Origin of the sequence: Helicobacter pylori NCTC 11637 = CCUG 17874 = ATCC 43504 = JCM 12093 (assembly GCF_900478295.1) — a bacterium.
GTDB lineage: Bacteria > Campylobacterota > Campylobacteria > Campylobacterales > Helicobacteraceae > Helicobacter > Helicobacter pylori.
Genome location: NZ_LS483488.1, coordinates 1382132 through 1612817 on the forward strand (window position 1 = coordinate 1382132; position 230686 = coordinate 1612817).

Below are 230686 nucleotides of genomic sequence, written 5' to 3' on the forward strand. Positions count from 1 at the left end.
ATGCGTTTAGTCAATATGCACCAGATGACCCGCCATGGCGTGATCAAACTATGGGAACCTGAGTTCAAAAAAACTTTTTTCCCTAAAAAACCCCAAAGACCTGATTTTAAAAGAATTTCTTGAAACAAAAACTTCTTTTAATGTTGATTTTTTAAAAAAGAAATTATCGCTTGCTTTATTGCAAACTCTTCACTATTGATTGTAAAATGGTATTTTTTAAAACAAAAACTTCCCAAAAAAGACAAAAGAACTATTTCCAAGACTTTTTCTCGTGGCTTTAGAATTGTAAGCATACACATACCCCCCACCCATATCAAAAGACAAACTCCTATAAGTCCAAACCCTAAAACTGCTCATTAAAGAATATTCTTGGTAATCCCCAAAAGCCACCATCGCGTCTAAACGCACCCTTTTAGTCTTAAGCCCTAAAAAAACATAGCCTGAAATGCTGGAGTTTGCAAAATAAATCGCTGGCACGCCGGGCGCGTTGATCCCACGGCCATAGAATTTAGTCCTGTCATTAAAAGTCCATAGATAGCCCTTATTGTTTCTTGCCGGAACGATATAAAAACCCGTTCCAAAATTAAAAATTTTGTATTTAAAAGTTTGATCGATCAAAAACAAGCCGGCATTTTTAGCGTTGGTGGCGCTATCAGTGTTGCCGTATTGATACATGCCATGCACTAGAGTGTGCGAAGTGAAACCCTTAGCTAAAGAAGCGTCATACTCCAACTTACCCCCCACTTGCACTAAAACATTTTGAGTGGGCAAAGGCAAGCGGGTGTCCGTTAAAATAAAAGGAACCACTTTAAGATTTTCATGCCTGTATTCTGCGCCTAAAACAAACACTTCCCCCCCCACATACAAGCGTTTAGACACAGGGTCATAAGACGCTAGAGCGTTTAGGGAAGTAGCGATCCGATTCCCTTGCTCTTTGTTGATTTGATGCCCATTATAAAGCATGCTATCCATAAAAATCCCAAAATAACGCATGGAATTTTGCTTAAAAGCTACAGAAATCCCTTGAATATTGCCCCCTATCCAATCAAAATCCACAAAATCGGTATTGAAACGCCCTAAAGCTATTTTAAAACGCTGGTTAGTGTATTGAACATACGCATCAGAAACATTGCCAGCGCTCAAATAAGGTTTAACATTTTTAGAACTACCAAAAAAATTCCCCAGACTGATGTAAAGGTTAGCCAAACGCTGTTTGTTATAAACATTCCAAGCTCCAATCGCTCCAATGCCAAAGGACCATCCGTTGCTATAAGAAAAATCCACCCCAAGGCGCGCTAAAGCCCCCACATAGCTGTGAGGGTTTTTTTGCGCCCCTTGATTATACAATAGCCCCAGATAGCCAAAAGGTTTGACTGCGATTTCTAAAGCTTTCAAAGACAGACCATTTAAAAAAAGGATCCATAACGCTAAATAATAATATCTTTTCTTATTTTTCTTATACTGCATTAAAAACTCATCGTGGATTTAAACTCAATATTTTAGTTAAAATTCCTTTTAATTGCGCTGAAACGGGTTTAAAATCTCCATTACCTAAAAGCATTATCAATAAACTTGATTGACTAACACTAAAGATTTATGATAGTATTCTAATAAAACTATTTTAAAGGTGATTCATGAGCAAGAGTTTATACCAAACTTTAAACGTGAGCGAAAACGCCAGCCAAGATGAAATCAAAAAATCCTACCGCCGTTTAGCCAGACAATACCACCCGGATTTGAATAAAACCAAAGAAGCCGAAGAAAAATTCAAAGAAATCAACGCCGCTTATGAAATTTTGAGCGACGAAGAAAAACGCCGCCAATACGATCAGTTTGGCGATAACATGTTTGGCGGGCAGAATTTCAGCGATTTTGCAAAAAGCCGCAGTGCTAGTGAAGATTTAGACGATATTTTAAGCTCTATTTTTGGGAAAGGAGGCTTTTCGCAAAGATTTTCTCAAAACTCGCAAGGCTTTTCTGGCTTTAATTTTTCCAATTTCGCCCCTGAAAATTTAGACATGACCGCCACTTTAAATGTCTCTGTTTTAGACACCCTTTTAGGCAATAAAAAACAAGTGAGCATCAATAATGAGACTTTTAGCCTTAAAATCCCTATCGGCGTGGAAGAGGGCGAAAAAATCAGGGTTCGCAACAAGGGGAAAATGGGGCGAACGGGTAGGGGCGATTTGCTCTTAGAGATCCATATTGAAGAAGATGAAATTTACAGGCGCGAGAAAGACGATATTACCCAAATCTTTGATTTACCCTTAAAAACGGCTCTTTTTGGAGGGAAAATTGAAATCGCTACTTGGCATAAAACCTTAACCCTAACCATTCCCCCTAACACCAAAGCGATGCAAAAATTCCGCATCAAAGAAAAAGGGATCAAAAACAGAAAAACTTCGCATGTGGGGGATTTGTATTTGCAAGCTCGTTTGATTTTGCCTAAAACTGAAACGCTTTCTAATGAGTTAAAAGCGTTATTAGAAAAAGAATTGTAAGGAGGAATCGTGTGCGATTATGATGAACCGCTTTATTTGATAAGCGTCGTGGCTAAAATCCTAGGCGTGCACCCTCAAACCTTGCGCCAGTATGAAAAAGAGGGTTTGATAGAGCCTAGCAGGACTGATGGGAAAATGCGCTTGTATTCCCAACGAGACATGGACAAAATCAAAACGATTTTACGCCTTACAAGGGATATGGGGGTTAATCTTGCGGGCGTGGATATTATCTTGCGTTTAAAAGAAAAGCTTGATGAATTAGACAATCTCAATAAAGAGTTGCAAGACGCTCTGCACAAACACTCTAAAAACACCAAAACCCCAACGAAAAATTTGAACACCCCTACTAATTTTTATGAATTGATTTTATTTAAAAAATGAGCCTGACTTCGCTTTTAAACCCAAAAAGCCTAGAAGATTTTTTAGGCCAAGAGCATCTAATAGGGAAAGACGCCCCCTTATTTAAAGCCCTACAATCCAAACACTTCCCCCATGCCTTTTTCTATGGCCCTCCTGGCGTGGGTAAAACAAGCCTGGCTCAAATCATCGCCTGCATGCTGGAGCGCCCCATTCTTTTATTCAATGCGACGGATTTTAAACTAGAGGATTTGCGTCTTAAGCTTAAAAATTACCAAAACACCCTTTTAAAACCCGTTGTTTTTATTGATGAAACCCACAGATTGAATAAAACCCAACAAGAATTTTTACTCCCCATTATGGAAAAAGATCACGCTTTAATCTTAGGGGCTAGCACGCAAGATCCTAATTACAGTTTAAGCCATGCGATCCGCTCAAGAAGTTTTATTTTTGAATTAACCCCCCTAAAAAAGAGCGATTTAGACAAGCTTTGCATTAAAGCTTTAACATTGCTCAAAAAACAAATAGAGCCTGACGCTAAAACCTATCTTTTAAACAACAGCGCTGGCGACGCTAGAGCGTTATTAAACCTTTTAGATTTGAGCGCTAAAATAGAAGATCCTATCACTTTAAAAACGCTGCAATCCTTACGGCCTCATAGCCTAAATGACGGATCTTATAGCGATGATACGCATTATAACCTCACTAGCGCGTTAATCAAATCTTTAAGAGGGAGCGATGAAAACGCTTCCATTTATTATCTGGCGCGCTTGATTGCTGGCGGGGAAAACCCGGAATTTATCGCCAGAAGGTTGGTGATTTTTGCGAGCGAAGATATTGGTAACGCTAACCCAAACGCCCTTAATTTAGCCACTTCTTGCTTGTTTTCAGTCAAACAAATCGGCTACCCTGAAGCGCGCATCATTTTAAGCCAGTGCGTGATTTATCTGGCTTGTTCACCCAAGTCTAACACGGCTTATAGAGCGATCAATCAGGCTTTGGATTGCGTTCAAAAGGGCTCACTCTACCCTATTCCTAAACACCTGTTGCCTAACGCTAAAGACTACCTTTACCCGCATGATTATAACGGCTATGTCAAACAAGATTATTTAGAAAAACCCCTAAATCTGGTTTCTTCTCAAGGCATAGGGTTTGAAAAAACCCTTTTAGAATGGCTTGATAAGATAAGAAATTGATCTTATAAGTTACATTAAAATGCGACAATGGTAATAAAAAATCAATATTTTTTGATTAAATTAAAATAATAATGAGTTTTATCTATGTTTCATCGCATTATTATTGTATAATAATATTCTAGTTATAAAAATCATTTTACGGATAAGGGAAATATCAGCATGAAAAGATTAGAAACTTTAGAATCTATTTTAGAGCGCTTGAGGATGTCTATCAAAAAAAACGGACTCAAAAATTCAAAACAAAGAGAAGAAGTGGTGAGCGTTTTGTATCGCAGCGGTACACACCTAAGCCCTGAAGAAATCACGCATTCTATCCGCCAAAAGGACAAAAACACCAGCATTTCTTCAGTCTATCGCATTTTGAATTTCTTAGAAAAAGAAAATTTTATCTGTGTTTTAGAGACTTCAAAAAGCGGCCGGCGCTATGAAATTGCGGCTAAAGAACACCATGATCACATCATTTGTTTGCATTGCGGTAAGATCATTGAATTTGCAGACCCCGAAATTGAACACCGCCAGAACGAAGTCGTTAAAAAATATCAAGCCAAGCTGATCAGCCATGACATGAAAATGTTTGTGTGGTGTAAAGAATGCCAAGAGAGTGAATGTTAAAAGGTTTTAAAAAAGCTAGCTTAGATAGGGTTATCTTTAAGGGTTTTAAGGACTTCATTCAAGTCAAAACGCTTGAGTTTTAGATTTTTGATTTCTTCATCGCTCAAGCGTTTCCAAGTGAAAGTCTTGCCGACATACCCCCATTTATCATAGCTTGAAGTGAATTCTAAATCCCCATTTGAATTTTGAGTGACTCTCACGTAGTAGGTCTTGCCGTCATAAAAATTATACGCTTTACCGCCTTTATAAGATCGTTTTCCAACCTTAATCAAATCGCTTAAAAACACCACGCCTTTATCGCTGCGATTCCTTAGTTTTGGGTTAGGGTTAAGCTTGTCTTTTTTGGCTTTAGAGCCATCCACATCAGAAATACCATAGGCATAGAACTTCCCGTTATGCTCAAAAAACTCCACAAAAGAGCTTTTCATGTATAAAAATTCCTGAGTTTGATAAATTCCAGGCAACTCTACAGCCCCTAAAAAACAACAAAAAACTATAACAAGACTCACCAATTTCATAATTTTAATTTGATCAATCCTTTGGGCGCTTTAACGACCGCTTTAAAAATCGGCTCTTCCCTATATTTTTCAAAAGACTCTCCATAAAACCTCAACGCATGCGCATCGTTTTCAAAAAAAATAGCCAGCATGCCCGCATGCAAACGCAAAAAAGAAGCTTCACCGACCGGCTCATAAACGATCAAATCTCTTTTTTCATCGTAAGGGTTTTTAATGACAGCCTGATTGATGTCCACCGCTTTAGCCCCCTCAACGCCTTTGACAATCAGCTGGAAATCCACATATTTTTTGTGGCTTTCAAAAAAGCCTTTCTCGCCCTCTTTGGCATGCTCTAAACAATAACTCTGCTCTATGCTAAAGATGCCATGCCCTAAAGGCGTTTGAAATTCTGTATTAGGATTGAGGTTTAAAACCCTTTGATTCGCTTTACTACCCTTTTGCATGACCTCTTTTAAATACGCATGCAAAATTTCTAACGCTTGCGTTTTTTTAAACAAATGCCCAAGCGAGCTTAATTCTCCAAAAATAGCCATATCCCTTTCCTTTTTATGATAAAAAGATTTAATGTTTCAATTGTTCTAAGCGTTCTTTTTTAGTGCCAATATCCGTGATCTGAATACCAAAATTCCCATCCACGATCACCACTTCGCCCTTAGCGATCACTTTGTCATCTACAAGAATTTCCAAAGGGTCATTCACCAATTGATCCAACTCTACCACGCTCCCTATATCCATAGAGACCACATCTTTTAAAATCATCTTTTTTTGCCCGATGCGCACCTTAACATTCAATTTCACGTCTAAAAGCATGCTGATATTGCGGATTTCTATGTTTTCTAAAGACGCATCATGGTTTTTAACCTCTTCAGTAGCGCTCTGTGTCGTTTCTTCTTTTTCTTCTTTGTGCGTTTTTTCAAATTGGCGTTCAAAAGCCGCCGTAGTCAATAAAATGATTTGGCTTTCTTTGATGGCTTCCATTTTAAAAGAAAACACCATCGCTTTAGCGTAATCTTCTTTTTTAGGAAGCTCTTTAGCGATTTCAGCGTTCGTGGTAGTGAAATTGAGTTTGGGGAGCAATTCTTGAGACTTCAAGCTCGTAGCGATCGCACCAAAAATATTAGAAGCCATTTCTTTAAAAGCGTCTAAATCGTCATTATCCATTTCTTCCTTACTCGCCCCCTCACCTCCTAGCATCAAATCGCTTAAAGCGGTAACTAAAACTACCGGAGCCAGTAATTCAATAGAGCTCTCTTCTTTTTCAATCGCGCTAACCATGACTCTTGCATAAGGCGCACTGATTACCCCTAAAAAAGATTCTTCACTACTAGAAACTTCTTTTTCTAATCCCACGCTTGGAGCCTTACCCACTAACCCTTCTAAAGTAGAGACAACCTCTTGAATAAAAATCTTAATAAAATCTTGCATTTCTCACTCTTCTTCTATCTTCATAATATCGCCCACTTTGCCTCTGCGCTGCTCTTCTAACATTTCTAAAATTTCTTTAGTGCGTTCTTTTTCGCTATAGATCACTTCTTTAATTTGAATGGTTTTCCTATACCCTTGAAACCCCACGCTCGCTAAATAACGCTTTTTTTTATGCACATACACGCTCACTTCATCATTAGCGATCTTGTTCAACCGGATAGTATCCCCCACATCTAAATCCAACATTTCTTTCAAACTCAATTCCACCGCGCCCAAAAACACGATCATATCCACGCTCACCCCACTCAATAGCGCTTGCAATTCCTTATTACGGCTCTTTTTAGAGTTCGTTTCTGAAAGCATCAAATCCCTACTCCCCATTTTAGAAAGAATGCTCTCAATGGAAATCACCGGGTAACAAATATTCATCATCCCACGACTATGCCCGATAATAATCTCTAAAACCACCATGATAGAAATTTCATTTTGAGCGACGATTTGGACCACATTCGCGCTGGATTCTTTAGCGTCAATAGTAGGAAACATCTCCACCACGGGCGACCACACTTCTTTTAAAATTTGCATCACTTGGCGTAAAATCGTATCCAATAAATTCAATTCAATATCGCTAAACTCCCTGTTTTGATCATACGCGCTCCCCTTACCCCCTAATAGTCTGTCAATCATAGGGAAAGCGATGCTAGGATTAATCTCTAAAACCCCCGTTCCTCCCATAGGCTTCATGGAAAAGACATTAAAACTTGTAGGGCTAGGCAAACTCATCAAAAATTCGCCATAAGTCATTTGATCCACGCTATGGAGCTGAATCTCTACAATAGAACGCATGATAGAAGAAACTTGACTGGAAAGATTCCTAGCCATTTTGTCATGGATACTCCTAAAAGAGCGCAGTTGCTCCTTACTCACACGATTAGGGCGTTTGAAATCATAAAGGGTTACGCTGCGCTGCGGGATAATATCTTTTTTTTGGACATTTTGAATATCCACATTTTCATCAACGACTTCTAAAAGCGCATCAATTTCTTCTTGGCTTAAAATATCAGCCATGATCCACTCCTAAGGATTTACGCACCTTTTTAATCACTTCTTTAATGATTTGAGAAATGCGCGATTCAGTGATGCCTAAAATCTCTTTAATCTCGCTCAAATTCAACTCTTCAAAGTAATAAAGCTGGATAAGGATTTGCTCTCTTTCGCTCATTTGATTCAGCGCTTTTTGGACATGCTCTAACAACTCTTCTGCTTCAATTTTTTTAGTGATTTCATCTTGCTCAATCGCATTGAATTGTTCATCTATTGGCACTAACGCATAAATATCTGAAGCCGTTTTGGCTTCTTTAATTTTTTCAATATTTTCGCCTAAAGTTTGCGCTAAATACGCATCGCTAGGCTCTTTCCCATGCTCATTAAGGTGTTTGGTGATCTCAATATCAATGCTTTTAATCAGCTTTCTATTAGAGCGAGAAATCACATCTAAAGAGCGCAAATAATCTAACATCGCCCCATTGACACGAGTTTTAGCATACCCCCAAAAAGAATCGTTTAACGCGCTCTCATAACGCCTGGCTAATTTAATCAATTCTTCAGTGCCAATAGAAACCAGATCGTTAAAATCAATAGAGCTGGGCAAACGCTCTTTTAAACGAAACGCCATAGCGCGCACGGCCGGTAAATACTGGATAGCGAGCGCGTCTTGATGGTGGTGTTGCTGCTCATCATAAGCGTTCAAAACCTTTTCTATATTTTTTTCGTTGGTTTCAGTTTTTTGAATTTCTTTGGGCATTCTATTTTCCATCATCAAAATCATAACTTCTAATGTATTCTAAAATACTAGCCACTTCTTTTTCTCTGTTCTTAAACTCATGGTTGAAACGAAGCAAGCTCTCTTCAGTGCCTTTTTTGTCAAAAAGGCAAATATCTAAATCCGTGCAAGCGATAAAAATAGACGCAAACAACAACGCAATCAAGTATCCCCCAAGCGTGGATAACACCGTCCATAATAAAATGCTCTCTGGCTCATTGAATTTCAACACCGAAAACACTAACCCCAAAAAAAACCCTACCACAACAGAAAAATGGATAAAATTTTGCACTTTCATTCAAGCCTACCCCAAATAATTCAAAAGCCTTTTAAAAAAGCTTTTCAAACCTTCTTTTGGTATTTCTAAAGCGCCGGTTTCTAATTTAGAAACCAAAAGGCCCGCTATCTGATCAATGGATTGCGAAAACAAATCATTAGGGGCTATTTTTCTCAAAATTTTGCGCTCCCTCACATAGCGTTTCAATAAGGAGCTGTTTTCAATCGCTCCTAAGTAATGCAATTCTAATGAAGCGATATTGTTTTTAGCCACTTTAAACAGCCTTTCATAAGTCGCCCTGCCCTCTTTAGGTTGGGCTACCATGTTAGTAATAAGGAACAATTCATCTTTATTTTTGGAGTTGATTTTAATGCATGCGTACGCATCGGTAATCGCTGAAGGATCGGGGGTGGTAACAATCACCACACAATCGCTCGCGTTCAAAAACGCTTGCGTAGTGGCTCCAATCCCAGCGCCTGTATCAACCACAATATAATCCAAAGAGCTTAAAACCCCCTCTTCATCCACGAATTGATCTAAAGCTTCTGCGCCGCTAATGTATTTTAATATTTCTTCGCCGCTATCCCCGGGAATAAGGCAAAGCCCAGGTTCAATCTCGCAAATGATTTCTTGCAATTTGGCTTCACCCTTTAAGGCATGCAAGATATTTTTATGGGTTTTCACCCCAAAAATCACATCTAAATTCGCTAAACCAATATCCGCATCAAACACCCCTACCTTATAACCTTTCTTGTATAAAGAGTAGGCTAAATTAGCGCTAATATTGGATTTCCCCACGCCTCCCTTACCGCTTGTGATAGCGATGAATTTGGTATTCCCCTTATTATCAAAAAAACTTTTGGGGTTTTTAAGATTCATCAAATTATCTAAGCGGCTCGCTTGATTGTTCATGCTTGTTCCTTATTAGGGTTACTAAAGCCATCTAGCATGCAATCCACTAAATATTCATTAGTAGCCACTTTCAAATCCATAGGCACTTCTTGCCCAACAGAAAGATAGCTGATAGGCTTTTGGCTTTCATGCACTAAAGAAAACAAATTCCCTAACCCCCTACTCTCATCTAATTTCGTAAAGATTAAAGTGTCAATCCCTAACACCCCAAAAGAATCATAAATATCTTTCATGTCTTCATACTTAGTAGTAACTGAAAGCACTAAGGACACATCAATATTATAACCCCCATCTATAAATTCTTTCAAACCGGCAATTTTTTCTTTATCGTATTGCGAATGCCCTGTCGTATCCACTAAAATAAAATCGCAGTATTCCAAAGCTTCAATTTCTTTAGCAAAATCCTTAGCGTCAATCACCGCTTCTATACTCATTTTCATTTTATTAGCATACCAGCTTAATTGCTCCAAAGCCCCAATGCGATAATTGTCTAAAGTGATAATGCCTACCTTGTATTTTTTAGCTAACATCCTAGAATAGCGCGCGGCTAATTTAGCTAAAGTCGTCGTTTTCCCCACGCCTGTTGGCCCTACAAGCATTAAGATGCGTTTTTGCCTTAAATTCAAATCTTCAGGGCGGCACAAGATCATTTTGCGCAACACTTCTCTAAAATAACGCTTGATCGTTACGGAATTTTCCCGCATGCGTAAAGGCATCAATTCCAGGCTCAATTGCATGATTTCATCTAAATGGCTGGGTTTCATCCCGCTTTGTTTGGCCAGTTTGTAAATTTCGGCAAATTCTTGAGGGATATTGACAGAATTGGGGTTTTTCTCATCCCAAAACATGTTTTGAATGAGTTTCAGGCTGTCTCTGATTTTGCTTAATTGCAGATTGATGTCTTTAATCTCTTCTTCTTGTTTGACTTCTCTTTTTTCTCTTTCTTTTTTATGGTTGGCTTCATCTTTTAAGGCTTGCAATAAAGCGTCTTGCTTATTAGCCTCTAAAGGCGCATCCTCTAATGGAGCGTCTTTTTCTAAAAGGGTCTTATTTTTTGAAAAACTATAGTTGCACTGGCTGGATGAAACCCCGGCGAGTTTGCGCATTTCTTCTACAGTGCTTGAAAGCTGCATGACCACATCTTCTTCATTCAATTCTTCATCATACAAACTTTCTGGAATAAGGGGGGCTTTAGGGGGTTTGTTTTCGTTTTCTTCTTCAACCGCCACAACGATTTCATAAAGCCCAGAAGAAGTGAGCGTTTTTTTACGGATTTCTTGGGTTTTAAACACCAGCGTATCCACCCCATGGTGGCTTTGAGCGATCTTTAAAGCTTCAGCGGCCGTCTCCCCACTATAGGTATAGAATTTCACCACTCCCCTTTTTTAAAAAGAATTTGTTGCAAAGCCAACGGCACTAACACCGAATCCCTTTCACTCCATTTAGGATGAGGTAAAGCCAAATCATTCTGCCTTAAAATGACTTGATTAAAAGCGATAATATCAATGTCTAAAGTTCTTGGAGCGTCTTTAAAATCGCGCTTCCTTGCACGGCCAAAACGCCTTTCTATATAAAAAACCAGAGCAAAAAAATGGCGCAAACTTAAAGATGTTTTAAGGATGATCGTAGCGTTATAAAAGTTGGGTTGATTAGTGTAACCAAAAGGCGGATTGATATAAATGGGCGAAGAAAAAATTTTCCCGATTTTACTATGATTTTTAAAATACAAAAAACAATTTTTTAATATTTTTAAAGGATTTTTGAGATTAGATCCCAACCCTAAAACCACCCTGTTAGAAAAATCCAGCCTTTTTTTAAAAAGGCTAGGGAAAAAGCGGCTAGTAAGGATCTCTCGCATCACAAAAGCTCAGCCCTAGAATTTTTGATCACCACTAAATCTTCAATGCGCACCCCAAAAAACCCAGGGATATAAATCCCAGGCTCTATGGAAAACACCATGCCCTCTTCTAAAATGGTTTCACTGCGCGATGAAATATAGGGAAGCTCATGGATGTCTAAGCCAATGCCATGCCCAGTGCTGTGAGTGAAATATTGCCCATAACCATAATCGCTAATCACTCCCCTAGCCAAGCTGTCCGCTTCTTTACCGGTCATGCCCGCTCTAATGCCTGAAATAGCCTTTTCTTGCGCTTCTTTCACAATGTCATAAATCTTTTGACGCTCTTTATCCTTGAAACTCTGCTCTCTTTTGAAGACAAAATCTTTAGGGTCAAAAAAAGCCGTGCGAGTCCTGTCAGAGCAATAGCGTTCGTATTTGATCCCCATATCCAAAAGAATGCTGTGCTCCGCTTTTAAAAAATCCTTCGCACTAGGCAAAGCATGGGGCTTGCTCGCGTTCGCATTCAAGGCTAAAATAGGCTCAAAGCTCAGATCATAAACCCCCTCTCTAGTCAAAAAGTCCTTAACCTTATGCTGCAAATACCGCTCGCTCAACGACTCTTTTTCATCAAAAATCTTTTTCACATACTCGGCAAAATTTTCAAAAGCTTCAACATTCAGCGCTTGAGATTTTTTGAGAAGTTGGATTTCATGCTCGTTTTTAATGATGCGTTTTTGGCGGTGGTAACTAGGCACGCCCTCTAAAGCAACCTTATCCCCAAGCGCTGAATTTAAACGCTTGTAGGTTTGTAAATTCACTTGATTGGGGTCAAAAAAGAGTTTTTTAACCGAACTTTTTGCGATCAAATCAACCGCACTTCGCGCTAAATCGCTAGATTCTACCACTTCCGCTAAAACGCCATTTTTAGGCTGAACGCTTTCTTTAGCTTCTTGAGTGTAGCGAGAATCAGTGATAAAAAACGAGCGATCGTCTAATTGCAAAAACAAAGCGTTATCGCAACTATAAGCGCACTCAAAAAACATCGCGTTTTCATTGAGCGTGAAATGCGATTCTCTCTCTAATCCACTCATCAATAACCCCCTTTTATTTTTGATTGTTAATGGGGTTATTAGGGTTGTTTTGTTGGGCTTCTTGGAACGCTTTCATCTCGGCTAAAATATTGACCATCGCCATTAAAGCCATGTTGTAACCAAGCGGGCCAAATCCCATGATCACGCCTCCACAAGCCGCTCCGGTGTAAGAATTTTTCCTGAATTCTTCTCTAGCTTGAATGTTAGTGAGATGCACTTCAATAACGGGTTTGCCCGCTAGCATGATCGCATCCGCAATCGCAATAGAAGTGTGCGAAAACGCTCCAGGGTTAATGATAATCCCTTCATAATCGCTGCCCACGCTCTCTTGGATCTTGTCAATGATTTCGCCCTCAAAATTGGTTTGAAAAAACTCTAATTCCACATCTAAATTGCCTTGTTTCACGAAAGTTTGCATGATTTCATGGATTTGGTCTAAGGTTACCATGCCATAAAGTCTTGGGTCTCTGTGTCCTAACATGTTTAAATTAGGCCCTTGAATCACTAAAATTTTCATTATTTATTTCTCCTTGTTGAATATGGAATGAAACCGCATTATAGCATAAGTTTTTATCTTACCCCTTAAATCCCCTAAGAACGCATTGTCAAGAAACTACCGCTTGACTAACATCAAACCCTTTGATGCTAAAAAGCGCTTTTATCCTTTTTTAAAAAAACAGCCATCATGATTATTCCTACAAAAAAACTTCCCGTAATGAAGAAATCAAAGGGGTCAAACCCGATGCCAAAAATGAGGTAAAAAGCGAGTGTCGTTAATATAAAGAGCGATATTAAAGAATTTTGCTTGATCCCACTCCAAAAAATCTTTACAATAACTAATAAAAAAAAGAGCCAGATCAAAAAGCCTATGATCCCCCTAGTGGCTAAAACATGAATGATTTGATTGTCGTATCTTTCATAACAAAGAATCAAATCTTTGGCTCTATAAGACTTTGATAAGGATAAAATCTCTTCTAACCTCTGACATTTCTCGCTAGCGGCCATACCAAACAAGGGCCTTAAACGCAAAACCGTTAGGGCTTCTTTCCAGCGCTCCAAACGCCACCCGATACTGCTATCAGCGTCCTTTTTAGCGTAGCGTTTCAAATCCTCTTCAAAGCTTTGGTTTTGAACCCTAGATTGCTCTATTGCCCCCTTTTTTTCTAAAGCGTTACTCCCCATATACAAAGTGCTCAAAACAAGACTCACAACGATCATATAACCCAATGGTCTGAGCGATTTTTTGGCGTATAAAATAAAGCAAGAAAGGATTAAAAAAGTAGCTACAAAGGCGATTGTCGCGCTCCTTGTAGCGCTTAAAATAACGACTAAAAACCCCACAAAAACAGAAAGCGTGAAAAAAAGTTTCTCTTTTTGATTGTGCGAATAAAGCGCATAAATATAACAGCCTAAAATGGAAACGCTCACTAAAACCACATACTCCTTAACCGTGCTAAACCCTTGCGCTCTGGGCATGTTAAAATAAATTTTTTGCACTAATGAAAGCAAGCCGTTAATGAAATTTGCAACAGTCATGCTATAAAAAAGGACTTTTTGATTCAATTTGATTCTTAAACGGCTGGCAAAAAGCAAGCATAACGCCCCGCAAGCGTAAGTTAAGGACATGTTTAGAGCGAATAAATTGTAGCGGAAAGTTTGGCTATCATACATGTTAAACATGTTAGGGAAGATGCTTAAAAACACGCCCAAAAAAGCCAGAGTGAGCCATTTGAAAGGCATGGTTTTTAAATGATTAATCGTGAAAGTTTCTTTCAAAGACGCTTGGAAATAACACCTAAAAAACAAAAAAACCATTAAAACAATCAACAAAACTTGAGTTAAAGGCTTTTTAAACGAAGTGAGAAAAAAAAGGGCAAAAATTAAAGTGAAAACAGAGTCCGCACTAAAAAAGGCTTTCAAACGCTCTTTCAACACAAACTCGCCATACCCTAAAACCGATAAAATTATCTGTCTTTAATGCCTAACTTTTCAATCAAAACCACATAACGCGCATGATCGGTGCGTTTGATGTATTTCAACAAGTTGCGTCTTTGAGCGACTAATTTTAAAAGCCCTAAACGACTGGAATGATCTTTGGGGTTAGCCTTTAAATGCTCGGTTAAAAGCCTGATCCTTTCATTCAACAACGCCACTTGCACCTCACAAGAACCCGTATCGTTTTGCTTAGTGGCAAACGCCTTAATGATTTCTTGTTTTTTCTCCAGATTCAAAGCCATAACGACCTCCTAATTGGTAATTTAATAAAGATCGCATTATAGCGTAAAATAAGCTTTTTTGTGTCATACTTTTAAACTTTATATTATAATAAGAGACAAACACACCTACCGAAATTAAGGCATTGATTTTAGATTATGGCAAACGAACGCTCCAAATTAGCTTTTAAAAAGACTTTCCCTGTCTTTAAACGCTTTTTGCAATCCAAAGACTTAGCCCTTGTGGTCTTTGTGATCGCTATTTTAGCGATCATTATCGTGCCGTTACCGCCTTTTGTATTGGATTTTTTACTCACGATTTCTATCGCGCTATCGGTGTTGATTATTTTAATCGGGCTTTATATTGACAAGCCGACTGATTTTAGCGCTTTCCCCACTTTATTGCTCATTGTAACCTTGTACCGCTTGGCTTTAAATGTCGCCACGACTAGAATGATTTTAACGCAAGGCTATAAAGGGCCTAGCGCGGTGAGCGATATTATCACGGCGTTTGGGGAATTTAGCGTGAGCGGGAATTATGTGATTGGGGCTATTATCTTTAGTATTTTAGTGTTAGTGAATTTATTAGTGGTTACTAATGGCTCTACTCGGGTGACTGAAGTTAGGGCGCGATTCGCTCTAGACGCTATGCCAGGAAAGCAAATGGCGATTGATGCGGATTTAAATTCAGGGCTTATTGATGATAAGGAAGCTAAAAAACGGCGTGCCGCTCTAAGCCAAGAAGCGGATTTTTATGGCGCGATGGATGGCGCGTCAAAATTTGTCAAAGGCGATGCAATCGCTTCTATCATTATCACGCTTATCAATATTATTGGAGGGTTTTTAGTGGGCGTGTTCCAAAGGGATATGAGTTTGAGCTTTAGCGCTAGCACTTTCACTATCCTAACCATTGGCGATGGGCTTGTAGGGCAAATCCCTGCCTTAATCATTGCGACAGCGACCGGTATTGTCGCCACTCGCACCACGCAAAACGAAGAAGAGGACTTTGCTTCCAAACTCATCACACAGCTCACCAATAAAAGCAAAACTTTAGTGATTGTGGGAGCGATTTTATTGCTTTTTGCAACCATTCCTGGACTCCCTACCTTTTCTTTAGCGTTTGTAGGGGCTCTCTTTTTATTCATCGCATGGCTGATTAGCAGGGAGGGAAAAGACGGACTGCTCACTAAATTAGAAAATTATTTGAGTCAAAAATTCGGCTTGGATTTGAGCGAAAAACCCCACAGCTCCAAAATCAAACCCCACACCCCAACCACAAGGGCTAAAACCCAAGAAGAGCTTAAAAGAGAAGAAGAACAAGCGATTGATGAAGTGTTAAAAATTGAATTTTTAGAACTGGCTTTAGGCTATCAGCTCATCAGCTTAGCGGACATGAAACAAGGGGGCGATTTGTTAGAAAGGATTAGGGGTATTAGAAAAAAGATAGCGAGCGATTATGGTTTTTTGATGCCTCAAATTAGGATCAGGGATAATTTGCAGCTCCCCCCAACGCATTATGAAATCAAGCTTAAGGGCATTGTGATTGGTGAAGGCATGGTGATGCCGGATAAGTTTTTAGCCATGAATACCGGTTTTGTGAATAAAGAAATTGAAGGCATTCCTACTAAAGAGCCGGCTTTTGGGATGGACGCTTTATGGATTGAAACTAAAAATAAAGAAGAAGCCATCATTCAAGGCTACACTATTATTGATCCAAGCACCGTTATTGCGACGCACACCAGTGAATTAGTGAAAAAATACGCTGAAGATTTTATCACTAAAGATGAAGTGAAATCCCTTTTAGAGCGCTTGGCTAAAGATTATCCTACAATTGTAGAAGAGAGTAAAAAAATCCCCACCGGTGCGATCCGCTCAGTCTTGCAAGCCTTGTTGCATGAAAAAATCCCCATTAAGGACATGCTCACTATTTTGGAAACGATTACCGATATTGCCCCGTTGGTTCAAAACGATGTGAATATCTTAACCGAACAAGTGAGGGCGAGGCTTTCTAGGGTGATCACTAACGCTTTTAAATCTGAAGACGGGCGTTTGAAATTTTTAACCTTTTCTACCGATAGCGAACAATTTTTGCTTAATAAATTGCGAGAAAATGGCACTTCTAAGAGCCTGCTGCTCAATGTGGGCGAATTGCAAAAACTCATTGAAGGGGTCTCTGAAGAGGCCATGAAAGTCTTGCAAAAAGGGATCGCTCCGGTGATTTTGATCGTAGAGCCTAATTTAAGAAAAGCCCTTTTTAATCAAATGGAGCAGGCCAGGATTGATGTGGTCGTGCTAAGCCATGCGGAATTAGATCCTAACTCTAATTTTGAAGCCTTAGGCACGATCCATATTAACTTTTAATGGATAAATAATTAATAAAAAAGGAGAACGATGCAAGTTTACCACCTTTCACACATTGATTTAGACGGCTATGCATGCCAGCTTGTTTCAAAACAATTTTTTAAAAATATCCAATGCTATAACGCTAATTACGGGCGTGAAGTCTCAGCGAGAATTTATGAGATTTTAAACGCGATCGCTCAATCTAAGGAGAATGAATTCCTTATTTTGATTAGCGATTTGAATCTGAATTTGAATGAAGCAGAGTATTTGCAAGATAAAATCCAAGAACACCGCTTGCAAAATAAAAACATTCAAATCCAGCTTTTGGATCACCATATCAGCGGTAAGGAAGTGGCTGAGAGTTTCCATTGGTATTTTTTAGACACGAACCGTTGCGCGACTAAAATCGTGTATGAGTTTTTAAAAAAGCATTACGCGATTTTAGAGTCAAAAAACACAACATGGCTAGAGCCTTTGGTGAAAATGGTCAATTCTGTGGATATTTGGGACACGCAAGGTTATGGCTTTGAATTAGGCAAGGTGTGTATGCGCATGATTAACCAAAGCTCTGAATTGAATCGTTTCATGTTTGATGATGAAAACCGCGATTATAAATTAAAGCTTTTAGAAGAAGTTAAAAACTATTTGTTTTTAGAAAATGCCCCTGTAGCCTATGATAACGATTTATTCAGGCTCAAAAAAATCGCTTTAGGGGGCGACCCTGATACAGAAACGATGGACAATATTTCTTCAAACGCGCAAACGCATTTGCTCTCTTTAAAAAAGCATGATTGCAGCGTTTATTACCAGGATAAAAAAGGGTTTTTAAGTTATTCTATGGGGGGTATTAGCGTGTTGGCTAACCTTTTTTTAACGCAAAATCCGGATTTTGATTTTTATATAGATGTGAATTCTAAAGGGAATGTGAGCTTAAGAGCGAACGGGAATTGCGATGTGTGCGAACTCAGTCAAATGTGTTTTAATGGGGGCGGGCATAGGAATGCGAGCGGAGGCAAGATTGATGGCTTTAGAGAAAGCTTTAATTACAGGGATATTAAAGAACAAATTGAAGAAATCTTTAATAACGCTTAAATTAAGCTGTTTGTAAAAAGCTAACAAAAACTAACAAGAGTTTAAAAACTCTTTTTGGAAGGTTTAAAAATTTTCATTCCGTCGTTTTATGGCAAGAACTCATTTTTTAAGGGGATAAGGAGTATTTTAAAACAACTTCTCCCCCTACAAACCTCCAACTAACCCCCATAACCCCCCAAAAGAGCGCTTAAAAATGCTTGATTAAAATCAAGCTCTTTTAATCATTTGATTGTAAAGAATGTTTTTAGCATTCTTTAAGTTTTATGGCCAATATTTGACAGAGCCAAAGTTTGCATTTTTGTGTTTTGATGGGTATTTAAATCCATGAATTGATACGAATCTATTTTAGTGTTTTTAACCAAAATACCCTACTGATCGCAGATAAAACGATTATGCCCCCTGGCTAAACACCAACTTGATATGAGTGCCTCTACTATGGCTATTAAAATATTTGATTTTACCCGCTCCACACCCTCATTCTGATCTATTTTTAGCAAAAAGAATTTATTCTTCACACGCCGGTTTTGGGTAGCAAAAACGATAGCCTCTGCGTCTCACGGTTTCAACCGTGGAAATCCCCAAGGGTTTATCCATTTTTTGGCGGATTTGATTGATAGCCACTTCAATGACATTAGGGGTAACCATTTCAGGCTCTTCCCAAATAGCGTCTAAAAGCTGTTCTTTGGAGACGATTTGATCCCTATGTCTGGCAAGATGGGTCAGCACTTCAAAAGGCTTCCCTTTCACTTCAACTTCACGCCCCTTGTAAATAATCTTTTCTTCATCAGGGCTAATGGTCAAATCCCCAATTTCAATCACATTAGAACCCCAAAACCTCAAACGAGCCTCAATCCTTGCGACTAAAGCCTTAATGCTGCGATAAGGTTTAGCGATATAATCGTCCGCGCCTTGCTCAAACGCATGGACTTCTTCCTCGCTTGTAGGGTTATCCGAAGAAACTAAAACAACAATAGAAGAATGCTTTTCCTTGATTCTAGAAACAAAACTTAAAGCATTTTTATCACTAACCATAACCAAGTCATAATTCCTAATATCCATAAGATATTCCCCATCCTCTAAACTCTCTGTTACATCAGCCATAAAGCCTTTAACATTTAAGCCCTTTTCAATTTCTCCACCCAAAACAGAATTTTTTTCAATCAGTAGAACGCGCATGGTGTATGACTCCTGCATTTAAGAGTAATTCGAACACTGATTATATCATAATTTTAAATTAGTTTAAGAAAATATTAATAAAAGTTATTGCTTGATTAAAATCAAGCCCTTGATTGTTAGTTGTAAAAAATGCCTTTGAGCGTTTTTATGGATAATTTTTAAAATCATTTACTAAAAATCACCATTTTATTGTATAATCACAAATCCAACCATTCCTTATGGTTTGGTTGGCACCGCTTAAGATTGAAGGGTCACCTCCCCCTCCTTTCCCTTTGTCTTGGCGGTTGTTTTTAACTCCTTGTTTTGATCCTTATTTTTAACCGCTTGATTACGATTAAGATTTTAAGATTTTGTTCAACTAAGCTTGATTTTTAGGTAAAAGCCTAAGGTATGCGATCTCGCTAGGGGCTAAAAACCTTAAAGGAACACCCCAATACCCTGCCCCACTACTCACATAAATTTGAGTGGTGCCGCTGTGCTCGTATAAACCATATAAATAGGTTTGCGCTAACTTGACTAAAAGGCTAAAAGGAAAGATTTGCCCTGCATGGGTATGCCCTGAAAGCACTAAATCTACAGAGTGGCTTTCTTTGAGGCTTCTAATTTGTTTGGGCTGGTGGGCTAAAAGGATCGTGGGCTTACTCTCATTGCGTTTTTTTAAAGCTTTGTCAATATCAGGGGCAAAATTTTGATGCTTCCTTGCGAAATAATCATACACGCCGCACAAATTAATTCCTCCTAGATTCACGCACTCATTCCCTAAAATCGTTAAATTAAGCGTGTCAAGAAACGATAAAATCGGCTCTATACCATGATAATACTCATGATTTCCTGGCACATAAAAAGTGCCATGCGTGCTTTTAAGGTTGTTTAAGGGCAGTAAAAAAGATTTGACTTTTTCAATGCTTTCATCCACTAAATCCCCCCCAATCAGCACCATATCCACTTCTTTTTGATTGACTTCTTCTACAATGTAATCAACAAAATCTTTTTGCAACAAACTCCCCACATGCATGTCTGTGAGTAAAATAATCTTTAATTCTTTGTCTAGCTTGTCCAAATAAATAGGGGTTTCTTTGATTTTAGGGCGGGCTAATCCTTCATAAAACCCGCGCCAAAAATACCCTAATAGCGCCAGATAAAACCCCAATTTTAAAAAGTTTTTTAAACTTTTACGCCTTGAATGCAAAAAATCTATTTTTTCTATGGAGTAGGAAAACCCGTAAAAACTCAAAGAAAGGATAAAAATAATAAAAGATACAAACGAACACGCTGAAGTCAAAACAAACAAATGGCTAGGCATGTTATTTCTATAAAAAGCAAAAGCTGCCTCGCCTACGCTCAAAAGGATAAAAAACCCTAAATAAGCGTATTGAGAGATTTTCTTTAAGGTTAAAAACGATTTCAACATCCTAAAAGAACTATAATTCAAAAGACACAAAACCAATAAAAACGCTATGGAGATCAGCATACCACCCTTTTTGTAGTCATAATGTTCTACTATATTAGCATATTAACGCTAATACACCCTTTAGGTTTCATCGTGCTATTTCCTTTTTTATCAGTCTCAATCCCCACAGAAAGAGAAAAGTATCCCTCCCTTTAAAAGAGTGTGAGTTTGGATATAATAATAAAAATGCGCTTAAAGCCATAGAAAGGAGATATAATGCAATTAGACGAAGATTTAGAATTCGCTAAAAAAATCTTTAACCCTAACAGAGCGTTTGCCAAGCAAGCCAGGATTAAAAACATGTGCGAATATAAGGATTTGGTGCATGAAGCCAATGAAGATTACGAACATTTTTGGGGCGAGTTAGCCAAGCAAAAACTCACATGGTTTAAACCTTTTGATAAGGTTTTAAACAGCGATAACGCCCCTTTTTTCAAATGGTTTGAAAACGGCAAAATCAATGTTTCTTACAATTGCATAGACAGGCATTTAAAAGACAAAAAAAATAAAGTGGCGATCATTTTTGAAGGGGAAATGGGGGATTATAATGTCATCACTTACAGAAAACTCCACTCTGAAGTCAATAAAACAGCCAACCTTTTAAAAAACGAATTCAATGTCAAAAAAGGCGACAGAGTCATTATCTATATGCCCATGATTGTAGAAAGCGTTTATATGATGCTCGCATGCGCTAGGATTGGAGCGATCCATAGCATCGTTTTTGCTGGGTTTAGCCCTGAAGCCTTAAGGGATAGGATCAACGATGCTCAAGCTAAATTAGTTATCACAGCGGATGGGACTTTTAGAAAAGGCAAACCTTACATGCTCAAGCTAGCCCTTGACAAGGCTCTAGAAAATAACGCCTGCCCTAGCGTGGAAAAAGCGCTCATTGTGATACGAAACGCCAGAGAGATTGACTATGTGAGAGGGCGCGATTTTGTCTATAATGAAATGGTCAATTACCAATCCGATAAATGCGAACCTGAAATGATGGACTCTGAAGATCCTTTATTCTTGCTCTATACAAGCGGATCAACCGGAAAGCCTAAAGGCGTTCAACACAGCAGTGCAGGGTATTTGTTATGGGCGCAAATGACGATGGAGTGGGTTTTTGATATTAGAGATAACGATAATTTTTGGTGCACCGCTGATATTGGTTGGATCACAGGGCACACTTATGTGGTTTATGGGCCTTTAGCTTGCGGGGCAACGACTTTGATACTAGAAGGCACGATGTCTTATCCGGATTATGGGAGATGGTGGAGGATGATAGAAGAATACCGCGTGGATAAATTCTACACTTCCCCCACCGCTATAAGAATGCTGCATGCTAAAGGCGAAAACGAACCCTTAAAGTATAATTTAGAATCGCTCAAAGTTTTAGGAACGGTAGGAGAGCCCATTAACCCTACGGCATGGAAATGGTTTTATGAAAAAATCGGTAACTCAAAATGCAGTATCGTGGATACTTGGTGGCAAACAGAAACAGGCGGGCATATCATCAGCCCTTTACCGGGAGCTACGCCTATAAGGGCCAGCTGTGCGACTTTACCTTTGCCTGGAATCCATGCAGAAGTTTTAAACGAAGACGGCACCAAAACAAAGCCCGGAGAGCAAGGGTTTTTATGCATCACTAAGCCATGGCCTTCTATGGTAAGAAACATTTGGGGCGATGAAAAACGATACATTGATAGCTATTTTTCTCAGATCAAGTTGAATGGGGAATATGTCTACCTCTCTGGAGATGGCGCTATCGTGGATGAAAACGGATACATCACTATTATTGGACGCACAGATGATATTGTGAATGTGAGCGGGCATAGGATTGGCACGGCTGAAGTGGAGAGCGCTATTTCTAAACATGAAATGGTGGTTGAATGCGCGGTAGTGGGTATCCCTGATACGATTAAAGGAGAGGGCTTGTTTGCGTTTGTGGTGCTGTGCGATGGGGCTAAATGCAATCTTGGCGAGAGTTTAGAATTGTTAAAAGAAATGAATCATATCTTATCCGTTGAAATTGGAAAGATCGCTAAATTAGACAATGTCATGTATGTGCCAGGTTTGCCTAAAACCAGGAGCGGGAAAATCATGAGAAGGCTTTTGAAATCTATCGCCAAAAAAGAGCCCATCACTCAAGATTTAAGCACGCTAGAAGATGTGAATGTGGTTAAAGAAATAATGAGTATCGTTCAAATGGAAGAGTGAAATCTCAAAAATGCTTTTTGGCGTTTTTTAGCCAAATAACAAGAGCCAATTTCAATCCAGCGATAATCTCTTATAGGGTGTGCAAACGCTACCGATTAGCGTTATTTCACCACTCAAAAAGCGTTTTAACTTTCTTTAAATCTTTATACTCCACGCTTTTGATAGCGTGATCCTCTAATTCAAAATCCGCGCTCCAATCGTTAGCGTCTTTAAGGATGGCTTGAAAGCTTTCTTTATTTGTGAGTTTGACTTCCACTTTTTCGCCTAAAGAAAGCTTGAAATGTTTGGGGGTTTTAAGCGTTCTTTCTAACCCCATAGAGCTCACTTCTAAGATATAAGCGTCTTGAATAAAATCGCACACATCTAATAAGGGCGAAATCACCTCGCTCACTTGTTGGCAAATGTCCAAACTAACCGCTCCATTAGGGTTTTTAAGGCTCACCCTTAAAACATGCTGCTCGTTTTCTTTAACCAAACTCACATCATAAAGCAAATAACCCAAACTTTCAATCACGCCCTCTATTTTCTCTTCTATTTTTTTAGTCATTACCTTTCCCTTTAGCGATTTCATTAAATATGGCGTCTAGGCGGAGCTGCTTTTCTAAGCTATTGTCTGAAACAAAACTGAGTTTTGGGCATTTAAACCACCCGCTCGCCTGCAAAACAAACTGCCTGATAAGACCCTCAGCTTTTTTCAATTTAGAAAGGATTTTATGATCTTGTGAAAGCACAAACACAAAAGCGTGGTGCTTCCCTTTAGAGCATTCCACTTTAGTAACGCTTAAAGAATTCAACTCACTGTCGTTCAAACTCGCTAAAGCCTCTTGTAGTAATTCTAAAAGATTGGATTCTAAGCGTTCTTTATGAGCGTTCATTAGAGGGTTCTTTTTTTATGGATTTCTTTATAGGTTTCAAACACATCGCCCACTTTAATTTCGTTATAATTGTCTAGCATGATCCCACACTCATAGCCCTTAGAAACTTCTTTCACATCATTTTTAAAGCGTTTCAAAGAAAGGATTTCACCGGTATGAACCACCACGCCATCTCTAATCAAACGCGCCTTAATGCCACGAGCGATCACCCCATCGCTCACCACACACCCGGCTATCATGCCAACTTTAGGGATATTAAAGGTTTCTCTCACTTCCGCTTGCCCAGTATGCTCTTCTTCAATAATAGGACTCATCAAGCCTAATAACAGCGATCGCATTTCCTCAATCAAGGCATAAATCACCGTGTAAGTTTTAATGCTCACATTGTATTCTTTAGCCTTATTTTTCACATTACCGGTGGGGCGGATATTAAAGCCTAAAATCACGGCATGCTCACTGCTAGAGACTAGGCTTAAATCATTCTCAGTAATGCCCCCCACCCCTGAGTGGATCACTTGAATCGCCACTTCTTCGTTATTAAGCTCCAACAGGCTGTTTTTAATGGCTTCTAAGCTTCCTTGCGTGTCCGCTTTAATGACTACAGGAATGTTTTTCAATTCCTTATTAGCGACCATTTCTGAAAGCTCATCAAAAGACACTTTAGTGCTTTTACTCAACGCTTTTTGGCGCAAATAAGTCGCCCTCTTTTGAGCTTGCAAGCGCGCGATAGAATCGTTTTCTACCCCTATTAAAACAGATCCCGCAGGAGGCACTTCGCTCAAGCCTGTGATGAGAGCCACCATAGAGGGTTTTAAATTTTGAATGCTCTTGCCTTGATCATCAGTCATCGTTCTTACTTTACCAAACGCGGTTTCGACAAAAAAACTATCCCCCACGCTCAAAGTCCCGCTTTGGACAATCACAGTGGCCACTGCCCCACGCCCTTTTTCCACGCTTCCTTCTAAAACAACCGCTCTAGCGCTGCCCTCTTCTATGGCTTTCAATTCCATAATATCCGCTTGGATAAGAATGGTTTCTAATAAATTGTCAATGCCATCGCCCGTTTTAGCCGAAACAGGGATAAACTCATGCTCTCCGCCCCAATCCACAGGGTTATAGCCAAGCTCAGCGCATTCGGCTTTGAGTTTGTCCGGATTCACATTAGGCTTATCCATTTTATTCATCGCAAAAATCACAGGCACATTAGCGGCCTTTGCATGCTCTAACGCTTCAATAGTCTGTTGCTTCACGCCATCATCAGCCGCTATCACAATCACTGCAATATCTGTAACTTGAGCCCCACGATTACGCATCTGGCTAAAGGCTTCATGCCCTGGGGTGTCAATGAAAGACACCCACTTATCATTCTTTTCTACCATGTAAGCGCCAATGTGCTGAGTGATCCCCCCAGCTTCCGTGTGAGCGACTCTTTTATCACGGATTTTATCCAATAGCGAAGTTTTACCATGATCAACATGCCCCATGATAGTAACCACAGGCGGGCGCTCTTTTTTCACCCCCTCTAGCACTTCTTCCACTTCAAATTCTTCTAAAGTGTTTTGAACAGAAATTTCTAAATGGAACTCTTCGGCTAAAATTTCTATACTATCCTTATCCAAAAAGTCGTTTTTAGTTACCATAAGCCCTAAATTAAAGAGGGTTTTAATCACATCAGCCAGATTCAAATTCGCTTTTTGCGCGAATTCATAGACGCGCACTTCTTCAGGGATTGCAATCGCGCTTTGGATCACTTTTTGGCTGTTATCGTTACGGAATGCACGCTTTTTCTTGGATTGTCGTTTGATCCCGCTTTCATTCATCCAAGGGTTTTTTCTTTGGACGCGCACCCTGTCGTTGATATTTTGGCGGATTTCTTTTTCTTCTTCTTCCTTATTGAGATTATCTTGTTCATGCAAATCAAACAATAAGATTTCATCGGTTTCATCATCATAAATATCATTGCCCTTAAAATCCCTCGCATCGCTAAAATCAATTTTATGGGATTTGTTGTTTTTGGCTGTGGGGGTGAGTTTGGGCTTACTGGGTTTTTTGGCTTTTTTAGCTTCTTGCTTGTCTTTTTCTTGCCATTCTTTTTTAATGTCTTCAAAAATAGCCGCTGCGCTTTGAGTGGGTTTTTTGCTTTCTGTTACGCTGTTTTCAGTTTCATTTTCTGTTTCATTGTTGCGTTTAATCACCCTAAAGCCCGTGTATCTTTTGATATTCTCATGGCGTTTGATCTCTTGCTCTTGCTTTTTAACTTCGCTGATTTCTTTTTTAGCGTTGTTAGCGTTACTGGCGTTATTAGTGTTGCTTTGGGTGAGCTTGTTTAGGGCTTCTCGGCTTTTTTGGATTTCTTGGAGCTTTTGCTTGGCTTTTTCTATTTGAGAATGGCTAACCACTTTAGGGGTGTTTTCTGCAGGGGGCGTTTGGTTTTCAAAAGTATTGACAATCTCTATCCCTCCTTTTTTTTTGGCAATGGGCGTGGGAGATTCTTTTTTCTTTTCTTTAGTTTTTTTGGGCTTTGGCTGGCTTTTTGTTTCTTCTTTTTTAGGCGTTTTGGAAACCTTTTTGTCAAGGGGTTTGAGCGTTTGGGCTGTATTCAAATCATCTTTATTGTCTTGTTCAGGATTTTTAGCGGGTTGATTGGCTTGTATTTGTTCTTTAATGCCCTCCACAATATATTTGTATAGCTTGCCTGCTTGCTCTGGGGTCATTTTAGAATTTGTTTTAAGCTCTAAACCAATGTCTTTGGCTTGCTCGATTATATTTTTAAGCTCTTTTTGGGTCTTACCAAGCTCAATTACAAATTTTTTTAAATCAACCATCTCGCTCATGCTATGCTTCTCTCCTTAATCCAAGTAATGATATTTTTAACATCTTTTGGGGCATTCTTCATTTTTGAAACCGCTTTCAACAACTTTTTTTCTCCATTTTTCAAACAATTTTCACACACATAGAAACTACGGCCTTTGCCATCAAACTCCATGATTTGATTGTCAAAGCTTTTCAAACGCAACAAATCCTTTTGGGGTTGGCGCATTCTGCACGCCACACACATGCGGATTTTAATTTCAGTCTTTCTCAATAAGGACTCCATCATTGTCAAAATCTAAAACCGCTACCCTGAATTTAGGGAATTTCTTGCTCAAAACCTGTTTCAATTTAGGGGCGTCTTCTTCATAACACATGTTAAAAAACGACGAACCGCTCCCTGAAAGCGTGCTCATTAGGGCGTTATTTTCTAAAGCGAGCTTTTGGATCGCAAACAACACGGGATAAGTTTGCATGCGCTTATATTGATGCATCCTGTCTTTAGAGCAACAACGCAATAAATCCCACTTCCCCTGCACAATCGCCATCGTCATCAAACTCGCATGCGAAAGGTTAAACACGCTTTCTTGCACGCTGTAACGCTTGGGCAAGAGGTGGCGCGATTGCTTGGTAGAAATGGCCCTATTAGGGATCACCATCACCGCTTTTAAAAAAGAAGGGATTTTGGTTTTTAAACTTATCACTTTCTTTTTTTCCACAAACGCTGCATTATACCCCCCAAACACTGCTGGGGTGATATTATCCGGGTGGTTTTCATAAATTAGAGCGGTATTGACAATATTTTCTCTATCAAAATCAAACCCTAAAAACGCAAACGCTGAAGCGACCGCCCCCACAATCATCGCCGAGCTAGACCCCATGCCCCTTGTAATAGGGACTTTATTATGCAATAAAAATTTAAATGAGCCGTCATTCCCATGCTTTTTTAAAATCTCATAAAAAACCTTAGTGAAAATATTGTTGGTTAAAAACTTAGGGATCCCTTCACCCTCCCCAACCAATTTCACCGCATGGATATTACTAGGCTCAATAAAAAAACGATTGCGTAAATTCAAGCTCAAACCCAAGCAATCAAAACCGGGGCCTAAATTAGCACTTGTTGCAGGAACACTCACTACCAAATTTTAAACCCCTATTGTTGATACCCTTTCATTTTTAAAACTAGCATTATACACTAAATAGGAGGCAAAATGTAAAACGGCGTGTTCAATTGGGTGAATTTGTCTTTCTCTAAAAAAGAGGGCAGCATGAAATCTTTTGGCGCGATTTTCAAATCTTTAAAATCGCTCAAGCTTTCCATTTCTTTTGAAACAAAGTATTTATTGGCATACGCTAAAATGGGCGTGTTGTCGTTAAAATCAAAGCCTGTGGTGGAATAGAGTTCAAAGTCATGGATTAAAGCCAAAGTGTGTAAGAAAACATGCGTGAGTTTTAAGCTAGTGAAACTCCCTGGCCCTTTAGCGTAATAAACTCCCTTAATCGCCGGTAAAGTAGGGTTTTTAAAACCTTCAAATAATTGCGAAAAAACTTCCACCAAAGCTTCGCTTGTTTTTGCTTTAGAAGTGTAAGAAGTGCCTAAAAAATTGTTTTGATACACCCCAAGCAAGACCCCCTCGCCTAAAGAGATAAGTGCTAAATCCAATTCCAAAAATAAACCCTAATTTAGGATTAAGCGAAAGCCTTTTGCAACGCAAATTCTTTAGCTGGATCTGTAGCGATCAAAACTTCGTAATTTTTAGCGTCCGCTAAAATGGCTTTAACCAACATGGAATTGAGCTTATGACTCCCTGAAAAAGAAGTGTATTTGCCCATCACAGGCATGCCTAAAACCATTAGATCCCCCATAGCGTCTAAAATCTTATGGCACACAAACTCCTTTTCGCACCTCAAACCCTCTTTGTTCAAAATGCTGTTTTCATCTAGCACGATGCAATTATTCAAACTCCCCCCTTTAGCCAAACCAATGGATCGCAAGTAATTCACTTCTTGCAAAAATCCAAAGGTGCGAGCTTTAGCGACTTGCTCTTTGTAAGCGGTTTTACTAAAAACGAAATGGTGGGCTTGCTTAGCGATAACCGGATGGTTAAAATCAATCGTGAAATTCAAAGAAAGTTGGCTGTCTGGCTCAATCTTAACAAATTTATCGCCTTCTCTAACCTCAATAGCTTGCTTGATTTCCATCACCTTTTTAGGAGCGTCTAGTTCTTTAATCCCTGCTTCGTCTAAAAGCATGCAATAAGTCAAAGCACTCCCATCCATGATAGGGATTTCTTCGTTATCCACAGAGATCTTAAGATTGTCAATGCCATACGCATGGACAGCTGAAAGCAAATGCTCAATTGTAGAAATCCTAGCGTTATCCTTACCCAACACGGTTGCCATTTTGGTATCCACAATGTTTTCAGGTTTTAAGGGGAGCTTCACGCCCAAATCAGAGCGGTAAAAAACAATGCCTTGATTTTCTTCTAAAGGCTCTAAAACAAGCTTCACAGGAACGCCCTTGTGCAAGCCTATCCCTACTAATTCCACAGAGTGGTTAATGGTTGTTTGCTTCATAATACTTCCTTTATGTCTAGTATATCGTCATTTTTAGTGATTATTTTAATATTTTTATTTACCAAAAGCCGTTCAACCTCTTTTAGAGATAAAATTTTATTTTGAAAAACGATTTGAGCGCTCTTGACTTCTTTCAAAATCAAACACTCTCCAAAGCACACGATCGCCCCTTCGCAAACCCCATAAACCGACACACAGCCTTCTGAAATAATCTTGGCTCCATTGTGGATATTACCCAAAAAAATAAGGTGATTAGCGCTATAAATCTCTTCCCCACTCCTGATATGGCGCTCATAAATCGTTGTTTTAGTTTCTGTTTTAGAATGATTGGGTTTTGGATGATCGGTTTCTTCTTTTAAAGACATGGTTTTGATATGACGCCCGTTTAAAGCGCGATTCGTTTCCAAAAACAAAAGCTGGTGTTTGTGCAAAATGGCTTTGACTTCTGGTTCAATATCATATTTAAATATAATAAGAAAATACTGCAAAAGGGCATGGTTTTTTTCTAAAAATCCTATGACCGCTTTAGGCTCTTGCTTTTCAATTTCAAACGCATGCACATTTTTTTGATTCGTTTTTAACATGACTATCCTTTCATTAAAAGCCGTTTGGCTTGCTCTATGGGGGTGATGATATTGGTTTTTATCCATTGCTCATTAAGCCATTCATTGGGCCGGACAAAAACCCCTTGCAAAAGCATCCCTAAATGCAACCCGCTCCCTAATTTCAAACCACTACTCCCCACGCTTTCATCATCTTTTAAGTGGGCTAAAAAAACGCACAAACCCAGCCCATAGCAATGGATTAAACTATTACCATAAAAATCGAACTCCCCCTTAAAAACCCTCTTCACCGATGGATCAAACGCTAAGGATAAATCCTTGCTAGGTATCAAATCCACCCCTAAATGCAAGAATTGGAACAACACCTGATTGTCCTTTAAGATACGCCGATTTTCTAAAAAATTGCTTGCCATTTTAAAAGGCCCGTTCAAGGGTTTTAGCGCTTGAAAATGAGAAAAATCCTTATAAAAATCCCCTTGCTCTAAAGCGATCTTTTGGATTTTTTCCAAATCTTTTAGGCGTGCGTTGGAAAATCTTTCCAATAAAGTTTGTTCAGTGTCGTTTTGAAATTTTTCTTGCTTTGCAATCTTATCTTTTAAGGCGCTTAAGTCTATATCTTTTTCCCTCAAACGATGGGTTTTTCGCTTGAACAATAAAGGGGCGGTATTGGAGTTATAGGCTTTATCTTTAGCGACAATGAACGCCTTAAAATCCTTATTTTTATAAGGCCAAGGCACTAGAGCGATAAAAACATTACGCTGTTTGAATTCTAAAAGCCTGAAAGCTTCAAAATCCTTTTTTTTGACGCGCACAAACGCTTGAGACAAATTCTTATCCAAAGCTTCAAAAACAACTATCGCGCTCCCTCCATAAGCGATGCTTGGAGAACGAGATAAAATAGTGATTGAGGGTTTTATCGTATCAACACACACTTCTTGTTTGAAAGACGCTTTATTGCCATTGAAAAAATTAGCATAACTCCAATCATTAGCTTTAATTTCATATAAAAGGCACTTGTCTTCTAGCCCCATGATTTCGGGCCTAGTCAAAGGCACTTCTAAAGACTTGGGTTTATCCAATACCAGATTTTCTTTTTCATATAAGATCAAATTATCTTGTGTGGTTACTTTTAATTCATAGCGCTTGATGCCCTTTGGGGCTACTATTTTAATCTTAATGGGTTTTTTTAAATCCCAAAAAAGCGTTCCATCATTGTCATTAAACGCGCCCTCTTTGCTGCTTAAACTAAAACTTAAAGCTCTAGGTTTTGTGATTAAAGCGTTAAAAATCAAATAACCCCCTAAAATTAAAACGACTAACGCTAAAATTTTAAACCTTAACTCCAAGATCAAGCCTTAAAAAATAAACGCATAATTCACTAATAAAAAACTGGATCGCTTGAACTGGTTGTTAGCCGAAATCAACAAACGCTCATCATCTTCTTTATTTTGATAGAGCGCTCCCTCTTCCACTCCCATTCTCAAATAGCTAATCGGCAATTTTGTGCCAATCTCTAAGCGGTGTTTCCTATAAAGCGTTAAACTCACGCCCACATTAAAAGTGTAATCCACTTCAATCAAAGATTTCCATAAAAAATTAGGGCTTGAATAGCCCCCTACCACCAAATTCCTCCCGTTTTGATTAGGCTTGTCTTGATAGAGCATAAGCCCTATCCCAAAACCCGCATAAACGCCTAAAAAATGCTTTTTAGTTTTAAAATCTAAAGGCATATCAAACAATAAATCCGTATTCATAGCCCCTAAAACATAAATAAACGAGCCTACAGGCTGCTTGATTGCATCCTCTTTTAACACCCCACCCCCAAGCAATAAATCCCCATAAAATCGTGTCCCAAAATAAGGCACAAAGTATTTTTGATACCCGAATTTAACGCTAATCATAGAAACAGGAGCGTTAATATTGATATTGTTTTTAAACGCGCTAGGGGCATTCGCGCCATATCTGTCTAACATTTCCCCTTGATAAGACAAGTTAAGTTCCCCATAAGCATACCCACCCCCTAAAAAAACCCCACTCTTATCATCGGCTATGGAAAAAGATTTGAGCAATTTGTTTCTTTTCTTTGAAGAAATCTTTGGGTAAGTTCGCTCTAAATATTCTTCTTCAAACTTATCCTTATCCATCTCTTTGGGCGAAACCCCTTTTTCGGTAAGCTGTTGCTTTAAATGGTTTATTTTTTCGTCTAATTGTTGGTTTTCTTCTTCTAAATTGTCATAATCTGTCGCTTGAAGTCCTATAATGAGCGCGATATAAATCAAACCATATTTAAATTTCAACATTTTAGCCTTTACAATAAATAGTTGTAACTAATATAATAAATATTAGTGCTTTTAAAATAATATAAAAAGGTTTGCGAAGTCTCTTTTAAGGGAGGCATTTTTAAGGCTAATTCAAAGCGGTGTTTGAGGTTAAGCGTCATGCTCACCCCTAAATTTAACACCAGCCCAAAAGCGTTAGGCTGTGAATACCCTTTAACCTCTTTTAAATTTTGATACATCCCATTCCACCCCACTCCAACGCCCCCAAATATCCCTAATGCAAACCTTTTTTCTTTGTCAATAGGCTTATCCATCAACAAATCAATATTCAAGCTTGCGGTTTGATAAGAGGCTAAAGAATCGCTTTTAAACCCTTTCATCGCCCCCCCTAAATATTCCCCATAAAAGCGTAAGGCGCTAATCCCGTTAGCAAAATACTTTTGATACCCGCTCCTTAAGCCATACAACAAAGGAGAAGCTTGAATATTGCTTAAAAGTTCAAACTTCTCATAAGGATGAGCGTTAATCCCTATATCGCCAAGAATTACGCCTATAAAAAAACCGCTCTTATTTTTAGCCATTTGCTGGAATAAGATGGATTCATTTTTTTCATGCAATTCCCCTTTAAGCATGTAAAGCTGGCGTTTTTTCTTATGGATTTCTTCAAGCAGGCTTTTTTCATCAATCTTTTTTGCAGTCCCCTTTTCTTCTTCAAACTCTAGCGTTTGGGTGCGTTTTTCTTCCAAAAGAATGGGAGCGTCTTTAGGGGTATTTTCTTTAATCATGTTTTCTTCAGTCGTATTCTCTTGAGCGGTATTCTCTTCAGCGTGCAAGCTTAAAATAAAACCAAAGCATAAAATGAGATTTCTTATTTTTTTAGAACACATATTGATACCCAATGCTTGCTATAGCTCCCCACCAAGTCTCTTTTGAAGAATTAGATTGCAAAAAAGGGAAATTATTTAAAATTTTAAATTCAAATTCAATGCGGTTTTTTTCCAATACCGTTAGAGCCAAGCCTGCGTTAAAAGACATCCCCCATTCCGCCGTATAATTCACCCCATGCGCCACAACCCCTAAACCTAAACCCATATAACCCCCCATATAAAGGTATTTCCCCACAAAAGGCAAAGGAAAATCCAATAAAAAATCCCCATTCAGCATAACCGATTGAAACCCCACACTCCCAAAGCCCGCTTTTTTAGGAGCCCCTCCATAATATTGGATATAAATGCGCCTGCCAATGATATTTGGCTTGACCAAGCGCGCAAAAAACGACGGCCTGAAAGTTTGATAGCCAAAACGCAAGCCGTAAGCGAACAAATAATTTAAAATATTCCCTGTGATGCTAGAGCTATTGGTTCTAACCATGATTTCATGGTTGTAAAAAAACCCGGTATTGATCCCTAAAATAAGCCCGCTTTTAGCGTTCGCCCTTTTTAAGTCTCTGATCAATTCTTCAACTTCTTTATCTTCATAGGCTTTATAATACTTGATATACTTGTAGTATTTTGGGTCTAGGGTATCATAATCAAGTGCACTCAATCCCGCATAAAACCCCATTAAAGACCATAAAATAGCATGTTTTTTAAGACCCAAAATCGCCAAATCCCTTGAATTGTTTGTTAAAAGTTTCTTTCAATTATACTAAAATAATTAAAATGACCGGTTAAAATGGAGTAAAATTTTTACCCACCCCAATAAAGTCATGCTACAATGCCACTATATTTAACACTTAGGATTTTTAATGAGCATGCAAACCGCCCCAATTAAAAAGATCACTCTCAACCACCTCCAAGCTAAAAAAAATCAAGAAAAAATCATCGCCATTACCGCTTATGACGCGCTGTTCGCTCAAATATTTGATCCGCTAGTGGATGTGATTTTAGTGGGCGATAGCTTGAATATGAGTTTTTTCAATCAAAACGACACTTTAAGCGCGAGTGTGGGAATGATGCTCTATCACACCAAAGCCGTGTGTGCAGGCGCTAAGACTCCTTTTATCATCACAGACATGCCTTTTGGAAGCTATAAAGATGAAAAAACAGCCCTAAAAAACGCCATTAGGGTTTATAAAGAAACCCAAGCGAGTGCGATCAAGCTAGAGGGAGGAAAAGAAAAAGCGAAACTGGTTAAAACGCTCACTGATGAGGGCGTTATCGTGGTAGGACACATCGGCTTAATGCCCCAATTCGTGCGTCTTGATGGGGGTTATAAGATTAAGGGCAAAAATGAAGAACAACAAAAAAAGCTTTTAGAAGACGCTTTGAGTTTAGAAGAAGCTGGGGCGGGTTTGTTGGTTTTAGAGGGTATAACCACCCCTATCGCTCAAAAAATCACGCAAACAATCAAAATCCCCACGATCGGCATAGGGAGCGGTAAAGATTGCGACGGGCAGATTTTAGTGTGGAGCGATATGTTAGGCTTTTTTGATAGCTTTAAGCCTAAATTCGTGCGAGAATACCTTAAAGGGAAAGAATTGGTTCAAAACGCTATCAAGCAATACGCTGATGATGTGAAAAAGGGAAACTTCCCTAACGAGTTAGAAAGTTATCATTAAATGAAAGAACGGATAGTCAATTTAGAAACTTTGGATTTTGAAACTTCTCAAGAAGTGAGTTTGCGCCCTAGTCTTTGGGAAGATTTTATCGGTCAAGAAAAGATTAAAAGCAACTTGCAAATTTCTATTTGCGCGGCTAAAAAACGCCAAGAAAGTTTGGATCACATGCTCTTTTTTGGCCCGCCCGGTTTGGGTAAAACTTCAATCAGCCATATCATCGCTAAAGAAATGGAAACCAATATCAAAATCACCGCCGCTCCCATGATAGAAAAAAGCGGTGATTTGGCCGCCATTTTGACGAATTTGCAAGCTAAAGACATTCTTTTTATTGATGAAATCCACCGGCTCAGCCCAGCGATTGAAGAGGTTTTATACCCGGCTATGGAAGATTTTAGATTGGATATTATCATAGGCTCAGGCCCAGCGGCTCAAACCATTAAAATTGATTTACCCCCTTTCACTCTCATCGGCGCTACCACTAGAGCCGGAATGCTCTCTAACCCCTTAAGAGACAGATTTGGCATGAGTTTTAGAATGCAATTTTATAGCCCTAGCGAACTAGCCCTTATCATTAAAAAAGCCGCCATTAAACTCAACCAAGACATCAAAGAAGAAAGCGCTGATGAAATCGCTAAAAGGAGTAGAGGCACGCCAAGGATCGCTTTAAGGCTTTTAAAAAGGGTGCGCGATTTTGCGCTCGTCAAAAATTCAAGCTTGATGGATTTAAACATCACTTTGCATGCCTTGAATGAATTGGGCGTGAATGAATTGGGCTTTGATGAAGCGGATTTGGCGTATTTATCTTTGTTGGCTAACGCTCAAGGACGACCGGTGGGTTTGAACACGATTGCAGCGTCTATGAGAGAAGATGAAGGCACGATTGAAGATGTGATTGAGCCTTTTTTACTCGCTAATGGTTATTTAGAGCGCACCGCTAAAGGCAGAATCGCCACGCCTAAAACCCATGCGCTTTTAAAAATCCCCACTTTAAAGTCTCAAACTTTATTTTAACCTTGTTTAGAAAGAAAATTACACTACAATAACGATAAAATTTTAAAGGGTGTAAAAGTAGATTATTATGTTTGGCATGGGCTTTTTTGAAATCCTTGTGGTGTTGGTTGTGGCGATTATTTTTTTAGGGCCAGAAAAATTCCCCCAGGCTGTCGTGGATGTGGTGAAGTTTTTTCGCGCGGTTAAAAAAACGCTCAATGACGCTAAGGACACTTTAGATAAAGAAATCAATATTGAAGAAATCAAAAAAGAAACTCTAGAGTATCAAAAACTCTTTGAAAATAAAGTGGAGAGTCTTAAGGGCGTTAAGATTGAAGAATTAGAAGACGCTAAAATAACTGCAGAAAATGAGATTAAAAGCATTCAGGATTTGATGCAAGATTACCAACAAAGCCTAGAAAACAACGCACCCCCTAACCACTCCAATAAAGAAGTTTCCAATGAAGAAGCCTTAAATGAAGAAGTTTCAAGCGATGAACCTCTTAAAGAAGTCCAATTAACAACCGACAACAACGCTAAAGAACACGACAAAGAAAAAGAGCATGTTTGAAGATTTAAAACCGCATTTACAGGAATTAAGAAAGCGTTTGATGGTTTCTGTAGGAACGATTCTAGTGGCGTTTTTGGGGTGCTTTCATTTTTGGAAAAGTATTTTTGAATTTGTTAAAAATTCCTATAAAGGCACGCTCATTCAGCTCTCCCCTATTGAAGGGGTCATGGTAGCGGTTAAAATCAGTTTTTCAGCCGCTATCGTCATTTCCATGCCCATTATTTTTTGGCAATTATGGCTCTTTATCGCTCCAGGGCTTTACAAGAATGAAAAAAAAGTGATTTTGCCTTTTGTGTTTTTTGGGAGTGGGATGTTTTTAATTGGGGCGGCGTTTTCTTATTATGTGGTGTTCCCTTTCATCATTGAATACTTGGCTACTTTTGGGAGCGATGTGTTTGCGGCTAATATTTCTGCGTCCAGTTATGTGAGCTTTTTCACGCGCTTGATTTTAGGCTTTGGCGTGGCGTTTGAATTGCCTGTTTTGGCGTATTTTTTAGCTAAAGTGGGCTTGATTACCGATGCGAGTTTGAAGGCGTATTTCAAATACGCTATTGTAGTGATTTTTATTGTAGCAGCCATTATCACTCCCCCTGATGTGGTGAGTCAAATTTTTATGGCGTTGCCCTTAGTGGGGCTTTATGGGCTTTCTATTTTAATCGCCAAAATGGTCAATCCGGCTCCCAAAGACAACGGAGAAGACAGCGAAAATGGCACCAAAGAGAATTAGTTGAAAGAATTTGATTTAGAAAGCTATAATTACCACTTACCTAAAGAATTGATCGCCAACTACCCCATTTTGCCCAAAGAAAAGGCTAAATTACTCGTCTATGAAAGGCGTTCGCAAAAAATCACACACACCACTTTTGAACATGTTTTAGATTTTTTCCCTAAAAACGCCCTTATTGTGTTGAACGACACTAAAGTGATGAAGGCCAGGCTTTTTGGATCTAAGCATGCCTTTTTGCCATCAAAAACGACCGAAGTGTTTTTCCACCGCTTTTTTAAAGATAATACCGCTCTAACTCAAATCAAGGGCAAGATCAAAGTGGGGGACAAAATCTTTTTTGATGCAAATTATCACGCTGAAGTTTTGGAATTGCTCCATAACGGCCAGCGTTTGATCGCTTTTTATGACAATAAAACCCCCTTAAATCAAGAAAATATCTTAAAACTTTTAGAGCAATACGGGCATATGCCCTTACCCCCTTATATTAAAAGAGCGGATGAAAGTTTGGATGCGCATGAATACCAGAGCGTGTTCGCTAAACACATGGGTGCGGTGGCTGCCCCTACAGCGTCATTGCATTTTTCTCAAAATACCTTAGAAAAATTATTAAAAGATTTTAAGCACGCTTTCTTAACCTTGCATGTGGGGGCTGGGACTTTTCTTGGCGTAGAAACTAAGGATATTAGAGAGCATCAAATCCATACAGAAGTTTTACGCATTCCTAAAAAGAGCCAAGAAATTTTGCAAAAATCCCAAGAGATTTTATGCATCGGCACGACCGCTTTAAGGAGCGTGGAATACTTTAAGCGTTTAGAAAACCCTAATCAAGAGGCGTTTGAATGCGATATATTCTTGCATCTTGCTAATCCTATTTTGCATGTTAATTACTTGCTCACTAATTTCCATTTGCCCAAATCAAGCCTTTTAATGCTTGTAAGCGCGATGATGGGCTTAGAAAAAACCAAAGAAATCTACAAAATAGCCATAGAAAAGAAGTATCGTTTTTATTCTTATGGCGATGGGATGCTGATTTTATGAACCCCTTATTGCAAGATTATGCGCGCATCCTTTTAGAATGGAATCAAACGCACAACTTGAGCGGCGCGAAACGTTTAAGCGAGTTAGAACCCCAGATCACAGACGCTCTAAAACCTTTAGAGTTTATCAAAGATTTTAAAAGTTGTTTGGATATTGGGAGCGGGGCGGGACTTCCTGCTATCCCTTTAGCCCTTGAAAAACCTGAAGTCAAATTCATTCTTTTAGAGCCAAGAATAAAAAGAGCAGCTTTTTTAAACTACCTTAAAAGTGTTTTGCCTTTAAAAAATATTGAAATTATTAAAAAGCGTTTAGAAGATTATCAAAATCTTTTACAAGTGGATTTGATCACTTCTAGAGCGGTCGCTAGCTCTTCTTTTTTGATAGAAAAAAGCCAACGCTTCCTAAAAGATAAGGGGTATTTTTTATTCTATAAAGGCGAGCAGTTAAAAGATGAAATCGCTTGTAAAGACACTGAATGCTTTATGCATCAAAAACGAGTTTATTTTTACAAATCAAAGGAAAGTTTATGTTAAGAATTTTAATCCCCCTACTCATTATCGTGTGGGTTTTATGGCGTTTGTTTTTGAGACAAAAACCCCACAAAGACGACCCCAAAGACAACCACTCTTACACGCAACAGACCCCTAAAGAATTAGAAGATCACATGATTGTATGCTCTAAATGCCAAACCTATGTCTCTAGCAAAGACGCTATTTACAGCGGAGCGGTAGCCTATTGCAGTGAAACTTGTTTGAAGGATAAGAGATAAATATGCTTATTTTAGGACACCCTTTAATCCCTAGCGCTCGTTTTATTTTCATTAAAAACACCGATGCTATTCATTCCAGCGCCAATAACGATATAGTGTGTTTTGAAGCACACCCAAAAAATTTGGAATTAGCTAAGTATTGCTGTGAAAATGGCGTCAATTTTAGCGTGATCTTTTTATCGCACAAGATAGAAACGGACGCCTTTTTTTTATTCAACGCTTTCAAACCGCTCTATTGTATTTTTAAGGATATTAAACAAGCGATACTCGCCCAACAACACGCCACGAATTACTTATTAGATAGCAAAATCTTATTTTTTATGGATTTAAACGATACAGAGTTGTGGGAAATTTGCGCTAAAAATCAAATAGATGGCGTTATTTCTAAAGATTCACTCCCTTTAAAATAAGCCCTTTTTAAACAAATCTTAGTTATAATAAGCCCTTTTTTAAGGGGAGATGTCCGAGTGGTTGAAGGAGCACGCCTGGAACGCGTGTAAGGTGCAAGCCTTCGAGGGTTCGAATCCCTCTCTCTCCGCCATTTAAAAATGCCACGAATGCGAAACAAAAAACAAAAAGCTCCTTTCAAACAAACTGCGCCTTTCAGGGGTTAGAAAGATTTTCATGCCAATTTCTACATCCACCTTATGATACAAAACGATCGTGCGAAACTGCACCCCAAATTTCCCAATAGCCCTGAAATAAGTGTTGTGAAAATTGAAATCTTTTAATGAATCCCAAGTATTCACCACCAAATCTTTGACTTTATTGTTGAGTATCCATGTGTTAGCGGCCAGTTGCAAGCCAAAGAAAAAAGCCCAGCGGTTGATAGGGTTTTTAGCGTAGGCGACCATGAAATCCCCTCCCACCCCATAAGTGAACATGTTCGCTTGCAAAGTAGAGTCATTATTAAAAAGCACATTGCCATAATCTATAAAGAAATAATATCTAGAATAAGCCCAATCGTTTTTAGGATTCACTTCATAGCCTTGAAGGATTGAAGCTCCTTGTAAAAGCTTGTTGGTGTTTAAAGGGCGCATAAACACCGTGCCTATTTGATAAGAAGAAGACATATAACTCAAATTTTCAGCATTTAAAATATTTAAAAAACTTATACTCAGTATTAAAATTCTTAAATAATACACTTACTTGTAAAATCCTTGTCTTTCTTTTTTCAAACCATCCAATGACCCTTTATCGCGCTCAAGAGTTATTTTATTACTTTTAAACGATTATCATAGCAAACAAACTGAATTTTTTTACAAATAAGAACGCTCATTGAACGCTCCATTTAGCCAATGATTATTGTCGGTCAAGGTAATTTTAATCAAAACATGCTATTATTTGGAACGATTTATTATTATAAGGCGTTAGAGACGCTTTGGCTGTTTAAAAAGAGCCTAATTTAAATGCAATCTTAAAAGGAGAAGCACTTTGAAACTACTGGTAGTAGATGATAGCTCAACTATGAGGAGAATTATTAAAAACACACTTTCACGCTTAGGCTATGAAGATGTTTTAGAAGCTGAGCATGGGGTGGAAGCTTGGGAGAAACTAGACGCTAATGCGGACACTAAGGTGCTTATCACAGATTGGAACATGCCTGAAATGAACGGCTTAGATCTCGTTAAAAAGGTGCGCTCCGATAGCCGTTTTAAAGAAATCCCTATTATTATGATCACCACAGAGGGCGGTAAGGCTGAGGTCATTACGGCTTTGAAAGCGGGCGTGAATAACTACATTGTGAAGCCTTTTACCCCCCAAGTTTTGAAAGAAAAATTAGAGGTTGTTTTAGGGACAAACGATTGAGTGTTAAAGCCAATGTATTATGAGTTTTTCTTTATCTTCCCTAAGGAGCGAGAGCTTTTTGAGAGCTTTCTTTTAGACGCCACGCATCTAGCCTTAGAAGAATCAAGCTTAGAAAGTTTAAAAGCGTTTGACGATAAAGAAACCATTGACTTTATAAGCCAATCCAATTGGCGTTATTTCGCCACTCATGACCCCCTAAAAAAAGATTTAAAAGAAAAACCCCCACATCTCAAAAATTTCGTTATTTTACGCTCTCAAAAGGATTTGAACGGCTCGCTCATTCCAGCATTAGAAGCGTTTTGTTTGAGCTTGCAACAAAACCTGCAGAGTGAGTTTGATTTTTTCTATCTTTCACGCAATTTGGCTTCAAAAGACTGGCTAGAAGCTTACAAACAAGCTATTTTGCCGGTGCAATGCGCCAAATTTTACATACACCCTAGTTGGCATCAAAAGCCAAGCCATATCTCTACAGATGATTGCATAATGATTGATCCGGCTTTGGCCTTTGGATCAGGCCATCATGAAAGCACTTCTATGTGTTTGGAACTGCTCTCTGACCTTGATTTAAAACGCAAAAACGCCTTAGATGTGGGCTGTGGGAGCGGGATTTTAAGCATCGCTTTAAAAAAACAAGGCGTTAGCGCTTTAGTAGCTTGCGATACGGATAGTTTAGCCGTTGAAGAAACCCTAAAAAATTTTAGCTTGAATCAAATACCCCTATTAGTGCAAGATAAGGTCATTTATGGCTCTACGCAAAAAATTGAAGGGCGTTTTGATATCATTGTGGCGAACCTTGTCGCTGATGTGATTAAGAGTTTGTATAGTGAATTTGTGCGGCTTTGTAACCACACTCTTATTTTGTCAGGGATTTTAGAAACCCATTTAAACTCTGTTTTACAGATCTATTATAATGGATTTGAGGTTTTAGAACAGCGACAGCGTAACGAATGGGTCGCTCTAAAATTGCTTAAAAAACAACCAATAAATTAAGGATTATAATGAAACCAACGAACGAACCTAAAAAACCTTTTTTTCAAAGTCCCGTTATCCTTGCGGTTCTTGGAGGGATTTTACTCATCTTTTTTCTACGCTCTTTCAATTCTGATGGCAGTTTTTCGGACAATTTCTTAGCTTCTAGCACTAAAAATGTGAGCTATCATGAAATCAAACAGCTCATCAGCAATAATGAAGTGGAAAATGTGAGTATCGGTCAAACTTTGATCAAAGCCAGCCATAAAGAGGGCAACAATCGTGTGATTTATATCGCTAAACGAGTGCCTGATCTAACCTTAGTGCCTTTGTTAGACGAGAAAAAAATCAATTATTCTGGTTTTAGCGAGTCTAACTTTTTTACCGACATGTTAGGGTGGCTCATGCCTATTTTAGTGATTTTAGGGCTATGGATGTTTATGGCAAACCGCATGCAAAAAAATATGGGTGGGGGTATTTTTGGCATGGGGAGCGCGAAAAAACTCATTAACGCTGAAAAACCCAATGTGCGTTTTAATGACATGGCAGGCAATGAAGAAGCCAAAGAAGAGGTGGTAGAAATCGTAGATTTCTTAAAATACCCTGAACGATACGCTAATTTAGGGGCTAAAATCCCTAAAGGCGTGTTATTAGTAGGGCCTCCAGGAACGGGTAAAACCCTTTTAGCCAAAGCGGTGGCCGGCGAAGCGCATGTGCCGTTTTTCTCTATGGGAGGGAGTAGTTTTATTGAAATGTTTGTGGGCTTAGGGGCAAGCAGGGTTAGGGATTTATTTGAAACCGCTAAAAAACAAGCCCCTAGCATCATTTTTATTGATGAAATTGATGCCATAGGTAAAAGCCGAGCGGCTGGAGGCGTAGTGAGCGGGAACGATGAAAGAGAGCAAACCTTAAACCAGCTCTTAGCTGAAATGGATGGTTTTGGGAGCGAAAACGCGCCTGTGATTGTCTTAGCTGCAACGAACCGCCCTGAAATCTTAGACCCGGCCTTAATGCGTCCAGGGCGCTTTGACAGGCAGGTTTTAGTGGATAAGCCTGATTTTAATGGCAGGGTAGAAATCTTAAAAGTGCATATTAAAGGCGTGAAACTCGCTAATGATGTGAATTTGCAAGAAGTCGCCAAACTCACCGCAGGGCTTGCAGGAGCGGATTTAGCGAATATCATCAATGAAGCCGCGCTTTTAGCAGGAAGAAACAACCAAAAAGAAGTCAGGCAACAGCATTTAAAAGAAGCGGTTGAAAGAGGGATTGCAGGGTTAGAAAAGAAAAGCAGGCGCATCAGCCCTAAAGAAAAGAAAATCGTCGCTTATCATGAAAGCGGGCATGCCGTGATTTCTGAAATGACTAAAGGGAGCGCTAGGGTGAATAAAGTTTCTATCATTCCAAGGGGCATGGCGGCTTTAGGCTACACCCTTAACACGCCTGAAGAAAACAAATACTTGATGCAAAAACACGAACTCATCGCTGAAATTGATGTGCTTTTAGGCGGGAGGGCGGCTGAAGATGTCTTTTTGGAAGAAATTTCTACCGGTGCGAGCAACGATTTAGAAAGAGCGACTGATATTATTAAAGGCATGGTGAGTTACTACGGCATGAGCAGTGTCAGTGGGCTTATGGTGTTAGAAAAACAGCGGAACGCCTTTTTAGGAGGTGGTTATGGAAGCAGTAGGGAATTTAGCGAAAAGACCGCAGAAGAAATGGATCTTTTCATTAAAAACTTGCTAGAAGAACGCTATAAACATGTCAAACAAACCTTAAGCGACTATAGAGAAGCGATTGAGATCATGGTCAAAGAATTGTTTGACAAAGAAGTCATTACAGGCGAAAGAGTGCGTGAAATCATCAGCGAATACGAGACCGCCAATAATTTAGAAAGCCGTTTGATCCCTTTAGAAGAGCAAGCGAGTTAAAAGTGCGAGCTTACAAACAGATTTTTGATAAGGGTTTAAAGCCTTATGATAAACATTCTGTTTGTTTAAAGCTTTTTTTTAGATTTTGTTTTCTAAAAACCCGCACTTATCAACAGCGTTATAAAGCGTTTGCTCTAACGCTCTTTTTTTGTGAGTTTTTTAGCGCTTGTAAAATTTTTATTCCCATAATTGATTTTAAAATCGTTTTTATTCCTATTCTAAAAGCCAAGTTAAAAAGAATCTCTAATGCCTATTAACCCTCTCTATCTTTTCCCCAATCTTTTTACCGCTAGCAGTATTTTTTTTAGGCATGATGAGTATTTTTTACGCTTCCAGTTACCAATTTGTCATGGCGTGTTGGTTAGTGGTAGCGAGCCTTATTTTAGACGGGCTTGATGGGCGTGTCGCAAGGCTTACCAACACCACTAGCAAGTTTGGTATAGAATTTGACTCCTTAGCTGATGTAATCGCTTTTGGAGTGGCCCCAAGCCTAATCACTTACTTTTATGTGGGGTATAACTTTGGGCGCATAGGCATGGCGGTGAGTGCGTTGTTTGTGATTTTTGGAGCGATACGATTAGCACGATTCAATATCAGCACCAACACAAGCGACCCCTATTCTTTCATCGGTATCCCCATTCCTGCGGCGGCGGTATTGGTGGTGCTTTGTGTGTTATTGGATAACAAATACCATTTTTTAGAAGGAAATACCGAAAAGTTATTTTTAAGCTTTATTGTTTTATTGGGGGTGCTTATGGTGAGCAATATCCGCTACCCTAATTTTAAAAAAGTCAAATGGAATCTCAAGCTTTTCATCTTAGTGTTGATTTTTTTATCGTTAGTGTTTGTGCGCCCTTTAGAAGCTTTAAGCGTGTTTATGGGGCTGTATTTGATTTATGGCATCATTCGGTGGCTCTTTTTAATGGTAAAAATTATTTTTAATAAAAATAAAAGCGCATGAAAGAATCTTTTTACATAGAGGGAATGACTTGCACGGCGTGTTCTAGTGGGATTGAACGCTCTTTAGGGCGTAAGAGTTTTGTAAAAAAAATAGAAGTGAACCTTTTAAATAAGAGCGCTAACATTGAATTTAACGAAAACGAAACCAATTTAGACGAGATTTTTAAACTCATTGAAAAACTGGGTTATAGCCCTAAAAAAACTCTAGCGGAAGAAAAAAAAGAATTTTTTAGCCCTAATGTTAAATTAGCGTTGGCGGTTATTTTCACGCTTTTTGTGGTGTATCTTTCTATGGGGGCAATGCTTAGTCCTAGCCTTTTACCTGAAAGCTTGCTTACGATTAATAATCATAGTAATTTTTTAAACGCATGCTTACAGCTTATAGGCACGCTCATTGTCATGCATTTGGGGAGGGATTTTTACATTCAAGGGTTTAAAGCCTTATGGCACAGACAACCCAACATGAGTAGCCTTATCGCCATAGGCACAAGCGCTACCTTAATTTCAAGCTTGTGGCAATTGTATTTCGTTTATACAAGCCAGCGGTCTTATGGGCATTATTATTTTGAAAGCGTGTGCGTGATTTTAATGTTTGTGATGGTGGGCAAACGCATTGAAAATGTTTCTAAAGACAAAGCTTTAGACGCTATGCAAGCCTTGATAAAAAACGCCCCAAAAACCGCCCTTAAAATGCAAAATAACCAACAGATTGAAGTTTTAGTGGATAGCATTGTGGTGGGGGATATTTTGAAAGTCCTCCCTGGAAGCGCGATTGCAGTGGATGGCGAAATCATAGAGGGCGAGGGGGAATTAGATGAGAGCATGTTAAGCGGCGAAGCGTTGCCGGTTTATAAAAAAGTCGGCGATAAAGTCTTTTCAGGGACATTCAATAGCCACACGAGTTTTTTAATGAAAGCCACACAAAATAACAAAAACAGCACCTTGTCTCAAATTGTAGAAATGATCCATAACGCTCAAAGCTCAAAGGCAGAGATTTCTCGCTTAGCGGATAAGGTTTCAAGCGTGTTTGTGCCAAGCGTGATCGCTATCGCTATTTTAGCGTTTGTGGTGTGGCTCATCATCGCGCCTAAGCCTGATTTTTGGTGGAATTTTGGAATCGCTTTAGAAGTGTTTGTATCGGTTTTAGTGATTTCTTGCCCTTGTGCTTTAGGATTGGCTACGCCTATGAGCATTTTAGTAGCGAACCAGAAAGCGAGTTCTTTAGGCTTATTTTTTAAAGACGCTAAAAGTTTAGAAAAAGCAAGGCTAGTCAATACGATCGTTTTTGATAAAACTGGCACGCTCACTAACGGCAAGCCTGTCGTTAAAAGCGTTCATTCTAACATAGAATTATTAGAGCTATTGAGTTTAGCGCTCAGTATTGAAAAGAGCAGCGAGCATGTCATCGCTAAAGGGATTGTAGAATACGCAAAAGAGCGTAACGCTCCCTTAAAAGAAATGAGCGGAGTTAAAGTGAAAACGGGTTTTGGCATTAGCGCTAAAACAGATTATCAAGGCGCTAAAGAAATCATCAAAGTGGGCAACAGCGAATTTTTTAACCCTATTAACACGCTAGAAATTCAAGAAAACGGGATTTTAGTGTTTGTGGGTAGAGTGATCAATGAAAAAGAAGACGAGCTTTTAGGGGCGTTTGTTTTAGAAGATTTGCCCAAAAAAGGCGTGAAAGAGCATATCGCTCAAATCAAAAATTTAGGCATTAACACTTTTCTTTTAAGTGGGGACAATAGGGAAAATGTCAAAAAATGCGTGCTTGAATTAGGGATTGATGGTTATATCAGCAACGCCAAACCACAAGACAAGCTCAACAAGATTAAAGAGCTTAAGGAAAAAGGGCAGATCGTGATGATGGTGGGCGATGGCTTGAATGACGCTCCCAGTCTTGCTATGAGCGATGTGGCGGTGGTGATGGCTAAAGGGAGCGATGTGAGCGTGCAAGCAGCGGATATTGTGAGCTTTAACAACGATATTAAATCGGTTTATAGCGCGATTAAATTAAGCCAGGCGACCATTAAAAATATCAAAGAAAATTTGTTTTGGGCTTTTTGTTATAATAGCGTGTTTATCCCTTTAGCTTGTGGGGTTCTTTATAAGGCTAATATCATGTTAAGCCCGGCGATTGCGGGTTTAGCGATGAGTTTAAGCTCTGTGAGTGTGGTCTTAAACTCCCAAAGGCTAAGGAATTTTAAAATTAAGGATCATTGAATGAAAGCAACTTTTCAAGTGCCAAGCATTACTTGTAATCATTGCGTGGATAAAATTGAAAAATTTGTGGGCGAAATTGAAGGCGTGAGCTTTATTGATGCGAGCGTGGAAAAAAAGAGCGTGGTTGTAGAATTTGACGCTCCAGCGACACAGGATTTAATTAAAGAAGCTTTATTAGATGCCGGACAAGAGGTAGTGTGATATAGAAGTAGCGGGTTAATGATAAGGGTGGTTTGATATAAAAATAAGCCAAAGACCGCAGCATTCAAAAGGGTTGTTGTCTTTTAATGCTTTGTTTGGGTGTTTTTACGCCCTTCAATGGTGATTTATCATAACAATAAGGGAAAGAAATTATCGCATTTCCCCCTTTTCTTACTCCAATTTTTTATACATACGGATCTGCCTATTCAAGCCGCTAATTACACCACCCATAAAAAAAGGGAATTACGAGACAGATTGCTTCTGCATTGCGAACGAATCAGTTCACAGATTTTAACAAACAACATGCATAGCTCCATCATTTCATGTTGCCAATAGGGCATAAGCCCCTTATGTATTCAATAGGGACACGAATACGGGGGTTACCATCTTTTAAGTCATTGTCTAATCGCTGTGTTAGGCTATCCATGCGATTATCTCATGCATTCTTTCTAAAACACAATATTGCTAAAAAAGAATGAGATGAACGCATGCTGTAAAGTCTGTTGCTTATGTTATATAGCCTCTTTGTTAAGTCAGGTAATGATAAATAAAGATTTCTAATGTCTGGCATCACTATCCTTTATTGGCGGTTGTCATGTTATATTAGGCGTTGCCTTAAATTTTGTAAACTTTATCCATTCCTACACAAATTTCACTAGGATCATCCCGCTAAACGTGTTGTTTTTGTAAAATTCTATGCGATAGATCCTTTCTTGTTTGTCTAGTGAAAAGCGTTTTTGAAAATCTTTAAACCTAATCGTATAGCCCGCTTCATTAGGCTTACTTTCATTAGAAACGCTAAAACCAATCACATTCGCACGGATATTATCCATAGCATGGATATAAAAACTCTCTTTCACTTCAACCACGCTCCCTATTTTAACCATTTGATCCTTATTGTCAATTTGCATTTTCACTTCTTCTAAAGAATGATCAAACTCTATATAAAAGGGCGATAATCGTGTCATGAGCTTGTTGCCGTATTTTAAAAACACTTCTTGTTTATTTTTGACTAACCCCACAATGTAAGCGTTGCTCTCTATGGGGATTTGTGGGATTTTAGTGTTATTAGGCAAAGGGAAATGATTGAGTTTAGGGCGTAAATTAAAAAGGGGCATTTTAGGCAGAGAGCTGATTTTTGCCCACAAGCTTTTATCATTGATTAGGGCATGCACGCTGTTAGGGTTAAGCTCAAAATCGCGCTTAAAAGGGATATTGAGCTGATTGAGTAAGCCCTCAATGGCTTGCAAGTGGTAAAACACCCTTGATGCTAAAGGGAGTTCTTTGCTGGCTTCATTGGCAAAAGCGCTCTTTTTTTGGTTGATCGCATAAAAAGTTAGGGCTTTTTGCATTTCTGTATCGCCTTGCGCGGTGCGCGTGTTTTTTAAATGATACTCTTCAATGGGGTGCAATAAATGGGCGTTGATGCTCTCAATCGTATTGTTTGCAAAAGCAAGCAAATTAGGGAATTTCGCCCCTTTAACCTCATCTTGATCAATAATAAAGCAATTCCCCCAGCGCTTAGGATTGAGCGTCGCATCAATATAAATAGGGCGATAATACCCACCGCCATCATGCAAGTGCAAGACAGCGTCTATATTGGGTTTTGCAATCAAAGATTTGATTTCTTGGATAGTGGGGTATTCAGGGTCATTCTTGTCTAAAGCGGCAAATTTGCGGTTCATATCCCCATACAAGCCCCTATGATTTCTTAACATGGAAGGCTTATTCAATACCGGAACCACTTCCACCAAGCCTTTTAAAACGCTATAGTGCATTAAAAACAAATTAGTTGCATTAAACCCTCCAGGCTCATCGCCTTGAATCCCTGCTAAAAGCAACAAATGGGGGGCTTTGTCTCTATCTTCTACATTTGTAGGGGCTTTTTCTATCGTTTCTATCGCATGCAAAAACACCCAAGAATACAAACCCCACACTAAAAGCCATATTTTTTTCATCCCATCTCTCTACTATTTGAAACTAAAAGATCGCTAATTATACCTAAAAACCTTTTTAAGGGTGTTTTTTAAAATTTCCATAAAAAAGGAACGAAAAATGCTTGTGAATGATCAATTCTATTTAAAAGGTTTTTTATGGATATTTTAAAAACTCTTCAAAAGCATTTGGGCGATGTTGAAACAAGCGATTTCAAAACCAATGCGATAGAAAAATCCCAACAAATCGCTAAATTCAGTAGGGACATGAAAAATATAAACGAGAGCGTTGGAGCGTTACAAGTCTTGCAAATCGCTTGCAAAAAGCTTTTCAATAAGAGCATGGGTTTAGAAGATAAAGACGCTTTGCAAGCTTCTATCATCAAACAAGAATTGCGAGAAATTGTAGAAAATTGCCAGTTTTTAGCCTCCCCTTTGTTTGACACCCAGCTCAACATTGCCATCCATGATGAAGTTTTTTCCATGATTGTGGCTAATCCTTTGAATTTATTGGAAAATGTTGGCGGGTTTCAAGCTTATTTGGAAGAAAAATTAAACGAAATTAAGGAATTATTAGGCTATTTGAGCGAAAGCCTTTCAAACCCTAAAGCCTTCATGCCAAGTTTTTCAAATCAAAGCCTTAAAGATTTGTTAAGCGATCATTTGAGGGCTTAAAATTCAGCTCTCTAGTTTAGAAAACTTGATTTTCCATAAAAAGAATGAGCCTAGAAACGCTATTACAAATAAGCCCACCAAGTAATAACCAAAGTCTGTAAATTCTAGGCTTTGTAAGGTGTTTAGAAGGCGGTTTTCAAATTTTAAATGGAGTTTCTCGCTAACGACTTGAAAAAGCTCAATCAACCCGATAAAGAGCGCGATAAACACGCTTAAGGCCGTGATAGAGATATTGTAATAGATTTTTCTTAAAGGGGTTTTGAACGCCCAATCATACGCCTTGAGCATGAACGCCCCATCTAAAGTGTCAAACAAACTCATGCCAGCGGCAAAAAGAATGGGTAAAGAGAGCATGCCCACCACACTCACTTTAATCGCGCTGCTAGAGAGGGCCAAAAGCGCGATTTCACTAGCGGTATCAAAACCCAACCCAAAAAGAAAACCGATAGGATAAATATGCCACGACTTGGAGACAAAATTAAACAAGGGTTTAAAAAAGCGATTAAGTAAGCCCCTACTCGTTAAAAGCCGTTCAATCTCTTCATTTTGTTGCTGGCTCAGGCTTTCATTAGAGTGCGATTTTTTGAATATTTTTAATAAATCCAAGAGAATAATCGCATTTAATAGCCCTATAATGAGTAAAAAAAGCCCAGAAACTAAAGTCCCCACTACCCCCCCTATTTCTTCTAGCATCGGCGTGTGTTCTTTAGCCCAAGCGATCGCAAACGCGCTGATGATGGTCATTAAAATCACCACGCTTGAATGCCCCATAGAAAAGTAAAACCCCACACCATAGGCGTTTTTGCCTTGTTGGGTGAGCTTTCTAATGGTGTTGTCTATGCAAGCGATGTGATCCGCATCAAACGCATGCTTTGCCCCTAGCATGTAAGCCATAGACGCCGCCGCATAAAACGAAGCGTTATTGGCCATAAAGAGCAACGCTAAACCCAATGCATGCAAGAACACAATCGCTAAAAAATAAGGAAACCACAATTTCACAACACGCCTTTTTGTAAAAATAATATTTTTTGGATAATTTTAATATAAAAAACGCCAAAAGAAAACAGGTGGTTAAAATTTTGAAAAAAAGAGGATTAAGCTAGTTCTTATATATATACTTCCAAAGCTCAAAGAGCGATCAAAATTTAAAGGAAAAACCATGGCGTATTTGAAATGCATGGGAGAATGGTGTAAAAAGGCGGTTTTTGCGGTCAGTCTGACTTGTTTTTTGGCAAACACTATCCACACAGAGGACAACAAGCCCACTCTCAAGGAAATCTGTGTTAAAGCTGTTAAAACTTGTGATGGGTATTCAGAAAAAAATTGATTGCTACAGCGAGCTTTCGCCTTTTCAAAAATGTCTTGCGAATACGGTAGCAGAAGCACAAAGAACAGGGTGGGATACTGCGGGTGAAGTGGCTACTAAAGTGGCTGAAGGAGCAGGAACTTTAGCTCTTGGAGCGTTTAAAGTGGCTGGATATTTGTTAAAGGGGGTAGCCAATATGCTTTTTTCAAAAGAATATTGTATGAATGTGAGTGATAAGAAATCAGGTAAAATTTGTTGGACTGAACCTTCTATAGAAGATGACTCAGTATATTCAAATGAAATGGAAATGGATATGTGGAAAAAACAGAGAGAAGAGACAGAAGAATAGGAACATAAAAAAATCGCTAGAGATAAAGCCATTCTTGCAAGTTGTCGGCGAGCGTTAAAAGGATAATGACAAGCAATTAACTAATCATTGACCCCCCATCTCTAAAAGAGTGATTTTTCGGCTATTTTGAAGGATTATTTGAGCTAGTTTGAAAGGATTAGGAGAGAAATCTTTTCCAAAAAGGAGCGTGGGTTTAGATACGAAAAATCCGATCAAATTGCCTTGACCCTAGAAACTTTAGGATTTATTTTTTGATTTATTAGGTTTTGTATTCTTTGCAAGCTCTAAAAAATTTTTAAGGGGATTGAGAAGTTTTGATTCAAACTTGATGGCTTTTTTTAATTTTTCATAGTCTTCTTCATATTCATTCTTTACTTTACCGCCTGTATTATCAAAAATATTTTTTTTGGTATATAGATCCTCTAATCCAAGCGCTTCTAAATAGGCATACCACATACTTTTTCTAATGTTTTTAATCGGTTTGTAATGTTCTTTCTTTTTAATACAATCTAAATAACTTTCAAAACAATTTATGAACTCTTTGTGGTTAGCAATCTCTGATAATAGGGTTTCTAAATCACCATCATCTTGATTATTAGGGAATAAAAAGATTTGTTCTCTTGGAAAATCAATCCCTTTTTCTTTGAATTCTTCACGAATATACTTAAGCTTATTATCAAAACCCGCATCCCTTTCTTGACTCTCTTTCTTGTCTGCATCAAAAATAATGCACACTTGTTTATATGCTTGATCTTTATTATTTAAAATATTCTCGATTCTTTTACAAAATTCATCTGAGAATAATTTATTTTTACCTTCTACATAGATTATATCAAAATGATCTCGATCAAAATGATCTTCATTTTTCCAAACATTAAGACACCAACTTAGAAAATTTTTATCACTTTTTCCTTCTGTATAAATGAGTGTCTTTTTACTCATAATTATTTTCCTTAAACCTTTCTTTACCTCCAAAAAGATTGGCATGATTCTTGAAATAAAGAGATAAATTTTCTCCATAATAAGGCTCTGCAACGATTGAACCATTGTATTGTTCTAAGCAAAACAACTTAGTTTGATGCGCAAAATCCTTTTCTCTGATAACTTGATCTAAAATTTCTATAAATTCTTGGTTGTGGGTAGTCATAAACACTTGCAAATTACCTTCTTTATTATTATTGATAAAATCAATAATATTTTTTAACAATAACCCCATGCGAGAAAAATGCAAGCCATTTTCCACTTCATCAATATAAATCGTTTTTGCGTTATTGGCAATAAAAGTACTTACAATATACAAATACTTAATCAAACCATCACCAAACATAGATAATGGGATTTTTTCTCTTATACCTTTCACTTTTAATTTGAGTTGGTTGTTGGCACTAAACCTGATGGCTTGAATACTTTTATCAAATTGATTAAGCCTTTCATTTAATTCTTTTTCTAATTGGTTTTCATCAAGAATCTTACGCATTGCTTGAATGATATTAGGATCCATAATATGGATAGCATTAGGGTTCATAATATCTCGCTTGCGAGCAACATCGCTAGGCGTTATGATAGCAGTGCTTTCAAAGGGTAGAAGTTCTTGCAATTGACTAGGTTCAAAATTCTTAAATTGCCTGTTGTAGCCTGACTGATTAGGAATTGGTGGAAAATTAGGAATTTTAGTAATATTCAAGTGATCGTTATAGATTTCTCTATTGTTTTTCTTAAGAGTGAAATTAAGCCGAGAGAATTCTTGAGCATGCTCTACTGTGGGTATTATTTGCGACTCTATTACCTTTTGTTTTTCATTGGCTATGAATTTTATTTGTAAGTCTAAGGTTTGATTGTTCTCTAAAGTTGTGGTGATTTGTATTTTTTTCTCGGTGTCTAAACCATAAAACATTAAGCTTTTTGATTCTGATGTTAAGGGCTCTTTGCGTATATTGTCATAAATTTCTAATACATTAGTGCATGGGTGCATGGATTTACCTACCAAATAATACAACGCTTCTAACAAATTGGATTTGCCCGCATTGTTTTGGCCGGTGATAATATTAAGTTTGGTAAAACCATCAATTTTAGTGTTCTTAAAATTCTTAAAATTTTTGATGCGAACAGACTGAATCATTAAATCCCCTTATCCAAGCAGAAATTGACGCTAAATTTTGGCATTATAGCGCATGCAATTACGACAAAATTTTAAAAGAACTTGAGAACAAACGATCTGATGGGATCGGTTCATCTCTTTTCGTTCAAAAACCTGACCCATTCGTCTCTGTCAATCAAAAGCACTTCGTTAGCTTGAGCCAGTTTTTGAGCGGCTTGCGTGAAATAGCTATTGGTGATCACGCAAGCTTTTTCGCAAGCGTAGTAAGCTTTAGAAGAGACCACCTCTTGAATGGCTTTGGGCGAAACCTTATGCGAGTAGCGTTTGGCTTGAACCGCCCACTTGATGCCGTCTTTTTCTATGATCAAATCCGCTCCATAATCGCCGCTTTTTTGCGTGATACTCACTTCAAAACCCTTTGAAGTGAAAAAGATTTTGGCGTATTCTTCAAATTCAAAGCCGTTCATGGCGTCTATTTTTTGTAAGGTGCGTTTGAGTTGGTGCTTCTTATACGAAGAAACAACGCCTTGAAAAAGCACTAACATGGAAAAAACGCCAAGAATTGACAACAATTTTAAAAGCAAATCATTAGCTGAGGTTGCCAATTTCAATTCTAGGGCTTTTTCCAATAAAACATGCCAAATTAAATAAATCCCTACCGAAAACAAAATGACAAAAATAAAAAATACAATCTTTTTCATGCCTTAAAGCCACTCTGCATTTTCTATAGCGTTCAAACGCTTTTCTAAACCCTCCATAAGAGAATAGTAAGCCTTATTAAGGGCCTTGATTAAAGCGTTATGATAGGATTTGTTCTCTTGGGAAAAAAGAGAGGGGTTATCGCCCAAACGATTAGCGTAATAAACAGGCACGCTGAAAGCGGTGGGGATTAAAAGGGTGTCAAACGGGCAAGTGGTTTGCGGGACGCATTCTAAAATCAAGCTCGCTTGAAGGTTTAAAAACCGCATGACGGATTTTGGGTCAGCGTTAGGCTCAATAGTCTTTTTAAGCCTTTCTTTAATGGCTTTTAAATCTTTAGGATTCTCTTCAAAAGAAAAAAAAACATTGCCTGAAACATTGAGAATAAAAGCGCTTTTATCTTTTAAAAAATAAGCGATTTGCTGGGCGATCGCTTTTTTAAATTCTTTTTGGTAAAAGGGCGGCACAAAATGAGCGTTAAAAAAGATTTTAGGGGGGGTTAAAGTGGAAGCGGTTTTTAAAGCGCTATTTTTGGGGTAATCTTTATATTTTAAATGAAGCGTCGTTTTGTTGAAAAACTGACACCCTAGTAAAATAAAAGCAACACCAACGCTTAAAACCCTTAGCATTCTATCAAACGCCCATGCTCTAATTTCACATGCTTAGTGGCTAATTTAAGCGTGCTTGGGTTGTGCGAAATAAGAATGATCAAGCGGTTTTGTTTCAATTCTAAAATGCTTTGTTTAACGCTCTCTTCTGTGTTATTATCTAAAGCGGAAGTGGCTTCATCAAAGATTAAAACTTGAGCGTCTTTATACAAAGCTCTTGCAATGGCGATTCTTTGGCGTTGGCCACCGCTAAGATTAGCGCCAAATTCATCTAAAACGCTCTCTATCCCATGAGGCATTTTTTCCACAAAATCTAAGGCTTGAGCTTTTTTTAGGCATTCTTTGATTTTTACCTCATCAATTTCTAAACCATACGCCACATTTTCAGCCACGCTCCCGTTAAAAATAAACACCCTTTGAGTGACAACGCTAATCTTTTCTCTTAAGGATTTTTGAGTGATGCTCTCTATTTTTTGATCATTGATGAAAATTTCACCTTTGCTTGGCTCATAAAGGCGTAAGATCAGATTCACTAATGAGCTTTTACCGCTTCCGCTTTCGCCCTTTAAAGCGATGATTTCATTTTGTTGGAATTTCAAACTAATATCGCTTAAAACATAACGCTCTTGATTGTCTAACGCATAAGCCAGCCATACCTTTTTAAATTCTATGGTGTGTATGGCGTTATTTAGCGTCAATTCCCCATCAACAATAGCCGGCTCTCTTTCTAAAATCTCATGGATCCTGTCGCTAGCGACTAAGGCTTCTTGAAAATTAGAAACAATCCTGGTTAAGCGTTTGATCGGCGTATAGAGCATAAAAAGGGCCGTGATGAAAGAAAAAAAACGCCCCCACGCTAATATGGCCTCTAATCACTTCATTCCCCCCTAAATAAATCACTAACGCTATAGCGATTGAGCCTAAAAACTCCATTAAAGGCGAAGAAATTTCAGCCACGGCGATGTTTTTGATACCGATTTTAAAAAACGCTTCATTTTCTTTCACAAAAGCCTTATGCTCTAATTTTTCGCCATTAGAGATTTTAATCGCTTCCACATTGTTAAAGACTTCACTCAAACGAGCGGTGATTTTGGCGTTACTCTCTTGATGGGATTTAGCGAGTTTTTTAACCTTACGAATGATTTTACTGATAGGAATAGCAGCTAGCGGCATGATCACTAGCCCCACTAACGCTAATTTAGGGCTTTGATAGATCACCACCCCCACTAACCCGACAATCGTTAGCCCCTCTCTTATGCTCTCTGAAAGATAATTGGACAAACTCGCTCTAATCAAACCTATATCATTGGTGATCCTTGCGATCAATTCGCCCTTTTTAGTCCTGTTAAAAAAATCCATTTCCATTTTGAGAAGGCTTTCTAACATGGTGTTGCGTATTTTTTTGACAATATCAAGCCCAATAAAGTTAGTGAAATAAGTGCCTAAATACATGCCCCCACTCTTACCCAAATACGCCAAAATCACTAAAAAAGGCAGGATTTTGAGCATGTGAGTGTCTTTATTGATAAAAATTTCATCTAAAGTGGGCTTGACTAAATAAGTCCCCCAAGCCGTGCTTAAAGCCACCACTAAAGAAGAAAATAAAACCACTATAAAACTTTTATAATGCTCTTTAAGGTATTTAGAATACCGCCTGAAAAAGAGTTTCAAATGCTTAACCTTTGGATTTGATTAAACTTATATTATAGTGTTTTTATTAAGGGATTTTTAACGCTTTAATAAACAGCTTAAAGCGATTGGTTAGAATTTAGCGCTAAGGGTTGTCATCAAATGGCTCCTGTCTGAATAAAGCGCTTTAGAGCCGGGCGTGGGTCTGTAACTCCCTACCGTAAAGCCTGAATGCGTCATCACGCCAAAATATTCTAATTTCACGCTCGCTGTCAAACTCTTGCTGATCTTATAGCCCACATTAACAGCCGCGCTCGCTTCATTGGCTAAAGTGCCGCTAGTCCAACGCCATAAAGTCCCCCACAGCCATTTTTTATGCACGCCCCCACCAAAAAACCCAACCAGAGACGGCATCAGCGGTTACCACATGGCTTAAGGCTTGCCCTATATCATAAACGCTATTGGTCCAAAAATCAATGCCTAAAGGGTTTCCTGTCGTGCCGATGTAAGCGTTGGCGTTTTTCCACACTTTATAAAACGCTCCCCCAAAATTAAATTCATTGTAATCAAATCGTTGCCTAATGAGCAAGCTTTGCCCGGCAGTGCCAGCCTTTATAGCGTAACGATAAGTATCTCTTCTTAAGGGGGCATGGACAGGGAGCAAAATATAAGCTTTTGTTTCGGATCTAAAGCCCACGCCATCAAAATTAGGGTTACTATCATAGCCTACAACCACCCCAGGGCTATAATAAGTCCCGGGCGAAAATTGGAAAAAAGGGCTGACGCTAACCCCTTTTCTTTCGTAAGTGTAATCCACTAAATGGATACCATAATTCAGAGTGTGCCCGTTTTTAACCACGGTTCTTGGAGAATAAAAATCATAAATCCACTCCCCATAAGCGAACGCCCTACCCCATGAGCTAAACCACCATAATTTGTGGCTTCCCTCATTTTTATCCTTAACTTTAGCGCTGATTTCAAAGCCTTGCGTGTAACCGCTCATATAAGGAGCACTGGATTGATAACGCCCTCCCTTAGCTAAAAAAATATCTTTATAACGGTATTCTAAAAAAGCGTTATTCATCAAGTAATTACGGCGGATTTTATTGGCCCTAGCGTTCCCACACGCTATAGAATCAATCACCTTGCCATCAGATCCAAGCGCGCACTCATGGATACTCGTGCCATCAAGCAAGGCTCTTTTACCCCCTAAATAACCATCCCAATAACCGATGTAGTTATAAATAACCGATCCGCCTTGATTGAATTTGGTGTCATCATAAGCGACCCCTCCTAGCGTGCCACCGACTTTTCCCTCTAAAACATGCCCTTGATCTTTAAGGCCTTTGGATAAAAAATCCGCATAGATATTGCCCTGCCCTACAGCGGTTACAAAGGTTTCTGTAGGATAAATCCCCCTAGCTATATCAATCTTTTTTTTATTAAAGCCAACCTTAGAAAAGGACTCCGCTGAAACTTCAATTTTATAATCAAACGCTTGCAAAGAAGCGCTTAAGCTTAAAACATATAACCCGCAAAAAACTTTATTCTTTAAAGGCGCGCTATTTTTCATCTCCATTCCCTTTTAATATTAAAAATATTTTTAATACTATATGATTTTTAACCGATCTAAAAGACAAAGAACGCTATCAAGTTATTTATTTATTTTTAACTCAATTGTTTTAAAAAAATAACAAAAATATTTTAATTTTATCATAAAAATGAGAGAAATTAAATCAAGATCTAATCAAAGTGGGGTTTTTGTGCCGTTTTATAACCAAACCCATTTTTTAATATGAAAGTTCTTGTATTGATTGTAAAAAACGCCAAAAAGCATTTTTTAAATTTGATTTTCAATCTAATAGCAAAAACTCCAACACCGCCATGCGCATTGCCACGCCATTTTTGACTTGCTCTAAGACTTTAGATCGCTTGTCTTCTAACACCGTGCTTTCTATATCAATATCCCTATGCACCGGGCCTGGGTGTAAAATAATCACCTCTTTATTTTTAGCGTGAACCTTTAGGCGTTGTTGGGTGATGCAATAAGCGTTGCCATAATCTTTCAAGCTCGCAAAAATGGGCGCATTGTGCCGTTCGGTTTGGGTCCTCAAACTCATTAAAATGTCTGCAAATGCTATCGCTTCTTCAATGTTATGCGTCGTTTTTAAAGAAACGCTAGGGAGCATGGAGCTTGGAGCACACAGCATGATCTCAAGCCCTAGTCTTTGGAGCAATTTAATGTTGCTATTAGCCACTCTTGAATTTTTCACATCGCCTATGAAAGCGATTTTCTTCCCTTTTAGATTTTCTAAACTGCCAAAATGCTGATAAAGGGTGAGCAAATCTAATAACGCTTGGGTAGGATGAGCGCTTGTGCCGCTTCCTGCGTTAATCAAGGGGCATTGGGAAAATTCGGCTAATTTAAAAGGTGCGCTTGAAAAAGCATGCCGTGTGATGATAGCGTCAGGCTGCATGGAATGGATATTTTTAAAAGTGTCTGTTAGGGTTTCACCCTTTGAAGTGGAGCTTGTTTGCATGTTTAATTTCACTATTTTTGCCCCCAACCTTAGGCTTGCGATTTCAAAACTAGACACCGTTCTGGTGGAATTTTCAAAAAATAAAGCCACGATGATTTTATTGTGCATTTTTTCTTTTGTCTCTAAAGATACGGCGTTAAAATCGTTCGCATAAACGCTCGCTTTTTTTAATAAAAGCTTGATTTCATCTAGGCTTAAATCGCTGGTTTGGAGCAAGTGTCGGCATTTTTTTGGCATAAAACCCCCTTTTAGTTATAATATAGGTTTTATTTTAGCTAAAAATGGCATGGGTTTTAGCAAGGAATGGGCTTGAAAAATCTCTCAACACTTCTGGTGTTTTTATTCTTTTGTTTGGGGTGTGTGAGCAATTTCAATGAAGACACCTACACGCTAGACTTAGTTTTAGAAAAAAAGATCCAAGCCAGCAGAAAAGGCGAAATCACCCAAAATAATGTGCCTATCATCACGGCTATCGCTACGCATTTAAACGATGTGGATAGCGGCACTTACTATGACCATGAGTATTTTTTAGTGGAGATTTTCACGCAAAATAACGACTGGATAGATGATGGCTATATTTCTTATGAACTTTTTGGCACAAAACCTATAGGCTCAGAGCCTTTATGGGTGCGAGAAATCACAAAAGATGAATTTGATGGCATTTTAGAAACCACGAACAGATGGAGCAGAGCTTTTTTACTCGCTTTTAACAAATTGGATTATTTAGCGGTGCAAGAAGCCAAACTAGAGCTTGATGCCTATAGTTTGGGCAAGATTGTTTTTAATTTCGCTTATCAAGTCCCCCTACCTCAATTTTAATGCGCTTAGATTACGCTTTATTCAACCAGCATTTAGTGAGCAGCAGAGAAAAAGCTAAAGCGTTGGTTTTAAAAAATCAGGTTTTAGTCAATAAAATGGTGGTTTCTAAACCCTCTTTTATAGTGAAAGAGGACGATAAAATTGAACTCATCGCTGAAAAACTTTTCGTTAGCAGGGCTGGGGAAAAATTAGCGGCTTTTTTAGAAACCCATTTCGTGGATTTTAAGGGAAAGGTGGTTTTAGATGTGGGAGCGAGCAAGGGGGGCTTTAGTCAAGTGGCTCTTTTAAAGGGGGCCAAAAAGGTGCTTTGCGTGGATGTGGGGAAAATGCAATTAGATGAAAATTTAAGGAACGATACACGCATAGAATGTTATGAAGAATGCGATATTAGAGGGTTTAAAACGCCAGAAACAATTGATTTAGTGCTTTGTGATGTGAGCTTTATTTCTTTATATTGTATTTTAGAAGCGATTGTGCCTTTAAGCGGTGAATTTTTAGCGCTTTTCAAACCGCAATTTGAAGTGGGCAGGGCCGCAAAACGCAATAAAAAGGGGGTGGTGGTGGATAAAGAAGCCATTTTGAACGCTTTAGAAAACTTTAAAAACCATTTAAAAACAAAGGACTTTCAAATCTTAACGATCCAAGAAAGCTTAGTGAAAGGGAAAAACGGGAATGTTGAATTTTTTATCCATTTCAAGCGAGCCTAAAATTAAGAGCCTGGCTATCGGTAAATTTGACGGCTTGCATTTAGGCCATCAAGCCCTTTTTAAAGAATTAAAAGATCCCAAAGCCCTTTTAATCATAGAAAAAAAACATTACACTAAAGGCTATTTAACCCCCCTAAAATACCGCGCTAAACTCGTGGGCATGCCTTTATTTTTTGTGTATTTAGAAGAGATTTCACAATTAAACGCCCTAGAATTTTTAGATCTTTTAAAAAAGAAATTCCCCCATTTAGAACGCCTAGTCGTGGGCTATGATTTCAGGTTTGGGCATGAGAGGCAAAATGACGCTTTATTCTTAAAAGAGCGTTTTGAAAAAACCATTATTGTGCCTGAAGTGAAAATCCAAAATATTAGCGTGCATTCTAAGATGATCAAACTAGCCCTAAGTCATGGCGACTTATCTTTGGCTAACAAGCTCTTAGGCAGGCCTTATGAAGTGTGCGGAAAAGTCATTAGCGATCAAGGCTTAGGGCATAAAGAATTAGTTCCTACTTTAAATATCAAAACTAAAGATTTTATCCTCCCTAGTTTTGGGGTGTATGCGAGTTTGGTGAGAATAAAAGATCCAATTTATCAAAAAAGCGTGAGTTTTATAGGCAATCGCTTAAGCACGGATCACAATTTCGCCATAGAATGCCATGTGCTTGATACCATCATAGAAAAACCGCCTAAAGAAATCGCTTTGCGTTGGGTTCAAAAAATACGAGACAACATGCGTTTTTCTTCGTTAAAAGAGCTTAAAAATCAGATCCAACAAGACATCTTAAGAGCCAAAGAGATTTTGAGATAATTTGTGTTAAAATGACTCTCAAAAACCTTAAAAACGGAAAAATTTGATGCGATTGAGTAACGCTGACTTAGAACGATTAAAAAGCATGGCGAATGCGCTTCGCTTTTTGTGCGCAGACATGATAGATAAGGCTAATAGCGGGCATCCGGGCGTGTGCTTGGGATTAGCCGATGTGATGGTGGTTTTAAGCTTGCACCTAAACCTAAACCCCACTAACCCTAAATGGCTCAACAGAGACAGGCTGGTTTTTAGCGGAGGGCATGCGAGCGCGTTAGCGTATAGTTTGTTGCATTTGTGGGGCTTTGATTTGAGTTTAGAAGATTTAAAGCGTTTCAGGCAATTACACTCTAAAACTCCAGGACACCCCGAATTGCACCACACCGAAGGCATTGAGATCACGACAGGCCCTTTGGGGCAAGGTTTTGCTAACGCTGTGGGCTTTAGCATGGCGAGTCAATACGCTCAAAACCTTTTAGATAAACAAGCCATTTCTCATAAAGTCTATTGCTTGTGTGGGGATGGGGATTTGCAAGAAGGCATTAGTTATGAGAGCGCTTCTTTAGCCGGACACCTCAACTTAAACAATCTCATTGTGATTTATGACAGCAACCAGATCAGCATTGAAGGCGCTATTAATATTAGTTTTAGCGAACAGGTTAAGATGCGGTTTGTGGCGCAAAATTGGGAAGTGCTAGAATGCGATGGGCATGACTATCAAGCGATTCATAACGCTTTAGAAGAAGCCAAAAAATCCCCTAAACCCACGCTTTTAATCGCTCATACGATTATTGGTAAGGGGGCTGTTGGCTTAGAGGGGAGTGAAAAAACGCATGGCTCGCCTTTAAATAAAGAAGTGTTAAAACAATCCAAAGAAAACGCTCAAATCAATCCTAATGAAAGCTTTATCATTTGCCCAAAAAACAAAATGCATTTTGAAGAAGTGAAAGTTAGAGGCGCTAGTTTGGAAGCCTTATGGGAAAAATCCTTAAGCCCTAAAACAAAAGAAAAGATCCATGCGTTAAAGGATTTTGATTTTAGCGCCATCCATTACCCCACCTTTAAAAAAGGCGAATCTCTAGCCACAAGAGTGAGTAACGGCATGATTTTAAACGCTATCGCTAAAGAATGCGAGGGCTTTTTAGGGGGGAGCGCGGATTTAGCCCCCTCTAATAACACGCAGTTAAAACACTCTGGCGATTTCCCTTTAGGGCAAAACTTGCATTTTGGGATCAGAGAGCATGCCATGGGGGCTATCACTAACGCTTTAGCGGCGTATGGCTTGTTGGTGCCTTTTTGCGCGACCTTTTTTGTGTTTAGCGATTACTTAATGCCCAGCATTCGTTTGAGCGCTTTAATGAAACTGAAAGCCCTTTTTATCTTTACGCATGACAGCATTGGCGTGGGTGAAGATGGGGCCACGCACCAGCCCATAGAGCAATTGAGCCATTTACGCGCTTTGCCCAATTTCTATGCTTTCAGACCCAGCGATGCTTTTGAAAATACCGCTTGCATGCAAGTAGCGTTAAGTTTGAACGCTCCTAGCGCTCTTATTTTATCGCGCCAGAATTTACCCGTGCTTGATGAGGTTTCTAAAGAGCAGGTTTTAAAAGGGGCGTATGTTAAACACCATTCTAAAGATCCCATTATCACGCTCGTTGCGAGCGGGAGCGAGGTCTCTTTGGCTTTAGAGAGCGCTAAAATGTTAGAGCGAGAAAATATCCAAACGCAAGTCATCAGCGCACCATGCTTTGATTTGTTGATAGAGCAAGATGAAAGCTATCTTAAAGAACTCTTTAAGGGTAAGGTTTTAGTGATTGAAGCGAGCCGCGCGATAGAGTGGTATCGTTTTGCGGATAAAATCATTGGCATGGATTCTTTTGGGAGCTCAGCAAAGGGCGATAAACTCTTTGAAAAATTTGGCTTCAGCGTTGAAAACATCACCACTCAAGCTAAAAGGTTACTCAACGCATGAATTTAGAAAAACTTTTTTTAGAAAAAACCCCCTTGTTTGTTTTTAGCTCCACTAGGCGTTTAAAACATTTCTATTTAGAGCAAGGCGAAGGGTTTTTGCCTAGTGCGATGAGCATGGGGAGTTTTTTTGAACAGGCTTTTTACATCCCTAATAAAAAGAAAATCCCTAACAGCGCGCGGCTAATTTTAATGATAGACACCATTAAAGCCATCGCTAAAGAAAAAAAATCCATTCTTGAAGGGCTTTTGCTTTTTGAAAACAGCTTTTTGGGGTATTTGGAAAGCACTTCTTTCTTGTTTGATTTGTTTGATGAGTTAAGCTCTGCTTGTATCAAACTCAATGAACTTTCTTTTAAAGACATTTACTTGGATTATGAAAAGCATTTAGAAGTTTTAGAAATGATTTATGATCGCTACATTAAAAAGCTAGAAGAATTAGGCTTTTACGACAAAATCATGCAAAAAAAACCCACGATTTTAAAAGAATTTTTTGAGCATTTTTCCTCCATTGAATGGCATCTAGACGGCTTTATGAGCGTTTTTGAAAGGCAATGCTTATTAGAAGTGGCCGAGTTAGTGCCTATCACTTTACACCTGTCATGCGATAAATACAACCAAAAATTTTTGGAATTTTTGAATCTCAAATTAGAAACAGATTGCGATTATTCCATTGATTTTAAAACCCAAAAGATCCTCTCCCAGACATCCAAGCGCCAAAAAATAGAGCCAAAACTTTATGCCAACTCCAGTTATTTAAAACAAGGCGCTTTAGTTTTACAAACCATAGAAGAATATTTGCAAAAAGATAACGACCCTAATAAAATGGCGATCATCACGCCTAATGCGGATTTTTTACCTTTTTTAAAACTTTTAGACAAAAACAACAATTTGAATTTTGCGATGGGATTAGGGGCTAAAAACAGCCCTTATTATACAGAGCTTGTAAAAATCTTAGAAGATTTACAAACAAGCGATTGTAATTTAAGCGAGTCTGCTCTATTGGATTTAGAAAACCTTACGCTCCCGCTTTTAGAACAACAAAGCTCTAAAGAAAAAGCGCCCTTGAAAGAAGCGCATTCTCAAATCATGCACCAGTATCATCTTTTAAAAGACACGCTTAAAAACTACAGCCTTAAAGATTTATTGCATTTGTATTTGCAAGAATTTGAAGCCAATTTCCGCTTAGACGATTCTAGCGGGGGCAAAATACGAGTCATGGACACTTTAGAGACAAGGGGCATGCAATTTGATAAAATCGTTATTGTAGATTTTAATGAAACTTGTGTGCCAAGCCTTAAAGACTGCGATTTGTTTTTAAACTCTGCTTTAAGGAAATCGCTCAACCTCCCCACTTTATTGGATAAGAAAAATTTGCAAAAACACTATTACTACCAGCTCTTTAAAAACTCTAAAGAAATAACACTTTCTTATATAGAGAGCGAAACTTCAAAAGCCTCTAACATGCTTTTAGAATTAAATTTGCATATAGAGCCTATCAAAGACGCTTACACGCTTTTTGCACCAAGTCCTTTAAAAGACTACCAAGAAGAAGAAATCAAAGCCGCTATCCCTAAAGATTTTAGCTTTAGCGCTAGCTCATTGAACGCTTTTTTAACTTGCAAGCGCCGTTTTTGCTACCACTACATGAAGCGATTCAAAGAAAGCCCTAAAGATGAAAATAATAGCACTGTGGGCAGTTTGCTCCATGAACTTTTAAAAGAAGCTTATGAAAAAGATAAAAACCCCTATGCGTTAGAAGAGAGATTCATTCAGCTCTTAGAAACAAGAGAAAACATTACCCCTAAAGAGCGTTTAGACGCTCTTGTAGCGCTCAAAAAAATCCAGGCTTTTTATCTTAAAGAAAAAGAACGCTTTAATACAAAAATCAAAATCCTTGATCTTGAAAAAAGCTTTGAAACAACCATTCAAGGCGTTGTTTTTAAAGGGCGTATAGACAGGATTGACAAAACCGCTGACAATGAAATTATTTTATTGGATTACAAATTCAAAAACGATTTGAAATTAGACAACATGAGTAAAACACAAAGAGGAGACTTAAGCCCCATAGAAATCGCTCAAATCAGCACCGATTACCAAATGGCTATCTATGCGTTTGCCCTTAAAAATCTAGGTTACAAAGAGCCTATAAAAGCCTTTTTTTATGATTTAAGAAAGGGCGAGTTACTAGAAGAAGACGAGCTTACTTTGCAGGCTAAAATGGATCATTTGGAATTTTCTCTTATCCCCAAGCTCAAGCAAGAAATTGATTTTGAAAAAACTTCAGAGGCTAAAGATTGTGAGTATTGCTCTTTTAAAGACATGTGCAACCGATGAAATCTAAAAAACTTTATTTAGCTTTAATCATAGGGGTTTTATTAGCGTTTTTAACCCTATCTTCATGGCTGGGTAACAGCGGTTTAGTGGGGCGTTTTGGGGTGTGGTTTGCCGCACTCAATAAAAAATATTTTGGGTATCTTTCATTGATTAATTTACCCTATTTAGCGTGGGTTTTATTCCTTTTATACAAGACTAAAAACCCTTTTACAGAAATCGTTTTAGAAAAAACTTTAGGGCATCTATTAGGCATTTTATCTTTGCTCTTTTTACAATCTAGCCTATTAAATCAAGGGGAAATCGGCAACAGCGTGCGTTTGTTTTTACGCCCTTTTATAGGGAACTTTGGGCTTTATGCACTGATAACGCTTATGGTAATTATTTCTTATTTGATTTTATTCAAACTACCCCCTAAAAGCGTTTTTTATCCTTATATGAACAAAACACAAAACCTTTTAAAAGAGATTTACAAACAATGCTTACAAGCCTTTAGCCCTAATTTTAGCCTGAAAAAAGAGGGTTTTGAAAACACCTTATCAGATCTTCAAAAAAAAGAAACCAACAACGACAAAGAAAAAGAAAACCTTAAAGAAAACCTTATTGATGAAAACCACAACACCCCTAACGAAGAATCGTTTTTAGCGATCCCTACCCCCTATAACACGACTTTAAACGATCTAGAGCCGCAAGAAGGCTTGGTTCAAATTTCCCCTCACCCCCCTACCCATTACACCATTTACCCTAAAAGAAACCGATTTGATGATTTGACTAACCCCACTAACCCCCCTTTAAAAGAAATTAAACAAGAAACCAAAGAAAGAGAACCCACGCTTAAAAAAGAAACACCCACCACACTCAAACCTATCATGCCAATATCCGAACCCAACACAGAAAATGACAACAACACACAAAACCCTAAAACCCCCAACCACCCAAAAAAAGAAGAAAGCCCACAAGAAAACGTGCAAGAAGAAAGGATAAAGGAAAATCTAAAAGAAGAAGAAAAAGAAACGCAAAACGCTCCAAACTTTAGCCCAGAAACCCCCACAAGTGCTAAAAAACCCGTTATGGTTAAAGAATTGAGCGAAAATAAAGAGATATTAGACGGATTGGATTATGGCGAAGTGCAAAAACCCAAAGATTATGAGCTTCCCACAACGCAATTATTGAATGCGGTTTGTTTGAAGGACACTTCTTTAGACGAAAACGAGATTGACCAAAAAATCCAAGATCTATTGAGCAAGCTGCGCACTTTTAAAATTGATGGCGATATTATCCGCACTTATTCAGGCCCTATTGTAACCACTTTTGAATTCCGCCCAGCCCCCAATGTTAAGGTGAGCCGCATTTTAGGCTTGAGCGATGATTTAGCGATGACTTTATGCGCTGAATCCATCCGCATTCAAGCCCCCATTAAGGGTAAAGATGTCGTTGGTATTGAAATCCCTAACAGCCAAAGCCAAATTATTTATTTGAGAGAAATTCTAGAGAGCGAATTGTTTCAAAAATCCAGCTCGCCCTTAACTCTAGCTTTAGGCAAAGACATTGTGGGTAACCCTTTCATCACGGATTTAAAAAAGCTCCCCCACTTGCTCATCGCTGGCACGACAGGGAGCGGTAAGAGCGTGGGCGTGAATGCGATGATTTTATCCTTACTTTATAAAAACCCCCCCGATCAACTCAAATTAGTGATGATCGATCCCAAAATGGTAGAATTTAGCATTTATGCGGACATCCCTCATTTACTCACGCCCATTATCACCGACCCTAAAAAAGCTATCGGAGCCTTGCAAAGCGTGGCTAAAGAAATGGAGCGCCGGTATTCTTTAATGAGCGAATACAAGGTTAAAACCATTGATTCTTACAATGAGCAAGCCCCAAGTAACAGCGTTGAAGCGTTCCCCTATTTGATTGTGGTGATTGATGAATTAGCGGATTTGATGATGACAGGGGGCAAAGAAGCGGAATTTCCTATCGCTAGGATCGCTCAAATGGGGCGAGCAAGCGGCTTGCACCTCATTGTAGCGACCCAACGCCCAAGCGTGGATGTCGTAACCGGCTTGATTAAAACCAACTTGCCTTCAAGGGTGAGTTTTAGGGTAGGCACTAAGATTGATTCTAAAGTGATTTTAGACACCGATGGGGCGCAAAGCTTGCTAGGAAGGGGCGATATGCTCTTTACCCCCCCAGGAACAAACGGGTTAGTGCGCTTGCATGCCCCCTTTGCCACTGAAGATGAAATCAAAAAAATCGTGGATTTTATTAAAGCCCAAAAAGAAGTGGAATACGATAAAGATTTCTTGCTAGAAGAATCGCGCATGCCTTTAGACACCCCTAACTATCAAGGCGATGACATTTTAGAAAGGGCTAAAGCGGTGATTTTAGAAAAAAAGATCACTTCTACGAGTTTTTTACAACGCCAATTAAAAATCGGCTACAACCAAGCCGCCACCATTACTGACGAATTAGAAGCCCAAGGCTTTTTATCCCCAAGAAACGCCAAAGGCAACAGAGAGATTTTGCAAAACTTTTAGGCTTTGTTTTCATTGGATATTGGCAAACATTATTTTTAATTTTTAAAAAGTTACCGCCTGCTTTTCGCAAGCTTTTTATGATTGATTTTAAAAATGCCTGTGCGCATTTTTTAGGCTTTACCACCAATCCTTCATTAAAAACAAAAACTTTTCTCAATGATACAAACGACACCAACCTTTCATCTATTAATCAAATATTATCTGTGGTTTCCCTAACTCCTAGTAAAATTACCTAAAAATTTCATGTTCAAGGATAGCCATGAGCCCCCAACCCGCCACCAAAAAACCCTTAAAATCCCTTTTAGCCGCTAGTTCAGGTAATTTAGTGGAATGGTATGACTTTTACGCTTATGCGTTCTTAGCGCCTTATTTCGCTAAGGAATTTACCCACACGAACGACCCCACTTTAGCGCTAATCTCAGCTTTTTTAGTTTTCATGCTAGGGTTTTTCATGCGCCCTTTGGGGAGTTTGTTTTTTGGTAAATTGGGGGATAAAAAGGGGCGTAAAACTTCTATGGTGTATTCCATTATCCTTATGGCGCTAGGCTCTTTTTTGCTCGCATTGCTCCCCACTAAAGAAATCGTAGGGGAATGGGCGTTCTTGTTTTTATTATTAGCCAGGCTTTTACAGGGCTTTAGCGTGGGAGGAGAATATGGCGTGGTCGCTACTTACCTCTCTGAATTGGGCAAGAATGGCAAAAAAGGTTTTTATGGCTCTTTTCAATATGTAACTTTAGTTGGAGGGCAACTCTTAGCTATTTTTTCACTCTTTATCGTTGAAAACATTTACACGCATGAGCAAATCAGTGCGTTTGCTTGGCGTTATTTATTCGCTTTAGGGGGTATATTAGCCCTACTCTCGCTCTTTTTAAGAAATATCATGGAAGAAACTATGGATAGTAAAACAACTCCCAAAACCACTATTAAAGAAGAAACCCAAAGGGGCAGTTTAAAAGAATTGCTCCACCATAAAAAAGCCTTAATGATAGTCTTTGGGCTAACTATGGGAGGGAGTTTGTGTTTTTATACTTTTACGGTGTATTTAAAAATCTTTTTAACCAACAGCTCATCATTCAGCCCTAAAGAAAGCAGTTTTATCATGCTTTTGGCGCTCTCTTATTTTATCTTCTTACAACCCTTATGCGGGATGCTGGCTGATAAAATCAAACGCACCCAAATGCTGATGGTTTTTGCGATCACAGGGCTTATTGTAACGCCCGTTGTCTTTTATGGTATCAAGCATGCCACTAGCGTGTATGAAGCCCTATTTTATGAAATACTCGCATTGAGCAGCATGAGTTTTTACACTTGCATTGCTGGGGTCATTAAGGCGGAATTATTCCCTGAACATGTGCGAGCGCTTGGCGTGGGTTTGGCCTATGCGATTGCGAATGCGCTTTTTGGAGGGAGCGCGAGTTATATAGCGTTAGAGTTCAAACAACATGGTTTTGAATGGGGGTTTGTGGGCTATGTCATGTTGAGTATTATTATCTTTATGGTTATGGTTATCCTATTCCCTAAAAAAACCTATTTGGAATGAATCTGTTTTTATTTAATTTTTGCTATAATTTTTCCTTTTAAAAGGATTATTCGCATGCAAAATGGGTATTATGCGGCCACAGGAGCCATGGCGACACAATTTAACCGCTTGGATTTAACCTCTAATAATTTAGCTAATTTAAACACCAACGGCTTTAAAAGAGACGATGCGATTACAGGCGATTTTTTAAGGCTTTACCAACAATACCGAGAGCAACTGCCCTTAGAAGATCAAACCAAAGCGAGCGCGAAGTATTTAAACCGCAATCTCAATCGTGTGCCTGTTCTATCAGAAATCTATACGGATAGGAGTCTTGGCGCGTTTGAAGGAACGCATAACCCCCTAGATTTTGCCCTAACAAGCCCTAACCTCTATTTTGCGATACAAACTAATGAGGGCGTCGCTTATACCAGAGATGGGCATTTTAGCGTGGATAAAGACGGCTTTTTAGTTACTCTTAATGGCTTTAGGGTGCTTTCTCGTTCGGGCTTGAACGAAAAAGGAGGGATCATGCTCATGCCTGACGCTGAAATTGAAGTCAATCAAAATGGTGGAATCACTTTTAGGGATAATGAAGCCCAAATTCAAGCAGGCGCGTTAGCTTTAGTGAGTTTTAGCGAACCTAAAAATCTTAAAAAAATAGGGCAAAACCTTTATACTTATCAGGGCGAAGGCGTCCATCAAGTCTCTGACTCTGGTGCGTTAAGGCAATACATGCTAGAAAAAAGCAATGTCAATGCGGTGCGCGAGATGAGCGCTTTGATTGAAATCAACCGCTTTTTGGACATGTATTCTAAAGTGTTAAAAACCCATCAAGACGACATGAACGCCGAAGCGATCAACAAACTCGCTACAAAAGCTTAAAAGCGATTTGTCTCTTTGATTGGTGGAAAATTTTCATGCGTGCGTGTGTTTGCATGTTTATTTTTTCTTTTTTATTGTTTAGTTCGTTGCGGTTCTTGTGTTTTAAACTCGTTTGTGATAGGATCATTCCCATTAAGGTTTGAGACGCTATAGTTGATGCCGTCTCCGTAATGGTTAGAAAGTGTCGCAATGGTTTCTAATTCCCTTAATGTTTTTATTGCCCCAATCAAGTTTTTTGATTACCCACTTGATTATCAGCGTTCATTTTAAGATAGAGCCATTCTAAAAGCTTGTAAAAATTTTCTTTCTGCTTCCACTAAGCTTTAGCAAGTCATTCTTTTCTAATTTGATTGTGCCTTTTTAGCATAACCAACACTATATCTAAAGAAATCTTTTTTCTTGTTTGTGAATGTAGTTTTATATTCTTACTCCAACGCCAAGTCAATCAAAATTTGCCAATTCTCTTTATAGTGTTGGAGTTGCGACAAGCTCTTTGTGTTGCCCCATTCTTGTATGTCTTCAATAGGGATAATATAGCATTCGCTCGTGCGAGTGTCTATCCCTAAAATCAAATCGCAATCTTTTTTGGTGTATTTGTAAATGCGTTTGGGGGCATTCCTATCAATTTGAACCCCACTCCTATAGTCTCCTATAAAATTCAAAGTTATTTTATTTGCCCTATTAAGTGGTATTCTAAAATGCTTTTTTGCTTCCTCTCGCATGCCTTAAATTCTAAATGCTTTAAGGGGTTAGCGATAGACAAAAGATAGGGTTTTTCACTCAAATTCAATACCACTACAAGCACATAATCATGGCTATACGCTTGCACTTGATCGTATTCTTTTTGGGTCAATCTCAATGCCCCTTGCTTTTCTCTAATCCCCTTAACTTCCACTAAAAACGCTTGCTTGTTGGTTTGAATATAGAAGTCATACCCATCACCAAAAAGACGCATGTCTTTTAAACTCCCACAAGAAAACACTTCTATATTTTTATAGTGGTTTAAAAAATACAATTCGGCTTCTAAACCCGTTTCTTGCATGCTTTTATAGCGGGTTTTAAGGCAAGCGTTAGGGGTAATGCCTAAATCTTTGATTCCGTATTGTTCTTGCAAAAACAATTTCACAATATGGCTAAAACCCTTAACGCTTTCATTTTTAAACAAACTATCAATCCATAATTTTCTATGGATATAGGCACCGCATTTTTGCCACCAACCTTTGCGTTTGTTAGGAAAAAAATAATCAAATAAATCCATACGATTTTTAATAACGCTAGTCGTGTCAGCCAAGCCGATTTGAACGCAATATTCAAAAAAAGCGTTTTTAGTAGAAAAACCAAATTCTTTAATAAAGTCATTATCAAATTTTGCCAAAGCATAGCCTATGAGATTTAAAATTTCATAGTTCTTATGTTTTGCCATAGAAGCTAAACGCCCTAATCGATCTTTAATATCGCTAAAAACGCTTCTTGGGGAAGCTCCACCTTACCGATAGCTTTCATGCGTTTCTTGCCCTCTTTTTGCTTTTCTAAGAGTTTTCTTTTTCGTGTAATATCGCCCCCATAGCACTTAGCCGTTACATTCTTACCGACAGATTTAATCGTCTCTCTGGCGATGATTTTATTCCCCACGCTCGCTTGGATAGCGACTTCAAAAAGCTGTCTTGGGATAAGCTCTTTCATCGTTTCCACTAAAGCACGCCCCTTTTCATACGCCTTGTTTTTATCTATAATGATAGAAAGCGCATCCACCACATCGCCTGCCACCCTCACATCCAACTTCACCAAATGAGCCTCTCTGTTTTCTATAGGCTCATAATCAAAGCTCGCATACCCTTTCGTGCAAGATTTGAGCTTGTCATAAAAATCCATCACAATTTCATTGCTCGGCAAGGAATAAGTGAGCATGACACGAGACTGGTTTAAATATTCCATTTTTTCTTGAATGCCTCTTTTATTGTTCAATAACTGCATTAAATTACCCAAAAATTCACTCGGCGTGATGATCGTCGCCCTCACAAAAGGCTCTTTGATGCAAGCGATACAATTTTCAGGGGGCAATTCGCTAGGGTTTTGGACATATTTGATGCTATTATCGGTTAAATGCACTTCATACACCACCGTGGGAGCGGTAGCGATGAGGTTAAGGCTAAATTCCCTTTCCAGTCTTTCTTTGATCACTTCCATGTGCAATAACCCTAAAAAGCCCACCCTAAAGCCAAAGCCAAGCGCCACCGAGCTTTCAGGCTCAAAATTTAAAGCGCAATCGTTAAGCTGGAGTTTCAATAACGCTTCTCTTAAATCTTCAAATCTGTCCGTTTCTATAGGGTAAAGCCCCGCAAAAACAAAGGGTTTAGCCGGCATAAAGCCTTCAATGGGTTTAGAGGTAGGGTTTTTAGCGTCTGTGAGCGTATCACCCACCGCAATATCAGTAACGCTTTTTAGCCCCAAACTCACAATGCCAATCTCGCCGCATTCTAAACTTTTGGTGGGGATTTTTTTCAAAGGGTTGGGGTAGTATAGCCCTAAAACGCCGTGTTTTTTACCCGTTCCCATCACTAAAATTTCTTGTTCTGTATTAATGCTCCCATCCATGATACGCACTAGTGCTAGCGCCCCTAAATAATTGTCAAACCATGAATCATAAATGAGCGCTTTTAAGGGAGCGTTAAAATCACCGCTAGGGGCAGGAATGGTGGTAATGATTTTTTCTAACAAATCTTTAATGCCAAGCTTAGCTTTAGCGCTCACTTCATTAGCGCTAGAGCAATCAATCCCTATCGTGTCTTCTATATCCTGTTTGACTTCTAAAACGTTCGCATTGGGCAAATCAATTTTATTGATCACCGGTAAAATCTCTAAATTGTTATCTAAAGCGATATAAGTGTTGGCGATGGTTTGCGCTTCCACGCCTTGAGTGGCATCCACCACCAATAACGCCCCTTCGCACGAACACAAAGAGCGAGACACTTCATAGCTAAAATCCACATGCCCTGGGGTGTCAATGAGGTTTAAAACATAATCCTCCCCCTTAAAAGTGTAATTCAAGCGCACGCTTTGAGCCTTAATCGTAATGCCCCTTTCTTTTTCAATATCCATCGTGTCCATCACTTGGCTTTTCATTTCTCTGTTACTGATAGCGTTGCATTCAGAAATCAAACAATCCGCTAAAGTGCTTTTACCATGGTCAATGTGAGCGATAATGGAAAAATTGCGGATATTTTTCATTGGCGCTTTTGTTTTCATCTCTCTTGTCCTAAATCTTTTAAAATAGCGTCAGTCAAACTCTCTGTGTCTAATCCTAAGGATTTTTCCACTAAAGCGGTGTTCCCATGCATGATAAATTCATCCATGATTTCAAAGCTTTTAACAGGCTTTAAAATATTTTGTTCGCTCAAAAACTCTAAAATCGCGCTAGCCACCCCCCCAAGCTTGTAATTATCGCTAAAAACATAGAGCTTTTGATAAGGGGCAACGATCGCGCTTAAATTTGGATCCAAGGGCTTTAAAAACCTGAGATCCAAAAGCGCGCATTCTATGTTTTTTTCCTTTAAAGCCAGTTGGACTAAATGCGCCCGCCCCACGCCATTACCATAGCCTATGAGTAAAATTTCGCCCTCTTTTTTCAACAATTCGCTTTGGCCTAAAACAAAACCGCTAGGCTCAAAAACTCCCTCTTTTAACGCAAACGACCCCCTAGGGTAGCGGAACGCGCAAGGGCTTGAATGATGTTCATTGGCAAAACGCACGGCGTTTTTTAAAGTCTCATTGTCTCGTGGGGCAAAAATGACCATGTTAGGGATAGAGCGCAAATACGACACGTCTAAAAGCCCTTGGTGCGTCTCGCCATCTTCGCCCACAATCCCAGCCCTATCAATGGCTAATTTAATCGGCAAGCTAGAAATGCAAGCGTCATGCACAATGGAATCATAAGCCCTTTGCAAAAAAGTAGAATAGATACTCACAAAAGGTTTAAACCCCTCTTTAGCCATAGCGCTGCTAGAAGTTAAAGCGTGTTGTTCAGCGATAGCGACATCAAAAAAGCGCAAAGGGTAAGCGTCAATGAGTTTGTCTAATCCTGTGCCGCTAGGCATCGCAGCGGTTACGCCTACGATTTTTTCATCTTTCTTGGCCAATTCTAAAAGGGTGTTAGAATACGCTTCAGTGGGCGATAAAATCGCGCTTTTGGATTTTTTAGACAAGCCGGTATCCAAATCAAAAGGCCCCACCCCATGCCATTTTTCATACCGCCCTTCAGCGATTTTATAGCCTTTGCCTTTTAAGGTTTGCGCATGGATTAGCACCGGCTCTTTAAGCTCTTTAGCTAATTTTAAGGTTTCAATAATCGCGCTCAAATCATGCCCATTAATAGGCCCTATATAGTTAATGCCTAATTCTTCAAAAAACACGCCCGGGGTGATGAGTTTGAAAGATTCTTCAAAGCGACTCGCTAAGTAATTCACGCTTTCGGGTAAGGTGCTTAAGATTTTTTTAACTTTAGAGCGGAAAGACTGATAAAACGAGCCTTTCATCAGCTGGCTAAGGGCTTTGGATAAGGCTCCAATAGGCGTGCTGATACTCATTTCATTGTCGTTCAAAATCATGATCATGGGGTATTTCCTATCGCCCAGTTCGTTTAAGGCTTCATAAAAAATCCCTGCACTAATGCTCCCATCGCCTAGTAAAGCAATAGGCATGCCTAACGCCTGTTTCAAACAAAAAGCTTTAGCCACCCCCACGCCTATGGACACCGAAGTGGAGCTATGCCCGGCAATGAAATAATCGTATGCGCTCTCGCTGGGTTTAGTAAAGCCGCTCAAACCTTTAAATTGCCTTAAAGTGCTAAAGCTTTCAAAGCGCCCGGTTAAAAGCTTGTGAGCGTAAGCTTGGTGCGAAGTGTCAAAAATGAAAGGGTTTTTTTGGCAATCAAATAGGGCATGCATGCCCACAATCAGCTCCACAGCCCCTAAAGAAGAGCTTAAATGCCCCCCATTAGCGCTCACCACTTCTAAAATACGATTCCTTAGCGTTTGGCACACCAACTCCAAGCCTGCAATATCATTAGGGTTTAAATCAAAAGTTTTATTTTGCAAAATCACACCTTAAAATTTTCCAACACGCTTTCTTTGAGCGTTTTAAAGCGCTCCATCAAATTCCCATCAAGGCTCCCGTTAGAGCTAGTGATCATAACGCCCCCTTTAGAAATAGCCTCATTGCTTTCTAATTTGATTTTAGAAGCGTTTTGCAAACGCTCATTTAAATAAGGGTAATCCAAAGGATTGACTTTTAAATGAATATCCGTTGCGTCTAAAACATTTTTTAAAAGTTCTTCAGCCAAAGCAAGGGCTACTTTTTGGCTGTTGTCTTCCACTTCTTTAAGGATCACTTCTTTAGCTATATCTATCGCAATCGCGCTCAGTTCCTTTTCTAAAGCCATTAAATGATCTTGTGATTTTTTCATTTTTTCATCTAAAGCGGTGATCGCATGCAAAAGCTGGTTTTTTTCTTCATTCACGCTATGAGTGAGTTCGTTACGCATTTTTTCTTCGCCCTCTTTAAAGCCGATTTTATAGCCATCGTTTTTAGCGTTTTCAATCAAAGCTTTGCTCTCTTCTTGGGCTTTTTCAAATTGCATTTGCAATTTCACTAAATGGCTTGAGAGCTCATCGGTTTTTTTCAATAAGCAATCAATCAAATCGTTTTCTATCGCTTTTTTTTCCAAAGGCTCTTCTAGATTAGGCGTTTCTAAAGACGCGCCATTAGGATTAGTTTTAGGGGGTAAGTTTGCCATGCTCTTAAATTCGTATTTTTGAATGTCATGCTTATTCAAATGGTCTTTTTGGATCAAATTTTTGCGGCTATTCAATGACATCTTCCTCTTCACCGGTTTGGATCACGCCTTTTTCTTGCAAGTTCTGCACGATTTCAATGATTTTCCTTTGAGCCACATCCACATCTTTGATTTTAACCGCTCCTAAATATTGCATTTCTTCTACAAACTGCTCTGCAGCCCTACTGCTCATGTTGTTTAAGAATTTATCGGTTAAATCTTTCGTGGAAGTTTTTAAAGCTAAAGACAAATCTTTTTTATCCGCTACTTTTAAAATCTCTCTGATAGCGAAATTGTCCAATTTCACAATGTCTTCAAAAGTGAACATCATTTCTTTAATCGCGCCGGCGAGCTTGTTATCCACGCTTTCAATGCGAGCGAGGGTGGTTTTAGCGCTCTTTTGGCCCAAGCGGTTAAAGATTTCAGCCACCGCTCTTAAGCCACCCACTTCAATTTTATAGCTAGTGAGCGATTCCAGTTTGTTTTCTAACACCGTGGAAACCCTTTTAACCACTTGGGGCGATATTTCGCCTAAATTCGCCATTCTAATAGAGATTTCGGCTTTCATTTCATCAGGGAAATAGCTCAAAGTCTCAGCCGCATTAGGGGCTTCCATGTGGGCTAAAATCAAGGCAATGGTTTGAGGGTGTTCGTTAATGATGAAATCAGCGAGTTGTTGGGGCTTGATTTTGCCTAAATAAGCGAAGTTTTTTTGCGTTTGCAAGCTTTTAGTGAGTTTGTCCATCACTTTTCTGGCTTCTTCGCTCCCTAAAGTCCTGGTTAAAAGCTCTCTGGCGTATTCCAAACCACCGGTATTGATGTATTGGTTAGACTGAAAAATCGCAAAAAATTCCTCTAAAACCGCCGCGCCGATTTGCTTGTCTGTGCCGTTTAATTGCACGATTTGCTTAGAAATCTCTGTAATAGAGTCAATGTCTAAATGCCTTAAAATCTCGCCTGTGGTGTCTTCGCCCACTTGAATGAGTAAAATAGCGATTTTTTCACTCATGGAGAGTTCGTTTAATTGAGCCTTTTGTTTGGGGGTAAGCTTGGTTGCCATTTTTAACCTTTATTTAACCTTTCGCGCTGTCTGAAGAGATTTCATCTTTGATTAGGAGTTTAAAGAGTGTTGCGATTTCATCAGGGCGTTCTTTAAGAGTCCCTCTAATCTTTTCTAATATAATTTCGTATCTTACTTCTTCTTCGCTAAAGGTTGCATTAAGCCCTAATTGATCTTCTACTTTTTTTCTCAAATCGCCCAGTTTGTTCAATTCATCTTCTTCTTCATCCATTTCTTCAAACATGGATTTCACTTCCTTATCTTCATCAGGCACCACTTCTAGCATGCGTTCGCTGAAAGGCACAATCACTTTTTTATAGAAAATAAATAGCACTATAAACACTAAAACATACTTGATTAAGGGCGTGAATGAGCCTAAGATTTTTTGAGTCTTGTGCATGATTTTTTCGCTCAAAGTAGCGTTATCAAGCATTGGCGTTATGGGGTTAAACTCAAAATTACTCACCGCTACATCATCGCCTCTATTTTGATTATAGCCAATGGCTTGTTTCACTAGAGCGTTGATTTTTTGAAGCGATTCATCGCTCAAAGGCTCGTATTCTAAAGTATTCGCCCCATCTTTAAGCGCGATTTTATACTTGCCATCCACCACAACCGCTGCATTCAAACGCACTAAAGTGCCAAACTCGCCCTTAATCTCGCTAATGGTTTTACCCACTTCATAATTGGTCGTGTTTTGAGACTTTTCGTATTTTTCTGGCTCTTTATTGTCTTTCAATCCTTGCACAGGCCCGATATTGCTCACAACCCCAGGCACGCCACCGACTTGTTTTTTAGGAGTGCCTTCTTTTTTTTCTTCTAGATTTTGCTCGCTCCTTACGACATTATTGGGATCAAAAGTCTCTTTAGTGCTTTTCTTTTGGCTGAAATCAAACTCCGCATTGACCCTTGCGACCACCTTGTTTTTACCCCCCACAATAGGGGCTAAGATATTGACAATCTTATTTTCTAAAATGTTTTCAAAATTTTGTTTGTAATGCAATTGCTCTAGGGCTAATTCTTTGGAGTTTTCTAGTATATCGCCCTCGCCTATTGATTCGCCGTTTTCATTCACGATTTTCACATTTTCTATCGTGAGTTTAGGCACAGCTGCAGCGATTAAATTTTTAATCCCTAAAATTTGAGTGGGTGAAAGCTTCATGTCAGGCTTGAGTTTGAGCATCACCGAAGCGCTAGGAGGGACTTCTTTAGCCACAAACACGCTGTCTTTAGGGATTGCAATATGCACATTGGCTTTCAAAATGGGGTTTAAACTTTCAATCGTGCGCGACAATTCCCCCTCAATGGCGCGAATGAGTTTGATATTTTGATCAAAATCAGTCGCTCCAAAGTCTTTAGTGTCAAAGATTTCAAAGCCCACTTTACTCGTTTTAGGGATCCCTTGAGAAGCCAGAGTGATCCTTTCTTCATACACTTTATCTTTGGGGATAAGAATGGTGTCATCTCTTGAGACTTTATAAGGGATTTGGTTTTGCTGGAGGTGCTGCAAGATTAAAGCGTTATCGCTAGAGTCTAAGCCTTCAAATAAAACCCCATAGCCCCCTTGCGTGTAGTCTTTTTCTTTAAAGGGATAGAGCAATAAAAACACAAGCAAAGCGGTGATTAAAACCCCGGCTGCGATTAGGGCGATTTTTTGCTTTTTATTGAGCTTGATGAAAAAATCAACAATCCGTTGCAATAATACCTTTAAATCCAATATTAAAACCTTGATAAAATTTTCATTCTTTTAAGCCGTTCGCTTAGATCTTTTGAAACACGCTCAAATAAATCCCTATGGAAAAACAAGCCCCTAACGCCCCTAAACAAAACCCTCCTAAAACACTACTGAAAGAAATCCCTAAAAGAATCAGCACCAACCCTATTAAAAAAATCAAACCAAATAAGCTATAAAAAAGAACATTTTTCAGCGTTTGATGCGTGATCAAATGGGGTATCAATAAAACAAGCAACCCATAAAATAGCACTAAAGAAAGTGCAGTAGCGTTAGGGAAATTAGCGCTGTGCGAAAACCGCTGAATGGAATATGCAAAAAGGTGTTTTAAAGATTCTAAAAGGGCTTCAAACAGGATCACGCTTAACACAAACCACACCCCAAGCGCTAAGTTTCTGCGATAAAGGCTTAAAAACACCCCCACTAACAAGCTCAAAGGCAACACGAATTGAGAAGAGCCTAAATTAGCGATATTTTGGAGAATTAGAGTTAAAATAGGGCTGGAATTAAAGGGGGTTGAACGCGCGAAATTAAAAATGGCATTGTCCATCAAATGAGCATAATCAAAAAAAACCAATCCAGCAATAAGGATAAAGAACGCGCTAAAAACACCCCCTAAAAGAAATAGGGTTTTAACTGGTAATAAAAAGAATGGTTTGGGTTGTGTGGAAACATTTTTGAAAGAATTTTCAGCCATTATTTAAAACCCTTTTTTTAGTAGTTCATTCAAAATTGATATTATACGCCAACGAATTTTAAAATTGCTCTTAAAAGTTTTAAGACAATGAAGTTTAAACACATAAAAGCTTTTCATTTTAATCCAACCTAGCTAATAAGAAACTGAAATTGTTTTTTTTTTTTTTTGAAATCGCTTTAATTTTTGCCCTCTTTTAAAGCTTTTTAACCCTTTTTAGACTACAATGTGAGAAGTAAAAATCAAAGGAACACGACATAATGGATAGAGCCAAATTTATATTCGTTACAGGGGGCGTGTTAAGCTCTCTAGGGAAAGGGATTTCATCTTCTTCAATCGCTACGCTTTTACAGCATTGCAATTACCAGGTTTCTATTTTGAAGATTGACCCTTATATCAATATTGATCCAGGCACCATGAGCCCTTTAGAGCATGGGGAAGTGTTTGTTACTAGCGATGGCGCTGAAACGGATTTAGACATAGGGCATTATGAACGCTTTTTGAACAGGAATTTAACAAGGTTGAATAATTTCACTACCGGGCAGATTTTTTCAAGCGTGATAGAAAATGAAAGGAAAGGGGAATATTTAGGCAAAACCATTCAAATCGTCCCCCATGTAACCGATGAAATCAAAAGGCGCATTAAAAGCGCGGCTAAGGGGTTGGATTTTTTAATCGTGGAAGTGGGCGGAACCGTGGGCGATATGGAGGGCATGTTTTATTTGGAAGCGATCCGCCAGCTTAAATTGGAATTGGGGAATGAAAAAGTCATCAATGTGCATGTAACCTTGATCCCCTATATCCAAACCACTAACGAGCTAAAAACCAAACCCACGCAACACTCCGTCCAGGAATTAAGACGCCTTGGCGTAACCCCTCAAATCATTTTGGCGCGATCGCCTAAGCCTTTGGATAAAGAATTGAAAAAGAAAATCGCTTTGAGTTGCGATGTGGAGCAAGACAGCGTGATTGTAGCCACAGACACTAAAAGCATTTACGCATGCCCTATTCTTTTCTTGCAAGAAGGCATTTTAACCCCCATTGCCAGACGCTTTAATTTGAATAAGTTGCACCCCAAAATGGCGGCTTGGAACACTTTAGTAGAAAAGATTATCGCTCCTAAACACAAGGTCAAAATTGGTTTTGTGGGCAAGTATTTAAGCTTAAAAGAATCTTATAAATCCTTGATTGAAGCCCTAATCCATGCGGGTGCACATCTGGACACGCAAGTCAATATTGAATGGCTGGATAGCGAGAATTTTAACGAAAAGACTGATTTAGAGGGCGTTGATGCGATTTTAGTGCCGGGGGGCTTTGGAGAAAGGGGGATTGAGGGCAAAATTTGCGCCATTCAAAGGGCTAGGTTAGAAAAACTCCCCTTTTTAGGGATTTGTTTGGGCATGCAATTAGCGATCGTTGAATTTTGCCGCAATGTTTTGGGTTTAAAAGGGGCTAACTCTACGGAGTTTAACCAACGTTGCGAATACCCTGTGGTGTATTTGATTGGAGATTTTATGGATCAAAACCACCAAAAACAGGTGCGCACCTATAATTCGCCTTTAGGAGGCACCATGCGATTAGGCGAATACGAATGCGAAATCATGCCCAACAGCTTGCTAGAAAAAGCTTATAAAAAGCCTAGCATTAAAGAAAGACACCGCCATCGTTATGAAATCAACCCCAAATACCGCCAAGAGTGGGAAAATAAGGGCTTGAAAGTGGTGGGTTTTGGAGCGAATCATTTGATTGAAGCGATTGAATTAGAAGATCACCCGTTCTTTGTGGGGGTGCAATTCCACCCAGAATTCACCTCCAGGTTGCAAAGCCCTAACCCTATTATTTTGGATTTCATTAAGAGCGCTCTTTCTAAATCCTAATCTAAAGAATGAAACAAAAGCTTAAAGCTCAAATCAAAGAGCGAGTGGCTTCTATCGCTTATAATGAAAAAGGGTTTCCTAGCCCCTTTTTATTCAAAGACTTGAAAAAAGCCGCACTCAAAATCATAGAAGCCATGCGCGCAAACACAGAAATTTTAGTGGTGGGCGATTATGACGCTGACGGCGTGATTAGCTCTGCTATCATGGCAAAATTCTTTGAAAGCCTAAACTATAAGCATGTCCGCATTATAATCCCTAATCGCTTCATGGATGGCTATGGGATTTCTAAAAAATTTTTAGAAAAACACCACGCCCCTTTAATCATCACGGTGGATAACGGGATTAACGCCTTTGAAGCCGCGCGATTTTGCAAAGAAAAAAACTACACCCTTATCATTACGGATCACCATTGCTTAAATAATGATGAAGTCCCAGACGCTTATGCGGTGATCAACCCCAAGCAACCAGATTGTGATTTTATCCAAAAGGAAGTGTGCGGGGCGTTGGTGGCGTTTTATTTGTGCTATGGAATCCACCAGCTTTTAGGAAAAGAAAAAAGCCATTCTAGTGAGTTGTTGTGTTTAGCGGGCGTGGCGACTATTGCTGACATGATGCCTTTGACTTTTTTTAACCGCTTTTTAGTTTCTAAAGCCTTGTATTTTTTGCAAAAAGAATCCTTAGGGGCAATGGGGTTTTTACGCCAAAGAGAAGTTTTTAGAAAACGCTCTTTAAAAGCGAGCGATATTTCTTTTAATATCGCCCCCTTAATCAACTCCGCAGGGCGCATGCAAGACGCTAAAATGGCTTTAGATTTTTTAAGCGCGAATAATTTTCAAGATGGCTATTCTTTGTATGAACGCTTGAAAGCATGCAATTTGAAGCGTAAAATGATCCAACAGCAGGTTTTTGAAGAGGCTTTTAAGCATGCGATGGTTGGAGAAAAAATTATCGTCGCTTTTAAGGACAATTGGCATGAGGGCGTGTTAGGGATTGTGGCTTCAAAATTAGTGGAAGCCACTCAAAAGCCAAGCCTGGTTTTCACCTTTAAAGAAGGGGTGTATAAAGGGAGCGCTCGTAGCTCTTCAAACATTGACTTGATTGACGCTTTGAATGGGGTTTCTTCTTTGCTGCTCGGCTATGGAGGGCATAGGCAAGCTTGCGGGTTGAGCGTTGGAAAAAACAATATCATCTCGCTCTTTGAAACTTTAGAAAATTTTGATTTTAAAGTCTTGCCTTTTTGTGAAAAAGAACCCCCTTTAACGCTCAAATTAAAAGACATTGACAGAGAGCTTTTAGAGATTATAGAAGCGGGCGAACCTTATGGGCAAGAAAACCCTGAACCTTTATTCCAGGTGCAAAATTTAGAAGTCATAGAAGAAAGAATCATTAAAGAAAGCCACCAGGTTTTGCGTTTTAAGGATAAAGAATGCGTCAAAGAGGCTATTTATTTTAACGCTGATCGGTTTTTGAAAGCGGGCGAAAAGGTGAGTGCGATTTTTAGCGTGGAATTAGATGAGTATTCTAATGAGCCTAAAATGTTTGTTAAAAGTTTGTTGTAGTGCCTTTTGTTGAAGAAGAATTTGAAATTTTAAAACCCACCAAAGCCTTGTTTTTTGTGCGCAATGTTTTAAAATGCTCTTTAAAAGAAGCCCAACGACACCTTGACAAACAACGCCTGAAACAAAACCAACAAGCCGTGCGTAAATCTCAAATGATTCAAGGGGTCGTTCGCTTGATTCATTTCAAGCCCAATGAAAAGCAAGAAAAGCTTGTTTTTGAGACTAAAGATTTTGGCGTGTTTGACAAACCCCATCAAGTCTATACCCACCCTAAAGGCTATTTTTACCATGAAAGCTTATTAGATTGTATCCAATCGCATTTGGGTAAAAACGCCCACCCAGCCCACAGATTAGATTATGAAACGAGTGGGTTAGTTTTAGCGGGCAAGACCTTACAAAGCGTTAAGGATTTAAAAGCGCTTTTCATGCAAAAAAAAGTAAAAAAAACTTATTTAGCACTAGCGCATGGGTTGGTTGAAAAAAGCATGAAAATAGACAAACCCATTCTAACGCCACAAAACATTCAAAAAGATTTGCGCATTCGATCTCAAATTTCTCCTTTAGGCAAGCCTTCAATTACCCTTGTTGAGCCTTTAAGCTATAACCCTTTTTTGGATATAAGCCTACTTAAAATTACCCCCATAACCGGGCGCACGCACCAGATCCGCTTGCATTTAAGCAGCGTGGATCATAGGATCGTGGGTGAGAGGCTTTATGGGGTGGCAGATGAAAACGCTAGAGAATACCTTCAATTGAAGCGTGAAAATCACGCCCCATTACTCATGCTCCATGCCGCTAGTTTAGAGTTTGAATTTAAAGGGGCGATCTACAAAATCGCTTCCCCAATGCCCGAACGCTTCATGCCTTTTTTAAAAGATTAACCCCCACATTTTTTATTGATTATCCCCTGATTGCTTTATTGATTGTTTTCTTGACTATTTTCTTTGGGGGGTTTTTTGATTAAGATTTTCTATATGCTTTTTTTAATCCCCCTTATCCTTTCTAGCTTTCAATTCCTCTTGTTTTTTGAGAATCATTTCTTCAGTAATGTTAGAAAGCTTGTCTTTATGGTTTTCATCATTAGAATCTTCTTTGTGGTGGGACTCTTCTTGTTTTTTTGAAATGATTTCTTCAGCAATGTTAGAGAGTTTTTCAAAATTTTTAGTGTCTTTGCGAGTGGAGCGGTTTTTTAAATTCTCTCTGATTTGCCTTTTTCTTTGGATTAACGCAAACATTTTTTGGCTGAATTGGTAGCATTTACGCGTGCTTATAACAATCACGCCCCACTTGATTAGCAAAGCACTTAAAAGCCAAATAAAAGAGCTAGAAGTGTCCAATAAAAACTGGCGCACATCGCTATACACCCAAATATCCACTAAAATAACCAACAGAGTGATGAAAATAGAAAACGCAATGCTTTTAAACCTAAAAAGCCACGCCACGATCACAAACCCTCTCGTGTGCCTGTGGGCTAACAGCCAGCGTTCATTTTTTTCGCTAAAAAAATTCATTAAACTAGAAATTACGCTATTTTTCTTGTTCATTTTCGCCCTTTTCCCAAACTTCTTTAAAATGCTTGGTGGTTTTTTCTTGTTTTTCTTTCAATTCTTTAGCGTGGATTTGCTCTAACAACCTTTTTTCTTCGGCTTCAAACATGATTTTTAATTCTTCTTCATTAAAATCGCTCAGTTGCATATTCTCTTTTGTCAAGCGTTTTTCTACGATTTTAACCGCTTGCTCCCTGATTTTTTGAGATTTTTCTTTAAAAAGCACTCGTTTGGTTTTTTGAAACGCTTCATTAGAATTTTTATGGATCGTTTGTTTGCAAAAATCTAAAAAATCCTTGACTTGATGCATAATTTTCATGGTTATCCGTTTTTAAAGAGTTTTTAAGACTAATGACCCCTAAAAGAATACCAAAAAAAGATTAAAACTCCCTAGTAAAAATATTTTCTTAAAAGAATAAGGGGCATTTTGGCAATACCCTTATCCCTTATTTTTCTTTGAGCGCCTCGCATGCTTCTTTAACGCCTAATTTGCAGGCTTTAGAGAAATATTGATCGGCTTTTTTTGAGTCCCGTTTCACCCCATCCCCATTATAATATAACACCCCCAAATTACCACACCCCATACCTTCTTTTAAATCACACGCTTTAGAATAAAAATAAGTGGCTTTTATTAAGTCTTTTTCTACTCCTTTCCCATTATAATATAACGCCCCTAAATTAAAACATCCCAAACTCTCTTTTAAATCGCATGCTTTAGAATAAAGATAAGCGGCTTTTGTTAAGTCTTTTTCTACTCCTTTCCCATTATAATATAACGCCCATAAATTAAAACATCCCAAACCCTCTTTTAAATCGCATGCTTTAGAGAAGTATTGAGCGGCTTTTGTTAAGTTTTTTTCTACGTCTTCCCCATTATAATATAACTCCCCTAAATCATTACAACCCCTACCATATTTCAAATCGCATGCTTTAGAGAGATATTGAGCGGCTTTTATTAAGTTTTTTTCTACATCTTCCCCATTATAATATAATGACCCTAATCTCTTACACCCCAAACCCTCTTTTAACTCACACGCTTTAGTGTAAAGTTGAGCGGCTTTTATTAAGTTTTTTTCTACATCATCATACAGATCCCCTAAAGCACCACACCCCCCACCATATTTCAAATCGCATGCTTTTTCAAAATATTTTTTAGCTTGAATGTAATCTCTCGCTTCAATACTCTTTACGCCCAAATCAAAAAGCTCTTTAGGGTTTGGCTCTGCCATTAACCCCCCCCCCAATCAACACACAACACAAGCACAAAACCCTAAAAATGGCTTTTTTGAAACTTAGCATGACGCTTCTCCCTTTTATTAAAAAATTTAGACTTTATTATAATCAAATTGCAATCAGATCTAATGATTTTTTAAAACCTGCTGGCAATAGCGCTCTAAGATCCTGCAAGCGCTCAAAGAATCTAGCCGGCCGTCTTTGATAGCGAGCCGCTTATTTTTCCTACCCAAATGCTCTAAATTTTCATAGGCTTCTATGCTGGATCTGTCTTCATTAATAAAAACGATTTCGCCCTTAAAATCTACAAGCTTGATGAAATGCTCAATGCGGGCGTGGGTATCCGCATAGCTTTCATTAGGCTTGCCCACCACTAGCACCTGAATGTTTTTTTCCCTCAATAAATCGCTCAAATCCCTAGAGGCCTGATTTTTGTTGTGGCGTAAAATCGCTTCTAAAGGCAAGATAACGCCGTTTAAAAGCACAGCGATGCCAATGCGTTTTAACCCCACATCGCATGCTAAAATCATGCTAACACCACGAGATGATTGATGCGCTTGATCTTACCCAACAGCTCGTATTCTAAAAGCTTATCCCCAAATTTGAGATACGCCTCTTCATAGCTGGGGTTTTTGGCGCAATATTCTAAAAATTCATCTTTCATTTCAGGCATTTCTTTTAAATGGTAGTCTTTTAAAAGAGTGTTTATAAAATTTTGAATATTAAATATCCCTTGAGCCTGCCCTTTTTCTAAAAGCTCATTAGTGCCATCGCTCTCATTCAAGCGCTGAGGCAAAACAAACAAGGGTTTTTGGTATTTTTGAGCTAATCTCGCGCTGCTCATAGAGCCGCTTTTTAAATCCGCTTGGGGGATAATCACCGCATCGCTTAAAGCGATCACCAAGCGGTTTCTCGCTAAAAAAGAGCCTTTAACGGGCATGAAATCCTTTTCATATTCGCTTAAAATCAAGCCGTTTTGCGCGATTTCTTGGATCACTTTATGATTGTTTGTAGGATAGATCAAATCCAAACTGCAAGGCGAAAGCGTGATCGTTTTTGGCAAGGCGTTTTCTTGAGCGATAATATCCACGCCCAACGCTCCCCCGCTCACAATAACCGCGCCATTTTTAGCAAGCTCTCTGGCTAGAGTGATGGTGTGTTGCTTGCTGTAAGGGGTGGGTCTTCTTGTGCCTATGATAGCCACTTTTAAAGGCGCTTCTAAAAGCTTGGTATCGCCCACACAATAGAGTTTTTTAGGAGGGTCTTTGAGAATGTCAAAGGCTTTAGGGATATTCTCTAGCGCGCTGTATTGGAAATGGCTTTTCATTCGTTAGTTAACTATTTAGGCAATATAATTTCCACTTCAATCGTTTCCACGCTCTGGTTGCTATCAAGGGTTTTGAAATGGATGTCTGAAGATTTAGTGTATTTTTGAATAACGGCAATGATTTCTTTACGCATCTCTTCCATGTAGGGTAAATTTAAAGTGCGCTCTTTGGCTAAAATCAATTTCAATCTATCTGTTGCGGTGGTCGCGCTCCCTTTGTTTTTAAAAAAATCAAACAAACTCATGAAAATATCCCTTTTAACGCGCTAAAAAAGCCTCTTTTAGCCTTAAATTCCACGTATTCCACTTCTTCGCCTAAAATCCGTCTGGTGATGCGCTGGTAAGCCTTCGCGCTCTCGCAGTCCGTGCGAATCACCGGATCGCCCTTGTTGGTCGCTGAAATAATATGGTGATCTTCAGGAATGATCCCAATTAAAGGCAAGCATAAAATCTTAAGCACTTCTTCTATAGGAATCATCTCGCCATTTGCCACTAATTCAGGTTTTAAGCGATTGATTATCAAATGCTTATGCACTTCTTCGCCCCTTTTAGCCCGGTTAGACTTCGCGTCAATAATGCCAATCACTCTGTCGCTATCTCTTAAAGAACTCACTTCCGGCGTTACCACCACTAACGCCATGTCCGCATGCAAAATCGCATGCTCAAAACCGCTTTCAATCCCAGCCGGTGAGTCAATCAAAATATAGTCAAAATCCGCCCTTAAAGCGTTGATTAAAATCGCTACTTTTTCCTTATCTAAAACATTTTTATCCTTGCTTTGTGAAGCCGCTAAAAAAGAAAGGTTCTTAGTCTTTTTATCCGTGATTAAAGCCTGCGAAAGGTTGCAATTTTTTTCCATCACATCCACCACATCATAAACAATGCGATTTTCTAAGCCTAAAATCATATCCAAGTTCCTAAGGCCTATGTCAAAATCAACCGCTACGACTTTTTTACCGCTCTCAGCCAAGCCGATCGCTAAATTAGCCGTGGTGGTGCTTTTACCCACGCCCCCCTTACCTGAAGTGATAGTAACTACTATTGCCATATGATTCCTTTTAATTTAATGATTTATTTTTTATGATTGAATGGGGCGCGTAAAATTTCCCCAATTTGTTCTATTTTAGTCTCTTTAAGGGCTTTCCTCTCTGTGTTTAACCTGGGGTAATTCAAGCTCTTTTCCAGTAAAAAATCCTTAGCGAATGAGCCGTTTTGAATCTTTTTTAAGATTTTTTGCATGCGTTTTTTTAGCAGATTTCCCATAGGCTCTCTATTTTTAATCGCCCCAAATTCAGCGGTGTTAGAAATGTGTTTCCTTAAGCCCTCTACCCCCTTATAATGCAATAAATCCGCCACCAATTTCACTTCATGCACGCATTCAAAATAGGCTAATTCTTCAGGGTATCCTGCCTTAATTAAAGTTTCAAACCCCATTCTTACAATCGTTTCTAACCCCCCGCACAAAACCGCTTGCTCGCCGAATAAATCGCTCTCGCATTCTTCTTTAAAACTCGTTTCTAAAACCCCCATTCTCCCTCCGCCCATCGCTTTAGCATAGCTTAAAGCCACCGCTTTAGCGTTGTATTTTGAACTTTCTTGCTCTATGGCGATTAGATGGTATAAGCCCCTATTTTTAAGGTATTCTTCTCTTAAAGCGCTCCCGGGCCCTTTTGGCGCGACTAAAATCGCACCCACGCCTTTTGGAAGAATAACCTGATTGAAATGCACGCTAAAACCATGAGCAAAGCCTATAATTTGCCCCTCTTTTAAAAAAGGGATCACTTCTTTTTCTAACACTTCTTTATGCAATTCATCCGGGAGTAACGCCATGATCACATCCGATTGTTGGACTAATTCTTTGACTCCTAGCACCTCAAAGCCCTCTTTTTTTGCTTTTGAAACGCTCAAACTCCCTTGATACAAGCCAATACGCACCCTTACTTTAGAGTCCCTCAAATTGAGCGCTTGGGCTTCTCCTTGCGCGCCATAGCCAATAATACCCACTTGTAAGGATTGGATAACGCCTAAATCAATGTCTTTATCATAATAAACGGGTAATGCCAAAATCAAATCTCCTAGCGTGTTTAAGCAAGTATTTATTTTACCATAATGGGAGCGATAATGTTTAAAAACATGCAGAATGTTAAGAAATGGTGTGCTCGGAGGGATTCAAACCCCCGACCTACAGGACCGCAACCTGTTGCTCTATTCAGCTGAGCTACGAGCACTTTTAAAGAAGTGAAACGATGATTATAGCAAGAAAAGCTAATTTTTCACTTAAACGATGCGTTTTTTCTATTATAATTTAAGGCATGCAAAAAGATTACCAAAAACTCATCGCTTATTTATGCGATTTTTTAGAAAAAGAAGTTCAAAAAAAAGGCTTTAAAAAAGTCGTTTACGGGCTGAGTGGGGGGCTAGATAGCGCGGTCGTTGGGGTGCTATGCCAAAAAGTTTTTAAAGAAAACGCCCATGCCCTTTTAATGCCCTCTTCAGTCTCTATGCCAGAAAGTAAAACAGACGCTTTAAATTTGTGCGAAAAATTTTCTATCCCTTATACAGAATATTCTATCGCTCCCTATGACGCCATCTTTGGCTCTCACTTTAAAGACGCGAGCCTTACTAGAAAGGGGAATTTTTGCGCAAGATTGCGCATGGCTTTTTTATACGATTATTCTTTAAAAAGCGATTCTTTAGTCATTGGCACGAGCAATAAAAGCGAAAGAATGTTAGGCTATGGAACTTTATTTGGGGATTTGGCGTGCGCGATTAACCCGATTGGGGAATTATTTAAAACCGAAGTTTATGAACTCGCTTATTATTTAAATATCCCTAAAAAGATTTTAAATAAGCCCCCTAGCGCGGATTTATTTGTGGGGCAAAGCGATGAAAAAGATTTAGGCTATCCTTATAGCGTGATTGATCCTTTATTGAAGGATATTGAAGCGTTGTTCAAAAACAAGCCCATTGATGCAGAAACGCTCGCTCAATTAGGCTATGATGAAATTTTAGTGAAAAACATCACAAGCCGTATCCAAAAAAACGCTTTTAAATTAGAATTACCCACCATCGCTCAAAAATTTAACCCTGAATGAAAAGCGATAAACCCTTTTTAGAACGCTATTTTTATGACCCCACTCTTTTGCAAAAGGGGTTGATTTTCGCGCTCTATCCTTTTTCTTTAATTTATCAATGCATTGCCACAATTAAACGAAAAACTGCTAAAAAGCGTGATTTTAAAATCCCCCTTATCAGTATAGGCAACCTCATCGCTGGGGGGAGCGGTAAAACGCCCTTCATTTTAGAAATCGCTCCAAGATACCAAGAAGTGGCGGTTGTCTCTAGGGGGTATCAACGGGATTCTAAAGGCTTAGTGGTGGTGAGCGTTAAAGGAAACATTTTAGTTCCTCAAAAAACAGCGGGCGATGAAGCCTATCTTTTAGCCTTAAATTTAAAACAAGCGAGCGTGATTGTGAGCGAAAAAAGAGAGTTAGGCGTTTTAAAAGCCCTTGAATTAGGGGCAAAAATCGTGTTTTTAGACGATGGTTTTAGGTTTAATTTCAACCAATTCAATGCGCTTTTAAAGCCTAAAGTCCCCCCCTACTACCCCTTTTGTTTGCCTAGTGGGTTGTATAGAGAAAGCATTAAAAGCTATAAAGAAGCCCATTTAATCATTACAGAAGATAAGGATTATCAAAGAATAACTTCTATTTCTCACCCCACCAAACGCATGCTTTTAGTAACGGCTATCGCTAATCCTAGCAGGCTTGATGCGTTTTTACCCAAAGAAGTGGTTAAAAAATTGTATTTTAGAGACCATGCCCCTTTTGATTTGGAGCTTTTAGAAAAAGAGTTTTATCAAAATAACGCCACTTCCTTATTGGTTACTTCAAAAGATCTCGTCAAATTACAAGATTGCAACTTGCCCTTAAGCGTTCTGGATTTAAAACTAGAAATTGATCCTAAAATTTTAAAGAGAATTGATCGTTATATCCTTTCTTATCCTTGTAATACAAAAGAACGTCTATAAATTCCTTTTCTTTAGAGATAAAGCCTTTCAAACGCCCCTCTAACTCATAATGGTTTTTTTCATAAAAAGCGATCGCTTTGAAATTGTTTTCCATCACTTCTAAGTGCAAAGAATTTAATTGGAACTCTTCAAAAGCGATGCATTCTAAAGCTTTTAAAATAGCCTCTCCCCCATTTTTCAAAAAAGGGTTTTTATAAATCCCCAAATACCCATGCTTATGAAAAAAATTGATTTTAGTGATAGAGCCAACCCCTAAATAAACGCCCTCTTCTTTAAACAAAAAATAGCGGTGGTTAGGCGAGTTTTTTAAATCTTCTATGAATTGCAAATGCGTTTTTAAAGAAATAAAAGCGCTATACATCCATAAGGCAGTGTTTGGGTGGTTACGAAACTCTAAAACCAACAATTTTTCTCCATCGTTTAAATTAATAAAATCAATCGCTTGGATATTTCCATAAGAATAATTTTTTTTCAAATTTCTAAAAACTCCCTTAATGCGCCCTCTAGCTCACTCCCAAAAGCCAGGTTTTTTGCCCAGGCTTGATTTTTTTGAATTTGTAATTTTTCAAAATCTTTCGCTAAAGTTTTTAAACTCGTTTGTTTGAAGATGCCTGAATTTTCAAATTCTTGGCTTTGAATGATTTGATTAGAAGCAATAGGAATGATAAGAGAGGGCGTTTGAGAAAGGGCTAATTCATAGAGGGTTTGACCCGCAGCGCTAATGGCGCAAGCGCAAGATTTCATCAAAGAACTGAACTCCAAAGGGCTTAAAGGGCTGTAATAATGCGTGTTTTTGGGAGGATTTTTAGGCGTATAAGGTGAAATGATATGCAAATGCATGCCCTTATTTTCTAAAATTTTGACTATCTCTTTGAGTATTTTTTGCTCGCTCCCCCCTAGAGTGATCAGCACTTCTTTATTTTCTGTATTGATAGGGCGCTCATAGACAAAGCGAATATCAACAGGGTAAAACCCCACTCCCAAATAATACTGATAATCTTTTGATAAATGATGGTAGTGTTTTAAAGCGTTCAGCGTGGAATTCATGATCTTAGTGTTTTTAGGGTAAAACCCCTTAGCATGCTCTTTATCTTCTATGACCATAAGGCTTTTGGCTTTTTCTTTTAAAAGACAAAAATCCTTTGAATTTAAACGATAGCTGTCTGCAATCAACAAATCATCATTGCCAACACCCTCTAAAAAAGCGCTTATATTATTTTGCTTGTGCAAATAAAGATCCGCTTTGATTCCTAATTTTTCTATAACAGAAAGGATTTTTTCACAACGCCTCACATGCCCTAAACCGCTTGTTAAAAAACAATCGCACAAAATTTTTACTGGCATGCGTTTTTCAAACGGCTGTATTTGAGCTTGGCTAATTCTAAATCTTCTAAAGTGTCAATATCTTGGACTTCTAAGGGCGATAATTCTAAAGCGATGGAATTTGGGCTAAAAATAGGCCGCATTTCTTTAAAGGCTTGAGCCTTCCCCATATAAAACAATCCTGCGTCATGATAGAGCGTTTTTAAATCTTGCGTGCGCGTGTTTGAATGCTCTTTAAAAGCCATTTGAACGCCGTTTTCAAGGCTAAAAGAACGATAGGGCGAAACGCTAAATGGAGCGCATGTGAAAACATAATCCGTATTTTCTTTTAAAGTTTCAAAAGCGTTTTTTAAATGCTTTTCTTGTAAAAGTGCTGAAGTGCCATACAAGCAACACGCAATATCTTCATCTTTTAACTCTAATTCTTTCATGTGATAAGCCATCACTTCTAAAGTCGTGGCTCTATCGTGCGCTAAAACTTTAGGGCGTAAATTCAAAAAACTCGCCCCATAATTTTTAGCTATATGAACATATTCCATGCTGTCGCTAGAGATAAACACCTTTTCAAAAAGCTTGGAATTTAGCGCCGCTTCAATAGGGTAAGCGAGCATGGGTTTATTGAAAAAATCAATAATATTTTTATTCTTGATCCTTTTACTGGAACTTCTGGCTAAAACAATAGCGATCGCTCTCATGCTAGGCTTTGCTCTTTTTAATAAGGCATTTGGGTTTCCATCGCATCAGCAGCGAATTTCTTTTTATTGGAATCGCTCAAATGCCCTAAATTCGTGTATTCAATCTTAGCATCGGCTAAAAACTTGGATTGGATGGTGTTATTCCTTTCAATATCATAAGGGCGGATCACCCCGCTCACCTTAAGGATTTGCTTTTCCCCATCCACTAGCACTTCCTTATTCCCATAGATGAAATAATTCCCGTTTTCTAGCACTTTAATGATTCGAGCGCTCAACACGATCTCTAAATCTTCGCTCTTTTTTTGCGAGCCACCGCCTTTAAAATTCGTGTTATTGCTGGATTTGGTGAAATTGTAATTATTCTTATCGTCTAAATACTCCGCTTCTTTTTTCTTTCTTTCATCTAGCCCGTTATAAGTGAGTCTTGGGGGCGTGGAATTACCCCCTGAAGCGCTTTTATAATCTTTAGAGCTGGAATAATTCGCGCTCGCTTTTTCAGAGACAATGATTGTGATCAAATCGTTAGGCTTCATCGCCCTCCTGTCCGCAAATAAAGGGCGCTCGCCCTGCCCAAACAAACTCCCCAACTTGTTCAATTCAGGGATAAATTCTTTAGAGGGAGTTTCTTCTACATAATTGGGAGGGTTAAAATCAATTTTTGGCTCATTGGCTGATGCCATGCTGAATGCAACGCTAAACGCAACAGCCCCTAAATAAAGCGCCTTTTTCATCCACTAGCCTTACTTTTGAGTTATTTTAAGCCCTAAATTATACTCTCTTATAAAGAATAAATGCTTAATTTTGAGTAAGTTGTTGTAAAATTTAGATCTTTAAGATCTTTATAATGAAACTTACTATGCAGGAGATACAATTGAGAACCTTGTTAAAAATGTTAGTTGGCGCAAGCTTGCTAACACACGCCTTAGTAGCTAAAGAAGAAAGCGCAGCACCTTCTTGGACGAAAAATTTGTATATGGGAGTCAATTACCAAACAGGTTCTATCAATTTAATGACTAATATCCATGAAGTTAGAGAAGTTACTAACTATCAAACCGGTTACACCAATATCATAACCAGCGTTAATAGCGTTAGAAAACTTACCAACATGGGATCTAATGGGATTGGATTAGTCATGGGCTATAACCACTTTTTCCATCCGGATAAAATCTTGGGCTTGCGCTATTTTGCTTTCTTAGACTGGCAAGGCTATGGCATGAGATACCCTAAAGGCTATTATGGCGGCAATAACATGATCACTTATGGCGTGGGCGTGGATGCGGTGTGGAATTTCTTCCAAGGGAGTTTCTATCAAGATGACATTAGCGTGGATATTGGCGTTTTTGGGGGGATTGCGATTGCTGGGAATAGCTGGTATATTGGCAGTAAAGGGCAGGAATTGTTAGGCATCACTAACAGCAGCGCGGTTGATAACACCTCTTTTCAATTCCTCTTTAACTTTGGTCTCAAGGCTTTATTTGTAGATGAACATGAATTTGAAATCGGGTTTAAATTCCCCACCATTAATAACAAATACTACACCACTGATGCACTCAAGGTTCAAATGCGTAGGGTCTTTGCCTTTTATGTGGGGTATAATTACCACTTCTAAAAGGGCTTTTAAAACCCAACGCAACTCCCTAACATCTTTTGGTAATAGCTCTTGGCTTTGAGGATCGTTTCTGTGTCATCGGTTTTTAAAAGCACTTCGTAATTGTTTTCAAAAGCGTTTTTGCTCCAATTCGCTGAGCCTAAAAACACGATCTTATCATCAATGATCGCCACTTTTTGGTGCATGATGCCGTAATAATTCCCGTTTTTAGCCTTAAGCCCTTTCAATAAGCACACTTTCGTGTTAGGGTATTTGTCTAAATAGCCAATAGTGGATTGCTTGTTATTGTGATTGCTTTCATAATCATAAATGATTTGCACCTTAATCCCCCTACTCGCTACGCTTTTAATCGCTCTTGCAATATCTCTGTGCGTGAAACTATAAATAGCGATTTTCACGCTCTCTCTGGCGTTACTAATGCCAGAAACTAAAGCGTTCAAAGCGTCTCTTTGTTCATAAGGCAAGACAAATAAGCTGTTTTTAGCTTGCAAAACCCCTAAACAGCCCACTAACACGCCCACGCCAACGATTTTTTTAAACTTGTTTAACATCAAATGATCCTTATTTTAAATTACACTCTATGATAAAAACAACCAACCAAGTGGAATTTTGATTATAATAAAAGATTTAAAAAAAGCGATAAAATGGATAGGCTTAAAGAAGCGTTTCTTATCAAATAAGGAGTCCCTAAAATGAAAATGATTCTATTCAACCAAAACCCCATGATCACAAAGCTGCTTGAGAGCGTCTCTAAGAAATTAGAATTGCCTATGGAAAATTTTAACCACTATCAAGAGCTATCTGCGTGCCTTAAAGAAGATCCAGAATGGATTTTGATAGCCGATGATGAATGTTTGGAAAAACTAGACCAAGTGGATTGGCTAGAATTAAAAGAGATCATCTCTCAAAATAAAAACAGCGTGTGCATGTATAAAAAGGGCAATGAAGCGCAACCCTTCTTAGAGGGCTTTGAGATGAAAATCAAAAAACCTTTTTTACCCACTGAAGTTTTAAAAATCTTTCAAAAAAAGCTTGGTTCTAACATAAACGAGCTAGAGCCTAGCCAGAATTTAGACCCCACTCAAGAAGTTTTAGAAACCAATTGGGACGAATTAGAAAATTTAGGCGATTTAGAAGCCCTAGCCAAAGAAGAGCCTAACAATGAAGAGCAACTACTCCCCACTTTAAACGATCAAGAAGAAAAAGAAGAGATTAAAAAAGAAGAAAAAGAAGAGGTTAAAGAAACTCCCCAAGAAGAAGAAAAGCCTAAAGATGATGAAACGCAAGAGAGTGAAACCTCCAAAGATGAAGAAGTTTCTAAAGAGTTGGAAACGCAAGAAGAAGTTAAAGAAGAAACGCAAGAAGAGCGAGTCAAAGAACAAGAGCCAATCAAAGAAGAAACGCAAGAAGAAGTTAAAGAAGAAACGCAAGAAAAAACACAAGATTCCCCAAGCGCGCAAGAATTAGAGGCCATGCAAGAATTAGTCAAAGAAATCCAAGAAAACTCTAACGAGGATAAAAAAGAAACCCAAGAAAGCGCAGAAACACCGCAAGATGTAGAAATCCCACAAGCACAAGATAAAGAAACGCAAGAATTAGAAATCCCTAAAGAAGAAACCCAAGAAAACGCAGAAATCCCTAAAGAAGAAACCCAAGAAAAAGAAACCCAAGAAAGCGCAAAAACACCGCAAGATGTAGAAAACCCACAAGAAAACGCAGAAATCCCACAAGAAGAAGCCCAAGAAAAAGAAACCCAAGAAAACGCAGAAATCCCACAAGAAGAAGCCCAAGAAAAAGAAACCCAAGAAAACGCAGAAATCCCACAAGAAGAAGCCCAAGAAAGCACAGAAATACCGCAAGAAAAAGAAACCCAAGAAGACCATTACGAAACCATTGAAGACATTCCTGAGCCGGTGATGGCTAAAGCGATGGGGGAAGAATTGCCCTTTTTAAATGAAGCCGTTGCAGAAACTCCTAACAATGAAAACGACACAGAAACCTCCAAGAATGAGAACAACACAGAAACCCCGCAAGAAAAAGAAGAAAGCGATAAAACTTCCAGCCCCCTAGAATTGCGCTTGAATTTGCAAGATTTATTAAAAAGCCTGAATCAAGAGTCCTTAAAAAGCCTTTTAGAAAACAAGACCTTAAGCATTAAAATCACTTTAGAGGATAAGAAACCTAATGCATAATGATTTTAATTTACTCATCCTTTCAGGCCCTAGCGGAGCGGGTAAAAGCACCCTTACAAAGTATTTGCAAGAAAAAATCCCCAAAACCCATTTTTCCCTTTCCACCACCACACGAAAGCCTAGAGAGGGCGAAGTTGATGGCTTGCATTATAATTTTGTCAGCGAAGAAGAATTCAAACAAGGCATAGAAAAAGGGCAGTTTTTAGAATGGGCGATCGTGCATAACCACTACTATGGCACTTCTAAAATCCCTGTAGAAAAAGCCTTAAAAGAGGGCAAAATCGTCATTTTTGATATTGATGTGCAAGGGCATGAGATCCTTAAAAAGCATTACCCTAACGCATGCTCAGTCTTTATTAGCACCAAAAACCAAGAGATTTTAAAAGAGCGCTTGCTTTTAAGGGGGACGGATTCTAAAGAGACGATAGAAAAACGCTTGATCAACGCTTATAAAGAAATGCAGTGCTTGGAGAGCTTTGATTACCTCATCATCAATGAAGATTTAGAAAAATCCAAAGAAATCATCTTAAGCATCGCAAAAACTTTAGTCCATCGCTTAAAAGCGTTTAATTTTGAAAAAATATGCAAGGCTTGGAAAAACGAATCCTTATAAAACCTATCAATTATTTTTTAAAAAAGCTATAATTCAAGAAAAAACCAACCAATAGTTTAAGGAGTAAAATATGGGCGGATTCACAAGCATATGGCATTGGGTCATTGTTTTATTAGTGATTGTGTTGTTATTTGGGGCTAAAAAGATCCCAGAGTTGGCTAAAGGTTTAGGCAGTGGGATTAAAAATTTCAAAAAAGCCGTGAAAGATGATGAAGAAGAGGCTAAAAATGAGCCAAAAACCCTAGACGCTCAAGCAACGCAAACCAAAGTGCATGAGAGTAGCGAGATTAAAAGCAAACAAGAAAGTTAAACATGCACACTCTCATTAAGGGCGTTTTAGAAGAGATTTTAGAAGCTGAAGTCATTATTGAATACCCTAAAGACAGAGAGCATGGGCATTACGCTACGCCCATTGCTTTCAATCTCGCCAAAGTTTTTAAAAAATCGCCCCTAGTTATCGCTGAAGAGTTAGCCCTTAAAATCAGCACGCACGAAAAAACTCAAGGGTTTTTTGACAGCGTAGTGGCTTGCAAGGGCTATATCAATTTCACGCTTTCTTTAGATTTTTTGGAGCGTTTCACTCAAAAGGCTTTAGAATTAAAAGAACAATTTGGCTCTCAAGTTAAAAGCGAACATTCTCAAAAAATTTTTTTAGAATTCGTGAGCGCTAACCCCACAGGGCCTTTACACATAGGGCATGCTAGAGGGGCGGTGTTTGGCGATAGTTTGGCTAAAATCGCTCGCTTTTTAGGGCATGAAGTTTTGTGCGAATATTATGTTAATGACATGGGATCTCAAATCCGCTTGTTAGGGCTTTCGGTATGGCTCGCTTACAGAGAGCATGTTTTAAAAGAAAGCGTAACTTATCCGGAAGTCTTTTACAAAGGCGAATACATCATTGAAATCGCTAAAAAGGCGAACAACGATTTAGAGCCAAGCCTTTTTAAAGAAAACGAAGAGACGATCATTGAAATTTTAAGCGGCTACGCTAAAGATCTAATGCTTTTAGAAATTAAGGATAATTTAGACGCTTTAGGCATTCATTTTGATTCCTATGCGAGCGAAAAAGAAATTTTTAAACATAAAGATGCGGTGTTTGAACGATTAGAAAAAGCGAACGCCCTTTATGAAAAGGATTCTAAAATCTGGCTCAAATCTTCACTCTATCAAGATGAAAGCGATCGGGTGCTCATTAAAGAAGATAAAAGTTGCACTTATTTAGCCGGCGATATTGTCTATCATAATGAAAAATTCCAACAAAATTATACCAAATATACCAACATTTGGGGGGCAGACCACCACGGCTATATCGCTAGAGTGAAAGCCAGCCTTGAGTTTTTGGGCCATGATTCCAACAAACTTGAAGTCTTACTCGCTCAAATGGTGCGCTTGCTCAAAGATAACGAGCCTTACAAGATGAGTAAAAGAGCGGGTAATTTTATTTTGATTAAAGATGTGGTTGATGATGTGGGTAAGGATGCTTTAAGGTTTATTTTTTTGAGCAAACGGCTTGACACTCATTTAGAATTTGATGTCAATACTTTAAAAAAGCAGGACAGCTCAAACCCTATTTATTATATCCATTACGCTAATTCGCGCATCCACACCATGCTAGAAAAATCGCCTTTCTCTAAAGAAGAGATCTTGCAAACCCCTTTAAAAAATTTAAACGCTGAAGAAAAATACCTGCTTTTTAGCGCTTTAAGCTTGCCTAAAGCGATTGAATCCTCTTTTGAAGAATACGGCTTGCAAAAAATGTGCGAATACGCAAAAACCCTCGCTTCAGAATTCCACCGCTTCTATAACGCTGGAAAAATCTTAGACACCCCTAAAGCTAAGGAGCTTTTAAAAATTTGTTTAATGGTGAGTTTGAGTTTGACTAACGCTTTCAAACTTTTAGGCATAGAAATCAAAACCAAAATTTCCGCTAAGGATTAAGCTAATATTTAATTTTTTGTTATAACATTCCCCTTATTTTTTGAAACTAAGGAGAATATTTTGCTTAATCGTATTATAGAACACATGAACGCTCACCATGTAGAAGACATGAAAGGTTTGTTGAAAAAATTTGGGCAGGTCCATCACGCTGAAAATGTCGCCTTTAAAAGCGTGGATTCTCAAGGCATTGTGATTGGTTATAACCACAATCAAACCTTAAGGATTGAATTTAACCACGAAGTTAAAGACCCCAAAGACTACAAAAACGCTATCATTGAATTGTGTCAAAGCGTGGAAAAAACCCATGATTTAAAAGGCGTGGAAGAAGAGGTTAAAGCCTTTAAAGAAAGCTTTGATTCTGTTTGTTTGGCGACCTTACACCCTAATGGGCATGTGGTATGCTCTTATGCGCCTTTAATGAGCGATGGCAAACAATACTACATTTATGTGAGCGAAGTGGCTGAACATTTTGCGGGCCTTAAAAACAACCCACACAATGTGGAAGTGATGTTTTTAGAAGACGAGAGCAAGGCTAAATCAGCTATTTTGAGGAAACGCTTGCGTTATAAAACCAACGCTCGTTTTATTGAAAGAGGGGCGGAGTTTGACAAAGCGTTTGATTCTTTCATTGAAAAAACCGGCGGTGCTGGGGGCATTAAAACCATTCGCACCATGCAAGATTTCCATTTGATCGCATTGGATTTCAAAGAAGGGCGTTTTGTGAAGGGCTTTGGTCAAGCTTATGATATTTTAGGCGACAAAATCGCTTATGTTGGGGGTAAAGGCAACCCACACGATTTCGCTCACAAGAAATAAATTTTCTCACCCATATAAGGGGCAAACGCCCCAAAAGAGTGCTTTTTAAAGAGGTTACGGCAAAATCAAGCTCTTTAGTATTTAATCTTAAAAAATGCTAAAAGTCTTTTTATGGGCTAACACCACACAAAAAGCATCAAAAAAAATGACAAAATTTTTAAGAAAATGACAAAAAAAAACGCTTTATGCTATAATACTCCAAATACATTCCAATGCAAGTGCATTCTAATGCAAATGTATTTTAATGTATAGAATCCCTAATACTAATCCAATTTAATCCAAAAAGGAGAAAAAACATGAAAAAACACATCCTTTCATTAACTTTAGGTTCGCTTTTAGTTTCCACTTTGAGCGCTGAAGACGACGGCTTTTACACAAGCGTAGGCTATCAAATCGGTGAAGCCGCTCAAATGGTGAAAAACACCAAAGGCATCCAAGATCTTTCAGATCGTTATGAAAACTTGAACAATCTTTTAACCCGATACAGCACCCTAAACACCCTTATCAAATTGTCCGCTGACCCGAGCGCGATCAATGCGGTGCGTGAAAATCTGGGCGCGAGCGCGAAGAATTTGATCGGCGATAAAGCCAACTCCCCGGCTTATCAAGCCGTGCTTTTAGCGATCAACGCGGCGGTAGGGTTTTGGAATGTCTTAGGCTATGTTACGCAATGCGGGGGTAGCGCTAATGGTCAAAAAAGCACCTCTTCAACCACCATCTTCAACAACGAGCCAGGGTATCGATCCACTTCCATCACTTGCTCTTTGAACGGGTATACGCCTGGATACTACGGCCCTATGAGCATTGAAAATTTTAAAAAGATTAACGAAGCCTATCAGATCCTCCAAACGGCTTTAAAAAAAGGCTTACCCGCGCTCAAAGAAAACAACGGAACGGTGAATGTAAGCTATACTTACACATGCTCAGGGGAAGGGAATGATAACTGCTCGGAAAAAGCCACAGGTGTAAAAAACCAACATGGCGGAACCACGACTAAAATCCAAACCATAGACGGCAAAAGCGTAACCACCACGATCAGTTCAAAAGTCGTTGATTCAACCGCACTAGGTAACACCCAACGTGTCTCCTACACCGAAATCACTAACCAATTAGACGGTGTGCCTAATAGCGCTCAAGCGCTCTTAGCGCAAGCGAGCACGCTCATTAACACCATCAACACGGCATGCCCGTATTTCCATGCTAATAATAGTAGTGAGGCTAATGCCCCAAAATTCTCTACTACTACTGGGAAAATATGCGGCGCTTTTTCAGAAGAAATCAGCGCGATCCAAAAGATGATCACGGACGCGCAAGAGCTGGTCAATCAAACGAGCGTCATTAACGAGCATGAACAATCAACCCCAGTAGGCGGTAATAATGGCAAGCCTTTCAACCCTTTCACAGACGCTAGCTTCGCTCAAGGCATGCTCGCTAACGCTAGCGCGCAAGCCAAAATGCTCAATTTAGCCCATCAGGTGGGGCAAGCCATTAACCCTGACAATCTTACCGGGAGTTTTAAAAATTTTGTTACAGGCTTTTTAGCCACATGCAACAACCCTTCAACAGCTGGCACTAGTGGCACACAAGGTTCAGCTCTTGGCACGGTTACCACTCAAACTTTCGCTTCCGGTTGCGCCTATGTGAAACAAACCCTGGATAATTTAGACAACAGCATCGCTCATTTTGGCACTCAAGAGCAGCAGATACAGCAAGCCGAAAACATCGCTGACACTTTGGTGAATTTCAGATCTAGATACAGCGAATTGGGCAACACCTATAACAGCATCACTACTGCGCTCTCCAAAGTCCCTAACGGCTCAAGCTTGCAAAACGTGGTGGGAAAAAAGAATAACCCCTATAGCCCACAAGGCATAGAAACCAATTACTACTTGAATCAAAATTCTTACAACCAAATCCAAACCATCAACCAAGAATTAGGGCGTAATCCCTTTAGGAAAGTGGGCATCGTCGGTTCTCAAACCAACAATGGTGCCATGAATGGGATCGGTATTCAAGTGGGTTACAAGCAATTCTTTGGGCAAAAAAGAAAATGGGGCGCTAGGTATTACGGCTTTTTTGATTACAACCATGCGTTCATCAAATCCAGCTTCTTCAACTCGGCTTCTGACGTGTGGACTTATGGTTTTGGAGCGGACGCTCTCTATAATTTCATCAACGATAAAGCCACCAATTTCTTAGGCAAGAACAACAAGCTTTCCGTGGGGCTTTTTGGCGGGATTGCGTTAGCGGGGACTTCATGGCTCAATTCTGAGTACGTGAATTTAGCCACCGTGAATAATGTCTATAACGCTAAAATGAACGTGGCGAACTTCCAATTCTTATTCAACATGGGAGTGAGGATGAATTTAGCCAGATCCAAGAAAAAAGGCAGCGATCATGCGGCTCAGCATGGGATTGAGTTAGGCGTGAAAATCCCCACCATCAACACCAATTACTATTCTTTTATGGGGGCTGAACTCAAATACCGCAGGCTTTATAGCGTGTATTTGAATTATGTGTTCGCTTACTAGAAGCTAAAAACCCTTTGTGAAACTCTCTCTTTTAAGGGGTTTCTTTTAAATTTTTTTTTGGGGGGTTTCTTTTGAAGCCTTTGTTTTTGAATTCTCTTTGTTTTTGAACCCTCTTTCTTTTTGGGGGATTTTAATGAAAAATCTTTTTTCTTTTGAACCCCCTCTCTTAAATCCTCTTTTTTTTAGGGGGTTTCTTGTTTTGAACCCTTTGTTTTAGGGGGCTTCTTATTGAGAGATTTCTTTTCTTAAACTCTCTTTTCTTAAACACTTTGTTTTTTTGGGGTGGTTTGATGAAAAATCTTTTTTCTTTTGAACCCTTTTCTTTTAAACTTTCTTTTTTTAAACCCTTTTCTTTTAAACTTTCTTTTTTTAAACCCTTTTCTTTTAAACTTTCTTTTTTTAAACCCTTTCTTTTTTAAAGCTTTTTTTTTAAACTTTCTTTTTAAAGTCTTTCTTTTTGTAGGGGTTTTATCTTTTTCTTTGCCAATCCCCACTGCTTTCGCTTTTCAATCTTTAAGTTTTGATTTTTTGGGGGGTTTGATGCAAAATCTTTTTTAGTATTTTTAGTCAGTGAAAAGCTTGATGCTAAGTTAAGGTTTTTAAAAAACGCTTCTTTAGGGGGGTTTAGTAGGGTTAAAAGGGGGAGAATGGTTTCAAAGTGCTTCCTATCCATTTAAGAAAATAAAATAAAACTTTAATAAAATAAGTTTTATTATAAAAACAAATCTAAAACGATTATTTTTCACTCACAGAACTTTTATTTTTTTAAACTTTTTTAAAATTTTTTACTAAAAGATCTTTTAATCTTTTCACTGATTTTTCAATCCGATTCTTTTTAATCTTTTGATCTTTAATCTTTTCATTAACTTCCCAATCCGCTTTTTAATCTTTAAGTTTTGCTTTCTAGCTTTTTAATCTTGCTCTATCGCTTGCGCTATAATGAACTGATCTTATATTTTTAATAAAGGAATAAAGCATGCCAAACACCACCGCAGAAAAAGACTACACAAAATACAGCGAAAAACAGCTTTTTAATTTAATCCATCAATTAGAGCGAAAAATCAAAAAGATGCAAAATGATAGAGTTTCTTTTAAAGAAAAAATGGCTAAAGAATTGGAAAAAAGGGATCAAAACTTTAAGGATAAAATAGACGCATTAAATGAACTCTTGCAAAAAATCAGCCAAGCTTTTGATGATAAAAGAGATTGTTGTTTGGGGCATGAGATCCCAAACATTCAAACGCAACAAGCCATGAGAGATGCGGTGAATGGGGTTAATCTCACTCAAATTGATAATTTAGATGATCTTACAAACGAGTTAAAAAGAGAAAATAATAAAGGTTTTGAAAATGTATGCTTTAGCGTTTGATTTAAAGATTGAGATTTTAAAAAAAGAATACGGAGAACCCTACAATAAAGCCTATGATGATTTAAGGCAAGAATTAGAGCTATTAGGGTTTGAAAACACTCAAGGGAGCGTTTATGTTAATTATTCTAAAGAAAACACTTTAGTGCAAGTCTATAAAGCGATCAATAAACTCTCTCAAATTGAGTGGTTTAAAAAGTCTGTTAGGGATATTAGAGCGTTTAAGGTAGAGGACTTTAGCGATTTTACTGAGATTGTGAAATCCTAGTGTTTAGCCAAATTTTTAAAATTTTTGGCACTTATAGAGTGAAAAGCAACGCTTTTTTTAGTAAGACTAGGCAGTCATAGCGAGTTGTTTTGAACCGCCCACACCACTCATAACGCTTAAAAAGAACACAACAATCGCATGCTAACCCTCTAAACCGCTATAAAAAATAACTTAAGCGTTCAACTCTACTTTTTCTCATTGATGCTCTCCTTTAAGCCTAGCCCATAGTTAAATCTCTGTTTCATCAATTGATCACCACCGCAAAGAAGCCTTATTCTAGTAAAAGCCTTGTTTTTATGAAGCGCTTTTGAAGCAAGCTCTATAACGCTAATAACCAACTCTTTTTTTCTCAATCGTGGGGCCTCTTTAATGATACGGGTATTGATAAAGAACGCTCCTTAAAAATTTATTCTTATCTCGCTTTTATTATGTGCTATCAATTAACAAGTTTCAATATAATATAAGATCTTGTTTTTTTATAATTTGTCGTTTATTAAGGATCAAAATGCGCGTGTTTGTTTGCTTTTTAGGGGTTTTTGTGTCTAACGGCTTGGCTCGTTTTGGCTATGTGGTTTTAATCCCCCTACTCATTTTATCAGGGAGTTTAACACCACACCAAAGCTTCCAATTAGGTATTGCGGTGTTAATGGGCTATGTTTTTGGGAGTTTTTTAATCCAATTTTTAAGCCCGTTAATGTCATTAGAAAGCATCGCTAAAATCAGTTTTGGCTTGATCGCTTTGAGTTTTTTAATCTGTTATTTTGATAGTATCCCTTTTTTTTGGCTTTGGATCTGGCGTTTTATCGCCGGTGTGGCTAGTAGCGCGTTAATGATTTTAGTCGCTCCTCTCTCTTTACCTTATGTCAAAGAACATAAAAAAGCCTTAGTGGGGGGGCTTATTTTCAGTGCTGTAGGCATTGGATCTGTCTTTAGCGGGTTTGTTCTGCCATGGATTAGCTCTTATAATATCAAATGGGCATGGATTTTTTTAGGGGGCAGTTGTTTGATAGCCTTTATCCTTTCCTTAGTGGGGTTAAAAACCCGTTCTTTAAGGAAAAAATCCGTTAAAAAAGAAGAAAGCGCGTTTAAAATCCCCTTTCATTTGTGGTTATTGCTCATTTCTTGTGCGCTCAATGCGATTGGTTTTTTACCGCACACGCTTTTTTGGGTGGATTATTTGATCCGTCATTTAAATATCTCCCCCACTATCGCTGGAACTTCGTGGGCGTTTTTTGGCTTTGGAGCCACGCTTGGCTCTTTAATCAGCGGCCCCATGGCTCAAAAGCTAGGGGCTAAAAACGCCAACATCTTTATCCTCATTTTAAAATCTATCGCATGCTTTTTACCCATTTTTTTCCACCAAATCTCTTTACTCAATTTAAGCATCTTTATAATGGGAGCGGCCACAACCGCCAATATCAATTTATTCAGCATGATGGCTTTAAAAATTGCAGGCGCAAAGCATTTCGCCAAAGCGTCTTCGTGGGTGGTGTTTTCTTTTGGCATTTTCCAAGCGCTTTTCTCGTATCTTTTTACGATCTTTTTAGGGGATTTGGGCTATGTTTTGATTTTTGTTATTTGTGGGGTGTGTTTGGTTTTAAGCTTCATCGTTCTTTTCCCCATTAAAATGCAAACAGCTACCAATAAATAGAAAAATTATGGGGTTTCAAAACCCTTGATGCCGAGAAAATCCTTAAAACCCTTTAAGGAATTTAAGATTTTTTCACGCTCTAAATGGCGCGTGATAAAAACGAGATTAGAGCCGTTTTGATCCTTTAAAATATGCTTAGGCGGGTAAATGACATGCATCACGCCGTTAATACTCACTAAAAGATCGCTTCCAATATCAATAATCCCCTTGATGCGTAAAATCTGCGTGCCGTATTGATGCAACAACAAACTCAGCCAAATCCCAAACGCGCTCCACTCCATCGCCCCTTCAAAATTAATGCTTAAAGTTTCAAAGCCTTGCGAGTGCGAATCTTTTGCTGGCAAGATCGCACGATGCGCTCTATTGTTGCGTGAAAAAAAGCTTTCGTAATCTATACTTTTCTTGTCAAAAATTTCTGCGCTAGGGTTAAGGGATTGTATCCGCTCTTTTAATTTGATTAAAGCCGCGCTGTCGTTTTGCAAATCCGTTTTGGTCAATAAAACGCTATCAGCAAAAACGATTTGCTCTTTAGCTTCATTGTTGGTTAAATGCTCTCTAGCATTCAATGCATCCACGCAAGCCACCACGCTTTGAATCTCAAAATGCACCCCTAAAAAAACATCGCTCAAAATCGTCCATAAAATCGGCGCCGGGTTGGCTAAACCGGTGGTTTCAATGATGATGCGCTTTAAAATTTCGCCGCACCATTCATAGTTATTGAGCGCGGCTTTTAGAGACTCCACTAAATCTAAGCGTTTGTTGCAACACACGCACCCTGCATTAAGATAGAGCATTTTTTCACCGCAATATTGAACGCTTAAGATGCGTTGATCCAAGGCGGCTTGACCGATTTCATTAATGATAAGGGCAACGCCTTGGTGATCTATTTGGTTTAAATATTCGCTCAAAAAACTCGTTTTACCGCTACCTAAAAAACCGGTGATGAGCGTGATAGGGATTTTGGGCATCAGCGAGTGGCTTGTGTATTTTGATTTAAAAACGCTAACAGATGAGAATCTAGCGCGTCCATCTCTTTTTTGGCTAAGTTTTGCGCCTTATCCCACAAATCGCCTAAATCATTCACCATCACGCTCTGCCCTTTTTTATCGCACAACACAAACTTCGCGCCTTGCCAATCATTAATTTTTAGCCCATAAAACGCTAGGATTTGATTGAGCAATCTTACTCGTTTGAGTCGCGCTCTTTTGCGCTCCCTGGCGTTTTCATTGGTGCTAATAAGTGCATTTGGCTTTCTCAAATTTTCATCAATCTCATAACTATCGCTCCTATCAGTCCAATGAAAAGAACTGATAAGCTCCCCGCATAAAACACACATCTTCCAACCTTTTAAACCTAAATCATGCTACAATTTTACTGAAAAAAACAAGAATAAATCTAGTGCTATTTAATTGTTTATTATAGGGAATTTAATGCAGGATCATAGAACTCTTACGCTAGAAAATATTTACACACCAGATGAAATAACAGATGCGCTTTCATTGTTACAATCTTGCGGTATTGAATCGATTGTCAATCCTTCAAATATCACGCTTAATTTTGACATTGTGGATTTAAAAATGCTTGAATCTACTACACAAAATACGCTGGTTCAAAAGACATTAGAGGAGTTGTATAAAATTCGCTCATTTTCCAGTCAAAATGGCAAAATCGTATTTAAAAGCTTCAACAAAGCCAAAAAAGTCGCCAACAAGAAGCAAAACGCAAAGGCAAGATTGGCTTACGAATCTTACAAAAAAGAGTTTAGCAAGGAGACGAATGAAATCCAAAACTATCTTAATCAAATTTACTGCGAAGATAGCTTGGAGTTTTTAAAAAAGCTCCCAAATAATTGCATAGATATAGTGCTAACTTCGCCACCTTACAACTTTGGCATCAATTACAACGCAACACAGGATACAAATCTTTGGCAAGAGTATTTCAACACGCTTTTTGCTATTTTTAAAGAGTGTATTCGTGTATTAAAAAGCGAAGGGCGAATCATTGTCAATATCCAGCCTATGTTTAGCGATTATATCCCTACGCACCATTTTATCAGCAAATTTTTTATTGATGAAGGGCTTATTTGGAAAGGCGAGATTTTATGGGAAAAAAATAACTACAACTGCAAATACTGCACTTGGGGAAGCTGGAAAAGCCCTGCTGCACCCTATTTAAAATATTCGTGGGAATTTATTGAAATTTTTTGCAAAAATAGTCTTAAAAAAGAGGGCGATAAAAACAGCATTGACATAACCGATGATGAGTTTAAAAAGTGGGTTTATGGCAAGTGGAACTTTGCCCCAGAACGCAACATGAAACAATACGGGCATGATGCAATGTTCCCAGAAGAATTAGTAAAGCGGTGTTTAAAACTATTTTCTTATCAAAATGATATTGTATTAGACCCATTTAATGGTGCAGGGACAACGACAAAAGTCGCCAAACAACTAGGACGCCGTTTCATAGGCATAGACATTAGCGAAAGATATTGTGAAGTAGCAAAAGAGAGATTAAAAGAGACAACAAATCTCTTTAATACAGTGGTTTAATGTGGGTTCTATCAAAGACATTATACAAGTTTATAATAGCGTGGTTAAAGGTATTGATAAAGATGCTCATGGGCAAGATAGCAGAGCATATGGCGGAGTTATAAGAAGCGCTAAAGGCAAATTACTAGAAGATATCAGCGAAGAGATTGTAAAAATAGCGTGGCAAAATATTGGCGGCAAAGCTAATAGGCTTGAAATAAATTCTAATAAAATAAAGATTCCTATCAAAGACAGCTACATAGAAAATATAGCCAACAAACAAGTAAGGGCATATATATTAGAGCGTAAGAAAGATTATTATTACGGATTGAGCGTTGATAAACATATATTTGTGGATAATCAATTGGTTATGGGGATAGAATGTAAAGCCTATACGGAAAACGCTATGCTAAAGCGAATATTAGTAGATTTTCATCTCCTTAAGACTTTATATCCAAATATATCTTGTTATTTATTTCAGCTAGAAAGTCAATTAGGAGGGGATTATTCAGCTTTGCCAGAAACCCTATTGGGATCAAAACCCACGCATTCTATAATGAGCTACTTTGAAAGCGTGAATCTAAATATAGTAACCTTACTCAAAGGCGAAAGAGACATAAACCAACCCATACACAAAAATTTCAAACCTTTAGAAGAAGAAAATCTAAAGAAAACAATCAAACTAATGGAGAATGAATTGAAAGTTTATTTGTAGCAGTTAGTGTGAATCCCGCTAAATCCACACCAGCTTAGACACAATCCCAACCGCTATTTTTTTCTAGGGTTTCGTTTTAAAAAATCGTCAGCGATTTCATTGAATGTTACCCAACGCACATGATCATGTTTGTTGATATGCTCAATGATTTTTTCATGCATGAGCAACACTTGCGGACGGGCGCTCACATCAGGGTGGATTGTCATGCTAAACACCGCATAATCCATCTCACGATAAACCCAATCAAATTGATCGATCCACATTTGCCCTATATCGTGCGGGCTTACAAAACCAAAACTATTGGGGGATTTTTTGATGAACATCATCGGTGGCAAATCGTCCAAATACCAGTTTGCAGGGATTTCCACCAGATCGGTTTCCACCCCACGGATTAAAGGCTTCATCCAATCCTTGGCTTCCAAACTATAATCAATCTTGCTCCAACTATCCCCCACGCGCACGAAATAGGGCGTGAAATCATTGTGCATGAGCGAGTGGTCGTATTTGAAGCCGTGTTTTAAAAGCAATTCATTAGTGATATTAGAAAACTCCCACCACGGCGCCACATAGCCTGTGGGGGCTTTGCCGGTGAGATCTTTAATCAATTCAATGCTTTTTAACAAAACATCTTCTTCTTGCTTAGCGCTCATAGCGATAGGGTTTTCATGCGAATACCCATGCGCGCCCACTTCATGCCCTGCATCCACGATCATTTTCATTTGCTCAGGGAAAGTTTCAATAGAATGCCCCGGCGCAAACCAAGTCGCAGGGAGATGGTATTTTTTAAACAATTTCAAAAGCCGTGGGATCCCCACTTCACCCGCAAAAAGCCCGCGCGAAATATCATCAGGCGAATCCTCCCCACCATAGCTCCCTAGCCAACCAGCCACCGCATCAATATCCACGCCATAAGCCACTAAAATTTCTTTTGCCATAATCGCTCCTTTTTAAGTGAGTTTTCCAAACCCCTTTTTGGTGAGTTTGGTGTCAAAATCTTGTAAATAAGGGATTTTTTGGCGTTGCAGTGCCACTTCGTTTAAATCCATTTCAGCGATAACGACTTCATTAAGCTTGGTGGCTTGCGCGATGATTTTCCCATTGGGCGCGATGATTCTTGAATCGCCGGCAAACTCTAGCGTTTGTTTTAATTTAGCGTTAGTTTCTTCCCCACTATGATTGCACGCGCACACAAAACAGCCATTTTCTAACGCTCTAGCCTTGCTCAACAAATCCCAATTATAAACCCTAGCTTTGCCAAACGCGCTAGGATAGATTAAAACATCAGCCCCTTGTAACGCTAAAAGATTCGCGCCCACGCCAAAGCCGATTTCATAGCAAATTTGCAAACCCACTTTCGCGCTAAAATCCCCAAAATCCAGCGTAAAAACCTCGTATTTTTTGCCCCTTTTGAAGTGCGATTTTTCATCGCCCCACAAATAAATCTTGCGGTGTTTTCCAACGATTTTTCCTTTTGGTGAAATGATATAAGCGCTGTCGTAGAGTTTTTTATCCGTTTTTTCAATGCTGCACGCTACTAGATGCACTTTATTAGACTTTGCAAAATCGCTTAACGCTCTCAACGACTCGTTTTTTAGCTCGCCATGCTCTATCGCTTTAAGATTTATCCCAAACTCTGCGTCTTTATCATTCACACAATAACCGCTATCAAACAATTCCGGTAAAACAATGAGATTTGCACCTTTGTTGTGGGCTTCTTTAGCCAGATTGAGCGCTAATTGCAGGTTTTCATTTAAAGCGTAGGGTTTGGATTGCATTTGAATCACAGCGGTTTTTAGGATTCTTTTAGTGGGATTTTTTGCTTTCAAGATCCACTCCCATTTTTGTTTTTATTGTATAGGATTAGAAATTAAAAGAGGGTTAAAGGGGTTAAAATCCATAGGAGTTTGTGTCAAAACTTACCATTATTATTCAAAAATCGTAATAACGCACTAGAGAGCGAGCTCACAAACACGCCAATAAGAAAGATTAGCCCGTTAAAAAGATGCGAGAATAAAAGCGCTCCTAAAATGCTTAATAAAACCCCATACCCCCCTAAACGCCACACATTGAAAGACATTTCCAAGCCCAGGGCGAATTTTTGGAATTTTTGCTTTTCTTCTTTTTCTCCATTTTGTTTCCTTAAATCCAAACGCTTTTTAACGCCGTAATACGAAGACAACGCCACGATAAAAAACCCTAAAAACCCCCCTTCAAAATTCAAAACCCCTTGAAATGCTTGGAAAAAATAAACGATGATCGCGCTAACGATATTAATAGAAAGTAAAATAAGCAAGCATTTGATTTGGCACATGGGCTTTTATGGTATTTATTTTGTTTTGTTTTGTGTGTATTTGGGGTCTTTGGCTAATTCTTCATAATCTTTTTGCATGTTTTTATAAGCTTTATAGACATTGAGAAAGCTCGCTAATACGCCCCAAATAACCCCAAGCCAAAAAAGCCACGAAATGTGAGTGAGCTTTTTAAGCCCATAGCCTATAGCCACGCCCATAAGGATCGCTACCACCATAGAAAGCCCTAAGCTCAAATAATTCGCCCCCTCTATGAATTTATAATACTTTGGCTTTTTCAAAAATTCACACGCCCTTTATGATTTCATCAAAACTTTCATCAGCCTTTGCAACCGCTAAATCAATCATCTCTTCAGTCATAGGCTCACAAATAAAGCCGGTTTCAAAGCTTGAACATGCCAAATACACGCCCTTAAAGAGCATTTTTTGGTGGAATTTTGCAAACATTTCCGTATCGCTTTTTAAAGCGTCATCAAAATCGTGCACCGCATTTTCGTTAAAGAAAAAGCCAAACATACTCCCTCTGTTGAGCGTTTCTAAAGCGATGTTATAGCTTTGAGCGCTCTTTTTTAAACCTTGAGTCAAACGAACGGCTAAAGCGTTTAAGCGGGTATAAAGGGTTTTGTCTCTTTTGATTTTATAAAGCGCGCTCAACCCCGCGCACACCGCTAGGGGGTTACCGCTTAAGGTGCCTGCTTGATACACGCCTCCAATGGGTGAAAGCAAGTCCATAATTTCCGCACGCCCCCCAAAACACGCCAAAGGAAGCCCCGCACCTATCACCTTACCAAAGGTTACCAAATCCGGCACCACGCCATAAAATTCTTGCGAACCGCTCAAACTCGCTCTAAACCCGCTCATCACTTCATCTAAAATCAGCACCGCTTGGTATTTTTCACACAAAGCCTTTAAGCCTAGTAAAAACTCTTTTTGAGCCGGCACTAACCCCATATTCCCAGCAATGGGTTCAATGATAACGCAACCCACATCGCCTTTTTTAAAGCATTCTTCTGTGGAGTTCAAGTCGTTATAACGAGCCACTAGAGTGTGTTTGCTAAAATCGTTCGGCACGCCCAAAGAAGAAGGCGATCCAAAAGTAGCACACCCGCTACCCGCTTTCACCAACAAAGAGTCGCTATGCCCATGGTAGCACCCTTCAAACTTGATCAAATCGTCTTTTTGGCTATAAGCTCTAGCGAGTCGTATCGCGCTCATGGTCGCTTCTGTGCCGCTATTCACTAAACGCACCTTATCTAAGCCTTCATAACAAGAAATGATTTCCTTAGCTAAAGTGGTTTCTAATTCTGTGGGAGCGCCAAAAGAAGTGCCTTTTTTTAATGCATTAATAATATTTTCTTCAATTTCTTCATCCGCATGCCCAAAAATCAAAGGCCCCCAGCTTTGCACAAAATCTATATAATGGTTGTTATCCACATCATAAAGATACGCCCCCTTACCTTTTAAAATAAAGGGGGGAGTGCCCTTAACGCTCTTAAACGCTCTCACAGGCGAATTGACCCCCCCAACGATCACCTGCTTAGCTTCATTAAAATCATTAATGCTGTGCAACAACTCCATGATTTTACATTATCCCTTAATCATGCTTTCAAATTGGATTTCCACCTGCGACCAAGTCAAGCCCTCATGAAAGCTCTCACATCGTTTGGCCAAGCTCGCTAATTCGTTTTTCAAGCCAAAATTCAATAGATCCAAGACCCCTTTAACCACGAGCTTATCCTCAGCAATCGTGTATTGCATAGGCACTTTTACCAGCTTTTCATTCATCCTCACATAAGCCGTAAGAGAACCTGCATGATCGCCTTCTATCACATTTCTAAAAGTTACTTTGATGTTAGTGTTTTTAAAAAGAGCGAAAAAAGCTTCTTTAACATTTTTATTTTTCAATTCATCGCCTAAATTGACTTTCAGGCTATCCATGCTCGCAGTTGCCCCTTCTAAAAGGGTTTTTAAACTATCTTGAGATTTACCCAATTTATAGGTGATGCTTTCAAAGCTCCCATTTACTGGCGTTTTAGCCTTAGTTTTAAAGGCCGTCCATGTTAGCTTAGCCGAAGATAAATCCAAATTCACCGCTTGCAAAAACCCTGCCAGTAAAACCGATACCAAAACCATTTTTTTCATTCATTATCCTTTAATGTGGTCTTATCAATAACGCTTATTATTTTAGTGTAAACAAGCATGCTTACAACTAAAACGATTCATTTTGATAATCATTTGCACTCTAAATACGACTTAAAGATACAATTGCGTTTATTTTAAACTCTTTTTGTAAATAATGCTGACTGAACCAAACTTTCTGAACCATTCATAAAAAGATTAAAGCGCATGGCTATCGCTATCATCTTGAATACAAAACAATTCATGGCGATCGGAGTTTCAGCCTGAAACCATCTTCATGCAAATCGCCTTGCTTTAACAGCTCGTCCGCGCTAGGGCTAGAATAATGCTTGGCTAAAATAATGAAATAGGCGTTGTTATGCACCCCAATAAGGTTAGGCTGGAAATAGGGGAAAGTTTCAGGGTTTAAAATCCATGTTGCGGCTTTGTTATACGCCACAGAGAGCCTTTTTCCGGCCTCACTACCCCACAAATCATACCCGTTCTCAAAAAGCAATTCGCCTGATATGGTTAGCGCAAGAAGCGCAAAATTGGTATAAGCTATCCCCTTAATGCCCTTTGTAGGGCCGCCATGATAATCGCTCGTATCGCTCCTAGTGATCGCGCTAGCAATAACCCCACTCTCATCTATGGCTTTAAACACCCAATCCTGCCACCGATTAGCGCTATTGTGCAAAAGAGCATGATCATCTAGCGCTAACGCAGAGCTCACATCAAAGAGAATGCCCCACGCCCCATGGTTAGTGTTAAGAGCTGATTGAGAATACTGGTGCATCCGCTTAACGAAGTCTTCGTATTCTGGGCTAGGAAACGCCTTTTTGACAAACCAATAAGCCATGTTCATATAAGGCATGTAAAAATTGATATTATCCTCGCTCTGATAAGTGTCTACGCTTTGAAGCTCTTTAGCCCAAGCGTTTAAAATTTCTATAGCTTTTAAGCCGTATTGTTTGTTTTGGCTCACTAAATAGCCTAGCACTAAGTCATAAGACATGAGAGCGGATTTTTTAAAACTCTTTGTGCAGACATCAGGCTCTCTAACCCCAGCAGAAGTGTAGTGTTTTGATGCGTTAAGTTGCGCGCATGGCTGTATTTTTTGGGAGAGCTTTTTATCAAGATGGAGTTTTTTTGGCAAGTCTATAGATTTAAAATCCCTAAAAAAGTAATCTTGTTCAGCGTAAGCTTGAACGCAAACGCAAACACACATGAATGATAAAAACAAAACAAATCTTTTCATTCCACGCCTTTATTTGAATGGATTGGTTTAAAAATAGCGTTTTAGGGTAACGCTTCCAACAACACAAATTTAAGCGCATGTGCATTAAGAGCGCTAACCGCTGAAAGGGGCAAGACAAAGAGTGCTGATTTTTCATTAGGGTGTTTTTCAAAATCGTTGGTTAAATGGGGGTGCAAAAACCCTAAATACGGCTCTAAATCAAACGCCTCTAATTTTTGCGCTTCTAAGTTTAAAAAGGTGCAAAAATCCTTAGTCATCTCATCAATGTTTTCTACAACATCGCATTTATTGAGCAACACCCCAAAAGGCTTATTGGCCAAAGCGGGTGAAAATTTTTCCAACTCCAACCTCAAGCGTTGGTATTGCTCTTTAATGCCCAAATCCAACCTAGAAGCGTCTAAAACAAAGGCTAGAACTTTGGTGCGTTCAATATGTTTTAAAAAGCTAATCCCTAAGCCTTTTCCCTGACTAGCCCCTTCAATAATGCCAGGAATATCCGCCATTAGAAATTCGCTTTTTTCATCTACGCTCACAACCCCTAAATTAGGCACTAGAGTCGTGAATTCATAGTTAGCGATTTTAGGCTTAGCGTTAGAGATGGTGGAAATGAGCGTGGATTTACCCGCATTAGGGAAGCCCACTAACCCTATATCAGCGATGAGCTTTAATTCCAAACGCACGCATTTTTCAACCCCCTCCAAGCCTTTTTGCGCGTAAGTGGGTTGCTGTTTAGTCGCACTTTTAAAATGCGCATTCCCTAACCCTCCCTTGCCTCCTTTTAAGGCTAACACCCTTTCTTTAGGCGTGATCAAATCAAGCCACAACTTATCACCTACAAACACTTGTGTTCCTGGCGGCACGACAATGATCTTGTCTTCGCCCTTTTTGCCCGTGCAATTTCGTGTGCCTCCTGGAGCCCCATTTTTAGCCTTGTGGTGTTTGGTGCCTCTAAAACTCGCTAGAGTGTCGGTATTGTTATCCACTTCAAAATACACATCGCCCCCATCGCCTCCATCGCCCCCGTCAGGGCCTCCTTTGATGACAAACTTTTCTCGCCTAAAACTCACCATTCCAGGCCCCCCCTTACCCGAAGCGATGATAATTTCCACGCTATCTACAAACACAGCTTAATACCCTTTCTTTTATTTGGCAAATCTTTGCATGGATTTTTCCAAATGCGGCACCGCATTGAGTAATTTCTGCGTATAAGGGTGCTTGGGAGCGCTTATCACGCTATCCACATCCCCCGTTTCTACGATTTGCCCCTGATTCATCACGATGATTTTATCGCTTATATGCTCCACCACCCCTAAATCATGGCTGATAAAAATATAAGTCAGCCCCATTTCTTTTTGCAAATCCAAGAGCAAATTCAACACTTGCGCTTGAATGGACACGTCTAACGCAGACACAGGCTCATCGCAAATCACCACGCTAGGGTGCAAAATGAGTGCCCTAGCAATGCCGATTCGTTGCCTTTGACCGCCTGAAAATTGATGAGGGTAACGATCGATCCATTCTAATTTCAAGCCCACTTTTTGCATGATCTCTAGCACTTTTGTTTTGATTTCTTTTTTTGAAAAATGAGAATTTAAAAGCAAGGGTTCAGCGATGATCTCGCCCACTTTCCAGCGAGGGTTTAGGCTAGAATAAGGGTCTTGAAAAATCATTTGCACCTTTTTGCGGTAATCAAACCAATCCTGTTTGCTAAAATGCAAGTGGCGCTTACCATTGAAATAAATCGCCCCGCTATCTTGCCTTTCAATCCCGGCTAAAATTTTGGCTGTCGTGCTTTTCCCGCAACCGCTCTCCCCCACGATGCTTAAAACTTCATTTTGCTCCACTTCAAAACTGATCCCATTGAGCGCATGGATCACTCTTTTAGGCTTGAATAACCCCCTGTCTATCGCATAGGATTTTTTCAATTCTTTAATTTCTAAGAGCTTCATCGTAACTCCTTTGGAAAACTCAAATAATCTGTATTTTCATCCACGGTTTCTAAGCGTTTTTTGCGGTATTCTTTGCCCGGTTTAGGGATCGCGCTTAAAAGAGCCTTGGTATAGGGGTGTCTTGGGTCAGCAAAAAGCTCTTTGGCGCTCGCTTGCTCCACCACATGCCCTTTATACATCACCACCACTTCATCAGCGATCTGCGCCACCACGCCTAAATCATGGGTGATAAACAAAATAGAAGTGCCTTTTTTTTGCTGCAATTCTTTCATCAATTCTAAAATCTGCGCTTGAATGGTTACATCCAACGCTGTCGTAGGCTCATCAGCGATCAAGATTTCAGGCTCACACACCATAGCCATAGCGATCATCACCCTTTGGCGTTGCCCCCCACTGAGATTGAAAGGGTATTCGTGGTATTTATCCCCAGCATGGGGAATGCCCACGCGCTCTAACTCATAGACCACCCTTTCTAAGCGTTCTTTTTTGTTAAGGTTAGGGTGGTGGATTTTCAACACTTCATTGATTTGAAACCCCACGGTGTAGGAAGGGTTTAGGCTTGTCATAGGCTCTTGAAAGATCATGCCAATTTTCTTGCCCCTGATTTCTTTTTGCATTTGCTTTTCTTTGAGTTGCAACAAATCCTGCCCTAAAAATTGAATGCTCCCTCCCACAATTTTCCCGGGCTTTTCAATCAACCCTAGAATAGAAAGCGAAGTGATGCTTTTCCCGCTCCCGCTCTCCCCTACAATGCAGAGCGTTTGAGACTTTTTCAAGCCAAAACTCACGCCATCCACTGCTTTATTCACGCCCTTATCGGTGAAAAAATAAGTTTTTAAATCTTTAACTTCTAAAATCATGCAAGCTCCTTTTAAGAGGCCCGTTTAGGATCTAAAGCGTCCATGATGCCATCGCCTACCAGATTAAAACTCATGACCGTTAAAAAAATCATCACCCCAGGGAAAACAAGCATCCAAGGAGCGGTAGCGATGTATTGCATGGAGTTCATCAGCATCGCTCCCCATTCAGGTTTGGGAGGTTGGGCCCCAAGACCTAAGAAGCTCAGTGCGGCCGCTTCTAAAACCGTGGAAGCAAAACCCATTGTCGTTTGCACGATCAAAGGGATAATGCAATTAGGGAAGATCACCTTACACATCAAACGAAGATGCGAAGAACCATTGATTTTAGAAGCGATCACGTATTCTTTTTCTTTTTCGCCCAGCACGGAACTGCGCACCAATCTTGCAAACCCAGGAATCCCCACAAACCCAATAGCGAGCATGGCGTTAGTGAGTGAAGGCCCTAACACCGCAACCACAATCACGATCAATAAAATGGAGGGCAAAGCGAACATGATGTCCATGATACGCATGATAATTGCATCTGTTTTCCCTCCAAAATACCCCGCTATTAGCCCTAATATCGTGCCAAAAAAGACCGCAATCCCCATAGAAACAATCCCTATGGTTAAAGAAATCCTGGCCCCATAGATCAAGCGGCTCAAAATATCGCGCCCCAAATCATCGGTGCCTAAAAGGTATTTAGCATTCCCCCCATGCTCCCATATAGGCTTTAAAAGGCGATCTTGCGCGTTTTGGACATAAGGATCATGCGGGGCTAAAAGGGGCGCAAAAATCGCACAAATTACCAATAAAAGCACAATCCAAGCCCCAACGACCGCTGCCTTATTTTTTTTGAATTGTTGGATAAACTCTCTAAAAGACTCCATTATGACAACCTTATTCTAGGATCAATAAAAGCGTATAAAATATCCACTAAGAGATTAGCCCCAATATACATCATGGCAATAATCAAAGACATGGACTGGATAATCGGGAAATCGCGCTGGTTGAGCGCATTAACAATCCACTTACCAATCCCAGGCCATGAGAAAACCGTTTCAGTTATCATGCTCCCCCCTAAAAGCCCGGCCAACATCAAGCCTGCGATAGTCGTTACAGGGATTAAAGCATTACGCAAAGTGTGCACAAAAATCACCCTAAAGGAGCTACACCCCTTAGCTTTAGCGGTACGCACATAATCTTCTTTAGACACTTCTGCCATGCTCGCGCGAGTCATTCTGGCAATAACAGCGGTAGAAACCGTGGCTAACACAATGCTAGGCAAAATCAAGTGCTTGATCGTATCCACAAACGCCCCATAATCCCTTGCGATCAGGCTGTCTATCAAATAAAGACCTGTGGGGCCATCTAAATAATACACATCGCTCAAACGCCCAAAAACAGGCAACCACCCCAATTGCACGCTAAAGATATAAATCAGCATGAGCCCTAGCCAAAACACCGGCATAGAAATCCCGGCTAAAGCGAAAGTCATGCTGGAATAATCAAACACGCTATAGCGTTTGATCGCAGCCAACACGCCAACGCTAATACCCAAAACAAGAGCCATAAACAGAGCGATCAAAGCCAATTCCACCGTAGCCGGGAATCGTTGCCAAAACTCATGCATCACAGGCTCACCAGTCATGATAGAAGTGCCAAAATTGCCATGCAACACATTATTGATAAAGAAAAAATACTGCTCTATTAAAGGCTTATTCAAACCAAACTGCTCCCTTAAAGCGTCAATAGCGGCTTGATTGGCCTTTTCGCCTAAAATCACTAACGCCGGATCTCCTGGCACTAAATGCACCATCATAAACACGATAATGCTCACTCCAAACAGCGTGGGGATCGCCCACAAAATACGCTTAATGATAAAACTCAGCATGCAACCCCTTTTATTTTTCTAAATACACCTTAAAGAAGCGATTCACGCTCACTCCAGTCGTTTTATAGCCTTTGACTTTAGACAAGTGCGGCACCACTGAATAAGGGTAGGCTAAAGGCACATAGGGTGCATCTTTATGGATAATTTCTTGAGCCTTTAAATAAAGGGCTTCCCTCTCTTTTTGATCCGAAACCCGTTTAGCCTTTATGAGCAGATCGGAAAAGGCGTCGCTCTTATAAAAGGAACCATTTTGAGTGGGTATGGCTGAGGCGGCTTGCTTGCTCCATAAGGTGTATAAGAAATTATCCGGATCCGCAATGTCTGCCATCCAGCCTGCAAACGCCATTTCATGCTCGCCTAATCCCGTTCTTTTCAAATAAGCCCCCCACTCATACACTTCAATTTTCACATCAATGCCAATTTTAGCCAGGCTCGCTTGTATGAACACCGCTCCTTTTGGGTTACGAGTGGCAGTGGTAAAAATGGTGGTTTTAAAGCCGTTAGGATAGCCCGCTTCTTTCAGTAACTCTTTAGCCTTTTTCAAATCGTATTCATAGGGTTTGATGTTGTAGTTATAACCCCATATGGTGGGCGGGAAAGGATTGACCATTTTTTGAGCAAAGCCTTCATAAATCACCTTAATGTAATCATCCACATTAATCGCATGGTTGATAGCCAAACGCACCAAAGGGTTGTTAAAATACTTTTTTTGCGTGTTCAACGAAAGCCAACTCGCCAACAACCCGGGGCTTTTATCCACCACGATATTAGGAAGTTTTTCTAATTGCTCCACTTCATTAAGGTTAGGCCCAGTCATGAGCATGATTTCACCGGTGCGTAGCGCTAAAGCGCGAGTGGAAGAATTAGGAATGGTGCGCACCACCACCTTATCCAAATAAGCTTTAGATCCCCAATAATCCTGATTTTTTAAAAGAATGATTTTTTCATCTTTATTCCATAAAAAGAATTTGAAAGGCCCTGTCCCAACAGGCTTTTTAGCCAACTCGTCTTTTTTATTATTTTGAGCCAAGTAATCAGCGTAATCCTTACTCAAAATGCTCAAAAAATCCATGCCCAAATTGGCTAAAAATGGGGCTTCTGGCCCATTAAGCGTGAATTTGATCGTGTAATCATCTAAAGCTTCAATGCTCTTAATAATATGAGACATGCCCATGCCTTCCCAGTATTTATAGCTTTTAGCCCCTGGGCTGTAGTATCGTTTAGCCTTATCCATCTGGCGCTCAAACGAAAACAGCACGTCTTTAGCGCTAAACTCCACTTTTTTATTCCAATACTTCGTCTGGTGGAAATAAACCCCTTTGCGTAAATGAAAGGTATACACAAGACCATCTGGGGATATTTCCCAACTTGTCGCTAAGGCCGGTTCAATTTCTGTGGTGCCGTATTTGAATTGCACGAGCGTGTCATAAATATTGCCCGTTGCCACATAGCTTTCGCCATCAGTCACTAAGGCCGGATCCATGCTTGAGCCATCAGCGCCTCTTGCAAAAACCAAAACGCCTCCAAAACGCTTTTGCTCTTCAACAGAAACATTTTCCTTAGAGGGATTAAGAGTAGCGTTTGGGCTTTCTGAAGCTTTCAAAAAGAACCCAAACAACAAAAGAAAAAAAACAAACCCTTAACAAGAACATTATTCATAAACTAGCCTCCACAACATATTCTACAAAGAGTAGAGAACTAAATTATAAATACTTTATCGCATTTATAGGTGCTTAATGAACACCTAAAACTTAATTTATTCTAAAAAGGTTACCCTACTCCCCAAAATTTTGACTAACCACAGAAACCTTTTTGCGGTTTCTGTCTTTATGCTCAAACTTCACAACGCCATCTATGAGCGCATATAAGGTATGGTCTTTCCCCATGCCCACATTATTACCAGGATGCATTTTAGTGCCTCTTTGGCGCACGATAATATTCCCTGCTCTCACAAATTCTGAGCCAAATTTTTTCACGCCTAAGCGTCTTCCTGCAGAATCTCTGTTATTCTGCGTGCTCCCTTGACCTTTCTTGTGTGCCATTGTTTAATACTCCTTATGCTACAATTTTAGTGATTCTCACACGAGTGAAATCTCTTCTAAAACCACGCTTGGTTTTGCTGTCTTTTCGTCGGCGTTTTTTAAAAGTGATGACTTTTTTGCCGCGCCCTTCATTGATCACTTCCGCTTCAATTTTAGCCCCATTCACAAAGGGTTTCCCACAAGAGAGTTTGCCCTCTTTGGATACGGCTAACACTTCCACTAATTCCACTAAAGCCTTAGGCTCTTTATCCATTTTATCCAATAAAACAATATCGCCTTCAACGACCTTATATTGCTTACCGCCATGCTTGAATATTGCGTATGACATTTCTATTCCTTAAAAATTGAACGCTCTTTTTAAAATAAACGCTTATTATAGTGAGTATTTGCTAAAATTTAACTTTAAATTTAGATTAAATTCATATTAAAAGAATTTTTTTACTCAAAAACACCCCATTTAACCCGCCATTATTACCCCGCATTGCCCCACTCAAACCACTTACAATTGCTATTAACTTGTTTTGGAATACTTTTAGCTTGTTTGTTAAAAAACCAATAAGGATTTGATCATGCGCGTTACCTTTGACTCAAAATACAACCAAATGAATCACTATCAAAACGCTTTACAAAATAAAATCAACGACGCTAACACGCAGATCGCTTCAGGGCTAAAAATCCGTTATGGTTATCAAAACAGCGACATTAACAACCAGAATTTAAAATTCCAATACGAAGAAAACACCTTAGATCAAGGCATTGATGTGGCTCAAAACGCTTACACTTCAACGCTCAATACCGACAAAGCCTTGCAAGAATTTTCTAAAACGATGGAGGCGTTTAAAACCAAACTCATCCAATCCGCTAACGATGTGCATTCAGAAACTTCTCGCGCCGCTATCGCTAACGATTTAGAACGCTTAAAAGAGCATATGATGAATGTTGCTAACACCTCTATAGGGGGGGAATTTTTATTTGGGGGCAGTAAGGTGGATAGACCTCCCATTGATAGTAATGGGAAATACCATGGCAATGGCGAAGATTTAAACGCGCTTATTAGCTCTGATAACCTTGTGCCTTATAATATCAGCGGGCAAGATTTGTTTTTAGGCACCGATAAAGACAAACACAAACTCATTACCACCAACATTAAATTATTCAATCAAAACAAGCTCCACCCTGATGTGATGGACGCTTTAGAGCATTCTTCATTGCCTGAAGAAGTTTTCATTAAACCCAGCGATACCTTGCGAGAGCTCATCGGCGATAACGACAAAGACCCTACCAACGACCCTAAAGAGTTTTTTTTATTTGCAGGGCGTTAGGCCTGATGGCTCTAGTTTTAAAGAAAAATTCGCGCTGGATAAAGCCTATCAAAACCAAGAGAGTGCCTCTAAAGTGAGCGATTTGTTGGATAAAATCGCTCATGCTTACGGGAACACTTCGCAAAATAAAGTCGTGGATGTGAGTTTGAACAATTGGGGGCAAATTGAGATCAAAAACCTAACGCCCGGCAGTGAAAATTTGGATTTTCATTTGATTTCTAGCGATGGGGATTTTGATGATTTAGACGCCTTGCGTTCGAGCGGAAAAAGGGTTACTGAATACGTCAAAAGCGCGTTTGTAACGGATAGGAGTTTGAGCCAAGTTAAAGCGGTGCCTAACATGTATAATCCTAAAACGCTTGAAATCCCTAGCGTGTTTGTCACTAAAGACAATGTTTTAGCCAACAAAAACACTAAATTGAGCGAGATTTTTGGCGATAGCGTGGAAACTTTAAAAATCAATGCCAGCCGTTTGGACGAAACAAGCGCTATTAAAATCCCAAACCTCCCTATTGGTTTGGATATTCCCATTCTTTTAGACGTGAAAAATTCTACGATTAAAGATTTGAAAGACGCGATTAAAGAACGCTTCAATAATGAAGTGGATGTGGAAATTGAAACAAACGGGCGTTTGAATATTATTGACAATTCTTCTAAAGAATCGCCTATTTCTTTGGCTTTAAGCACCCTAGATCAAAAAGGGCTAGAAGTGGCCGGTATCCCCACTAATAACGCGAGCGAATACCAAAAAACCTATTTCAATAAAGAAGGGGCAAAATTAGAAAGCAATGTCGCTCAAACCGCTCAAAATGGCACAGCTAATGGCTCTACTAAACTGAGTGAAGCCGCTAAGGGGAGTTTGGAAAATAGCGTTTTTAACATGAAATTAAACGATGTGAATGGCTTATTTTTGGAAGCGCAAATAAACTTGGATAATAATGGGGCTTTTTTGAGTTTGCCTAATGGCGTTAAAATCCCACTTTATGACCCCACAAGCGCTGATATTCAAGCTTCTAAACCCAATGAAGTAACTTACAGGCAGCTTATGGATGCGATGAGTATCGCGCTCAATTACAGCAATACTGACCCAGCCATCTACCAACAAATCAGCGATAACCCCACTTCCAAAGAAAGCAAGGAGCGCTTTATTGAATTGTTAAAACAAGCTAAAGACAACCTTTCTGTTAATTTGAATGAAGAGGGAAAAGTCATTATCCAAGATAACATGCATTCCAACACCAAAATGCAGTTCATGCTTTTTGATAAGGACTCGAATGATTTTTCTCAAAACGCCTTGCACAGCGACAAACCAAGCCTTAAATTAAACGCTAATAACGCTCTCATTATTGACAAGCCCAGCGTGAATTTTTTTGATCAATTAGAAAATATCATCACTTCTGTAAGAAAAGGGATTTATCGCCCGGACGCTTTAGGGGATACTTACTCTAGCGATATGCGTAATTTAGGCATTCAAAACGGCATCACCCTTATAGATCACTTGAGCGATCACATAGAAAAAATGATCGCTAAAAACGGCGCTCATGGTAAAGCGTTTGAGAACATTATCAGGCGTAATGAAGTTTTAAAAACACAAGTTCAAAGCATTCGTGGGGAAACGACCGGCACAGATATGGCAGAAACTTACAACAAATTTTCCAATCTCACTAACAACTATAACGCCGTTCTGGCTTCCACGAACAAAATCAACAATTTGTCTTTAACGAAATATTTGTAATTTTTTGGTGGTTTTTAAGCGTTCTAAAAAGAGACATTAAAAATGCTTTTAAGCTTCTATGAAGCCCCCCTCCTTTTGCCCCTTATTTCGTGGGCAAATCGCCCACAGGACAAGCGGCCACACCCACGCTTGGGCGAGTGATTTTTTCTACATTTTCTTGAGCTTTTTTGGGGTCATTAACCCAAGTTTTATAAAACTCAAAAGGGCATTCCGCCACACCCTTATCCCCATCGCCGCTAGCAAAAACCCCACTATAACCTCTGTGCAAGAGTTTGAAGAGTTGGTTTTGGCTTTGGTCGTATTTTCTCGCATCACGGATTTGTTGCACGGAAAGTTGAGCGTATTGAAGACCATTTTCTTCTTCCCCGCATTCGCCCAAAGTATGCCCGTCAAAACCAATAATGCTAGAATGCCCAAAATAGGAATACACCCCATCAAAGCCGGTCGCATTCGCTACCGCTACATAACATTGATTAGCCCACGCCATAGCTTTCACTATCGCAATTTGTTGCTCCTTAGCCGGATACATGTAACCTTGACAGCGCACAATGAGTTCTGCCCCACGCATCGCGCAATCGCGCCAAATTTCAGGGTAGTTCCCATCATCGCAAATGATCAAAGAAACTTTCAAGCCCTTAGGCCCATCAACCACATAAGTTTTATCCCCAGGATACCAGCATTCAATAGGGCACCAAGGCAAGATTTTGCGGTATTTTTGCACGATCTCACCCTTATCATTGACAAGAATCAAAGTGTTATAGGGATTCTTTTTGGCTTGCTCGTGTTTTTCCCCTGTCAAAGAGAACACTCCCCAAACCTTGTTTTTCTTACAAGCCTCAGCAAAGATTGCGGTTTCTTCTCCAGGAACGCTTGCGGCTGTGTCAAACATTTCTTGTCTGTCATACATGATCCCATGCGTGCTGTATTCAGGGAAAATAATCAGATCCAACCCGGGCAAACCCTGTTTGACCCCACCAATCACCTTATCGATATTGCGACAATTTTCCAACACCTCATTCTTAGTGTGGAGTCTAGGCATCTTATAATTAACTACCGCTACACCCACAGTATCGGGCTGCTACTAATATCTCCATGTCTCATGTTATATTCCTTGTTTTTTGATGAGAGTTCCTACAAACCCTCTACTTGAATTTATAAAATAATTGTGTAAACGGATTTATAATGAATATAAAAACTTTAATCATTATGATTATTGTGGGCGAGTTTTAACTTTTTTGTTCTATTGGGTAACCTATTTCTAAAAATGAGGTTTTAGTTACTCTATTTTTATAGTTATTTGATTTTCACTTCCACTAAGCCATATAGCGCGTTAATGCAATAGATTTTAGCCGCTCTTTGCAAGTCTTGTAATTTCAAAGGGGCATGCCCAACAAGACCCTTTTTTAACAACCCCACAACACCCGTCCCGTTTAACGCGCCCGCGCTAAAATAAGGGGTTAAAAGCCTGTTATGGATTTCTAAAATAAGATTGCTCCTAGCGCCCTCAGTGAGTTCTAGATCCTGGTTATAAAAGATTTCATCAAAAATAACGCCTTTTTTAATGAGCACTCGAGCCTTTTGATAAAAAGGGGCATAAGTGGTCTTATGGTATAAAAAATCATTGTGTTTATCAATGGGGGTTTCACTCAAACGGATTTCTAGGCTTTTTAAAGGCTCTAAGGTTTTGTATTCTTTAATGAGCTTGCCCTTTTTATTCAATAAAACCCTTAAAACCCCTTCTTTTTCTAATTCAAAGTCTAAAAGATTGTCATCGTATTTAAAGTTAAAATATTGGGCGCTATGCATTAAGCGTTCTTTATGGGCGTTTTTATTGTTAATCTCTAATTTTTGATCCCTTTTGATAACTTTCATCGTCTCCACGATCTCAAATTCTATTTTGGGCATCAAAAAAAAGCTTTTTAAAAAGCTCTCTTCATATTCTTTTAGCGCTTTACTTTGATAAGTTACCCCACTCCCTACCCCCAAATGCAAAAAATCTTCGCACGCTCTTTTTTCTAAAGTGCGGATAGGCACGCTAAAAAGGGCTTTTTTTCCTCCAACCATGCCTATCGCCCCGCAATACACCCCCCTAGGGCGTTTTTCTAATTCTTCAATGATTTGCATGGTTTTGATTTTAGGGCATCCGGTCACAGAGCCGCAAGGGAACAACGCCTTAAAAATCTCAAACAAACTGGTTTTTAGGGGCAATTGAGCTTCAATCTCGCTTATCATTTGATACACGCTCGGCAAACTGATGATTTCAAACAATTGATTGACTTTCACGCTATTTTTTAAGGCCAAGCGGCTCAAATCGTTACGCAATAAATCCACGATCATCACATTTTCGCTTCTGTTTTTGTCATCATTTTGCAAAAACAATCGGTTTTTTTCATCTATCAAGGGGTTGTTTGAGCGAGCGATCGTGCCTTTCATGGGTTTTGTAATAATCTTAATCGCTGTGTCCAAAAACTCTAATTCAAAAAACAATTCCGGCGAAAAGCTTAAAATACTCCCAAACTCATTTTCTATCAAAGCCTTAAAAGGCGTGTTTTGGTTGTGTATCACTTCCTTAAAAACGCGCTTTGGTTTGGCTTTAGTGTCTAAAAATAAATCCATTGTGAGATTCACTTGATAGGTATCGCCGTTTTTGAGATGCTCTTTAACGGCTTTAAACTGCTTGAAATAAGTTTTTTGATCTAAAGGGCTGTGGATTTTAGGGTAAAACGCATGCTCTTTTAAAGGCTCTAAAGAGTATTTTTTTCTTTCCAAAAATTGTTCAAAATACAAAAAAGGGGTTTGGCTTTGAAAATTTTCATCTAAAAACGCTAAACGCGCTTCATACAAAAGATACCCCACAAAATACCCCTTACCCCTATTTTGAGAGATAAAATCCAGGGCGTTTTTAAGCTCATTAAGATTAGTGGCTGTGAGTTTTTTAACGCTTTTTTGATATTTAAAATCCCCAAAAATCATTTAATTTTTAGCAACGGCTTCGTATTTGTCTATCAAAAACACCGGGTTATAGCTCATCTTAGACCTTCTTAAGCCCTCTAATCCCAGATCTTCTTCTCTGTTAGCGTAAGTTAGATGGCTAAATTCATTCAAAAGCAATTGTTGGTTGATGATTTGATACGCGCCTGCAATATCTGCGCGGGCTTTTTCAATGTGGATGAGCGCGGTCTCTTCGTTTAAAACTTCCCCAAAACTAAACGAGGCTATTTCCCCATTAACCCTAATAAGCCCCCCCTTTAAATCCAAGCTTTCATAATTTTCTAACACGCTTTGAATGCCCTTATTTTCATTGATTAGCCCTATATCATCGGTCTGGCTTTCTAAAAACCACTCTTGAAAGGCTTCTAAAACTTCCTTTCTGTTTTGAGGAGAAATTTTTTCATAAACAAAATTTGCGCAATTGGTTAAAAACTGGTTTAAGTGGTTTTTTTTCTTATGGTATTTTTTCCCTTTGAGCGCGATCAATTCTCCAACAGAATAAACGTAATCGCTCCTGTCTCTGTTGTAAGTGAAATCAAACACCCCTACAAAATTGTCTTTCAAATCGTCTTTTTGCTCTAAAGTCAGGGAGTGGAATCTTAAATTTTTTTCTAATTTCAAAAGCTCTTTTACGCATTCATGCGGCCTCTTACCGATAGGATAGAAATAAAAGGGTTTTTGATTTTCATAAGTGGTTTGAATCACCAAACAATCCCTAATCACCGCCACTTGAATGAGCCTTGCGTGCTGCCATAAAAAGCAATTGGTAAAACTCACATCCGATAAAACGATTTTTTGAGTTTGTAGAAACCTTGAAAACAAGTCCTTATGCGCTAGGGTAATTTTTTCAAACATGGCAACTCTCTTTTATTTCTTTAACTCTTTTAGGGCGTTTTCTTGAAATTTTCTAGAAATCTTAAAAACCTCTGCATAAAAACCCGTAAGAATTTCTTCATTCAAATGCTTGAAATCCCTTTGGTTGAGTCGTTTTAAAATTTCTTGCTCTCTTTTAGGGCAATAAATGGGGTTTTCTTGTTTGATGAGCGCGATTTTTAAAGCGATTTCTAAGCGTTTGTCTAAAAGATCGCTCAATTCATTATCCAACAAATCAATTTCAGCCCTTAAATTTTCTAAAAGACTATCCAAATTCTTTTGCATCTAATCAAACCCCTTTTAAGCCTTCTTCTTCTAACCGCCATAAATCTTCTAAAGCCTCTCTTTTTCTTATCACTCTGATTTTGTGATCTTCTAGGGCTAATTCTAGGAGTTTGGGGCGCGAATTGTATTGACTGGCCATGCTAGAGCCATAAGCCCCAACCTTCTCAATCGCTATTTTATCGCCTGGCTCTAATTTTGGCAAATTGGCGTCTTTTAAAAAAGTGTCGCTGCTCTCGCACACAGGCCCTACCACATCGCAAGGCGAGATCTCACGCCCTTTAGAGGGAGTTATAACCCTTATGGCATGCTTAGCATGATACAAACTCGGGCGTAAAAAATCATTCATGCCCGCATCTACAATCACAAAGCGCTTGTTTTGAGCCTTTTTTTCATACAAAACCTGCGTGATCAATTCCCCACTCTCAGCCACGATGGATCGGCCCGGCTCACAAATAATGGTCAAATCCAAGCCTTGAAGCGCGTTTAAAATCCCTTGCGCGTAATCATAAAGCTTAATCGTTTCTTCATTTTCATAGCTTACGCCAATGCCTCCGCCCACATCAAAAAAACGCAAATCTATCCCTAGCGCGATCAAAGATTTAGCGATTTTAGCCACCTTTTGGCTCGCTTCTATAATCGGCTCTAAATCTAATAGCTGTGATCCGATATGAAAATGCACGCTAATAGGCTCTAAAAACGCGCTTTTTTTAGCCCAAAGAAACATTTCCAAAGCTTCTTTTTCTCCCACGCCAAACTTATTTTCTTTCAAACCGGTAGAAATATAGGGGTGCGTTTTAGCGTCAATGTTAGGGTTGATTCTAATGGAAATCCTAGCCTTTATCCCTAAAGATTGAGCGATTGTTTCAATCGTTGTTAATTCCATAAAACTTTCTACATTCAAAAATAAAATGTTGAGTTTTAGGGCTTGTTCTATTTCAAATCCGCTTTTACCCACTCCGCTAAACACGATCCTATAAGGCTTGATCCCGGCTTTTAAAGCCCTGTGTATCTCACCTATGGAAACGCAATCCGCCCCGCTCTCTAAATGGGCTAATAAAGAGAGGATACTCAAATTGGAATTCGCCTTTAAAGCGTAGCAAATCAAAGACTTACGCCCCTTAAACGCTTCTTTATAACTCAAAAAAGCCTGTTTGATTTTGTCAAAATCATAGAGGTAAAAAGGGGTTTTGTGAGTTTGAAACAGCTCTTCATAATTAAACATAGAAAAACCTAATCATAAAATTTGAACGAAGCATTATAGCAAAAAAGCTAAAACGCCACTCGCATGCCCACATTCCCAGTTATATTAATGTCTTGGTATTGCAAGCCCATCTTAAGCCCCACCCCCGCATTCACATACATCAAACGCCACAAATGCATTTCGCCCCCTGTAATCACGCTCGCAAAAGTGTTGAAAACTTCCCCCTTGCGATACAATAAAGTGTTTTCACCCACAAAACGCACCGTATTGTCGCCTTTAGATTTGATCAAAAGATCCCTACCCAATCTCGCCGTTACAAAATAATAGGAATTTTGACCAAAATATTTACGGCTCTCTAACCCCATGTTGAGCGTTAAAACCGATTCGTTAGAGGGGTTTGAATGCATGAGAAATTGTTTGTAAGCGGCATCATTGCCTTTCATCCCGCTCAAGCCTATGAAATGATAGCTCAAGCCCACTTGAGGTTTTAACACCACGCTTTTTTGTTTGAACATGAAATCATAGCCGTAATTCCCGTTCACGCTCGTTGTCCAGGTGTTGTAGCTGTAGCGTTGGTTCAACACAGAGAGCAAAGGATTAGAAGAATTGATACTAGTTGCATTGCCTCCATAAGTTTCATTCGCGCTCAAAGTGAATTCGTTTCTTTTTAAAAAAGCCCTCGCATACATCCCCACATCCACATTATTACCCAAAGAACGCATGATGTTCCCATTAAAACCGCTATACCCATAAGCCACATAACCCCCAAGGATCACATTTTTAACCAACCTGTCATAGCCCACATTCAAGCCATAAAGCGTGCCATTGCCCCCAGAAATAAAGCTCGCTCCTCCCACCCCTTGAACCCAAAGGTTATTTGGGTGTTTGCTAAGTTGAGAGTATTTGACAAAAACCTCTCCAGGGTTAGGATCGCTGAAACGCTTGTTTTTAAGCTCTAACAAGCGCTCAGAAAAAGCAGACTCTCCCTCTCTAGCCCTAAAATCAGAGAGTTTTGTTAAACGGCTGGTTTGTTGGGTGTAACTCGCCAATTCTAAAAGGTTGGTAGCGTTATCCCTAAAATTAGGGTTAGAAATCAAGCTTGCGGTGTTTTGAAGATCTTTTGTTACGCCTAAGATTTCATTCAAAGAGTGGTTTTTTAAATAAATCGGCGCAAAAAGTGGGTTTTCTTTAGTTTCCATCATCAATGTTGAAAGCCACTTGATAGCGTTCCCCCCAACAGCTTCAATTTGATTGAGCGCGCTTTGCCCTTGAATGCCCGTAATGTAATCTTGTAAGGTAGGGGGGGTAAAATCCATGATCTTGTTGCCATAAGACATTTTAATCTGGTCATGAAGAACAGAAAGGCTTAAAATATGGTTTTGAGAGGCATTATTTGAGTTAGGCAACGCTACGCTTAATAATAACCCCTTATCTTGCAACAAAACCCGTTGGCCCAAATAAGTCAACACGCCGTTTTTTTCCTCTATGTGGTTTCCGTTGATATTGATTAAGGTATAGAGCTTCAAATACGATTGCAAGCTATCGGGGTTGATATTGTAATTGATGTAACGGCTGCTTTTCAATAAAGTGTAAGTCGTGTTATTCGCTATGCTGTTATTGACATTCATAAAAGGCGTTTGGGTAGTGTTGAGATTGATCACGCCTCCTGCTTGAATGAGCGGATTTACAGGCGTTTGAGAATTTTCTAAATTAAAATGGATCGCCCCAAAATTATTCAACGCCCCCCCTACTTCTAACCCATAAACACCGGTGCTTAAAGAAGCGTTTGAAGCGATCACTAAATTTTGAAGCACCTCTATTTTTTGCGTGGCGTTGTTGTTAAACGCCCCTTGAATGTTTAAATTATTCGTTACAAAGCTAGCGTTGTTCTCTAACACCGCTTGGTTGGAAATAATAAGGTTGTTGGCTTGGAATTGAGCGTTATTGTAAAGATACAGGTTTTTAATGTTTGCAGAGCCTTTAATTTTTGAAAAATCAACCACCCCGTTAGCGTAAATATTGCCTGAAAAATTGAAATCATTCGCCGTAACCATCAAGCTTTCATCGTTATTGTTCAAGGCGATTGGCGCGTTATTTGACGCATTATTAGAAGAAGCGTCATTCGCGCTTTGGGCGTTAAGCGCGCAAGGGTTTGCAATCTTAGCTGTAGTTGGATCGCTTTGTTGGGCGCAACTAGCGTTGATAAACAGATTGCCTTGAGACACGGAAACATTGTTACTACCGGCATTAATCTTAAGGCCGTTGCTGGCATCAAGCGTGGTGATGTTAATGTTAGAAACTTGATTAGACAATAATTGAAGCGTTCCAAAATGGTTAGTGAAAGCAATATGATTGTTTCCGGCAAAAATGAGCGAATTCCCTGCGTTAAAAGAGAGCGTGCCTCCATTAGCGTTAGAGAAAGTGGAATTTTGCACAAAAACATTGCCTTGCGCATTGAAACTAAAATCCCCTTTTTGCCACACTTGACTCAAGCCATAAGGAGCGAAAAGCCCTTTTTTACCAAGACTAGGTATCAAATCCCCCAAGCCTTGTTCATAAATAGACCCTAAGCCTTTAGCCGCTAGGACTTTGTCTAAAACGCTTTTAATCTGCTGGTTTTGCAATAAGCTTTCTAAAGAATTGAGCGTGTCTTGGCCTAAAAATTCGCCAATCATTTGTTTGCCTAAAGCCGCTACATCGTTTTTTAAAGCGTTGCTCGGTTTGACAATATCTTGCAACACCACGCTTATGACTTGCCCTATATCGTTAGCGGAAATAAAGCCGGTGATCTGATTGAACAACCCTTTTTTACTCAATAAATCATTGATGGACATGCTCCCTATAAGCTTTTCAGGGTTTTGCAAATCAATGCCCCCTAGTCCGGCTAATCCCCCCACTAGCCCGGTCCAAAAGCCTAATTTTTGTCTGATCAAATCCTTAATCGCTGTATTCAAACCGCTATCGTTCATGAGGTTATCAAAATTATTCTGCCCCAAAAGCTGGCTTAGGGTTTGATTTTTTTGTTCAGGCGTTAAATGCCCTCCAATCACGCTATCACTCCCTAGCATATCCGCTATCAAATTCCCTAATCCCCCGGCTTTGTTAATGGATTGCATCGCCACTTCGCCCAAAATATTAGCAAGCCCAGCTTGATTGAAAACCTTATTAATACCCTCTTGGCCTAGCATGCTAAAAATCCCATCGGTTTGCGAGCTTACGATATTAGCCTGGTTGAGAATGAGCGAAGTTTGGCTGTTAAAAGTTACGCTCGCGCTCCCCCCAGTCCCCCATGCGTTCCCACTCCCTAAAGTGCCGGTAAGATAAATTTCTTTAGCGTTAAAAGTCGTGTCAATATAGCCCAAATCAGCCGAGCTGGACTCCAAAAGCTGCCCTAAATAAGTGCCTCTGAATTTTTGGCACACAATATCAGTATAATCGCAAGGCTTTTGATAGCCCAAGCCCCCAAAAACCACCGCACTATTGGTGTCTGTTTGCCCTATTTTAGTCGCTCCTATAATCAAAGCGCCGTTATTGAAATTTTGCACGACCGAATTGTTTGCGTTATCAATCAACTCGTTAATGTTTTTCCAATCGCTAGGCGTGATGAGTTTGGCAAGCTGGTTTAGCGCATTAGGGTTTAAGCCGTTCAAACTTGAGAGCGAAAAATCATTCCCCAATATCTTTTTGATTTCAGGGTAGAGTTTGAGAGCCATTTGCCCTAACGCTTTGATATTATTGAAATTATAGCCCTTGTTATAGATATGTAATGCGCTAATAGGGTTGCCTTGCGCGTTATAGGTTTGCGAGATGATAGAAGATCCAGAGGTTAGATTATTATTTTTCGTGGTGTTATTGCTGCCGTTAGCTTGATAGGATTGGTTGGGGTTATAATAGCCTTTCACATTGCTAGTGAGGTAAAACACGCCTTCTGCGTCATCGCTATAAGAATACACGCCATTAACGTTGTTATAAACTTTTTGGTAGTTAAAGACTTCAGAGCCAATGTTATAAAGCGTGTTTTTAATGCCCGGGATTTGAGAGAGCGTAACGCTTAGCTGGTTGTCTTTAAAGCTCTCGGTGATTTTTAGGGCGTTATTAAGGGGGTTAGTGAAACTATAAGTTTGGTTAGTAGCATCATAGATCCCATCACTGATGCGCATGCCAAAGAAGTTGATGCGCTCATACCAATTACTATTCATACCCGCTTGAATGATGTTATACACACGATTCTTGTTATCGTTCAGATCGCTTAGTAAATCAATGTTAGCGATATTCAAACTCCCTTGATCGCTAAAAACAAGCTGGCTGTTTTTTAAATCCAGCACGCTGTTATTGTTAGGGTTTAAAAGGTTGCCTCCCAAACTCAAGGGCGCTTTAATGTCAAGAGTTTGATGGAAAGTAATGGGGCTTTGAGAAAAAGCGTTATCATAGAAATTAAACGCCGTGTTAGAAGTGATAGCGCTAGAGCCTTGAAAATCTAAAGAAGAGTTATTGCTTAAATTAAACTGCCCTCCTAAAGAAACCGCTCCCTTAAACACGATAGAAGAATGATTCAAACTCGTAGTAATATCCGCTGAATTGAAATTGGTTGTCCCATTAAAATTGATATGAGCGTTATTGCTCGCAATCAAGCTCGCATAATCGTTGATCGTGGCGTTATTGGAAACATTAATCGTGCTTTGGTTGAGGTTGAGCGAGCTGGTGTCGTTCACATTCAAATCGCCTTGAAGTTCTAAGGTTGAATGGTTGCTCGCATTGATAGAGGTGTTTTGAGAAAGATTGATCGCATTGGCTTTAATACTGCTTGTCCCCACTGAAACGCTTAAATTGGAATTGTCAAACAACACGCTTTTAGCTTGCATTTGATACAAACCAGAGCTTAAATTCGTGCTGTTGGTGAAACTGATCGCATTAACGGCATTGAATTTAAAAACAGATTGCGTTTTCCCCACATAGCCCCTAAAAGAGCTGTTAGAAAAATCCAGATTCAAAGCGTTGAAACTAAAATTAGGGTTGCCGCCATTTTGTGCGGTATCGTCTATAAAATAGGAGTTTTGAGCCTGAATGTTCGCACTATTAGAGGTAAAATTCATAGATGAGCTTTGCGTCCCAGCGGCGCGATTATACAAAGTCGCGTTCGTTAAAAGAATGCCTTGAAGCCCGTTAAAATTAAGGCTCGCGCCCCCACCGCTAGAAATGCGATTCCCGCTTTCAATGCTACCGGTGATGTAAATCTTTTGCGCTTCATAATGCCCTGTAATAAAGCCTATGCATTGCAAATTCCAGCAATGCCCGCTCGCATCATTACTCCCTGCTCCCTTATTGTCCCCAAAGCGAATGATGGTGTTAGACTGCGGCGCATCGCTTACGCTCGTCCATATATTTTTAGCCCCAAAAACGATCGCGCTGTTTTGCCCGGTGAATGTTTGAGAAAATTCCGCTTTAGTGAATAGAGTTTTCCCGCTCGCATAAAAATCAATGCTGTTGTCGTAATAGTAAATGGTGTTGTTTGCATTCCCTAAATTATTGTTATAGCTATTAGGCATGTAGGTCATAAAACCGACAACATCTCTATAATACAGATGATCCGATTTTTCCATATCCACATAATCAAACACCATGCCAACGCCCAAACGCCGGATAGAAATGCTGTTTGGTGAAAAAACCTCTTGGAAATTGTAGGTTTGGTTATTGAAAGAATACACCACATCATAAACGCCATTACCCACGCTAGAGACGAGCTTTTCACTGCTTGCCCCATGCCCTTGGTAGTTGATGAGCTGCCATAGATTTTTACTGAAAGCGTTGTTGTATTCAATTTCTTTAGAAGAGCTTACAAGGGTGATAGGGTTGCCATTAGTGATAGCTTCACCAATATTAATAACCGAATGAGCGCTAAAAGCAATCGTCCCATCGCCAAAAGACAAAGGAGCGTTCAAGTTTTTTAAAGTGATATTATTGAGAGTAACCTGCCCTTTCACGCTCGTGTTCGTAGGGCCATTAAACACCACATTATCAAAGGTTGCATTCCCTGAAATATTAACAGAGCCGGTATTATTAAAATTAGCGGTATTTTGAGAGCCATTAGTAGAGTTCCCAAAAACAGCGTTCCCAGCGATTTGCAAATTTGAATGAGCGTTAGTGAAATCCCCCATAAACGAAGTGGTCGTGCTAGAATTATTGAAAATAAAAGAAGCGCTATTGTTAAAATTAGCGTTATTAAAAATAGTATTCTTTGCACCAATCTCAAACGAACCGCTATTGAACTGGTTGTTATTTGAAAAATTCAAGCTATCGCCGCTGAATTGGTAACTCCCTCCATTAAAGTTGGTGTTTTCAAAAACCGCTTGCCCTGCATTGAAAATGAATTTCCCATCTTTAGCTTCGTTAGTGAAAGTGGTGCCATACACGGAAAGTTTGCCATTAGCGTTTAGGCCATTCAAATTCTGCGAATTATCCATGCCTTGCGTGGAAAAAGTCATAGAGCTTGAATAGATTCCGGCGTTATGTTGCGTGATGGTAGCGTTAGCGATATTGACGCTATCTACCCCATTAAAGATTAGATTAGCTGCCCCACCCGTGCCTATGCGATTGCCAGAACGCAGATTCGCTGTGATATACACATGATAAGCGCTATAAGCGCCATCAGTCGTGCCTGTGCACTGGTAATAGGGCCAAGGCCCGCAATGCCCATTAAGAGCGCTCCCTGAAGTGTCCCCAAAAGACACCGTGTCGCTAGAAGAAACGCTATTTCCAGTCCATGTTGCGTTATACCCGATCACCAAATTACTATTACTCGCGCTAAAGGTTTGTTTAAACGAGTTGGTATAGCTCCCCCATATTTGAACGCTCGGCAAGTAATAAGTCCCGCTCTCTGTAAAATTTTGGGATTTGGGGATGTAATATTTATGATCATACCAAGGCATGTCAGCATTAATATAATTTGAAGCGGATAAGTCAAATTTAGAGCCGCTAATAACAGGAGGTGGCGTGTAAGTCCCGCTCTCTAAAGCCTGGATAATGATGGAATTATGGTTAAAAGTTTCTTGCAGTTTGTAGATAGTATCCCCTATTTTATAGCCCACTTGATAGACTTGCGTAGGGTTTGTAGAGGATTTAGAGGGCGAAGAGTCAGTGGGTTTAGAGGTTGCAGCGTTTTCATTCAAAAGCTGTCCGGTAACCCCATTATAAGTGATCATATCCCACAAACCTTGAGCGAAACTTTGCGGATCTGAAGAGCTTTCGTTCGTTTTTAAGGCGCTTGTCAAGCTGTTGATTACATGGTTTAAAAGATGATTATAAGTGATCCCACCGCTAGAATTTAAAATCGTTACGCTATTTTTATCCCCTAAACTTGTGAGGTTAAAGGTCGTCCCTTGAGTGAGAGTGATTTTAGAACTCCCAAAATCAAGGGTTGAGCCATTGTTCAAGTCATTCTTACCGCTTAAAGTAACGCTACCGGTAATGGTCATGTTGCTTGTATCAACAGAAGTGTTGAATGTCGTATCATTAAAACTCGCGCTCTCATTAATGGTGATTTTACCGGTATTGTTGAAAGTGGCGTTATTAAAGGAAGCGTTTTGCATCGTCAGTTGGTGGTTTGAATTGTTAAAGGCTTGCTGGAAAATTACAGAACCATTAAGAGTGGTAGCGTTACCACTAAAAGAGCTGTTTTGAATTTGGGGGTGCTGAGCGCTTTGATTGGTTTGGTTATTAAAAGTAAAAGTCCCCCCATTAAAGGAGCTGTTTTGAAAGGTGGCTTGATTGTTGAAAGTGTATGTAGCGTTACTAAAATTCGTGCCATTAAAAGAGCTTACGCCTTTAAAATTAAAACTACCGCTATTAAAAGCGGTGTTATTGGTAGCGCTAAATCCTTTATTAAAAGTAAAAGTCCCCCCATTCCATTTCGCCCCGCTAAAAGTGGCGTTCTCTTCAAAAGTGAAACTACCGCTTGCATTATTAAAAGTCGTGTTAGTAGCGTTAGTCGTCCCTTTAAAAGAATAGCTAGGCCCAGAAGTGGAACAATTAGCCCCTACACCCACACTAGCTAAAGAACTGCAAGTATCTCCGCTTAAAGAAACCGAACCAATGGTAATGGCGCTGTTAGCATTGCCTACATTCACTTGCGAAGTTTTAAACATGCTGATATTGGAATTGATATTGACCTTATTAGCGTTCAAGTTTAAAGTGGCTGTGCCGGTGTGCGTGCCCGCTCCCGATCCCACACGATTGCCCACTTCTACGCTGTTATTCACATTGATAGTCCCAGCGCTAAAAGTAACATTAGTATGCCCATTAGGATACCAAGAAGTGAAGCTATTCCCACTACTCGCACCTAGATTAAAAGTAGCGTTACTGCCTAATTCAATGTCTAAATTCCCCCCATTATATTCCCCTCCGGTGTAGTTATACAGACCGCTTAAAAAATAAGTGCCGTTATCATTTTTTAAATTGGCTGTGATGTCTTGGTTGTTTTGAGTGTGGTAGTAATTAGCCGCATTACCCCCTGCCCAAGTTTTTGTGATGAGTTGGTTTCCTGTAAATTGTTGTGTTTTCTCCTCCCATTTATCGCAACTCCATAGAGCATACCATGGATGATGCACGCATACCTTTTGGCTTTTTTCCCCCCAACTAAGCCCCAAAATATCTGTTCCATCAGCATACACCCCACTAGCAAACCCACCGATTAATAAAGGTGCGAGCCATAAAGGACGCTTTAAGATTGTTTTTTGCTTGCGTGTTATCTTTTTTGGTTTCTTTTTAAACTTTTTCATTAAAATGCTACCTTCTCATTTCCTGGATAGTAACAAAAATAGTAATAAAACCTCCCCTTTAAATCAAACCGCATTTTTTCCAAGCAAACGCCAAAAAAACAAAGCGCACACCAGCACAAACAATTCCTTAAACAGCCATTCGCTTTGAGCGTGCGAGCGGGCAAATTCAGCGCTTTGAAGCGCGGCTTCGCCCGCTTTTTGAGCGTTTAAAATATAAGGCGTGTAATAAAAAACAAAGAGCAAGCACAACGCCCCTATCGCCACGCCAAGGATCAAATACACTAACGATCTTTTATAGTAGATAAACGAAATGATTTCATAAAGTAACACCACAAAACCGATCGCGCCTAAAACATAATTGAAACGCACAAAGATTTGCGCCATGAGTTTCCCGCTCTCAAAAGGCGTTAGATTCAATTCAGGTAAAATGCTTGAAGCTTTGAAAACAATGGGCGCGACTATCGCTCCTAGAATGATCAAAGAGCCGCCCAAAATACCTAAAAGAAGCAAATACACCCCTAAACCAAATTTTTTCATCTTCCACCTTTTTTAAGATTTTTGCAACAAATGGTTACAATCCTTAAACTGCCACACTTGAACTAAAGGCATAAAAAATTCTAAAAGGGCTTGAATGTCAGTGATCCTGTCCTTTAACCCGATAAACACTTCAATCTTCACGCCTTTTTCTAATAAAAGTCTAATTATAGAATCACTATACTTGTAATTCAATAAAAATTCTAATTCTTCTAAAGAACCCATTTTTTTAAAACGCTCCAATTTGGCGTCCAATCCCACTTCCTTATAAAAGTTATCCATGTAACTTTGCGGATCTTTTTGAAACGAAGAAAGTTGCAATCGTTTGAACGCCAAACTCTTATGCGCTAACATGCAAGGCGAAAACAATAACAAAGAATGGATGCGCCGTTGTTGCAAGACTTCACTATAAGCGTATTCTATCGCTTTAATCGCCCCCATAGAAAAGCCTGAGATATCATAAGCCCCTTTTAAAAGCCACTCTTCAAACAAAACGCTTTCATTAACGAACCCAAAACCACTAAAAAAACGCATTTTCACCCGTTCAACAAATCATACAAATTGGAATGTTCTAAATATTCTTGCTCTAATAGTAGAGTGCTTAATCGCTTGCAAGCTGCAATTTGCGGCTTTAAAAACTCCAGTTGCTCTTCATAAAGAACGCTTAAAGACTCTTTTGTAGGGGCTAAAAGAAGCTCACTGGCCATAAATTCATTCAAAAATTTCGCTTTTTGCAAATCTTGTTTAGACAGACTATAACGCTCCTTATAAAGCAACTCTAAAATAATCGTCCCGCTCAAATACACTTTAATGTAATTTTTAATCTCGCTCTCACTATGGATTTTATTTTCATTAAAAGCGATAAATTCCCCTAATATTGGTGCTTTATCAAATTCAATTTCTAGCCAATACGCGCTCAAGGCTTTCGCGCTTTGATACAAAGCGACTAATTCTTTTTGGTTTTCGTCTAAAGTTTGGGGCTTTTTCTTGCCGTAAGCGATCTTGTCTTTCACTTCTAAAATGTCGCTCTCAGCGATTTCGTTTCGTTCGTGTTTGAGGGCGTTTAGAGCGCTTTCATTGATTAAAGTCGCTAACATCGCCCCGCTAAAACCCACGCAAATTTTAGCGATCTTAAGATAATTGAGCGCATGCTTTTTGTTCTCTAAAAGCTTTTCTAAAATGCTCTGCCTTTCTAGTAAATCCGGTAAAGAAATGAAAATGCGTCGATCAAAACGCTTGCTCCTTAATAGCGCTTCATCCATCACTTCCATTTGGTTAGTCGCTCCTATCACCACCACCTCATCGTTTTTTAAAAACCCATCCATTTCGGTTAAAAGCTGATTGAGCGTGGCCTCTCTCTCATCGCTCCTATGCCCTCCCCTAGCCTTACCCAAAGCGTCAATTTCATCAATAAAAATAATAGAGGGGGCATGCCTTTTAGCGTGCATGAAAAGTTCATGCACTTTTTTAGCCCCAGCCCCCACATAAATTTGAGAAAACGCGCTCCCGCTTTCATAAAAAAACGGCACTCTGGCTTCACTCGCTAAGGCTTTAGCGATCATGGTTTTCCCCACTCCAGGAGGCCCGATTAAAAGCACGCCTTTAGGGAGAAAAATCCCTAAATCCTGGTATTTTTTAGGGTTTTTTAAATAATCTATCACTTCTAGTAATTCTTCTTTGACTTCATCCACCCCTGCAATGTCTTCAAAATGCACCCCTAGCGCATCGTATCGCTGGAATGCATTTTCTAATTCGTTTTTAGTCGCGCTTTCTAAACTCATTTTAGTGTCCAATCGTTTAGGCAAGCGCCAAAAGATCCCAAAAAGCATGCTAGAAATAAAAAAAAGCAACGCTAAAAAGATTTTAGAAACCTTGCTTAAATTTTCTCGTTTTTCTATGGGCATGCTTTCTGGGATTTTATAGGCTCTCAAAAAGGCTTCTTTGTTGGTTTTATAAAGACCCTTGTTAGCATAAAAATAATTTTCATCTTCAATTAGAGTTTGCTTAGGGTGAGATTGGATCACATAAAAAAAGTCCTTACCCGATATGAGCCTAGAAACATCGCTTAAAATTAAAAAAAGAAGCAAGCAAAAAGTAAGGATCAAAAACCCTAACGCCAAAACAAGCGAGCGGTTTTTAATGCGTTTGAAGGGAGCGGTGAGGTTTTCTAAATTTTTAGAAAACGGCATGATTTTCCCTCTCCTTAATTTCATACTCTTTGATTTCTAAAAAACTGGCCCTTAAAGGCTTATCGCTTTTGATTTTAATGGGGTTAAAAAATTGATCTAAGGCTTTAAATTCGCCGTCTTTTTGCGCTTCCACTAAGGCTTTTAGGGGCGTGTTGAGATTGAGTTGCAATTGCCTGAACGCCTTATTTTTATGCAAAATCAAATCCTTAATCGCATTCAAACGCTTTTTAGAATCTTCCAAACTCACGCTATCAAGCATCAAGCTAGAGGGGGTGTCTTTTCGTTTGCTGTAAATAAAAGGGTGGATGTGCGTTAAAGGCAAGTTTTCTAAATTTTTAAACGCTTTTTCAAAAACGCTTTCGCTCTCGCCCGGATGCCCTACAATAAAATCCGTGCCGATAGCAAAATTCTTAGAAGCGATTGTTTCTAATAATTCCCTATCGCTTTTAGTGCGGTTTCTTCGGTTCATCCTCTCTAGCATGAAATCATGGCTGTGCTGTAAAGCGATATGCAAATGTTTTTCTAAAAAATCCTCTTCTAAAAGCTCTAAAAATTCATCGTTGATTTGATTAGGTTCTAAGCTCCCAATCCTTATGCGTTTTAATCCAGCAATCTGGCTTAATTTTTTAATCAATCGCGCGATATTGCTTCCTCTATCTTTCCCATAGCTCCCCACATTGGTGCCGGTTAAAACCACTTCTTGAACCCCTTTAGAGCATAAAAGGCCCACTTGCTCTAAAACTTTCCTCTCTTCAAAACTCCTAGCCCTCCCTCTCACGCTTGGGATAATGCAATAATTGCAATCAAAATCACAGCCTTCTTGGATCTTGATAAACGCCCTAGTTTTTCCCACAAACTCGCTCACCATCGTGGTGTCTAAGTGCTTGTTTTCTAAATTGTCATCTATAAAAAAACGCTTTTTTTCTTGTAAAAGCGCATTAATCTTTTCTTTATTATCATGCCCAAAAACGCCCTTTAAAAACCCTTTTTCAAAAAGCTCTTTGCCTTGGGTTTTCACCCCGCAACCAGTAAATAGCACTTCTTTATTTAATCGCACCATTTTTTTAGCGTAACTCCTTACCGCGCTATCGGCTCCATTGGTCACGGTGCAAGAATTGATCACAATAATATCGGCTTCTTGTTCTTCTAAAGTCGCACTAAAGTCTTTCAAATTCTCGCCCATCACTTGCGTGTCAAAAAGATTCGTCCTGCACCCAAAAGTTTTGAAATAGACTTTTTTCATTTTTGTTCCCTTTTATTCCCAAAACCATCGCCTAGAGCATCAGCATCCACTTTAAGCAGCTTGCTGGTCGTATAAGCGATATGGATATTTTCTTCTTTTAAAAAAGCTTCAACGATTTCAGCCACAATCTTGCTCCTTAAAGACAAGGTCGCATACGAATTGGTTTGATACCACACCGAGATTTTTATCCCGTTATTTTCAGGCATCAAAAAGCATCGAGGCTTCACGCTCAAACTCCTTAAAGAATACCGGTCGCGCATTTTATTGAGCTGTTTATAGGTGATATCCGTGTATTCTTTAGACAATTCTGTAGCGATGTTGAGCACAATTTTAGAAGCTTTTTTAAAATCAGAATCAAATGTAACGCAAAAATCCACCCCATCCCAAACCGTTTTCATCCCAAAATGGCTGTAATTAGCAAACATGGTGGTGAAAATATAATTATTAGGCACAAAAATAATCCGGCCCGCTCTCCTGTTGTTCGTATAAGTGGTAAAGGTTACATCTTCTAAAATCGTAATGTGCAGCATAGAAATATCTAGCACATCGCCAATAAAAATATCCGTCCCCTTAGCGATACGCACCCTATCGCCCACATGCACGCTCCCCCCAATCAAAATAATAAACCACCCAAGCAAGCTCATGAACAAATCTTTCATCGCAATCGCTAAACCCGCGCTCGCAAAGCCTAAAACCGTTACCAAGTAAGTAACATTCTCTAAATAAGAAAAAAGAAAGATCAAAATGATCACGCTCACATTCACGAAGTTAATGGCTTTATTCACGGTATAGACGCGCTCATTATTTTCAATGTATTTACTGGAAATGATTTTTAAAATCCAAGCAAACACCACGCTCAAAAGGGCTGCCAAAAACACATAAATCAATTTAAAAAGCTGGTTTTTAACTTGAGATTTGACAATGCTTATAGCCTCATCGCTGTCTTTTTGGAAAATCCCAATCGTGGTTTTTAAAATATTTTGAGCCCCTTGCAATTCCAAGCGTTTGGCTTGAGTTTGATAAATCTCATCGCTTAGTTTCGCGCTTTTATCCAAAGCGTGCCACTGATTTAAAAGCTGGTGTTTTTGATCTAAAAGCTTTAAAACTTCTTCTAAAGCAGTCTGATTGCTTTTGAGACTTTCATGCTTTAAACGCATGCTTTTAATGAAAGAAATGCCATCAATGATCGCAATAGGGTTAGCGATATTAGGGATATTGGGGATATTGGGGCGCTCTATCAAGTCCTTAAAAGGATTGACCCCATAGCTTTCAAACATTTTTTGCTGGGATTCTAAAGCCTTTAAGGTATGCTCTAAGGTGCTAATCTTTAATAAATCCTTGCTTTTTTTGTTTTTTAAACGCCTTAATTCCTGCCTCACGCTCTCTTTTTCGGTATAAATTTGATTGTAGATCTTATAGTTTTCAAATTTTTTCAACCACACATTATCGTCTTTAGCGAGTTTTTTATCCACCAAAGCCATTTGTTTTTGTATGGACAATAGCTCTTGGCTTTTATCTTCTGCTTGTAAAAACAAAAAACAAAAGAATAATAATACCCTTAATGCCATTTTTCTAACACCTTTATGATCGTTTCTTTAGGGATATGAGAGGCAACCTCAAACGCTCCAACGCCTTTGGGCAGAATGAATTTGATTGTCTTATTTTCGCTTTTTTTGTCTAAAAACAAGCGTTCGTAAAATTTTTGAAGATCAAGGATTTTGTAATGGAATATCAAATCAAATTTTTTCAATAAATTTTCTATGCGTTCGCATTCTTTTAGAGTGAGCATGCCTAAAGAAAGGGCTAAATCATTAGCCATGCGCATGCCAATAGCGATCGCTTCGCCATGCAAAAATCGCTCATAATTGGTCTCATTTTCTATCGCATGCCCAAAGGTATGCCCATAGTTCAACCCGGCCCTGATATTTTGCTCTTTTTCATCTTGTATAATAACTTGAGCTTTGATATTAACGCTTTGAAAAACCACTTCTTCTAAACAATCTTTTAAATCCTTTGTTTCCAATGTTTCTATCAAGTTTTTATCAAAACACACCGCCATTTTAATGATTTCAGCCACCCCTGCTTGAAATTCCCTTTTTTCAAGGGTTTTTAAAAAAGCCAGATCAATATAAACCGCTCTAGGCTGGTAAAACGATCCGATTAAGTTCTTGCCATAAGGCGTATTGATCCCTGTTTTCCCCCCCACGCTCGCATCCACTTGAGAAAGTAAAGTCGTAGGGATATTAATAAAATCAATCCCCCTGAAATAAATACTGCTCGCAAACCCCACCATATCGCTTATGACTCCCCCACCAAGGGCTATCATTAAAGAATGGCGGTTTAATTGCATTTCAAAGGCGTTGTTTAAAATGCGCTCTAATGAATGAAAATTCTTGTATTTTTCTCCGGACTCTATCACGCACACTCTGACTTCTAAGGCTTTCAAGCGCTCTAATAAATACGATAAATGCAACCCGGCCACGATGCTATCGCTAATGATGAGGGCTTTTTGTTTCAATTTTATTTCAGGCAGTTCCCCCAAAAACACTTTATAGCTTTTTTCTTTTAAAGGGATTACAATTTCTTGCATTCTTTCACTCCGCTATGGGGATAAAAATTTGAGGGTTATCATCGTTTAAAAACGCTAATTTTTCCACTTTAGTGGATAAAAACCACCAAAAGCGCGTGTGCGTGATGCACTCTTCAAAAGGCATGAAATGCAAAATGGGATTTCTTAAAGAATTGAGATACATGATAGGATTTCTAATATCGGTTTGGAAAATCTCAATCTTGCGGTTGAGCGTGTTGGCTAAATTTTCATAATGATTGACAATCTCGTTTTTATAGCGCCTGTTAGGATCAAAATCATAGAGCAACAAGCCCAAATCCATTTGCATAGACACATCAAAGATCACTGAAGACATGTCCTCATTAATATCCAAGCTTTCATTCAATACCACCACGCTTTGAGAGGTTTTAGACAAGCCGGAAGTGTTGGTTTTATAAACTGGGGTGGCTGTTTTATACAAGGCCTTTCGGTGTTTTTTAGATAAAAAAAGCTCTCTGCCTACCACAATCAAACCCATTTTTTTTTGGTGGTCTTCATGAAGTTTTTGGATAAAACTTTTCCTGTAAAAATCAAAATTCACTTCAATGCTTTCGGTTTCTAGCGCTAAAAATTTATGGTAAAACTTAGGGCTAGTGGGGTGTAAAACCTGAATGTAGAGCTTGTAGCTCTTTAAACGTTTGTGCAAAAACAAGGCTTGATACACATCGCGCATCATCGCTTTTCTGTTCTGCAAACGCATATCAATGTATAAATAAATGCTCTTACCAAAGGGGGCTGGGAACTGCCCCACGTTGCTTTTGACCTGGAGATACACCGCATTTAAAATTTCAGGATTACCCGCCACTAAGAGAATGTCTCGTGGCTGGATAACTAAAGATTTAGTGGAGAGCAACAAAACATCGTTACGATAAAGCCCTACAATCCTGTATTCTTTTTGCCTGATAGAGCCAATATGCCTGTAAGCAAAAATGCTCCCAAAAGGCACATCAATCTCCATGATCTCGCCCTTGCCTAACCCAAACTCTCTAGGAGTGCTAGGGATATTGGGCAAACGAGAAATGAATTTATTGGCTAAAACTTCAAATTCATCAATCAAAATAAGCTTTTCATCTTTATTTTCTTCATTGTTTTCTAAGGTTTTTTCGCTATCTTTTTTCACGCTCAAAACCACGCGCATGCGTTTGAAATGGGTTTGAATGATTTTATGAATGATGCGCTGTTCTTTAAAATCTTGTATGATTAAAAACGCATCGCTCACCTCATCGTTTAACACTTGCAAAAGCCTGAAACTAGAAGTCGCATCAAAACAATGAAAAGCGAAAGTGCTCGGGTAGTTTTTAGGGATAAGGCTCTCATTTTTGACAACCACTATATAAAAATTATGATTAGAATAATGCCTTAGCACCAAGTCTAAAAAATTTTTTGCTACAATGCCATCTAAAATAAGGGCGATTTTTTTCAATTCCAAACTTCCTAAAAAATGATTACGCCATTATATCCAAGATTAAGGCTTAAACGATGGATTTTCAACTCCAAGCGACTGACAAACACGCGCGAGCTGGTCTTTTAAATTTAGCCCATTCTCAAGTGGCAACGCCTGTTTTTATGCCAGTAGGCACGCAAGGCTGCATCAAATCTTTAGACGCTATGGATATGCAAGAAATTTTAGGCGCTAAACTCATTTTAGCCAACACCTATCACATGTATTTAAGGCCGGGTGAGAAAGTGGTTGAACAATTAGGGGGCTTGCATCGTTTCGCTCAATTTCAGGGGAGTTTTTTAACCGATAGCGGAGGGTTTCAAGCCTTCAGTTTGAGCGATAACGTCAAATTGCAAGAAGACGGGATTGTTTTTAAATCCCATATTGATGGGAGCAAGCATCTATTCACGCCCACTAAAGTTTTAGACATTCAATATTCTTTGAATAGCGATATTATGATGGTTTTAGACGATTTAGTGGGCTTGCCCGCTCCCTTAAAACGCCTTGAAGAATCCATTAAAAGAAGCGCTAAATGGGCGAATCTTAGCCTAGAATACCACAAGCAAAAAAACCGCCCGAGCAACAACCTTTTTGCCATTATCCAGGGCGGAACGCATTTGAAAATGCGCAGCCTTAGCGTGGGATTAACGCATGAGGGTTTTGATGGCTATGCTATAGGCGGTTTAGCGGTGGGGGAAAGCGCTGATGAAATGCTAGAAACCATCGCGCACACCGCCCCCTTGCTCCCTAAAGACAAGCCTCGCTATTTAATGGGCGTAGGCACGCCTGAAAATATCCTAGACGCTATCGGTTTGGGGGTGGATATGTTTGATTGCGTGATGCCCACCAGAAACGCCAGAAACGCTACCCTTTTCACGCATTCTGGCAAAATTTCTATCAAAAACGCGCCCTATAAATTGGATGATACCCCTATTGAAGAAAATTGCGCTTGTTATGCTTGCAAACGCTATTCTAAAGCCTATTTGCACCATCTCTTTAGGGCTAAAGAACTCACTTACGCTCGTTTGGCCAGCTTGCACAATTTGCATTTTTATTTAGAGTTGGTTAAAAACGCCAGAAACGCCATTTTAGAAAAGCGGTTTTTAAGTTTTAAAAAAGAGTTTTTGGAGAAATATCACTCCCGCTCTCATTGAATGATGGAATGCAAAAATACTAAAAAGCGTTTTTTATCATCAATAAAAGTTTTCTTAAAAATAAGGCTTTAGTTTTTAATTTTTGATTAAAACAAAACCCTATCTTTGATAAATCTCAGGGTGGGTGCTTTTAAAACGCCTGTGGAACCAAAAATAACTTTCCGGGTGGTTTCTAATCACTTCTTCGCACAAACTCGCTTGGGCTTGCGTGCATTCTAAAATATCGTTCTCAGCGTTATCGGTGATTTTAGAGCGGATACTTTCGTAATAAGTCGCTGTATAATGCGAATAATCGTCATTAAAATCAATGAATACCGGCTGGATGTCTATATTGTAACGGCGCGATAAAATAGAAGCGATCGTGGTGTGCGTAGCGTCTTTATTGAAAAATTTCACCACCACCCCATCTTTAGGCACGACATTTTGATCCACTAAAATCCCCACAAGGCCGTTGCCTTGATTATACATTTTAATGAGTTCTTTCATCGCTCCCACTTTATTGACAAAACGCACCCCAAACGCTTCTCGCCTGCTCATGATCATGTGGTTGATGGGGGCGAATTTAGTCAAACGCCCCAAGCACCCCCTACCATAATCCTTATAATATTGCGCTAAAGTCGTGCCTACCGCTTCCCAATAGCCAAAATGCATGCATAAAGTGATCGCTTGGCCTTCCTTGTTTAAAGACTTCCACACATTTTCTTCATTGATGAGCGTGAAACGAGCGTCGTATTCATCTTTAGGGATAAAGATCACTCTAATGGTTTCTAAAATAATGAAAGCAAAATTTTCATAACCCTTTTTAATAATCCTTTTTTTCTCTTCTTCGCTTTTAGAATCCCCAAACACAAAATCCAAATTGGCTTTAGCGTCAAAATAACGGCGCTTATCAAAAGTTTTCATGAGCCACGCCACAGCTTTAATGCACCTTAAAAACCACGAATGGGGCATTTTAGCCAACATAAACCCCAAAATATTCACTAAAGATTCCACGATAAAAATGCTCAAAATGCGCAGTTCTGTTTTAAAACCCTTGTCGTCTTGTTTCAATATTTTTTCGTGTATGAGTCGTTCTTTGTAAGTCATTCTTTTTCCTTTAAAATGTTTAAAACGCATTCTTTAATTTTTTTAGGATCTATGTTTTGGATAGAAAAATCCTTTTTATGATAGCTGGCGTTTGAATTGCCGGTGAGCGAAACATTGATCGGGCTTTCTAATTTAAAACGCTCCATGGGCGTGTTGCCATAAAGGGTGATGCTGGCTTTTTGCAACGCCCATGCTAAATGCGTGATACCCGTATCGCCCCCAATAATCACGTCCATTTTAAAGAGTAACGCCTTAACCTCGTTTAAAGTGAGTTTAGGGAGCAATAACACATCGCGTTGGTGTTTTAAAGCGTGATAAAGCGTAGTGGCTTTCTTTTCATCAGCATGCCATAACAAGCAAATTTGAAAATTTTCTAACGCTAACGCTAGCTCTTTAAAACGCTCTGTGGGGTAAGTTTTATTGATTTTAGAAGTTTCTAAAACAAAAAGGATTTTTGGTTTATTTTCATTCAAATTTAACGCATTGATTTTTGGAGAATCTTGGTAAGAAAACACTTTAGCCCTAGAGCTTAAGCTCTCTGAAATTTCGTTTTTAGGCAAGTTTAGGGCATGGGATAGGAGCATGAAATTACGCTTTAAAATGGGCTCATCATAAGCGATAGAAACTTTTTGCGAGTAAAAAAACGCGCTCAAACCCTCCCTAGCCGAAGCGTAATCAAAGCCGACTTTTTTAGGGGCTTTCAACATTTGCGTGATGAGAGCGGATTTGACTAGGCCTTGCATGTCAATGATTATATCGTATTCATAAGCCCTTAAAGATTTAAAAAGTTTGAAAATCTTCAAAGGGTTCAAGGTTTTAAGCGCGCTTTTTAAAGCGATGGGGTGTAATTTATCAATATAGGGGGAATGCTCTAAAATCGCACTAAATCTTTCATCCACGAACCATTCTATTTGGGCGTTAGGCAGACACTCTTTGATAGCCGCCAAAAACACCGCGCTCACGATAATATCCCCAAGCGCTGAAAGCCTGACAATCGCTATTTTCAAGCAAACTCTATCGTCAAAGGAATGGGCTTAACGAGTTTGGGGAGCATTTCTTTAGCCAAGTAAAGCGTGTCATTAGAATGGATCACAAGCTTGTTTTTTTTCTAGCGTGTATTTTAAATGATGGCTGTCTGTTAGGCACAAATTTTCGGCTAAAGAAAGGATAAAACTCAGCCATTGTAAGGTCAAAAGGCTTGGCATCATCGCGCTCATGTGGGCGATAGCGTTGTCTTTAGGGATTTTTTTATGGCTGAATTGGGCTAATAAGCAAATGATCGCTCTATCCTGGTGGCTAAAGCCATAACTCAAAGCGTTTAAAATAAAATACGCGCTGTGCTTGTGGGCTAAATAGACGCTTAAAATCTTACCCATGCTCGCTAATTCCCCCGCAATCTTTAAATGGAAAAGGTATTTTTCATCTATTTTATGCAAAGGCGATAAGGCTTCAAACAATTTCACGCATTCTTTTTTGACCTTTTGGCTGTGCTTTTCATGGGGCAAAAAGCGATCTTTTAAAGAGATGAGAGAGGGGTTGATATTGGGGGGGAATTTATGGTAATGGTGGCGCAATAAATCGCTTAAAAACACGCCTTCTCTCACCCCTACGCCGCTAGTGATCATCAAAGAAGTTTTTAAATGCTCCAAAACGACTGATAGAATCAACGCCCCGCTCCTGATGCTATCCAAACGCTCTTCATTCACCCCCAAAAGCCGTAATTGATCTTCTTTGAGCATGACGATTTTTTCAATGAACGCTAAATTTTTATGCGCATCTATTTCATAACCATGCAAAGAATCAATAGGGTAATCAAAGCGTTTCATGAGTATCTTACTCAACGCTCTGATCGTCCCCCCCACCCCAAAGGCGTTTTTATGCTTAAAGGGCAGTTTAGAGACCTCTTTTTGGATAAAGGCTTTAGCCAGTTTGACCTCTAAGTCTTTGTCTAAAAACATTTCTTTAATGCGAATCGTGCCAACATCAAGCGAGATGAGATCCTTAATCTTGCCTTTTTCAATCAACGCACACTCGGTGCTACCCCCTCCAATATCTATCGTGATCCCTGAATTTTTATGCAACAAATTCGCGCACGCAATCCCGCCATAGAGCGCTTCTTTTTGCCCATCAATGATTTTGATTTGCAAACCGCAAGCCTTTTTCACCCTCGCTACAAACTCTAATCTGTTAGGGGCATCGCGCACCGCTGAGGTCGCCACACACAAGATTTTTTTACTTTTGTATTTGAGGGCGATTTCTTTAAATTCGCTCAAGGCTTTAACGGCTCTTTGCATGGGGATTTCTTGTAAGATTCCACTAAACGCATAACAGCCCTCTGAAATCCTAACCTTAGACTTAGTCTCAAAAAGCAAGTAAAACCCAAACTGGCTCGTCTTTTTAAAGACAGCCAAACGCACTGAATTAGAGCCTATATCAATCACGGTTGTGATTTTAGCCATTGCTAGCCTTTAATCTTGCTCTTTTAAGCTTTCGTATTTGTATTTCAATTCCTCTTTGCTCTCAGCATTGTTAGGATCCGGTAAAATCGCATCTACAGGGCATACGCTCACGCAACGAGGCTCATCATCATCATACCCGTAACACTCCGTGCATCTGTCTGGATCAATATTATAAATGGGATCGCCCTCTTCAATCGCCTCACTAGGGCATTCTTCTCTGCAAGCATCGCACGCAATGCATTCATCATTCACCAATAATGACATGACTAACTCCTTTTAAAAAGTTTGAATACGATTTTTACTCAAAATTAGCTTAAAATTCAATCTAAAAAGACTATTTTTTTTTGATTATAAGAATGGGGGCTAATTTCTAGCACGCCTAAAACCCCTAAATCTTTTAAATGAGTGTAGTCTTGTTTGTGGGTTTCTACAAACACACTCAAGCCCAAACGCCAAGAAAATTCTACCATGCCCTTTAAATCTTCTTTTAAAAGCTCTTCATCTAAAATGACCCCATCAGAGCCTTGAACAAGCGATTCTAAAAGCTGGTAATGGCTGATAAAAAGATCCTGATGGACTATCAAAGAGCTCGCATGCCGGCGCAACAACCCTAAGATTTCTAAATCAAACACGCTTGGTGCGCCTATTTCGTATAATCCTTTGAAATTGACAATGACGCAATCGGCGTGGGTGTTTTCTTTCAAAAGCTTTCCTAAAACCTCATCAGGGGTTACAAAAACGCAATCTTTAGTTTGAGGAATGACTCTAGGCAAGTAAGGGTTATACGACAGGCTTTTACCTAACATTTCATAAGAAAGCATGCCCTCTTTTAAGGCCAAGCTTTTTTGTAAATTTTCTAAAATCCCTATTTCTTGCATTCTTGAATGATCTTATTGTGCTCTTTTAATTCGGGTTCGGCTTGGATAGACTCTTTAGCGATGCTAGAAAAGATTTTTTTAGCCTCCAAACAATTCCCCAATTTGTAATAACCCCATGCTAAAGAATCCAAATAAAGCACTGATCCAGAATCCAACGCTAAGGCTTTCCTCACAAAATCCATGCCCCTTTTAATATCCATGTCATAATCTATTAAGGAATACCCTAAAAAATTATAAAAGAAAGCGTCTTGTGCGTCTTCTTTATCTTTGGTTTTAGCGAGTATTTGCTGGCGCTCTTTGGTGGCCTGCTCTAATTTTTGAATGATAGGCAACATCTCTTCTTTGGTGAGTTTTTTATTTTTCGCGCTCAAGCTTTCATAATGATAAATGGCCTCTAATCCTAAGAATTTAGGGTCTTTTTTTTCTTGATAGATCAAAGAAGCCTGTTTGGAAGCTTGAGCGAATTTCTTTTGTGCAGTGTATAAATCCAACAACAAACGCCTGTCAAAAGGGAATAATTCTGCGATTTTCTGGGCCTTATCAAACTCTTTTAACAAGATTAATACCCCTATGTAAAATTGGGCGTTTTGAACAATAGGGTTTTTTTCATACAAACGAGCGAAAGTCGTTTTAGCCAAATCAAGCTCGTTAAATTGCGTAAAAGTGTTGAGCGCTTTTTGGCACAATTGCTCTGAGCAACCATACCTGTCTATATGAGATTGCAACAAATCCAAGCCCTCTTTTTTGCGGTTTTGCAAAAAATAGATCGTAATGAGTTTTTCTAGGCTGTCTTCATCATGCACTTGGTTATAAAACTTATTCAACAACGGGAAAGCCTTATCCAAACGCTTTTGAGTCAAATACAAAGTCCCTAACACATTGTCTGTGGCTATGGTCTTTTCTTCTTTACGGATTTTGTGCAGCAATTCAATCGCCTTATCAATCTGCCCCATTTGCGCATAGCCATCCACTAAAATCTTATTGATAGAAACATCGTTACGATTATTGGTGATTTTTTGATAGAGCATGGCTAAATGCATAGCGGTTTTAATATCCCCTAAACTCGCCGCTGAAATGGCCGCTTCTTTAGCATACACCACCTTATTGGTTTGCTTGTAAAGATTCATATACCCTTTTTGAGCGGCAGCAAAATCCCCTCTATGAAAAGCGTCTGAACTCAACAGGATTTGATGATCTTCTGAAAGGGTTTCAGCCTTAAGGCAAAACAAGCTAAAAAGCAATAAATTTGCTAAAAATCTTTTCTTTGTTTGAATATTCATTATTTTATTTCCTTTTTTGTGTAACTAAAGTGAATTTTAGCGCACTTTAGTTTCTTTGGTTTTTTGTGTGATGCCCGGACAGCTTTGACAAAAAGCTTCTTTTTGCTCTTTAGAGAAAGTTTTCACGCTCTCCCAAAAAGGAAAAGTTTGGCATTGCTTAGGGCGCACGCTATAAATCTGGCATTTTTTCGTCTCCAAATCCAAAAACACGCACGCCAAACCCAACTCTTTAGCGTCTTTTTCTAGTAAAGAGAACTTATACCCCACCTTTTTAACGTATTTTTGACTGAATTCTTCTAATTCCAATTTTAAAAAAGCGCTAATTTGTTGCATTTCTTGGATATTCAAAAAAATATACCCGCTTTCCCCCACGCAACACTTTGCCCCACAACCCTCGCATGCCTTAGGATTAAAACTGAAATCAAAATCTTGCATTAAACTACCCCTATCCTATTGGAGATCAATACTCACGCTAAATTGCACCAACAGCCCTTCATCATCTTTAGAAATTTTTAAGGGCAATTGGCTTTGAGCGCTCGGTAAATACTTGTTGATTAAGGTGAAAAAAAGATAGGTCTTTTCTAATTCGCTCGCTCTGGCCATGATAAAAAACTGGGTTTTTTGAAGGGGGTTTTGAGAGAGCAAGGGTTTGATTTTATAAGCATCAAAACATTTTTTTAAAATCTTTTCTAAGATCCGCCTGGACTCTTCATCATTAAAAATCTTTAACAAGGATTCGCTGGTTTCTTTTTGATTACGATAGTTTGTTAGGGCTGTTTCAAAATGCCTTTGCGCGTATTCTAAAACGCTTTTTTTACGATTTTCTTCTAAAAGGATTTTTTTTAATTCCAGCATGCTAGGCCATAGAAAATACTCGGTATTGAGCCAACCCAATAAGGAAAAAACCCCTAAAAAAACAAGGTTTTTAATGATAAACCCTACATCGCCTGATTGTTCTCTGTCCAGGTGTGAAAAATGCAATGGTTTCATTTAATAGACTCCGGGTTTTTTATCAGTAAGGAATTAGAAAAGTTGGTGGAGACAAAATTAAACCACCCATCGCTTAAAGGGAAAAATTCCGCCCTAGAATAATCAAACATGGGGTTTAATTTGTTTTGAAACAAAAAATAAAAGGCTTCTTTAGAAGGGGTTTTACCACTAACCACCACGCTTTGCTGGTCTATTTCAATGCTATTAATAGTGATGGAATCCGGCACAATATTCAAAAGCCCTTGCAAAACATCTCGTATATCATCGTTGTAATTCAAACGCTTTTTGGCTTCTTTAATGAGTTTTAAGGTTTCATCAGTCTTAACCTGCAAGCGGCTGATTTCATGGCGATAGAGCCTTTCTTGGATCGTCAAACTGGACGCGTTGTCTTGAGTGCTTTTAATGGCGTTGTGCATAAACCACACTAACCCCCCTATTACCACAAAAGATAAAAAAATGTAAAAAACCCAAATTTTAGAAAGCTTGCTGATAAGGTATTTCGCTCTTGGCTCAATGTAACTAAAACGCATGCTTTTCATTCTCCATGCGCGCTAAAATGTTCAAGCGCTCCACTAAAGAAAAATCAAGCCTATCCACTTCTATCATCAAAGTTTCTTGCAAATGCATTAACGCTTTGTGGTGGATTTGACAGCTGTCTAAAACAACCACTTTTTCTACAAAGTCTATCTCTCTAGAATGATAGACGCCACGTAATCCCTCTTGCAAGGCGTTTGCAATCAAAGGGATATTCGTCATGCCTTCAATCAAACTATAAGCGTCCTCATTTTTTTCGCTATTATCTTTACTGCTGTCTAGGCCTATCGCTTTCTCAAGGCTGTCAATATCTTCTTGGATTTCACTCAAAAACAAATTCACAGCCTCATTATCCATTTCCATAGAATCCTCTTCCTTGCTCTCTATAAACTCTTCAGGTTGTTCTTCTAAAAACACGGATTTGGCTAAAAAAATCTCTTTTTTATCCGCAATCAAAAAATAAAATCTTGAACGCTCCAAAAGCAAATACAACAACGGCTTATTTTCTAAATGATCGCGCACAAAATCATAAATAAGGCTAAAAGGCGAAAACAAAAAATCCACATCCTGGATTTTAAAACGCTTGAAATCCTTTAAAAAATCCTTAGATTCCACATAAACGCAATACTTTTGATTGACTTCACAAGCATGATAATCTTGATTTTCTTGTTTGATTTGTTCAAACGCCTGCTTTTCGCATAAAACCTCTTTAGCTTTACTCATCGCGCTGAAATAAGTGTAGGGGTATTTTTGGCTATAAGTTCTGGCGATTTTTAAGGCTTGAATAGGGACTTCACCATTTTTAGTCTCCACTTTAGTCTCAAAAGTTTTAAAAAATTTCTCTTTAATGCGATCGTTTTTGATCCTTATGACTTGAGTGGATAAAAGATTGTGATCCACATTAAAAGAGATATACACTTGAGAGCAAAACCTCTCTTTAAACGCTTTTTTTAACCCTTTAAGCACCCAAACCCCTTTGAGATTCTTCAAACCCAACAGAATCCATGCGCGTCTTTAAATATTCTTTAGCCTTTGAAAGCTCCCATTCTTTAGGGATGATTACCGATTCTAGCATGTAATAATACACTTCGCTAAAAGGCTTAGGGATTTCAAATTGATCCCAAGTGTTCAACCGCCATGCGTTTTTACAAACCACCCGACAAGCGCTAATCCCCACGCCTGATTTTTGAGCTAAAGCGATCACCCCATCCGCTATGCTGTGTCGTGGGCCTTTGGGGCCATCAGGAGTGATAGCGACATCGCAACCTTCTTTCAATCGTTTAAGCCCCTCTATCAAAACCTTAACCCCCCCTTTTTTGCTAGAACCTCTAATGTTTTTAAAACCAAAGCTTTCAAACAAACCCGCCGCAATAGAGCCGTCAAAATGCTGGCTTGCGATCACATAAACAGAAGGTTTTTCAAGCCTTAAATACGCAAACCCGATCATGCCAAGCTCCCCATGCCAACAGCTTACAATAAAGGGTTTTTCTTTTAAATTTTGAGCTAAGAAATAGCGGTTTTTACAAGTTTTATGCAGCAACCAAAGGACTCCAAACGCCAAGCGTGGGACAACCTTTAAAACGATATTTTTCCTGAAAAATTTTAAGCTCAATTCTCGCATTTAAACCCGCTTTTTCATTGGTTATTTTTATTAGTTGCCTTTGGTGGTCGCTATCAAGCGCCCTTTGGAGTGAGAAATGATTTCCACTTTTACAAGCTCGCCCGGATTTCTTTTTTCTTTACACGCTACTTCAATGAATTTCCCCGTATCGCTACGCCCTTCAAAACCCACGATTTGATTATCCATTTCACGCCTATTTTCCACCAACACCACATGCGTTTTGCCCACTTCTAGCTTGGCTTTTTCTTCTAAAATTTCTTTGTGCCTGTTTTGCAACCTCTCCAACCTTGAAGATGAAACTTCTAACGGCACTCTCTCCTTCCAAGCTCCCGCTTCAGTGAAAGGGCGTGGGGAATAAATGAAACTATAGAGCGTGTCAAAGCGCACTTTTTCTAGAACCTCCATTGTGTCTTCAAAATCCTTATCGCTCTCATTAGGAAAGCCTACGATAATATCCGTGCTAATGCCCACTTCAGGCACTAAAGCTTTTAACCTCTCCACCCTATTTAAAAACCACTCTTTACTATAACCTCTTCGCATCATCTTTAACACCGCACTAGATCCGCTCTGTAAGGGCATGTGGATACTCTTGCACACTTTAGGGTTTTTGGCAAAGCGCTCTAAAAATCCATCGTTCATGTGCAAGGGGTGAGGCGAAGTGAATCGTATCCTTTCAATGCCTTGAATTTCGCTCAATTTATCCAACAAATCGCTAAAATCCACTTTCACATGCTCGCTGCTGAAACGCGCACCATAATTATTCACATTCTGCCCTAAAAGCATGAGCTCTTTAGTGCCGTTATTCGCTAATTTCTCAGCTTCTTTTAAAATCAAATCCATAGGGATAGAAATTTCTTTCCCCCTAGTGTGCGGGACGATGCAATAAGCGCATTTCTTATCACACCCTATAGAGATATTTAGCAACGATCTGATTTGAGCCTTTTTTTCAAAAAATTCAAACGCATACGCGCTTTCATCATAATCAATCGCCACTTCAACCGCTTTTTCTTTATGGATCACTTGAGAGATTTTAGACACATTCCTAGCCCCTAACACAAAGCTCACGCTCGGGGCTTTTTTCAAAATATCCGCTCCCATGTGGCTTGCAGTGCACCCGCAAACCCCGATTTTGGCGTTGGGTTTTTTGATTTTAGCGAATTGACCGATTTCTGAAAACAATTTCCGTTCAGGCTTTTCGCGCACGCTACAAGTGTTGATTAAAATCAAATCCGCTACTTTAGGGTCGCTAGTCTCTTTATAGTCTAGTTTGGACAGCTCGCTCAATAAATGCTCGCTATCCCTAGAATTCATGGCACAACCCATGGTTTCAATATAAACTTTCAATACAAGCCTTTAAATAATGTGCAATTCATAAAGAAAATCTTTTTCATCGCTGCTGACCCTCACCTCATCTAAATAAGCCGTATGGCCTTTTTCTTTGAAAAAATCCACCGCCTTGAGCATGTCTTTGTGGGCGTTTGTGGGGGCAAAATAGAAAATAGAACGCTTGTCTTCACTGAATTTGCGATACAAATCCTCTAATTCCACGCTCTTAGCGTCTGATTTTCTTGTATTCTTGGCTAAAACTAATTTCATTGACTCTTTCCTTAATTGATTTGGATTTCTCATTTTAACGCATTCTGTCTTTAAAACAAATTAGATCACCCTTTTCCCCCCTAAAAACAAGCGCTCCACTTCTTTAGCATGCAATAAAAATTGCAAAACCGCTTGCTCTTTAATGAATTTTTCATTAAAACCAAACACGCTCAAATCCGCCCTCTTGTTGGCTTCTATCTCGCCATTATTTAAAGCTAAAGCTTTAGCCCCATGCCTAGTCGCTCCTAAAAGAGCGATCTTAGCTAATTTTAATAACGGCATGTTATGGGTGAGCAAAAACGCCCTTAATTCGTCTAAAAGGCTCAGCGAAATGTTAGAACTCAAGCCATCAGTGGCCACGCTCACGCTCAAACCGGCCTCTTTGGTTCTTTCTAAATCCAACGCTTTCCCGCTCAATAGGCGGTTAGAAAAGGGGCATGTGATTAAAAAAGCGTTTTTGACTTGAGATTTAATCCTTTTTAACGCTTCCAAAGAAGCGAACTGGTTATGCACGAATAAAGTGTGCGTGTCTTTAAACATGTCAATGTAATCGTTCGTGCCCTTATAGAGCGATTTAAAATGAGACTCCTTTAAAAAATGCTGGTAAAAATTTTCAAACCACCCTTTAGAGTTTTCTACCCATTCTAATTCTTCAAACGATTCTAAAAAATGCGTAGAAAGCAGGCTTTGTGAATCTTTGGCTAATTGGATCACGCTCAAAGCCATGTCTTTTTGGACCGAATAAGGGGCATGCACAGCGAGAGCGGCTTTAAGCTTTTTGTCTTCTAAATCTTTTAGCTCTTTAAATTTTGCCTCAAACGCTTTTAGTTTTTCTAAAGAATAGCTACTCCCTAAAAACTCTAAAAACACGACAGCGTTCAAAGGGCTTTCTTTTAACAAATTAACTTCTATCAAGTGGTTAGAAATCGCTCCCACGCTCCCCACCCCACTTTTTAATTGCATAGCGATGGCGTTTTGAATAGCCCCTTGGCAATTTTCTAAAATCGCCCCCCCATTGTTTAACACGCTCCCTAACCAGCCAGAAAAACTCCCGTAATCAAAACTCGCCTTGTTGTTGGAAAATTCAAAATGGGTGTGCGCGTTGATAAAAGCGGGCAACAGAACAGAATTTTCAAAAAACTGCGCCTTTAAGTGGGGGTATTTAAGCGTTAAACTTTGATAATCACCCGCTTCAACAATCTTTTCATCAAAGACTACGCCATAATCTTCTAACACTTCGCACTTTTCATTGCATAAAAAAACTAAAGACGCTCCTATGATTTGCATGCATTCTCCTTAATAAATGTGGTTTGCCCTTTTAAAATCATTCTTTGAACTTCGCCGTATAATTCTAAACCATAAAAGGGCGAATTTTGATTACTCACTCTTGTTTGAGCGTTTAAATCTACAATCATCAAATTGGCTAATTGATTTTCTTTAACCTCGCCTGCATTGAGTTTTAAAAACCTCGCTTGATTAGTCGCCATGACTTTAATGAGTTGTTGGAGGCTAATAACCTTTTTTTGGACTAAAAAAGTATAAGCCACGCTAAAAGCGTTCTCTATGCTCTCACACCCAAAAGCGCTTTCTTCAAAAAGCTCTGCGTTAGAATTTTTAAAAACATGAAGGCTTGTGAGCATGGCGATTTCGTTATTTTTTAGGGCTTCTTTTAGGGCGTTTTGGCTTTCTTTATCCCTTAAAGGAGGAGCGATTTTAAATCGTGGCTCATAATCTTCATACACGCTTTCATCTAAGATTAAATGGCTTAAGGGCGTTTGGGCTTGCAAACGCGCTCCTAAATTGTTAAAGGCTTTGATGAGTTTGAGCGTGGCAATGCTACTCACTTTATCTAAAAGCATGGGGATTTGTAACGCTCTAGAAACTTCCATAAAACGCACCAAGTGTGTGTTTTCAAACGCATTTTCCACAAAATTTTGCCCCAATTCATAGGCTAATTCCCCACTATTTAGGGCTTCAAAAGAATTTTCTAAAGAGACTAAAAGAGGCAAGTTGTAGGATTTGGCATAGTGGCTGATGAGTTCTAAAAAGGCGTCAGATGGCGCGATTAAAATTTCCCCCCCTTTATTTTTAAGCGTAGCGATGTCGGCTAGTTGGTTGTTTTTAATTGCCATAATATTTTTAATGCCGCTTTTGTCGCAATCAAAAACATTGAGCAGCCCCACCCCCCCTTTAAAAGCCTTCTGTTTTAAATTTTCATAACCCTCTAAATCAGTAACGCTCAAATCAATGAAGCTTGGCAGCACGAATAAATTGCCGCACTCAATCACTTCTTCATTATTAGTAGGGCTTAAGTTTTCTTCAATCTCTGTAATGAGGGAATCTTTTAAGCGAATATCCGCTCTTTTTAAAACTTCATCATCATAAAACGAAGCGTTTTTTAACAGCATCAAACCCTCCTATTTTTGTAAAAAGTTAGTCAGGCTTTCTAAAGAATTTGTCATGATCAGTATTCCCATTAAAATAAGCACCAACCCTGAAACAATTTCAATCGCACGGTTATATTTCTTTAAGGATTTTAAAAACAAAAGCGCTCTTTCTAGCATTAAAGCCACCAATAAAAAAGGGATCGCCAAGCCCATTACAAACACCACCATAAGCATTAAGCCGTAAGCGTCCTTACTCGCGCTCATGATCACTATAGAAGTGAATATCGGCCCGATGCATGGCGTCCAACCTAAAGCGAAACTCATGCCCAAAAGAAAGGGGTAAAAGCGCTGCATGCTATTAGATTTGCTCGCTAAACCAACGCTTTGAGTCTTATACAAAAATGAAAAACGAAACACGCCTAAAAAATGCAAACCAAAAAGGATCACAATCCCCCCAGCGATATAATTCACCCAGGAAAACGAAAAGCTATGGATAAGCTTGGCCATAGACATGCCCACGCCCAAAAACACGAGCGAAAACCCTACCACAAACATCAAGGATTTTAAAAAAACCGAAACCCTTTTAGCCTTACCATCTTTAATATCTTCTAAAGAAATTTGAGAAATATAAGACATATACGCTGGGATTAAAGGCAACACGCAAGGGCTTAAAAAAGTTAAAATCCCGGCTAAAAGCGAAGTTAAAAGAGGCGCTGTGTCAAAGAGATTAACAAGCGTGTTATCAAACATCATTCAATCCTTTTTTAAAAATAACCATTTCTTGTCTTTTTTAGGATAACAAAAGCTCACTTAATCTTAGGCACAATTTCGTTATTTTCTACCACAAACGCCACGCTGTCATTCTCTTTAACTTTATCCTCTAAAATGAGTTCAGCGAGCTTGTCTTCTACCATTTCATAGAGCGCGCGCTTTAATGGTCTAGCGCCATAAAATCTGTCAAATCCCACTTCAGCGATCAATTCTTTTGCCTCTTCGTCTAAAGTTATATTAATGCCTCTTTCAAGCGCTTTTTTTTGAATGTTTTCAAAGAGTATCCCCACGATATTAATGATAGCATGACTATCTAGGGCGTTAAAGGAGATGATTTCATCTAAGCGGTTTAAAAATTCCGGCTTGAAGAATTGCCTCAAGCTCTCTTTAATCGCTTTTTGCTTATCGGCTTCACTCAAATCCTCTTCTAAAAGCGCGCCGCTAGCCACATTGCTGGTTAAAATCAAAATCGTGTTTTTGAAATCCACCCTCACGCCCTTACTATCGGTTAAATGCCCCTCATCTAAAACCTGTAACAAGAGGTTAAACACATCCGGATGGGCTTTTTCCACTTCATCTAATAACACCACGCTATAAGGTTTTCTGCGCACCGCTTCGGTCAATTGCCCGCCTTCTTCATAGCCCACATACCCAGGAGCAGCCCCAATAAGACGGCTTATGGCATGCTTTTCCAAATATTCGCTCATGTCAATTCTTATAAGATTTTTATCGCTATCAAACAAGAATTGCGCCAAAGCTTTAGCGCTCTCAGTTTTTCCCACGCCTGTTGGCCCTAAAAAAAGAAAACTCCCTATGGGTTTATTGCTATCGCTAAGCCCGGCCTTATTCCTTTTAATCGCTTTAGCGATCGCTTTGATCGCTTTTTCTTGCCCCACCACTCTTTTTTGCAATTCGCTTTCAATGTTTAAAACCCTATTTTTTTCGCTTTGGAGCATTTTTTGGACTGGGATATGCGTCCATTGGCTCACGATCTCAGCGATATTGTTTTCGGTTAAAGCGTTTTGTAATAACGCCCCATTTTGTTGCATCGCTTCCCATTTGTGCTGCAATTCTTCTTCTTTCTTTTTATTTTCAGGGATTTTAGAGTATTCAATTTCACCCGCTTGCTGGTAATCCCCATTGCGTTTAAACCTCTCAGCCTCTTTTTTCAAGCTTTCCATTTCCATTTTCAAGCGTGAAATTTCTTTGAACACTTCTTTTTCGTTTTCAAATTGCGCTTCTAATTGGATTTTTTCTTCTTTCAAATCGCTCAATTCTTTAAGGATTTCTTGCATGCGTTTATGATTGCTCTCTTTTTTTTCCATCTCAAGGGCTTGTTTTTCCATTTCCAGTCTTTGGATGGAGCGTTTAACGCTAGAGAGTTTGGCCGGCTCAGATTCCATTTGCATTTTTAATTGGGCCGCCCCCTCATCAATCAAATCAATCGCTTTATCGGGTAAAAACCTATCGGTGATATAACGGCTAGAGAGTTTAGCGCTCGCTATGAGCGCAGAGTCATTGATGGTGATATTATGGTGCGTTTCTAAAGTTTCTTTTAGCCCCCTTAAAATCTGTAAAGCTTCATTGATGCTAGGCTCATTGAGTAAAATGGGTTGGAAACGCCTTTGCAATGCCATGTCTTTTTCAAAATACTTGCGGTATTCTTTTAGAGTGGTCGCTCCAATCGTGTGCAATTCCCCCCTAGCGAGTGCGGGTTTTAAAATATTAGCCGCATCCATGCCCCCCTCACTAGCCCCAGCCCCTACGATCGTGTGGATTTCATCAATGAATAAAATCACATTCGCACTTTTTTTAACTTCTTCAATCACCTTTTTCAGGCGCTCTTCAAACTCGCCTCTGTATTTCGCCCCAGCCACCAATAAGCTTAAGTCTAAAGCGATAACTCGTTTGTTTAAAAGCGTTTTAGGCACTTCTTTATTCACAATGCGTTGGGCTAACCCTTCCACAACCGCCGTTTTCCCCACTCCAGGCTCACCCAATAAAATAGGGTTATTTTTTGTTTTTCTTATCAAAATTTGCATCATGCGAATGATTTCTTCATCTCTTCCGATTACCGGATCCAGCTTATTGTCTAAGGCTTTTTGCGTCAAATCAATGCCAAATTTTTCCAAACTTTCCAAATTAGAATCATCGTTTTTATCCTGAATAGTCCTGCCTTTTCTTAAAGATTCTAAAGTTTTTTGCAATTCCTTAGTGTCTAAATAAGGCTTTAAAACGCTTTCAAAAAGGCTCATGTTCGCCAAAAGATACACATCGGTAGCGATGAAAGAATCGCCCGTTTTAGCCATCAAGCCTTGAGCGTTTTCTAAACTTTGGATTAGAGCTTGGTTTAATTGGATATTTTGCTTGCTGATTTGTGAAACTTTAGCGAGCTTATTCAACTCGCTTTGAACGCTAAGTTTTAAAGCTTCAATATCCACAGGCATTTTTTGTAAGGCTTGAATGAGGATGCCTTGGGAATTATTGAGCATGGCAAAAAGCATGTGCATGGGCGTTACTTCAGCGTTTTTATGGTGTAAAGCTAAAGCGAGCGCGCTGTCTAAAGCCTCATGCAATTGGTCAGTCATTTTTTCAAATAAATTCATTATCAATCCTTTTTGAGTTTTAAAATCTTTACTATTTTACACTATTTTAACCCTCAAAGGTTTTTAAAACGCTCACACTAACGACAAACTCTCCAAAATACGCTTTTTAGACAACTCACAATATTCTTTTTCAATCTCTAAACCCACGCTAAAACGCCCTAAAGCGTTGGCCTCTAAAATAGTCGTGCCAGATCCGCTAAAAGGATCAAAAATCGTGTCTTCCAAAAAAGAAAACAATTGGATGCAACGCCTGGGTAATTCCCTTGGGAATGGGGCTGGGTGCTTTAAGCGCTTTTTGGATTCACCGCTAAAATTCCAAAGCCCGTTCGTGTAGAGTAAAAATTCCTCTTTACTCATCGTAGAAGTTTGTTTTTTTCGTTTATATTCGTTTTTATAAAAAACAACGATCAACTCCACAGGAGCGATCGCATAAGGCACGCTAGCTTGCAGCCAACTCCCCCAAGCGGTGCGTCTTGAAATATTGCTTTCATTCCAAATGATCGTATTTTGGTATTTCCAACCGCATTCTTTAGCTATGGCAATAATATCTGCCCCCAAACTTTGCTTGCCATGTTTATTCGTATCTAAAGGGACATTCAAGCACAATCTCGCCTGTTCCTTACCCCAAAAATAACAATTTTTAAGCCAATTTTTACACCAATTCAAATAATCATCATAAGCCCTAAAATCATCACTCCCTTGGTATTCAATACTCAAATTATAGGGCGGTGAAGTAACGCACAAATCATAAAAACCTTTTTCAAAAGTCTCTAAAACGCTCGCATCGCCATGGTATAAATCCAATTTTTCCAAACTGAAATAAGGTTTCATAAAAGCCTTTTTAAATCTTCTAATAAATTTTCTATACCCTTAATTTTAGAGCTTTGATCAAAATGGCTTTTGGCTAAATAAAGGCCATCTCATTCATGCTCCATAACAATCCTGGCTTTCTTAGGCTTGTCTTTAAAGCTGATTTCATCATCGTTATCCGGTGTTATCATGAAAACTTTAATGTGAGAAGTTATAGGCGATTGCAAAAGCTTTAATTTCCAATAAGGCGTTTCTGTGAAACGCTCTCTGAACGAATTTTTTACCGATAAAATCGCTAGGATTTTGACATTATCCTTGTTGGTTTGATAAAGAATTATATCTCCATCAGGTAAGACGCTATATTCTCCAAAAATGCACCAATAAAGCCCGTTTGACTTTATCCAGCTCGCCATTAATGCACTTAGCCCTTAAGATTTTATCGTTCGTCATTTTGACATTGTTTTTAACACAAAAATCTTTTAATAAAAGTTCTACGATTTTTTCTAACACCCTTCCTATGGTGCTGACAAAGCCTTGTCTGGCCAAAATGCTAGCCTCTTCTTTGCTTTTATTTTGCTTGATATAATCGTTCATTTTATGGTTTAAAAAGCGTTCTTTTTCTTGCACATAAAAAACCTGTAAAAACTTGTAAGGCTCAGGTTGTCCTCTCATAAAATCTTTAAAACGCTCTAAAATAATATCCGCTAAACCCAATCAAACACCTTAATCAATTAGGAATCAATCAAATTATAATACAAAACTTTTTGATAATGGCTGGTGTTTAAACAAGCTTATGATAAAAATGAAATGCAAATTTATATTCTGCTTAAAAGTATTGCTAATGAATCATATATTTTCACTAAAATAATATTGACAGAGTTTAATCAAAGGGTTAGGTATGCGATTTTTAAATCAATCTTTGGGATTTTTTAATAAAGGGCACTTTGAGCCCATTAATAGAGACTTCATTACAGAAAGCTATCAGGCATTAAAGCCGATTGAAGAAATTCAAAATAAATACAATAAACATGACAACGATTCATTTTTTGAATGAATTGAGAGACAGCATGGTGGCTCTATATTTAGATTATGAGCTTATCAATATTCAAAAGCATGGTCTTGATGCCAAAAGAAGTTCAAGCGATGAATTTTTAGAAATCAAACAAGTATCTTTCCAGAGTAAGACTTGGAGTGCAACTTTTAATGACACCACTTTAGAAAAAGCCAAAGTTTTTTGCGACATTAAAACGACTTTAGCCGTGGGCGTTTGGAATAATATTTCTAATCTTTTATTCATTGTTTATGGAAAGCACCCTAAAATTGGCTTGTATTTAGAGCAAAAAGTGAAAGAGTGTCATAATGAGAGCAGGCGTTCAACTCAAACGATAGGGGTTAGTAAATTAATCAAAGAATTTGATTTTAAAATGAAACCCATTGATTTAAAAGAACAAGAGCTTATCAACCTTTTTAATCTTAAATTTGGTCATTTTTCTTGGGAAAACCATCTTGCATAAAGTTTTTATTATGGAGGCTTTGGAGTGTTTGAAAAGAATAGAAAAAGAAAGCATCCAAACTATCTATATAGACCCCCCTTATAACACTAAGAGTTCTAACTTTGAATACGAAGACGCTCATGCTAATTATGAAAAATGGATTAAAGAACATTTGATTTTAGCAAAGGCTGTGTTAAAACAAAGTGGTTGTATTTTTATTTCTATAGATGATAATAAAATGGCTGAAGTTAAAATCATTGCCAATGAGATTTTTGGAACGCGCAATTTTTTAGGCACTTTTATCACTAAACAAGCCACAAGGTCTAACGCTAAACACATCAATACCACCCATGAATATGTTTTAAGCTACGCTAAAAATAAAGCGTTCGCTCCTGGTTTTAAAATCTTACGAACGCTTTTGCCCATTTATGCTAAAGCATTAAAAGATTTAATGCGAACGATTAAGAATGTTTTTAGACAAAAAGGACAAGCTCAAGCCCAACTTGTTTTAAAAGAACAAATCAAAGAGTTATCCCAAAAAGAACATTTTAATTTTTTAAAAAATTATAATTTAGTGGATGAAAAAGGTGAGATTTATTTCGCTAAAGATTTATCTACGCCTTCAAGCCCACGCAGTGTAGCGATACAAGAAATCAATCTTTTTTTAGAACCCTTAAAAAGCAGAGGGTGGAGCAGCGATGAAAAGCTTAAGGAGTTATATTATCAAAATAGACTTATTTTTAAGAATAATCGCCCTTATGAAAAATATTACTTAAAAGAATCGCAAGATAATTGTTTGAGCGTGTTAGATTTTTATAGCCGACAAGGCACAAAAGATTTAGAAAAATTAGGCTTAAAGGGGCTTTTTAAGACGCCAAAACCTGTAGCATTGATTAAATATTTATTATTATGCTCCACCCCTAAAGATTCTATTATTTTAGATTTTTTTGCAGGCAGCGGGACAACAGCGCAAGCGGTTATAGAAGTTAATAAGGATTATTATTTGAATTGGTCTTTTTATTTGTGCCAAAAAGAAGAAAAAATTAAAAATAACCCGCAAGCTGTTAGCATTTTAAAAAACAAGGGGTATAAAAACACGATTTCAAACATCATGCTGTTGCGTTTAGAAAAGATCATCAAAAGAAGTGAATACGAAATTTTAAAAACAAAATCTATTTTATTTTAAATATTATTTTTCAAACCCCTACACCCTATCCACGCTCAAAATTTCAGCGCTCGCTCTGGCTTTTTCATTATTCAATTCAATTTTATCGCCCCTTTTTAATGCCTCTAATTCTATCGCTTGATTATTTTTGCTCAAAAACGCCCCGAATTGGGGTAATTTCAAATTGGCATGAGCGAGTTTGAGGGCGTTTTCTAGCCTGTTTAAGCGCTCTGTTTTAGTTTGTAAAAAAGGGCTTGTTAATGTTTGAGTAGAGATTTTTTCTAAAAGCGTTTTTTTAAAGCGTAAAAATTCTAGGGTTTTATTTTCTAAAGCGATTTTTAATTTCTCTAGCTTTAAAGCGTTTAAATGGTGCTTGTTTTCAAAACTCAATCGTTTTAAAGAAGCCGCTAAATGCTCTAAATGCGCCTTTTTTTGATGGAGTAAAATTTTAAAAGAGCGGTGCAATTTCACATTAAACCCATCAAGTCTTTGCAACCATTCATCGCTGCTAGGGAGCAAAATCTCCATCGCGTTTGAAGGCGTAGAAGCCCTTAAATCCGCCACCAAATCGCTCAATAAAAAATCGCTCTCATGCCCAATAGCTGACATGCTGAAAGTTTTAGCCAAATGCAATGCATCAGCGATTTTCTCATCATTGAAAGAATACAAATCCTCCATGCTCCCCCCACCCCTAGCCATTACAATCGCATCAAAAGCGTTTTTTGTGTCATGAAAACTATCCGCATAAGCGATGCTCTCCACCACGCTTTGAACGCAGCTCTCCCCTTGCATTAGAGTATTGATGCAAACCAATTCGCACATCGGCCATCGTTTGGAAGCGATCTTTTTCATGTCCGCCCAAGCGGCTGAATTTTGAGAAGTGATGACTGCCACTCGTTTAGGAAAATGCGGTTTGGGCAATTTATTTTCTTTATCAAAATAGCCTTTAAGGCGTAATTTTTCTTTCAATTGTTCTAAAGCTAGGGTTAATGAACCTATCTCTTTAGGCTCTATTTCAAAGCAATTGATTTGATAATCCCCCCTTGGAACATACACGCTAATGCCCCCAAAAACAACCACTTCCTGCCCTTCTTTTAAAGCGAATTTGAGCCTGTTAGCGTTCCCTTTAAACAGCACGCATTTAATAACCGACTGGCTGTCTTTGAGCGAAAAATACGCATGGCCGCTCACCTTATGGATAGTCAAATTACTCACTTCCCCTTGAACCCTAACTTGCAAAAAAGTCGCTTCTAAAAGGGCTTTGATTTGCGCATTGATTTCGCTCACGCTCAATACATGCACCAACTCCCCCTTTTATAGCAAACGAGTGAGATCATTGAAAAGCCCTAAAAACATGACAAAAACCAAAAACCCCACACCCGCTAGCCACAACGCATTTTGTATGGGTGTTGGCAAAGTGATATGAAAAATATTTTTAAAAACAACCCCTAGCATTTGCCCCCCATCTAAGGCTGGAATGGGTAATAAATTTAAAATCCCTAGATTGATAGACAAAAACGCCCCAAACAACAAGAGCATGCTCAAACTACTCGCATGGCTTAACGCTCCCACAATGCCTACCACCCCGCTCAATTCCTTAACTGAAGCGCTTCCCATAATCAAACGCCTTAAAGAATCCACAATCAAAACAACGCCCTCTTTAAACCGACTCAAAGCCTTTTCAAACGCTTGAAACAAAGAATAAGAAACAACGCCCATTTTTTGCATGTCCGGCTTGATGCCTATCGCTTTGTATTTGATGATTTCATTAGGATCGTTAGAATCGCTTATTACCGCTATGATTTTGGGGGTCAGTCGTTTTTCTAAAATCTGATGGTTTCGCTCTATTTCTAAAACCAACTCGCCTTGAGAGCGCGCCACTACGCTTCTAACCTCTCTAAAACTCGCTATTTTTTCGTGGTTGATAGAAAGGATTTTATCCCCCTTTAACAGCCCGGTCTCTAGCGCGTTTTTTTCTAAATCGCCAATGATTGGCAGTAAGACTTTTTCCCCGCTCAATGCCAGAAAAAAATACACTAAAATCGCAAAAAGAAAATTAAAAAACGCCCCCCCAAATAGTATCCATAGCTTTTGAAAAGGGCTTTTTTGCGCGTAGCTGTCATTCGCGGTTTCATTCGTTTTATTTTCTTCTTTATCCATGCCCTTTAATTTCACATAGCCCCCAAGCGGGATCAAAGACAAAGCGAATTGCGTGCCAAAAAGCTTAAAAAAACAGAGTTTTTTACCAAAACCAATGCTAAAAACTTCTACTTTCACCCCACAAATCCTAGCGATCGTGAAATGCCCTAATTCATGGACAAAGATTAAAAACGCCAGCATTAAAACCGCTACAATGAACATCATACCCCTGCAGGCTCTTTGGTGTTAGGATCTTTTATCATCGGCTCTTTTAAAGGCGTGGGCGTTATAGGGGGCGTGGGTGGTATGGTTTTTGGGATTTCTTTATTTTCTCGTGGGGGTTTTTGCCACAACTCTGTCAAAGCCGCCGCTTTTTTAGGATCCATTTTGGCTAAAATTTTACCGAGTTCTTGGGGTTTTAGCGCCATTAAAATTTCTAAGGCGTTTTGAGTGGGTAAATTTTCTAAAATCAAGGCGGACTTAGAATCTTTCATTTTAGAATAAGTCTCGCCAATCTTGCTGTCTTTAGCCTGCTTGATTTCTCTTAAAATGCCTTCGTTTTCTTCTATCAAATTTTTAAGGCGTTTTTTTTCTTCCGTTTGTAAGGTTTTAAAGGCTTCTTCTTTAGCGGCTAAATTTTTCAGTTTTTCTTCCACTTCTTTTTCTTTTTGGTTCAACAGATCGGTTTTTTCATCTAAAAGGCGGGCGTTTTCGGTTTGCAAGATCCTTAAAGACTGCTCTTTTTCGCTCAATCGGTGCAAATCGTCTTTCAATTCGGCTTTTTTGGATTCAAAAATCGCAGAGCATTGCAACAATTCTTGTGCGGCTTCTTCGCTAAAGAGCGCTTGTAAAATCAAGCCCATTAACAAGATTTTACGCATGCAAGCCCTCTTTTTGCCAGTGTAAAATCATGGCGTTTTCGTCCAAAAGAGCCTGCTCTTTTTTTTCCAAAATTTCCTTTTCTTTTTGCTTTTCCTTTTCTAAAATGATTTTAGCTTTTTCTAATTCCTGGTTAGCCAAAAGGTAATCTTTTTCTAAAACTTTTAAATCCTTAGTTAAATTCTCGCTCTCTTGTTGGTAATATTCTATCTCCATTCTTAGAACGCTTTTTAATTGTTGGGTTTGTAAAAAAAGACTCATTCCCCCCAATTCAGGGTTTTTAAACGCGCTCAATTGGGCTTGTTTGTCCAAAACTTCTCGCTCCTTTTGTTGCAATTCTAAACGCTTGCTTTCAAGCTTTTGCTCTATTTTTTCTAACGCAAGGGTTTTTAATTGCACCAATACAAAAGCGAATTTTTTCATAGAAAAATCGTGTCTTCTCTTTCAGGGCTTGTAGAAATAAGGCCAATTTTTACCCCCACTTCTTTTTCAATAAAACGGATATACTCTCTAGCGTTTGGCTCTAAATCGTCTAATTTTCTCACGCCCACGCTTTTTTCCCAGCCTTTAAAAGTTTGATAGATCGGCGCACAATCTTTCAAATCGCTAGGGAAAGCCTCCAATCTTTCGCCCTTTCTTTCATAAGCCACGCACACCTTAATCGCATCAATCCCGTCTAAAACATCTAATTTCATTAAAGCTAATTGCGTGCAACCATTCAAAGCGCAAGCGTATTTTAAAGCCACCAAATCTAGCCATCCGCAACGCCTTGGGCGCTTGGTTGTCGTGCCAAACTCCGCGCCCTTAGTCCTTAAATGATCGCCCATGGGTGTAGCGTCTTCGCTAGGGAAAGGCCCATTACCCACACGAGTAGAATACGCTTTTGCGATGCCTATGACTTCATTGATCGCTTTAGGGTTTAAGCCGGTGCTCACGCATGCGCTAGCGCTCGTGGTGTTAGAGCTTGTTACGAAAGGGTAAGTCCCTAAATCAATGTCTAAAAGCGTGCCTTGCGCCCCTTCTAGTAGGATCTTTTCACCCTTTTGGTTCGCTTCTATCAGCATGCTTGTCGTGTCTTTGATAAAGGGGCAAATTTTTGGAGTATAAGTTTTAAAATACTCCCTCAAATCTTTTTCGTAATTCTCGCCCAAATCATACGCTTCTTTAAAAGGCTCAATGGCTTTGAAATGAGCGTTTAGCTTTTCTTCTAAGATTTTATCGTCTAGTAAATCCCCCATTCTTATCCCGCTTCTGGCCATTTTATCCTCATAGCAAGGGCCTATGCCTTTTTTAGTCGTGCCGATGTTTTGAGATTTTTCTTTAAAAGCGTCTTTTTTGGCATGATAGGGCAAGATCACATGGGCTCTGTCGCTGATGAACAAACGATTTTCTAAATCCTCAAACGCGCTGATTTCTTCGCACAAATCCTTAACGCTCACGACCACCGCGCTAGAAATGATGTTCTTGCATTTGGGGTATAAAACCCCTGAGGGCATTAAATGCAACGAATGCTTAACCCCCTTATGCACAATGGTATGCCCGGCATTATGCCCGCCTTGATAGCGCACCACAAAGTCATAATCTTTAGCGATCCTATCAACAATTTTTCCCTTCCCCTCATCTCCCCACTGGATCCCCACAACGACATCTGCCATAAAATATTATCCTTAAAACAAAGTAGATTGGATGGTTTAAAAGCTTGTTAGAATACCAAAAAAAAGTAAAGAACCTCTTTATAAGCCCTAAAAAGAGCTTAAAAACCTATCGTGTAGTTGATATAGAACGCATACAAACGCCTGTAATCCACATCAGCCCCATTCGCTTTCAAATACCTTTGATTGATAGCCGGGATTTTCACGCCAAATTCCATACCATGCTGAATGCTTTGAGACGAGCTCAAAAACCGGCGGTGCATGGTGCTGGCAAAATGAGCCCTTAAGCCCAAATTAAATAAAAATTGGAAATTCGTGGGAGTGGGGTATTCTTTAAACGAGTTTTCAATTTGGCCTCTTAAAGAGCTATCCCAAGTGTTACCCGCTATTTGAATGCCCCCAAACACCCCCACATTCAAAGACTGATCGCTAAAAACCCTTCTAAAGATATTCCATAAAAAGTCCGTGCCAGCGCCATAAGTAAAGATGTTCGCTTTAACAGCGCTATTAAGACTGCCCAATTGCGTAAAGCCATAATCAAAGAAAGCGTAATACCGTAAGCCTATATTCCTCTTGCTCCCAAAAAATTGCTTATAGCCCACTTGAATGCCAAAGCCATTAATAACCCCATGCTGAGAGCTTTTGCCTGGCCCAAATTGGGGCAAGTAAGGCTCATCGTAATTATTCAGCATCCCTCCTAGTTGTTTTAGATTCTCTTGGTAAGTAGCGATTCGATCCGAGATGGTTTTCACATCCTTTTGAAGCATGGCCCCTGCACCACCACTCTTATTCAAGTTTTCTGCGATCTGGCCTAGCTTTGCTGAAGAAGTGTCATTAAAAAGCTGCATTTGGGCTAATAGCCCTTTTAAAAACACCGAATTGCTATCCAGATTCACCCTTGTAAGCGCGTTTAAAAGCGCCACACTCTCCGTGGCTAAGAGACTGAATTCATTTTGAGAATTATAGAGAACTTTTATAATCCCTACATATTCAGGAACGACTCCATTATTACTGCCATTATTACTATTATTAACCAAGTTATAAAGCACATTACTCAAATACACTTGCAAGGCTTGAACGCTATAAGCGTTTTTATTCGTCTCAAAGCGTCGCTCAATTTGGGGGAGTATTTTTTTAAACTGGGTTAACTCTGCGTTGTTGTTGCCAACAGTTGTATTGGTATTGACAATTTGGTTGCCTATCCCTAAAAGAGCGTCCATGGTCGTGTTTGTCGCTAAAGCTAAAAGCCCGTTACCCCCTGCCATACCCACGCCCACTTGGCGGAAATCATCAATGACATTATTCCTTAGGGTGCTGCCTTTGTTATTGATGTTTTGTTGCGCACCGCCGATTTGATAGCCCACTCCCATATAAAAGCCATCGTCTTCAGCTAACGCCATGCTTAAGGGAAGGCTAAAAAGCAGAGCAGTTTTTAAAAGCCCTTTTTTGAGCGCATGGTATTGACTATAACCTTTTTTCATTCTTGTATTCTTTATCTCTTTTGTATTGGTATTTTTCATCAAGAGCCTTCCTTAAAAACCGACTGAATAGCCCACATAGAAGCTAAAATTCCTCATATAGCTCGCGCTTGAGCCTTGGGTTGCGAAATATTTATGAGCGATAACAGGGATTTTCACCCCAAATTCTATCCCTTGGTCTAGCCTGTGCTTGTTGAAATTGGTTTTTGCAAAGTTGGTGCGCACGCCCAAATCAAACAAGAATTGGAACGAACTAGACTTGACATCAGGCCTTTGCCCGCTCAATAAGTTCGTTACATTAGTGCTCCAAGTTTGCCCTGCAATTTGAGCGCCAAAGAAAAGGCCGATTGTAGTCCTTTCCCTCCTTCTAGAGCGTTCATACACGTTGTATAAAAAATCCGTTCCTACCCCATAAGTAACAAGATTCGCTCCCACTTTTAAATTCGTATCGCCAAAATTCGCATAGCCATAATCCAAAAACCCGTAATACCTTAAGCCAATATTTTTCTTATGGGTGAAAAATTGTTTATAACCCATCTTAGCCCCAAAGCCGTTCATGCTCGCTGACTGGTAATCTTTGAGCGAAAAGAGGTTAGGGATATAAGAAATCTTATAAAGAGAACTAGCCGAAGATTCAAACTGACCTAATACCGCATTAATGATGTTTATGGTTCTATCTAGCCCTTTCTTATAGATAAGCTGACTCCCAGTAAAACAAGACGATGCACTGCTACAAATATTTTTTTCAATAAAACTCCCTAACCTCAAAGTCTCACGATCTAAAGAAATCCCGCTCTTAATCAAAGCGTTGAGCTCGCTAACCGTAGAATTAGCCCCTATCAAGCCCGTTTGCGAAGAAAAATTTTGCATGCCTGTGGCAATATCGCCCACACTCACGCCATTATACGCTCCATTAGTCCCGCCCGCACCTAAAAGCATGACTTTCATGATGTTTTCGTATAGCTGTCCGTTACCATTATTTTTATTTTGTTGGATTTTGCTCAAATCCACTTGCCCTAAAGCTAAAACGATGTTTTGAGCCACCAAGAGCATGCTATCAGTAATACCGATTTGTTCTTTCCCCACATCCACCACCAAAGGCTTAATGACACCCTGATTAGCGTATTGTTGGGATAGATCCAATAGTTTTCCTAAAATCCCTAGAGATCGCTCTAAATTGACTAAGGCTGGGTTTGGCGTGCTTTGTCCGTTTGGCTGTGATGGTTGCGCATTGTTTTTCAGGCTTTCACGCAAAAGAGTTGCTGTTTTATTCCCTAAAATATCCAAGTAGTAGGATAAGGGAATGGCAGAAGTTTGCAACCTCACAGCCCCATCTCTGATTAACTGCTTTAATTCTTGCGCTTGGGTGAAGCCTGGATTTTTCAATTCCTGTCTGGCCAAACTCGTCTGGTAATCTATGACAAAAAACGCCCCATCTTCTTCAGCGTTACACAAAGACATGCTCGCTAGTAAGGAAAGAGCGATCGTTTTTTTAAAGGAGTGGTTTTTCAAAAATATCCTTTTTGCTTTGATAAGTGATTTTACTTAATCCATAAAAGAAACTTTCTAATTTTAAGACAATCATTCTTAATTTGCTATTAAGTGTTTCAAAAAAGCATCAAATTGACATCTTTTAAGCAAAATGTTATAATGCTCGCTTAATTTTATTTGGGGTGTTAGCTCAGTTGGGAGAGCACAACGCTGGCAGCGTTGAGGTCAGGGGTTCGAACCCCCTACACTCCACCATTATCACGCTTATCCTCTTTCTTTATGGATCAAACCCATTTTCTTGCTAGTATTACCCATAATTAATTATAATCTTAGGAATTGTTTTTCATCAAGGGAGTTTGAGCGTGAGCAGTTTGTTTAAAATGCGCATTCTGAGTTTTAAAAAGAATAAGCGGGCGGTGTTTTCGCTCTATCTTTTTATCGCTTTATTAGCGCTTTCTCTTTTAGCCCCCTTGTGGGTCAATGATCGCCCCTTATTCATCTATAAAGACAATAAAGCGTATTTCCCTATGTTCAAAAATTATGCGGAAGTGGAGTTTGGAGGCGATTTTTTCACCCCCACAGATTATAACGATCCTTATGTGAAAAACACGCTTTTAAAAGACGCTTTCATTATCCATGCGCTCATCCCCTATAGCTACGATACGATCATTATGGATTTAGACTCGCCTGCCCCCACCCCCCCAAGCTTCAAACACCTTTTAGGCACAGACGATCAAGCCAGAGATGTGTTAGCCAGACTGGTTTATGGCTATCGTGTTTCGTTAGTGTTTGGGATTTTACTCACCCTTTTTAGCGTTCTTATTGGCGTGAGTTTGGGAGCGTTTCAGGGGTATTATGGAGGGTTAATAGACTTAGTGGGGCAAAGGTTGAGCGAGATTTGGAGCGCGATCCCCATGCTTTTTTTACTCATTGTGATTTCTAGCGCGTTTAATTCTAATTTTTGGATCATTTTATTTTTAGTCTTGCTCTTTAGCTGGATGGGGCTTTCTCAAGTCGTGCGCACGGAGTTTTTAAAAGCAAGGAATATGGACTACACCAAAGCCGCTAGAGCGCTTGGGGTGAATGATTTAAAAATCATTTTCTACCATGTTTTACCCAACGCTTTAGTAGCGACGATCACTTATGTGCCGTTTTTAATGGCGGCCAGTATTTCTACTTTAGTGTCTTTGGATTTCTTGGGTTTTGGCATGCCCATAGGGAGTGCGAGTTTGGGCGAATTGGTCAATCAAGGCAAGGATAATCTCACCACGCCCCATTTAGCCATCGTTGCGTTTGTAGCCATTAGTTTGTTGCTTTCTGTTTTGGTGTTCATTGGCGAAGGGGTGCGCGATGCTTTCAACGCTAACATGCTCAAATAAAGGGGTTACATGCTAGAAATCAAAAACTTGAACTGCGTTTTAAACGCGCATTTTTCGCTCCAAAACATCAATATTTCGTTAAATCCTAGCGAAAGGGTGGCGATCGTGGGCGAAAGCGGGAGCGGGAAAAGCTCTATCGCTAATCTCATCATGCGTTTAAACCCCAGATTCAAACCCCATAATGGCGAAGTGTTGTTTGAAACAACCAACCTTTTAAAAGAAAGCGAAGAATTTATGCAGCATTTAAGGGGTAATGCGATAGCCTACATCGCTCAAGACCCCCTATCCAGCCTAAACCCCTTGCATAAAATCGGCAAGCAAATGAGTGAAGCCTATTTTTTACACCATAAAAACGCTTCTCAAACGCTCCTTAAAGAAAAAGTTTTAAACGCCATGAAACAAGTTCAATTAGACGAAAAATTTTTGGATCGTTACCCTTATGAGTTGAGCGGAGGGCAGCGCCAAAGGGTGTGTATCGCTATGGGCATTATTAATGCGCCCAAACTGCTCATTTGCGATGAGCCTACCACCGCATTAGATACGCAAATCCAAAACCAGATTTTAGACTTACTCAAGCAATTGAGCACGGAAAAAAACATCGCCCTTTTATTCATTAGCCATGATTTAAAAGCGGTCAAACGCTTGGCTGATAGGGTTTATGTGTTAAAAAAAGGCGAGATCGTAGAAACCAATTTGACTAAAGATCTTTTTAATGACCCTAAGCACGAATATTCAAAACTCTTGATTCAAGCTTCAAACTTGCCCGCTAAAAATTTAAAAGCGCTAGACGAGACGCTTTTAGAAGTGAAGGATTTTAGCGTTTATTACTTGCAAAAACGCTTTTTTAGGCCTTCTTTAAAAAAGCCCCTTATCGCATCAGTCAATTTTTCCCTCAAAGCCAAAGAAAACATCGGCATCATTGGCGAAAGCGGGAGCGGGAAAAGCTCTCTAGCGTTGGGGCTTTTAAAACTCGCTTTAAACAGCGGGGAAGAAAAGATTTTAGGCCAAAGCGTGGGGCCTTTAAATTCTAAGGCGTTCAAACCCTACCGCAAGATTTTGCAAATGGTGTTTCAAGACCCTTACGCATCATTAAACCCTCGCTTAAGCATTCAAAGCATTCTAACAGAGGCTTTGCGCTTTGCTTACCCTAAAGCTTCCAAAGAAGAATGGCACCATCTCGCAAAACTTTGTTTAGAAGAAGTGTGTTTAAACCCTGAATCGCTTAACTTTTACGCTTATGAGCTCAGTGGAGGGGAACGCCAAAGAGTAGCGATCGCTAGAGCGATTGCTTTAAAACCTAAAATCATTCTTTTAGATTAACCCACTTCTGCTTTAGATAAAAGCATTCAAAAAAGCGTGTTGGAATTGCTGTTAAATTTACAAGAAAAGCAGGATCTGAGCTATTTGTTTATCAGCCATGATTTAGATGTGATCAAAGCGTTTTGCGATAAGGTGTTAGTGATAAGTGAGGGGAAAGTCGTAGAAACAGGCACTATTAAAGAGGTGTTTGACAACCCTAAGCACGCTTATACGAAGCGTTTATTAGAATCCAGGCTTTAAAAAACTCTATTTTAAAAATTTATGCTTTTAGCGTTTTTAACCGCTTTTTTAATGAGCGTTATCTTTTAGCTTTCTACAAACAAAACAAAGAAACTTGATAGGGGGCTGTTTTTGAATAAGGGTAGTTGTCAATAAAGAATGAAAAGACTTTGGATTCTTCAGGCAAAATCTTTTCTTTAAAAGTTTTTTCATAGCTTTTTTTGACAAACCATTTAAACGCATGCTCTTCTACAAAATTGTGAGGGTTTTTAAGGACTTCTAGGCGTAAAACGCATTTGTTTAGAGTAAATTTGGAATGGTTTTTGACTCCCACTTGCAAAGAAAAGGCGTTGCTATAACTTAAAGGGTTAGCGTGTAAGATGCGTGTTTCTATGGGGTAAATCGCTTGAGTGAGTAAAACCTTCAAAACAAAAGGCATGCTCAAAAACGCGCCCAAAAAAGCTGTTGTTGCTATATAGCTAGCTATGCGGTTTCTTAAAAGCAGAGCCAAAAGGAGCAAAACTGCGCAAAAAAGGATTAAAACGCTCGCTATTAAAACGCTAATTAAAGTCGCTTGGCTTAAAAAGCCCTTAAAAGACTCCAAAAAAGCTTGGATAAAGGCAAGAGATGCCATGCGTTTTTAAGGCTCTTTACTCTCAGCAATACTAGATTTAACCTTACTTTTAGTGTCAATCCAAATATTAGGCACAGCCCCGCCTGGAGTGAGCATGATTTGAGCGTTGTTATTCGTTTTTAACGCTTCATTAAACTGGCCTTGAACTTCAATTTGGCGCAGTCTTAAAAGCTTGTCGCTCAAGCTTTGCGAAATGCTTAAATTGGCTTGAGATTTTGCCTTAGCCTCAATCACGATCGCATCAGCCACGCCCTGAGCCTTAATCCTGTTAGCGTCCGCTTCCCCTTTAGCTAAAGCGGCTTGTTTTTGAGCTTCTTGCTTGGAGCGCTCCACCTCGTATTTCACCCTTTCTGATTCTTGGCGCGCGATTTGGACTTTTTCTATTTGCTCTTTAATCTTAGCGGGCAAGACGATTTCTCTCAATTGGATAGAGCTTAATTCCACAGGGGTGTTGGGGAGCTTAGAAACTTCTTTATTGATACCGCTATTGATAAGAGCGGCGATTTCATTGCGTTTAATGGGTAAATCTTCAGCCGGATAGCGCCCCACGACAGATCGCACCACATCGCGCACCACAGGGTTGATGATCTTTTGCTCCCAAGACAAGCCATAAGTAGCGATCGTTTGGGGGGTGGTTTGAGGGTTTAGACGGTATTGCACGGTGAGTTCAATAGAAACAGTCAAACCCCTACTATCCATCACATTAATAGCGTCGTTTCTAAAAATCCCTTGGTTTTTACCCGCCACGCCCATGTCTTCGGTGCGTGAAAAATTGATATTCCTGATCCTTGTATCCACAATGAGGATGTCTTGAATGATAGGCACAAAAAAGTGGATCCCTGGCTGTAAGGGGGTGGGTTCGTATTTCCCGGCGGTGATTTTAATGCCAATTTCTCCTGAGCTAATCACTTCAAAAGGCTTGGCCAAAAAAGCGATAACGCCTAAAAGGACAATGACAATTAAAACCGATAGTTTTTTAGAATTAAAAGAGTTAGACGGCGGGATGAAACGCCCCCCATTATTAGGCGTATTAGGCGTGGGGGTTTCTCTTTGAGAATTTTTCTTTTTTAAATGTTCGTTCAAATCAATGGGCATGAATTTCCTTTTTAAATATTTTAACGGCGTTTGGGTTTTTTAGAATAGTGGTTTGTTTTAGAGTGCCTGTCTCTGTGCTGACCCTTTTTGAAAGAACGCGCTCGCTCATGCTGGGGCGTTTTTTTGTTAGGGGTTTTTGGCGTTTTTTCTTTAGGGTTTTGAATCGCATCAATTTCTTGCTGGTTTAAACCAATTTTGCTGGTTTCAAACTGCAAACTCAAAAGTTTTAAAACCAATTGAGACGGCTCAAAAATTTCGGTAAGCTGTTCATAAAGGCTGATGATCCCTTCAGACACTTTAGCGTCATGCAAGGTTTTAATGATCTGATTTTCGTTAATGGTGGGGATTTCAAAAAGTTCAATCTCTGAATCAATTTCTTTTTGCATGCGTAAAAGCTCTTTGTATTCTAAAGGGGTTACTAAAGTGATCGCCATGCCTTTTTTGCCCGCTCGCCCGGTTCTCCCAATGCGATGGATATAGCTCTCGGTATTTAGGGGCAAGTGGTAATTGAACACATGGCTTACACCGCTAATGTCTAGCCCACGGCTCGCCACATCTGTAGCCACCAACACATCAGCGTCATTTTTTTTAAACGCCATGATAGAAGCGCGCCGATCCCTTTGATCCATATCCCCATGCAAAGCGGTGCTTTTGTAATTTTTAGAAGCAAGGAATTGGTGCAATTCATCAGCTTCTTTTTTAGTGCGCGTGAAAACAATGCTCTTTTTGGGCGCTTGGGTGTCTAAAAGGCGCATGATCGCTTCGGCCCTCTCATGCTCATTGATCACATAAAAGCGTTGGGTGATGTCGGTGTTAGTGATATTAGAAGGGGCGATATGGATTTTAATGGGGTTTTCTAAAATCTTATCCGCTAGTCTTTTAATCGGCTCTGGCATCGTGGCTGAAAAAAGCAAGATCTGCGCTTCGCTAGGGAGGTAGTCAAAAATCTCTTCAATATCGTCTAAAAACCCCATATCCAGCATTTCATCGCTTTCATCTAAAACGACCACTTTAGGCACAAATTTATGGATGCGTTCGTTTTTTAAGTGATCGAGCAGTCTTCCTGGTGTAGCGATCATCACTTGGGGGTTTTTCTTAATGAATTCGCATTGTTTTTTAACGCTCTGGCCTCCATACACGCACACGGTTTTAGTCCTGGTGTGTTTGCCCAATTTGAAAATCTCATCGCTAATTTGCATGGCCAATTCTCTGGTGGGCGTGATCACTAAGGCCTCTATGGTGTGGTTGTTTTTAAGGTTGTTGATAATGGGCAGAGCGAAAGCGGCGGTTTTTCCTGTGCCTGTTTGGGCTTGCGCGATGACATCTCGGCCTTGCAAAACAGCCGGAATGGCCTTTTCTTGAATGGGGCTTGGGGAAGTGAAACCGGCTTCATAAACGGATTTTAAAACCGATTCTTTTAAGCCCAAATCATTAAAACTCGGCTTATGATAAGCGTCATCATCAATTTCTGTAGGGAGTGGTGGTTGATTAAATTCCATGGGAGATTCATACCTCAATTTAATTTGAAACTTTATAAAAAGCTAATAAAAGGCTAAAATTAAAATCTTTGATTTAAAGTTTATAAGATTTTTGAGTATAGCATAAAAATACGCTCAATTAGGTTTAAAGTTTTTATAAAAGGCTTATGCTAAAATAATTAGAATTTAGGGAATAAGAAAGGGTTTGATTGAAACGGGTGTTTTTATGGCTTATTTTTGTATTAGCCTTCCACAAGCTTTTGGCCGAAAAAATAGGCGATATAGCGAGCGTGGTAGGCGTAAGGGATAACCAGCTGATTGGTTATGGGCTTGTGATTGGCTTGAATGGCACAGGGGATAAATCCGGCTCAAAATTCACCATGCAATCCATTTCTAACATGCTAGAGAGCGTGAATGTTAAGATCTCTGCAGACGATATTAAATCTAAAAATGTCGCTGCCGTGATGATTACAGCCTCCTTACCCCCCTTTGCAAGACAGGGCGATAAAATTGATATTCAAATTTCTTCTATTGGGGATGCAAAATCCATTCAAGGAGGGACTTTGGTGATGACCCCTTTAAATGCGGTAGATGGGAATATTTACGCCCTCGCTCAAGGGGCTATCACTTCGGGCAATTCTAATAACTTGCTCTCAGCCAATATCATCAATGGGGCGACTATTGAAAGGGAAGTTTCGTATGATTTGTTCCATAAAAACGCCATGGTTTTAAGCCTAAAAAACCCCAATTTTAAAAACGCTATCCAAGTGCAAAACACTTTAAATAAGGTGTTTGGCAATAAAGTAGCCATAGCGTTAGATCCAAAAACCATTCAAATCACTCGCCCAGAGCGTTTTTCTATGGTGGAGTTTTTAGCCTTAGTGCAAGAAATCCCTATTAATTACAGCGCGAAAAATAAGATCATTGTAGATGAAAAATCAGGCACGATCGTTTCAGGAGTGGATATAATGGTGCATCCTATAGTGGTTACAAGCCAAGACATCACGCTGAAAATCACTAAAGAGCCTTTAAACAATTCTAAAAACACGCAGGATTTAGACAACAACATGTCCTTAGACGCCGCTCATAACACGCTGAGTTCTAACGGGAAAAACATCACCATTGCCGGGGTGGTGAAAGCCTTACAAAAAATTGGCGTGAGCGCTAAGGGGATGGTTTCAATCTTGCAAGCCCTAAAAAAAAGCGGCGCGATTAGCGCTGAAATGGAGATACTATGATAAACAACAATAAAGCCATGCTAGAACAATACAATGTTTCTAAATTAGCGAGCGAAGAGAAATTAAAAGCGCTAGCTCAAAATAAAAACGACAAGCTCCTCAAAGAACAAACCGATTCTTTTGAAGCACTGCTTTTAAAATTCATGCTGGATAGCGCTATGAAAATGGATAACCCTTTGTATCCTAAAGCCCCAGGCGATGAGATTTACACTTCCATGTATAAGGACACCCTTTCTAAAGAATTGAGCGGGAATTTTGGCTATAGCGAAATGCTGTTTAATTTCTTAAAAGAGCAAGAAAAACAAAAACCATGAAAAAATCCAAGCGCTTAAAACGCCCTTATTTAAAGCGTTCCCATTTGAAACACTCTGATAAGGCTTCTTCTTTCAAGGGGTTGTTAAAAAAAGAGGATAATGTGATTTCATTAGAGAATTTTAAACCCAAAGAGAGCGAAGATTTATTAGAAAATTTTTCCAACAAAAAAGACATGCAAGAATTGCTAGGGCTTTTAAACCAATTTATTTTGCAAAGCTACAAGGTAGAAAAAGAATTTAAGGATTATAAAGCCCTTTATGAATGGGTCATAGAGATTTTACCGCAAGCCATTTGGGTGATGAATGAAAACGGGAGCTTTTTTTATAAGAATTCTTTAGCCAATCAAAGCCATGAGGTGTTCAATAAGGCTAAATTAGAAAATTTTAACACTGAAATTGAACATGAAAATAAAAGCTATTTAGTCCAGCAAAACAGCATTCAAGGCAAGCAAATCATCACCGCAACCGATATTAGCGCTCAAAAACGCCAAGAGCGGCTCGCTTCTATGGGGAAAATCTCAGCGCATTTAGCCCATGAGATCAGAAACCCTGTAGGCTCTATCTCTCTTTTAGCTTCAGTGTTATTAAAGCATGCGAACGAAAAGACTAAGCCCATTGTTGTAGAATTGCAAAAAGCTTTATGGCGCGTGGAAAGAATCATTAAAGCCACCTTGCTTTTTTCTAAAGGCATTCAAGCCAACCGCACCAAGCAAAGTTTAAAAACGCTAGAAAGCGATCTCAAAGAAGCCCTAAATTGCTACACTTACTCCAAAGACATTGATTTTCTTTTTAATTTTAGCGATGAAGAAGGGTTTTTTGACTTTGATTTAATGGGGATTGTGTTGCAAAATTTCTTGTATAACGCTATTGATGCGATTGAAGCCTTAGAAGAAAGCGAGCAGGGGCAGGTGAAGATTGAAGCGTTCATTCAAAATGAATTTATCGTCTTCACCATTATTGATAATGGCAAGGAAGTGGAAAACAAAAGCGCTTTATTTGAGCCTTTTGAAACCACCAAATTAAAGGGTAACGGCTTAGGGTTAGCCCTGTCTTTACAAGTGGTTAAAGCCCATGAAGGGAGCATTGCGCTATTAGAAAATCAAGAAAAAACCTTTGAAATTAAGATTCTTAACGCTTCTTAATTTGGATAACTATCCCCCTTAAAAATGAGTTTTACGATAAAACAAAATTTTAAAAAGATTAAAGAATATTAAATTGAATAGGGTTTATCAATATTTGACAAAAATAAGACAAAAAAATTTTTCATTAACTCTTTTAGTGTAGGATAGCAATCAAGGTTTTTATGAAAATAAAAGCCTAAAACATTTTATAAAAAAAGGACTTTTGATGAAAACATTTGAAATTTTAAAACATTTGCAAGCGGATGCGATCGTGTTATTTATGAAAGTGCATAACTTCCATTGGAATGTGAAAGGCACCGATTTTTTCACTGTGCATAAAGCCACTGAAGAAATTTATGAAGAATTTGCGGACATGTTTGATGATCTCGCTGAAAGGATTGTTCAATTAGGACACCACCCCTTAGTCACTTTATCCGAAGCGCTCAAACTCACTCGCGTCAAAGAAGAAACTAAAACAAGCTTCCACTCTAAAGACATCTTTAAAGAAATTCTAGGCGATTACAAACACCTAGAAAAAGAATTTAAAGAGCTCTCTAACACCGCTGAAAAAGAAGGCGATAAAGTAACCGTAACTTATGCGGACGATCAATTAGCCAAGTTGCAAAAATCCATTTGGATGCTAGAAGCCCATTTAGCTTAAACTCCCCAAAAGAAGCCAGCATGAGAGATTACAGCGAGCTTGAAATTTTTGAGGGAAACCCCTTAGACAAGTGGAATGATATTATTTTTCATGCGAGTAAAAAGCTTTCTAAAAAAGAGCTAGAGAGGCTTTTAGAGCTTCTGGCTCTCTTGGAAACCTTTATAGAAAAAGAAGACTTAGAAGAAAAGTTTGAATCTTTCGCTAAAGCTTTAAGAATGGATGAAGAGTTGCAACAAAAAATAGAGAGCAGGAAAACAGACATTGTGATCCAATCCATGGCGAATATTCTCAGCGGGAATGAATGAGCTTATCCGCTATGGCTTGATATTCCTCTTTTTTTTAAAGGCGTTTGGGCTTGATTATGGGATAGATAAAACGCTAGAATTAAAAAAAGATGAAGTGTTTAAAGCGATCATCAAAGACACTTCAAATGGACAAACCAAAGAAATCACACTCTATTGGACGCTATATGCAAATAAAGGTTTAGTCATCAACATGCGTTTTAACCATTTCCCTTACCAGTTTATTTTATACACCGATCATGCGAGAAACACCTATAACCTCAAAGTTTTTGAAGAAAAATTTTCTTCTGACAGCACTCTGTCGCTTGTGTTTAAAGATTTCAAAGAAGATAAAGCCGCTTTAAGGCTTTTAGCCCTTATGCCCCTTGTTTTTTCTCCTAAAGAGCCTTAAGGAATTTGCATGCAAGAAAAACAACTTCAAGCCATTCAAAATAAGATCGCTTCTTGGATCAAAGAAATTGAAAGCGGCTTTATAGATGAATTGTTTTCTAAGATTGGCCCTTCAAAAATGTTGCGCTCTAAACTCATGCTCGCTTTGTTAGACGAAAAAACAGACACTATTTTATTAGATAAAGCCTTCAATTTGTGCGCGATTGTAGAAATGATACAGACCGCTTCTTTATTGCATGATGATGTGATTGACAAGGCGACCATGCGCCGAAAACTCCCCAGCATTAACGCTCTTTTTGGTAATTTTAACGCCGTGATGCTTGGAGATGTGTTTTATTCTAAAGCCTTTTTTGAACTATCCAAAATGGGTGAATCCATCGCCAAAGCCCTCTCTAATGCGGTTTTAAGGCTCTCTAGGGGCGAGATTGAAGATGTGTTTGTGGGGGAAAGTTTTAATAGCGACAAACAAAAATACTGGTGCATTTTAGAAGACAAGACCGCTCATTTCATAGAAGCAAGTTTAAAAAGCATGGCGATTCTTTTAAATAAAGACGCCAAAATATATGCGGATTTTGGATTAAATTTTGGCATGGCGTTTCAAATCATTGATGATTTATTAGACATCACTCAAGACGCCAACACTCTAGGTAAGCCCAATTTTAGCGATTTTAAAGAAGGCAAGACCACTTTACCCTACTTGCTTTTATATGAAAAATTAAATCAGCGCGATCAAGGGCTTTTGATTTCTTATTTCAAACAAGATAGTCATGAAATCATAGAATGGACTAAGGAAAAATTCAAGCAATATGGTATCATAGAAGAAACCCTTAAGATCGCTCAGGTTTATTCTAAAAAGGCCCTTGAAACCATTAAAGGGGAAAACAATTTGATTTTAGAAAAACTAGCACAAGATGTCATTTATAGGACTTTTTAATGGAGTTAGAAACTCATTTGTCAAAATATTTCACCCTAGCCTTTACGCATAAAAGCATGAGCTTAGAAATGCGAGAAAAGCTCGCTATCAATTCAAATGCAACGCTTAAAGAATTTTTACAAACCATTAAAAACCATTGCCCTAACATCAAAGAGTGCATGGTGTTATCCACATGCAATCGCTTTGAAATCTATGCGAGCCTAAAACACGGCGCTAATACTAATGAACAAAAAAGCGCGTTATTAAAGATTTTGGCTCAAAATAAAAAAATGAGCGTGTCTGATTTAGAAAAATGCGTTTTAATCAATACTGATGAAAGCGCAGTCCATCATGTCTTTAGCGTGTGCAGCAGTTTGGATAGCTTGGTGGTTGGGGAAACTCAAATCACAGGGCAGATGAAAAATGCCTATAAATTCGCTTTTGAAGAGAAATTTTGCTCCAAAGATTTAACCCGATTGCTCCATTTTGCTTTCAAATGCGCCGCTAAAGTGCGCAATTTAACCGGCATTTCCAAACAAGGGGTTTCCATCTCTTCAGTGGCAGTCAAAGAAGCGCTTAATATTTTTGAAAAAGAAAGGATTAAGGATAAAAAAGCCCTTGTGATAGGGCTTGGCGAGATAGCTCAATTAGTCATCAAACACCTTTTAAACAAGCAATTTGAAGCGCTTATCTTAGGGCGTAATGCGGCTAAATTTGAAGATTTCATCAAAGAATTAGAAGAGCCTAAAAAAGTGAGCTTTCAAAATATAGAAAATTTAAACGCTTATATCAATGAATACGAATTGCTTTTTTGCGCCACTTCTTCGCCGCATTTTATCGTGCAAAATCGCATGTTAAAAGAAACGAGTTTCAGGCGTTTTTGGTTTGATTTAGCCGTGCCACGGAATATTGAAAAGCCGGTATTGGATAATATTTTCTTATACAGCGTGGATGATTTAGAGCCTATGGTTAAAGAAAATGTGGAAAACAGGCAAGAGAGCAGGACGAGAGCTTATGAGATTGTAGGGCTTGCCACAATGGAGTTTTACCAATGGATTCAAAGTTTAGAAGTGGAGCCTGTGATTAAGGATTTAAGGGAATTGGCTAGGATTTCAGCCCAAAAGGAATTGCAAAAAGCGCTCAAAAAACGCTATGTGCCTAAAGAATGCGAAAGCAACATTGAAAAGATCTTGCACAACGCTTTCAATACCTTTTTACACCACCCCACCATCACCTTAAAAAAGAACGCTCAAAAAGAAGAATCCGATGTGCTTGTGGGCGCGATTAAAAACTTGTTCAATTTAGACAAATCTAACGCTAACCATGCCCAGAATTTGAATCTCTATAAATGCGAATATTACGAGGAATAATGCATGCTATTTTCAAAACTCTTTGCCCCCACTCTCAAAGAACCCCCTAAAGATGCCGTGTTAAAAAGCCATAAACACCTAGCTCAAGCAGGATACATTTATCAAGTAGGCAGCGGGATTTATAATTTTTTGCCTTTAGCTAAAAAAGTGCTAGACAAGATAGAAAACATCACGCACAAACGCATGCAAGAGCATGGGGCGCAAAACATTTTAATGAGTTTTGTGGTTTTGGCGAGTTTGTGGGAAAAATCAGGCCGTTTGGATAAATACGGCAAGGAATTATTGGTTTTTAAAGACCGAAAAGACAATGATTTTGTTTTAAGCCCCACTTTAGAAGAAAATATCACCGAAATTGCCGCTAATTTCATTAAAAGCTACAAGCAATTACCCGTCCATCTCTATCAAATCCACACGAAATTCCGTGATGAAATCCGCCCGCGATTCGGGCTGGTGAGAGCGAGGGAATTTATCATGAAAGATGGTTACAGCTTTCATGAAGACGCTGAAAGCTTGGATAAGGAATTTTTAAACACGCAAAGCGCTTATAAAGAGATTTTAAGCGATTTGGGTTTGGATTTTCGCATTGTGGAAGCGGATAGCGGGGCGATTGGAGGGAGTAAAAGCAGGGAATTTGTCGTTTTAACCGAATGCGGGGAAGACACGATCGTGGTGTGTCAAAATTGCGATTATGCCGCCAACATTGAAATCGCTAAACGCTCTAAAAGGCCTGAGCCTTTAAATGTCCCAAAAGCGCAATTAGCGAAATTCCCTACCCCTAATACCACCAGTGCGCAAAGCGTGGCGGAGTTTTTTAAAACAGAGCCTTATTTTGTCTTAAAAGCGCTTGTTAGAAAAGTGATCCATAAAGATAGAGAAACCCTAGCGTGCTTTTTTGTTAGGGGCGATGACAATTTAGAGGAAGTTAAAGCCCTAAACGCCTTGAACATTATAGGAGCGAACGCTTTAGAATTGAGAGAGGCGAGTCAAAAAGATTTGGATAATGCGGGGTTAATAGCGGGTTTTATAGGGCCTTATGGCTTGAAAAAACATGTTTCTTACATTATTTTTGATGGAGATTTAAAAGAGGGCGATTGCTTGATCGCTGGGGCTAATGAAAAGGATTTTCATGCGGTGGGCGTGGATTTAAAAGGGTTTGAAAATCTTGTTTATGCGGATATTGTCCAGGTTAAAGAGAGCGATCATTGCCCCAATTGTCAAGGAGCGTTGAAATACCATAAGAGTTTGGAAGTGGGGCATATTTTCAAACTCGGGCAAGGCTATGCTAAAAGCTTGAAGGCTAGTTTCTTGGATAAGAATGGTAAGGAGCAATTTTTTGAAATGGGGTGCTATGGGATAGGCATTAGCCGATTGCTCAGCGCGATTTTAGAGCAAAAAAGCGATGATCTAGGCTGTGTATGGACGAAAAATACCGCCCCTTTTGATGTGGTGATCGTGGTTTCTAATTGGAAAGATGAAGCGCAAAAAAAACTCGCTTTTGAAGTGTATGAAAGGCTGCTTCAAAAGGGCGTTGATGCGCTGTTAGATGACAGAGACGCTCGTTTTGGGGCGAAGATGAGGGATTTTGAATTGATTGGGGAACGATTGGCGCTCATTATTGGGAAGCAAACTTTAGAAAATAAAGAATTTGAATGCATCAAACGCGCTAATTTAGAAAAACAAACGCTTAAAGACACCGAATTAGAAGAAAAAATTTTAGAAATGTTAGAAAGCGAATAAGGGGGAGTGAGTGGGAAATTTAGTGATTGGCTCTAGGGGGAGCGAACTAGCCTTATGGCAAGCGAATCACATTAAAGAACGCCTGAAAAAAGAATGCTCTATAGAAAGCGAGATTCAAATCGTTAAGACTAAGGGCGATAAAATCTTAGACACCCCTTTAAATAAGATTGGCGGTAAGGGGCTATTCACTAAGGAATTAGAAGAATTGCTTTTAAAAGGCGAAATTGATTTGGCGGTGCATTCTTTAAAAGATGTGCCGGTCGTGTTTGAAAAGGGGTTAGACTTGGCATGCATCACTAAAAGGGCTGATGTGAGGGACACTTTTTTAAGCGTGAAATTCCCTGATTTGATGAGTTTGCCTAAAGGGGCAAAGGTTGGCACGACTTCTTTAAGGCGCTCCATGCAGATCAAACTGAAGCGCCAGGATCTAGACACAGAAAGCTTGAGGGGGAATGTCCAAACCCGTTTGAAAAAGCTTGAATGCGGTGAATTTGACGCTATCATTTTAGCTGAAGCCGGGTTATGCCGCCTAGAAATTCAAGGAGCGAAATACCGCAAGGCTTTTAGCGTGGAAGAAATGATTCCTAGCATGGGTCAGGGGGCTTTAGGGGTAGAAATGCTCAAAAACCACAAGCATTTTATTACGCTCCAAAAACTCAACGACGAGAAAAGCGCGTTTTGCTGCCATTTAGAAAGGGAGTTTGTTAAGGGGCTTAATGGGGGGTGTCAGATCCCTATAGGCGTGCATGCGAGTTTAATGGGCGATAGGGTTAAAATCCAGGCGGTTTTAGGCTTGCCTAACGGGAAAGAAGTCATCACTAAAGAAAAGCAAGGGGATAAAACTAAAGCGTTTGATTTAGTTCAAGAGCTTTTAGAAGAATTTTTGCAAAGCGGGGCCAAAGAGATTTTAGAAAAGGCGCAGTTGTTTTAATGCGTTTGTTTATCGCGCTAGTTTTGTTTTGGTGGTGGTTAAGTTTGAGCGCTAAGGAAGCGGATTTCATCTCTGATTTAGAATACGGGATGGCTCTTTATAAAAACCCTAGGGGTGTTGCGTGTGCGAAATGCCATGGCATTAAAGGCGAACAACAAGAAATCACCTTTTATTATGAAAAAGGCGAAAAAAAAATCCTCTACGCCCCTAAAATCAACCATTTGGATTTTAAAACCTTTAAAGATGCCTTGAGTTTAGGCAAAGGCATGATGCCTAAATACAATCTCAATTTAGAAGAAATCCAAGCGATTTATCTTTACATCACCTCTTTAGAGCATAAAGAAGAGCGTAAGGATTCTCCTAAGCCTTAATCAAAGCGCTTGATTTATGTTAAAATGGAGCGTTGCATTTTTGTTTTGATTAAAGAAGGGTTCTAAAAATCAGAATTTAAAAGAAGGTAAAAATGAGTGTCAAAATTTTAAAAATATTAGTTTGTGGGTTATTTTTTTTGAATGCCCATTTATGGGGGAAACAAGACAATAGTTTTTTGGGGGTTGCTGAAAGAGCCTATAAAAGCGGGAATTATTCTAAAGCCACATCTTATTTTAAAAAAGCATGCAACGATGGGGTGAGTGAAGGTTGCACGCAATTAGGAATCATTTATGAAAACGGGCAAGGCACTAGAATAGATTATAAAAAAGCCCTAGAATATTATAAAACCGCATGCCAGGCTGACGATAGGGAAGGGTGTTTTGGTTTAGGGGGGCTTTATGATGAGGGGTTAGGCACGACTCAAAATTATCAAGAGGCCATTGACGCTTATGCTAAGGCGTGCGTTTTAAAACACCCTGAGAGTTGCTACAATTTAGGCATTATTTATGACCGAAAAATCAAGGGCAATGCCGATCAAGCGGTTACCTACTATCAAAAAAGCTGTAATTTTGATATGGCTAAGGGGTGTTATGTTTTGGGCGTGGCTTATGAAAAAGGCTTTTTAGAAGTCAAACAAAGCAACCATAAAGCCGTCATCTATTATTTGAAAGCATGCCGATTGGATGATGGGCAGGCTTGCCGCGCGTTAGGGAGTTTGTTTGAAAATGGCGATGCAGGGCTTGATGAAGATTTTGAAGTGGCGTTTGATTACTTGCAAAAAGCTTGCGGGTTAAACAATTCTGGTGGTTGCGCGAGTTTAGGCTCTATGTATATGTTAGGCAGGTATGTCAAAAAAGATCCCCAAAAGGCTTTTAATTATTTCAAACAAGCATGCGATATGGGAAGCGCGGTGAGTTGCTCTAGGATGGGCTTTATGTATTCCCAAGGGGACGCTGTTCCAAAAGATTTGAGGAAAGCCCTTGATAATTATGAAAGGGGTTGCGATATGGGCGATGAAGTGGGTTGCTTCGCTCTAGCGGGCATGTATTACAACATGAAAGATAAAGAAAACGCCATAATGATTTATGACAAGGGCTGTAAGCTAGGCATGAAACAAGCATGCGAAAACCTCACTAAACTTAGGGGGTATTGAAAATTTAACCAACCCCCTAAATTATCATTGCGCTTGACTCAAAACTTTTCAAAGATTTGGCTCTGTTTTAAGAGCTAAAGCAGAAACCCACCCTATTAATTTTTTAATCTTTGGTGTTTTTAGGGCTTTGTCTATTTTCAAAAAGAAAACTTTTTGAATGTTTTTTGCGGTTGTTTGGTTGTATTTGTAGTGTATTTTTATGGTGTAAATTTTTGTTAGGTTAGCTTGAAGTGGGTTTTAGGTTTAAAAGTCCTATAAAAATGTTTTAGCGTGTTTTTGCGCTATGGATAGATATGCGTTTGGTTGTGTTTTTCCAATGGCTTTAATTTATGGCTTTTGCGTGGTTATTATTATAAGCACGCTATAAACACGAATTACACGATAACAGAGCGGTATACGCACGCTATAAAAAGACTTGATAAAAATAACGAAAAATAGTTAAATTTCAAGCGTTCTTTTAAAAATTGTTGTTAGGTGAGACAGATAAAAACGCTTTTAGTTTAAAGATAGAGTTTTAGGGGTTTTTTGTGTTGGTTTAGTTATTCTTTATTTTTTTAAAAAATGGGATTTTTAAAACTCATAAAGAGATAGGGGGTATTTTGAAATTCCCCCACAACCCCCCAAAACCAAATCCCTCATAACCCCTAAGAGCGCATTATTAAGAGCTATCGCTCGCTTAGCTCTTTATTTTGATTGTGAAAAACACCTTTAGCGTTTTAAAACCCTACAAAGACCAATAGATCGCTCCAAAGAACACCACACTCCCTATCAAAACGCTTATAAACATGCGTTTAGTGTCCTTAAAAGCCACCATTAAAAACGCGCTCAAATAAAACAACAATAAAAACACGCAAAAAATCCCCAAAAGCACTTGAAACACGATACCCACCTTAGCCTTATGCAGCATGATGAGTGCGCCTAAAAAGCCCCTTTCAATGGTTTTGATTTTTGTTTGATCGCCTTTAGTTTCAAGGTTGATTTCATACAAAGGCGTGCCAATAACCAACGCTCCCCTATGCTCTCTAGGCTCTATCTTTTTAGGCATAGCGACATGGTTTTCTTTTAGAAAGTCTTTCAAAAAATCCAATCGTTCTTCTTTTTTTAAGGATTTTTCTAAAACCCACTCTTTGATAGTAGCGCCAGTGTCTTGGCGCACCCCAAAGAGCAATGAAAGCCCGCTAATCGCAAAAAGAAGCGCCAAAGGGAAGAAAAAAGTGGTCGCATAGATGTGAAAATAACGCATCATTGCGCTCATTATTGCAACATGTGGCTCACGAATTTAGAAAAATTATCCAAGATCAACCCCCCTTTTCTAAACCCTAGCGCGCAAGATTCATAAGCAAAAAACACATTAGGCTGATAATACAACCCGTTATGCGAATTGAGCTCGTAAAACTCTTGATAAACGGGCTTGTGGTTAGAATAAACGCCGTCCGTTTTCAAAAGCGATTGCATGGAAGCTTCAAAGATTTCGCTATTCGCCCCTTCCCTACCAAAAGCCACTTTTTTGATTTGCTTTTTATTGGCTAAAGGTTCATAGCTCGTTTCTAACAATAAGGGGTGGTTGGGGTATCTGTCCCATAAAAGTTTTAAAAAACGCTTGGATTGGAAAAGGATCGTGTAAGCGGGGTTTAAAAAAATCGTGTTTTTATTTTCCATCATGCCTTGCATCAAAAGGGCTAATTCTGGCTCATCAATAGCGATATTTTCCCATGGGATTAGTTTGAATAAAAACTCATAATTCAAGCCGTTTTTAAACACGCCCTCTTCTATATTGAATTCCACCTCATCAATGTAAGAAAAATCCGTTTCAAACCCCACGCTCTGAGCAGCGTCTTGCAAAAAACGCATGGTGCGCTCTTCTTCAATATTCCCCCTAACGCTTGAAAAAAGGATTTTCCACCCCTCATACATTTCCTCAAAACGGCTCGTGTCTTCGCCTAAAGTTACCATGCGTTTAAAATTCTCGCCAAGCGCTTCATAAAGGTTATTGAATTGCTTGTTTTCATCATAGCCATTCGCTTTGAGTAACGCCCACTGAATCACCGCCGTTTCATAGAGCATGGTGGGGGTATCAGCGTTAAATTCCAGTAATTTAATGGGCTTGCCATCAAGCCCCCCGGCCAAATCAAAACGCCCGTAAATATGCCAATGCACTTCTTCTTCAAAACTCTGTTTGATCATAGGGATGAGCGCGTTAGGAATATCCAATTCAAAAAAGCGATCGTTTTGAATGGCTTCTTCAGCCGTTTCTACAAACATGTCATAAAGCTCATTACAAGCGTCATAATAAGCGTCCGCTTCTTTTTGAGAGACAACCACCATTTCATCAGCGATATAAGATGACATGTCGTCGTTAGTGTGCCAATCTAAGCCGATTTCTTCTAAAGTCTTATTGTCTAAAGGTTTTAAAGGAATCACTTGCATTTTTTAACCTTAAAATAGATTTTATGCGTTAAAGCCCCTTGTCCCAGAGCTTACCGCCGGCGAGCTAGTAGGCCTACTAGAGCCAAAAAACCCGCTCTGTCCCTTACTCGCCCCACCCATGCTTGAAGCGCTGGGTGCACTTTTAGAAAAGGAATTTTGAGAGCGTTGGTAAGCTTGTGGGGATTTGTAGGTTCGCTGGGCGTTTTGCTGGTAATTAGGGTTATTGAAAAGCTTATTGCCAATATAACTCCCTAAAATCGCTCCCGCCGCACTCCCTAAAATCGCACTCCCCAAGCCAAAGCCTGATCCTTCATTACTCCCTCCATTATTAGGCTGAACAAGCTTGCTCGTGCCGTTATCAATTTTGGCTTCTTCTTCTTTGATGAGCTTTTGAATCTCTTCATTGCTTAACACTCGTTCATTGCCTTGCAAATCGCGCACTATGATGTGGGTTTTTGAGCTAGGGTATTCTTCAACAACCTTGTAAGATTTATCCTTTTGCTCTTCTAAAATCACAAACGCACCTTTTTGAACGCTTTGACTTAAAGAGCTTTGCTCTTTTGGTTTGTCATCGGCATTGCTCTTACACCCCACAATGCTCACCATCACTAACGCGCTCAAACCACCCACGATCGCATAATCAGAAATCTTCCTGTAGGGTTTTTTCATGAGAGTAACCTTATATCATGCCTTATAATGGTACAAGAAAGGCACACCCTTAATCACGCCAGATTCAAAAATCTTTTTAGTGGTATTTTCCACTTTAGTGCGTAAATCTTCAGGCTCTTTTTGAGCGTTAATATCGTATTGGGTGGAATAAATCTTTTCAAGAATAGAGATTTTATCTTCCACGCTCGCTCCCCTAGCCCTAGCTTTCGCCATTTCTTCTTGGATTAAAGCCGCTTTTTTAGCCGAATTGACTCCAAGCCACCCCACTACAACCATTCTCACGGTGTTTTCTTTTAAGTGATCCCTAAGTTTAGTGAGCTCTTTTTGGCAATGCGGGCACATGGGATCAGAGACAATATAAAGGATTTTATCCTTATTTTCAGCGTTAGTAGAGGGCAACTCTATCGCATAATCAGCCGGTATTTCATTAAAAATAGCGTTCAATTTCGCGCTGTTTTGCTGGGTAGCGTTAAGAGCTTGAACTTTTTGATTGGTTTCTGCAACTAATTGCACATCTTCGCTTTTATTGCTAAAGAATATGTTGCTAAGCCCTATGATTAAATTGCCATCCTTACTCACCACAAGCGGGATATTGTATTTAGTGTCCGGATCTTCAATAACGACCATTTTTAAATCCTGGCTGGATTTTAAAGGTTTGATTTCTAAAATACGCACCTTTTTATTGGTCTGTTTTTCAATCACGCTCACTAAATTATCCTGCATCCGTTTGTCATTAGCTGAAACTGAATGTTTAGGGGCTGCCCCTAAGCTTACAAGAAGTAACGCGCTCAACACACTCGCTCTTAATATCATTAAAACTCCTAAAGTTCAATAGCCTAAATCCTTACAATAAAAGGAATAAGCTTTTAATGGGTATAATACCATAAAAATCCCCTATTTTCATAAGGCTTAAAAAGGTTTAAAGATGATTATCATTCCTGCTAGGTTAAAATCCAGTCGTTTTGAAAATAAAGTGCTAGAAGATATTTTTGGCTTGCCTATGGTGGTGCGTTGCGCTAAAAATGCAAATCTTGTAGATGAATGCGTAGTCGCTTGCGATGATGAAAGCATCATGCAAACATGCCAAAAATTCCACATTGAAGCGGTGCTAACCTCCAAACACCATAATAGCGGCACGGAACGCTGTTTGGAAGCGGCGCGAATTTTAGGGTTAAAAAACGATGAAAGGGTTTTAAATTTGCAAGGCGATGAGCCTTTTTTAGAAAAAGAAGTCATTTTAGCCTTATTAGAAGCCACCAAAAACGCCCCTTTCATGGCGACTTGCGCTAAAGTCATTGATGAAGAGCAGGCCAAAAGCCCTAATTTAGTCAAGGTGGTTTTAGATCACCAAAATAACGCCTTGTATTTTTCGCGCTCCCTTATCCCCTTTTTACGAGATTTTGATGCGAAACGCCAAACCCCCCTTTTAGGGCATATCGGTATTTATGGCTTCCATAATAAAGAAATCTTAGAAGAATTATGCGCTTTAAAACCTTGCGTTTTAGAGGAGATAGAAAAATTAGAGCAATTAAGGGCTTTGTATTACCAAAAAAAGATTGCAGTGAAAATCGTTCAAAGTAAAAGCATAGGCATTGACACCAAAGAAGATTTAGAAAACGCTTTGAAGATTTTTAGCCCCGATCTCCTTAAGCGGTGAAATTTAAAAATACTCAAAACATTTTTCACTATCAAAAACCTTTTTTTAAATCCAAAAAAAAAGCAAAATTTCTTAATTTTTGCTCAATTTTATTGAAAATTCAATAAATTTATGTCATACTTTAAGCACGTTGTAAATAAATGTTTCAATTTGATACGATTTTACAAACAAAACATTACTTTAAGGAACATTTTATGAAAAAAACGATTTTACTTTCTCTCATGGTTTCATCGCTCCTTGCTGAAAATGACGGCGTTTTTATGAGCGTGGGCTATCAAATCGGTGAAGCGGTTCAACAAGTGAAAAACACCGGCGAAATCCAAAAAGTCTCCAACGCTTACGAAAATTTGAACAATCTTTTAACCCGCTATAACGAACTCAAACAAACGGCCTCTAACACCAATTCAAGCACCGCTCAAGCGATTGACAATCTAAAAGAGAGCGCTAAGAGATTGAAAACGATCCCTAATAGCACTAATCAAGCCGTATCCTCAGCGCTCAGCTCTGCGGTAGCCATGTGGCAAGTAATAGCCTCTAATTTAGCCAATAACTCGCTATCTACTAGCGAATACAACAAAATCAGTGCGATTTCTCAATTGCTCCAAAATACCTTAAATAAAGACAATGATCTCACGATTGAAAATGACTATGACCAGCTTTTAACTCAAGCTAGCACCATTATTAATACCCTTCAAAGCCAATGTCCAGGAATAGACGGGGGCAATGGCAAACCATGGGGCATTAATGCAAGCGGGAACGCATGCAATATTTTTGGCAACACCTTTAACGCCATAAACAGCATGATAAATAGCGCTAAAAAAGCCGCCGCAAATGCCCGAAGAACTAGCCCAGAAGGTCCAAACCAACCAAGCGCATTTACCAACGCTGATTTCAATAAAAACCTTAATCAAGTCTCAAGCGTTATCAATGACACGATCTCTTACCTCAAAGGGGACAATTTAGCAACCATCTATAACACCCTTCAAAAAACGCCTAATTCTAAAGGGTTTCACAGTTTGGTGAGCCGATCTAGCTATAGTTATTCTCTCAACGAAACCCAATATTCTCAATTCCAAACTACCACCAAAGAGTTTGGCCATAACCCTTTTAGAAGCGTGGGATTAATTAATTCTCAAATTAATAACGGGGCGATGAATGGCGTGGGCGTGCAATTAGGCTATAAGCAATTCTTTGGGAAAAATAAATTTTTTGGGATCCGTTATTATGCCTTTTTTGATTACAACCATGCCTATATCAAATCCAACTTTTTCAACTCCGCTTCTAATGTTTTCACTTATGGCGCCGGCAGTGATCTTTTATTGAATTTCATCAATGGCGGATCCGATAAAAACCGCAAAGTCTCTTTTGGCATTTTTGGAGGCATCGCTCTAGCAGGCACGACATGGCTTAATTCCCAATCTGCGAATTTAAAAATCACCAATAGCGCCTACAGCGCTAAGATCAACAACACCAATTTCCAATTCTTATTCAATACCGGCTTAAGGCTTCAAGGGATCCATCATGGCATTGAATTAGGCGTGAAAATCCCCACCATCAACACCAATTACTATTCTTTCATGGGCGCTAAATTAGCATACCGAAGACTTTATAGCGTGTATTTCAATTATGTTTTGGCCTATTGATATTGAATCGGTTCTCATTATTAATGAGAACCAAGCCAATTTTTTGGCTCTCAATGAATAACGGCATCATTTTACTTGACTTTTTACAAAAAACACACTAAAATTTCTTTTTATTTTTGAGCGAAATTCCAGATTAGCTCAGCGGTAGAGTAGGCGGCTGTTAACCGCTTGGTCGTAGGTTCGAATCCTACATCTGGAGCCATACTTTTAACTCATCTTTTTTTTATAGCAAAAATTCACGCAATCCCTTTAGATTTGATCCATAACGCATTGACCAACACCCCCACCACAACCCCTATCGCTAAATTATGCGTGTATAAAACCACCGCCACGACTAAGAGCATGTTGAGCGTGTCATAGAGCTTGATTTTTTTAATGTTGATAATGGATTGGAAATTAAAAGTGGTGAAAGAAATCATCACCATCACCGCCACAACCGCCACAATGGGGATCTTAACCACGTATTCATTAAACACTAATATGAGCACCATTAAAGAAAAGCCGGCAAAAAAAGTAGAAAGCCTAGTTTTAGCCCCGGATTTTGCGTTGATGATAGACTGCCCCACTAAAGCGCACCCTGTCATTCCCCCCAAAAGCCCTGAGACGATATTCCCCAAGCCTTGCGCTTTAGTTTCTTTGTTTTTATCGCTCACGCCGTCTTTTAAAATAACGTCTAAAGTTTTAGCGGTCAATAAGCTTTCTATCGTGCCTACTAGCGCTAGAGAAAGAGCGTAAGGCAACAACTCTATCATTATTTTAAAATCCAAATTTTTGGGGATAATGATGAAATGAAAGCCTGAAACCCCTTGCTCAATGCTCCCTAAATTCGGCGCATGCACATCAAAAATTAAAGCGATTGCACTGATTGCAAGGATACAGATTAAATTAGAGGGGATTTTTTTAGTGATTAAAGGGAATAAATAAATAATCAATATCCCGATAGCGAGTAAGATAAACACCCCCAAATTTTGGTTTTGAAGGAATTTGAATTGCTCCATTAAAAGCAAAATGCCTAGCGCGTTCACAAAGCCATACATCACTGATTGAGGGATAAATTTTAAAAGATTCCCTATTTTCAAATAGCCTAAAAGAATTTGCAATATTCCTGCCATAAGAGTCGCCACGCCCGCGTATTCAAGCCCATAGTTTTTAACCACGCCCACTAAAATGAGCGCCACTGAGCCGGCCGCTGCACTAATCATCACCTTTCTAGCCCCAAAAAGAGACAACACAAAAGCCATGTAAAAGGTCGTATAAAACGCCACGCCCACATCTAAACCCACCATGATCGCAAAGCCGGCCGTCTCTGGGATCACAGAAAGCCCCACCACAAAACCAGACAACAAATCTTTTTGAATGTTGCTCAACCATTCTTTTTGTATCTTTTCAAACATGCCTTTCTTTCCCATTAGAATGGCTTGATTATAAGATTTAAAAACCAATTTCAAACCGGATAAAATCCCTTTTCTTAAATCAAGCTCTATGATATTTTATTGTAAAAAATACTTAAAATTGTTTTTTTTTTTTTTTCAAAATATAAATTTTAAGTTAAGAATAAGCATTTTATGGTAAAATGGCGAAATTTCATAAACATGACTATCATGGGAATGTGAAATCAAGAAAATCTATTAAAAGTAAAAGGAGAAAACATGAAAAAATCTCTCTTACTCTCTCTCTCTCTCTCATCGCTTCATTATCAAGGGCTGAAGACGATGGATTTTACATGAGCGTGGGCTATCAGATCGGTGAAGCGGTTCAACAAGTGAAAAACACAGGAGCATTGCAAAATCTTGCAGACAGATACGATAACTTGAGCAACCTTTTAAACCAATACAATTACTTAAATTCCTTAGTCAATTTAGCCAGCACGCCAAGTGCTATCACCGGTGCGATTGGCAATCTAAGCTCAAGTGCGATCAACCTCACTAGCGCCACCACCACTTCCCCAGCCTATCAAGCTGTGGCTTTAGCGCTCAATGCGGCTGTGGGCATGTGGCAAGTCATAGCCTTTGGCATCAGCTGTGGCCCTGGCCCCAATCTTGGTCCAGAACATTTAGAAAATGGGGGCGTTCGATCGTTTGACAACACGCCCAACTACAGCTATGGCACCAATAGCGGAACGACCACCACCACTTGCAATGGAGCCAGTAATGTAGGGCCAAATGGTATCCTATCTAGTAGTGAATACCAAGTTCTCAATACCGCTTATCAAACTATCCAAACCGCTTTAAACCAAAATCAAGGAGGTGGGATGCCTGCCTTGAACGGCTCCAAAAAGATGGTAGTCAATATCAATCAAACTTTCACAAGAAACCCTACCACAGAATACACTTACCCCAATGGGAATGGCAATTATTATTCAGGCGGTTCATCAATCCCAATCCAGCTAAAGATTAGCAGCGTCAATGACGCTGAAAACCTTTTGCAACAAGCCGCTACTATCATGCAAGTCCTTATTACTCAAAACCCGCATGTGAATGGTGGCGGTGGGGCATGGGGGTTTAGCGGTAAGACTGGGAATGTGATGGATATTTTTGGCCCTTCTTTTAACGCAATTAATGAGATGATCAAAAACGCTCAAGCCGTTTTAGAAAAAACCAAACAGCTTAACGCTAATGAAAACACTCAAATCACGCAACCAAACAATTTCAACCCCTACACTTCTAAAGACAAAGGGTTCGCTCAAGAAATGCTCAACAGAGCTAACGCTCAAGCAGAGATTTTAAATTTAGCTAAGCAAGTTGCGGACAATTTCCACAGCATTCAAGGGCCTATTCAAGGGGATTTAGAAGAATGTAAAGCAGGATCGGCTGGCGTGATCACCAATAACACTTGGGGTTCAGGTTGTGCGTTTGTGAAAGAAACTCTCAATTCTTTAGAGCAACACACCGCTTATTACGGCAACCAGGTCAATCAGGATAGGGCTTTGTCTCAAACCATTTTGAATTTTAAAGAAGCCCTTAACACCCTGAATAAAGACTCAACAGCGATCAATAGCGGTATCTCTAACTTGCCTAACGCTAAGTCTCTTCAAAACATGACGCATTCCACTCAAAACCCTAATTCCCCAGAAGGTCTGCTCACTTATTCTTTGGATACCAACAAATACAACCAGCTCCAAAATATCACGAAAGAATTAGGCAAAAACCCCTTTAGGCGCATCGGCGTGATTGACTATCAAAACAATAACGGCGCGATGAACGGCATTGGCGTGCAAGTGGGCTATAAGCAATTCTTTGGCAAAAAAAGGAATTGGGGGTTAAGGTATTATGGTTTCTTTGATTATAACCATGCATTCATTAAATCTAGCTTTTTTAACTCCGCTTCTGACGTTTGGACTTATGGGGTGGGCATGGATGCGCTTTATAACTTCATCAACGATAAAAACACCAATTTCTTAGGCAAGAACAACAAGCTCTCTGTGGGGCTTTTTGGTGGCTTTGCGTTAGCCGGGACTTCGTGGCTCAATTCTGAATTCGTGAATTTGAATGCGGTGGGCAATATCTATAGCGCTAAGATGAATGTGGCTAATTTCCAATTCTTATTCAATTTAGGCTTGAGGATGAATCTCGCTAGGCCTAAGAAAAAAGACAGCGATCACACCGCTCAGCATGGCGTGGAATTGGGCGTGAAAATCCCCACCATTAACACGGATTATTATTCTTTCATGGGCGCTGAACTCAAATACAGAAGACTCTATAGCGTGTATTTGAATTATGTTTTTGCTTATTAAAACCCTCTTTAAAAAAGGGGGGCTTCGTTGCGAAATGCCCCTATGCGCTTATGAGTTTTGATTAAAATTTAGTCATTCACAAAAGCATGAAAGCCTTTTGCAAACAATTTCTTTAATTTTGTTTTTAAGAAAACGCTTTTTAGCTTTTTTTCACTTTTTTTTCTATGAAAATATTCAAACATTCTATGAGTAAGGCAAAACCAATACCCGCATACAAATAGTTTTTATTGATGTGCAAATGCAATCCTTCTAAAAACAAAAACACGCCCACAACGAGCAAAAACACAAAGGCTAAAGTTTTGATGCGGTAGTGTTTTTCAATAAAATCGCCAACGATTTTGGAAAAAAACATCATCACGATTACAGATAAAATAATAGCAAGCGCCATGACTTCTAGGTGTTTAGCGATCCCAATAGCCGTGATCACGGAGTCTAAAGAAAAGACAATGTCTAAAAACATGATTTCTATTAAAGTGATGAAAAAGCTAAACGCTTTTTCTTGGTGTTTTTCTTTAGGGTAGATCTGCTCTTTTAATTCCACTAACGCTTTAAAAGCTAAAAACACCCCCCCTACAAGCAGCACCACATCACGCCATGAAAAGCTCATGCCTATTAAAGTGAATAAAGGCTTTTGCAAATGGCTGATGAAAAACAAGCTCCCTAAAAGCCCTATACGAGCGATCATCGCTAGGCCCAAGCCTAAAATCATGGCTTTATTTTGCTGGTGTTTAGGGAGTTTATAAACCATCACCGTGATAAAAATGATATTGTCAATCCCTAAAATGATTTCTAAAAGCGTGAGCGTAGCCAAGGAGACTATGCCATGCGGTGTAGAAAGAGCGTCTAAGAGTGAGGATAAAAATTCCATAAAAGGCTACAACCAGCCTTTCTTTTTAAAATAGAGCACAGGCAAAATCGTAGAAATCGCCATGACAATCAGCGCAAAAAGATACCCGTATTGCCATTCTAACTCCGGCATGAATTTAAAATTCATGCCATAAATCGTGCCAATCAATGTAGGGGGCATCATCGCCATAGTCGCCACCGTGAAGAGCTTGATGATTTTATTTTGCTCCACATTGACTTGAGAAGCGAACAGGTTTTGAATGTTGTCAAGCGAGTTGAGATTGACCGTTGTAGACTCCACCAAAGAGCTAAAATCGGTTAAAATGATATTTAAATTATTTTTGGTATCGCTATCCACTTTATTGCTCCTTAATAAAGCGGTAATAATGCGCCGTTTGTCAAAAAAGGAATCCCTTAAAGCCACATTAAATTCTTGCAAATTGGACAAGCGCACTAAAATATCATCATGCGTAGAAGTTTCTTTGAAAATGATGTTTTTGCGCAACAGGCTCGTTTGTTTGTTGATCCATTCTAGGCATTCTACCCCTTTTTCAAAATACACTTCAAAGATTTTGGTTAGAATATCAAACCCATCTTCAAATTTTTTAGGGCTAGCCAAAACCTTTTTTTGGATAGAATCAAAGATTTCTAAAGTCCCGTAATAAATCGTGAAAAGAATGTTATTAGACAAAATAAAGGTCGCCATTTCCGTATGAAAAGTCTCATTTTCATCCTGATTAGTGAAAAAGGCGTTGATCGTAACGCTGGAGCTGTCTTCCCAATATTTGGTAACTGAAGAGACTCGTTGGGAATGGTCTGTGTTGTAGTGGATAGCGTATTCTTGGCTTAGAGTGGCTAATTCATTGGGCGTAGGGTTGATTAATTCAAACCACAACACTTCATTTTCTTCTATATCAAAGCCATTAAAATCGTTAAAGCGTTTTTTAATGACAAATTTTTGCTGTTTGAAAAACACATTCACCATAAGCGATCCTTAGAGTTAATGGCGTTTGTCCAAAACCTCAAAACAAGGTAAAATTTTGCCCTCTAATAGTTCCAAGCTCGCCCCCCCACCGGTAGAGATAAAGCTCATGTTATCCTTTTCGCCCGCGCGGTTGATCGCATCAATGGTGTCGCCCCCACCAACGAGCGAGAAAGCGTAAGTGTCAGCGATCTTGTGGGCTAAAAAGGTTGTGCCTCTAGCGAATTCTTGTTTTTCATGCACGCCTAAGGGGCCATTCCATAGGATCGTGGGCGCGCTCTCTATGACTTCAGAAAATAATTTCAGGCTCGCAGGCCCTATATCAGCGATCTTGTGTTTAGGCTCAATGTCTTGGACGGGTGAAATTTTAATGTGTTTGGGGTTGAGAATATCATCAGTGGTTACAGCGTCTATAGGCAAATAGACTTTGACTTTTTTTTCTTTCGCGCTTTTTAATAACTCTAGGGCGTCTATTATCAAAGCATCTTCTACAGAAGAATCTTGCACATCATAGCCTAAGGCTTTTAAGAAAGTATTACTCATCGCCCCGGCAATGATGAGCTTATCAATGAGATCTAAAATGTTTTTTAACAAGGTGAGTTTGGAGCTGACCTTAGCCCCCCCCACAATCAACAATAAAGGGCGTAAAGGGTGGTTAAACGCTTGATAGAACGAATCAATTTCTTTTTTGAGTAAAAACCCGCTCACTTTAATAGGGGCGAATTGCGCCGTGCCATAAGTGCTAGCGTGCTTTCTGTGGCTCGTGCCAAAAGCGTCATTCACAAACACATCGCACAAACTCGCTAAATCTTTAGCCAGATTTTCATCATTTTCTTCTTCGCCTTTTAAAAAGCGGATGTTTTCTAAAAGAAAAATCCTTGTGGGCGCGTTTTCGTTTAAAGCCTGCTTGAGTTGCACGATATTTTGAGAAAAAACCACTTCATGGTTTAAGAGTCTTTCAAGGCGTTTCAAAAAGGGCTTTAAGCTCAATTTTTCTTCAACCCCTTTAGGGCGGCCCAAATGGCTCACTAAAATAATGTCTTTAGCCTTATTGTCAATACAAAATTGGATGGTAGGCAAGCTCTCTCTAATGCGCGTATCATCGGTAATATTCAAATTTTCATCTAAAGGCACATTAAAATCCACTCTAATAAGCACCCTTTTATGGCCCACTTCCACTTCTTGAATGTTTTTAACGTTTTGCATAAACGACATTTTAGCTAACATGAAAAATCCTTTCTTTTAATTTTGTGCTATATATTGCGCCATGTCTATCAAGCGCTCGCTATAACCCATCTCATTATCATACCATGCCAATACTTTAGCATTTTTTTCGCCTATTGTCATGATTTGATCATCAATCACGATCGCGCTAAAAGGCGAAGAAATAAAATCGCTTGAAACAAGCCTTTCTTCATCAATACCCACAACCCCTTTAAAGGCATGCTTACAAGCGTCTTTAAGCGCATGCTGAACGCTCGCTTTACTCACGGATTTTTTAAAGCTTAAAGATAGATCCACTAAGCTCACATTAGGGGTAGGCACTCTAATAGCAAGGCCTGTAACTTTAGGGCCTAAATGCGGTAAGACTAACGAAATGGCTTTGCTCACGCCGGTGCTTGTGGGGATGAGGTTAAGGCCGGCCGCTCTAGCGCGGCGGATGTCTTTGTGCTTGGTGTCTAAGAGGTTTTGATCGTTAGTGTAGCTGTGGATGGTGGTTAAAAGCGCATTTTCTACTTTAAAGGCTTCATCTAAGATTTTTAATAAAGGAGTGGTAGCGTTAGTCGTGCAAGAGGCGTTAGAAATCACGCTTTCATTATGATAATGGGTGTGATTCACCCCATAGACAAAGGTGGGCGTATTTTGCGCGGGAGCGGAGATGATGACTTTTTTCACGCTGTTTTTAAGATGAGCGCTTGAAGCTTCTAAGGAATTGAATTTCCCGGTGCATTCTATGATGATTTCTGCGTTAGCGGCAGAAAAATCAAGCTTGTTAATATCTCGCTCATTCAACACTAAAATATTTTTACTATGCCCGATATTTAGGGTTCTATTGGCGTTTAATTTGGCTTCAAAATGCCCATGCACGCTGTCATGGCGTATCAAATGCAAAAGAGTTTCTAATTCAGCGGTAGAATTGATGGCTACGATTTCTACATCTTTTCTTTGACTGGCGGCTCTTATAGCGCACAAACCGATGCGCCCAGTCCCATTGATAGCGATTCTAATTGGCATGTTTTCCCTTTATTTAAAAATCACCATTCTATCACAAATGCTCTTAAATAAAGGCATTCTTAAGGGGTTCTGTCTCATTAAACATTAATCACAAGCTGAAATCAAAATCCTTGCGATAAACCTCTCTATAAGCTTTTTGAACGCTTGTAAAAACCCCACTCCCTAAAAAACCTCTAGATAAGGGGCTAGGGTGAGGGGCTGTGATGATGATGTGCTTGTTTTTGGGGATTAGCGCGATCTTTTTTTGGGCGACTTTCCCTAATAACACCACGATCAAGGGGGCGTTGGCTTCAAAAAGGCGCATCAATATTTGATCGCTAAAAGCTTCCCAGCCAATATATTTGTGCGAAGCGGCTTGGTTTTTTTCCACGCTTAAAATGGCGTTCAATAACAGCATGCCCCTTTTAGCCCACGCGCTCAAATCCCCACAACAAGGCACAGGCACGCCTAAATTCGCATACAATTCTTTAAAAATATTTTTTAAGCTTGGGGGGATGGGGGCGTTTTTTTCCACGCTAAAGCTTAAGCCCATCGCCACCGGCAATTCTTGCTCCTTTTTTAGGTAGGTGGAATGGTAGGGGTCTTGCCCTAAAAGGATGATTTTAACCGCGCTAGGGGGCGTTAGATTGAGTGCATGAAACAGATTAGAGCTTTTAGGGAAAATGGTTTTAGGGCTTTTTAGGGCTTCTAAGTAGCGTTTTTCTATTTCTAAAAAATAAGGCTTTTTAAATTCGCTTTGCAAAAACTCCCGCCAAGCCAAGCTTAAAGGAGCGTAGTCAAAAAGCTTCATTGTTCGCTAGGGTTTAATTCATGGTAGTGTTTTAAATACTCTTTTTGCATGCGTTCTTGTAATTCTTCATACCAGGTGGGCGAATTAAAATCAGGCGTATAGCTTTCTAGCATGACTAAACGGGTGCGCGCTTTATAGGCTTCTAGGGGCTTAGAATTAAAGATTTTAATGGAATTGATTAACACCATGGGTTGGATTTTGAGTTGGAATTTTTCGGCGATGATTTTAGCCCCTTGCTTGAAAGGGAGGAATTTTTCTCCTCCCCTGCCTCTAGTGCCTTCAGGGAAAATCACTAAAGGGCGGTTTTGATCTAGTTTTTCTTTACACGCTTTCAAAAGGCTCACAATCCCCTTTTTATCCTCTCTGTCAATTAAAATCATTCCGGTATCCGTTAAGGCATGCCCATAAAAAGGGATTTCGCCCAGCTCTTTTTTAGCGATCCAGCAAATATTGCTAGGGTGGTAGGCTTCTAAATAAATGATGTCTAGTAAGCTTTGGTGGTTTAAAACAACGAGTTTAGCGTCCGTATCAAAAGCGCCTATCTTTTCTAAAGTAACCCCGGTAAGGGAAAAAAAGCACGAACAAGCCCTACGGCTGGAGCGGGCGTTATTGTTTTTGCGGTTAAAATAATTGAAAACAATGATAACAGCTAGTCCTATAGCGATCACTAAAGCTCTATAAACCGCTCTTAAAGATTTTTTATTTGACTTCATCTTTTTTGACCCATCCTATTTGTTCATGCGGCGTTAGGATTTTATAATAATCATCATGCGAACCTAAGATTTTAATCGGCATTTCATTTTTAGAAAGCCCTAAAATGGTGGAATTTTGCGTGGGCAGAATGCGGATTTTTTTATGAGCGAGCAAAAGGGCTGATTTTTGCGTGAATAAAAGGTGATACAAAACAAACCCTAAACACAAAATCCCAAGCCCTAAAAAAATGAGTTTGCGCCCAAAAATGAAAAACAGCACCAAGAAAAACACGCACAAAGCGAGCAGTGCCACGTTAGAAAAGACTAAAAAATTGTTTTTAGGAATAAGATCGCTTTGAATACCGGTAGTGTCTTGAGTGGGAATGGTTGAAAAAGATAAGGTCTTAAATTGCCTATTAGAAAGCGAAAAATAATCAAAAGAAAGGTTTTGAATGGTTTTAGGCAACACGCAATAATAAAAAACGCTCCCTTCTTTAGCCTTGATTTGGTTTAAAGAGGCGTTATCAAACCCCTGTTTGATCGCTTCTTTGATGTGAAAATCTTCCCAAGTGGCTTCTTTGAACGCTATTTCCATCACCAAAATATTGTTTTTATCGTTATAATCTTTGGTTTTGTATTGCACAACTTGCAAATCTTTAGCCATGACATTCGCATAACGAGGGTTTTTGGACAAATCCGTTACCTGCAAAGCAACTTTTGGGGCTATGGAATGATCGATGTATTTGTCTTTGTTGGAAAACGCACTCACTTCTAAAGGCGGAATGCTCGCTTTTACGCCCTTAATCTTGTAATAATAAGTCGCTCTGAAAAGCTCTTTTTCCACCTTTTTCCATTTAGGCATTTTGCTTAAAAGCTCAATCTGGGTTTTATCCAGCTCATCTTTGATTTTGGCTTCCAAAAACTCAGCGTCAAACAGCAATAAATCATAAGTTACGCCTATAATTTGACCGATATAAACCGGGTTGTTTTCCAAATCTTCTAATTGGGGGATTTTCACATAAACCACTTTAGCTTTGATTTCTTCTGGCTCATGAGCGTTTTCAGCAACCAAAAAGCTTACCAAAAGGCTTAAAATCAAGCTAACGATCGTGATGGTTTTCATTGAAAACGCCTAAAAATTAAAACATGGTTTTATCATTCTTCAAATAAAAACCCCATGAGTTTTTATTTCTTCTTAGGCGCCTTTTCATCCATTTTCTCATCCACGATAGACCAGGTTTTCAAGCTGTCAATAGCGGTTTTTAGTTGAATATCATCGTTGATCATTTTAGGAGTAACCTCTTTTTCCTCTTCGTTTTTCTTGTCTTTATCCGCCTCTTTGGAATTAGGGGTTTTATCGTCAAGTTTTTTAAGCTCTTGCTCTAAATGGTGTTTTAAATCCGCTTCTTTCAAGCTGAATTTGTTTTCATTTTCTGGCGCTTTACCCGGATAAATCACAATATCAGGCGTGATCCCCTTAGCCTGAATGGTGCGCCCGCTCGGTAAATAATAGCGCGCGGTCGTGATTTTAATCGCTTCGTCTTTATTGACAGGGAGCAGCATCTGCACGCTTCCCTTACCAAAGGTTTTTTCACCGATAATCACGGCTCGTTTGTGATCTTGCAACGCCCCTGCTACGATCTCGCTCGCGCTCGCTGAACCGCCATTGACTAACACCGCAATAGGCAAATTGGTATAAGGGGCTCTGCCGTTAGCCTTGTATTCTAAATTTTCTTCTTTATTTTTGCCTTTTTGAGAGACTAAAACCCCCTCTTTAATGAAGAGGTTAGACAAGCCCACCGCCTGGTTTAATAGCCCTCCAGGATTGCCCCTTAAATCCAACACGATCCCCTTAGCCTTAGGGTTAGCTTTTAAGCCGTCTAAAACCGATTTGGTAACATTTTTATCAAAAGAATTGACTCTCACATACAAATAAGGGGTTTCTTTAATCTTTTTCACATAGACAGAGGGAACTTTAATGATGTCTCTAATGATATTAAACACCAAGGGTTTTGGCTCGTTTTTTCTCACAATGGTGATCTGGATAGGGGTCTTTGGCTTGCCGCGCATGAGATTGATCGCATCATCAATGCTCATGCTCAGCGTGCTTTCGTTGTTGATTTTTAGAATGTTATCGCCTGATTTAACCCCAGCCTTGTAAGCGGGAGTGCCTTCTAAGGGGGCAATAACGGTTAAAACGCCATCGCGCATGCCCACCGTGATCCCAAGCCCCCCAAATTCGCCCTCGGTTTGGGCTTGAAATTCCTTAAACTTCTTTTCGTTCAAATACGCTGAATGCGCGTCCAAATTAGAGAGCAAGCCTTCAATCGCTTTAGTCATGATCTCAGAAATACTGATTTTATCCACATACTTTTTTTCAATTTCTGAAACCACATTAGAGAAACGACTGAACGCTTCCACCCTTTTAGCCGCTAATTCTTGCGGATCTTCTTTAACCGGCTTGACCGGCTTTTTTTCCTTAACTTCACCACCATGCAAGCTCACAGCAAGAGAAATCGCTAACAACCCTTTAAAAAGTCGTTTTGTCATTGTTAATAGCACCACCCATTTTTGAGATTAGAAAGAATCACCTTTAAGGTTTTATTCAACTTTTTGCGTTTATTCTATCTAAAATTTAGATAACATGCCCATTCATTCACTCATTTTGAGCCTAAACGATACAACAAAAACGCATAACTCCCCGATCCATTCACATGCAAATCGCAAAGCATGTTCGTTACAAAAAGATTAGAAATGGGGCTTACTTTAGAGCCTCTATCGCAAACTAGAGCGAGATTAGGTAAGGCAGAATAAAGGGAAAACTGATCCCCCACCTCTGCGGTAGATGTTGTTATCGCTCGCTTCTTTGCTGATGAATGCGCCATCAAAGTCAAGGTCTCCGATGGCTTTGGCTTGGCGCGATAAGATAAGGGCGATATTGGTATTAAATGGGGGGGGGGGGGGGTGGATTTTGCAAGATTTCTTGCATTAACGCTTCGCTGTCATTCCCTTTTAAATGGGGTAAATCGCTCGTCAAAAATCCAAGAGTCTTTTGGATTTCAATCGTGCGCGCGATGACTCTAATGATATTGCTTACACGATCAAAGTTACAAGACTCGTTTTTATGGCTTTTTAAATATTTGTCTAAAACGCAATACCCCCCTATCATGTAATGATAAATTTCTTTACTCACCCCTACAAAATAAGCGCTATGGTTGATATAAAGCCGTTGTTCGTTATGAGAGGGTTTTTTGATGATGCAATCATGCGCTTCTTTATAGAAGGATTCGCCTATGGTGGCGTCTTTTAATTTTTCAAAGCTGTAATTCAAGCTTTCTTTATTTAAGACATGCAAGCCGATTAGTTCAATCCCTAAAAGGCTTAAAGCCCTAAACAAATCTTTATTGTTTGTGAAAAGGATTTTAGGGTAATCGGCTTTGAGAAACTCTTCATAACGCTTGCGGTAATGTGGGGAATACAATAACGCATAAATATAGCCTAAAACCTCTAGCGGCTCAAAAGAGTGGTTATAATGCTTGTCTATAAAACTTCTAAACTCTGGCGTAAAATTTTCGGTGTAGTTGGGGTGTTTGAATTGATAGAGAGGGTAATTAACCCCAGCTCCATTTCCCCCAGAGCTTAACCCTTGATCGTTAATGCTAGAGCTTATAAAGCATTGCGTCCAACTTTTATCGTTGTTTTTTAGCTGTCGTGGGGTGTTTAGCGCGACATTTTTGCGCGTTTGATTGGGTGTTTTAGGGTTTGTTGGGGGGGGGGGGTAACATGTGCTTAAAAACATCATATACGGGTCTAGCTAAAAACCCACAACTTTTATCAGTGTAATAAGTCCAACGATAATCAAAGGGGCGGTATTGGCACAAAACAATGTATTTTTCTAATTCATGTTGATTTTTCTTAACATTTTCAATTGCCTTTCCAAGTTTCCAACCTTCAGTATCTTTAATATCATATTTTCTGCGTAACTCGCTAGGTTCTAAGGTTGAAAAATCTTTTAAAAGCTTTAGCAAGCTTTCTTTATCCTTATGGAAAACGACATGGTCTCGTTTCGAACAAATGCCGGTACCTCCAACTTGAAACATCTCCTGAACGCTAAACCCTTGCTCGTATTCCTCTAACAAGGGCGTTTTTAAAGGCAACAGCAAGTAAAAAGGTTCTCTTGGGGTCAGCTCAAGCCAATTGATACTATTCAAATCATTTTGGGCTAAAAAGGCGTATTTTTCAGCCCTTTGGCCATACACATCATAATAATAGATTTTTGGCTTGGTTGTTTGCGCCTTTTTGACAAAGAGGTTGATGGACACGCCTTGCATGATATTGAAAACGTTTTCATCTGTTGCGCCTTGTGGGGTTTCCTCCTTTTTCCTAGCGTTTCCATGCAAATTTAAGATATAAAGCTCATCGTAGCATTCTAAAAGAGAGCGCCTTAACCCTCTAAAAGTAGGGTTGTCTAAAAAGGCGTTGTTAGAGATAAAGCCAAAAAGGCCATGCCCTAATGATTCGATTTTGTTTTGAGCGAAACGCATGAATTTCACGTAATCGTCTAAGAGCCATTTAGGGTTTTTCTCCTTTTGTAGTTTGTATTTAGAATGGAGATTTTTAAGGGCCTTTAGGTCTTTTTTGCTGTTGCTTTCTTTTTGGGTTTGAATGTTCTTTAAAAGCGTTTGGATTTCATCGGTGAGTTTAATATTTTTCTTGGTTTCTATGGTTTGAAATTCAGGCTCTATGCCGTAAGTGGCTTTCACTTCCCATTCAAACAAGCCCTTATTCTCGCTCGCCCCGCTATAAGGGGGGTTACCGGTGATGATAAGAATCTTTTCATCTTTTTTGATTTCTTGAGCGCTTTTAAGCTCTTTTTCAAAAATCGGTTGTAGCCCACGATAAGCAACGATCTCACTAGGCTGTATGAGGGTGTTGGTTAAAATGATTTGAAGCGCATCGTTTTCTTTGAGAGGCTTTTTAAATTCCTCCTTAAAGGCTTGGCTGAGGTTCAAATGAGCGATCGCATAAGGAGCGATCAAGTATTCAAACCCATAAAATTGCTTCAAGAGGTTTTGGTATTTGTCCTCTTTAGTGGAGGTGCCTCCATCGCTTGTCTTTCTCGTTTCTAGCGCTTTCCTAAACGCTTCTAATAAAAAAGTGCCTGTGCCGGTGGCAAAATCTAAGAGCTTGATGTTTTCGTTATCCAAAGCGCTTTTTAAGCCTAAGGGAGCGTCTTTGAAATGCGTTTTAAGCAAACTATCCAAAGCGTTAATGATGAATTTCACCACAGAATCTGGGGTGTAGTACACGCCCTTTTTCTCTCGCAATTTAGGGTCATAAGCGCTTAAAAAGGTTTCATAAAAGTGCAAATAAGGGTCTTTATCGTCATTCAAATCTTTAAGGATAGAGTCCATATCAACATGATTGATTAAGCTTAAAATTTCATTTAAAAGCCATTGGATTTCTTTGATTGCATCAAGCTTCTTTAAAAAGTCCGCCATTTCTCTGATCACAGCGAAATTTTTAGGGATGGAACTTCTCACATTGTCCAAATTGATTTTTTCAGAAGGGTGGTTGAGCTTGGCTATAAAAAGGCTGTAAGTGAGCGTTTGAGCGAACGCATCGCTAAAGTCTTCAAAACTCAATTCTTCATAAAGATATTCTTTAAAATTCTTAAAAATGCTAGAAACTTGCGTGTCTTTTTGGTATTGGATTAAAGCGTCTTTTAAATACCTGGTGGGCGCGCTTAAATGCGTTGCAAAATCTTTAGCGTTAGTGATAGGGGCCGCTTCGTAATTGAAAAAGCTTTTGAACAATTCAATTAAATCGCGCTCGGTTTGTGGCTTGGGTTTTAGGGTCTTAGAGAGTTCATCAAGGCTAGCGACAGAGATTTCTTTTTTGATTAAAGGCTCATTATTTTCATCTTTCCCTACCCACACGAACTTAAGGTAATCGGTGAGCATGAGATTAGGGTTTAATTCTAAGTATTTAAGGATTTGATCGCTTTTTTCGCTTTCTACAATCTTTCTAAGATCGGTCCCTGCTCTTTTATTTTCTATATAGCCGATGTTAAGGCCTTGATAAGAGATGCGAAAATCAGGCTGGCTTCCTTGCTTTCTTTCAGGCTCATGTTCAATCTTAAACTCTTTATTGAAATGGTTTTTTAACTTATCAAGCAAGTTGTGTAGAAAGGAGCGGTGCGTGAGTTCATTCTTTTCAGGCGTAAGATCTTTAATGCTTTCTAAATATTCTTTTAGCATGTTAATAACCCCTTTTTAAAGTCTTTAAGCCATTTTCATGTGCATGTCAATAAAAGTGGCTTGATGGATTAAAGCCCCTACGCTAATGGCATCCACGCCGCTTTTAGCGTAAGCGTTGATGCTCTCTAGTGAAATATTCCCGCTCGCTTCTAGTAAGACAAAGGGATAATGCACATCTCTATAAGCGGCAATTTCTTTAGTCTCTAAAACGCTCAAATTATCGCACATCACAATATCCGCTCCCGCATTCATGGCGTTTTTGGCCTCTTCAAAGCTTTCGCATTCAATTTCAATTTTAGCCGTGAAAGGCAAATTTTTTCTGGCATGCGTTAAAAAGCTTTTGAGATCTTTGACATGCTTTAAATGCGTGTCTTTAAGCATTAAAGCGTCATCTAGCCCTAAGCGGTGGTTGCTCGCTCCCCCATTAAGCACGGAATATTTTTCAAAGATCCTTAAAAGGGGTCTGGTTTTTCGTGTGTCCAACAAACGCACTTTATGAGAATTTAAAGCTTCTACAAAACGGCTCGTTAAAGTAGCGATCCCGCTGCTGTGTTGCAAAAGGTTTAAAAGGGTGCGCTCAATCTTTAAAAGCATGCTAAAATCCCCCCTAATTTCCATTAAGGTGTCTTTAGGCTTGAAGCGTTCTTTATCCTTAATCGTTTGAACGCATTCAATACCAGTCATTTGAAGCAACTCTAAAGCGTATTTTTCGCCTGAAAACACGCCCTCTTGTTTAGCCCTAACAAACGCTGTGGCTTTAAAATCTTTTTCTAACACCCTTTCAAACAAATCCCCATGCCCTAAATCTTCTTTTAAAGCGCGTTCTAAAAAGGTTCTAATCTCCATTAGGACAACTCCATCATTTTGGTTAAAGCGAGTTTGGCCAAACGCGCCACCTCATCTTTTAATTCAACCGCATTATAAACCCTGTGGTTTTTATAAGCCTTTAAGACTTCAAACAAATCTTTTAAAGTCGTTTCGTTCATGGTGGGGCAAAGGGCGAGCGTGCTAGAGAGAATGAAAGTGTTTTGATGGTTGCGCTTGGCTTTCAAGCGGTTGACTAAATTGCTTTCAGTGCCTATGGCGACTTTTTGATTAGGGCTTAACTTTTCTACAAATTCTATGATTTGACTCGTTGATCCGCTAAAATCAGCGTTAGAAACCACGCTAGGTTCGCACTCTGGATGGACAGCGATTAAAATATCCGGGTATTTTTGGCGGTAAAATTCAATGTCTTCTAATTTGAAAAGCTGATGCACCGAACAAAAGCCGTTATAACAAACCACATCAGCGTTTTTAATTTCTTCTGGGCTATTTACGCCTAAAATCGCGCTTTTTAAGCCGTTTTCTAGGGCTAGATTTTCCCCCAAGCATTTATCCGGTAAAAAAAAGATTTTTTTATTTTGTTTTAAGGCATGATTAAAGATTTTAGAAGCGTTCCTGCTCGTGCAGACCACGCCGTTATCTTTAGCGACTTTGGCTTTCACTTCAGCGTTAGAATTGATATAAGTGATAGGGTAAAATTCTTTAACGCCGCATTCTTTTAATAAATGGACGCTTTTATCGTAGTAATGGCTGTCTATCATTCTTGCCATAGAACAGCATGAGAGTTTAGGCATGATCACTTGTTTGTTAAAGGCTAGGGCTTTCACGCTCTCACCCATAAAATGCACCCCGCAAAACACGATGAGGTTTTTATCGCTTTGGCTTGCGATTTTAGCTAACTCCAAGCTATCGCCTGTATAATGGGCTAACTCTACAATCTCATCTTTTTGATAAAAGTGAGCCACTAAAAGCACGTCTAAATCGTGCAATAATTCCACAACAGAAGTTTTTAAATCGTTATCAGTTGGCATGAAATTCCCCTATACTTTCCCCAAACTTCACGCTTTTTTCTCTCAAATCCTTAAAAGCGGTGTTTTGAATGAATAAAACGATAGTAGAGCCCATTTCAAAATTCCCTAAATTATCCCCCTTTTTCACCTTAATCGGCGGGTTGTAAGAATAGGTTTGCGTGAAACGGGCTTTAGCGTTAGTTTGGATATTTTTATCAAAATTAAAACGCATTTTACCCACATTTAACGCTCCCACCGCTACAAAATACAACCTATTGCCTTGAATGTCTTTTGCAACAAGCACCACCCTTTCATTGCCCACAAACAGATTGTTGTTTTTGTAAAGCGAGGGCTTATTGACTGGTAGTAATTTCCCCGCAAAATAACGAGCCTCTAAAATTTCTAAATCGCAAGGGGCGTGGTAGTGGTGGTAATCTTTGGGCGAAAGGTAAAAATTCACATAGAAAAAAGAAGGGTTTAAGGGGTTGATTTCGCCCACTAATTCATGCGCTTTATAGGACATGCCTTTAATCTGTAAAGCGCTATCGTTGTCTAAAAAAGCGCATTCAGTGATCAAAGCATCGCAAGGCGCAATGCAAATATTAGGGGCTTTGTCAAAGGGGCGTTCTTTTTTTAAAGAGCGCGTGAAAAGAGCGTTCAAACTCTTATAATTTTCTAAAGGCTCAAACTCGCTCAAATCAATTTTAAAGATCTTAACATAAAGAGCGTTGATGCCTTTTTGGATAAAAGAAGGGAATTCATAGCCAGCGAGAGAGCCAAAAACCCTTGAAAGAGCGTTGCTTAAAGCTACCATTTTAACCCTGCCATGTTCAATATAAATTCCACTTCACCCTTACTCACTTTAAACTCTTTAGAAATAGAATCCACGCTATAACCTTCTTGATACATTTTCAAAACCTGTTTTTCGTTGATTTCATCGCTAGCGGCATAATGCCCCATGTCTTTGAATTTGTTTTCTAAAATAATGATTTTTTCTTCTAAATAATCGCGCTCTTTATCCATGGATTTTTGGATTTCTTGCAACTGGCTATAAAGGTGTGAAAGAGTCGTTCTCAATGAGCTGTCCTCTTTAGCGCTTTTTTCTAAAGAAAGGCCTTCCAAACGCCCCTCTAATTCTTTCAAGCGCTTAGAATAGATATAATTTTCTTGATAGGATTCATCTAAGGTTTTTTCTAAACGCCTCATTTTATGGTAAAACTCTTTTTCTTTAAGATACAAATACCCCACCAAGCACACCAACACCAACAAAATCGCCCCTAAAACGACCATAAACAAATCATTAGAAGATAACATGATTGCTCCCGTTCATAATTTCAAGCCTTTTCTTTCGCTATCAACAATGAAAGAATCATAACGCTTAATATCTAAGGCGTGCATGCGAGTGATTTCTAAAAAATCTTTATCCCTTGCCACGCCAAAAAAGGCTAGGATTTTCCCCTCTAACACGCAACGCCCATAGTAAGTTTGAGGCGCTATCAGGCTTTGTTTTTTGATGCAAATGAGTCCATGCCCTAAAGCAGTGATGCGATCCTTTTGCTCTAATTCAAGTAAATTTTCTTTTAAAAGCAGGCTCTCTAATTTTTCTAATTTAAAATACAGCGCTTTGAGCAATTCTAGAGTGTCATTTTCAACATTCAAGCGTGAAAAATCAAAGCCAGAATTTAACCAATCAAATTCTTCTAACACCGCTAAAGAGCGTTTACTTTTAGAGATAAACCTTTCATAAGAAAACGATAAATCGCATTGGACTAAGCGCGTTTCAAACCCTAAAGCTTGGGATCTTAAAACCAACTCATGCATGCTTAAACCCCACATCAAGGACGATGAAAATAAAAAACACCACCCCCAAATAGCCATTACTCACAAAAAAGGCTTTAGGGATGTTTTTATAATCTCTAGCCACTAAGATCTGCTCATAGAGTAAGATCAAGGCTGAAACCCCTAATCCTAAATACGCAAAAACCCCCCCATGGTAACATTTCACAAAACAAAGCCAGCATATTAGCGCTACAAGGTGTGAGAGTCTTGAAAGGTTCAAACACCATTTTTCCCCTAATTTACTAGGAATGGAAAACAAGCCTCTCTCTTTATCAAACTCCATATCCTGTAAAGAATAGAGCAAATCAAACCCAGCCACCCATAACATCACCCCTAAAGCCAAAAAGACATTCCATAAAGGAATATCCCCTAAAACCGCCACACTTCCCGCAATGGGGGCTAAACCCAAAGCCAAACCCACGATAAAATGTGCCAAAGAAGAAAAGCGCTTGAAATACGAATACCCCCCTAAAACGATTAAAAAAGGTAACGAAAGTTTGAAGGCTAAAGGGTTAATGAAATAGCTCACTACCACGAATAAAAGAGCGTTTGAAGCGCTAAAAACCACCATGCCTTTAACGCTGATCCTGCCATCCACGCTCGGGCGGTTTTTCGTCCTTGGGTTATCCTTATCAATATCCCTATCCACCAAGCGGTTAAACCCCATAGCGAAGTTTCTCGCCCCCAATAAGGCTAAAAAACAAAGGATTAGGGTTTCTAACCCAAAAAAGAGCGTTTGATTTTTTTGATAGGAGCTTATGACCATAGCCATGAGTAAAAACATGCTAGAAAATATCGTATGCTCCAAAGCGACCAATTCGCTTAAAGCTTTGATTTTGTGCGTGATTTTTTTAAGCAATGATTTGATCCCTAATAAAATGACTTTTCTAACCTACAATTAAGCTAGGCATTATAATATATTGATAGCAACAATACAAGAAAAAGCCCGCACTCAAAACATTCATGCTCAAATAAACCTTAAAAAAACGCGCGCTTAAAATCGTTAAAAATAAATGCACCCCTAAAAGCCATAAAGGCGAAGGGATTGAAATCGTAGGGATGGTTAAAGGCATGCCTAGAATATTATCCAATAAAGACCCTAAACCCACCGCATGCAAGAACAAACTCAAAGGGAAAAACACGATAAAAATCAAGCCTAAAGGAATGCTAAAGAGCTGATAGGGCGAAAACATAGGGAAAAAGGCATGCGCAACAATGAGCATGTTCAAAAACACCAGCGCGCTTAAGCTTATGGCTTGAAAAGATCGCCTTAAAAAAGAAGAGGTTTTAAAAAAAATTTGAGTGTGTTTTAAGAATAAAAAGATATACCACACCCCACAAACAGAAAGCAAAAACCCCACGCTAAAAAGCAATTTAGGGAGTAACGCTATGGCGATACAGCACGCTAAAATCAAAAGTTTAAAACTCAAAAGCCTTACCCCAAAAAAGCATGCCAAAAACCCTAATAAGCCCATTAAAAACGCCCTGAAAAAAGAGGGTAAAAAATCTAGTAGCAACAAATACCCTAGCAAAAAAACCCACACCAAAACCCCTATATCATAAAAAGCGTTCCTATAAGGGAAATAGCGTTTTTGTAAGGGGGTATAAAAAAGAGAGAAAAGAAAATACACGCTAACGCTCAAAATCCCTAAATGGAACCCGCTAATGGCTAGTAAGTGGTTGATCCCTAGCGCGTTAGCCCTGTCTCTTAAATCCTTATTCAAGCTATCCCCTATAAATAACGCGCGATACAAATTGCCCACTAAAGCGCTTGAATGAGTGCTGTCAATGAAATGGCGCCAATGCGATTTGAAATCCTGTTTTCGCGTTAAAGAAAAAGAATAGGTTTGAAAAAAGCATGATCTTAAAGACTCCAAAAACGAGCAAGGTTTGAACTTGCCAAAAAATTGCGCATGGCGGTATTGGAGGTTCTTTAAAGGCTCTTTAATAATGGTGTAAAAGATCATGCCCTTTGATTGGAGCTTTAAGACAAAATAGGTTTTTTGATCTTTCGTTTTAGGGTATTGTAATAAGATTTGAGCGTTCAAGCTTGTAGGTTTTGAAAAATCAAGCTTTTGGTAATTCAAGTATTCTAAATAAAGGTTAATCGCCAACAAAAGGCTTAAAAACACCCCACACCATAAGTATTCTTTGGGGGTTGTAAGAAGTTCAAACGCCCCCTGAAAAGTTTTGTCTTTCAAGTTGTAACTATATCATAATCCACTTTAGTTTCTTGCCCCTCTTCTAAATGGGAATCTATGGGCATGTCTTCATAGCGCGTGAAAGGAGCGTTAAAGCGCGTATAAACCGTTCCTGTAGCCCCATTCCTGTTTTTAGCCACGATGATTTCAGCCTCTTCAATGCTGCCATTTTGCTTGTGGATACGCCTTTCTTCATCAACTTTTAGGCGCAACTCTTGCGCCTCTTCAATTTTGCCTTCTTTTTTGAGCTTGTCTATTTTGTTGTCTTCAGCCCTCATTTGATAGATATAGCCTCTATATAAAAATAAAACAATATCAGCATCCTGTTCAATCCCCCCGCTGTCTTTAATATCCGAAAGAATGGGCCGTTTATCGTCTCGGTTTTCCAGGCTGCGGTTGAGTTGCACTAGCGCTATGATAGGGATTTCTAATTCCCTGGCTAAAGTTTTAAGCTCCCTTGAAATTTCAGCGATTTGCTCATGGCGTTCTTTAGTGGCTTTGCTCCCTGACATGAGCTGCAAATAGTCAATAAAAGCGATACCCAATTCCTTGTGTTGGGATTTAAGCTTTCGCAGTTGCAAGCGGATTTGCTCTATCCTCACATAACTTTTATCGTAGAAAAAGAGTTTTTTGCAAGAAAGGTGATCGTAGCATTTGGCTAAATTTTCCCATTGATCATCATCAAGCCTCCCGCTCTCTAAATCATGCATGTTAATAGAAGTGAGATCCGATAACGCCCTTAAAGCGAGTTGCTCCGCAGACATTTCTAAACTAAAAACCGCTACCCCTCTATCGTCATTGAGTGCGGATAAGACCATGTTCATCATCAAACTGGTTTTACCCATAGACGGCCTTGCCCCTATAATGACTAAACTCCCCTTATTAAAACCGCTCGTATAATTATCCAATTGGACAAAGCCAGTCGGTATGCCAGTAACTTCCAAACTCCCCTTTCTTTGGTTTTCTGTAATAAGATCCATCGCGCTTTCAAGCACTTCTTTAATGCTCCTAAAGCCCTCTATGGTGCTGCCATTCAATAACGCATAGACTTCTCGTTCCACAGCGCCTAAAATATCGCTGGATTTTTGCGCGCTTTCTAGGGCTTGCTCTCTAATGGTGTTAGCCAAGCCAAAAAGTTTTCGTTTAATGGAAGCGTTTTTAATCTCTTCCACATAGGCTTCAATATTATCTATAGGGCTTGCCGCAAAAATAGCGACCAGATCCTCTTCTTTGATTTGTTTGTCTTTAGGCATTTTTTGGCGGATAAAATTCTCATCAATGGGGCAATCTTCTTCATGCAGTTTTAAAGCGATTTCAAAAAACAAGCCGTTAGGCGGGTAGTAAAAATCGCTAGGCTCTAAAACGCTATGGACCTCTTCAATCTTATGATTGGCCAACACAATGCCTGAAAGCACGATCCTTTCAATGTTTTGCAATTGCTGCAAATGCTTTAAATGATCCATTTTTATCCTTTTATAATCGTTTGATCTTTTCTATCAGATCTAGGGGCGTTAAAGCGTAATTATTCTTAAATTCCAAACTCGCTAGCGCGTGCGCTAAACTTGCGTTAATAGCGGCGTCTAAAGGCGTGTAGTTTTGAGAAAGCAAGCTTAAAATAAGCCCCGCTAACACATCGCCACTCCCTGCTTTGGCTAAAGCCACGCTCCCTAAAATGTTGATAAAAACCTGCCCTTGATGAGCGATTAGGGTATTAGCCCCCTTTAAAAGCAAAACCACCTTAGGGTATTTTTGAGAAAAATCCCTTGCGATTTCTAGTTTATTGTCTAATAATTCTAGCATGCTTATATTGATCCCCACTAATTTTAACAACGATAAAAACTCTTTAGGGTGAGGGGTTAAAACGGCTTCTTTTTCTAAGGCTTGTAAGATCTCTTTGTGATAAAAAACGCCCGCATCTAAAACGCATGGGGCTAATTCAAGCCACCTATTAAAATCCTTTGGGATATTTTCTAACCCCATGCCAAGAGCGAACGCGCTCAATAAGTTAGGGAAATTTTCACAAAAAACCAATTCTAAAGGCTTGTTATTAGAAGTTATCTCGCATTCTAACGCTTGAACGCTCACCACTCCAGATCCAAAACTTAACGCGCTTAAAGCGCTCAATAACCCCGCCCCACTATGCTTGCCTAAAAGAACATGCGCATGCCCGTAATCGCCTTTATGAGCGTTTTTTTTATCCCTTAAGGGCAGTTTCAAATCGCTTTTTTCTAGTAAAAAAGTGTCTGTTGGGATCTCATAGATTGGATTAAAAACCCCTAAATGCCCCACTTTCAATTCCCCTACATAGTCTTTAGCCCTATCGCTTAATAAGCATGATTTGATAGCGCCCATGCTGATAGTCAAATCCGCTTTAAACGCCCTCTTATCCACCCTGCCTTTAGAATCGATCCCGCTAGGAATGTCGCAAGCGATTTTAAAGCGCGCTTTTTGAGAAAGGCTTTCAAAGTTTAAAAACGGCTCTAATTTGCCTTTAAAATGACTCCCTATCACGCAATCTATTAAAACATCGCATTCTAAATTTTGATTAAGGGCGTTTTCTTCGTATGTTTTGATGACTACCCCTGCTTTTTTAGCCCTTTCTTTTTGCAATTGGCACATGGGGCTTTTGGTTAGTTTCATTTCAAAGACCAGCACTCTAAAACGCCCCACTAAACGCCTGGCTAACGCATAGCCATCGCCCCCATTATCCCCGCTCCCACAAAGGATAATGACTTTAGCGCCTAAAGAAGCGTTTTGTAAAACCGCCCTTTCTAAAGCCATCGCGGCGTTTTCCATTAAAATGTCTTCGCTTAAAAACAATTCTTCAATCGCCCTTTTATCTAGAGCATTCACTTTTTCATACACTGAAAGCATCTTTATCCTTGAAATTGAACGCAAAACGAATTTTCGTAAAACGATCCTTTTAAAGAGGGTTCGCTATGAATTTCTAAACGCATTTTATACTTTTCGCACACTTTTTTCACTAAATCTAACCCTATACCATAACCCAACACGCTAGAATTGAAACGCGCGTAACGAACGCTTAATTCTGCGATCTTGTCTTTAGGGATTTCATACCCTAAATTTTTCACTTTCAAAAATGCATGCGTTAGCTCTATGTGGATATACCCATGCATGACGCTGTATTTGATCGCGTTCATGAGCAAATTGCTATAAAGCGAAAGGAAATCCTGCTCTTTAGCCTTAAATTCCACTCCCACTAAATCGCTTTTAAATTCCAACTTGTGGTAGTCTATCATCTCGCTAAAAAGCGTGTTTTCTTTAATAATTAGGGCTTTTAAATCTAAAAGCACAAGGGATTCGCGCTCAATGTCTTGCATCACTAAATACGAGAGCGAGTGGTATAAAAAACTCATGCGCTGGATAGCGATTTTAATGCGGCGGTGTTGTTGGTTGTCTTCTAAGGTTTTTAAAGACAAGACTAAAGCGCTCATGGGGGTGTTTAATTCATGCGTGGTGTTTTTTAAAAAATGATCAATACGGGTGATTTCATTCCTAATGGGCTTTAAAAACAAACGCCCCAAAAACACAGAAACCCCTATCACGCATAAAAACGCTACGACAAACACTAAAACGATGTTACGATACAAGGAAGAAAAATGAAGGGGTTTAGAATTTTTAAAAAGCATTTTAGCCACGCCCAAGTGGGCGAAAGTTTCATCGCTAAACAGGTAATACTCTCCCCTAAAACTAAAAAAGCCCGCTTCTTTATGGTTTTTAATCAAATTGGCACTTTCAGGGATATTAGAATACAAAATGCGCTTTTTACTATCAAAAAGAGCTATGGAAGCGTCTTTATAGCGTGAAATGAGAGCGTTTAAAGCGTTTTGATAATCCCCATGCGTTTGCATGTGCAAGGCAATCACTTCGCTAGCGATCTTAGAGGCCATTTTGTCCATGTCCATGCGTATCATTTTGATTTTTTCGTTTTTTTCATAGTTAAACGCTAAAACGCTAATCACTAGCATCAACACAAACGAAGAGCCCAAATAAGTCCCTAAAAAGAGTTTGAGGGATTTTTTTTCATAGTGGGTTAAAGCGATAGCCCACCCCCTTATGCGTTTCTATACAATCTTTCCCCAAGAGCTTACGCAACACCTTAATATAAGTGCGTAAGGTGGAATCATCAATAGCCTGCTCCCATAAGTTATTTTCTAACGCTTGAGAGCTAATGATTTGCCCTTTATGTTCTAAAAAGTATTCTAAAAGTTGGGCGGTTTTGGGCGGCAAGATCTCTTTTTTGCCCCTGACACTCAAGCAATTTTGGTGGTAAAAAATGTTAGGCATGATTTCTATAGGATCATCATTGAAAAACCTTTTAATGCGCGCTTCCAATTCGTCTAAATCAAAAGGCTTTTTCAAATAATCGCTCGCTCCTAAATTAAAAGCGTTTTTTAAGGTAGCGTTATCCTGTAAGGCGGTGATAAAAATCACAGGCGTAGAGATTAAAAAATCGTTTTTGATGCGCTTAAACAATTCCAAGCTATTCATTTCAGGCACTTGCACGTCTAAAAGCAAGAGGTTGAAGCGCTCAACCGAGAGCCTTTCATAAGCTTCTTTCCCGTTAAAAGCGCAAAACACTTCATAGCCCAAATGCTCTAAAAACTCCTTAACGCTCTCGCTTAAAAGGTAATCGTCTTCTAGTAAAAAAATCTTTTTTTGCATGGGGGTATTGTAGCGCTTAATGAGCGGGCTTTGTTATAATACTTTTTCATGTTTTTTAAGGAGCGTTATAATGAAAACGAACGAAGTGCAATTTTATGAAGTTTTAGAAAACCTTTTCATAGGCGTTAAGATTGAAGACAAGCAAGAAAGCCTTTTAGATCCTACCCCTAGAGCAATGAAAAATGGCATGATCAATCTCATGAAAGCTAAAAGCCAGTATTATCAAAGAAAAAAACAAAAATTAAAAAAACTCATTGATTGTAAATGCCAAAACAACAACGATCTCAAAGAAGAATTGTTTGACAAACTCTATAGCTTTTTCAAGCGTTATTTGAGCGCTAATGGAGGGATTTATTTCAACGACACGCCCCTTTATGACAGCCTTTATACTAAAAGCGATTATGAAAAATGCTCCCTTAAAAAAGACACCGCCTTATTTTATAAAACTAAAGATCTTTATTACGTGAAAAGCGAAACGATTTATAAGGATTTTTGCTTTGAATTAGAGGGCATTCTTTTTAACTTTGACACTTCTTTGCTAGAAAGCAAAAAATATAATGAAAAAGTGGATCTGGTTTTTAATCTAAAAGATACAGACACAAAAACTAACACCCTAAATTTTAGCGTTACACTCAGCAGCAAGGGGACTCAAACCAAAACGAATGAAATTCTCAAAGAATGTTTCAATCAAGGCGTCAAACTTGATGAAGAAATTTTAAAAAAAGCGTTTGTGAAATTCAAAAAGCAAGGCAGTATGGATTATTTCATTCATAAAAACGCGCTAGGGTTTTTAGAAGAGCAGTTGGATTTGTATCTGTTTGAATACCTTTTTAAAGAAATGACTGCATTTGATTTAAAACGCCTTAATGAAATCAACACCATTAAGGAAGTGGCGTTGCAAGTGATTGTATTAGTGAGCGAATTTGAAAACGAACTTTGTAAGATTTGGAACAAACCCCGCTTTGTATTGAACTCGCATTTCATTGTGAGCCTAGATCAATTAAAAGCTAAAAACTACGATTTGAGTAAAATCACAAGCCATCCAAACTACCCTAAACAAGTTAAAGAATGGCAAGACTTGAATTTAAAAACCACAGACAATCTTTTAGAAAATGAGTTCTTGCCCCTAGACACTATTTATTTTAAAGATTTAGAAGAAGAGATTAAAAGCCAATTCAATGAAGATGAAATCAATGGCACGCTCATTAAAAGCGAAAACTACCAAGCCCTAAACTCTCTCAAAAACCGCTATAAAGAAGCCATTGATTGCATTTATATTGATCCGCCTTACAACACGCAAAACAATGAATTTGTTTATGCGGATAATTTCAAACGCTCCAGCTGGCTGGCTATGATGGAAAACCGCCTAGAGCTTGCACACGCTCTATTGAATAATAAAGGCGTGATGTTTGTGAGCATTGATGACAACGAACAGGCGTATTTAAAAGCGCTCATGGACGAAGTGTTTAATGGGGGGGGGGGGGGGGTGATAACTTTGTAAATACGATTATTTGGGAAAAAAAGTATTCTCCACAAAATGATGCGAAATGGTTCTCTGATAACCACGATTTTATTTTACTATATGCTAAGGATAAAGGAATTTGGCGGCCTAATTTATTACCACGCACAAGCGAGATGAATGCACGCTATAAAAATTTAGATAACGATGAAAGGGGTGCGTGGAAACCTAGTGATTGTTTGGTAAAAACTTATATGGCGAGTTATGATTATCCTATCACTACACCAAGTGGAAAAGTTGTAACGCCACCAAAAGGGCGGTGTTGGATGACTTCAAAAGAAAATTTTCAAAAACTTGTAGATGATAATCGTATTTATTTTGGAAGAAATGGAGACAATGTTCCTAGTTTGAAACGCTTTTTAAGTGAAGTCAAGCAAGGCACAACACCTTTAACAATATGGAAATATACAGAAGTAGGACATAATCAAGACGCCACAAAACAATTGCTAGCTCTCTTTAATAATGTAAAACTTTTTGACACCCCCAAACCCGAAGCCCTACTCCAACGCATTTTAGAAATTTCCACAAAAGAAAACGATCTCGTGTGCGATTTTTTCGCTGGGAGCGGGACGACTTGCACGGTGGCGCACAAAATGAAAAGGAAGTATATCGGTATTGAAATGGGGGAGCACTTTGAGAGCGTGATTTTGCCTCGCCTTAAAAAGGTTATCGGCGGTTTTAAAAGCGGTGCGGCTAAAGAATTTAATGGGGGTGGGGTAATCAAAGTCTATGCGTTAGAAAGCTATGAAGAGATTTTAAGAAAAATCAAGTATGAAGACAATGACAAACCCTTAGCTTATGATGAACAATACAGCGATTTAGTGGAGTGCAAAAACGAATCTTACACGCTCAATGTAGAAGCGCTAGAAAAAATGGGCGTGGATATTAAAGAGACTTTGGAAAATTTACACGGCGTTGGAGTGGAGTTTTTCAATGAAAAGGTGGTGAAATTTAAAGGGAATGATAAAGAAGTAGAGATTTTAAAAGCCTTAAAAGAAGCGCTCATTTGGTAAGGAGAAAATCATGGCAAAGAAAAAAGATTTAACCACCGATAATGAAATTTTTGTCGCTCAAAAACTCGCTGAAGACGAATTGAACGCTAACGAGATTAACGAGCCATTAGAAATGCTAGACTTTAAAAGCTTTGATAGCAATAAGGAGCTTTTAGATTACCAACAGCAAGCTTTGATTAACGCTTTTAGAATGCTTGTTGCTTATTTTAGAGATTTCAAAGAGAATAAAAAAGAATTTTACGCGTTTTACCAAAAACATTATTCATTCGCTCATTGCGATTTCGCTAAAAAGAAACTCAATCCTTTATTAAAGAGCCATTTTAAGGTAGAAAATCATTGCGTGCGTTTTGAAAATTTCATCAACCGCCTAGCCTTTTACATGGCCACAGGGAGCGGTAAAACGATCGTCATTATCAAACTGGTAGAGCTTTTAAGCGTGGCTATAAGAATGGGTTTGATCCCTAAGAAAAATATCATGTTTTTTAGCGCGAATGAAAATTTAATCAAGCAATTTGAAAAAGAAATTGAAAAATACAACCGGGGTAAGGACTATTTTAAACAAATTGATTTCAAAAGCCTTAAAAGCGTTACCCATAAAGATTTTTATCACGCTCCAAAAGGTTCTTTCATAGAAAAAATCGCTCTTTTTTATTACCGCGCGGATTTAATGAATGATGAAGAAAGCAAGGAAAACCTTTTAAATTATAAGGATTATTGGGATAATGGGGAAAACTATGTGATTTTAGATGAAGCGCATAAGGGGAACAAGTCTGAAAGCAAAAGACAAGCCATTTTTAGCTTGCTGTCTTTAAAAGGGTTTTTATTCAATTTCAGCGCCACTTTCACCGAAGAGAGCGATCTCATCACTGCGGTGTATAATTTAAGCGTGGGCGAGTGGGTGAAGCTTGGCTATGGCAAAGAGTCTGTTTTATTGAAGAAAAACAACTTAAACGCTTTTAAGGAATTAAAAGATTTAAACGATAGGGAAAAAGAAATCGCTCTTTTAAAAGCGTTATTGCTTTTAGGCATGCAAAAACGCTATAAAACAGAAGGCTATTTTTACGACCCTTTAATGCTCGTGTTCACGCATTCTGTGAATGTTAAAAACAGCGATGCGGAAATCTTTTTTAAAACTTTAGCGCGCGTGATTGAAAATGACGATGGAAGCGATTTTTTAAAAGCTAAAGAAGATTTATTAGAGGAATTAAAGAATCCGGAATTTCTTTTTAGCGATGACAAAGATAAAGGCTATAAGGTTAAGGTTTTTAAAGAGGGCTTAAAGAGCATGGATTTTAAAGGCTTAAAAGAAGAAGTTTTTTACGCTAACAACGGGCATATTGAAGTGATCATTAACCCTAAAAACAACCAAGAAATCGCTTTCAAGCTCAACACAAGCGATAAAGTCTTTTGCTTGATTAGAATTGGCGATATTACCGAATGGATTTGTGAAAAATTAAAGAGCGTGAAGGTGGTGAGCAAGAATTTAAGCTTTAAAGAAGAAAGCTATTTCAGCCAGATTGATAAGAGCAGTATCAATATCTTAGTGGGGTCTCGCACTTTTGAAACCGGGTGGGATAGCACAAGGCCTAGCGTGATTTTATTTTTAAATATAGGACTTGATGATGACGCTAAAAAGCTGGTGAAACAATCTTTTGGCAGGGGTGTAAGGATTGAAAGCGTCAAAAACCAACGCCAAAGGTTAGCGTATTTAGAAATAGATGGAGCCATTAAAAAAGCCTTGAAACCAAACGCTGCAATGTTAGAAACGCTTTTTGTGGTACCCACTAATTATGCAAGCCTTGAAGCGATTTTAAAGTTCCAAAAAGAGAGCGAAAATAAGGGTGAGAATAGAGGCTCTTGGCGTGAAATCAAATTAGAAAAAACGCCCATAAAACACGCCTTATTCGTGCCTTGCTACCGAAAAGAACAAACAAGCATTCTTAAACTTCCTGAAAGCGCTTCGTTTAAAATGAGCACAAAAAATTTTAAGGATTTAAAAGAGTATTTTCATTTAATGAGTGAAAAGCATTTTATTTTAAAGCATGAAATTTATAACCCTAAAGATTACACGCTGTTAAAAGATTTGATACAAACAGCGCATTTTAAAAAGGTATCAACTTGGCATTATAAAGATTTAGATTACATGATTTCTGAAATTAAAGGCAAGCTATACCCCAATCAAAAAGTGCCTAAAGACGAGTTTAACGCCCTAGATAATGAGAAAATCGTGCATTTTAAAAGGGTTAAAGTTAGGGCGGATAAAAAAGAAAAATTGATTCAAACCATCCAGGAAGTGAAAGAGTATGCGCCTTTGAATAAAGAAACTCTAATCAAAAAAATCGCGCAAGGCGAGATTGACATTGATAATATAGACAAACACAAACAAGACAGAACATTTGAAGTTGATGAAGCAGAGCTGTTAAAACTCAAAGAGCATTACTACACCCCTTTAATTAAAGCCAAAAACTGCGATTGGCTTAAGCATGTGGTTAAAGTAAAGAGCGAGAGCGATTTTTTAGAAGAGTTGCAAGAAACTGAAACCATAAAAACGCTGCAAGAAAACTATGATTTTTGGGCGTTCAGCAAGATTGATGAGCATTTAGACCATTTGTTTATCCCTTATATAGACAACGCTACAGAAAGGAAATTTTTCCCTGATTTTATCTTTTGGCTAGAAAAAGGCGGCACGCAGATCATTTGCTTCATTGACCCTAAAGGGAGCAAACACACTGATTACGAACATAAGGCAGATGCGTATCAACTTTTTAAAGATAAAATTTTTAACCCTAAAAACGATCCCAATCTCAAAATCAAAGTGGTTTTAAAATTTTATGGAAATAAGGATGATGTGGGGGAGCGTTATAGAGATGATTGGATTAAAGAAGGGGAATTAAAAGATTTTTTTCTAAAACAATTAGCCTAGTTTTATTGAAAGGGGTTAAAAACGCGCTTGAATTAGCCTTGAATAGAGCGCTAGTTTTTCACATCGCTCAAAAACACATGCCTTAAAAGTTTGGCTTCGCTTAGAAAAGCGTTTTTTAATACCGCGCTTTTATAAGTGTAATGATCTTCAACGCTTGAAACTTCGCCCACAAACACCCCCGCTCCAAAAATCCCATCTAGCCCACTCGTTAGCACTTGATCGCCTATGTTAATTTCAGCGCTTGGGACAATGAAATCTACGACTAATTCTTGCCTAAAATTAGATCCTATAAAGCCTAACACTTGATTTTTGCCTATCATCACGCTATAAGCGCAGCGCTTGTGGGCGTTCAAAAACCCATTCAAGCGCCCTTTTTCCAGCACGGCAATGCCTATGGCTTGATTGTGAGAAACAAGGCCATAAATCTTATTTTCTTCTAAATTCACAATAGGGTTGAGAGAAACGCTGCGCGTGTCTTCTAAACTGATGAATGAAGTCATAAAAGTAGGGGAATAGATCATTTTTGGATTTTCTAAAGGATAAACGCTGTTCAAACGCTCTTTCAAATCAGCGTTTTCTAGTTTTAAAGCTTCTAAAATCAAGCGT

General features: G+C 39.1%; 211 protein-coding genes, 4 tRNA genes and 11 pseudogenes (2 of these 226 cut by a window edge). 79 read left to right on the forward strand and 147 right to left on the reverse strand.

Annotated features, from left to right (window positions below; genetic code table 11):
• Nucleotides 1-123, forward strand: the final stretch of a protein-coding gene (locus DQL14_RS06905; protein WP_108169200.1) for a 5'-3' exonuclease. 714 nt of this gene lie to the left of the window's left edge; 123 of the gene's 837 nt are visible here — the last part of the coding sequence; its start codon lies off the left edge, out of view; it ends in the stop codon at nt 121-123.
• A gap of 93 nt (nt 124-216) precedes the next feature.
• On the opposite strand, the gene DQL14_RS06910 is transcribed toward DQL14_RS06905, so the two are convergent.
• Nucleotides 217-1467, reverse strand: a complete 1251-nt coding sequence (locus DQL14_RS06910) for a hypothetical protein (protein ID WP_108169201.1) — start codon at nt 1465-1467, stop codon at nt 217-219.
• A 167-nt stretch (nt 1468-1634) separates the two neighbouring features.
• Here DQL14_RS06910 and DQL14_RS06915 point away from each other — a divergent pair, with 167 nt between their 5' ends.
• The 4 genes from DQL14_RS06915 to fur all read left to right on the forward strand — a co-directional run bounded on the left by DQL14_RS06915 (nt 1635) and on the right by fur (nt 4666).
• The gene (locus DQL14_RS06915; RefSeq protein ID WP_108169202.1) at nt 1635-2501 is read left to right on the forward strand and encodes a DnaJ C-terminal domain-containing protein; all 867 of its coding nucleotides are present in this window, start codon (nt 1635-1637) and stop codon (nt 2499-2501) included.
• A gap of 9 nt (nt 2502-2510) precedes the next feature.
• Nucleotides 2511-2882, forward strand: coding sequence for a heat shock protein transcriptional repressor HspR (locus DQL14_RS06920; protein WP_000332994.1), 372 nt, complete (start codon nt 2511-2513; stop codon nt 2880-2882).
• Nucleotides 2879-4054: a replication-associated recombination protein A gene (locus DQL14_RS06925; protein WP_108169203.1), complete on the forward strand. Its 1176-nt coding sequence runs from the start codon at nt 2879-2881 to the stop codon at nt 4052-4054. Before DQL14_RS06920 ends, DQL14_RS06925 begins: the two co-directional genes overlap by 4 nt.
• A 159-nt stretch (nt 4055-4213) precedes the next feature.
• On the forward strand, nt 4214-4666 hold the full coding sequence (fur, locus tag DQL14_RS06930; RefSeq protein ID WP_079341223.1) for a ferric iron uptake transcriptional regulator: 453 nt from the start codon (nt 4214-4216) through the stop codon (nt 4664-4666).
• A gap of 20 nt (nt 4667-4686) precedes the next feature.
• On the opposite strand, the gene DQL14_RS06935 is transcribed toward fur, so the two are convergent.
• From DQL14_RS06935 to rpsO, 13 genes are all read right to left on the reverse strand, one after another.
• Entirely contained in the window at nt 4687-5184 is a 498-nt protein-coding gene (locus tag DQL14_RS06935) for a DUF2147 domain-containing protein (RefSeq protein WP_108169204.1), read from the reverse strand.
• Complete coding sequence (locus DQL14_RS06940; protein ID WP_108169205.1) at nt 5181-5717, reverse strand: NanQ anomerase/TabA/YiaL family protein; 537 nt, start codon at nt 5715-5717, stop codon at nt 5181-5183. The genes DQL14_RS06935 and DQL14_RS06940 overlap by 4 nt, the downstream gene beginning before the upstream one ends.
• Before the next feature lie 28 nt (nt 5718-5745).
• Nucleotides 5746-6609 carry a flagellar motor switch protein FliY gene (gene fliY / locus DQL14_RS06945; protein ID WP_108169206.1) on the reverse strand — a complete coding sequence of 288 codons (864 nt, stop codon included), beginning with the start codon at nt 6607-6609 and terminating at the stop codon, nt 5746-5748.
• Between the two features lie 3 nt (nt 6610-6612).
• Entirely contained in the window at nt 6613-7677 is a 1065-nt protein-coding gene (gene fliM / locus DQL14_RS06950; protein WP_000763575.1) for a flagellar motor switch protein FliM, read from the reverse strand.
• The gene (locus tag DQL14_RS06955) at nt 7670-8437 is read right to left on the reverse strand and encodes an RNA polymerase sigma factor FliA (RefSeq protein WP_108169207.1); all 768 of its coding nucleotides are present in this window, start codon (nt 8435-8437) and stop codon (nt 7670-7672) included. Before DQL14_RS06955 ends, fliM begins: the two co-directional genes overlap by 8 nt.
• Nucleotides 8415-8729 carry a hypothetical protein gene (locus tag DQL14_RS06960; protein WP_000868000.1) on the reverse strand — a complete coding sequence of 105 codons (315 nt, stop codon included), beginning with the start codon at nt 8727-8729 and terminating at the stop codon, nt 8415-8417. Before DQL14_RS06960 ends, DQL14_RS06955 begins: the two co-directional genes overlap by 23 nt.
• Nucleotides 8730-8735: 6 nt before the next feature.
• Entirely contained in the window at nt 8736-9620 is an 885-nt protein-coding gene (ylxH, locus tag DQL14_RS06965) for a flagellum site-determining protein YlxH (RefSeq protein ID WP_108169208.1), read from the reverse strand.
• Nucleotides 9617-10993 (reverse strand): flagellar biosynthesis protein FlhF, encoded by a 1377-nt coding sequence (gene flhF, locus DQL14_RS06970; RefSeq protein WP_162296884.1) that lies wholly within the window; start codon nt 10991-10993, stop codon nt 9617-9619. The genes ylxH and flhF overlap by 4 nt, the downstream gene beginning before the upstream one ends.
• Nucleotides 10990-11478, reverse strand: coding sequence for a 2-amino-4-hydroxy-6-hydroxymethyldihydropteridine diphosphokinase (gene folK / locus DQL14_RS06975; RefSeq protein ID WP_162296885.1), 489 nt, complete (start codon nt 11476-11478; stop codon nt 10990-10992). Before folK ends, flhF begins: the two co-directional genes overlap by 4 nt.
• On the reverse strand, nt 11478-12551 hold the full coding sequence (locus DQL14_RS06980; protein WP_108169211.1) for an aminopeptidase: 1074 nt from the start codon (nt 12549-12551) through the stop codon (nt 11478-11480). The genes folK and DQL14_RS06980 overlap by 1 nt, the downstream gene beginning before the upstream one ends.
• Before the next feature lie 13 nt (nt 12552-12564).
• Nucleotides 12565-13068: a type II 3-dehydroquinate dehydratase gene (gene aroQ, locus DQL14_RS06985; protein WP_000699289.1), complete on the reverse strand. Its 504-nt coding sequence runs from the start codon at nt 13066-13068 to the stop codon at nt 12565-12567.
• 128 nt (nt 13069-13196) lie between these two features.
• On the reverse strand, nt 13197-14486 hold the full coding sequence (locus DQL14_RS06990) for an O-antigen ligase family protein (RefSeq protein WP_108169212.1): 1290 nt from the start codon (nt 14484-14486) through the stop codon (nt 13197-13199).
• A 29-nt stretch (nt 14487-14515) separates the two neighbouring features.
• Entirely contained in the window at nt 14516-14788 is a 273-nt protein-coding gene (gene rpsO / locus DQL14_RS06995; protein ID WP_108169213.1) for a 30S ribosomal protein S15, read from the reverse strand.
• Nucleotides 14789-14923: 135 nt separating this feature from the next.
• On the opposite strand from rpsO, the gene flhA reads away from it, so the two are divergent.
• On the forward strand, nt 14924-17125 hold the full coding sequence (gene flhA / locus DQL14_RS07000; RefSeq protein WP_024750853.1) for a flagellar biosynthesis protein FlhA: 2202 nt from the start codon (nt 14924-14926) through the stop codon (nt 17123-17125).
• Between the two features lie 30 nt (nt 17126-17155).
• Nucleotides 17156-18199 carry a 3',5'-cyclic-nucleotide phosphodiesterase gene (locus tag DQL14_RS07005; protein ID WP_108169214.1) on the forward strand — a complete coding sequence of 348 codons (1044 nt, stop codon included), beginning with the start codon at nt 17156-17158 and terminating at the stop codon, nt 18197-18199.
• 504 nt (nt 18200-18703) lie between these two features.
• Here DQL14_RS07005 and hsrA read toward each other — a convergent pair.
• The gene (gene hsrA, locus DQL14_RS07015; protein WP_001264984.1) at nt 18704-19375 is read right to left on the reverse strand and encodes a response regulator-like transcription factor HsrA; all 672 of its coding nucleotides are present in this window, start codon (nt 19373-19375) and stop codon (nt 18704-18706) included.
• Between the two features lie 358 nt (nt 19376-19733).
• A complete protein-coding gene (locus DQL14_RS07020; protein WP_108169216.1) occupies nt 19734-20846 on the reverse strand; it encodes a metallophosphoesterase in 1113 nt (370 codons plus the stop codon).
• A gap of 195 nt (nt 20847-21041) precedes the next feature.
• Here DQL14_RS07020 and acs point away from each other — a divergent pair, with 195 nt between their 5' ends.
• On the forward strand, nt 21042-23030 hold the full coding sequence (gene acs / locus DQL14_RS07025; protein ID WP_108169217.1) for an acetate--CoA ligase: 1989 nt from the start codon (nt 21042-21044) through the stop codon (nt 23028-23030).
• 106 nt (nt 23031-23136) lie between these two features.
• Here the strand turns inward: acs and DQL14_RS07030 are convergent, their stop codons facing one another.
• From DQL14_RS07030 to DQL14_RS07085, 12 genes are read right to left on the reverse strand one after another with little or no spacing between them, the layout of a single operon-like run.
• Nucleotides 23137-23577 carry a ribosome maturation factor RimP gene (locus DQL14_RS07030; protein WP_108169218.1) on the reverse strand — a complete coding sequence of 147 codons (441 nt, stop codon included), beginning with the start codon at nt 23575-23577 and terminating at the stop codon, nt 23137-23139.
• On the reverse strand, nt 23570-23905 hold the full coding sequence (gene rbfA, locus DQL14_RS07035; protein WP_040158158.1) for a 30S ribosome-binding factor RbfA: 336 nt from the start codon (nt 23903-23905) through the stop codon (nt 23570-23572). Before rbfA ends, DQL14_RS07030 begins: the two co-directional genes overlap by 8 nt.
• On the reverse strand, nt 23905-26739 hold the full coding sequence (gene infB, locus DQL14_RS07040) for a translation initiation factor IF-2 (RefSeq protein WP_108169219.1): 2835 nt from the start codon (nt 26737-26739) through the stop codon (nt 23905-23907). The genes rbfA and infB overlap by 1 nt, the downstream gene beginning before the upstream one ends.
• Entirely contained in the window at nt 26736-26990 is a 255-nt protein-coding gene (locus DQL14_RS07045) for a DUF448 domain-containing protein (RefSeq protein WP_172953002.1), read from the reverse strand. The genes infB and DQL14_RS07045 overlap by 4 nt, the downstream gene beginning before the upstream one ends.
• A complete protein-coding gene (gene thrB / locus DQL14_RS07050) occupies nt 26977-27858 on the reverse strand; it encodes a homoserine kinase (RefSeq protein WP_079369200.1) in 882 nt (293 codons plus the stop codon). Before thrB ends, DQL14_RS07045 begins: the two co-directional genes overlap by 14 nt.
• Before the next feature lie 53 nt (nt 27859-27911).
• Nucleotides 27912-28385 carry a tRNA threonylcarbamoyladenosine biosynthesis protein TsaB gene (locus DQL14_RS07055; RefSeq protein WP_162296886.1) on the reverse strand — a complete coding sequence of 158 codons (474 nt, stop codon included), beginning with the start codon at nt 28383-28385 and terminating at the stop codon, nt 27912-27914.
• Nucleotides 28386-28405: 20 nt separating this feature from the next.
• A complete protein-coding gene (gene lpxC, locus DQL14_RS07060; protein WP_073469709.1) occupies nt 28406-29293 on the reverse strand; it encodes a UDP-3-O-acyl-N-acetylglucosamine deacetylase in 888 nt (295 codons plus the stop codon).
• Entirely contained in the window at nt 29290-29877 is a 588-nt protein-coding gene (gene minC, locus DQL14_RS07065; RefSeq protein WP_162296887.1) for a septum site-determining protein MinC, read from the reverse strand. Before minC ends, lpxC begins: the two co-directional genes overlap by 4 nt.
• Before the next feature lie 2 nt (nt 29878-29879).
• Nucleotides 29880-31202 carry a M23 family metallopeptidase gene (locus DQL14_RS07070; RefSeq protein ID WP_162296888.1) on the reverse strand — a complete coding sequence of 441 codons (1323 nt, stop codon included), beginning with the start codon at nt 31200-31202 and terminating at the stop codon, nt 29880-29882.
• Nucleotides 31203-31211: 9 nt separating this feature from the next.
• On the reverse strand, nt 31212-32156 hold the full coding sequence (locus DQL14_RS07075; RefSeq protein WP_108169221.1) for an outer membrane beta-barrel protein: 945 nt from the start codon (nt 32154-32156) through the stop codon (nt 31212-31214).
• Nucleotides 32157-32164: 8 nt separating this feature from the next.
• A complete protein-coding gene (locus DQL14_RS07080; RefSeq protein WP_108169222.1) occupies nt 32165-33022 on the reverse strand; it encodes an outer membrane beta-barrel protein in 858 nt (285 codons plus the stop codon).
• Nucleotides 33012-33734, reverse strand: coding sequence for a hypothetical protein (locus DQL14_RS07085; protein WP_000523298.1), 723 nt, complete (start codon nt 33732-33734; stop codon nt 33012-33014). The genes DQL14_RS07080 and DQL14_RS07085 overlap by 11 nt, the downstream gene beginning before the upstream one ends.
• Nucleotides 33735-33882: 148 nt before the next feature.
• Between DQL14_RS07085 and panB the strand changes: the two genes are divergently transcribed.
• The 9 genes from panB to DQL14_RS07130 all read left to right on the forward strand — a co-directional run bounded on the left by panB (nt 33883) and on the right by DQL14_RS07130 (nt 39331).
• Nucleotides 33883-34695: a 3-methyl-2-oxobutanoate hydroxymethyltransferase gene (panB, locus tag DQL14_RS07090; RefSeq protein ID WP_108169223.1), complete on the forward strand. Its 813-nt coding sequence runs from the start codon at nt 33883-33885 to the stop codon at nt 34693-34695.
• Nucleotides 34696-35706 carry a Holliday junction branch migration DNA helicase RuvB gene (gene ruvB / locus DQL14_RS07095; protein ID WP_000664529.1) on the forward strand — a complete coding sequence of 337 codons (1011 nt, stop codon included), beginning with the start codon at nt 34696-34698 and terminating at the stop codon, nt 35704-35706. It begins immediately after the preceding gene.
• 67 nt (nt 35707-35773) lie between these two features.
• A complete protein-coding gene (gene tatB / locus DQL14_RS07100; RefSeq protein ID WP_108169224.1) occupies nt 35774-36256 on the forward strand; it encodes a Sec-independent protein translocase protein TatB in 483 nt (160 codons plus the stop codon).
• Nucleotides 36249-36983, forward strand: coding sequence for a twin-arginine translocase subunit TatC (tatC, locus tag DQL14_RS07105; protein ID WP_079340971.1), 735 nt, complete (start codon nt 36249-36251; stop codon nt 36981-36983). Before tatB ends, tatC begins: the two co-directional genes overlap by 8 nt.
• Nucleotides 36984-38021 (forward strand): tRNA preQ1(34) S-adenosylmethionine ribosyltransferase-isomerase QueA, encoded by a 1038-nt coding sequence (gene queA / locus DQL14_RS07110; RefSeq protein WP_108169225.1) that lies wholly within the window; start codon nt 36984-36986, stop codon nt 38019-38021.
• On the forward strand, nt 38018-38554 hold the full coding sequence (gene rsmG, locus DQL14_RS07115; protein WP_001068845.1) for a 16S rRNA (guanine(527)-N(7))-methyltransferase RsmG: 537 nt from the start codon (nt 38018-38020) through the stop codon (nt 38552-38554). The genes queA and rsmG overlap by 4 nt, the downstream gene beginning before the upstream one ends.
• Complete coding sequence (locus tag DQL14_RS07120; RefSeq protein WP_000944406.1) at nt 38548-38790, forward strand: PP0621 family protein; 243 nt, start codon at nt 38548-38550, stop codon at nt 38788-38790. The genes rsmG and DQL14_RS07120 overlap by 7 nt, the downstream gene beginning before the upstream one ends.
• A gap of 2 nt (nt 38791-38792) precedes the next feature.
• Nucleotides 38793-39200: a hypothetical protein gene (locus DQL14_RS07125; RefSeq protein WP_108169226.1), complete on the forward strand. Its 408-nt coding sequence runs from the start codon at nt 38793-38795 to the stop codon at nt 39198-39200.
• Between the two features lie 43 nt (nt 39201-39243).
• Nucleotides 39244-39331, forward strand: a tRNA-Ser gene (locus tag DQL14_RS07130).
• 1 nt (nt 39332) lies between these two features.
• Here the strand turns inward: DQL14_RS07130 and DQL14_RS07135 are convergent.
• On the reverse strand, nt 39333-39935 hold the full coding sequence (locus DQL14_RS07135) for an outer membrane protein (protein ID WP_000291636.1): 603 nt from the start codon (nt 39933-39935) through the stop codon (nt 39333-39335).
• Nucleotides 39936-40224: 289 nt separating this feature from the next.
• On the opposite strand from DQL14_RS07135, the gene DQL14_RS07140 reads away from it, so the two are divergent.
• From DQL14_RS07140 to copP, 7 genes and pseudogenes are all read left to right on the forward strand, one after another.
• Nucleotides 40225-40599 carry a chemotaxis response regulator CheY gene (locus DQL14_RS07140; protein ID WP_000772151.1) on the forward strand — a complete coding sequence of 125 codons (375 nt, stop codon included), beginning with the start codon at nt 40225-40227 and terminating at the stop codon, nt 40597-40599.
• Entirely contained in the window at nt 40600-41589 is a 990-nt protein-coding gene (prmA, locus tag DQL14_RS07145; RefSeq protein ID WP_108169227.1) for a 50S ribosomal protein L11 methyltransferase, read from the forward strand. It begins immediately after the preceding gene.
• A gap of 8 nt (nt 41590-41597) precedes the next feature.
• Nucleotides 41598-43496, forward strand: coding sequence for an ATP-dependent zinc metalloprotease FtsH (gene ftsH / locus DQL14_RS07150; RefSeq protein WP_064437384.1), 1899 nt, complete (start codon nt 41598-41600; stop codon nt 43494-43496).
• A 2-nt stretch (nt 43497-43498) separates the two neighbouring features.
• On the forward strand, nt 43499-43753 hold the full coding sequence (locus DQL14_RS07155) for a hypothetical protein (protein ID WP_001203123.1): 255 nt from the start codon (nt 43499-43501) through the stop codon (nt 43751-43753).
• Nucleotides 43743-44457 (forward strand): annotated as a pseudogene (gene pssA / locus DQL14_RS07160) (CDP-diacylglycerol--serine O-phosphatidyltransferase). Before DQL14_RS07155 ends, pssA begins: the two are co-directional and overlap by 11 nt.
• On the forward strand, nt 44454-46679 hold the full coding sequence (gene copA / locus DQL14_RS07165) for a copper-translocating P-type ATPase CopA (protein ID WP_108169228.1): 2226 nt from the start codon (nt 44454-44456) through the stop codon (nt 46677-46679). The pseudogene pssA and the gene copA overlap by 4 nt, the downstream one beginning before the upstream one ends.
• On the forward strand, nt 46680-46880 hold the full coding sequence (copP, locus tag DQL14_RS07170) for a copper-binding metallochaperone CopP (RefSeq protein WP_000648261.1): 201 nt from the start codon (nt 46680-46682) through the stop codon (nt 46878-46880).
• A 171-nt stretch (nt 46881-47051) separates the two neighbouring features.
• On the opposite strand, the pseudogene DQL14_RS08900 reads toward copP, so the two are convergent.
• Both DQL14_RS08900 and csd4 read right to left on the reverse strand, forming a co-directional pair.
• Nucleotides 47052-47307 (reverse strand): annotated as a pseudogene (locus DQL14_RS08900) (hypothetical protein).
• Nucleotides 47308-47521: 214 nt separating this feature from the next.
• Complete coding sequence (gene csd4 / locus DQL14_RS07175) at nt 47522-48838, reverse strand: DL-carboxypeptidase Csd4 (RefSeq protein ID WP_108169229.1); 1317 nt, start codon at nt 48836-48838, stop codon at nt 47522-47524.
• Between the two features lie 135 nt (nt 48839-48973).
• On the opposite strand from csd4, the gene DQL14_RS07180 reads away from it, so the two are divergent.
• Nucleotides 48974-49489, forward strand: coding sequence for a flagellar FLiS export co-chaperone (locus DQL14_RS07180; protein WP_108169230.1), 516 nt, complete (start codon nt 48974-48976; stop codon nt 49487-49489).
• Between the two features lie 3 nt (nt 49490-49492).
• Here the strand turns inward: DQL14_RS07180 and DQL14_RS07185 are convergent, their stop codons facing one another.
• Nucleotides 49493-50488, reverse strand: coding sequence for a HoxN/HupN/NixA family nickel/cobalt transporter (locus tag DQL14_RS07185; protein ID WP_108169231.1), 996 nt, complete (start codon nt 50486-50488; stop codon nt 49493-49495).
• A 160-nt stretch (nt 50489-50648) separates the two neighbouring features.
• On the opposite strand from DQL14_RS07185, the gene DQL14_RS08725 reads away from it, so the two are divergent.
• Nucleotides 50649-50816 carry a hypothetical protein gene (locus DQL14_RS08725; protein WP_230077970.1) on the forward strand — a complete coding sequence of 56 codons (168 nt, stop codon included), beginning with the start codon at nt 50649-50651 and terminating at the stop codon, nt 50814-50816.
• Entirely contained in the window at nt 50770-51144 is a 375-nt protein-coding gene (locus DQL14_RS08730; protein WP_231952827.1) for a hypothetical protein, read from the forward strand. The genes DQL14_RS08725 and DQL14_RS08730 overlap by 47 nt, the downstream gene beginning before the upstream one ends.
• A gap of 237 nt (nt 51145-51381) precedes the next feature.
• Here the strand turns inward: DQL14_RS08730 and DQL14_RS07195 are convergent, their stop codons facing one another.
• From DQL14_RS07195 to pyrB, 7 genes and pseudogenes are all read right to left on the reverse strand, one after another.
• A complete protein-coding gene (locus DQL14_RS07195) occupies nt 51382-52086 on the reverse strand; it encodes a DUF3226 domain-containing protein (protein WP_053576584.1) in 705 nt (234 codons plus the stop codon).
• Complete coding sequence (locus DQL14_RS07200) at nt 52079-53263, reverse strand: AAA family ATPase (RefSeq protein WP_000616489.1); 1185 nt, start codon at nt 53261-53263, stop codon at nt 52079-52081. The genes DQL14_RS07195 and DQL14_RS07200 overlap by 8 nt, the downstream gene beginning before the upstream one ends.
• Before the next feature lie 110 nt (nt 53264-53373).
• Nucleotides 53374-53943, reverse strand: a complete 570-nt coding sequence (locus DQL14_RS07205; protein WP_108169232.1) for a restriction endonuclease — start codon at nt 53941-53943, stop codon at nt 53374-53376.
• Between the two features lie 3 nt (nt 53944-53946).
• Entirely contained in the window at nt 53947-54570 is a 624-nt protein-coding gene (locus tag DQL14_RS07210) for a neuraminyllactose-binding hemagglutinin family protein (RefSeq protein WP_108169233.1), read from the reverse strand.
• Nucleotides 54564-56220 (reverse strand): annotated as a pseudogene (locus tag DQL14_RS07215) (ABC transporter ATP-binding protein). Before DQL14_RS07215 ends, DQL14_RS07210 begins: the two are co-directional and overlap by 7 nt.
• 90 nt (nt 56221-56310) lie before the next feature.
• Nucleotides 56311-57751: pseudogene (gene hofB / locus DQL14_RS07220) on the reverse strand (outer membrane beta-barrel protein HofB).
• Between the two features lie 280 nt (nt 57752-58031).
• Entirely contained in the window at nt 58032-58955 is a 924-nt protein-coding gene (gene pyrB / locus DQL14_RS07225) for an aspartate carbamoyltransferase (protein ID WP_108169236.1), read from the reverse strand.
• A gap of 66 nt (nt 58956-59021) precedes the next feature.
• Here pyrB and DQL14_RS07230 point away from each other — a divergent pair, with 66 nt between their 5' ends.
• From DQL14_RS07230 to DQL14_RS07270, 8 genes are all read left to right on the forward strand, one after another.
• Nucleotides 59022-59537, forward strand: coding sequence for a hypothetical protein (locus DQL14_RS07230; RefSeq protein WP_000523544.1), 516 nt, complete (start codon nt 59022-59024; stop codon nt 59535-59537).
• Nucleotides 59537-60244, forward strand: a complete 708-nt coding sequence (gene tlyA, locus DQL14_RS07235) for a 23S rRNA (cytidine-2'-O)-methyltransferase TlyA (protein ID WP_108169237.1) — start codon at nt 59537-59539, stop codon at nt 60242-60244. Before DQL14_RS07230 ends, tlyA begins: the two co-directional genes overlap by 1 nt.
• A complete protein-coding gene (locus DQL14_RS07240) occupies nt 60210-61052 on the forward strand; it encodes a bifunctional riboflavin kinase/FAD synthetase (protein WP_108169238.1) in 843 nt (280 codons plus the stop codon). Before tlyA ends, DQL14_RS07240 begins: the two co-directional genes overlap by 35 nt.
• 46 nt (nt 61053-61098) lie before the next feature.
• Nucleotides 61099-63024 carry a transketolase gene (gene tkt, locus DQL14_RS07245; RefSeq protein WP_108169239.1) on the forward strand — a complete coding sequence of 642 codons (1926 nt, stop codon included), beginning with the start codon at nt 61099-61101 and terminating at the stop codon, nt 63022-63024.
• A complete protein-coding gene (gene addB / locus DQL14_RS07250) occupies nt 63021-65357 on the forward strand; it encodes an ATP-dependent deoxyribonuclease AddB (RefSeq protein WP_108169240.1) in 2337 nt (778 codons plus the stop codon). The genes tkt and addB overlap by 4 nt, the downstream gene beginning before the upstream one ends.
• Complete coding sequence (locus DQL14_RS07255) at nt 65354-67891, forward strand: DNA translocase FtsK (protein WP_162296889.1); 2538 nt, start codon at nt 65354-65356, stop codon at nt 67889-67891. Before addB ends, DQL14_RS07255 begins: the two co-directional genes overlap by 4 nt.
• A gap of 259 nt (nt 67892-68150) precedes the next feature.
• Nucleotides 68151-69431 (forward strand): MFS transporter, encoded by a 1281-nt coding sequence (locus tag DQL14_RS07265; protein WP_108169243.1) that lies wholly within the window; start codon nt 68151-68153, stop codon nt 69429-69431.
• Nucleotides 69432-69485: 54 nt separating this feature from the next.
• The gene (locus DQL14_RS07270; RefSeq protein WP_108169244.1) at nt 69486-70295 is read left to right on the forward strand and encodes a flagellar hook-basal body protein; all 810 of its coding nucleotides are present in this window, start codon (nt 69486-69488) and stop codon (nt 70293-70295) included.
• Nucleotides 70296-70366: 71 nt separating this feature from the next.
• Here DQL14_RS07270 and DQL14_RS08735 read toward each other — a convergent pair whose 3' ends face one another.
• The 9 genes from DQL14_RS08735 to DQL14_RS07315 all read right to left on the reverse strand — a co-directional run bounded on the left by DQL14_RS08735 (nt 70367) and on the right by DQL14_RS07315 (nt 79614).
• Nucleotides 70367-70525, reverse strand: a complete 159-nt coding sequence (locus tag DQL14_RS08735) for a hypothetical protein (RefSeq protein ID WP_231952829.1) — start codon at nt 70523-70525, stop codon at nt 70367-70369.
• 195 nt (nt 70526-70720) lie between these two features.
• Nucleotides 70721-70957 carry a hypothetical protein gene (locus tag DQL14_RS07280; RefSeq protein WP_108169245.1) on the reverse strand — a complete coding sequence of 79 codons (237 nt, stop codon included), beginning with the start codon at nt 70955-70957 and terminating at the stop codon, nt 70721-70723.
• A gap of 2 nt (nt 70958-70959) precedes the next feature.
• Entirely contained in the window at nt 70960-71718 is a 759-nt protein-coding gene (locus tag DQL14_RS07285; protein WP_108169246.1) for a protein NO VEIN domain-containing protein, read from the reverse strand.
• Between the two features lie 14 nt (nt 71719-71732).
• Nucleotides 71733-73523, reverse strand: coding sequence for a translation elongation factor 4 (lepA, locus tag DQL14_RS07290; protein ID WP_162296921.1), 1791 nt, complete (start codon nt 73521-73523; stop codon nt 71733-71735).
• A gap of 14 nt (nt 73524-73537) precedes the next feature.
• Nucleotides 73538-75388, reverse strand: coding sequence for a 1-deoxy-D-xylulose-5-phosphate synthase (dxs, locus tag DQL14_RS07295; RefSeq protein WP_162296890.1), 1851 nt, complete (start codon nt 75386-75388; stop codon nt 73538-73540).
• A 2-nt stretch (nt 75389-75390) separates the two neighbouring features.
• The gene (gene fliH, locus DQL14_RS07300) at nt 75391-76167 is read right to left on the reverse strand and encodes a flagellar assembly protein FliH (RefSeq protein ID WP_000056242.1); all 777 of its coding nucleotides are present in this window, start codon (nt 76165-76167) and stop codon (nt 75391-75393) included.
• Nucleotides 76154-77185, reverse strand: coding sequence for a flagellar motor switch protein FliG (gene fliG, locus DQL14_RS07305; RefSeq protein WP_108169249.1), 1032 nt, complete (start codon nt 77183-77185; stop codon nt 76154-76156). The genes fliH and fliG overlap by 14 nt, the downstream gene beginning before the upstream one ends.
• 13 nt (nt 77186-77198) lie before the next feature.
• Nucleotides 77199-78902 carry a flagellar basal-body MS-ring/collar protein FliF gene (gene fliF / locus DQL14_RS07310; RefSeq protein WP_108169250.1) on the reverse strand — a complete coding sequence of 568 codons (1704 nt, stop codon included), beginning with the start codon at nt 78900-78902 and terminating at the stop codon, nt 77199-77201.
• 43 nt (nt 78903-78945) lie between these two features.
• The gene (locus DQL14_RS07315) at nt 78946-79614 is read right to left on the reverse strand and encodes a phosphatase PAP2 family protein (protein ID WP_108169251.1); all 669 of its coding nucleotides are present in this window, start codon (nt 79612-79614) and stop codon (nt 78946-78948) included.
• Nucleotides 79615-79871: 257 nt separating this feature from the next.
• On the opposite strand from DQL14_RS07315, the gene pyrG reads away from it, so the two are divergent.
• From pyrG to DQL14_RS07330, 3 genes are read left to right on the forward strand one after another with little or no spacing between them, the layout of a single operon-like run.
• Nucleotides 79872-81488: a glutamine hydrolyzing CTP synthase gene (gene pyrG / locus DQL14_RS07320; protein WP_039093018.1), complete on the forward strand. Its 1617-nt coding sequence runs from the start codon at nt 79872-79874 to the stop codon at nt 81486-81488.
• A gap of 8 nt (nt 81489-81496) precedes the next feature.
• Entirely contained in the window at nt 81497-83047 is a 1551-nt protein-coding gene (gene recJ / locus DQL14_RS07325; RefSeq protein WP_108169252.1) for a single-stranded-DNA-specific exonuclease RecJ, read from the forward strand.
• On the forward strand, nt 83047-83928 hold the full coding sequence (locus DQL14_RS07330) for an RluA family pseudouridine synthase (RefSeq protein ID WP_108169253.1): 882 nt from the start codon (nt 83047-83049) through the stop codon (nt 83926-83928). Before recJ ends, DQL14_RS07330 begins: the two co-directional genes overlap by 1 nt.
• A gap of 102 nt (nt 83929-84030) precedes the next feature.
• Here DQL14_RS07330 and DQL14_RS07335 read toward each other — a convergent pair whose 3' ends face one another.
• From DQL14_RS07335 to DQL14_RS07375, 9 genes are all read right to left on the reverse strand, one after another.
• On the reverse strand, nt 84031-84591 hold the full coding sequence (locus DQL14_RS07335) for a hypothetical protein (RefSeq protein ID WP_108169254.1): 561 nt from the start codon (nt 84589-84591) through the stop codon (nt 84031-84033).
• Nucleotides 84575-84913 (reverse strand): hypothetical protein, encoded by a 339-nt coding sequence (locus DQL14_RS07340; RefSeq protein WP_108169255.1) that lies wholly within the window; start codon nt 84911-84913, stop codon nt 84575-84577. Before DQL14_RS07340 ends, DQL14_RS07335 begins: the two co-directional genes overlap by 17 nt.
• Before the next feature lie 127 nt (nt 84914-85040).
• On the reverse strand, nt 85041-85823 hold the full coding sequence (locus tag DQL14_RS07345; RefSeq protein ID WP_108169256.1) for a tetratricopeptide repeat protein: 783 nt from the start codon (nt 85821-85823) through the stop codon (nt 85041-85043).
• Nucleotides 85824-85952: 129 nt separating this feature from the next.
• The gene (gene ruvX, locus DQL14_RS07350; protein WP_108169257.1) at nt 85953-86357 is read right to left on the reverse strand and encodes a Holliday junction resolvase RuvX; all 405 of its coding nucleotides are present in this window, start codon (nt 86355-86357) and stop codon (nt 85953-85955) included.
• A complete protein-coding gene (gene dprA / locus DQL14_RS07355) occupies nt 86354-87154 on the reverse strand; it encodes a DNA-processing protein DprA (protein WP_108169258.1) in 801 nt (266 codons plus the stop codon). Before dprA ends, ruvX begins: the two co-directional genes overlap by 4 nt.
• Nucleotides 87155-87165: 11 nt before the next feature.
• On the reverse strand, nt 87166-87399 hold the full coding sequence (gene minE / locus DQL14_RS07360) for a cell division topological specificity factor MinE (RefSeq protein ID WP_000051425.1): 234 nt from the start codon (nt 87397-87399) through the stop codon (nt 87166-87168).
• On the reverse strand, nt 87396-88202 hold the full coding sequence (minD, locus tag DQL14_RS07365; protein WP_108169259.1) for a septum site-determining protein MinD: 807 nt from the start codon (nt 88200-88202) through the stop codon (nt 87396-87398). Before minD ends, minE begins: the two co-directional genes overlap by 4 nt.
• A 23-nt stretch (nt 88203-88225) precedes the next feature.
• On the reverse strand, nt 88226-89218 hold the full coding sequence (gene ilvC / locus DQL14_RS07370; RefSeq protein ID WP_108169260.1) for a ketol-acid reductoisomerase: 993 nt from the start codon (nt 89216-89218) through the stop codon (nt 88226-88228).
• 87 nt (nt 89219-89305) lie between these two features.
• A tRNA-Arg gene (locus DQL14_RS07375) sits at nt 89306-89382 on the reverse strand.
• Between the two features lie 84 nt (nt 89383-89466).
• On the opposite strand from DQL14_RS07375, the gene DQL14_RS07380 reads away from it, so the two are divergent.
• Both DQL14_RS07380 and DQL14_RS07385 read left to right on the forward strand, forming a co-directional pair.
• Nucleotides 89467-90249 (forward strand): NAD+ synthase, encoded by a 783-nt coding sequence (locus DQL14_RS07380; protein ID WP_108169261.1) that lies wholly within the window; start codon nt 89467-89469, stop codon nt 90247-90249.
• Complete coding sequence (locus DQL14_RS07385; RefSeq protein WP_108169262.1) at nt 90246-91184, forward strand: tetraacyldisaccharide 4'-kinase; 939 nt, start codon at nt 90246-90248, stop codon at nt 91182-91184. The genes DQL14_RS07380 and DQL14_RS07385 overlap by 4 nt, the downstream gene beginning before the upstream one ends.
• On the opposite strand, the gene pseH is transcribed toward DQL14_RS07385, so the two are convergent.
• The 4 genes from pseH to flgH are packed head-to-tail and all read right to left on the reverse strand — an operon-like array spanning nt 91117 to nt 93933.
• A complete protein-coding gene (gene pseH, locus DQL14_RS07390; protein WP_108169263.1) occupies nt 91117-91659 on the reverse strand; it encodes a UDP-4-amino-4,6-dideoxy-N-acetyl-beta-L-altrosamine N-acetyltransferase in 543 nt (180 codons plus the stop codon). The genes DQL14_RS07385 and pseH overlap by 68 nt on opposite strands.
• Nucleotides 91656-92528 (reverse strand): CMP-N-acetylneuraminic acid synthetase, encoded by an 873-nt coding sequence (locus DQL14_RS07395; RefSeq protein ID WP_231952832.1) that lies wholly within the window; start codon nt 92526-92528, stop codon nt 91656-91658. The genes pseH and DQL14_RS07395 overlap by 4 nt, the downstream gene beginning before the upstream one ends.
• Nucleotides 92519-93202, reverse strand: a complete 684-nt coding sequence (gene pseF / locus DQL14_RS07400) for a pseudaminic acid cytidylyltransferase (protein ID WP_108169265.1) — start codon at nt 93200-93202, stop codon at nt 92519-92521. The genes DQL14_RS07395 and pseF overlap by 10 nt, the downstream gene beginning before the upstream one ends.
• Before the next feature lie 17 nt (nt 93203-93219).
• Entirely contained in the window at nt 93220-93933 is a 714-nt protein-coding gene (flgH, locus tag DQL14_RS07405) for a flagellar basal body L-ring protein FlgH (RefSeq protein WP_000709989.1), read from the reverse strand.
• A 140-nt stretch (nt 93934-94073) separates the two neighbouring features.
• On the opposite strand from flgH, the gene DQL14_RS07410 reads away from it, so the two are divergent.
• Nucleotides 94074-94811 (forward strand): outer membrane protein, encoded by a 738-nt coding sequence (locus DQL14_RS07410; RefSeq protein WP_014534945.1) that lies wholly within the window; start codon nt 94074-94076, stop codon nt 94809-94811.
• Nucleotides 94812-94819: 8 nt separating this feature from the next.
• On the opposite strand, the gene DQL14_RS07415 is transcribed toward DQL14_RS07410, so the two are convergent.
• The gene (locus tag DQL14_RS07415) at nt 94820-95362 is read right to left on the reverse strand and encodes a phospholipase D-like domain-containing protein (protein ID WP_000932487.1); all 543 of its coding nucleotides are present in this window, start codon (nt 95360-95362) and stop codon (nt 94820-94822) included.
• Nucleotides 95363-95503: 141 nt separating this feature from the next.
• Here DQL14_RS07415 and DQL14_RS07420 point away from each other — a divergent pair, with 141 nt between their 5' ends.
• From DQL14_RS07420 to DQL14_RS07470, 9 genes are all read left to right on the forward strand, one after another.
• Entirely contained in the window at nt 95504-97003 is a 1500-nt protein-coding gene (locus tag DQL14_RS07420; RefSeq protein WP_108169266.1) for a midas domain-containing protein, read from the forward strand.
• A complete protein-coding gene (gmk, locus tag DQL14_RS07425; RefSeq protein WP_000551229.1) occupies nt 96996-97616 on the forward strand; it encodes a guanylate kinase in 621 nt (206 codons plus the stop codon). Before DQL14_RS07420 ends, gmk begins: the two co-directional genes overlap by 8 nt.
• Before the next feature lie 70 nt (nt 97617-97686).
• The gene (gene tatA, locus DQL14_RS07430) at nt 97687-97926 is read left to right on the forward strand and encodes a twin-arginine translocase TatA/TatE family subunit (protein WP_000508588.1); all 240 of its coding nucleotides are present in this window, start codon (nt 97687-97689) and stop codon (nt 97924-97926) included.
• A gap of 2 nt (nt 97927-97928) precedes the next feature.
• Nucleotides 97929-99554 carry an arginine--tRNA ligase gene (gene argS / locus DQL14_RS07435; protein ID WP_108169267.1) on the forward strand — a complete coding sequence of 542 codons (1626 nt, stop codon included), beginning with the start codon at nt 97929-97931 and terminating at the stop codon, nt 99552-99554.
• A gap of 60 nt (nt 99555-99614) precedes the next feature.
• Nucleotides 99615-100370: a HugZ family heme oxygenase gene (locus DQL14_RS07440; protein ID WP_108169268.1), complete on the forward strand. Its 756-nt coding sequence runs from the start codon at nt 99615-99617 to the stop codon at nt 100368-100370.
• Nucleotides 100371-100666: 296 nt separating this feature from the next.
• Nucleotides 100667-102901 carry a Hop family adhesin BabA gene (gene babA / locus DQL14_RS07450; protein WP_108169269.1) on the forward strand — a complete coding sequence of 745 codons (2235 nt, stop codon included), beginning with the start codon at nt 100667-100669 and terminating at the stop codon, nt 102899-102901.
• 976 nt (nt 102902-103877) lie between these two features.
• Nucleotides 103878-104270: a type II toxin-antitoxin system HP0895 family antitoxin gene (locus DQL14_RS07460; protein WP_108169271.1), complete on the forward strand. Its 393-nt coding sequence runs from the start codon at nt 103878-103880 to the stop codon at nt 104268-104270.
• A complete protein-coding gene (vapD, locus tag DQL14_RS07465; RefSeq protein WP_000271048.1) occupies nt 104251-104535 on the forward strand; it encodes an endoribonuclease VapD in 285 nt (94 codons plus the stop codon). Before DQL14_RS07460 ends, vapD begins: the two co-directional genes overlap by 20 nt.
• Before the next feature lie 505 nt (nt 104536-105040).
• Nucleotides 105041-106186 (forward strand): YbfB/YjiJ family MFS transporter, encoded by a 1146-nt coding sequence (locus DQL14_RS07470; protein WP_108169272.1) that lies wholly within the window; start codon nt 105041-105043, stop codon nt 106184-106186.
• A gap of 5 nt (nt 106187-106191) precedes the next feature.
• Here the strand turns inward: DQL14_RS07470 and DQL14_RS07475 are convergent, their stop codons facing one another.
• Both DQL14_RS07475 and DQL14_RS07480 read right to left on the reverse strand, forming a co-directional pair.
• Entirely contained in the window at nt 106192-107154 is a 963-nt protein-coding gene (locus DQL14_RS07475) for a CobW family GTP-binding protein (RefSeq protein ID WP_108169273.1), read from the reverse strand.
• Nucleotides 107154-107522, reverse strand: a complete 369-nt coding sequence (locus tag DQL14_RS07480) for a hypothetical protein (protein WP_108169274.1) — start codon at nt 107520-107522, stop codon at nt 107154-107156. Before DQL14_RS07480 ends, DQL14_RS07475 begins: the two co-directional genes overlap by 1 nt.
• Before the next feature lie 94 nt (nt 107523-107616).
• Between DQL14_RS07480 and DQL14_RS07485 the strand changes: the two genes are divergently transcribed.
• Nucleotides 107617-108735, forward strand: a complete 1119-nt coding sequence (locus tag DQL14_RS07485; RefSeq protein ID WP_108169275.1) for a DNA-methyltransferase — start codon at nt 107617-107619, stop codon at nt 108733-108735.
• A 1-nt stretch (nt 108736) separates the two neighbouring features.
• Nucleotides 108737-109429 (forward strand): restriction endonuclease, encoded by a 693-nt coding sequence (locus DQL14_RS07490; RefSeq protein WP_108169276.1) that lies wholly within the window; start codon nt 108737-108739, stop codon nt 109427-109429.
• Between the two features lie 53 nt (nt 109430-109482).
• Here DQL14_RS07490 and DQL14_RS07495 read toward each other — a convergent pair whose 3' ends face one another.
• The 15 genes and pseudogenes from DQL14_RS07495 to rplU all read right to left on the reverse strand — a co-directional run bounded on the left by DQL14_RS07495 (nt 109483) and on the right by rplU (nt 122166).
• Nucleotides 109483-110364, reverse strand: a complete 882-nt coding sequence (locus DQL14_RS07495) for a polysaccharide deacetylase family protein (RefSeq protein ID WP_108169277.1) — start codon at nt 110362-110364, stop codon at nt 109483-109485.
• A gap of 12 nt (nt 110365-110376) precedes the next feature.
• Nucleotides 110377-111255, reverse strand: a complete 879-nt coding sequence (locus tag DQL14_RS07500) for a carbon-nitrogen hydrolase family protein (protein ID WP_108169278.1) — start codon at nt 111253-111255, stop codon at nt 110377-110379.
• Between the two features lie 83 nt (nt 111256-111338).
• The gene (locus DQL14_RS07505; protein ID WP_108169279.1) at nt 111339-111740 is read right to left on the reverse strand and encodes a hypothetical protein; all 402 of its coding nucleotides are present in this window, start codon (nt 111738-111740) and stop codon (nt 111339-111341) included.
• Between the two features lie 15 nt (nt 111741-111755).
• On the reverse strand, nt 111756-112019 hold the full coding sequence (locus tag DQL14_RS07510; protein WP_000743087.1) for an AtpZ/AtpI family protein: 264 nt from the start codon (nt 112017-112019) through the stop codon (nt 111756-111758).
• A 4-nt stretch (nt 112020-112023) separates the two neighbouring features.
• The gene (gene hemL, locus DQL14_RS07515; RefSeq protein ID WP_108169280.1) at nt 112024-113316 is read right to left on the reverse strand and encodes a glutamate-1-semialdehyde 2,1-aminomutase; all 1293 of its coding nucleotides are present in this window, start codon (nt 113314-113316) and stop codon (nt 112024-112026) included.
• A 9-nt stretch (nt 113317-113325) separates the two neighbouring features.
• Entirely contained in the window at nt 113326-113880 is a 555-nt protein-coding gene (locus tag DQL14_RS07520; protein WP_000738970.1) for a YceI family protein, read from the reverse strand.
• 238 nt (nt 113881-114118) lie between these two features.
• Complete coding sequence (locus DQL14_RS07525; RefSeq protein ID WP_108169281.1) at nt 114119-115114, reverse strand: alginate lyase family protein; 996 nt, start codon at nt 115112-115114, stop codon at nt 114119-114121.
• Between the two features lie 41 nt (nt 115115-115155).
• Nucleotides 115156-116238, reverse strand: coding sequence for a GTPase ObgE (obgE, locus tag DQL14_RS07530; protein ID WP_108169282.1), 1083 nt, complete (start codon nt 116236-116238; stop codon nt 115156-115158).
• 18 nt (nt 116239-116256) lie between these two features.
• Complete coding sequence (locus DQL14_RS07535) at nt 116257-117063, reverse strand: ABC transporter ATP-binding protein (protein WP_000770472.1); 807 nt, start codon at nt 117061-117063, stop codon at nt 116257-116259.
• A complete protein-coding gene (locus tag DQL14_RS07540) occupies nt 117060-117923 on the reverse strand; it encodes an ABC transporter ATP-binding protein (protein WP_000599856.1) in 864 nt (287 codons plus the stop codon). Before DQL14_RS07540 ends, DQL14_RS07535 begins: the two co-directional genes overlap by 4 nt.
• 11 nt (nt 117924-117934) lie before the next feature.
• Entirely contained in the window at nt 117935-118792 is an 858-nt protein-coding gene (locus DQL14_RS07545) for an ABC transporter permease (RefSeq protein WP_000443357.1), read from the reverse strand.
• Nucleotides 118792-119796: an ABC transporter permease gene (locus DQL14_RS07550; protein ID WP_000948002.1), complete on the reverse strand. Its 1005-nt coding sequence runs from the start codon at nt 119794-119796 to the stop codon at nt 118792-118794. Before DQL14_RS07550 ends, DQL14_RS07545 begins: the two co-directional genes overlap by 1 nt.
• A gap of 10 nt (nt 119797-119806) precedes the next feature.
• Nucleotides 119807-121455 (reverse strand): annotated as a pseudogene (locus DQL14_RS07555) (ABC transporter substrate-binding protein).
• 116 nt (nt 121456-121571) lie between these two features.
• Nucleotides 121572-121838 (reverse strand): 50S ribosomal protein L27, encoded by a 267-nt coding sequence (rpmA, locus tag DQL14_RS07560; protein ID WP_000940618.1) that lies wholly within the window; start codon nt 121836-121838, stop codon nt 121572-121574.
• A 13-nt stretch (nt 121839-121851) separates the two neighbouring features.
• Nucleotides 121852-122166, reverse strand: a complete 315-nt coding sequence (rplU, locus tag DQL14_RS07565) for a 50S ribosomal protein L21 (protein WP_000119318.1) — start codon at nt 122164-122166, stop codon at nt 121852-121854.
• Nucleotides 122167-122407: 241 nt separating this feature from the next.
• Here rplU and flgL point away from each other — a divergent pair.
• Nucleotides 122408-124895: pseudogene (flgL, locus tag DQL14_RS07570) on the forward strand (flagellar hook-associated protein FlgL).
• Nucleotides 124896-124977: 82 nt separating this feature from the next.
• Here flgL and DQL14_RS07575 read toward each other — a convergent pair.
• The 13 genes and pseudogenes from DQL14_RS07575 to DQL14_RS07635 all read right to left on the reverse strand — a co-directional run bounded on the left by DQL14_RS07575 (nt 124978) and on the right by DQL14_RS07635 (nt 147016).
• A pseudogene (locus tag DQL14_RS07575) lies at nt 124978-125996 on the reverse strand (aliphatic amidase).
• A 192-nt stretch (nt 125997-126188) separates the two neighbouring features.
• Entirely contained in the window at nt 126189-127868 is a 1680-nt protein-coding gene (locus tag DQL14_RS07580; RefSeq protein ID WP_108169285.1) for a bifunctional chorismate-binding protein/class IV aminotransferase, read from the reverse strand.
• Nucleotides 127869-128741, reverse strand: a complete 873-nt coding sequence (locus tag DQL14_RS07585; RefSeq protein ID WP_108169286.1) for a DUF2156 domain-containing protein — start codon at nt 128739-128741, stop codon at nt 127869-127871.
• Between the two features lie 12 nt (nt 128742-128753).
• Entirely contained in the window at nt 128754-129044 is a 291-nt protein-coding gene (locus DQL14_RS07590; protein WP_108169287.1) for a chorismate mutase, read from the reverse strand.
• Nucleotides 129045-129048: 4 nt separating this feature from the next.
• On the reverse strand, nt 129049-130266 hold the full coding sequence (lysA, locus tag DQL14_RS07595; protein ID WP_108169288.1) for a diaminopimelate decarboxylase: 1218 nt from the start codon (nt 130264-130266) through the stop codon (nt 129049-129051).
• A gap of 47 nt (nt 130267-130313) precedes the next feature.
• On the reverse strand, nt 130314-139019 hold the full coding sequence (imaA, locus tag DQL14_RS07600; protein ID WP_108169289.1) for an immunomodulatory autotransporter protein ImaA: 8706 nt from the start codon (nt 139017-139019) through the stop codon (nt 130314-130316).
• A gap of 63 nt (nt 139020-139082) precedes the next feature.
• Complete coding sequence (locus tag DQL14_RS07605) at nt 139083-139556, reverse strand: DUF4149 domain-containing protein (protein WP_000713332.1); 474 nt, start codon at nt 139554-139556, stop codon at nt 139083-139085.
• Nucleotides 139557-139568: 12 nt separating this feature from the next.
• Nucleotides 139569-140087 carry a pimelyl-ACP methyl ester esterase BioV gene (gene bioV, locus DQL14_RS07610; protein WP_108169290.1) on the reverse strand — a complete coding sequence of 173 codons (519 nt, stop codon included), beginning with the start codon at nt 140085-140087 and terminating at the stop codon, nt 139569-139571.
• A gap of 2 nt (nt 140088-140089) precedes the next feature.
• A complete protein-coding gene (locus DQL14_RS07615) occupies nt 140090-141742 on the reverse strand; it encodes an AAA family ATPase (RefSeq protein ID WP_108169291.1) in 1653 nt (550 codons plus the stop codon).
• Nucleotides 141729-142985: a tRNA (N(6)-L-threonylcarbamoyladenosine(37)-C(2))-methylthiotransferase MtaB gene (gene mtaB, locus DQL14_RS07620; protein WP_108169292.1), complete on the reverse strand. Its 1257-nt coding sequence runs from the start codon at nt 142983-142985 to the stop codon at nt 141729-141731. Before mtaB ends, DQL14_RS07615 begins: the two co-directional genes overlap by 14 nt.
• On the reverse strand, nt 142982-144553 hold the full coding sequence (locus DQL14_RS07625) for a mechanosensitive ion channel family protein (protein ID WP_108169293.1): 1572 nt from the start codon (nt 144551-144553) through the stop codon (nt 142982-142984). Before DQL14_RS07625 ends, mtaB begins: the two co-directional genes overlap by 4 nt.
• The gene (aroB, locus tag DQL14_RS07630; protein ID WP_108169294.1) at nt 144544-145575 is read right to left on the reverse strand and encodes a 3-dehydroquinate synthase; all 1032 of its coding nucleotides are present in this window, start codon (nt 145573-145575) and stop codon (nt 144544-144546) included. The genes DQL14_RS07625 and aroB overlap by 10 nt, the downstream gene beginning before the upstream one ends.
• A gap of 4 nt (nt 145576-145579) precedes the next feature.
• Nucleotides 145580-147016, reverse strand: coding sequence for a COG3400 family protein (locus DQL14_RS07635; protein WP_162296891.1), 1437 nt, complete (start codon nt 147014-147016; stop codon nt 145580-145582).
• A 56-nt stretch (nt 147017-147072) separates the two neighbouring features.
• Between DQL14_RS07635 and tgt the strand changes: the two genes are divergently transcribed.
• Nucleotides 147073-148188, forward strand: a complete 1116-nt coding sequence (gene tgt, locus DQL14_RS07640) for a tRNA guanosine(34) transglycosylase Tgt (RefSeq protein ID WP_108169296.1) — start codon at nt 147073-147075, stop codon at nt 148186-148188.
• A gap of 99 nt (nt 148189-148287) precedes the next feature.
• Here the strand turns inward: tgt and DQL14_RS07645 are convergent, their stop codons facing one another.
• The 19 genes and pseudogenes from DQL14_RS07645 to DQL14_RS07735 form a co-directional block, all read right to left on the reverse strand.
• The gene (locus DQL14_RS07645; protein ID WP_108169297.1) at nt 148288-149274 is read right to left on the reverse strand and encodes a lipid A biosynthesis lauroyl acyltransferase; all 987 of its coding nucleotides are present in this window, start codon (nt 149272-149274) and stop codon (nt 148288-148290) included.
• Complete coding sequence (gene waaC / locus DQL14_RS07650; protein ID WP_108169298.1) at nt 149271-150281, reverse strand: lipopolysaccharide heptosyltransferase I; 1011 nt, start codon at nt 150279-150281, stop codon at nt 149271-149273. Before waaC ends, DQL14_RS07645 begins: the two co-directional genes overlap by 4 nt.
• A pseudogene (locus DQL14_RS07655) lies at nt 150278-151733 on the reverse strand (Ppx/GppA family phosphatase). The gene waaC and the pseudogene DQL14_RS07655 overlap by 4 nt, the downstream one beginning before the upstream one ends.
• 9 nt (nt 151734-151742) lie before the next feature.
• Complete coding sequence (locus DQL14_RS07660; RefSeq protein ID WP_000055463.1) at nt 151743-151997, reverse strand: YfhL family 4Fe-4S dicluster ferredoxin; 255 nt, start codon at nt 151995-151997, stop codon at nt 151743-151745.
• Nucleotides 151998-152053: 56 nt separating this feature from the next.
• A complete protein-coding gene (locus tag DQL14_RS07665; protein ID WP_108169300.1) occupies nt 152054-152611 on the reverse strand; it encodes a beta/alpha barrel domain-containing protein in 558 nt (185 codons plus the stop codon).
• A complete protein-coding gene (locus tag DQL14_RS07670; RefSeq protein WP_108169301.1) occupies nt 152599-153891 on the reverse strand; it encodes a tetratricopeptide repeat protein in 1293 nt (430 codons plus the stop codon). Before DQL14_RS07670 ends, DQL14_RS07665 begins: the two co-directional genes overlap by 13 nt.
• 36 nt (nt 153892-153927) lie before the next feature.
• A complete protein-coding gene (locus tag DQL14_RS07675; RefSeq protein WP_001150533.1) occupies nt 153928-154326 on the reverse strand; it encodes a YkgJ family cysteine cluster protein in 399 nt (132 codons plus the stop codon).
• Between the two features lie 15 nt (nt 154327-154341).
• Nucleotides 154342-154881, reverse strand: coding sequence for a hypothetical protein (locus tag DQL14_RS07680; RefSeq protein ID WP_000803123.1), 540 nt, complete (start codon nt 154879-154881; stop codon nt 154342-154344).
• Nucleotides 154878-155411: a hypothetical protein gene (locus DQL14_RS07685; protein ID WP_001212813.1), complete on the reverse strand. Its 534-nt coding sequence runs from the start codon at nt 155409-155411 to the stop codon at nt 154878-154880. Before DQL14_RS07685 ends, DQL14_RS07680 begins: the two co-directional genes overlap by 4 nt.
• Complete coding sequence (locus DQL14_RS07690) at nt 155401-156381, reverse strand: hypothetical protein (protein ID WP_108169302.1); 981 nt, start codon at nt 156379-156381, stop codon at nt 155401-155403. Before DQL14_RS07690 ends, DQL14_RS07685 begins: the two co-directional genes overlap by 11 nt.
• Nucleotides 156374-157027 carry a lysophospholipid acyltransferase family protein gene (locus DQL14_RS07695; protein WP_000053514.1) on the reverse strand — a complete coding sequence of 218 codons (654 nt, stop codon included), beginning with the start codon at nt 157025-157027 and terminating at the stop codon, nt 156374-156376. Before DQL14_RS07695 ends, DQL14_RS07690 begins: the two co-directional genes overlap by 8 nt.
• Nucleotides 157028-157066: 39 nt before the next feature.
• Nucleotides 157067-158380, reverse strand: a complete 1314-nt coding sequence (gene miaB / locus DQL14_RS07700) for a tRNA (N6-isopentenyl adenosine(37)-C2)-methylthiotransferase MiaB (RefSeq protein WP_108169303.1) — start codon at nt 158378-158380, stop codon at nt 157067-157069.
• A gap of 9 nt (nt 158381-158389) precedes the next feature.
• Complete coding sequence (locus DQL14_RS07705; RefSeq protein ID WP_024750891.1) at nt 158390-158632, reverse strand: nuclease; 243 nt, start codon at nt 158630-158632, stop codon at nt 158390-158392.
• 60 nt (nt 158633-158692) lie between these two features.
• Nucleotides 158693-159919, reverse strand: coding sequence for an aminofutalosine deaminase family hydrolase (mqnF, locus tag DQL14_RS07710; protein WP_108169304.1), 1227 nt, complete (start codon nt 159917-159919; stop codon nt 158693-158695).
• A complete protein-coding gene (locus DQL14_RS07715; protein ID WP_108169305.1) occupies nt 159907-161040 on the reverse strand; it encodes an amidohydrolase family protein in 1134 nt (377 codons plus the stop codon). Before DQL14_RS07715 ends, mqnF begins: the two co-directional genes overlap by 13 nt.
• Before the next feature lie 9 nt (nt 161041-161049).
• Nucleotides 161050-161769, reverse strand: coding sequence for a cytochrome c biogenesis protein CcdA (locus DQL14_RS07720; RefSeq protein WP_025276683.1), 720 nt, complete (start codon nt 161767-161769; stop codon nt 161050-161052).
• Between the two features lie 56 nt (nt 161770-161825).
• A complete protein-coding gene (locus DQL14_RS07725; RefSeq protein ID WP_108169306.1) occupies nt 161826-164396 on the reverse strand; it encodes an ATP-dependent Clp protease ATP-binding subunit in 2571 nt (856 codons plus the stop codon).
• Nucleotides 164397-164468: 72 nt separating this feature from the next.
• Nucleotides 164469-165227 (reverse strand): DNA-methyltransferase, encoded by a 759-nt coding sequence (locus DQL14_RS07730; protein WP_108169307.1) that lies wholly within the window; start codon nt 165225-165227, stop codon nt 164469-164471.
• Nucleotides 165224-165920, reverse strand: a pseudogene (locus tag DQL14_RS07735) (BsaWI family type II restriction enzyme). The gene DQL14_RS07730 and the pseudogene DQL14_RS07735 overlap by 4 nt, the downstream one beginning before the upstream one ends.
• 184 nt (nt 165921-166104) lie before the next feature.
• On the opposite strand from DQL14_RS07735, the gene DQL14_RS08465 reads away from it, so the two are divergent.
• From DQL14_RS08465 to DQL14_RS07745, 3 genes are read left to right on the forward strand one after another with little or no spacing between them, the layout of a single operon-like run.
• On the forward strand, nt 166105-166260 hold the full coding sequence (locus DQL14_RS08465; RefSeq protein WP_231952834.1) for a hypothetical protein: 156 nt from the start codon (nt 166105-166107) through the stop codon (nt 166258-166260).
• A gap of 13 nt (nt 166261-166273) precedes the next feature.
• A complete protein-coding gene (locus DQL14_RS07740; RefSeq protein ID WP_000226273.1) occupies nt 166274-166720 on the forward strand; it encodes a hypothetical protein in 447 nt (148 codons plus the stop codon).
• Nucleotides 166713-167885 carry a DNA methyltransferase gene (locus DQL14_RS07745; protein WP_108169959.1) on the forward strand — a complete coding sequence of 391 codons (1173 nt, stop codon included), beginning with the start codon at nt 166713-166715 and terminating at the stop codon, nt 167883-167885. Before DQL14_RS07740 ends, DQL14_RS07745 begins: the two co-directional genes overlap by 8 nt.
• Nucleotides 167886-167903: 18 nt before the next feature.
• Here DQL14_RS07745 and xseA read toward each other — a convergent pair whose 3' ends face one another.
• The 7 genes from xseA to hopF all read right to left on the reverse strand — a co-directional run bounded on the left by xseA (nt 167904) and on the right by hopF (nt 175524).
• Nucleotides 167904-169166: an exodeoxyribonuclease VII large subunit gene (gene xseA, locus DQL14_RS07750; RefSeq protein ID WP_108169308.1), complete on the reverse strand. Its 1263-nt coding sequence runs from the start codon at nt 169164-169166 to the stop codon at nt 167904-167906.
• A 12-nt stretch (nt 169167-169178) separates the two neighbouring features.
• On the reverse strand, nt 169179-170228 hold the full coding sequence (gene rseP / locus DQL14_RS07755) for an RIP metalloprotease RseP (RefSeq protein WP_162296892.1): 1050 nt from the start codon (nt 170226-170228) through the stop codon (nt 169179-169181).
• On the reverse strand, nt 170225-170884 hold the full coding sequence (locus DQL14_RS07760) for a MotE family protein (protein ID WP_108169310.1): 660 nt from the start codon (nt 170882-170884) through the stop codon (nt 170225-170227). Before DQL14_RS07760 ends, rseP begins: the two co-directional genes overlap by 4 nt.
• A complete protein-coding gene (locus DQL14_RS07765; protein ID WP_108169311.1) occupies nt 170877-171305 on the reverse strand; it encodes a flagellar FliJ family protein in 429 nt (142 codons plus the stop codon). The genes DQL14_RS07760 and DQL14_RS07765 overlap by 8 nt, the downstream gene beginning before the upstream one ends.
• Nucleotides 171302-172537, reverse strand: coding sequence for an adenylosuccinate synthase (gene purA, locus DQL14_RS07770; RefSeq protein ID WP_108169312.1), 1236 nt, complete (start codon nt 172535-172537; stop codon nt 171302-171304). The genes DQL14_RS07765 and purA overlap by 4 nt, the downstream gene beginning before the upstream one ends.
• Nucleotides 172538-172635: 98 nt before the next feature.
• Nucleotides 172636-174054, reverse strand: coding sequence for a Hop family outer membrane protein HopG (gene hopG / locus DQL14_RS07775; protein WP_108169313.1), 1419 nt, complete (start codon nt 174052-174054; stop codon nt 172636-172638).
• A 12-nt stretch (nt 174055-174066) separates the two neighbouring features.
• On the reverse strand, nt 174067-175524 hold the full coding sequence (hopF, locus tag DQL14_RS07780; RefSeq protein ID WP_108169314.1) for a Hop family outer membrane protein HopF: 1458 nt from the start codon (nt 175522-175524) through the stop codon (nt 174067-174069).
• 158 nt (nt 175525-175682) lie between these two features.
• Between hopF and DQL14_RS07785 the strand changes: the two genes are divergently transcribed.
• The 3 genes and pseudogenes from DQL14_RS07785 (at nt 175683) to nikE (ending at nt 178442) form a co-directional block, all read left to right on the forward strand.
• Nucleotides 175683-175758: transfer RNA gene (locus DQL14_RS07785), tRNA-Ala, on the forward strand.
• Nucleotides 175759-175859: 101 nt separating this feature from the next.
• Nucleotides 175860-176882: an ABC transporter permease gene (locus tag DQL14_RS07790; protein ID WP_000116861.1), complete on the forward strand. Its 1023-nt coding sequence runs from the start codon at nt 175860-175862 to the stop codon at nt 176880-176882.
• A gap of 9 nt (nt 176883-176891) precedes the next feature.
• Nucleotides 176892-178442: pseudogene (nikE, locus tag DQL14_RS07795) on the forward strand (nickel ABC transporter ATP-binding protein NikE).
• A 73-nt stretch (nt 178443-178515) separates the two neighbouring features.
• Here nikE and DQL14_RS07800 read toward each other — a convergent pair.
• Genes DQL14_RS07800 through DQL14_RS07810 form a run of 3 tightly spaced genes read right to left on the reverse strand, consistent with a single transcriptional unit; the run spans nt 178516 to nt 181649 of the window.
• Nucleotides 178516-179055, reverse strand: a complete 540-nt coding sequence (locus DQL14_RS07800; protein ID WP_108169315.1) for a DUF2393 domain-containing protein — start codon at nt 179053-179055, stop codon at nt 178516-178518.
• Nucleotides 179056-179061: 6 nt separating this feature from the next.
• On the reverse strand, nt 179062-180150 hold the full coding sequence (locus DQL14_RS07805) for a prohibitin family protein (protein ID WP_001121075.1): 1089 nt from the start codon (nt 180148-180150) through the stop codon (nt 179062-179064).
• A 20-nt stretch (nt 180151-180170) separates the two neighbouring features.
• Complete coding sequence (locus DQL14_RS07810; protein WP_108169316.1) at nt 180171-181649, reverse strand: DEAD/DEAH box helicase; 1479 nt, start codon at nt 181647-181649, stop codon at nt 180171-180173.
• A gap of 188 nt (nt 181650-181837) precedes the next feature.
• Between DQL14_RS07810 and DQL14_RS07815 the strand changes: the two genes are divergently transcribed.
• The 12 genes from DQL14_RS07815 (at nt 181838) to hcpE (ending at nt 192130) form a co-directional block, all read left to right on the forward strand.
• The gene (locus tag DQL14_RS07815) at nt 181838-182866 is read left to right on the forward strand and encodes a flagellar basal body P-ring protein FlgI (protein WP_108169317.1); all 1029 of its coding nucleotides are present in this window, start codon (nt 181838-181840) and stop codon (nt 182864-182866) included.
• Nucleotides 182863-183180 (forward strand): hypothetical protein, encoded by a 318-nt coding sequence (locus DQL14_RS07820; protein ID WP_000609406.1) that lies wholly within the window; start codon nt 182863-182865, stop codon nt 183178-183180. Before DQL14_RS07815 ends, DQL14_RS07820 begins: the two co-directional genes overlap by 4 nt.
• The gene (gene flgS / locus DQL14_RS07825; RefSeq protein WP_000748820.1) at nt 183177-184322 is read left to right on the forward strand and encodes an acid survival sensor histidine kinase; all 1146 of its coding nucleotides are present in this window, start codon (nt 183177-183179) and stop codon (nt 184320-184322) included. The genes DQL14_RS07820 and flgS overlap by 4 nt, the downstream gene beginning before the upstream one ends.
• Nucleotides 184323-184527: 205 nt before the next feature.
• Nucleotides 184528-184962 carry a DNA starvation/stationary phase protection protein gene (gene dps / locus DQL14_RS07830; protein ID WP_108169318.1) on the forward strand — a complete coding sequence of 145 codons (435 nt, stop codon included), beginning with the start codon at nt 184528-184530 and terminating at the stop codon, nt 184960-184962.
• Between the two features lie 20 nt (nt 184963-184982).
• Nucleotides 184983-185267: a DUF2018 family protein gene (locus DQL14_RS07835; RefSeq protein ID WP_001206051.1), complete on the forward strand. Its 285-nt coding sequence runs from the start codon at nt 184983-184985 to the stop codon at nt 185265-185267.
• Nucleotides 185260-185655: a hypothetical protein gene (locus DQL14_RS07840; RefSeq protein WP_108169319.1), complete on the forward strand. Its 396-nt coding sequence runs from the start codon at nt 185260-185262 to the stop codon at nt 185653-185655. Before DQL14_RS07835 ends, DQL14_RS07840 begins: the two co-directional genes overlap by 8 nt.
• A 9-nt stretch (nt 185656-185664) precedes the next feature.
• The gene (locus tag DQL14_RS07845) at nt 185665-186588 is read left to right on the forward strand and encodes a polyprenyl synthetase family protein (protein WP_108169320.1); all 924 of its coding nucleotides are present in this window, start codon (nt 185665-185667) and stop codon (nt 186586-186588) included.
• Nucleotides 186588-187937, forward strand: coding sequence for a glutamyl-tRNA reductase (hemA, locus tag DQL14_RS07850; protein ID WP_108169321.1), 1350 nt, complete (start codon nt 186588-186590; stop codon nt 187935-187937). The genes DQL14_RS07845 and hemA overlap by 1 nt, the downstream gene beginning before the upstream one ends.
• A gap of 3 nt (nt 187938-187940) precedes the next feature.
• Nucleotides 187941-189674 carry a proline--tRNA ligase gene (gene proS / locus DQL14_RS07855; protein ID WP_108169322.1) on the forward strand — a complete coding sequence of 578 codons (1734 nt, stop codon included), beginning with the start codon at nt 187941-187943 and terminating at the stop codon, nt 189672-189674.
• Between the two features lie 10 nt (nt 189675-189684).
• A complete protein-coding gene (hemC, locus tag DQL14_RS07860) occupies nt 189685-190605 on the forward strand; it encodes a hydroxymethylbilane synthase (RefSeq protein WP_108169323.1) in 921 nt (306 codons plus the stop codon).
• Nucleotides 190605-190976, forward strand: a complete 372-nt coding sequence (locus DQL14_RS07865; protein ID WP_097711564.1) for a c-type cytochrome — start codon at nt 190605-190607, stop codon at nt 190974-190976. Before hemC ends, DQL14_RS07865 begins: the two co-directional genes overlap by 1 nt.
• A gap of 92 nt (nt 190977-191068) precedes the next feature.
• Nucleotides 191069-192130 (forward strand): Sel1-like repeat protein HcpE, encoded by a 1062-nt coding sequence (hcpE, locus tag DQL14_RS07870; RefSeq protein ID WP_108169324.1) that lies wholly within the window; start codon nt 191069-191071, stop codon nt 192128-192130.
• 724 nt (nt 192131-192854) lie between these two features.
• On the opposite strand, the gene DQL14_RS07875 is transcribed toward hcpE, so the two are convergent.
• The 4 genes from DQL14_RS07875 to dsbK are packed head-to-tail and all read right to left on the reverse strand — an operon-like array spanning nt 192855 to nt 196039.
• A complete protein-coding gene (locus DQL14_RS07875) occupies nt 192855-193385 on the reverse strand; it encodes a hypothetical protein (RefSeq protein ID WP_108169325.1) in 531 nt (176 codons plus the stop codon).
• Entirely contained in the window at nt 193385-194557 is a 1173-nt protein-coding gene (locus DQL14_RS07880) for a glutathionylspermidine synthase family protein (protein ID WP_108169326.1), read from the reverse strand. The genes DQL14_RS07875 and DQL14_RS07880 overlap by 1 nt, the downstream gene beginning before the upstream one ends.
• Before the next feature lie 21 nt (nt 194558-194578).
• Nucleotides 194579-195226, reverse strand: a complete 648-nt coding sequence (locus tag DQL14_RS07885) for a UPF0323 family lipoprotein (RefSeq protein WP_108169327.1) — start codon at nt 195224-195226, stop codon at nt 194579-194581.
• A 15-nt stretch (nt 195227-195241) separates the two neighbouring features.
• Nucleotides 195242-196039 (reverse strand): protein disulfide-isomerase DsbK, encoded by a 798-nt coding sequence (gene dsbK / locus DQL14_RS07890; RefSeq protein ID WP_108169328.1) that lies wholly within the window; start codon nt 196037-196039, stop codon nt 195242-195244.
• Nucleotides 196040-196151: 112 nt separating this feature from the next.
• Between dsbK and kdsB the strand changes: the two genes are divergently transcribed.
• From kdsB to DQL14_RS07905, 3 genes are all read left to right on the forward strand, one after another.
• On the forward strand, nt 196152-196883 hold the full coding sequence (gene kdsB, locus DQL14_RS07895; protein ID WP_108169329.1) for a 3-deoxy-manno-octulosonate cytidylyltransferase: 732 nt from the start codon (nt 196152-196154) through the stop codon (nt 196881-196883).
• Between the two features lie 194 nt (nt 196884-197077).
• Complete coding sequence (hopA, locus tag DQL14_RS07900) at nt 197078-198526, forward strand: porin HopA (protein WP_108169330.1); 1449 nt, start codon at nt 197078-197080, stop codon at nt 198524-198526.
• Between the two features lie 127 nt (nt 198527-198653).
• A tRNA-Asn gene (locus DQL14_RS07905) sits at nt 198654-198728 on the forward strand.
• Between the two features lie 34 nt (nt 198729-198762).
• Here the strand turns inward: DQL14_RS07905 and DQL14_RS07910 are convergent.
• Nucleotides 198763-199920: a SulP family inorganic anion transporter gene (locus tag DQL14_RS07910; RefSeq protein WP_162296922.1), complete on the reverse strand. Its 1158-nt coding sequence runs from the start codon at nt 199918-199920 to the stop codon at nt 198763-198765.
• Between the two features lie 179 nt (nt 199921-200099).
• On the opposite strand from DQL14_RS07910, the gene sabA reads away from it, so the two are divergent.
• The gene (gene sabA, locus DQL14_RS07915; RefSeq protein WP_231952836.1) at nt 200100-202259 is read left to right on the forward strand and encodes a Hop family adhesin SabA/HopD; all 2160 of its coding nucleotides are present in this window, start codon (nt 200100-200102) and stop codon (nt 202257-202259) included.
• A gap of 139 nt (nt 202260-202398) precedes the next feature.
• Here the strand turns inward: sabA and DQL14_RS07920 are convergent, their stop codons facing one another.
• The 20 genes and pseudogenes from DQL14_RS07920 to crdR all read right to left on the reverse strand — a co-directional run bounded on the left by DQL14_RS07920 (nt 202399) and on the right by crdR (nt 224625).
• A complete protein-coding gene (locus tag DQL14_RS07920; protein WP_108169332.1) occupies nt 202399-203127 on the reverse strand; it encodes a TerC family protein in 729 nt (242 codons plus the stop codon).
• A gap of 6 nt (nt 203128-203133) precedes the next feature.
• Nucleotides 203134-204090, reverse strand: coding sequence for a magnesium/cobalt transporter CorA (corA, locus tag DQL14_RS07925; RefSeq protein ID WP_000248511.1), 957 nt, complete (start codon nt 204088-204090; stop codon nt 203134-203136).
• 15 nt (nt 204091-204105) lie between these two features.
• The gene (locus tag DQL14_RS07930; protein ID WP_108169333.1) at nt 204106-205314 is read right to left on the reverse strand and encodes a phosphoglycerate kinase; all 1209 of its coding nucleotides are present in this window, start codon (nt 205312-205314) and stop codon (nt 204106-204108) included.
• Nucleotides 205315-205329: 15 nt separating this feature from the next.
• Nucleotides 205330-206322: a type I glyceraldehyde-3-phosphate dehydrogenase gene (gene gap / locus DQL14_RS07935; RefSeq protein ID WP_108169334.1), complete on the reverse strand. Its 993-nt coding sequence runs from the start codon at nt 206320-206322 to the stop codon at nt 205330-205332.
• Nucleotides 206323-206410: 88 nt separating this feature from the next.
• Nucleotides 206411-207112 (reverse strand): uracil-DNA glycosylase, encoded by a 702-nt coding sequence (ung, locus tag DQL14_RS07940; RefSeq protein ID WP_108169335.1) that lies wholly within the window; start codon nt 207110-207112, stop codon nt 206411-206413.
• Nucleotides 207109-207825, reverse strand: coding sequence for a 1-acyl-sn-glycerol-3-phosphate acyltransferase (locus DQL14_RS07945; protein ID WP_108169336.1), 717 nt, complete (start codon nt 207823-207825; stop codon nt 207109-207111). Before DQL14_RS07945 ends, ung begins: the two co-directional genes overlap by 4 nt.
• Entirely contained in the window at nt 207812-208927 is a 1116-nt protein-coding gene (locus DQL14_RS07950) for an SH3 domain-containing protein (RefSeq protein ID WP_108169337.1), read from the reverse strand. The genes DQL14_RS07945 and DQL14_RS07950 overlap by 14 nt, the downstream gene beginning before the upstream one ends.
• A gap of 62 nt (nt 208928-208989) precedes the next feature.
• The gene (locus DQL14_RS07955) at nt 208990-210354 is read right to left on the reverse strand and encodes a S41 family peptidase (protein WP_162296893.1); all 1365 of its coding nucleotides are present in this window, start codon (nt 210352-210354) and stop codon (nt 208990-208992) included.
• A 110-nt stretch (nt 210355-210464) separates the two neighbouring features.
• A pseudogene (locus DQL14_RS07960) lies at nt 210465-214064 on the reverse strand (type ISP restriction/modification enzyme).
• 24 nt (nt 214065-214088) lie between these two features.
• Entirely contained in the window at nt 214089-214910 is an 822-nt protein-coding gene (gene nadC / locus DQL14_RS07965) for a carboxylating nicotinate-nucleotide diphosphorylase (protein WP_108169340.1), read from the reverse strand.
• Nucleotides 214910-215920 carry a quinolinate synthase NadA gene (gene nadA / locus DQL14_RS07970; protein WP_108169341.1) on the reverse strand — a complete coding sequence of 337 codons (1011 nt, stop codon included), beginning with the start codon at nt 215918-215920 and terminating at the stop codon, nt 214910-214912. Before nadA ends, nadC begins: the two co-directional genes overlap by 1 nt.
• Nucleotides 215910-216713 carry a phosphatidylserine decarboxylase gene (locus DQL14_RS07975; protein WP_108169342.1) on the reverse strand — a complete coding sequence of 268 codons (804 nt, stop codon included), beginning with the start codon at nt 216711-216713 and terminating at the stop codon, nt 215910-215912. The genes nadA and DQL14_RS07975 overlap by 11 nt, the downstream gene beginning before the upstream one ends.
• Nucleotides 216707-217213 (reverse strand): DUF6115 domain-containing protein, encoded by a 507-nt coding sequence (locus DQL14_RS07980; protein ID WP_000953109.1) that lies wholly within the window; start codon nt 217211-217213, stop codon nt 216707-216709. The genes DQL14_RS07975 and DQL14_RS07980 overlap by 7 nt, the downstream gene beginning before the upstream one ends.
• 12 nt (nt 217214-217225) lie before the next feature.
• Nucleotides 217226-217720: a hypothetical protein gene (locus tag DQL14_RS07985; protein ID WP_015643723.1), complete on the reverse strand. Its 495-nt coding sequence runs from the start codon at nt 217718-217720 to the stop codon at nt 217226-217228.
• A complete protein-coding gene (gene mqnP, locus DQL14_RS07990; protein WP_231952840.1) occupies nt 217713-218555 on the reverse strand; it encodes a menaquinone biosynthesis prenyltransferase MqnP in 843 nt (280 codons plus the stop codon). The genes DQL14_RS07985 and mqnP overlap by 8 nt, the downstream gene beginning before the upstream one ends.
• A gap of 70 nt (nt 218556-218625) precedes the next feature.
• Complete coding sequence (locus tag DQL14_RS07995; protein WP_162296894.1) at nt 218626-219939, reverse strand: ComEC/Rec2 family competence protein; 1314 nt, start codon at nt 219937-219939, stop codon at nt 218626-218628.
• Entirely contained in the window at nt 219936-221402 is a 1467-nt protein-coding gene (locus DQL14_RS08000) for a replicative DNA helicase (RefSeq protein ID WP_108169345.1), read from the reverse strand. The genes DQL14_RS07995 and DQL14_RS08000 overlap by 4 nt, the downstream gene beginning before the upstream one ends.
• Nucleotides 221403-221412: 10 nt before the next feature.
• A complete protein-coding gene (locus DQL14_RS08005) occupies nt 221413-222813 on the reverse strand; it encodes an NAD(P)H-hydrate dehydratase (protein WP_108169346.1) in 1401 nt (466 codons plus the stop codon).
• Between the two features lie 2 nt (nt 222814-222815).
• A complete protein-coding gene (crdS, locus tag DQL14_RS08010; protein ID WP_108169347.1) occupies nt 222816-224018 on the reverse strand; it encodes a copper-sensing histidine kinase CrdS in 1203 nt (400 codons plus the stop codon).
• On the reverse strand, nt 223984-224625 hold the full coding sequence (gene crdR, locus DQL14_RS08015; protein WP_001169788.1) for a copper response regulator transcription factor CrdR: 642 nt from the start codon (nt 224623-224625) through the stop codon (nt 223984-223986). The genes crdS and crdR overlap by 35 nt, the downstream gene beginning before the upstream one ends.
• 70 nt (nt 224626-224695) lie before the next feature.
• Between crdR and DQL14_RS08790 the strand changes: the two genes are divergently transcribed.
• Genes DQL14_RS08790 through DQL14_RS08025 form a run of 3 tightly spaced genes read left to right on the forward strand, consistent with a single transcriptional unit; the run spans nt 224696 to nt 230080 of the window.
• A complete protein-coding gene (locus tag DQL14_RS08790) occupies nt 224696-226126 on the forward strand; it encodes a DNA methyltransferase (RefSeq protein WP_197710648.1) in 1431 nt (476 codons plus the stop codon).
• Nucleotides 226127-226134: 8 nt separating this feature from the next.
• Nucleotides 226135-227157 carry a site-specific DNA-methyltransferase gene (locus DQL14_RS08795; protein ID WP_269459361.1) on the forward strand — a complete coding sequence of 341 codons (1023 nt, stop codon included), beginning with the start codon at nt 226135-226137 and terminating at the stop codon, nt 227155-227157.
• Between the two features lie 10 nt (nt 227158-227167).
• On the forward strand, nt 227168-230080 hold the full coding sequence (locus tag DQL14_RS08025; RefSeq protein WP_108169349.1) for a DEAD/DEAH box helicase family protein: 2913 nt from the start codon (nt 227168-227170) through the stop codon (nt 230078-230080).
• Nucleotides 230081-230130: 50 nt separating this feature from the next.
• Here the strand turns inward: DQL14_RS08025 and mreC are convergent, their stop codons facing one another.
• Nucleotides 230131-230686 carry the 3' portion of a rod shape-determining protein MreC gene (gene mreC, locus DQL14_RS08030; RefSeq protein WP_108169350.1) on the reverse strand. 191 nt of this gene lie beyond the right edge of the window, so 556 of the gene's 747 nt are visible here — the last part of the coding sequence; its start codon lies beyond the right edge, outside the window; it ends in the stop codon at nt 230131-230133.

Bases quoted from the DNA above. Each gene is read 5' to 3' on its own strand.
- addB (WP_108169240.1), top strand. From the start codon at position 63,021: ATGAATTTAGAAAAACTTTTTTTAGAAAAAACCCCCTTGTTTGTTTTT.
- DQL14_RS07585 (WP_108169286.1), bottom strand. From the start codon at position 128,741: ATGTTTGAAAAAATTACCCTAGCGCATAAGGACTTGTTTTCAAGGTTT.
- lpxC (WP_073469709.1), bottom strand. From the start codon at position 29,293: ATGAAGCAAACAACCATTAACCACTCTGTGGAATTAGTAGGGATAGGC.
- DQL14_RS07805 (WP_001121075.1), bottom strand. From the start codon at position 180,150: ATGCCCATTGATTTGAACGAACATTTAAAAAAGAAAAATTCTCAAAGA.
- copA (WP_108169228.1), top strand. From the start codon at position 44,454: ATGAAAGAATCTTTTTACATAGAGGGAATGACTTGCACGGCGTGTTCT.
- mqnF (WP_108169304.1), bottom strand. From the start codon at position 159,919: ATGCAAATCATAGGAGCGTCTTTAGTTTTTTTATGCAATGAAAAGTGC.
- DQL14_RS06910 (WP_108169201.1), bottom strand. From the start codon at position 1,467: ATGCAGTATAAGAAAAATAAGAAAAGATATTATTATTTAGCGTTATGG.
- DQL14_RS07030 (WP_108169218.1), bottom strand. From the start codon at position 23,577: ATGACTAAAAAAATAGAAGAGAAAATAGAGGGCGTGATTGAAAGTTTG.
- tatA (WP_000508588.1), top strand. From the start codon at position 97,687: ATGGGCGGATTCACAAGCATATGGCATTGGGTCATTGTTTTATTAGTG.
- DQL14_RS07340 (WP_108169255.1), bottom strand. From the start codon at position 84,913: ATGAAAATTATGCATCAAGTCAAGGATTTTTTAGATTTTTGCAAACAA.
- minD (WP_108169259.1), bottom strand. From the start codon at position 88,202: ATGGCAATAGTAGTTACTATCACTTCAGGTAAGGGGGGCGTGGGTAAA.
- tkt (WP_108169239.1), top strand. From the start codon at position 61,099: ATGCGATTGAGTAACGCTGACTTAGAACGATTAAAAAGCATGGCGAAT.
- hopA (WP_108169330.1), top strand. From the start codon at position 197,078: ATGAAAAAAACGATTTTACTTTCTCTCATGGTTTCATCGCTCCTTGCT.
- DQL14_RS07540 (WP_000599856.1), bottom strand. From the start codon at position 117,923: ATGATTTTAGAAGTTAAAGATTTAAAAACTTATTTTTTCACCGATAAG.
- DQL14_RS07625 (WP_108169293.1), bottom strand. From the start codon at position 144,553: ATGGCATTAAGGGTATTATTATTCTTTTGTTTTTTGTTTTTACAAGCA.
- DQL14_RS07485 (WP_108169275.1), top strand. From the start codon at position 107,617: ATGCAGGATCATAGAACTCTTACGCTAGAAAATATTTACACACCAGAT.
- DQL14_RS07265 (WP_108169243.1), top strand. From the start codon at position 68,151: ATGAGCCCCCAACCCGCCACCAAAAAACCCTTAAAATCCCTTTTAGCC.
- DQL14_RS07550 (WP_000948002.1), bottom strand. From the start codon at position 119,796: ATGCTGAGTTTTATCATTAAGCGTATTTTGTGGGCGATCCCCACGCTG.
- DQL14_RS07820 (WP_000609406.1), top strand. From the start codon at position 182,863: ATGATAAACAACAATAAAGCCATGCTAGAACAATACAATGTTTCTAAA.
- DQL14_RS07580 (WP_108169285.1), bottom strand. From the start codon at position 127,868: ATGATTTTTGGGGATTTTAAATATCAAAAAAGCGTTAAAAAACTCACA.
- DQL14_RS06980 (WP_108169211.1), bottom strand. From the start codon at position 12,551: ATGAGTGGATTAGAGAGAGAATCGCATTTCACGCTCAATGAAAACGCG.
- DQL14_RS07730 (WP_108169307.1), bottom strand. From the start codon at position 165,227: ATGAAACCTTATTTCAGTTTGGAAAAATTGGATTTATACCATGGCGAT.
- sabA (WP_231952836.1), top strand. From the start codon at position 200,100: ATGGCGAAATTTCATAAACATGACTATCATGGGAATGTGAAATCAAGA.
- DQL14_RS07680 (WP_000803123.1), bottom strand. From the start codon at position 154,881: ATGAAACCATTGCATTTTTCACACCTGGACAGAGAACAATCAGGCGAT.
- vapD (WP_000271048.1), top strand. From the start codon at position 104,251: ATGTATGCTTTAGCGTTTGATTTAAAGATTGAGATTTTAAAAAAAGAA.
- DQL14_RS07335 (WP_108169254.1), bottom strand. From the start codon at position 84,591: ATGAACAAGAAAAATAGCGTAATTTCTAGTTTAATGAATTTTTTTAGC.
- mtaB (WP_108169292.1), bottom strand. From the start codon at position 142,985: ATGAAAAAAGTCTATTTCAAAACTTTTGGGTGCAGGACGAATCTTTTT.
- DQL14_RS07975 (WP_108169342.1), bottom strand. From the start codon at position 216,713: ATGGTAGCTTTAAGCAACGCTCTTTCAAGGGTTTTTGGCTCTCTCGCT.
- DQL14_RS08790 (WP_197710648.1), top strand. From the start codon at position 224,696: ATGAAAACGAACGAAGTGCAATTTTATGAAGTTTTAGAAAACCTTTTC.
- tlyA (WP_108169237.1), top strand. From the start codon at position 59,537: ATGCGCTTAGATTACGCTTTATTCAACCAGCATTTAGTGAGCAGCAGA.
- DQL14_RS07720 (WP_025276683.1), bottom strand. From the start codon at position 161,769: ATGTTTGATAACACGCTTGTTAATCTCTTTGACACAGCGCCTCTTTTA.
- DQL14_RS07800 (WP_108169315.1), bottom strand. From the start codon at position 179,055: ATGGCATCTCTTGCCTTTATCCAAGCTTTTTTGGAGTCTTTTAAGGGC.
- DQL14_RS07285 (WP_108169246.1), bottom strand. From the start codon at position 71,718: ATGGCAAAACATAAGAACTATGAAATTTTAAATCTCATAGGCTATGCT.
- DQL14_RS07205 (WP_108169232.1), bottom strand. From the start codon at position 53,943: ATGAAAAAGATTGTATTTTTTATTTTTGTCATTTTGTTTTCGGTAGGG.
- acs (WP_108169217.1), top strand. From the start codon at position 21,042: ATGCAATTAGACGAAGATTTAGAATTCGCTAAAAAAATCTTTAACCCT.
- minC (WP_162296887.1), bottom strand. From the start codon at position 29,877: ATGTTAAAAACGAATCAAAAAAATGTGCATGCGTTTGAAATTGAAAAG.
- DQL14_RS07005 (WP_108169214.1), top strand. From the start codon at position 17,156: ATGCAAGTTTACCACCTTTCACACATTGATTTAGACGGCTATGCATGC.
- imaA (WP_108169289.1), bottom strand. From the start codon at position 139,019: ATGAAAAAGTTTAAAAAGAAACCAAAAAAGATAACACGCAAGCAAAAA.
- pyrG (WP_039093018.1), top strand. From the start codon at position 79,872: ATGGATAGAGCCAAATTTATATTCGTTACAGGGGGCGTGTTAAGCTCT.
- infB (WP_108169219.1), bottom strand. From the start codon at position 26,739: ATGAGCGAGATGGTTGATTTAAAAAAATTTGTAATTGAGCTTGGTAAG.
- hcpE (WP_108169324.1), top strand. From the start codon at position 191,069: ATGAGTGTCAAAATTTTAAAAATATTAGTTTGTGGGTTATTTTTTTTG.
- DQL14_RS07885 (WP_108169327.1), bottom strand. From the start codon at position 195,226: ATGAAAAAACCCTACAGGAAGATTTCTGATTATGCGATCGTGGGTGGT.
- DQL14_RS07955 (WP_162296893.1), bottom strand. From the start codon at position 210,354: ATGACAAAACGACTTTTTAAAGGGTTGTTAGCGATTTCTCTTGCTGTG.
- DQL14_RS07920 (WP_108169332.1), bottom strand. From the start codon at position 203,127: ATGGAATTTTTATCCTCACTCTTAGACGCTCTTTCTACACCGCATGGC.
- DQL14_RS06960 (WP_000868000.1), bottom strand. From the start codon at position 8,729: ATGAAAGTGCAAAATTTTATCCATTTTTCTGTTGTGGTAGGGTTTTTT.
- hemA (WP_108169321.1), top strand. From the start codon at position 186,588: ATGGAGTTAGAAACTCATTTGTCAAAATATTTCACCCTAGCCTTTACG.
- tatB (WP_108169224.1), top strand. From the start codon at position 35,774: ATGTTTGGCATGGGCTTTTTTGAAATCCTTGTGGTGTTGGTTGTGGCG.
- DQL14_RS07950 (WP_108169337.1), bottom strand. From the start codon at position 208,927: ATGAAAACCATCACGATCGTTAGCTTGATTTTAAGCCTTTTGGTAAGC.
- corA (WP_000248511.1), bottom strand. From the start codon at position 204,090: ATGGTGAATGTGTTTTTCAAACAGCAAAAATTTGTCATTAAAAAACGC.
- fliG (WP_108169249.1), bottom strand. From the start codon at position 77,185: ATGGCAACCAAGCTTACCCCCAAACAAAAGGCTCAATTAAACGAACTC.
- rpmA (WP_000940618.1), bottom strand. From the start codon at position 121,838: ATGGCACACAAGAAAGGTCAAGGGAGCACGCAGAATAACAGAGATTCT.
- aroB (WP_108169294.1), bottom strand. From the start codon at position 145,575: ATGCAAGAAATTGTAATCCCTTTAAAAGAAAAAAGCTATAAAGTGTTT.
- DQL14_RS07725 (WP_108169306.1), bottom strand. From the start codon at position 164,396: ATGAATTTATTTGAAAAAATGACTGACCAATTGCATGAGGCTTTAGAC.
- DQL14_RS07020 (WP_108169216.1), bottom strand. From the start codon at position 20,846: ATGCTGATCTCCATAGCGTTTTTATTGGTTTTGTGTCTTTTGAATTAT.
- DQL14_RS07765 (WP_108169311.1), bottom strand. From the start codon at position 171,305: ATGAAAAAATTCGCTTTTGTATTGGTGCAATTAAAAACCCTTGCGTTA.
- tatC (WP_079340971.1), top strand. From the start codon at position 36,249: ATGTTTGAAGATTTAAAACCGCATTTACAGGAATTAAGAAAGCGTTTG.
- flgS (WP_000748820.1), top strand. From the start codon at position 183,177: ATGAAAAAATCCAAGCGCTTAAAACGCCCTTATTTAAAGCGTTCCCAT.
- fliY (WP_108169206.1), bottom strand. From the start codon at position 6,609: ATGCAAGATTTTATTAAGATTTTTATTCAAGAGGTTGTCTCTACTTTA.
- recJ (WP_108169252.1), top strand. From the start codon at position 81,497: ATGAAACAAAAGCTTAAAGCTCAAATCAAAGAGCGAGTGGCTTCTATC.
- ruvB (WP_000664529.1), top strand. From the start codon at position 34,696: ATGAAAGAACGGATAGTCAATTTAGAAACTTTGGATTTTGAAACTTCT.
- lepA (WP_162296921.1), bottom strand. From the start codon at position 73,523: ATGAAAAATATCCGCAATTTTTCCATTATCGCTCACATTGACCATGGT.
- crdR (WP_001169788.1), bottom strand. From the start codon at position 224,625: ATGCAAAAAAAGATTTTTTTACTAGAAGACGATTACCTTTTAAGCGAG.
- DQL14_RS07460 (WP_108169271.1), top strand. From the start codon at position 103,878: ATGCCAAACACCACCGCAGAAAAAGACTACACAAAATACAGCGAAAAA.
- rseP (WP_162296892.1), bottom strand. From the start codon at position 170,228: ATGATGTTCATTGTAGCGGTTTTAATGCTGGCGTTTTTAATCTTTGTC.
- DQL14_RS07535 (WP_000770472.1), bottom strand. From the start codon at position 117,063: ATGAAGCTCTTAGAAATTAAAGAATTGAAAAAATCCTATGCGATAGAC.
- gap (WP_108169334.1), bottom strand. From the start codon at position 206,322: ATGCCAATTAGAATCGCTATCAATGGGACTGGGCGCATCGGTTTGTGC.
- pseF (WP_108169265.1), bottom strand. From the start codon at position 93,202: ATGAGAGCGATCGCTATTGTTTTAGCCAGAAGTTCCAGTAAAAGGATC.
- DQL14_RS06935 (WP_108169204.1), bottom strand. From the start codon at position 5,184: ATGAAATTGGTGAGTCTTGTTATAGTTTTTTGTTGTTTTTTAGGGGCT.
- hemL (WP_108169280.1), bottom strand. From the start codon at position 113,316: ATGGAGTTGTTGCACAGCATTAATGATTTTAATGAAGCTAAGCAGGTG.
- ylxH (WP_108169208.1), bottom strand. From the start codon at position 9,620: ATGAACAATCAAGCGAGCCGCTTAGATAATTTGATGAATCTTAAAAAC.
- DQL14_RS07760 (WP_108169310.1), bottom strand. From the start codon at position 170,884: ATGCGTAAAATCTTGTTAATGGGCTTGATTTTACAAGCGCTCTTTAGC.
- DQL14_RS07195 (WP_053576584.1), bottom strand. From the start codon at position 52,086: ATGAGTAAAAAGACACTCATTTATACAGAAGGAAAAAGTGATAAAAAT.
- dsbK (WP_108169328.1), bottom strand. From the start codon at position 196,039: ATGATATTAAGAGCGAGTGTGTTGAGCGCGTTACTTCTTGTAAGCTTA.
- DQL14_RS07080 (WP_108169222.1), bottom strand. From the start codon at position 33,022: ATGTGTTCTAAAAAAATAAGAAATCTCATTTTATGCTTTGGTTTTATT.
- DQL14_RS07880 (WP_108169326.1), bottom strand. From the start codon at position 194,557: ATGCAAGTGATTCCTTTAAAACCTTTAGACAATAAGACTTTAGAAGAA.
- rpsO (WP_108169213.1), bottom strand. From the start codon at position 14,788: ATGGCTTTGAATCTGGAGAAAAAACAAGAAATCATTAAGGCGTTTGCC.
- rplU (WP_000119318.1), bottom strand. From the start codon at position 122,166: ATGTCATACGCAATATTCAAGCATGGCGGTAAGCAATATAAGGTCGTT.
- DQL14_RS07740 (WP_000226273.1), top strand. From the start codon at position 166,274: ATGGTGGCTCTATATTTAGATTATGAGCTTATCAATATTCAAAAGCAT.
- folK (WP_162296885.1), bottom strand. From the start codon at position 11,478: ATGCGAGAGATCCTTACTAGCCGCTTTTTCCCTAGCCTTTTTAAAAAA.
- minE (WP_000051425.1), bottom strand. From the start codon at position 87,399: ATGAGTTTGTTTGATTTTTTTAAAAACAAAGGGAGCGCGACCACCGCA.
- DQL14_RS07665 (WP_108169300.1), bottom strand. From the start codon at position 152,611: ATGCAAGAAATAGGGATTTTAGAAAATTTACAAAAAAGCTTGGCCTTA.
- ruvX (WP_108169257.1), bottom strand. From the start codon at position 86,357: ATGATTTTAGCATGCGATGTGGGGTTAAAACGCATTGGCATCGCTGTG.
- DQL14_RS07705 (WP_024750891.1), bottom strand. From the start codon at position 158,632: ATGAAATTAGTTTTAGCCAAGAATACAAGAAAATCAGACGCTAAGAGC.
- DQL14_RS07210 (WP_108169233.1), bottom strand. From the start codon at position 54,570: ATGCTAAGGGTTTTAAGCGTTGGTGTTGCTTTTATTTTACTAGGGTGT.
- DQL14_RS07475 (WP_108169273.1), bottom strand. From the start codon at position 107,154: ATGCCCAAAATCCCTATCACGCTCATCACCGGTTTTTTAGGTAGCGGT.
- DQL14_RS07230 (WP_000523544.1), top strand. From the start codon at position 59,022: ATGGGCTTGAAAAATCTCTCAACACTTCTGGTGTTTTTATTCTTTTGT.
- nadA (WP_108169341.1), bottom strand. From the start codon at position 215,920: ATGCCAACTGATAACGATTTAAAAACTTCTGTTGTGGAATTATTGCAC.
- DQL14_RS07810 (WP_108169316.1), bottom strand. From the start codon at position 181,649: ATGGAATTTAATCAACCACCACTCCCTACAGAAATTGATGATGACGCT.
- DQL14_RS07685 (WP_001212813.1), bottom strand. From the start codon at position 155,411: ATGCGTTTTAGTTACATTGAGCCAAGAGCGAAATACCTTATCAGCAAG.
- csd4 (WP_108169229.1), bottom strand. From the start codon at position 48,838: ATGAAAAAAATATGGCTTTTAGTGTGGGGTTTGTATTCTTGGGTGTTT.
- DQL14_RS08025 (WP_108169349.1), top strand. From the start codon at position 227,168: ATGGCAAAGAAAAAAGATTTAACCACCGATAATGAAATTTTTGTCGCT.
- tgt (WP_108169296.1), top strand. From the start codon at position 147,073: ATGGATTTTCAACTCCAAGCGACTGACAAACACGCGCGAGCTGGTCTT.
- rbfA (WP_040158158.1), bottom strand. From the start codon at position 23,905: ATGAACGCTCATAAAGAACGCTTAGAATCCAATCTTTTAGAATTACTA.
- dps (WP_108169318.1), top strand. From the start codon at position 184,528: ATGAAAACATTTGAAATTTTAAAACATTTGCAAGCGGATGCGATCGTG.
- pyrB (WP_108169236.1), bottom strand. From the start codon at position 58,955: ATGCCAAAAAAATGCCGACACTTGCTCCAAACCAGCGATTTAAGCCTA.
- DQL14_RS07120 (WP_000944406.1), top strand. From the start codon at position 38,548: ATGTTAAGAATTTTAATCCCCCTACTCATTATCGTGTGGGTTTTATGG.
- DQL14_RS07345 (WP_108169256.1), bottom strand. From the start codon at position 85,823: ATGGCAGAGCCAAACCCTAAAGAGCTTTTTGATTTGGGCGTAAAGAGT.
- copP (WP_000648261.1), top strand. From the start codon at position 46,680: ATGAAAGCAACTTTTCAAGTGCCAAGCATTACTTGTAATCATTGCGTG.
- DQL14_RS08465 (WP_231952834.1), top strand. From the start codon at position 166,105: ATGCGATTTTTAAATCAATCTTTGGGATTTTTTAATAAAGGGCACTTT.
- DQL14_RS08725 (WP_230077970.1), top strand. From the start codon at position 50,649: ATGGCGTATTTGAAATGCATGGGAGAATGGTGTAAAAAGGCGGTTTTT.
- hsrA (WP_001264984.1), bottom strand. From the start codon at position 19,375: ATGCGCGTTCTACTGATTGAAAAAAATTCTGTTTTGGGTGGAGAAATT.
- DQL14_RS07945 (WP_108169336.1), bottom strand. From the start codon at position 207,825: ATGAAGTCAAATAAAAAATCTTTAAGAGCGGTTTATAGAGCTTTAGTG.
- flgH (WP_000709989.1), bottom strand. From the start codon at position 93,933: ATGAAAAAGGCGCTTTATTTAGGGGCTGTTGCGTTTAGCGTTGCATTC.
- DQL14_RS07930 (WP_108169333.1), bottom strand. From the start codon at position 205,314: ATGTTAGCTAAAATGTCGTTTATGCAAAACGTTAAAAACATTCAAGAA.
- ftsH (WP_064437384.1), top strand. From the start codon at position 41,598: ATGAAACCAACGAACGAACCTAAAAAACCTTTTTTTCAAAGTCCCGTT.
- DQL14_RS07480 (WP_108169274.1), bottom strand. From the start codon at position 107,522: ATGTGTGTTTTATGCGGGGAGCTTATCAGTTCTTTTCATTGGACTGAT.
- DQL14_RS06925 (WP_108169203.1), top strand. From the start codon at position 2,879: ATGAGCCTGACTTCGCTTTTAAACCCAAAAAGCCTAGAAGATTTTTTA.
- proS (WP_108169322.1), top strand. From the start codon at position 187,941: ATGCTATTTTCAAAACTCTTTGCCCCCACTCTCAAAGAACCCCCTAAA.
- DQL14_RS07315 (WP_108169251.1), bottom strand. From the start codon at position 79,614: ATGGCTGAAAATTCTTTCAAAAATGTTTCCACACAACCCAAACCATTC.
- DQL14_RS07605 (WP_000713332.1), bottom strand. From the start codon at position 139,556: ATGAAAAAATTTGGTTTAGGGGTGTATTTGCTTCTTTTAGGTATTTTG.
- DQL14_RS07545 (WP_000443357.1), bottom strand. From the start codon at position 118,792: ATGGAGTCTTTTAGAGAGTTTATCCAACAATTCAAAAAAAATAAGGCA.
- fliH (WP_000056242.1), bottom strand. From the start codon at position 76,167: ATGTCATTGAATAGCCGCAAAAATTTGATCCAAAAAGACCATTTGAAT.
- DQL14_RS07910 (WP_162296922.1), bottom strand. From the start codon at position 199,920: ATGTTTGAAAAGATACAAAAAGAATGGTTGAGCAACATTCAAAAAGAT.
- DQL14_RS07125 (WP_108169226.1), top strand. From the start codon at position 38,793: ATGCTTATTTTAGGACACCCTTTAATCCCTAGCGCTCGTTTTATTTTC.
- DQL14_RS07715 (WP_108169305.1), bottom strand. From the start codon at position 161,040: ATGCTGTTAAAAAACGCTTCGTTTTATGATGATGAAGTTTTAAAAAGA.
- DQL14_RS07385 (WP_108169262.1), top strand. From the start codon at position 90,246: ATGAAAAGCGATAAACCCTTTTTAGAACGCTATTTTTATGACCCCACT.
- DQL14_RS07075 (WP_108169221.1), bottom strand. From the start codon at position 32,156: ATGTTGAAATTTAAATATGGTTTGATTTATATCGCGCTCATTATAGGA.
- DQL14_RS07675 (WP_001150533.1), bottom strand. From the start codon at position 154,326: ATGCAAGATTTTGATTTCAGTTTTAATCCTAAGGCATGCGAGGGTTGT.
- kdsB (WP_108169329.1), top strand. From the start codon at position 196,152: ATGATTATCATTCCTGCTAGGTTAAAATCCAGTCGTTTTGAAAATAAA.
- DQL14_RS07615 (WP_108169291.1), bottom strand. From the start codon at position 141,742: ATGCCGTTTTCTAAAAATTTAGAAAACCTCACCGCTCCCTTCAAACGC.
- DQL14_RS07415 (WP_000932487.1), bottom strand. From the start codon at position 95,362: ATGTTAAACAAGTTTAAAAAAATCGTTGGCGTGGGCGTGTTAGTGGGC.
- DQL14_RS07985 (WP_015643723.1), bottom strand. From the start codon at position 217,720: ATGCATGAGTTGGTTTTAAGATCCCAAGCTTTAGGGTTTGAAACGCGC.
- DQL14_RS07470 (WP_108169272.1), top strand. From the start codon at position 105,041: ATGCGCGTGTTTGTTTGCTTTTTAGGGGTTTTTGTGTCTAACGGCTTG.
- gmk (WP_000551229.1), top strand. From the start codon at position 96,996: ATGCATAATGATTTTAATTTACTCATCCTTTCAGGCCCTAGCGGAGCG.
- DQL14_RS07180 (WP_108169230.1), top strand. From the start codon at position 48,974: ATGGATATTTTAAAAACTCTTCAAAAGCATTTGGGCGATGTTGAAACA.
- DQL14_RS07660 (WP_000055463.1), bottom strand. From the start codon at position 151,997: ATGTCATTATTGGTGAATGATGAATGCATTGCGTGCGATGCTTGCAGA.
- DQL14_RS07395 (WP_231952832.1), bottom strand. From the start codon at position 92,528: ATGCCAGTAAAAATTTTGTGCGATTGTTTTTTAACAAGCGGTTTAGGG.
- babA (WP_108169269.1), top strand. From the start codon at position 100,667: ATGAAAAAACACATCCTTTCATTAACTTTAGGTTCGCTTTTAGTTTCC.
- DQL14_RS07270 (WP_108169244.1), top strand. From the start codon at position 69,486: ATGCAAAATGGGTATTATGCGGCCACAGGAGCCATGGCGACACAATTT.
- nadC (WP_108169340.1), bottom strand. From the start codon at position 214,910: ATGGAGATTAGAACCTTTTTAGAACGCGCTTTAAAAGAAGATTTAGGG.
- DQL14_RS07590 (WP_108169287.1), bottom strand. From the start codon at position 129,044: ATGCAAAAGAATTTGGATAGTCTTTTAGAAAATTTAAGGGCTGAAATT.
- DQL14_RS07645 (WP_108169297.1), bottom strand. From the start codon at position 149,274: ATGACTTACAAAGAACGACTCATACACGAAAAAATATTGAAACAAGAC.
- DQL14_RS06955 (WP_108169207.1), bottom strand. From the start codon at position 8,437: ATGATTTTGATGATGGAAAATAGAATGCCCAAAGAAATTCAAAAAACT.
- DQL14_RS07525 (WP_108169281.1), bottom strand. From the start codon at position 115,114: ATGAAAAGATTTGTTTTGTTTTTATCATTCATGTGTGTTTGCGTTTGC.
- hopG (WP_108169313.1), bottom strand. From the start codon at position 174,054: ATGAAAAATACCAATACAAAAGAGATAAAGAATACAAGAATGAAAAAA.
- DQL14_RS07835 (WP_001206051.1), top strand. From the start codon at position 184,983: ATGAGAGATTACAGCGAGCTTGAAATTTTTGAGGGAAACCCCTTAGAC.
- fur (WP_079341223.1), top strand. From the start codon at position 4,214: ATGAAAAGATTAGAAACTTTAGAATCTATTTTAGAGCGCTTGAGGATG.
- DQL14_RS07240 (WP_108169238.1), top strand. From the start codon at position 60,210: ATGTTGAATTTTTTATCCATTTCAAGCGAGCCTAAAATTAAGAGCCTG.
- aroQ (WP_000699289.1), bottom strand. From the start codon at position 13,068: ATGAAAATTTTAGTGATTCAAGGGCCTAATTTAAACATGTTAGGACAC.
- ung (WP_108169335.1), bottom strand. From the start codon at position 207,112: ATGAAGCTTTTTGACTACGCTCCTTTAAGCTTGGCTTGGCGGGAGTTT.
- DQL14_RS07670 (WP_108169301.1), bottom strand. From the start codon at position 153,891: ATGAATATTCAAACAAAGAAAAGATTTTTAGCAAATTTATTGCTTTTT.
- bioV (WP_108169290.1), bottom strand. From the start codon at position 140,087: ATGCGTTTTTTTAGTGGTTTTGGGTTCGTTAATGAAAGCGTTTTGTTT.
- DQL14_RS07865 (WP_097711564.1), top strand. From the start codon at position 190,605: ATGCGTTTGTTTATCGCGCTAGTTTTGTTTTGGTGGTGGTTAAGTTTG.
- DQL14_RS06940 (WP_108169205.1), bottom strand. From the start codon at position 5,717: ATGGCTATTTTTGGAGAATTAAGCTCGCTTGGGCATTTGTTTAAAAAA.
- argS (WP_108169267.1), top strand. From the start codon at position 97,929: ATGCACACTCTCATTAAGGGCGTTTTAGAAGAGATTTTAGAAGCTGAA.
- DQL14_RS07875 (WP_108169325.1), bottom strand. From the start codon at position 193,385: ATGAGCGCAATGATGCGTTATTTTCACATCTATGCGACCACTTTTTTC.
- DQL14_RS07845 (WP_108169320.1), top strand. From the start codon at position 185,665: ATGCAAGAAAAACAACTTCAAGCCATTCAAAATAAGATCGCTTCTTGG.
- lysA (WP_108169288.1), bottom strand. From the start codon at position 130,266: ATGTTTAATTATGAAGAGCTGTTTCAAACTCACAAAACCCCTTTTTAC.
- dprA (WP_108169258.1), bottom strand. From the start codon at position 87,154: ATGAAAAGCCATTTCCAATACAGCGCGCTAGAGAATATCCCTAAAGCC.
- DQL14_RS07495 (WP_108169277.1), bottom strand. From the start codon at position 110,364: ATGGCAAAAGAAATTTTAGTGGCTTATGGCGTGGATATTGATGCGGTG.
- DQL14_RS08000 (WP_108169345.1), bottom strand. From the start codon at position 221,402: ATGGATCATTTAAAGCATTTGCAGCAATTGCAAAACATTGAAAGGATC.
- DQL14_RS07200 (WP_000616489.1), bottom strand. From the start codon at position 53,263: ATGATTCAGTCTGTTCGCATCAAAAATTTTAAGAATTTTAAGAACACT.
- panB (WP_108169223.1), top strand. From the start codon at position 33,883: ATGAGCATGCAAACCGCCCCAATTAAAAAGATCACTCTCAACCACCTC.
- rsmG (WP_001068845.1), top strand. From the start codon at position 38,018: ATGAACCCCTTATTGCAAGATTATGCGCGCATCCTTTTAGAATGGAAT.
- DQL14_RS07520 (WP_000738970.1), bottom strand. From the start codon at position 113,880: ATGAAAAAAATGGTTTTGGTATCGGTTTTACTGGCAGGGTTTTTGCAA.
- DQL14_RS06915 (WP_108169202.1), top strand. From the start codon at position 1,635: ATGAGCAAGAGTTTATACCAAACTTTAAACGTGAGCGAAAACGCCAGC.
- DQL14_RS07980 (WP_000953109.1), bottom strand. From the start codon at position 217,213: ATGTTATCTTCTAATGATTTGTTTATGGTCGTTTTAGGGGCGATTTTG.
- DQL14_RS07505 (WP_108169279.1), bottom strand. From the start codon at position 111,740: ATGTGCCAAATCAAATGCTTGCTTATTTTACTTTCTATTAATATCGTT.
- fliM (WP_000763575.1), bottom strand. From the start codon at position 7,677: ATGGCTGATATTTTAAGCCAAGAAGAAATTGATGCGCTTTTAGAAGTC.
- DQL14_RS07380 (WP_108169261.1), top strand. From the start codon at position 89,467: ATGCAAAAAGATTACCAAAAACTCATCGCTTATTTATGCGATTTTTTA.
- DQL14_RS07420 (WP_108169266.1), top strand. From the start codon at position 95,504: ATGAAAATGATTCTATTCAACCAAAACCCCATGATCACAAAGCTGCTT.
- DQL14_RS08005 (WP_108169346.1), bottom strand. From the start codon at position 222,813: ATGCTTTCAGTGTATGAAAAAGTGAATGCTCTAGATAAAAGGGCGATT.
- DQL14_RS07255 (WP_162296889.1), top strand. From the start codon at position 65,354: ATGAAATCTAAAAAACTTTATTTAGCTTTAATCATAGGGGTTTTATTA.
- DQL14_RS07840 (WP_108169319.1), top strand. From the start codon at position 185,260: ATGAATGAGCTTATCCGCTATGGCTTGATATTCCTCTTTTTTTTAAAG.
- purA (WP_108169312.1), bottom strand. From the start codon at position 172,537: ATGGCAGATGTCGTTGTGGGGATCCAGTGGGGAGATGAGGGGAAGGGA.
- flhA (WP_024750853.1), top strand. From the start codon at position 14,924: ATGGCAAACGAACGCTCCAAATTAGCTTTTAAAAAGACTTTCCCTGTC.